A 230,686-nucleotide genomic window follows, 5' to 3' on the forward strand; every position below is an offset into this window, starting at 1 on the left:
GTGATGCCATTCATTTAGGCAGAATTAACACACCAGTAGAATTTGCATAATTAATTTTCTGTAGAGAGATTATTTTTCATGAAGGTAAATATCGATACCAGCGATATGCTGTATGCCGACGCGTGGCTTGGCTTTAAAGGTACGGACTGGAAAGAAGAAATTAATGTCCGTGATTTTATTCAGCATAACTACACGCCTTATGAAGGGGATGAATCTTTCCTCGCCGAAGCGACGCCGGCAACCACCGCATTGTGGGAAAAAGTCATGGCGGGCATCCGTATTGAAAACTCGACGCATGCGCCGGTAGATTTCGATACCAATATTGCCACTACGATTACCGCGCACGATGCCGGTTATATTGAACAAGAACTGGAAAAGATCGTCGGTCTGCAAACGGATAAGCCGCTGAAGCGTGCGCTGCATCCGTTCGGCGGCATCAACATGATCAAAAGCTCTTTTGATGCTTACGGTCGTGAAATGGATGCTGATTTTGAGTACCAGTATACCGAACTGCGTAAAACCCATAACCAGGGCGTGTTCGACGCGTATTCCCCGGATATGCTGCGCTGCCGTAAGTCCGGCGTATTAACCGGTCTGCCGGATGGCTATGGCCGTGGTCGTATCATTGGCGATTACCGCCGTGTTGCGTTGTACGGTATTCGCTACCTGGTGCGTGAACGCGAGCAGCAGTTTGCCGATCTCCAGTCGAATCTGGAGTGGGGGCAGAATCTGGAGGCGACGATTCGCCTGCGTGAAGAGCTGTCTGAGCACCGTCGTGCGCTGCTGCAAATGCAGGAAATGGCGGCGAAGTACGGTTGCGATATTTCCCGTCCGGCGCGTAACGCACAGGAAGCCGTACAGTGGGTGTATTTTGCTTATCTGGCCGCGGTGAAATCGCAGAACGGCGGCGCGATGTCGCTGGGCCGTACTGCATCGTTCCTCGACATTTACATTGAGCGCGACTTCAAAGCCGGTATCTTAAACGAGCAGCAGGCGCAGGAGTTGATCGACCACTTCATCATGAAGATCCGCATGGTGCGCTTCCTGCGTACCCCGGAATTCGACACCCTGTTCTCCGGCGATCCTATCTGGGCGACCGAAGTTATTGGTGGGATGGGGCTGGACGGCCGCACGCTGGTCACCAAAAACTCGTTCCGCTACCTGCATACGCTGCACACCATGGGACCGGCACCTGAGCCGAACCTGACGGTGCTGTGGTCTGAAGGCTTACCGATTGCCTTCAAAAAATATGCCGCACAGGTGTCTATCGTCACGTCGTCTTTACAGTATGAAAATGACGATCTGATGCGCGCTGACTTTGAAAGCGATGACTATGCCATTGCCTGCTGCGTCAGCCCGATGGTCATCGGCAAACAAATGCAGTTCTTTGGTGCGCGTGCCAACCTCGCCAAAACATTGCTGTACGCAATCAACGGCGGTGTGGATGAGAAGCTGAAAATCCAGGTCGGGCCGAAAACTGCGCCGCTGATGGATGACGTGCTGGATTACGACACGGTGATGGAGAGCCTGGACCACTTTATGGACTGGCTGGCCGTGCAGTACATCAGTGCGCTGAACATCATTCACTATATGCACGACAAGTACAGCTACGAAGCCTCGCTGATGGCGCTGCACGATCGTGATGTTTATCGCACCATGGCATGCGGTATGGCGGGTCTGTCCGTTGCTGCGGACTCCCTGTCGGCTATCAAGTACGCTCGCGTCAAACCGATCCGTGATGAAAACGGCCTGGCGGTCGACTTCGAAATTGAAGGTGACTATCCGCAGTACGGTAACAACGATGAGCGCGTAGACAGCATTGCCTGCGACCTGGTTGAACGCTTTATGAAGAAAATTAAAGTGTTGCCAACCTATCGCAACGCGGTGCCAACGCAGTCCATTCTGACCATCACCTCTAACGTGGTGTACGGCCAGAAAACCGGGAATACCCCGGACGGGCGTCGCGCAGGTACGCCGTTTGCGCCAGGTGCGAACCCGATGCACGGCCGCGATCGCAAAGGTGCCGTCGCCTCGTTGACCTCGGTGGCTAAACTGCCGTTTACCTATGCCAAAGATGGTATCTCGTACACCTTCTCGATTGTGCCGGCTGCACTGGGCAAAGAAGATAGCGTGCGTAAAACCAACCTGGTCGGTCTGCTGGACGGTTATTTCCATCATGAAGCGCATGTCGAAGGCGGTCAGCACCTGAACGTCAACGTCATGAACCGCGAAATGCTGATGGATGCTATTGAGCACCCGGAAAACTATCCGAACCTGACGATCCGCGTGTCTGGCTATGCGGTGCGCTTTAACGCGCTGACCCGCGAACAGCAGCAGGACGTTATTTCACGTACTTTCACCCAGGCGCTTTAACGCCGGAGGGGTTATGAGAAAAGTTATTGCAACCGACTGTGCGCCAGGGGCGATTGGGCCTTACGTACAGGGCGTGGATCTGGGCAGCATGGTGTTGACCTCAGGTCAAATCCCGGTATGTCCGCAGACCGGTGAAGTTGCCGAACACGTGACCGATCAGGCGCGTCAGAGTCTGGAAAACGTGAAAGCGATCGTTGAGTCCGCCGGTTTGAAAGTGAACGATATCGTGAAGACCACCGTTTTCGTGGCCGATCTGAACGACTTCGCCACCATTAATCAGGTGTATCAGCAGTTCTTTGATGAGCACGAGGCTATCTATCCGGCACGCAGCTGTGTGCAGGTTGCTCGCTTGCCGAAGGATGTGAAGCTGGAGATTGAAGCCATCGCCGTACGCGGCGACACGGTGTAACTCCCCGCGGGGCGATCGTCAGGATCGCCCCGATCCCGTTAATGAGTGTGAAACCTGGTCTTCACTGAACGGCAATCCGAGGGTGTGGATATGATTAGCGCATTCGATATTTTTAAGATTGGCATTGGACCTTCCAGCTCCCATACCGTGGGGCCAATGAACGCAGGTAAAAGCTTTATCGACCAACTGGTCAGTTGCGGAGAATTGCACCAGACCACGCGCATTGTGGTCGATCTTTATGGTTCACTCTCCCTGACCGGAAAAGGTCATGCGACCGATGTCGCCATCATGATGGGCCTCGCAGGTAACAGTCCGCAAAACGTGCAGATTGATACCATTGCGGGTTTTACCCAGGACGTGGCCCGTACCGGACGTCTCCCGGTGGCAGAGGGCACGCATATCGTTGATTTCCCTCCTGCTGAGAACATTCTCTTCCATAGTGAAACGCTCCCGCGCCATGAAAATGGTATGCGCATCACCGCGTGGAACAGCAACGAGACGCTATTAAGCAAAACCTATTACTCCGTTGGCGGTGGTTTTATCGTTGAGGAGGATCACTTTGGTCAGGCGCACGACGTTGAAGCGCATGTGCCGTACAATTTCCATTCTGCCAGCGAGCTGCTGAAACTGTGTGAGCGAAACGGGCTTTCCGTTTCCGGCCTGATGATGCAAAACGAACTGGCGATGCGCAGTAAAGATGAGATTGACGCGGGTTTTGCGGCAATCTGGGATGTCATGCACGCCGGTATCGAGCGCGGCATGAACACCGAAGGCGTCCTGCCCGGTCCGCTTAACGTTCCGCGTCGCGCCGTGGCATTACGTCGGTTGCTGGTTTCCAGCGACAATCTGTCCAGTGACCCAATGAACGTCATCGACTGGATTAACATGTTCGCACTGGCCGTGAGCGAAGAGAACGCCGCCGGGTGCCGGGTTGTTACCGCCCCGACAAACGGTGCGTGTGGCATTATCCCCGCCGTGCTGGCCTATTACGACAAGTTCCGCCGCCCGGTGAATGCGAACTCCATCGCCCGTTATTTACTGGCTGCGGGGGCGATAGGCGCGCTGTATAAGATGAATGCGTCTATCTCTGGGGCCGAAGTGGGCTGCCAGGGTGAGATTGGTGTGGCCTGTTCCATGGCTGCCGCCGGACTGACAGAACTGCTTGGCGGGAGCCCGGCGCAGGTCTGTATTGCCGCTGAAATCGCCATGGAGCATAACCTGGGGTTAACCTGCGATCCGGTCGCCGGACAGGTGCAAATTCCGTGCATTGAACGTAATGCGATCAACGCAGTAAAAGCGGTTAACGCCGCGCGTATGGCGCTGCGCCGCACGTCAGAACCTCGGGTGTCGCTCGATAAAGTTATCGAGACGATGTATGAAACTGGCAAAGACATGAACGATAAATACCGCGAAACCTCGCGCGGCGGTCTGGCGATCAAAGTAGTGTGTATGTGAGTTAATCAAAATAGCATGACCAAAAAGGTGCACAGAAGTGCACCTTTTTTTGTTGTGATCTGCTTCAAAAACAGAAATAGATCCCACCTTTGATGCTTTCAAGAGAAAATCTTTCTTTACCTGTAGGGATTATAGGGTTTTGTTTGTGAAGTTTTTCTCTGACCCTGAGCGTATGATTTTCTTCATTCTAAGAGCTCGCCTGCATCTTATGAATTGCGTATCGCCTTGACGCAATACGAAAAAAATAAAAAAAACCTCTACCTACACATTAAGCGGGAAATTATGGAAACGGCTACGAATAACAGCGTAATACTCGACGCATCCGCTCCGGCGCGCCGGGCGGGAATGACCGAAAGTGAATGGCAGGAAGCCATTAAATTCGACAGCATGGACACCGGTTGGGTCATTATGAGTATCGGTATGGCGATTGGCGCGGGGATTGTTTTTCTTCCCGTCCAGGTGGGTCTGATGGGGTTGTGGGTATTTCTGCTGTCCTCGATTATCGGCTATCCCGCGATGTATTTGTTCCAGCGTCTGTTCATCAACACGCTGGCTGAGTCTCCTGAGTGCAAAGATTACCCAAGCGTCATTAGCGGTTATTTAGGCAAAAACTGGGGCATCCTGTTAGGGGCGTTGTATTTTGTGATGTTGGTTATCTGGATGTTTGTTTATTCCACCGCCATTACTAACGACAGCGCTTCGTATCTGCATACATTTGGCGTGACCGAAGGGTTACTGTCCGACAGCCCGTTCTATGGCCTGGTGCTGATTTGCATCCTGGTGGCTATCTCGTCACGCGGTGAAAAATTACTGTTTAAAATCTCCACCGGCATGGTGTTGACCAAGCTGCTGGTCGTTGCCGCCCTTGGCGTGTCGATGGTCGGGATGTGGCATTTGCATAACGCTGGCTCGCTGCCGCCGATGGGGCTGCTGATTAAGAATGCGATTATTACGCTGCCCTTTACGCTGACCTCGATTCTGTTTATTCAAACCTTAAGCCCGATGGTTATCTCGTACCGTTCTCGCGCAAAATCCATTGAGGTCGCGCGTCATAAAGCGCTGCGCGCCATGAACATCGCGTTTGGCATACTGTTTGTCACCGTCTTCTTCTACGCCGTCTCTTTCACCCTGGCAATGGGCCATGATGAAGCGGTGAAAGCCTACGAGCAGAACATTTCCGCCCTGGCGATTGCCGCACAGTTTATTAGCGGCGACGGCGCGGGTTGGGTGAAAATCGTCAGCGTTATTCTGAACATCTTTGCCGTGATGACCGCGTTCTTCGGTGTGTACTTAGGCTTCCGTGAAGCGACTCAAGGCATTGTGATGAATGTGCTGCGTCGCTACATGCCTGCTGAGAAGATCAACGAAATCTTCGTTCAGCGCGGCATCATGGTCTTCGCTATTTTACTGGCCTGGAGTGCAATTGTGCTCAATGCGCCGGTACTGAGCTTCACCTCTATTTGTAGCCCAATCTTCGGCATGGTGGGCTGTTTGATCCCGGCCTGGCTGGTCTACAAAGTTCCTGCACTGCACAAATATAAAGGCGCTTCCCTGTACCTGATCATCATCACAGGCCTGCTGTTGTGCGTTTCTCCGTTCCTGGCATTTTCTTGAGTTATCTGAGTGAAGGTCGTTGCTATGTTTGAGACTACATTGAATCCATTATGGGACTGTTTTATCCGCGCGGTGCAGGAAGAAGTCAAACCTGCCCTGGGCTGCACCGAACCTATCTCTCTGGCTTTGGCGGCGGCAGTCGCATCCGCTGAGCTGAACGGCGCGGTTGAACGCATTGATGCGTGGGTCTCACCCAACCTGATGAAAAACGGCATGGGCGTGACCGTACCGGGCACCGGAATGGTCGGGTTGCCCGTCGCCGCTGCGCTGGGTGCGCTGGGTGGCAATGCCCACGCGGGTTTAGAAGTGCTGAAGGATGCGTCCGCAGAGGCCATAGCCGACGCCAAAGCCATGCTGGCTGCCGGAAACGTGGCGGTGATGCTGCAGCAACCTTGCGAAGATATTCTCTTCTCACGCGCTAAGGTGTACAGCCGTGACGGGTGGGCGTGCGTCACGATTGTTGGCGGTCATACCAACATTGTGCACATCGAAACCCATAATGGTGTGGTGTTCAGTAAAGAAGAACAGACGCAGGATGAAGAGCTGGATTCGCCGCTGGCGGTGTTATCCCACACCTCTCTGGAAGAGATTCTGGCGTTTGTGAATGCGGTGCCGTTTGAGTCCATCCGCTTTATTCTGCAGGCGGCAAAACTAAACGGGGCGCTGTCTCAGGAAGGGTTACGCGGGACATGGGGATTACATATCGGTGCTACGCTGGAGAAGCAGTGTGCCCGTGGCCTGCTGGCAAACGATCTTTCAACCGCTATTCTGATCCGTACCAGTGCGGCGTCGGATGCGAGAATGGGCGGCGCGACGCTGCCGGCGATGAGTAACTCCGGTTCCGGGAACCAGGGGATCACCGCCACGGTTCCGGTGATGGTGGTGGCCGAGCACTTTGGTGCGGATGATGAAAAACTGGCGCGTGCGCTGATGTTGTCACACTTGAGTGCAATCTATATCCATCATCAGCTTCCTCGCTTGTCGGCTCTGTGTGCGGCAACGACGGCGGCGATGGGCGCGGCGGCGGGGATGGCATGGCTGGTGGATGGGCGCTATAACACCATCGCTATGGCGATCAGCAGCATGATTGGCGATGTGAGTGGGATGATTTGCGATGGCGCGTCAAACAGCTGTGCGATGAAAGTGTCTACCAGCGCGTCGGCGGCATGGAAGGCGGTACTCATGGCGCTGGACGATACGGCAGTGACCGGTAACGAAGGGATTGTGGCGCATAATGTCGAGCAATCTATTGCGAATCTGTGTGCGCTGGCATGTCGTTCGATGCAGGAAACCGACAAGCAGATCATTGAGATCATGGCCAGCAAAGCGCATTAATCTGTAGGCCGGGTAAGGCGTAACCGCCACCCGGCGTCAGTCTGAGCCGCCTTATCAGGCGGCGTCTTCTTCTTCCTGCCTTTGCTCGGCATCGGCAACAATCGCTTCCAGTTCCGTCAGCATATCTTCATAGCCAAAGGTTTTGGTCTGGACGACCGTGTCCTGAATTTTGGCTTTGACCGCCGGCTTACGCTTTTTTGACGCTTTCTTGCTCATAGTCGTACTCCCTTGTTTTTCCTGACTATACGGGCAAATCTATCAGCAAAGCGCGCAAAGGCGTATCGGCAACTAATGTTATGTTAGCTTCGTCACGAATAAATGCGCCGTCACCACAGGTCAGCGCTTCTTTTTCTGCTCCAGCCGTTAGCGCATGGAACGTGCCGTGGATCGACTGCAAATAGGCGCGTGGGCCATGTAACTGAAAACTCAGTGATTCACCTTGCTTCAATTCGACATGGTGTATCCACACCTGCTGGCGAAGATGCAGGCTGCCTTGTTCTCCGTCCGGGGAGGCGATCAGTTGATGCTTGCCGGTCGCCAGCGTGGCTTTCTGTACACAGGCATTTTCCCGCTGCGGGCAGGCGTCCAGCCATAATTGCATGCGGGTTAATGGCTTATCCTTGTTAAGGTTGTGCTCGCTGTAGCTAATCCCAGGCTGCGTGGCGAGCAGTAAAACCTCACCGGCTTTTGCCCGGACATGGTTGCCTTCGCTGTCGCGATATTCCGCTTCCCCTTCAAGGATCAGGTTGACGATATCCACCTTCGGATAGGTACGCGGCTGGAAAGAGGCCCCCGGTGCCAAAACTTCCTGGTTCAGAACACGCAGCGAGGCATAACCCAGCAGCTTAGGATCAAAATAGTGTCCAAAGGAGAAGGTATAACGAGCTTGCAGCCAGCCGTAGTCTGCCTGTCCGCACTGTTTTGCTGTTCGGGTAGTAATCATCTTTCTTGACCTCTCTTTACTTCCTTTTATGTTAAATGGCTGGACGCTGTATTGTTAGCCAGATATTCTGCCCGGTATGTTCAAATTTCCTGAATGAGAACGACATGGCCAAAGAAAGGGCATTAACGCTTGAAGCGTTACGCGTAATGGATGCAATCGACAGACGTGGCAGCTTTGCCGCTGCGGCGGACGAACTGGGGCGCGTTCCTTCCGCTCTCAGCTATACCATGCAAAAGCTGGAAGAAGAGCTGGATGTGGTGTTGTTTGACCGCTCAGGCCATCGCACAAAATTTACTAACGTTGGACGCATGCTACTGGAACGTGGGCGCGTGCTGCTCGAGGCGGCTGATAAGCTGACCACCGATGCCGAAGCGCTGGCCCGCGGCTGGGAAACGCATCTGACGATCGTCACCGAAGCGCTGGTACCCACGGCAGCGTTCTTTCCGCTCATCGACCGGCTTGCCGTGAAGGCCAATACCCAGCTTTCAGTGATCACTGAGGTGCTGGCTGGGGCATGGGAACGCCTGGAGCAGGGAAGGGCGGATATCGTGATCGCCCCGGATATGCATTTTCGTTCATCGTCAGAAATTAATTCCCGCAAGCTGTACACGCTGATGAACGTCTACGTGGCCGCGCCGGATCATCCTATCCATCAGGAGCCGGAGCCGTTGTCGGAAGTGACCCGAGTGAAATACCGGGGAATTGCGGTGGCGGATACCGCCCGTGAGCGCCCGGTGCTGACCGTCCAGTTACTGGATAAACAGCCGCGCCTGACGGTGAGTTCAATCGAAGATAAGCGCCAGGCGCTGTTGGCCGGGCTGGGTGTGGCGACCATGCCGTATCCGCTGGTGGAAGAGGATATTGCCGCAGGTCGTTTGCGCGTGGTGAGCCCGGAGTCCACCAACGAAATTGATATCATCATGGCCTGGCGACGGGACAGTATGGGTGAGGCCAAATCCTGGTGTCTGCGGGAAATTCCGAAGCTGTTTGTGGGGAAATAAGGTGGGGTTAAGCCGGATGCGGTGCAAGCACCTTATCCGGCCTACAAGACGGAGTAGGTTGTAGGCCTGATAAGCGCAGCGCCATCAGGCATCTCTACGTGCTACGTCAGGACAGTTGTTTAGGGTCTGCACCGAACCGGTTGCTACCCGGCGTGCCGTTCTGACAGTTGAAAATAATGATAACCAACCAGCCAATAATGGGGATCAACAGGATCAGCAGCCACCATGCAGAACGGTCGGTGTCATGCAAACGACGGAACTGCACTGCCCACCACGGTATAAATACCAGCACACCATAAATCGTCGTTAATACGCCTTCTCCCCCGGCGCGTTGCCAGCCAAGCATGTTGTCCAGGATGCTGAGTACGAAAGAAAAGATGATGTTGACCAGAACAAACATCCAGTACTCTTTGCGCCGAGCCCGGCCGCCAAAACCAAAATAGTTCTTAAGAACGTTTAGATACCAATCCATTTGCGCCTCATTTTGCGTTCAATCACTTGTTTTTAAAGTAATCAAATTAAGAATAGCTGCGAATGAAATGGTGGTAAATATTTGTCGTATTAATTATTTGGTCCCCTGATGGGTAATACTTATCAGTGAACGCCTCAGTTTCAGAAAGTATCAACCTGTGTTGGCGGAAGTAATGAATATACGCTCTCAGAGAAAGGGTTCCGTTCACCTTATGTTCATCGCTTCTCTTAAGTATTGGTTCATGTGAACGTGTAAAGGGCGTTCTCCGCCACGCCCTTTACAATCCCGGCTCCCGGCGGGAAAATTGCCACTTCGTGGTTCCCTCCGCTTTTTCCTTCAGGCTTTCGGGCCGGGCGCGATGTAACGTCCCTGTAAAGCGCGCCCTGAACCCGCATCCCTGCGGGTTCTCCCGGCCTTACGGAAACACGTCGGCAATTTTCAGCCGGACCAGCCACGCCTGACTACCGGTATTTTTATTTGAATATATCTGAACAGCATAAGAGATTTAACTGAAAGTCAGAGAGTTGAAGCGATGACCCATGTCCGGCTGAAAATCGATGAGTCGTTGACGGCTGACCGGGTCTGCCCGCAGGGATGCGGGCAGAGGGGACGGCCTGCAAGGATGCAGGCTCGGCCCCGACCCGACAGGCAGACGGCATAAGACGAATGAATCGCGTAGCGACGATTTTCCCGCTGGGAGCCTGGGTTGCAAGGGAGGCGGCGGTGAGCCTCCCTTGCACGTTCACGGGTAACGGCGTTTCAGAGAAATGACACAGCTGAGGTGAACGGAACCCTGAGCAAAAATCACATGTTCGCCATACATGCTTAACGAATCGGCATTACCCCAAAGGGACCTGTGTAAATCATGCGAAACGACTGTCTCGTCCATGTGGCTCGTTGAGATCCTGCCATGGCCCGATTGAAATAATACCGGTCGGATTGATGGTTTTGTGGCTACGGAAGTAGTGATGACGGATATGGTCAAAATTGACGGTCTCCGCAATGCCCGGCATCTGGTAAATATCGCGCAGGAAACCGTACAGATTCAGGTAGTCGCTGATGCGGTGCTTATCGCACTTGAAGTGGGTAACATACACCGGATCAAAGCGTACCAGCGTGGTCCACAGGCGAATATCTGCCTCGGTCAACTGGTCGCCGGTCAGATAGCGATGCTGACCCAGAATCTGCTCCAGTCGCGCCAGTGAGTGAAACACTTTATCAACCGCCTCATCATATGCCTCCTGACTGGTGGCAAAACCGGCTTTATAGACGCCATTATTGACGTTGTCATAAATCCAGCTGTTCAGCTCGTCAATTTTACTTTGCAGGGCAGGCGGGTAGTAATCACCGGCTTTGGCGCCCAGTGCATCAAACGCCGTGTTAAACATGCGGATGATCTCCGCCGATTCATTACTGACGATGGTGTGATTCTTTTTATCCCACAGCACCGGTACAGTGACGCGGCCGCTGTACTGCGGGTCGGCGTGCAAATAGAGCTGATAGAGAAACTCGTGCTGGTAGAGCGTATCTCCCGTGGCGGCCGGGAAATTATCATCAAACGTCCAGCCGTTCTCTAGCATCAGCGGATGCACAACGGAAACGGAGATAAATGGCTCCAGACCTTTGAGCGTGCGTAGAATCAGCGTGCGATGCGCCCACGGACAGGCGAGGGAAACGTACAGGTGGTAGCGGTCTTTTTCGGCGGCAAAACCGCCTGTGCCGGTCGGGCCAGGTTCGCCATCCGCGGTGAGCCAGTTACGGAAAGCCGATGCAGAACGTTGAAATTTTCCCCCGGTAGATTTTGTGTCATACCAGGTGTCATGCCAGACGCCGTCAATAAGTTGTCCCATGGTTTTGCCTCCTCAGATAGCAAAAGCGAGGAGATGTCTCCTCGCTTTTTGATGCGTTTAGTATAGCTTGCTTACCACTTTTTATTCAGTACGCGGTCAATGCTGAATGCGCCTGGACCGGTGATAGCCAGCAGCAGGAAACCGCCTGCGATGGTTAAGTTTTTCATGAACATCAGCGAGTTCATCCCTTCCGCAAAGTTGCTGTGGAAGATGAACGCGGTCAGCACCGTGAAGCCTGCGGTAAACAGCGCGGTAGTACGGGTCAGGAAGCCGAACAGAATGGCCAGGCCGCCGCCGAACTCAAGCAGAATAACCAGCGGTAACATGAACCCCGGAACGCCCATGGCTTCCATATATTGTTGGGTACCCGCATATCCGCTGATTTTTCCCCAGCCTGCAGAAATAAACAGGATTGGCATCAGAATGCGTGCTACCAGTACACCAACATCTTCTAATTTTTTCATCGTACTCTCCAGGAAACCACTCAGGCGGCTGATTTTGTTTTTTGTTGCATTAACGCTGTATAGGGCGTTGTTGCTGTCGATGGAGAGAATCATAAACGTGACGAATGACAATTGTTAGCAAGGAAAACTGTCAGTATTTTTCAAAAATTTTGAGTGAAGGGGGGGATAGAATGAAGTAGGCCTTGCTATCAGGCCTACGTGGGGAGAACAGAAGAGATTAACCGCGCAGTTGCTGCTGTCTGATGGTCGCTTTGACCAGTCGCCAGGCGCTCCAGACGCTAAAGCCGCGTTTGGCCCAGCGTACGAGCATATTTGGGTGGCGAATAGTACGAACGGCTATGATGCTGCTGCCAACCAGTATCCACGAGCGCAGGTTCAACAGCGTGTTCCAGCCGCGATCGTATGCAGCAGTGACCTCCAGCCAGTCGCGGCGGGTGGCGGTCAGATCCAGCCGTTGCTGCTGGATCTGACTAAGCAGCAGCGCCTTACGTTTTTCGCGTTCGACTTTACTGCTCATTATGCATCATCCTCCAGGGCCTGCCTGTCGTTAGCAAGTTCATGGCGGGTATGACGTAACAGCGTTGACTTACGGGCTTTACGTAGCGTCCATATCCCGCCAATGAGCGCCAGAAGCAACAGCACAACGGTGGTGGCTATCATCGCGTTGAGACGGTACTGAGGGTCAATGGCCCAGATGATAAGCACCATCAGGCTCATCAGGCCAAATGCTGCGAACAGCATAGTTAGCCCCAGCATCAGCAGTAGCTGAAAGAGGTTGGCTTTTTCCTCTTCCAGTTCAACAACGGCCAGACGTAACCGGGTCTCAACTATCTCGACGAGGATCGTGATGATCCGTTGTCCGATACCCAGTACGTTTTTGCCTGGACCTTGTGCGTGATCGGAGTCCGCCATTGTTAGCGGCGCGACAGCAGTACGCCAAGCACCACGCCGACCGCAGCGCCAATACCGACGCCTGTCCATGGATTTTCGCGTACGTAGTTGTCGGCTTTTGCCGCGGCTTCGCGAGTTTGCTTAGCAATCACATCGCTGGTTTCACCCAGGCGATTGCGGCTCTCTTTCAGCGCGCGTTCTGCTTTACTGCGAATTTTACTCAACTCTTCTTTCGACTTATCGCCAGAGGAGCTCAGTACCTCTTCAAGCGTATCCGCAAGGGATTTCAGCTCAGCGCGCAGGTGTTCCGTAGCATTATCTTTTGACATAGTTTTCTCCAGGTGAGTGGGTCGTTACCGTACTTAGTAATCGCGTGACTCGAGTTCTTTCAGTTCAGTCTGAGCTTCGGCAAGCTTGCGCTCGCGTTTGGTGATTTTATCTGTATCGCCTTTTTGTTTCGCCTCGGCGAGATCACGTTTACGCTCGGCGATCTCATCTTTCTGTTCTGCAATTTTTTTCTGATGCTCGGCACGTAGCTTGCTGTCAGAACAATTGGCCCGGACTTCGCTCAGGGCCTTGTTCAGGCCGTTGATACGACTCTGATTGTTGTGCTTTTCGGCATAGCTAATCTCCCGCTGAATATCGTGTTCTTTTTCCTGACAGAGGGTGTTGGCGTAGCTGCTGGCACTGAGAGCGAAAAGGGTAACAGCCAAAGCGATGCGGTATTTCATACTTGAACCTTCCATTGTGATTCGACCCGGTAACACGAGGGTCGTTGCTCCAGATAAAAAAGCGTGGGCCATAAACCCAGCTTATTAATCATAGGCACTAAACGGCGAAATCACCAAAGTGGGTGAAATAATTCAGATTCCTGGAAGTTAACCAAAACGGTGTGGGTTATCACGCAAACGTGATAACCACTGCACCGCCTGATTATCATCATCCTGTTGGGCGATGACGAAGCCGTGCGGTAACGTTCTGTCGAGAACGACCTTCGCGGCTGCGCTTTGCGCGCTGGAATCAAAGGTGATCAGCAGCGCATCATTTTGCGGGGTAATGCTTTTAAAGCGAATGCCGTTGGCATCCAGATGATGCCAGATAGAAAAACCGTCTGGCATGCTGGCGCCCTGATTAACGGCGCGAATGGCTAGCGTCGACTCCTGCTGACGAATGGCAGACCAGGTCAGGATAAGCGCGCCTAAAAACAGGATAAAGGTGGTTGTCCAGGCCAATCGTCGGAGCGTTATGCGTGGTAGCAGCATAATTTATCCCCGGTTCCCGTATTTCTTTTTCCATAAAACAACCAGTGAACCGGCGAGGCCAAACACCAGTAAAACAACGGGAAGCAGCATCAGGCACGACATTAACTGATCTTCGTACTTGAGGAACACCGGCGTTTTGCCCAGCAGATAACCGAGTGACGTCAGGATCAAGACCCACAGCAGTCCGCTCATCCAGTTGAAGAACTGAAAGCGCGCATTGTTCAGGCCGGAGAGTCCTGCAATGGTCGGCAGCAGCGTTCTGACGAAGGCAATGAATCGCCCGACCAGCAACGCAGACAAGCCATGTTTATGGAACAGATGGTGCGCGCGCTGATGATAATGCGCGGGAAGATGAGAAAGCCAGTTTTGCACGATGCGGGTATTCCCCAGCCATCGTCCCTGGATGTAGCTGACCCAACAGCCGAGGCTGGCTGCGGTGGTGAGGAGCAGCACCGTTTGTGGAAAGCCCATTGCGCCTTTAGCAATAAGCACGCCGACCAGCACCAGTAAGCTGTCACCAGGTAAAAAGGCCGCAGGAAGCAGCCCGTTTTCCAGAAACAAAATGGTAAACAGGACAAAATACAGCATGCCAATCATCGACGGATTGGCCAGAGTTTCAAAATCCTGAGCCCACAAGGCATTCAGTAATTGAGTCAGTAGTTCCATTCAGTATTCCTGGAGAAATCGGTTGTCGTCATGCCGGTTTTCTGGAGTTTGTAACGCCGCAATATTATTGATCTTTTTTTGCATGTATCGCGGTCTGACACAAATTCACGGCCTGAACTGTTCCCTGTTAAGTTGCAAAGTAAGCAAGCACTGATACACAAAAATTCAAAACGCATGTAATTGTAACAAAGGTCAACGTAGTCCGTTATAGAAATTACGGTCGCTGAACCGTGATTTTGCTTATCGCAAAGGAGGGTGGCGAGAGGATTTACACAGGCTGACACTTTATACCTAATGCTTACCGAGCGTCAGAAACAGGCGCCCTGGCGCGCCTGTGAATATGAGAACGCTTATTTTGCCCCGTTAGCGGCCGTATCCAGATGAACCACCGGATTATCGGTAAAAAGATAACGGTCGGCGTTGAACTCAAAATCATCGCTGGTTTCGTTAAACAGCATCTGTTTGGTGTTCTCAAGGTGCTGCCACATCGCCAGTTTGGCAGCATGGGGATCTTTACGGATTAATGCCCGTAGGATCTGGTCATGGTCATCGCACCAGTTATCTACCGTGCGCAGGTCGATGTGATCGTGCAATTTCTTCCAGTACGGGTTGTGAACACGCTGAGTCCACATTTTTTCAACAATCGCCGCCAGTGCGGTATTTTGCGTTGCCAGCGCCACTTGCACATGGAACTGGAGATCCCACTCGGAGTCACGGAAGCTTTTTTCGTTGCGCGACTTCTCCTGGATTTCCATCAGTTTCATGATGTCCTGTTTAGTCACCTGGGTGGCGGCAAACTCGGCAATATTGCTCTCTATAAGCTGGCGTGCCTGCAGCAGTTCAAATGGACCGTAGCTGGCAAACTCAAGATTGGCATCTGGCGCGACGTAGTGTTTTGGCTGGTTAGAGATGACGTGGATCCCAGATCCTTTACGCACCTCAACGTAGCCCTCAACCTCGAGCATGATAATGGCTTCACGGACCACGGTACGGCTGACGTTCTTTTCATCGGCGATAAAGCGCTCGGCGGGAAGTTTTTCACCCACCAGGTAAACACCCTGCTCAATGCGCGCCTTCAGATCGGCAGCAAGTTGTTGATACAAACGTCGTGGTTCGGTGATTTCCATATGCGCTCCAGGCATGATACGGCAGACTCTATTTGTTATACCACTTTTGCGAATTTGGCTCCACTTGTGACGATAAAAAAGCCGCCAGAACGCTGGCGGCTTTGAACGTATTTCGTTGGTGATTGAGTCAGGTCAACTTTGTGGTGCGGGATCGCCGGTTTGCGGTCCCGAGTCGACCTCGCTGGCCGGTTTGTTTTGCAGCACCGTCCAGATGACTAACGCACCGAGCAGGTCGAATACTGCCAGTACCGCAAACAGTGGGCTAAAGCCGATGGTGTCAGCCAGGGCGCCCACGACCAGCGCAAACAGGGTGCTTGCCAGCCAGGCAGACATCCCGGTCAGACCGTTCGCTGTAGCCACTTCATTACGACCAAAGACGTCAGAAGAGAGGGTGATCAGCGCACCGGACAGGGCCTGGTGAGCAAAGCCCCCGACGCACAGCAGCGCGATGGCAATATACGGGCTGGTAAACAGACCAATCATGCCCGGGCCAATCATCAGGAATGCGCCCATGGTGACGACCATTTTACGTGACACAATCAGGTTGACGCCGAACCAGCGCTGGAACAGCGGCGGCAGATACCCACCAACGATACAGCCGAGGTCAGCAAACAGCATGGGCATCCAGGCGAACATGGCAATTTCTTTCAGGTTAAAGCCGTAAACTTTAAACATGAACAGCGGGATCCAGGCGTTAAAGGTACCCCAGGCCGGCTCAGCCAGGAAACGCGGCAGTGCAATGCCCCAGAACTGGCGGTTACGCAGGATCTGCGCGACGGACATTTTCTTCGCCGTGCCGTTTTTATGCTGTGATTCCTGGCCGTTGAGAATGTAATCACGTTCTTCGTCGGACAGTTTTTTCTGATCGCGTGGGTGTTTGTAAAACACAAGCCAGCACATGGCCCAGATGAAGCTCAGGACACCAGAGATAATGAACGCCATCTGCCAGCTGTGCATCACGATGGCCCAGACTACCAGCGGCGGCGCAATCATCGCGCCAATAGAGGAACCGACGTTAAAGTAACCGACGGCAATGGAGCGCTCTTTGGCCGGGAACCACTCCGAGCTGGCTTTCAGACCCGCTGGGATCATCGCCGCTTCAGCCGCACCGACCGCGCCTCGCGCCAGCGCCAGTCCACCCCAGCTTCCAGCCAGTGCAGTCGCGCCACAGAAGACGGCCCACAGAACGGCGAACATCGCGTAACCTATTTTTGTTCCCAGCACGTCCAGAACGTAGCCAGCAACGGGTTGCATAACGGTGTAAGCAGCAGAGTACGCTGCGATGATATAGGAATACTGTTGAGTGGAGATGTGTAACTCTTCCATCAGCGTTGGCGCAGCTGCCGCCACAGTGTTACGCGTCAGGTAACCCAGCACGGTGCCAAGCGTCACCAGTGCGATCATATACCAACGTAACCCTTTAATTTTACGCATGTAAAACCTCATCGTTTTGTTATTTCCGCGAACGAGCGGTCATCTTCCTGTGTAGGGCGGAGGATGTTCTTTTTACGAAAGGGGTGACCGAAAAAAACCGGTACTCCCCGAACTTTGCCATTTCAAGAATCGTGCTAATTCGGTTTCCGTACCGGTCAATCCGATGGTGGACCATCGGTAATTTGCATTCCGTCGGCTTATGTATTGCGACGGCAAAAAGATAACTTGTCATACAGCTTTAAAAGGTGAGTGCCATCACAAAAGTGTGAATCTTCGTGTGGTCATTATTTCGATTCAGCAAAGCCAGAACTGGCGCGGGTTGGCGTAAGATTTACCTCTTTGAGCGTAATTTTTTTGTCGCCATTTATTGATCTAACTCACGAAAATATCTTCAGTCTGTGGAAATTGGTGTGATAACTTTGTCAGCATCAAAACATAAGCAATCTGACGCACTCGCTGAGAGGAAGACGATAATGACCCCGTTTATGACTGAAGATTTTCTGCTGGATACCGAATTTGCCCGCCGTCTGTATCATGATTACGCCAAAGATCAGCCAATCTTCGATTACCACTGCCATCTGCCGCCGCAGCAAATCGCGGATAACTACCGTTTTAACAACCTGTATGACATCTGGCTGAAAGGCGATCACTACAAATGGCGCGCTATGCGTACTAACGGTGTTGCTGAGCGCCTGTGTACCGGCGATGCGTCCGATCGTGAGAAGTTTGACGCCTGGGCCGCGACGGTTCCGCACACTATTGGCAACCCGCTTTACCACTGGACGCATCTTGAATTGCGTCGCCCGTTTGGTATTACAGGTAAGCTGCTGTCGCCTGCGACGGCGGATGAAATCTGGAATCAGTGCAATGAACTGCTGGCGCAGGAACAATTTTCCGCGCGCGGCATCATGCAGCAGATGAACGTGAAAATGGTCGGTACCACTGACGATCCGATTGATTCACTGGAACATCACGCCTCGGTCGCCAAGGACAGCACCTTTGCCGTCAAAGTGCTGCCGAGCTGGCGTCCGGACAAAGCCTTTAATATTGAGCAGGCGACCTTTAACGACTACATGACGAAGCTGGGTGAGGTGTCCGACACCGATATCCGTCGCTTCACCGATCTGCAAACCGCGCTGACCAAACGCCTGGATCACTTCGCTGCACACGGCTGTAAAGTGTCTGACCATGCGCTGGATGTAGTGCTGTTTGCTGAATCTAATGAATCTGAACTCGACAACATCCTGACGCGTCGTCTGGCCGGTGAAACGCTGAGCGAGCATGAAGTGGCGCAGTTTAAAACGGCCGTGCTGGTGTTCCTTGGTGCGGAATATGCCCGTCGTGGTTGGGTCCAGCAGTACCATATTGGCGCACTGCGTAATAACAACCTGCGTCAGTTCAAACTGTTGGGGCCGGACGTGGGCTTTGACTCGATCAACGATCGTCCGGTTGCGGAAGAACTCTCCAAACTGCTGAGCAAGCAGAACGAAGAAAACCTGCTGCCAAAAACCATCCTGTACTGCCTGAACCCGCGCGACAACGAAGTGCTGGGCACCATGATCGGCAACTTCCAGGGCGAAGGTATGCCGGGAAAAATGCAGTTCGGGTCCGGCTGGTGGTTCAACGATCAGAAAGACGGAATGGAACGCCAAATGACGCAGTTGGCGCAGCTCGGTCTGCTGAGCCGTTTTGTCGGCATGCTAACCGACAGCCGTAGCTTCCTGTCATATACGCGCCATGAATATTTCCGCCGCATTCTGTGCCAGATGATTGGCCGCTGGGTTGCCGCGGGTGAAGCCCCGGCAGATATCCAGCTGCTGGGTGAAATGGTGAGAAATATCTGCTTCAACAATGCGCGCGATTATTTTGCCATTGAACTGAACTAAGGTCCGGGTTGATATGCAATACATCAAGATCCATACGCTGGATAACGTTGCGGTTGCGCTGGCCGATCTGGCGCAAGGCACGCAGGTTAGTGTAGATAGCCATACCGTAACGCTACGACAGGACGTTGTACGTGGACACAAATTTGCCTTGAGCGATATTGCTCAGGGTGAGAACGTCATTAAATATGGCCTGCCGATTGGCCATGCTCTGGCGGATATTGCGGCGGGTGAACATATCCATGCTCACAATACGCGCACCAATCTGAGCGATCTGGATGAATATAGCTATCAACCCGACTTTCAGGAACCTGAGGTACAACCGGCAGATCGCGATGTGCAGATCTACCGTCGTGCCAACGGTGATGTCGGGGTGCGTAACGAACTGTGGATCCTGCCGACGGTCGGCTGCGTCAATGCCATGGCGCGACAGATGCAGACCCGCTTCCTGAAAGAGACCAACGATGCTGAAGGCATCGATGGCGTTCATCTTTTCAGCCACACCTACGGCTGCTCGCAGCTGGGTGACGATCACATCAACACCCGCACCATGCTGCAAAACATGGTGCGTCACCCGAACGCGGGGGCGGTGCTGGTGGTGGGGCTTGGTTGTGAAAACAACCAGGTGGATGCCTTCCGCGAAACGTTGGGCGAGTTCGATCCTGAACGCGTGCACTTCATGGTCTGCCAACATCAGGAAGACGAAGTGGAGGCGGGAATCGAACATCTCCATCAGTTGTACAACGTGATGCGCCACGATAAGCGTGAGCCAGGTAAACTGGGCGAGCTGAAGTTTGGTCTGGAATGCGGCGGGTCTGACGGCCTGTCCGGCATCACGGCTAACCCGATGCTGGGACGTTTCTCCGACTATGTGATTGCCAACGGTGGCACCACCGTGCTGACCGAAGTTCCGGAAATGTTTGGCGCTGAGCAACTGCTGATGAGCCATTGCCGTGACGAAGAGACGTTTGGCAAGCTGGTGACGATGGTCAATGACTTCAAGCAGTACTTCATTGCCCACGACCAGCCGATTTATGAGAACCCGTCACCGGGTAACAAGGCGGGGGGCATCACCACGCTGGAAGATAAATCACTGGGCTGCACGCAGAAAGCGGGTTCCAGCCAGGTTGTCGATGTATTGCGTTACGGCGAACGGCTAAAAACGCACGGTCTGAATCTGTTAAGCGCGCCGGGGAACGACGCCGTTGCCACCAGCGCGCTGGCGGGTGCTGGCTGCCATATGGTGCTATTCAGTACCGGTCGCGGCACGCCTTACGGCGGCTTTGTACCGACGGTGAAAATTGCCACGAACAGCGAGCTGGCGGCGAAGAAAAAGCACTGGATCGATTTTGATGCGGGACAGCTGATCCACGGTAAAGCCATGCCTCAACTGCTGAATGAGTTTGTCGATACCATCGTCGAGTTTGCTAATGGTAAGCCGACCTGTAACGAACGTAATGACTTCCGTGAGCTGGCTATTTTCAAAAGTGGCGTAACGTTGTAATAATTGTACAGGCCTACGCGATCAGTAGGCCTGATAAGCGTAGCGCCATCAGGCATAAACCGTTGCCGGATGGCGGCGTAAACGCCTTATCCGGCCTACATGCTTGCCGCCTTGCTGTCGCACGAAATCTATTGGGTAATCGAAATAGAGTAGATTTTAAAAACGGCGTTTCATAATATGAGGCGCCGTTTGTTTTTGCATTTCCTCACAAGGATTTTTCATGACCGCGTATTGGCTGGCCCAGGGCGTAGGTGTCATCGCCTTTCTGATCGGGATTACCACCTTTTTCAACCGCGATGAGCGCCGCTTCCGGCTGCAGCTTGCCGTCTATAGCGCCACTATCGGGGTACACTTCTTTTTGATGGGGGCCTGGCCCGCGGGGATGAGTGCGGAGCTAAACACCATCCGAACCCTGGTCTCGATGCGCACCCGCAAACTGTGGGTGATGACCGTTTTTATCGTTCTCACGCTGGTTCTTGGGTTGGCGAAACTACAGCATGCGATGGAGTTACTCCCCATTATTGGCACGCTGGCCAGCACTTGGGCGCTGTTTCGCTGTAAAGGATTAACCGTCCGCTGTGTGATGTGGTGCGCGACTGCCTGCTGGGTGGTGCATAATTTCTGGTTGGGATCGATTGGCGGCACGATGATTGAAGGCAGTTTTCTGGTGATGAACGGCCTGAATATTATTCGTTTCAGACGCATGCAAAAACGGGGGATAGATCCCTTCAAAATTGAAAAAAGCGTACAGAAAGAAAACCCCTCCGCACCATGACGGAGGGGAAAAGTGATTAGCCGCGCAGGGCGTTGTTTGCCAGACGTTCGTCTTCAGCCTGGCAGGCTGCAGCGGTAAACAATACGTCGGTTGAGGAGTTCAGTGCGGTTTCACAGGAGTCCTGCAACACGCCGATAATAAAGCCGACGGCAACTACCTGCATGGCGATATCATTCGGGATACCGAACATATTACACGCCAGTGGGATCAGCAGCAGAGAGCCACCCGCCACGCCAGATGCGCCACAGGCACAAAGCGATGCCACGACGCTCAACAGCAGCGCAGTCGGTAAATCAACCGTGATCCCCAGTGTATTCACCGCTGCCAGCGTCAGCACGGTAATGGTGATCGCCGCGCCAGCCATGTTGATGGTTGCACCCAGTGGGATAGAAACCGAGTAGGTATCGCGGTCCAGATTCAGCTTCTCACACAGCGCCATATTCACCGGAATGTTGGCGGCAGAGCTGCGGGTAAAGAAGGCATACACGCCGCTTTCACGCAGGCAAGCCAGCACCAGCGGATACGGGTTGCGACGAATTTTCCAGAACACCAGCAGCGGGTTGACCACGAACGCCACCAGCAGCATACAACCTACCAGCACTGCCAACAGCTGCGCATAGCCCCACAATGTAGCAAAACCCGTGGTAGCAAGCGTGGAGGAAACCAGGCCGAAAATACCGATAGGGGCGAAACGAATCACCAGTTTCACCATAAAGGTGACGGCGTTGGACATATCGTTGACCAGATTCTTGGTCGTTTCATTCCCGTGGCGCAGGGCAAAACCCAGGCCGACGGCCCATACCAGAATGCCGATATAGTTCGCGTTAAGCAGGGCATCAATCGGGTTCGACACCATACTCATCAACAGCCCACGCATCACTTCGACAATGCCCGATGGTGGCACAATATCGTTAGCGCTGCTGGCAAGATGCAGCGTCGAGGGGAAGGCAAAGCTGAACACCACTGCCGCTAATGCCGCGGAGAAGGTACCGAGCAGGTAGAGGAACAGAATCGGACGGATATTGGTTTTTTGCCCATGCTGATGGTTCGCAATAGAGGCCATTACCAGCATCAGAACCAGGATGGGAGCGACGGCTTTTAATGCGCCGACGAACAGGGTGCCCAGCAAACCAGCGGCTTCTGCAGCCGGTTTTGAGATCAGTGCCAGCGCAATCCCCAGTACTAAACCTATCAAAATTTGCTTAACAAGGCTCCCTTGCGCCAAACGCGAGATCAGCCCCGACGAACGTTGCGTAGTCATTTCGTAATCCTTTTATTGTGTTGTCGCCTGACCCTTGTGCGTTCTATAGACGCATCTTTCAGAGTGAGGCAAATGTTTGCATGGCTGAGTATAAGGAAAGAACACGCTTCGGGAAGCGAAATATCCTGGATTTTACGCTGAGATCATATTTTATAACTTTAAATTAACATTGTGATGACATGTTAAACGAAAAGCCCGACGCACACACAGTGGGCGTCGGGCTTTGTAGGCTAGTGGATGAGTGTTACTGCGTTTGCTGCTTTTTATCGTGCTGGTGGTTGACCCACGCATTCACAATCAGCGTCACAAACAGGATCCCGAACACCACGCCTAACGAGATAGCGATTGGGATATGGTAGAAGTCGACGATCAGCATCTTGATGCCGATAAACACCAGAATGATCGACAGGCCGTACTTCAGCATCGAGAAACGCTCCGCCACGCCGGCCAGCAGGAAGTACATCGCACGCAGACCAAGGATGGCAAACAGGTTAGAGGTCAGTACGATGAACGGGTCGGTGGTCACGGCAAAGATTGCCGGAATGCTGTCGACGGCAAAGATAACATCGCTCAACTCAACCAGAATCAGCACCAGCATCAGCGGCGTAACGAACAGCAGACCGTTTTTACGCACGAAGAAATGCTCGTTCTCGATGGTGTCGGTCATACGCAGATGACCGCGCAGCCAGCGCACTAACGGCCTGTCGCCAATGCCGGAAGCATCTTCTTTTGCCAGCGCCATCTTCACGCCGGTAAACAGCAGGAACGCGCCGAACACGTACAGCAGCCATTCGAACTGGGTGATAAGCCAGCTGCCCGCGAAGATCATGATAGTACGCAGAACAATCGCCCCCAGCACGCCATACACCAGCACTCGACGCTGCAACGCTGGCGGCACCGAGAAGTAGCTAAACAGCATCAGCCAGACAAAGACGTTATCCACCGCCAATGATTTCTCGATCAAATAGCCGGTGAGGAACGCCAACGCCTGCGGGTCTGCGACCGCACGCCCCTGGGTTTCTGCCAGATACCACCAGAATACGGCGTTAAACAGTAACGACAACGTGACCCAGACGATTGACCAGGCAGCCGCCTGCTTCATTGACATCGTATGCGCGCCGCGACGACCCTGCAACAGCAGGTCGATGGCCAGCATAATCACCACTACAACAGCGAAGCCACCCCATAACAACGGTGTGCCGACAGTATTCATTATATTTCCCCATGCATAAAAAAACGGCCAACGCCGAATGACGTTAGCCGCTGCTTTTCATGCATAGACCTTGCCATTCGGCAAGGTCTCACTTACAACAACAAAGGAATACGTTGACGTATTCCTTTGTTATCGCCCGGCGACCGGATGTGGTTTTTCACACATCGTAATGACGATCAACCGACAACGAAGTTACTCCCCTTTGCGGGTAACAAAGTATTACAGGCCACGCTTTCAGTCAATGGCCTGCAACATTTGTTTTACACAGTTTTACGCAATCAGCGACGTATTCGCGCTATCTGCTGGGAAAACGACGCCGGTCTGGCGGCGAATTTCCGTTTGCAGCTTAGCGGTAATGCGACTGACAGCCAGTGCCGGGTGATCCACTTCGCCGGATTCAACCAGATGAGCAAAGCGCTCTGCCTCATACAGCATAGTATTGATGTGCTGAGGCACCGTCAGATCCTGCGTTTTTCCACCACGCGGAACAAAACAGACTTTCTGGCATTCGGAGATTTTCTCAATAACCAGTGACCCTGATTCGCCCTGAATCTCGCTGGCCAGCACCGAGTCGCTCACTTTGGAATGCTGTAACGTGACGCTGAAATCACCGTAGTTCAGCACCACAACGCCGTGGGCATCAACACCGCTTGCCAGCAGGCTGGCGCTGGCCTGTACGCTCTGCGGTTCGCCCCACAGCGCAACCGCCGAAGCCAGGCAGTAAAAGCCGATATCCATAATCGAGCCATTTGAGAACGCTGGATTAAAGGTATTCGGGTTTTCACCGTTCAGATAACGCTGGTAGCGTGAAGAGTACTGGCAGTAATTGATAAACGCCTTTCTGACATTTCCTACCTTGGGCAGAGATTGCTGCAGCAGCAGGAAATTGGGCAGGCAGGCGGTTTTAAACGCCTCAAACAGCACCACCTGATTTTCCCGAGCGCAGGCGATAGCGGCATCGACTTCTGCCAGGTTTGATGCCAGCGGTTTCTCACAAATGACGTGCTTTTTATGGCGTAAGAACAGCTCGGTCTGCGGGAAGTGCAGAGAGTTTGGGCTGGCGATATACACTGCATCAATAGCGTCACTCTGCGCCATTGCATCCAGCGAAGTAAACAAATGCTCGACGAGATAATCGTTAGCGAAGCTTTGCGCCTGTTCAAGGCTGCGGGAATAGACTGCGGTTAACTTATATTTGCCGGTTTCATGGGCGGCATCCACAAACTGGCGGGTGATCCAGTTTGTGCCAATCACTGCGAAACGTATCATAAAGGCCTTCAGGCTGCGAAAAGGGATCCTTGCGCCAATTTAGCATGCCTTGCTGACAAAGCCAGTGCGCTACTGCGCAGTTTGCTTTAGCGATTGTTGCGTTAACCACAGGCGGGTGTCGAACTCCAGTTGGTGATACTGAGGTTCCATATGGCAGCACAGCTGGTAAAACGCTTTGTCATGTTCTTTTTCTTTCAGATGCGCCAGTTCATGAACCACGATCATGCGTAAAAAAGGTTCCGGGGCGTTGCGAAATACGGTGGCGACGCGAATTTCCGCTTTTGCTTTCAGCTTGCCGCCCTGCACGCGAGAGACGGCAGTATGCAGTCCAAGCGCATTCTTCAACACGTGGATCTTACTGTCATACATCACTTTATTGAGCGGTGGGGCATTGCGCAGAAACTGACTTTTCAGATCCTGGGTATATTGCCAGAGCGCCTTATCGGTCGCGAAGTCATGCGTACCCGGATAACGCTTTTCCAGGACCGCGCCCAGACGTTGCTCGCTGATCAAGGTTCGAACCTGATCAAGTAAATGCTCCGGGTAGCCCTGCAGATAGGTCAACTGACTCATTTGTGCCCCATATAAAGTATAAAAAGTGTATACTCACGCACCCTTTTCAGGGATACGCCGAAATTTTACCATTCAGGAGGGCCGATGAGCCACATAGACAACGGTTTCCGTTCGCTGTCACTTAAACGTTTCCCGGAAACGGATGACGTTAACCCGCTGCTGGCGTGGGAAGCTGCAGATGAATATCTGCTGCAACAGCTGGACGATACCGAGATTTGCGGCCCGGTGCTGCTCCTGAATGATACCTTCGGTGCGCTGGGCTGTGCGCTGGCGGAACATTCGCCGTACAGCATTGGCGACTCTTATTTAAGCGAACTGGCAACGCGTGAAAACCTGCGTCATAACGACATTGCCGAATCCAGCGTCCAGTTCCTCGACAGCACGGTCGATTACCCACAGGCGCCGGGCGTGGTACTGATTAAGCTGCCAAAAACCATGGCGCTGCTGGAACAGCAATTGCGTGCGTTACGCCTGGTCGTCACGCCGCAAACGCGTATTATCGCCGGGGCGAAGGCGCGCGATGTGCATACCTCGACGCTTGAGCTGTTTGAAAAGGTGCTGGGCCCAACCACCACCACGCTGGCATGGAAAAAAGCCCGTCTGATCAACTGTACGTTCAGCAATCCTGAACTGGCTGACGCCTCACAAACGCTGAGCTGGAAGCTGGAAGGCACCGACTGGACGATCCACAATCACGCTAACGTCTTCTCCCGTACCGGGCTGGATATTGGCGCACGTTTCTTTATCGAACATCTGCCGGACAATCTGGAAGGTGAGATTGTCGATCTCGGTTGCGGTAATGGCGTAGTGGGTCTGACGTTGCTGGAGAAGAACCCGCAAGCGAGCGTGGTGTTTGTGGATGAATCGCCGATGGCGGTGGCGTCCAGCCGCCTGAACGTGGAAACCAACATGCCAGACGAGCTGGACCGCTGCGAGTTTATGATCAACAACGCGCTGTCTGGCGTGGAACCGTTCCGCTATGACGCTGTGCTGTGTAACCCGCCGTTCCATCAGAAGCACGCACTGACTGATAACATCGCGTGGGAGATGTTCCACCACGCCCGCCGTTGCCTGAAGATTAACGGCGAGCTGTATATTGTGGCGAACCGTCATCTCGACTACTTCCACAAGCTGAAGAAGATTTTCGGCAACTGCGAAACCATCGCCACCAACAACAAATTTGTGGTGCTGAAAGCGGTGAAATTAGGGCGTCGCCGCTAATCGCTGATGCCGGATGGTGGTTAACACCTTATCAGGCCTACAACGAACTGCCTCGTAGGCCTGATAAGCGTAGCGCCATCAGGCAATGATGTGTGTAATTACCTTATCCGGCCAACGAAAGACATAACGTTAAATTTCCAGCGCCAGTCGAGTGCCTTGCGCGATGGCGCGTCGGGCATCCAGTTCTAACGCCACATCACACCCGCCGATCAGATGTACTGTTTTACCGGCCGCATGCAGCGGATCGACCAGTCCACGACGAGGTTCCTGACCTGCACAAATTACCACATGATCCACGTTCAGGAGCTGAGGCTCGCCGTTGATCAACACGTGCACTCCATCATCATCGATCTTCTGATAGCTCACCGCCGGGATCATTTTCACTCCACGAGACAGCAGGGTGGCGCGATGGATCCAGCCCGTGGTTTTACCTAACCCTTGTCCCGGTTTACTGGCTTTACGCTGCAACATGACTATCTGGCGCGGGCTACGGGATAACTGTGGCCCTTCCGGGCGTAAACCACCTGCTTGCTGGAGGCTGGTATCGATTCCCCATTCCACGCAGAATTCTGCAATGTTTTGGCTGGTGGGCTCGCCGGGCTGGCTCAGATACATGGCGGTATCAAAGCCGATCCCGCCGCTGCCGATAATCGCCACGCGTTGACCTACCGGCGTTTTATCTCGTAAGACATCAAGATAGGTCAGTACCTTAGGATGATCGATGCCGTCGATCGGCGGCGTGCGTGGTTCGATCCCGCTGGCGAGGATCACTTCATCAAACGAGAGCAGATCGTCTGCGGTGACAAAATGATTCAGCTTCAGCGTCACGCCGGTGACGTCGATCATCCGGCGGTAATAGCGCAATGTTTCGTAAAATTCTTCTTTGCCGGGGATCTGTTTGGCGATATTGAACTGTCCGCCGATCTCCGCGTTGGCATCAAACAACGTGACCTGATGACCGCGTGAAGCGGCGTTGATGGCAAAGGCGAGCCCCGCAGGACCGGCACCGACTACCGCCAGATTCTTCAGATGTGTCGCCGCTACGATCGGCATTTTGGTTTCATGACAGGCGCGGGGGTTCACCAGGCAGGACGTCACTTTGCCGACGAAGATCTGATCCAGACAGGCCTGATTACAGCCTATGCAGGTGTTGATCTCATCCGCTCGCCCGCTTTGCGCTTTTGACAGCAGCTCGGCATCGGCGAGGAACGGGCGTGCCATCGACACCATATCAGCATCACCACGGGCCAGAATAGCGTCGGCAACGCCCGGATCATTAATGCGGTTAGTGGTGACCAGTGGTACCGTTACGTGACCTTTCAGCTTGCGCGTCACCCAGCTAAACGCCCCGCGCGGCACCGGCGTGGCGATGGTCGGGATCCGTGCTTCGTGCCAGCCGATCCCGGTGTTGATGATCGTAGCACCTGCCGCCTCAATGGATTTCGCCAGCTGGACGGTTTCGTCAAACGTGCCGCCATTTTCCACCAGGTCGAGCATCGACAGACGAAAGATAATAATAAAGTCGTTACCGGCACGTTGACGAACGGCCCGTACCACCTCGACGGCAAATCGCATGCGGTTGGCGTAATCGCCGCCCCATTGGTCAGTCCGCTGGTTGGTGCGCAGGGTGAGAAATTCGTTGATCAGATAGCCTTCCGAGCCCATGACCTCTACGCCGTCGTAGCCTGCTTCCCGCGCCAGCTGTGCGCAATGGGCAAAATCCTCAATCAGTTGCAGGACTTCATCGTGGGTCAGCTCATGCGGGGTAAAGCGGTTGATCGGCGCCTGAATAGCGGAGGGCGCGACGAGGTGCGGCTGATAGCTATAACGTCCGGTATGCAGAATTTGCAGCGCGATTTTGCCGCCTTCGTCATGCACCGCGTCGGTAATTACGCGGTGATGTGGTAACTGGCTGGCATCGTTTAACATCGCGCCGCCTTCCATACCCACGCCGGAAAGCGCAGGGGCAATACCGCCGCTCACAATCAGAGCGACGCCGTGACGGGCGCGCTCGGCGTAGAACGCGGCCAGCCGTTCTGCGCCATCGGGATACTCTTCCAGACCGGTATGCATTGAACCCATCAACACGCGGTTTTTAAGCGTGGTGAATCCCAGATCGAGCGGGGCGAACAGCGACGGATAGCTCATAATGGTGTCCAGTATGTAAAATTATTGTTATGTGGTCGGATGAGTTACTAATTTAGCCGTCGCGGCGCAAAAGGGAAAAGGGGAATGCCGTGATTGTGATGGGATTCAAAAAAGGAGTGGGGCCAGAGAAAGAATTTGCCGGATGTCGGTGCAAGCACTTTATCCGGCAATAGGTCACAGCTTACTGTTTTTTAAGAAAATCATTATACAACATGTACAGATGCGCCGCGCTCCAGGAGAAGTTGGGGGCACCCTGTTGCGCGCCGGTCAGCGGGTTATAGTTTTCCTGAATTGGGCCGTCCGCAGTGAGTCCTTTGGCATGGTTGAAGAACGTATCCGCCATTTTCAGCGCTTCATCGCGGTAGCCGTAGCGCGCCATGCCTTTTAAGCCAAACCAGAACTGATCCACCCACACGCGCCCACGCCAGTAAATATCCGGGCCGAAAGCCGGGTTGGTGAGCGCCGCGGTGCCCAGCGGCACAAAGGTGTTGAACTCTTTCGGGTCGAGCATCACCTTCACCACCGCGTCAGCATGAGACTGCGTGGCCGCGCCGTTAAACAGCGGTGACCAGCCTTCCGGCCCTTTCCCACGTTCGACAATCGGTTTTCCGGCACAGCCGTTTGCCAGCGGCTTATCTTCAATGCGAACGTCATAGAAATACTGCGTATTCGCATCGAACATACAGGTATTGATGTAATCCGTCAGTTTCGTCGCCAGCGCCTGATAGCGTTTCGCCTCCTGCGTTTTCCCGAGCAGGGTCGCCATTTCCGCCAGGTAATGGTTATCGCTGACCATGTAGCTGGCCTGATCGACCGACTCCTGGAGTAGCGAATAGCCCAGTAATTTTCCGTCGTGGCTGCGATTTTCAGCGAATTTCACCACCCAGTCGCTGCGTTTGCCACCGTTAGCGACGTACTTATCCAGTTGTTCTTTGTCGATAAAACCAAACACCGCGGCGTCGTCACGTCCGGATTCCCACGAGGCGGCGACCTGCGCCGGGATCTCCAGGCTGTCATACTGGCCGTTGCGGGTAACAGCGGCATAGTTTTGCAGCCCTGACAGGGTTTCTTCTTTGTCACCCTTTTTCACCGTGAACAGCATCTCGCCGCTGGCGGTGTTGTGCGCTTTATCGCGAGTGGCGCCGTACTCTGGAACGCCGTTGCCGTTATGATCGCGGTTACGCAGCCACCAGTCGTGGTATGCCACCAGTTTCGGGTACATTTCTTCGAGCCAGGATTTGTCTTTGGTGACGTTGTAGACTTCCATCACCGACCATGCCGCCAGGCTGGGCTTGGTATTGCGCTCGTTCCAGTTACCGCCATCACCACCGCGTTCCGGGCTGAGGTTCCAGGCAATCAGATCGGGAATAAATCCCGCGTCCTGTGGGCGCACCGGATCGCCGGGTTTAACCTGCCACGAGAAAACAGCGCGAATATTTTCTTTCGCGATATCCGGGTTAAAGTGCGCCATTGCAAACGCCTGCTTCCAGGTGTCCCACGGCCAGGTCTGGTTGCCAGAGAACCAGCGGCCCGTTACCGACGGCGTCACGGTATTGTAGTTAACCGCACCACCCGGTGAGCGCCAGTTACCGTTCAGCGTTTCGATAGCCTTCACCGCCACGCGGGTTTGTTCTGGGGTGGCATCCGGGTTGTTTAAACCTTTTTTGAGATAGGATTCCCAGCGCTGCTGTGAGGCGAGCATGTAAGAAGACGGGCGCGCCAGAATATCGCGGATCTGCGCCTGTTCTTTGCTGACCTCCTGCGCGGTCAACAGATGTGAATAGGTGGTGTAAAGCGTGGTAGAGCCATTGATATGCGCTTTACTGGTAAATCGGTGGCCATCAACAGTGGTGTTCATGGCAAGTGATTTGTGTACCTGATACTCCGACTCGCCGGAGGTCAGCAGATCCCAGGTTGATCGCACTTTACCGAAGGTGACCTTCAGGCCGTCGCGCGTAGCGATTATTTTTCGCTGGTAGTCCGGATACTCGTCATCAATGGTTTTATCGGAGAGGGGTTTTCCCTCTTTCGCTTCCAGCTTTTCCAGTAACTCTCCGTCCCACACCAGATCCAGCGGCGTATTGCTAGTGATTTTGGTTTCCAGTAGTGAGGTATGTGAACTGGCAAAGCGCAGCGTCATCTCGATCTGCACCGCAGTGGATGACAGTTTCTGTACCAGTGCGCCGGGCAGGCTGTAAGCCTCGAGAGTGAAATCGACCTTTTTACCGTTCTGGTACACCGTCAGCCGGTCAAAATTTGTGGCCATAAAGTTGATGTACTCTTCCGTCAGTAGCGCCACGCCAGGGAAGCCGCCCATTGTTGCAGGGCCATCCGGCAACAGGTGTCCGTGCCATGCGCCGAGGTCGAAAAAGGGATTAAAACGCTGATGGTCGTCATAATCGTAGTCGTGCATATAACCTGGCGCGCCGGTGCGATTGATGACGTTTTTAACGCTGTCTACGTTAGCTGCCAGTGAGGAAAAACTCATCAGCAGCCCACACGCCAGCGGCGTAAGAATAGGTGTCATGTTCATGGTATTCCGGTCCTTGTTACCAATAGAAATATTGCATCAGGAAGATCTGGTCGCTCGGGTCGCCAGATGCATTTTGCATATAGAACCGGCTGTCGAAGGCGGTGGCGAAACGACCGCTGCCGTATTCATACCAGATACCGAACTGCATAAAAGAGGTGGTTTCATCCTCGGCGTTGTCTGGCCGATGTTTGGCATAGCTGTAGGCGGTGGAGAGGTAGACGCCTTTGAGCGCTTCATACATGGCACTGACCATATAGCCGGTCTCTGTACCCCATTCATCCAGGCCGTCGGCGCGTCCGGTGTGATGCCAGGCGCGCGCAGCAAAGTTAGGCGAGAGAAGGCCGGTCAGGAACAGTTGTCCGGTGCCGTCGGTGATCTCCAGACCGTTCATCCAGGTTACGCCTTCGGTCAGGTCGTACTGGATGTAGCCATTCATCATGGCCGGATAGGTATACTTATCGTCGTAGCGATCGTATTTGCCGAAGTGCAGCCAGGCCTTGCTTTCATCATGATGTCCGGCAGGCGTGGCGGTCACGCTATAACGCAGCGGGCCGGTCAGGTTTTGCACCTTAATGGCGGTCATGATGTCGCGCGTGTTGGGGATGACGTAGCCCAGATCCGGCGTGAAGTCTCCCCACCATTGCAGGTCATCGAGCGATGAGTCCTGGCGCAGGCTGAGCATTAGCTCCGTGCCGTCATCGGTGCGGTAACCGCCGTAAAATCGGTTAATTCCGCCTTCAAACCCGCCCCAGCTATGATCGGGCACCCAGGCGTTTCCCTGGTGATCCGCCTGTACGGTCCAGCCTTCGCCATAGATCAGACCAAACCACGAGCCGTGTTTAATTTCCAGGCCCCCTTCGATATAGGTTCCGTCACTGTATTTATGTTTATCCTGTCCCTCTAAATCCATATATCCCCCCATTCCCAGTTCGCCATAAAAACGAAATGAGGGAGAGGATATTGCGGGCGTTTTTGTGTCGTCGTGTTCTGCCGGTCGCACTTCTTCTGCACCCAGAGAGGAGACACAGAAAAAGGGCAGGGCAATAAATACCCTGCAACAATGGCTATTGATTTTCATGCTTCTATCCTAAGCAAAATAAAATAATGTTTTTATTGTTATAGCCTTGGCGAATATTGTTTATTGTTATTATGTTTTATGAATTAATGACTGTCTGAAGCTGGTGCGGCTTCAATGGCTTTTTCTTCTTTGGTTAGTCCTTTGATGTATTTACTGTATTTCCACCAGGCAAAACCGAGGAAAATAACAATACCACCGACGTTATAGAAAATAATGGTGATAATGTTGCCGCCGGTTGGGAACGTTGAAGCGATAAATCCAATGGTGAACAGGGCAATCAGCATCGATACCACGATAATCCCGGTTTTTTGCGATCCCATGCGGAAGTCGCGCGGTAAGTGGTCCAGCTTGGCGCGCAGATTCAAATAGGCCAGCATAATAAACAGCGGAGGCAGCATGGATGCCGCAGCGGTCATGTTAATGATGGTATTCATTAAATCCTGCACGGTATTCGAACCGAGCGTGGGGATAATCATCAGCGGTATCACGATCAAAAACTGGATCCAGGCTGCGCGAGCGGGAACGCCGTTTTCATTCAGTTCGACGGTTTTCTTGCCAAAAATACCTTCCGGGATTTCGGAGAAGAAAATTTTAACCGGCGTTGCGGTCCACATCAGCAGTGACCCAAACATTGCGGTAAAGGACACCAGACCGACAAAGCGGTTAACCACCAGCTCAGGTAAGCCGAAGTATGCGGCCAGACCGTGGAATACCTGCACCGAGCCACCGGTAAACTTCAGCTCTTTGCTGCTGACAAAAACGTTGATCAGTACTGAGGAGATTGAGTAAAGCACACCGATAAAAATCCCGGCGATAATAATCACTTTCACAAATGATTTTGAGCCACCCTTCACGTCGTTGACGTACACCGCCACGGACTCCGCGCCGCCTGCCGCCATAAAAATCCAGGTCGTAATACCGAGGAAGGCCCAGTTAAAATTCGGGATCATGGCATCCACGGTGATGGGATCGGCAGGCTGTACGCCGCCAACCAACGCAGTCCCCGCCAGTAAAATATAAGACAGCGTCAACAGCAGCATCAGCGTGGAAGTGACGGAGGTAATCGGCCCGAGCATTTTTGCGCCGTTGGTCGAAACCCAGGTTGAGAAGGCAAACAGCACCATACTTAACACGGTGGTAGCGAACGGCGTCAAAATGTATTCGTAGCCTAAAAATGCATAGGAGGCATAGGCGATTACGCGCGGAAGTAACGAGGTAAAAAAGAACAGGTTAACGAACCAGTAGGTGTAGGCGGTAATAAATGCCCAGCGCCCGCCCAGTGAGCTTTTTACCCATGCGTAAACACCGGCTTCGGAGTTTTTGTTCAGCGAAACAAATTCGGCAATGATTAAGCAGAACGGAATAAAGTAGAAAATCGTGGCGAGGAAAAACATCGGTGCAGATGCCAGACCAAGCTCAATATTATTATTGATTACGTTGTTAAAACTATAAACGGCGGCAAAGGTCAGCGACAGTAAGCCGAACTTGCCGATGGTATTACGCTTGGTATCAGACATAGCACATCTCCGATTCCTGATTATTGTAGGGTACTGGCGGCACAACTTCTGTGCCGCCTGTCTTTTTATTTATTATGAAAATAACCATCTTCGATGGTGACTTTGAGTACGACTTTCTTCACCGCGCTATTACAGATAAAGCGGTAGGCTTCGTGGTTGTCGCAAATAACCAGCTGCCCTTCGTGTACTTCTACCGTTTTTCCGCATCCCTTCAGGTATTCGCGATCGGTTTCATCGCGATAGTATTCAACCACCTGTAAATCCTCTTTGGCGGCATACTCAATTTTTTGCTGCCCTTGCAGGTAGTAATGCACCTCAAAGTAACGGCGATGACCGGTAAATAGCGCATCGGTAGCGGAGTCGGTCTCCACGCGGTAAGTGAGCGAATCACCGATGGAATGGGCGACGCCGGGCTGAATGTTGTCGATATTTTCAATCGCCTCAACGCAGCGCTGCCACTTCCGACCTGAAGCGTAGAGTTGTCGGAACTGCTCTAAGTTATCGATGATCCTCATTTTGTATTCTCGCTGTGCAAATTCGTGGAAAAGAACTCCGTGCCAAAGGCGCGATTAGCAGTGGTCTGAACGGTGGCCTCGGTGCCGGAAATGGGCAGCAACGTAAAGCCGTAGTTGAACTCGCGGAACCAGACGCGCCAGGAGTCGAGCACCTCGCTTCCCCAGGAGTTGGAACCCAGGCCCAGTAGCTGATGGTCCAGATTCAGAGTGATGTCATCGCTGCGCTGGAGTTCATTGCAGTGCTGTGCGGCAAAGAGATTTTCGGGCGTATAGCGCCAGGCACTTAAATTGACAGGACGTTGTGGGACGACCAGCAGACCGTTGCCATGGCGGTTGGTCAGCGCTGCCCAGCGCACATCCTGGCGATTGCCGTTGTTTTGGGGGAATGGGTAGTTCTCGAACATCGCATCCACGGTCGAACGCCAGATATCGATAATGTTGGCCTGCTGGCTGTCGGCGTAATTCTCGCCCGGACCACGTCCGTAATACGCGACTTGCCCCAAATCACCGTTGATGCCCATGGTGAAGCCAATGCACGGAATAATGTGCGGATACTCGCCGTAAGGCTGACCGGAAAGCTCAACATTCAGCTGACCGTCGACCGTTACCCGCCAGCGGTAGGTGCAACGCATACCGAAATCAAATACCGGCGGGGCGATGATCGTCTGGCTGGTAATCACCACCGCATTGTCAGTGTGTTCGAGGGCAAAATCCCGCAGATGCTCCTGCATAATCTGTAAATGATTTGGCTGCCAGAGACCTTCGAACTCCTGTTTGTGGTTATCAATCGTCGGCTTGAAGAAATTAATCTTCGGCTCGCGGGTAATGAGCTCTTCGCCATTCACGTTCCAGCTGATCGGCTTCCCGTTCAGCTTTGAGAAGGTTATCGCGAAGTTATAGCCGCGAACGGTGCAGCGCAGGCGATCGTCTTCCAGCGTCAGGGCGCTGGCGTTTTGCTGACTAAACGGCACTGGCGTAGCGGTTCTGGCCTTTAGCGGGAACTGGTAAGTGGCAATATGGTGCCCGGCGTCGCTGTAGGACGTGCGGGAGTCTTTGCTGACGATGACATTGAGAAAGGCTTCCCTCTCATCCAGCGTCGGCAGCATGCAGTGCAGCAGTGCGTCGCTGTTGGGGGCCACGTCGTGAAGTTTAATCCGCTGCGTGGAGAGCGTTTCACCTTCGGCCCGCACTTCAATTTGCAGGGTATAGTCGTCAAGCGTGGTGAACCACAGCTTATTTGCGACACGCAGTTCACCGCGCGTCAGGTCCTTCGCGTAGACCTTCACTGGGGCGATCACCTGCTTATACTCTTTCAGACCCGGTCCCGGTGTTTGATCGGGGTAAATCAGGCCGTCGAGGCAGAAGTTGTAGTTATTCGGGTAGTCGCCGTAGTCACCGCCAAATTTATACCAGACGTTGCCGTTATCATCTTTTGCCTGAATGCCATGGTCGCACCATTCCCAGACATAGTGTCCTTGAATGCAATCGTGCTGGTAAAAGACGTTTTGATATTCCGTCAGCCCGCCGGGGCCGTTACCCATGGCGTGGGCGTATTCGCAGATGATGCGTGGTTTCGGATGCGGATATTCACCAAACTCATTCATCAGCGGCACGCGGGTATACATGGTGGAAATAATGTCCACCACTTCGGCGTCGCGATCTTCTTCGTAATGCACCAGACGCGTGTTATCCAGCGCTTTCGCAGCGTGGTACATGGCACGAATATTACAGCCGTACCCGGATTCGTTGCCCAGTGACCAGATGACGATCGACGGATGGTTTTTCTGTGCGTGGATGTGGCGCACGATGCGCTCAACGTATACCGGTTCCCAGGTCGGATCGTCGGTGATGCGACTGATATCGCCGACGTTGGCGAAGCCGTGGGATTCGACGTCGGTCTCGGCCATCACAAACAGGCCGTAGATATCGCATAGCTCATAGAAGCGCGGATCGTTCGGGTAATGCGCGGTACGCACCGAGTTAATGTTGTGCTGCTTCATCAGCAGCAGATCTTTTTCGACCCGATCCATTCCGACCGCGCGGCCTTTCAGATGATCGTTATCGTGGCGGTTAACACCGTGCAGCATTACGTAGTGGTTGTTGATGTAAAACAGCCCGTCGCGGATCGTAATGTCGCGGAATCCGACGCGCTGCGGAACCACCTCAATAATATTGCCGCTGGCATCTTTTAACGTCATCACTAAATGATAAAGATACGGCGACTCAGCCGACCACTGCTGTGGCGCACTAACCTCGAAATCAAAGGCAGTACGGGTGAGCTTATCGAGAGTCAGATGACTGATAACACCGCTGTGCAGCACCCGCTCACCGTCAAATAAGGTGTATTCCAGCGAGGTCTGTGCCGGTGAGTCGGCAAGGTTTTCCAGCACAATGTCGCAGGAGAGAGTGGCATCGCGGTAGTTATCATCGAACTCGGTACGAAGGGTAAAATCCTGAATGTGGGTCGCCTGCTTGCCCACCAGATAGACGTCGCGGAAGATCCCCGCAGACCACCACATATCCTGGTCTTCAACGTAGGTAGAGTCTGCCCACTGCATCACGCGCACACACAGCAGGTTGTCACCGGTGTGCACCATTGCGCTGATATCAAATTCGGCCGTCAGACGGCTGCCCTTGCTGAAGCCCACGTACTGGCCGTTGACGTACACTTCGAAGTAGGTTTCAACGCCGTCGAACTTAATCAGCGTTTGTTTTCCCTGCCAGCCTTCGCTGAGGGTAAACATCCGCTGATATGCACCGGTCGGGTTATCGGTGGGGACGTAGGGCACATCAATCGGGAACGGGAAACCTTCGTCGGTATATTGCAGCTTGCCGTGTCCTTCCATCTGCCACATGCCGGGGACGGTGATGCTGCCCCAGTCGTGCATATACTGCGACGTAAAGGCTTCTGGCACCTGCAGCGGATGCTCAAAGAACTGAAAATTCCACTGACCGCTCAGCAGTTGAAAAAGGCTGCTGGTTTCACGGGCAAACGAGCGAGCCTGCGCTACCGAGTCATAAGAGAAAAAGTATGCGCGTGGCGCCAGTCGATTTTCGTGGGTGAGCTGAATGTTTTCCCAGCGATTCATAAGGCCTCCCGGTGGAGAGAAATCGGAACCATTCAAAGTGATGGTGAGTAAGTGTCATTGCAGGTGATTTTAGTAAAAGTTTTACTAAAATATAGCGGGTAAGATGATTTACTTTAACTTGATCACGAAAATAACCCGTGCAGAGAAAAACAAGGCATGACAACGCATGCCCGGTATCAGAAGAAACCGGGCGCGAAAAAAGGGAGGTTAGCGGGTGGTGCCGCGCAGTTTCAGCTTGCTGGGCACGAAAACCAGCAGCGGCAGCGCGCGTCCGTCACGGGCTTTTTCAAACAGCAGGTTAACGCCCTGACTGCCCATCATTTCTGAATGGATGCGCACGGTGGACAGCGGAGGGAAGGTGAATCGTGCCGTCGGAATGTCATTGACGCTAATCAGCGAAATATCCTGTGGAATCGCCAGGCCACGTTCGTGAATTGCGCGCAGAACGCCAATGGCGATTGAGTCTGAGGCGACAAACAGGGCGCTGGGATAATCTTCTTTGGCCAGCATTTTTTTCGCCAACTCATAACCTGACGAGCTGGAGAATCCGCCACGATAGATATCGTGTTCCGAGACCACCTGCTGCAGGCGACCGTATTCGACAAACGCGGCCTCGCGGATATCCGCTTTGCCCGGCTCGTCTTCACCGCCGATGAAGCCAATGCGGGTCACGCCCTGGGCGATGAAAAAATCGATACTCTCTTTGCTGATGCGGGTCAGATCGATATCGACGGCATCATAGTCGCTACCGGGTTCATGAAAGTCGATAAAGCAGATGTTGTCGGTCAGCGCGGTTGCTGCAGCGCGCTGGGCAGGAGATGGCTTACCAACGATGAGAATGCCGGTAATATTTTTATGGTCGGGCAACCCGCTGTGTTCATAGCAGTTGGTTAGTTCGATCCCCAGCTTTTCACATTGCGTTTCAATCCCGTGTCGTATAGCGAGATAGTAAGGATCGTTGATTTCCAAATCCTGCTGGTAGCTGTAGAGCGCCAGAATATGCTGGGGGCCGACCGTACTGGTCTGGTGTTTACGCGCGCTGCTGGTTTTGTACTCCAGCTTTTCCGCGATCTCCAGAATGCGACGCTTGGTTTCTTCTTTTACGTTTAGCGTCGGGTCATCATTTAACACCCGGGACACTGTCGCCAGGGATACACGAGCTTCGATTGCGATGTCTTTAAGTGTTGCCATGTTTACCTTTTCCCTGAGTTACCCCCGCATTGTAAATGAAGTGCTTATCTATTCACCTGTTTTCAGTAAAAAAAGTACCTCTAATTGACATATTCACGGTAAAACCCCGCTTTCAGAGTGTGATGGGCGCATCATTTTACGGCTTTTGAGAACAATGCCAGGACGGTTTTTTGCTAACATTTAGTAAAATTTTACCAAAGGAGAAAAGAATGGACACGATCGCATTTACGGATTTCGCCCGAATGGAAATTCGCGTGGGAACAATTACCCAGGTAAAGCGTCATGACAATGCCGATAAACTCTACATCGTTCAGGTCGATGTCGGCGAACGAACGCTGCAAACCGTGACCAGCCTGGTGCCTTACTACCGCGAAGATGAGCTGATGGGGAAAACGGTGGTGGTGCTGTGTAATCTGCAAAAAGCGAAAATGCGCGGCGAAACGTCAGAATGCATGCTGTTGTGTGCGGAAACGGACGATGGCAGTGAAAGCGTGCTGTTGACGCCAGAGCGCGTGATGCCCGCAGGCGTGCGGATTGTGTAAGCGTGTGATGCTGCCGGATGGCGGTTACGCCCTATCCGGCCTACATGTGATCCCGTAGGCCGGAAAAGTGCAGCGCCATCCGGCGTCTGTCACACTTGCTCTACGCTGACGCGTAATGCGGCCAGCGCTTTACGCGTTGAGCGTAATACCAACTCACATTGTTCGATGGTTAACGTGAGCGGCGGTTCGATGCGGATCGTCTTCGCGTTGTTCAGCGTTCCGGCAACCAACACCCGCTGGCGGAACATCTCGCTGGCAAAGTTGTAGCCGATCTCATTATCAACAAATTCGATCGCCATCAGCATGCCTTTACCGCGTACGTCCTGCACCAGATCCGGGTATTCCCGCGCCAGATGTCGGAAGCCATCCAGCAACATATCGCCTTTTTGTTCTGCCTGAGCCGGTAAATTCTGCTCCAGTAGGACATTGATGGTTGCGAGTGCCGCCGCACAGGAAAGCGGGTTGCCGCCAAAGGTGGTGGTGTGCAGGAATGGGTTATCGAACAGCACGGAGAACACCTCTTCGGTAGCGATGGTCGCACCGATAGGCATTACGCCGCCGCCTAGCGCTTTCGCCAGACACATAATGTCGGGCTGCACGTTTTCGTGCTCGCAGGCGAACATCTTGCCAGTACGACCCATGCCGGTTTGCACTTCATCAAGGATCATCAGCGCGCCAAACTCGTCGCACAGTTTGCGCACGGCGGTCAGGTATCCCTGCGGTGGCAGGATCACGCCACCTTCACCCTGAATCGGCTCGAGGATCACGGCAGCTACATCGTCACCGGTCTTTTTACACTCGCTGAGCACGGTACGCATCGCGTCAATGTCACCAAACGGAACATGACGGAAGCCCGGCAGCAATGGCATAAACGGTTTACGGAACGTGGATTTGGCCGTCGCGGACAGTGCGCCCAGCGATTTACCGTGGAACGCGCCGCTGGTGGCAATAAACGTAAATTTGCCGCGTGGCGATTGATAGGCTTTCGCCAGCTTCAGCGCCGCTTCAACCGACTCGGTTCCGCTGTTGCAAAAGAAGCTGTATTTCAGCTTGCCGGGCGCCAGTGCGGCGAGCGTTTTCGCCAACATGGCCCGCAAGGGGTCAAGTAATTCCTGGCTGTGCAGAGGTTGTTTAGCGAGTTGATTCTGTACGGCGGAGACCACTACTGGATTACGGTGCCCCACGTTGAAAATTCCAAAACCGCCCAGGCAGTCAACAAATTCCTGTCCCTGGGTGTCGACAAGCGTATTCAGGCTTCCCGCTTGCCACTCTACGGCTCCGTAATCCCCGCCGGCAGTTACAGATTTTCGATACTCTAAGAACCCCGGATTGACATGCTCTTTGAAGTATTCAATGACCTCTCGGTTAAGTGCTTTCATTTCCTCATGATCAAGCGTTCGCTTTTCGATGAGGTTCAGTGCGTGTGCGCTGCAGGCCAGGGCCGATGCGCTGGAAGGTAACCTGTTCAAAATATGCTCCCGGAGTTCGCGTATCACATGATACTGAATTAAGTATTGCAGGGATTACGCCATCCCGGCGCGCTTAACGAAAATCGGGATAAACACCATGATACATTTCATTTGTGAAACATTTAATGCCAAAAGTTAACATTTGGCGGTATTTTGCCCAGGTTGACTCTCTGAAAACAGGTGAGATACGCGATCTTCTGCGCCAAAAACAGGCAGAAGTTGCACTGTGACGGTGCGCAGAGTGAAGCTTGATTGAATAGTTACAGGATGAAAGTATTTTAAATCAATGAATTAGAAAACATACAAATTCTGAGGTTTAATCGCAAATTGCGATCTAAATCAAATTTAACAACTAAAGATAAAAAAATTATCGCCGAAATAACATATGCCGAAAAAGTTAACAACCAGATAACCTGCATAGGACGCAACCATGTCTTCTGATCCCTACGTTAGTCAGCAGCATACTCCGCTGGATGATGATATTACCCTCATGTCGACTACCGATTTACAAAGCTACATCACTCATGCGAATGACACGTTTGTCCAGGTTAGCGGCTATCAGCTGAGCGAGCTGCTCGGCAAGCCGCATAATCAGGTTCGTCACCCGGACATGCCCAAGGCGGCATTTGCTGATATGTGGTACACGCTGCAACAGGGGGAGCCATGGAGCGGCATTGTAAAAAATCGCTGTAAAAACGGCGATCACTACTGGGTGCGAGCCAATGCGGTGCCGATGGTACGTGAAGGGCGAATGACCGGGTATATGTCGATTCGAACCCGGGCGACGCAGGAGGAGATTGCAGCGGTCGAGCCGTTGTATCAGGCGCTAAATGAAGGACGTTGCAACAAACGCATCCATAAGGGACTCGTGGTGCGTAAAAGTTGGCTGGGAAAGCTGCCGGCGCTGCCGGTTCGCTGGCGGGTGCGCAGCGTGATGACACTGATGTTTGCCGTGCTGGCGGCAGCGTTGCAGCAAATGGGCGCGGCGTGGCCGCTGCTGCTGGTGAGTGCGCTGGTGATGCTGGCGGGTGCGGCGATTTTCGAATGGCAAATTGTACGCCCGATAGAAAATGTCGCCCGCCAGGCGCTGAAAGTGGCGACCGGCGAGCGCAACAGCGTGACGCACCTGAACCGCAGCGATGAGTTGGGCCTGATGCTGCGGGCGGTGGGGCAACTGGGATTAATGTGCCGCTGGCTTATTCACGACGTTTCAAGCCAGGTTTCCTGCGTGCGTAACGACAGCGATACGCTGGCAAAAGGTAGCGATGATTTAAACAAGCACACCCAGCAAACGGTTGAAAACGTGCAGGAAACGGTGACGACGATGAACCAGATGGCGGCGTCGGTGAAGCAAAACTCGGCGACAGCATCTGCGGCTGACAAACTCTCGATTGCCGCCAGCAGTGCGGCAACGCAGGGAGGCGAGGCGATGGAGACGGTGATCAAAACGATGGACGATATCGCCAGCAGCACCCAGCGTATCGGCACCATCACCACGCTGATTAACGATATTGCTTTCCAGACCAATATCCTGGCATTGAATGCGGCGGTTGAAGCGGCGCGAGCGGGCGAGCAGGGGAAAGGGTTTGCCGTCGTGGCAGGGGAAGTACGCCATCTTGCCAGCCGGAGCGCCAGTGCGGCGAATGACATCCGCAAGCTGATTGATGCCAGTGCCGACAAGGTGCGGTCCGGATCCAGCCAGGTTCACGCCGCTGGCCGCACGATGGACGACATTGTGGCGCAGGTACAGAACGTCACCCAGCTGATTGCACAAATCAGCCATTCGACGCTGGAACAAGCGGACGGGCTGAGCAGCCTGACCCGTGCGGTGAATGAGTTGAGCAATATTACGCAGAAAAATGCCGAGCTGGTTGAAGAGAGCGCGCAAATTTCTGTGCGGGTGAAACATCGCGCCGGGCGCCTGGAAGATGCGGTGACGGTGCTGCATTAAGCGCAGCTATTCAGGCGGAACACCGGGTTCCGCCCGATGACCCGATTAATCCAGTTGAGCGATATCCAGCGCTGCGCGATCGATAATACCGATGATTTTTTTGATCTGCGCATCGCTGGTGTCACCGTGATTGACCCGCAGATCCAGTACGGCTTTGAAGTTTTCCAGCGCGCGTTTCATCTGCGGGTTTTTACGTAATTCAAAGCCAACGCAGCGTGCTTTAACGCGTTCATGAATAAGCGCCAGATGCTCGCGATTTTCCTCCAGCCACTGCTGGCCTTGCGCCGTGATCGTGATCTGTTTACGCCCACCTTCCTCTTCGCTGATGACAATCAGCTCTTGATCCTGCAAGAAATCCAGCGTCGGATAAATCACCCCTGGACTCGGCGTGTAGTGGCCCTGGGTCAGCGTTTCGATGGCTTTGATCAGCTCATAGCCGTGGCTGGCATCGCGGGTCAAAATATCCAGAATCACCAGGCGTAATTCGCCGTGACCGAAGAAACGCTGACGACGCCCGCCGCCACCGCGACCATGGCGATGCCCGCAGCCGTGCTCGTGGTGATGTCCTTCACTGTTGCAGCCTTCGTGGCGATGTTCTTCGCCTTTGCAGCAACCTTCGTGTGGGTGATCTGCATGTTTGCAGCAACCGTCATGGTGGTTTTGCATGGTAGTCTCCAGATGTTGTTTCGATATATCTAATTTATATCTAAAAGTTATGACTTTGCAAGTGTGTGATAGAATGGTGTTTTAATTGATTGATTTCTATGTAAATTATCATCAGTGATGAGAAGGGGGTTTTACGCTGTGAGTGTATCAAAAAAATGCTTGCAATCTTTGTTATTAGCAATCATTATCATTTGAATATTAATTTAGATATATCGTATTATCCTCACGAAGGCGAAAAATGACAAAAAACACCTCACGCTACCCCCAGCGCGTTCGTAATGAACTGCGCTTCCGTGAACTTACCGTCCTGCGCGTTGAGCGTATCAGCGCAGGTTTTCAGCGCATCGTGCTGGGCGGGGAGGCGCTGGACGGCTTCAGCTCACGCGGCTTTGATGACCACGCCAAAGTTTTCTTTCCTGAGCCAGGCAGCCATTTTGTGCCGCCGGTGGTTACCGATGAGGGCATCGTCTGGGCTGACGGTGTGCGCCCTGCGTCCCGGGATTACACGCCGCTATACGATGATGCGCGTCATGAACTGGCGCTGGATTTTTATATTCATGACGGTGGCGTGGCGAGTACGTGGGCGATGCATGCCCGTGCAGGGGATACACTGACGATTGGCGGACCGCGCGGCTCGCTGGTGGTACCGGAAGAGTATGCGTATCAGGTTTATGTGTGCGATGAATCGGGAATGCCCGCATTGCGCCGTCGCCTGGAAGCGCTCAGTCGTTTAGCGCGACGCCCGAACGTCACGGCGCTGGTAAGCGTGCAGGATGCGGCGTATCAGGACTACCTTGCCCATCTGGATGGGTTTGCTATCCAGTGGTTTGTCGGGCATGACGAACAGGCGGTGGATGACGCGCTGGCTCGGCTGACGGTGCCTGCAGACGATTATTTCATCTGGGTAACCGGCGAAGGGAAAGTGGTAAAAAATTTGAGCGCCCGCTTTGAAACCGAGGCGTTTGACCCGCAGCGGGTGCGTGCGGCAGCCTACTGGCATCAGCGGAAAGCGGCTGATTAATAATTTGACGGCGGAACGCCAAATGCCTGGCGGAACGCGTAGCTAAACGCCGCGGTGCTTGAATACCCCACGTCGAGCGCCACGGCGGTAACGCTTTTATTTTTCTTCAGCATTAACACCGATTCCAGAATACGCATCTTTTGCTTCCAGACGCTGAACGGTAACCCGGTTTCTTTTTTGAAATGACGCGAGAAAGTCCGGGCGGACATGCCAAGATGATTAGCCCAGTACTCCACCGAGTGTTCCCGTGCGGGAGATTCCTGTATTGTCCGGCACACTTTTGTTAATTCTGCATCCTGCGGCCAGGGTAATACAAAGGCGACTTCCGGTAATTGCAAAATAATATCGACCAGCACGCTCACCAGTTTTCCTTCTTTTGACTGGCTATCATAATGGCCTGAAATGACGTTGGTGGCGTAATGAATAAACTCTCTGGCGAAATCACTGATCGCCACCACTTTACACTCGTCGATGCGCTTCTCAAGAAAGCCTGGCTTAATATCCAGATTCTCTAAATACACGTCATCCAGCGCCCATACCGCATGCTCAATATTATTCGGGATCCAGATACCGTAATGTGCGGGAATTATCCAGCATTTACCGGCGACATCAATGCGCATGCTGCCCTTACGGGCGAAATGAAACTGGGTAAATGCGTGTGAATGCGGTGGAACATGGTTATTCGCTTCAAGGACATAAGAACGAAAGTACACGTCCTGCGGCAGTTCCGCCATTGAATCATCCGGGAAAGAACTCCACTGTTTTTGCCTGAGGGTGTCCATAAAAAATACCTGATACTTCCGGTGATGTGGCTTCTGTTCGATAGATCTTGTCCGCAAATCATAATACATACACCCTGTTTTCCATAATAATCTTGCGTAAGAATTATTCGTCCACCTTTGGTAAATACCATGAATTCGCTGTGTTCTGATGCTGTCATCGTCAATGAAACAAATGATAACTGGACCCGAATGGGGAAAGACCTGCTCCAGCAGGCTGATATCCAGATTAATGGTTCGCGCGCCTGGGACATTCAACTTCACCATGCCGGTTTCTTTAAACGGGTGCTGCAACAAGGCTCGTTAGGGCTGGGTGAAAGCTATATGGAAGGCTGGTGGGATTGCGAGCGGCTCGATATTCTGTTCTGCAAAATCCTTAAAGCAAAACTCGACCAAAAAATGCCGGGCAATCTGAAAGATATTTTACGCATTGCCAGCGCGCGTTTGTTTAATCTGCAATCACGCAGCCGTGCCTGGATTGTCGGCAAAGAACACTACGATATAGGTAACGATCTTTTCGCCCTGATGCTTGATCCCCACATGCAATATTCCTGCGGCTACTGGAAAGACGCGACAACATTAGACGACGCGCAGAATGCCAAATTAAAAATGATTTGTGAGAAGCTGCAATTGCAACCGGGCATGCGTTTGCTGGATATCGGTTGTGGCTGGGGCGGGCTGGCTGAATATGCCGCACGCCATTATGGCGTAGCGGTAGACGGGGTTACCATCTCGAAAGAACAGCAGAAAATGGCGCAGCAGCGCTGTGACGGGCTGGATGTCACTATTCTGCTGCAGGATTATCGCGACCTCGATAAACACTATGATCGTATTGTCTCCGTGGGGATGTTTGAACACGTGGGCCCGAAAAACTACGACACCTATTTCAGTATTGCCGACCGCTGCTTAAAACCCGATGGATTGTTCCTGCTGCATACCATTGGCAGCAATAAAAAAGGGATGAGTGTGGATCCGTGGATCAATAAATATATCTTCCCAAACGGCTGTTTACCGGCGATTTCCCACATTGCCGAGGCCAGCGAATCGCGGTTTGTGATGGAGGACTGGCATAACTTCGGCAGCGACTACGATAAAACGCTGATGGCCTGGCATGAACGGTTTAACCAGGCATGGCCGACGCTGTCGTCGCGTTATTCCGCGACCTTCAAAAGGATGTTTAATTACTATTTATGCGCGTGTGCTGGGGCATTCCGTGCCAGAGATATCGAGCTTTGGCAGGTGCTGTTTAGCCGGGGCGTAGAGGGCGGACTTCGCGTTTATCGTTAATGTTTTGCCGGATATCAGCGCAAGCGCCTTATCCGGCCTACAAAAGCGAGCAAACCGTAGGCCTGATAAGCGAAGCGCCATCAGGCATTTCTTCGCCGGATATCAGCGCAAGCGCCTTATCCGGCCTACAAAAGTGAGCAAACCGTAGGCCTGATAAGCGAAGCGCCATCAGGCATTGATAACCCGTAGAACGAAGAACTTAGCCCAACTCACTCTCTGCCAGCGCTTTAAACACCATTGCCACCGCGTGTGCGCCGGGGTCCATATTACCAAGCAGGCTATCACTGCTGAGATACGACGCGCGCCCGGCGTTGGCTTTGCTCGACAGGCAGGTCCGTTCTGCGCCTGCCAGCGCAGCGTCATAGGCGGCTTGCAGGTTATGTGGTTGTGCCAGTAGCGATGTTAGCGCGGGCTGCAGCGCATCAATCATCGTACGATCGCCTTCATCTGCACCACCGTAGAACTTCATCTGGGCGAGCCCCGTATTTAGCGCATCGGCGACCCCGGCACCCTGCTCCAGCTTTTGTCCGGCAGCGGTGAAGAAAATTGACATCAATACGCCGCTGGAGCCCCCCATGACCACGGTCAGGCGCTCGCCAATCAGTGCAAACAACGTGGCAAGGTTAGCCAGCGGAAGCTGCTGGTGATGTAGCAGGTCGGCAATTTCACGCGCACCTGCGGCAAAGGTTGACCCGGTATCGCCGTCGCCGACTTTCGCATCCAGCGCATTGAGGTGCGCTTCAAGATTGGCGAGCGTTGCGGTGACTTGCTCAATAATCCCGGCAACCTGTTCGTTAGCCGAAGGCTGAAATTCCACGCGTGCACTGCGCTGAGATGACGGCACGGTCGTGATGTCACGTGGGGGCACGGGCGTTGACCAGTTACTGGTTTCCACTTCGGTCAACAGCGCTTTTTCGATGCTTTCTTCCAGCACCATGGCGGTCAGCGAGAAGCCTTTCATATCCAGCGCGGTGACCAGCGAGGCCGGGCCAATCAGCCAGTCGATACGTTCGTGCAGCGGGCTGTTGGCCAGTTCGCGGGTAATGATGGCCATTTCGGCAACGGAAACGCCGCCGAGGTTATTGATCATCACTGCCAGACGGCCGGTTTCCGGCAGGGCGGCCATCAGCGTCTCTACCATCAGATTAACCACCTGCGCGCTGTTTTGCGTGTCAATCACCGACGCACCCGGCTCGCCGTGAATGCCCATGCCCAGCTCTGCATGGCCCGGATGGTGACGCGGAGCCTCGTCGGTCTCCTGTGGCAAATGACAGCTGGAGAGTGCGACGCCCAGGCTGAAGGTGTTGTTCGCCGCATACTGTGCTTCACGCAGCACGGTAGCGAGGTTGTAGCCACGTTCGGCGAAATAGCCGGCAACTTTGTGCACCAGGATGGTGCCAGCGATCCCGCGTGGGTGCTTGTTATCCGGTAGCGAAATGTCGTCGCCGACGATCAGCATTTCGACGTTATAACCGAGCCGACGCGCTTTCTCGGCGGCCAGGCCAAAATTTAGGCGATCGCCGGTGTAGTTCTTCACGATCAGCAGGCAGCCTGCCTCACCGGTCACCGCCTGAATGGCGGTCAGTACCGCATCGACGCTCGGCGAAGCAAACACGTCACCGCAAACCGCGGCAGTTAACATGCCTTTACCGATAAATCCAACGTGGGCGGGTTCGTGACCTGAGCCACCGCCGGAGATCACTGCGACGTTCTCTTTGTTGAGATCGCGACGCACTACGATGCGGATGGCCGGATCGCTCTCCAGGCGTGCCAGGTTATTCCACGGACTGGCGATAATCGTACCGTCGATGACATCGTTAACGAGATGGGTACGCTGGTTAAAAAAGAATTGAGACATAACGGCTCCGGCAGGTTGAGTATTAAACAAACCCCCGAATGCATGGTCATGGTAGCGGAGGCGATGGAGAGATTCTGGCCGAGTCAGCGCGGAAAAAAACTCAAGTAAAATGAGTTTCATTTCGGAACGTAAAAATTGTTTTTTGTTCCTAAATGGAACGTAATGACGAGTGGAAATGGCTAAATGCGAACCCACGCGGCTTTTTTCACCGGCCGTCAGGGCGGGCTGTTCGGGACAGAGCGCTTTTTTTTGCCGGTTATTCTGGCGTTAGATAACAAAAAGGCGAAACCGGGCCTCTGTGCGTGACAGAAATATGGGCTAAAGGAACGGATCGGGATCGCAAACCTTATCTTTTTTAGGGTTAATTGTTTCAATGTGGAACGTATGTTCTTTTTATCCGTTTCATATCAGAACAAAAAGACGAATGATTTTTTTGTGCTCGCCTCGCCATACAGTGATTGCATCGCTCCGGTAGCGCTTTGTTTTCGCCGTTAGCATCAGGCTAAACAGGTCAATGCCAGGGCTCATCATGTCAAAACATGTACTTATTTGAGGATGAAAGGAATGCTAAACGTTATTCAATCTCCAGCCAAATATCTCCAGGGCCCTGATGCATCTATCTTATTTGGTCAATATGCTAAAAATCTGGCGGACAGCTTTTTTGTGATTGCGGATGATTTCGTGATGAATCTGGCGGGAGAGAAAGTGCTCAATGGCCTGCATAATCACGATATTAGCTGCCATGCGGAACGCTTTAACGGCGAATGCAGCCATGTGGAAATTAATCGTTTGATTGCCATTCTGAAGCAACACGGTTGCCGTGGCGTGGTCGGGATCGGCGGCGGCAAAACGCTGGATACCGCCAAAGCGATTGGCTATTACCAGAAGCTGCCGGTGGTGGTGATCCCGACCATCGCCTCGACCGATGCGCCAACCAGCGCGCTGTCGGTCATTTATACCGAAGCCGGTGAGTTTGAAGAGTATCTGATCTACCCGAAAAACCCGGATATGGTGGTGATGGATACCGCGATTATCGCTAAAGCGCCGGTGCGTTTGTTGGTTGCCGGGATGGGCGATGCGCTCTCTACCTGGTTTGAAGCGAAGGCCTGTTATGACGCCCGCGCGACCAGCATGGCGGGTGGACAGTCCACCGTGGCAGCATTGAGCCTGGCGCGCCTGTGTTATGATACGTTGTTGGCAGAAGGCGAAAAAGCCCGCTGCGCGGCGCAGGCAGGCGTCGTAACTGATGCGCTGGAGCGCATTGTGGAAGCGAACACCTATCTTAGCGGTATTGGTTTTGAAAGCAGCGGCCTCGCGGGGGCGCATGCGATTCATAACGGCTTTACGATTCTGGAAGAGTGCCACCATTTGTACCATGGCGAAAAAGTCGCGTTTGGCACGCTGGCACAGCTGGTGTTGCAGAACAGCCCGATGGAAGAGATCGAAACCGTGCTGGCGTTCTGTCAGAAAGTCGGCCTGCCGGTCACCCTGGCGCAAATGGGCGTGAAAGACGGCATTGACGATAAAATTCATGCTGTTGCCAAAGCCACCTGCGCAGAAGGTGAAACCATTCACAACATGCCGTTCCCGGTGACGCCTGAAAGCGTGCATGCCGCTATTCTGACGGCAGACCTGTTGGGACAGCAGTGGCTGGCGCGTTAATCAGACATCAGTAACGCTCTGCGCCGGCATTTTCTCCCCTCTGACCGTCTCTGTCGGAGGGGGTGTCCAGGGTAAAACAGCGGAAAGGAATATGACGGCGCACACTCAGAACATTGGAAAGGACGTCTCTTCGGTTATTGCCCAGTCATGGCACCGTTGCAGTAAGTTTATGCAGCGGGAAACCTGGCAGGCGCCGCATCAGGCGCAAGGGCTGACGTTTGCCTCGATTTGCCGCCGCAAGACTGCGCTGGTGACGATTGCTCAGGCCGCACTGGAAGACGCCTGGGAGTTTATGGATGGTCGTCCCTGTGCACTGTTTATCCTCGATGAGTCCGCCTGTATTCTCAGCCGCTGCGGCGATCCACAGACGGTGGAACAGCTGGCGGAGCTGGGTTTTCTCGACGGCAGCTACTGTGCGGAGAGTATTATTGGTAGCTGTGCGCTGTCGCTGGCGACTATGCCGGGGCAGCCAACAAAAACTTCAGGCGATCAGCACTTTAAAAAAGCGCTACATCCGTGGTCGTTCTGCTCAACGCCGGTATTTGATAACCACGGGCGACTGTTTGGCTCCATCTCGCTGTGCTGCCTGGTGGAACATGAGTCCGTTTCCGATCTCTCCCTGACGCTGGCGATTGCCAGAGAGGTAGGCAATTCGTTGCTGACCGACAGCCTGTTGGCTGAATCTAATCGCCATCTGAATCAGATGTACGGGCTGCTGGAGAGCATGGATGATGGCGTGATGGCATGGAACGAACAGGGTGTGCTGCAGTTCCTCAATGCGCGTGCCGCCATGCTGTTGCATCTGGATGTGCAGGCCAGTCAGGGGAAAAATCTTCATGACCTGGTGAATATGCCGATGCTGTTGCGCCGGGCAATCAAACATGCTCGTGGCCTCAATCACGTCGAAGTCACCTTTGAGAGCCAGCACCAGTTTGTTGATGCGGTGATCACTTTAAAGCCGATTGTGGAAGAGCAGGGCAACAGCTTTATTCTGCTGCTGCATCCGGTCGAGCAAATGCGCCAGCTGATGACCAGTCAGTTGGGCAAAGTAAGCCATACTTTTGAGCAGATGTCGGCGGACGATCCGGAAACCCGACGGCTGATCCATTTTGGTCGCCAGGCGGCGAGGGGAAGTTTTCCGATCCTGCTGTGCGGCGAAGAGGGCGTCGGTAAAGAGCTGCTCAGTCAGGCGATCCACAATGAAAGTGAACGGGCCAGCGGCCCGTATATCGCCGTTAACTGTCAGCTGTATGCCAACAGCGTGCTGGGACAGGATTTTATGGGCAGCGCGCCAACCGATGATGAAAACGGCCGACTGAGCCGCCTTGAACTGGCGAACGGCGGTACGCTGTTTCTGGAAAAAATCGAATATTTGGCACCGGAGTTACAGTCTGCATTATTGCAGGTGATCAAGCAGGGGGTGCTGACCCGTCTCGACGCTCGACGCCTGATCCCGGTGGATGTGAAAGTGATCGCCACCACCACGGTCGATCTTGCCAATCTGGTGGAACAAAACCGCTTTAGTCGTCAGCTGTATTACGCGCTGCACTCGTTTGAAATCGTTATTCCGCCGCTGCGCGCGCGGCGCAACAGCATTCCGGCGCTGATTTATACTCGCCTGAACAGCCTGAAAAAACGCTTTTCATCCAGCCTGAAGGTGGATGATGACGCGCTGGCGCAACTGGTGGCCTATTCGTGGCCGGGTAATGATTTCGAGCTGAACAGCATTATCGAGAACATCGCCATCAGCAGCGAGAATGGCCATATTCGCCTGAGCAACCTGCCAGATTATCTGTTTGCCGAACGACCGGGTATGGATACGACATCTTCGCTGCTGCCTGCCAGCCTGACGTTTACCGCCATCGAAAAAGAGGCGATTATCCACGCCGCCCGCGTCACCAGCGGGCGCGTGCAGGAGATGTCGCAGCTGCTGAACATTGGGCGCACCACGCTGTGGCGCAAGATGAAGCAGTACGACATCGACGCCAGCCAGTTTAAGCGCAAACATCTGGAGTAGTTTCTTCGATTCTGGCCATCGAAAAGAGCGCGTCGGACAAGCGATTGATGTACCGCTTTAGTTCGTCGCGCACGGCGAGCGTTCTGTCCATCGCCGTGAGAATACGCTCCAGTCGACGTGCCAGCGTGCGCGCTACGTGTAGTTGTGCAGAAGCGAGGTTTTTCCCCGGAATGACAAACTCTTTCAGCGGGCCGCTGTGCGCCATATTGCGGTCGATCAGCCGCTCCAGTCTCTGAATATCTTCATCGCTAATCGTCTGCTTCAGACGAGTGATCCCTTTATCGTCGCTGGCGAGTTCCGCACCCAGCACAAACAGCGTCTTCTGGACGGTATGCAGATCCTCGCGTAGCTCGGTCTGGTGGGTTGTGGCATAGCATACGCCCAGCTGGGAAATCAGTTCATCTACCGTGCCATAGGCGTTAACGCGGATGTCGTCTTTGTCGATGCGGCTGCCGCCAAACAGCGCGGTGGTGCCTTTATCGCCGGTTCGGGTATAGATGCGATACATTTATGTTATCTCACTGAAGGGAAGCACGTTGACCAGTTGGCCTGCGTTGGCGCCGAGCGTGCGGATCTGCTCGATCCCGGCGGCGATATGCCCGCAGATCAGCGCCCGATCCTCGGGCAACTGGGCATGCGTTAAGGCAATCTCGCCGCTTACGCTGAGGCCGAGACCTACGCGCAGCGCCGAGCTTTTTGCTGCCCGTCTGCTGAGCGCCAGCGCGCTGGTGCTGTCGTTGCAGCTGATGGCCCGGCACGGGACGCCTTGCTCTTCCAGCCCCCAGCATAGTTCATCAAGCACGCCGGAATCCTGCCAGCATGGGTGATAAAACAGGTTTACGCTCGGTGATGAAAGTGGCATCGCGTCCCCTTTGTTGTCAGAAAGCCTGATGGAAGAGCGCGGCAATTTCTTTCTCGTTACCTTTACGTGGGTTCGAGAACGCGTTGCCGTCCTTCAGGGCCATCTCTGCCATATACGGGAAATCGGCCTCTTTTACGCCCAGTTCGCGCAGATGCTGTGGAATGCCGATATCAGCAGACAGGCGGGCAATAGCGTGAATCGCCAACTCGGCGGCGTCCATGGTAGACAGGCCGTCGGTGTTCTCGCCCATAAACTCGGCGATGTCGGCAAATTTTTCCGGATTAGCGATCAGGTTATAACGTGCCACGTGCGGTAGCAGTACGGCATTCGCCACGCCGTGCGGCATGTCATACAGGCCGCCAAGCTGGTGCGCCATGGCGTGTACGTAGCCGAGGTTGGCGTTGTTAAAGGCCATCCCCGCCAGCAGTGAAGCGTAGGCCATGTTCTCGCGAGCTTTCAGGTTGCTGCCCAGCGCTACGGCCTGGCGTAAGTTACGGGCGATCAGGCGGATTGCCTGAATAGCGGCGGCATCGGTGACCGGATTTGCATCTTTGGAAATGTAGGCTTCCACGGCGTGGGTCAAGGCATCCATCCCGGTGGCCGCGGTCAGAGGCGCAGGTTTGCCAAGCATCAGCAGCGGATCGTTAATCGATACTGACGGCAGGTTGCGCCAGCTGACAATGACAAATTTCACTTTTGTTTTGGTGTTGGTCAGTACGCAGTGACGGGTCACTTCACTGGCGGTACCGGCGGTGGTGTTGACCGCAATGATAGGCGGTAGCGGGTGGGTCAGGGTTTCAATTCCGGCATAGCTGTAGAGATCGCCTTCGTGAGTGGCCGCGATACCAATACCTTTACCGCAGTCATGTGGGCTACCGCCGCCGACGGTGACAATAATATCGCATTGCTCCTGACGAAACACCGCCAGGCCATCGCGTACGTTGGTGTCTTTGGGGTTTGGCTCGACGCCGTCAAAGATTGCTACTTCAATACCGGCTTCACGCAAATGCGCGAGCGTTTTATCTACCGCACCGTCTTTAATTGCCCGCAGGCCTTTATCGGTCACCAGCAGGGCTTTTTTCCCACCCAGTAGTTTGCAGCGTTCACCCACTACGGAAACAGCATTGGGGCCAAAAAAGTTCACATTTGGCACCAGATAATCAAACATACGATAGCTCATAATATACCTTCTTACGTTTATTTTATAATTCAGAGAAGCAATATAGTGCGGTTTCAGCTAATAGCTGGTCCTGTTCGACGGTGCCACCACTCACGCCGACGGCGCCAATTATTTTTCCATTTAATATAACTGGAAGCCCTCCGCCGAAAATAATAATACGCTGTTGGTTGGTGAGCTGCAGGCCATAAAGCGATGCACCGGGTTGCACCGCATCGGTAATTTCGTGAGTACCCTGTCGCAGGCAGCAGGCGGTCCAGGCCTTATTGAGTGAAATATCGCAGCTGGTGACAAACGCCTCATCCATGCGCTGTATCAGCAGCGTGTTTCCGCCGTGGTCAACAACGGAAAAGACGACCGGGACGTTGATTTCAAGCGCTTTAGCCTCAACGGCGACCGCCATTTTCTGTGCGGCCGCCAGCGTGATGGTGGCGATGGGTTGGCTCTTATTCACGGTATCTCCTGTTAATTGTGTAGGGCTGAGGTCACGAAAAATATCGCGCGGCAGCTATTTTTTATCATTGAGTTTTCTTTATTTTCGCGCAGCACGTTATTAAGTCAATACAGTAAAAAATTCTAAAATAGCAAGTGAGTGATCTTCCTTTGGCGTTTATTGATAATGATCATTTAACCTCGTCACAATTCTCTATGGATATTCCAAATACGCGTTTCAATATGAAACGATGCGTTTTAATTGCGTGCCAAATTGGAACGTAATTAATTTTATTTTTTTATTATTCTGCTCATTTAAAGTTCGGCTATTGCTGATAAAGGCGATTGCTGGGACGGTAAACCACCAGCGATACGGCCCGGCGTCCTTATTATTTACTTTTTGAGTCAACGCGCTATGAGAAGATCAAAACGATTCGAAGTTCTTGCCCAGCGGCCTGTCAATCAGGATGGGCTAATTGGCGAATGGCCGGAAGAGGGGCTGATCGCCATGGAAAGCCCCTACGATCCCGCGTCGTCGGTGAAGGTGGAAAATGGCCGTATTGTGGAACTGGACGGTAAAGATCGTGCACAGTTCGACATGATTGACCGTTTTATTGCTGACTACGCGATTAACGTCGCGGAAACCGAACGGGCAATGCAACTCGACGCGCTGGACATCGCCAGAATGCTGGTGGATATCCACGTCAGTCGGGAAGAGATTATTGCCATTACCACCGCCATCACCCCGGCGAAAGCGGTGGAGGTGATGGCAAAAATGAACGTGGTGGAAATGATGATGGCGCTGCAAAAAATGCGCGCCAGACGCACACCCTCTAACCAGTGTCACGTCACCAACTTGAAAGATAACCCGGTGCAAATTGCCGCCGATGCCGCCGAGGCGGGGATCCGTGGTTTTTCCGAGCAAGAAACGACCGTAGGCATCGCCCGCTATGCGCCGTTTAACGCGCTGGCGCTGCTGGTTGGTTCGCAGTGCGGCCGTCCTGGCGTGCTTACCCAATGTTCCGTTGAAGAAGCCACCGAACTGGAACTGGGTATGCGCGGCTTAACCAGCTACGCCGAAACGGTGTCGGTATACGGTACAGAGTCAGTGTTTACCGACGGCGATGACACGCCGTGGTCAAAATCCTTTCTCGCCTCGGCCTACGCTTCCCGCGGGCTGAAGATGCGCTACACCTCCGGCACCGGCTCGGAGGCGCTGATGGGGTACTCAGAAAGCAAATCAATGCTGTATCTGGAGTCGCGCTGCATTTTTATCACTAAGGGCGCGGGCGTTCAGGGGCTGCAAAACGGCGCGGTCAGCTGTATTGGTATGACCGGGGCTGTACCGTCGGGGATCCGTGCTGTGCTGGCGGAAAACCTGATTGCCTCGATGCTCGACCTCGAAGTGGCGTCGGCGAATGACCAGACCTTCTCGCACTCCGATATTCGCCGTACCGCCCGCACATTGATGCAGATGCTGCCCGGTACCGACTTTATCTTTTCCGGCTACAGCGCGGTACCGAACTACGACAACATGTTTGCTGGGTCGAACTTCGATGCCGAGGACTTTGATGATTACAACATTCTGCAACGTGATCTGATGGTTGATGGCGGTCTGCGTCCGGTAACGGAAGAGGAAACTATCGCTATTCGCAATCAGGCGGCTCGCGCTATTCAGGCGGTGTTTCGCGAGCTGGGCCTGCCGCTGATTAGCGATGAAGAGGTCGACGCCGCCACCTATGCTCACGGCAGCAAAGATATGCCCGCGCGTAATGTGGTAGAGGATTTGGCCGCGGTGGAAGAAATGATGAAGCGCAATATCACCGGGCTGGATGTTGTTGGCGCGCTGAGTGCCAGCGGTTTTGACGATATCGCCAGCAACATTCTCAACATGTTGAGGCAGCGTGTGACCGGCGATTATCTGCAAACATCCGCCATTCTGGATCGCCAGTTCGAGGTGGTCAGCGCCGTTAATGACATCAATGATTATCAGGGACCCGGCACCGGCTATCGCATCTCTGCCGAACGCTGGGCGGAAATTAAAAATATTGCGGGTGTGGTTCAGCCTGGCAGCATTGAATAAGGCGGTATGCGGTGGAATGTACAACTGAACGTAAGCCGGTTTTCACCTTGCAGGTTAGCGAAGGCGAGGCGGCAAAAGCGGACGATCGCGCGGATGAAGTGGTGATTGGCGTTGGGCCGGCCTTTGATAAATACCAGCATAAGACCCTGATTGATATGCCGCACAAGGCGATCCTGAAAGAGCTGGTGGCCGGAATTGAAGAAGAGGGATTACATGCGCGGGTGGTCAGAGTTTTGCGCACCTCGGATGTCTCCTTTATGGCCTGGGATGCAGCAAATCTGAGCGGCTCCGGCATCGGCATTGGTATTCAGTCGAAAGGAACCACGGTGATTCATCAGCGTGATTTGCTGCCGCTGAGCAACCTGGAGCTTTTTTCTCAGGCCCCGCTGCTGACGCTGGAAACCTATCGCCAGATTGGTAAGAACGCCGCGCGTTACGCACGCAAAGAGTCGCCCTCGCCGGTACCGGTCGTTAATGACCAGATGGTGCGACCAAAATTTATGGCCAAGGCTGCGCTGTTCCACATTAAAGAAACCAAACACGTGGTGCAGGATGCCGCGCCTGTCACGCTGCATATTGCCTTAGTAAGGGAATGACGATGAACGAAAACATCATGACCGCGCAGGATTATCCGTTAGCGACTCGCTGCCCGGAGAAAATCCTCACGCCCACCGGAAAGCCGTTAACTGATATTACTCTTGAGAATGTACTGGCAGGGCGTGTGGGGCCACAGGATGTGCGTATTTCTCAGCAAACGCTGGAGTATCAGGCGCAGATCGCCGAGCAGATGCAGCGTCACGCCGTGGCGCGTAATTTCCGCCGTGCGGCGGAACTGATTGCCATTCCAGATGCTCGCATTCTGGAAATCTACAATGCGCTGCGCCCATTTCGTTCTTCATTTACGGAGTTACAGGCCATTGCCGATGAACTGGAGCACACCTGGCATGCCACGGTGAACGCCGGGTTTGTCCGCGAGTCGGCAGACGTGTACCAGCAGAGAAACAAGCTGCGTAAAGGCAGTCAGTGACGGAGGCGGTATGCCGTTAATTGCAGGGATTGATATCGGCAACGCCACCACGGAAGTGGCGCTGGCGCAGGATGGCCGGTTTGTTGCCAGCGGGATCGTCGCGACCACGGGCATGAAAGGCACGCGGGATAACATTGCCGGGGTAGTGGCCTCCCTGCAGCAGGCGCTGGAAAAAACATCGTCGTCGCTTCAGGACGTGACGAAAATCTGCATCAACGAGGCCGCGCCGGTCATTGGTGATGTGGCGATGGAGACGATCACCGAAACCATCATCACTGAATCGACAATGATTGGTCATAACCCGCAAACGCCAGGCGGTGTTGGCGTAGGGATGGGTACCACGATCGCCGTGGAGAAACTGGCATCGTTGAGCCTCGATCGGTTTGTGCAGGGCTGGATCCCGCTGGTGGGCGCAGAGATGGATTTTCTCGAGGCGGTGTGGCTTATCAATGCGGCGCTGGATCGCGGCGTCGACGTGGTGGCGGCGATCCTGAAAAAGGACGATGGCGTACTGGTCAATAATCGTCTGCGACGAACGCTGCCGGTGATTGATGAAGTCACGCTGCTGGAGAAGGTCCCGGAAGGGGTGCTGGCGGCGGTAGAAGTGGCGGCAGCAGGACAGGTGGTTCGGGTACTGTCGAATCCTTATGGCATCGCCACTTTCTTTGCCCTGACGCCGGAGGAAACAAAAACGATCGTCCCGATCGCCAGGGCACTGATCGGCAACCGATCCGCTGTGGTGCTGAAAACCCCGCAGGGCGATGTGCAATCACGGGTGATCCCGGCGGGCAAGATCTTTATCAGTGGTGAAAAGCGCGGCGGAGAAGCCGATGTGGCCCAAGGCGCTCAGACAATTATGCAGGCAATGAACGCCTGTGCGCCGGTCTGCGACATTCGCGGTGAGGCCGGTACTCACGCGGGTGGCATGCTGGAGCGCGTGCGTAAGGTGATGGCCTCGCTGAGCGGGCACGATATGAATTCAGTACATATTCAGGATCTGCTGGCGGTCGATACGTTTATTCCCCGTAAAGTCCAGGGCGGTGTTGCCGGGGAATATTCAATGGAAAACGCGGTTGGCATTGCGGCGATGGTGAAATCCGATCGGCTACAGATGCAGACGATCGCCCGTGAGCTGAGTGTGCGGCTGAATATGCCGGTTGAAGTGGGGGGCGTGGAGGCCAATATGGCGGTGGCCGGGGCATTGACGACGCCAGGATGCGCCGCGCCGTTGGCGATCCTCGACTTAGGTGCCGGATCCACCGATGCCGCGATTATCCATAACGATGGCACCGTTAAGGCGATACATCTGGCGGGAGCAGGGAACATGGTCAGCTTGCTTATCAAAACGGAACTCGGCTTGAGCGATCCTTTTCTGGCAGAGGAGATAAAAAAATATCTGCTGGCGAAAGTGGAGAGTCTGTTCAGTATTCGCCACGAGAACGGCGCGGTGGAGTTCTTTCGTGAACCGCTCAGCCCGTCGGTGTTTGCCAAAGTGGTGTATCTGAAAGCGGGCAAAGCCATCCCCATTGAGAACCAGACGTCGCTGGAGAAAATTCGGCTGGTACGTCGTCAGGCCAAGGAGAAGGTCTTTGTGACGAACTGCCTGCGCGCATTGCGGCAGGTCTCACCCGGCGGCTCAATTCGCAACATCTCTTTTGTGGTGCTGGTGGGCGGTTCATCGCTGGATTTTGAAATCCCGCAGATGATCACCGACGCGCTGGCGCATTACGGCGTTGTTGCCGGTCAGGGCAATATTCGGGGAACCGAAGGGCCACGAAATGCGGTGGCAACCGGGCTGGTTTTGGCTGGTGATGCGAAAAAATAGTGCAGAAAACCACCACCGCAAGCGTTTGGCTGCGGCATAAATCAAATAAAGGCAACGTTCTCTTTGATATCCCGGCTGACTTGGGTACATAGTATAAAGGTGTTTAATACGCGGTTAATTTTAAGGATAAGAGCATGCCAACAGCAATTGAGAAAGCATTGGATTTTATTGGTGGTATGAACACATCGGCGCCAGTACCCCATTCCATGGATGAAAGTACGGCCAAGGGAATTTTAAAATATTTGCATGATTTAGGTGTGCCAGTGAGCGCAGCAGATGTGATGGCACGCGGTGAGCAAGAGGGATGGAATCCTGAGTTCACAAAAAAAGTCGCTGGATGGGCTGAAAAAGTCGCCTCCGGTAACCGTATCCTTATCAAGAACCCTGAGTACTTTTCGACCTATATGCAGGAGCAGCTCAAAGAACTCGTGTGAGCTGACTATCGAATAACACGCTAACGGACGTTTCCACTTTCAAGGTGGTGGCGTCCAAAAGAGTTGCCCTCAACCAGCCAGACAGTGCCGATTTTTTTGCGTTGGTGCAGATGGACACATTGTGTACCGCTCCGCTTAATTGAACGTGTTGAATCCTCTAATTTAACTTCAGCATTAACATTATCAGATTAACACTGGACGGTGGGGTGCTTTTACGCTGCCCGGAATGTACGTGGTTACCCTATTGAAACTAATTTTTAATACTTTGCTAAACGACGGTTAAGACTTTTCTCGAATTTATTTATTTATGAAACCTAACTGATAAATCGACATTTCTTTTGTGTTGCCAACCATTTTTCGACGACTAATGTAAGTTTTAAGAATGGAAAACTCTTAAATAACATGGGCTTTAATAGAGTTTGGTTTCTTATTTTATTATTGATAGTATCTCAAATAATAAAACTTATTAAATCATTGAGTAATATTTAACTATTTCATTTTTTAATGTTTTCGGAATTTAACTCTATCTGCTTTGATTTATCTGATTTTTTTCACTTCCTTATTAAAAAGGTATGAAATAATCATCTTTGTTTTTGCTTTTATTAATTGTTTTTACCTAATGTTTCTATTTTTGCATGGTTATTGCACCTTTGAAAAGAAAAGTATATTTTGGTAAAAAGTTATTGAGGCGTTTAATATGGATTTAATTAATTATGACTCTAGGCTTCGTCATCTTATGGATGTGGATTTTAGGTCCATACTAACGTTTATCGTTTTTGTTGACACGGGCAGTTTGTATGGTGCCTCACTGGTACTTGGTTGTTCTGCATCATCTATTAGCCTGCACTTGAAAAGAGTCAGAAGTTACTTTAATGACACCCTTTTCATACGTGAAGGTCGCAATCTCAATCCTACTGAATATGCTGTGGAATTAAGTCATCAACTTAAACTTGCATTTTATAATCTTGATACTGTCTGTCATGGGAAAAGTGCTGTTGCCGATTGTGAATTAGCTATCGGTGAAAATAAAAATTAATGAAACATAACCATTGGTTATGCTAAATAGTGCTTTTAAAATGTATTCGACAAAAAATAGAGCATAATATGGAAAATTTAAATTTTTCCTACGAGCGGGTATTGGTTATGGACACTATCTATTATAGTGCCGTTGGGCTATGTGCCTTTATTGATAGCCTGGCAGGTCGCTCAATTAGTCTAAGAGTAATGACGCTTTCCGCATTGCAGAAACAAGTGTCAGCCCGTCATGGGGAACCAGGACGGGTACTCGTTATTACCGAGTTAACGAGCGAAAGTGAGACGCTGGCGGAAGGATTAGCATTCTTAAAGTTTGCAAAGGACGAGTGGCCTGCAGACCAATATAGTATTATTGTTTTTACCCGTTTACGTGACCCTCTGTTGCTGGCAGCAGTCGCAAATCTTCAACCTATGGGCATTGTTCATCGCGCGGAGGCGATTAATATCTTATCTAAACTCATGTTTTTCTCCGCTGACGCATCATCAGGCACGATCATGAGTCCGTTAATCACCAGGAAAGTCGGCCAGGTCAGCGGAGTTCGATTACCACAAAGGGAATTGCAGTGGTTTGTCCTGCAGACAGAAAAAATAGGACTGAACGAAACAGCGAGGCGAATGGGGATTAGCTATAAAACTGCTGCTACCTATCGGAAAAGAATATCAGTCCGTCTTCAATTAAGTTTACGTGAAATTAATGAAAGAGTGTCACGATTATAAGTGAGAGAGATAATATTGCCATATCCCGCTGTACGGATTGCCGACAGCAATGTAGTCGTGAATTTATTATTAAAGCGATTGTCAGTTTACCTCAGCATGCACAATTTAGGGTTCTCGTTGTGAATAACTATGTGCTTGCCACGACGTTTATGAAATCTGCGCTACGGCAGTTGAGGAAATGTCAGTGCTGGACGTCATTGCATATAAGAGATTCCTTATTGCAGGGCTAATGTCGTTATACAGCAATTGTGCCTCTTCTGTTGGTATTAAACAACGGCCCTCTCTGCTGAATAGTTTTTCGGGAAAACAAGTACAAAATTTTTTCAACGAAAGGCTCACTGCAGACGGTGAACAGTTCATATAGTATGAAGCAGAAACTATCCCTCCTGTATTCATGACTGCGGCAAAAACAAGAATGTTGTTAATCGAAATATTCAGGTTTTTGAATTTTGAAAAATCAGATTGTGTAAGCAATGAATTATCCTTTTGAATTAATTTTCTTAAAAGAATATAAACATATAAGGAAATCAAAACAAACAATATAATAGATATATCTAAATATACGTTTTGATATAATGTAATGAAAATAGAGGGTTAGCCACCCCTGCTGATTTTCCTTCTAATTCAACATTGGTGTAAGTGGGCTTTTCCTGACATCGGCATCACCAAGGATGTAGTGTTCAAGAAGACATACCTGGGAATGGATGGACTGACCCCACGCCCGTAGATATATCCTGTCCTCACTACGAGGTCTGTTAGATATCTTTCGACCTGCTCAGCAGGTATTCCATTTTCAGTATCCCATTGACACGTTCCGCCAGCGCATTCTGGTAACAGTCATACCCCCCGTCATCGAATACCTGACTCCATATCGTTGATGTAACGCCTGATACTCGTGCGAGCAGTACTGGATACTCCGGTCTGAATGATGCACCAGTGGCTCTGTTGTGCGCCTGCCCGCCAGTGCCATTTTGAACGCGCTCGCGACATGACGGGTATGGAGGCTGCCATGGACATGATAGCCCACGATTTTCCTCGACCATGCATCCGCTACCAAACTCACATAAGCCGTCCCTGTTTGTAGCGGAAGATAAGTGATATCTGCCACCCATACCTGTTCCGGGCGGCTGGCTATCACCTGGTGGTCTTCCGCTTTCAGCAAGTCAGGATGTCGGTAAAAACGATGCATGGCTATGCATTGTCTTGTGATACGCCCGTTCAGGCATCACCAGCAGCCGGGCACAGCGCAGTATCTGGAACAGGCGGTCTCGCCCCACAGGCAAGGAGGCTTCCGGCCGTTGGTGCAGCAAGTGGTGCAGCTTACGCGTTCCCAGTCGGGGCTGGTATAAACGAATAGCGGTCACTTGTTCCAGGATGTGCCGGGCCTGTTCTTCTCTCCCGCGTTCGCGTTGCAAGGACTGATACCACGCCTGTCGGCTGATACCCATCCACTGGCAGGCGCGGGTTTCTGTGAGTCCCGGAACTTGTATTTGCGCGATAAGGTGGCCAACTGCTTTTTTGTCAGCGTGGCACCGAAGTCAGTGTTCATCACTTTAACGGCGGCTAATTTAAAGAATAGAGAGTAATCACGTTGTGTGCGTTTAACATATTGGTTCATCACGTTCTCCTGATATTGAGGGGAAACGTGTCAACGTTATTTAGGACGGGTCAGTGACAATAAAAAGGGTTCATACAGAATATGAACCCTTTTGGTCACTAGCTAATCCGGCAATATCTCCTAACCCAGCCTGTTGTTATCCGTCGGCAATATTAAGCTTTAGTATCAAAGCGATAGGTTGGCGATACCCCAGTAATTTGCTGACTTATTGACGGTTTCACAATCAATGCCGTTGCCTGAGCTTCTAGCACCGGTTTCCCCGACTCGGCTTCAGCTCCCATCACATCGGCCGCAGGAACGGTAAAGGTCAATGACTGACCCACTTCTTGTGCAGTCATCACATGTACAGGGAGTGTGACATCAGGTAAAGGTATTGTAGAGTCTGGATCTAAAGTACCCGTTACCCCAAAGTGCACCGTAATTTGATCGCCTTCAGCCATCCCCGGATAAGGGTTTACGGTAATATCCACGCCATTATAAGCGTTAGTAGTATTGATGTATTGTCCGCTAATAGTATGCTCAAGTCCTACGGTAACAGGGCCGAAATTAACAGAAGTGAATGTCGCCGTATCCTGTCCGCGCTTGCCGCCCGCCGTCGCCGTCACTGTGACGCTTTCAACCACGGTATCAGTCAGGCTCTGCGTGGCGATACCGTTACTGTTGGTCGTCACACTCAGCGGTGTCGTGGCTGACGCTGTCGTACTTCCCGTAATCGTCCACACTAACGCCACATTTGCCAGCGGTTGATTATTAGCATCGGTGACCAGTGCCTGCGCCTGGTTAGTTGCACTGCCATCCGCTACCTGATTGTTAGTCGGCATAGTGACGGTGACAGTACTCACTTCAACGGATGCCGGACTGAACGTTGCCGTCGCCTGCCCCTGAATATTCCCTGCTTTCGCCGTTGCGGTCACCGTTTCTGCTACCGTATCGGTCACGCTCAATACCGTATTCTCGGAGGCATCCGTCGTGGCGTTCAACGAGGTGGTTCCACTCGCGGTACCGCTGCTTAAACTCCAGGTCAGGCTGGTATTAGTCACCGGCTGACCGCTGGAACCGGTCACCGTTGCGCGGAAGGTATTAACGGACGAGCCATCCGCCAGCGCGTTATTTGCGGTGACGGCGACAAGCACAGAAGAGACCGCCGGCACCAACGTTACCGTCGCCTGCCCCTGAGCGCCGTTAGCTGAAGCACTCACCGTCACACTTTCCGCCACGCTGTCGCTGACACTTAGCGTCGCTTCCCCGGACGCGTTAGTATTTACTGTGACTGACGATGTCGCTTTTGCACTTCCCCCCACGTTCCAGGCTACCGCTGTATTCGCCACCGCCTGGCCGCCGCTGTCTGTCACTTTCGCGACCACGGTATTGGTCGAAGTGCCATCTGCCGTCGCGTTATTTTGCTGAACGCTAACCAGGATATTGGTTGCCGCAGTCTGCGTGAAGATGGCGCCTGACGATCCGCTCTGACCACCGGCATTCGCGACAATGGTCACCGTTTCTGCCACGGAGTCTTTAAAGGTGACGTTAGCAATCCCCTGTGCGTTGGTCGTTACCGTCGCCGCACTACTCAGCGTTGCGGTAGAACTGCCGCTTATTGACCATGTCACGCTGGTATTGGCCATCAGCCGGGCTGTTATTCTGCGTCAGCGCCAGGTCAAGGCTACCGACCGATTGCACGAAGGTTGTGGTCGCTGTACGTGAAATATCGCCCGACGTCGCCTGAACGGCAACCTGACCTGCACTCTTACTGGTGATATTCACGCTGGCGTTACCATTACCGTCAGTCACGCTGCTACCCGCACTCAGTGTGGCATCGCTCGCTGCGCTGCCTGCTGCCAATTTAGCTTGCTGTTGCGCACCGCCGAGGATACTCCAGCTAATGACGGTATTGCGCACTGGCGTACCATCGGACGTCGTTGCTCTGACCGTAACGGTATTCGCCGCCACGCCATCTGCCGGACTATTGTCTTTCACCGTTGTCAGCAGCATATTCGCAACGGCATTGTTCAGTTTTTTCTCTTTATACTGCAATACGACTTCATTATTACGTTCTACAAGATAGTAACGGCTTCCCGCCAGTCTACGTAAATTCTGCACTTCCGACGAAGACAGTTGCGAAGAGAGGGACTGGCCAAAGTTGTAACGGAAGTTCACGCCAAAATGGGTCTCATCCATGGAGTCCTGACCCCGACGATAATCCACCGCTGCTGTAATAAGCGGTACCGGCGTATAATTTACGCCAACCGTTACCGCAGAAGGATTACTTTGCAAATCATCTTTGTCGAAGAGAGCGAATTTATCGCCATAATATTGCTCATACATGAGCTTCGCGCCCAGTTGCGGATAGGCAGGCAAATAGCCTTCCGCACGAACATCAGAACCGTCAGCCGGTTTTTCATAGTAGTCATCAAAGTCGCGCGATGAATGCCAGTCGGTGGTACCCAGATAGGTGTTTGCTGAAAGCTTCAGGTTATTTGTTCACGCTTCAGCGCCCAGTCCCACCCGACGGTTATCCCCGGTAAAGTCATCATCAAAAAAGACGTTGGCGCCGAACATCCAGTCTGCGGTATAAAAGGTACGCACACCCATACCAAAGTTTCCGGTCACACGATCGTTCGGTGCCCGCAGGCCAAGCTGGGTAAATAACATCGCTTTTTTGCTGTCATAGATCGGCGCGAGAAAATCAATCGCGCTATCATCCCAGTTACCTTTATCATCAACATTCAGTTGCACGCGCGCGGTACCAAACGGGCTCAGCCATTTTTCGACAGAATCCCCCGCATAGCCCGATGCCATATTGGCACCTGCACCGGCGGTATTACCTGACGCTAACGCCGTTGCTGCCTGCGTCATCTGCGCAGAGTAAGGTGAGGTATTATTATCTTTATCAACTGCGCGGGTATTTTGTGACACCTCAGCCGCTCTGACCGATGCGGATACACTCAGGGCAACAGGAAGTGTTGCCTGAAGGAGTATCTGCATAATTGCCATACTTTTCATTAATCCCTTGCGGGGATGATGCCTGTCTATTTTCATAATAAAATTACTCTTTAAGTGGATTAAATAAAAATAATACGTCTTTGTAGGTATATGCAAATGTTGATACATGAAGCACAGAATGGCCTGGAACGCATAGTTAGCGTTTCAGGCATATTATATTTAAATTGTTTTTATTTATGTGGTAAATAAATTTGTTAGGTTCATGCTCGTTAAATATTATATCTGGCAAAAACGTACTAAGCACCATCGGTCTCAGTCCAAAAAAGGATAAAACAAGCTAACATGTGCAAAGTCATAAAAATACGAATAATTGCAGGTGTATTGCGGGTGGAATATTGCTGAAAATAGCCAAATGGATAGCATGTGGAAATGGCATTATATACCATGATGAATAATGCAATTAGTTATCATCCATTTTATCAGAAAACCTTACCATCAGTAAATATTGATTTATTATACATTCTATACTAAATAGCTGCGCAGAATAGTAGATCACTTAAAGGGAACTCAGCCCGGATTGTGCGATCTGATCAATCGCCAAAAAGAAACAAACCACCTACCGGACTGAGCGATGCCGATCATAGCACCAATACCCCGTACCGAACGACGCCTGATGCAGAAAACTATCCATAAAACGCGTGACAAGAACCATGCCGCAGGCTGACCGCCATGCTGATGCTGCATCGGGGTGACTGTGTCAGCGATGTTGCCAGAACGCTCTGTTGCGCCCGCTCATCTGTCGGGCGCTGGATTAACTGGTTCACACTGTCGGGTGTTGAAGGGCTCAAGTCATTACCCGCAGGACGTGCCCGTCGCTGGCTATTTGAGCATATCTGCACGTTGTTACGTGAGCTGGTAAAGCACGCTCCCGGCGATTTTGGCTACCAGCGTTCACGCTGGAGCACAGAACTGCTGACAATAAAAATCAATGAGATAACCGGATGTCAGTTACATGCCGGAACCGTGCGCCGCTGGTTGCCGTCTGCTGGGCTTGTATGGCGCAGGGCTGCGCCAACTCTGCATATCCGTGACCCGCATAAAGATGAAAAGATGGCAGCAATCCATAAAGCACTGGATGAATGCAGCGCAGAGCATCCGGTCTTTTATGAAGATGAAGTGGATATCCATCTTAATCCCAAAATTGGTGCGGACTGGCAACTGCGCGGACAACAAAACGCGTGGTAACGCCGGGGCAGAATGAAGAATATTATCTGGCTGGCGCGCTGCACAGCGGAAAAGGTAAAGTCAGATATGTGGGTGGAAACAGTAAAAGTTCAGTGTTATTTATTTATAATTCAGTGGGTTGGTATTGAGGTGTTTTATATCAGAAGGTTATCTCACAAAAGCAAAAATAATAATTTATAATGCTGTATTAATTGCTATTGTTAATTGAATAAACTAGCAAATTGATTAATGAAATCTGGGTGGTTGGTTGGATGATTTTTCCTGGCGCCGGCCATCGGGGATGGATCATCTAAAATATGTGCGGCATAGAGCAACATAGCGGTGGGGTACCAAAGGTGCGCGAGGTTCCAGTGTGTTCAGAGCTGCGCTAGATGCTGAATTCAATATCCGGCGCGAGGGTGATGGTGGGGCGATAATCCTGACTTGTACGAAGATGAAAGATGCGGAGGAACCGAAACATGCCGCATTCGATCTGCGTCCGGTGGAATTGTTCACGGATCGCGATGGCGAACTGATTTCGTCGCTGGTGGAGCAGGACCTACCACGCGAGGCGCGGGAATCGGATCCGGACCTTGCTGATATCAAACACCTGACCGAGAACCACGCTGCACTCTGGCAGTCAATCCGCAGCCGGAAAGCCAAAGGTGAACAGTGTAATGTCTCTCTTATACGTGACGATATTACTGCCATCTTTGGAGAGAACGGCCGCAAAGGTTTTAAACGCTGGCTGGATAAACTGGTTAGGGAAAATATTATCTCTATCGATGATTCAGTATGCCCAAGTTTTCAATCACGTAACGCTCTATAATTTCTTTTAGCCGATTTTTTAAATAGATCATGATGTTACCTGAGAAAAAATCAGAAGGAACTGAACCGTGATGTTTTTTCTGGCTAAGAGTCCATTGCATTTTTGACATTGTTTGATCTCCATAGGAATGGGAGTTGTACGAATGTCGGTAATGCTAATGGACTGAAAGTTTCTATGAAGATGAGTTCCCCGTAATCTTACTCATTAGGGTTTACTTTTCAGCAGGGCAGTGTAGAGATTGACGTAAGCGTCAATCATATGGCTGGCTGTGAACAATTCCTCATAGCGGCGACGCGAATTTTCACCATACCGGGCGGCGATTTCGTCGTTATGCCAGAGCTCATTCATCGCATCCCCCAGCGCCTGACTGTCATTTGGCGGGATCACGCAACCATTTACTTTGTCTAGGTTAATGAACGAGGTACCGGTACCGATCTCGCAGGAGATCAGCGGCTTGGCAAACTGTGCACCTTCCAGTAAAGTAATGCCAAATGCCTCAGAGCGCAGATGTGAGGGGAACACCACGCTACGACAGAGGTGGAAGAGAATGTACTTATCTTCATTGTTGAGCATGCCGGTGAACACCACATTGCTCAGCCCGCGGCGCTGTGCCTCACGGCGTATTTCCCCCTCGAGTTGCCCGCCACCGACGATCACTACCGGCAGCCGGCTACGCTCGGCGGCATCCAGTAGAATATGCAGCCCTTTGTAGTAGCGGAAAGCGCCGACGAAGAGAAAGAAGTTATCGCCGACGGTTTCCCGCCAGTGCGCAAGACGTAGCAGATCATGCTGCACGTCATGCTGCTCCAGGCCAAACGGGATCACCACCGTTTTATCCTGATATTTTTGCAGCGTCTGGCTGGAAGCCACGTAGTTTGGTGACGAGGCGACGATACAGTTTACCTTGGCGAGAAATTGTTCCTGCAGCGGCTGATACAACTTCATTAACCATTTTTGTTTCACAATATCAGAATGATAGGTCACCACCGATTTGGCATCAGGCCGTGCCGATATATGCATCATATCCATAAATGGAAACGGAAAATGGTAGTTGATGATGTCATAATCATCTTTAATCCTGTTAAAACGCTTTAACGCTTGCAATGAAAAAGGTGTGGAGGCAATTTCAATAAGCTGCTTATTATAAATGACCCGATGCTCTTCGTAGGCGACAGGATCTGTCTCTTTGTCCGGGCTAAAAGTAAAAACATCGGTTGTGATTCCCCGGCGCGCGCAGCCCTGACTTAGCTGATATATGACCTGTTCAATACCGCCGTAGGTATCCGGATAGTAGGTTTTATAGACGTGTAGAACTCTCAACTGACACCCTTAAAGTAATTTATAGGCGTTAATGGTCTGGGTCGTACAGTTCTCCCACGAAAACTGTTTCGCCTGAGCAAGACCGCGGGCGCTGGCGATTTCCCGCCAACTATTATCCTGCAGGCTTTGCAAAATATTCGCGCTAATCGCGTCTACATCATTAGGATCGGCAACGAGGCCGGCATCGCCAACCACCTCAGGCAAAGAAGTGACATTGGAACATACAACCGGCACACCGCAAGACATCGCTTCAAGAATAGGTAAACCAAATCCCTCATAAAAGGAGGGATAAACAAAGGTTCTAGCCGCTGCATACAGGTAAGGTAGGTCTTCATCCGGGACGTAGCCCAGGTAACTGAGCCATCCTTCACGCGTACCGCGTTCGACTAACTGCCATAGCTCATCCTTTTCCCAGCCACGATAGCCGCTGAGGATCAGCGGGTAACGCATGCGCATCTCCATTGGCAGCAGTTGATAGCTCTGCAGCAGGCCGCGGATATTTTTACGCGGCTCCATAGTGCCGATATATAACGTATATCCCTGCCACGTCAGCTGATATTTTTGCAGTACCTCCAGACACTCCGCTAGGCTGCGCGGAATATAGTCGCTGCTGCAGGCCAGTTTAGTGGTGATGATCCGTTCTGCTGGATAGTTGAACAGACGGATAATTTCACTACGCGAGAAGTCTGACACGGTCAAGATCAGCTTTGCCGAATCAAGGCTATCTTGCAGCGACTTCTCCATATAGCGAACCCGATCTTTTGGATGATATTCCGGGCAGGTAAAAATGGAGATGTCGTGAAACGTGGTTACAGCGCGTTCTAGGCGATGTGGTAGATAGAAATTGGGACCATGGTAAATGTAGTCTTTATAATCACGCAGCGCCCATGCCTGACGCCGCGGATGCAACAGACGATACGCCTCGATCAACAGCACCTGCTGGCGCAGAAATGCCGATAGGCGGCCATTATTGCTGGCCTTGATATTGCTTTTATTCTCCACCTGGGGGATGTGATCGATGAACGACGCGCCACTAAACAACTTCAGCTCTTCGATTTCGTGGGCGACCGCCAGCCGTTTTACCAGTTCCAGGGAATACCGACCAATGCCCGTTAATGGGTATTTAATTGGCTCAGTTGCAAAAATAATTTTCATAATAAATTACACATCATCAGCTGGCCCCCCATGTTTTTAAAGGCAAAAAATAGAAGGGGGGGAATATTTTTATTTAAATAATTTAGCTTTAGCTAAGCCTTGGCACATGTTAACCAAGCGGCGAGAAACGGCATGATAATCATGTTGTTCCCGCCAAGCATCAGCGCGTTTCTGAGTACTGAGCGCCCAGGTATCCTGCTGATGAATAGACTGCAGAATGCGGTCAATTCCCTGACTGATATCATCCAGGCCGCAACCATCAAATTTAAAGACGGCATCGTCCAGGTCATCAAATATCGCCAGCTGTGTGACGGCAACAGGCTTTTGCGTCGCCATACCGTAGCGTACCGCGCCGCTCGCTGACTCACCGGTATTCTGATAGGCAAAAATCAGCAGGTCAGCTTCTGAGAGCAAGCGCAGACTTTCATCATCAGGTAGAAAATCATTATGCATCTCAACCAGATCCGTTACGCCAAGACGCTGAGCCACTGCTTTCAATTCAGCCACCAGGTCACGCGATTCTCCTACCGGATATTCGGCATTCACCAACCGTAAACGAACCGGCTTTCCAGCCTGCTTCAACCGATGAACGGATTCAACCAGCTCCATCAGCCCCTTGTGTGGTAAACAAAAACCGTAGCTGGCGATTAACGGCAATGTCTGCGGTTTGTTCTGAATAACCGAAGCCGAATAATTAATGACCCCATGAGGGAACAAGGCGACGTTATCGGTCAAACCCAGCCCTTTTAGACGGTTCATATCGGCAATAGAATGCACCAACAACCGATCGCACAGCGCCAGCGCATCTGCCATTTCAGCAAGGCGGAAGTTCCACGCTGGCTCTTTTTGCGGGTCCACCGTCGAATGCATCACCATAACCACTACGCGACCGGCATCATGCTGGTGATGAATAAACGCAGCCAGTTCACGATGATTAAAGAAACCGTAGTTGAACTGAATCACAATCACGTCAAGGCGCAGCGCATCAATTTGCTGCTGGAGATTTTCCAGATAGTTGTTTTCTTTACCGACTATCCAGTTGCGCAGCACAAAGTCTTCATCAGGATTAACCAACTCTTCGGCGCTGACCTGGGGAGCAAAAATTACATCTGCACTCTGCGGCGCGCTTTCCACTAAATGCTGAGAATAGGTCGCGATGCCGCACTTCGTATTCCAGGTAGTCAACCAGCCGATCCGCGCCCGGTGCTGAGCAATATCAATGTGCGCTCGCAAGGTTTTAACCGCCTGCTGGGAACGCTGCGCAACTGCTGCCCACGTAAACTGCGATAAAATGAGCTGACGCCCGGCATCGGCCATTTTTCGCAGCGCGGGTTTGTCCGTTGCAGCGGCTTGCTTCAGGGCAGCGGTTAAATTATCGATGTCCACACTGGCCCAGGTGGAAGCAAACAGTCCAAAATGCGTTTTTACCCGCGTAAACTGATAGTCCACCAGCCAGGAATTTTGTGAATTTACAAAATCAAGCTGACCACTCCAGTTGGTGACAATCGCCGGTAGCCCGCTAAGCATCGCTTCAGCAATAGGCAGACCAAAACCTTCAGCGCAACCCGGCGCAACCAGCACATCGCAGCTTTCGTAAAGGCCTTTCAGCTCGCTGGCCGACATATCCGCTTTGATCACTTCAACAGCAGGATAGTCAGCAAACTCGCTTTGCGCCTGCGCAAGCCAGGCGTCGATTTCGTTATGTGGATTGTCGAAGGTTTTAATGATAAGGGAGACTTTATCGCGGCGGGTAAACGCCTTGCCCCAGGCCTGCAGCATTGCCTGCACGCCCTTACGCGGGAAGCAGGAAGAGACATGCAGGAAACGGAACGTGCCATCTTCGGCCTTATGTGCAGATTTTGCCGGTGTATTCAGCCAGTGATCGCAGCCGTTGCCGACCACAAAGGCTGGTACGCTAAGCCCATTGTCGATCAATACTTTTCGCACGTGCTCTGAAGTACACAGGACGCCATCCAGTTCACGGTTGAATTCACCGATCCATGGCTGGGGAAAACCGGTTTCTTCCCAAGCATAGCAGTGAAGAAGTTTAACCCGGGCATTCATATCAGCAACGCGCGGTGGGTAGATATTACGGCTGAGGATATCAACCTTTTCCCCAACCTCGACAGCGCGGCATTTATTATAAAAATTAAGCAGATCGCTATTTTCCACCTGCGCCATAAACGCCGCATCGGGGGCGAAATCTCCCGGCCCTTCCGTCGAATGCAGTAGCACATCCACGCTATCCCCTGCCAGCGCACGGGCAAACTCTCGGTTCACCAACGCCAGGCTGTATGAACTGTCGAATGGCCCCTCTACGCGCCAGTTTAGCGCGTCATCATCAAGCTGATAGAGTTCAGTCGTCTTCAGGTTGTAATCGATAGCCGTCGCGCATAAACGCAAATCACGATCTTCTGGTTGCCCCTGAGTGATAGCAAGTATTTGCTGCACCAGCGCCGCTGGTGATGACGGGACGTCGCTTTTTCCCTCTGCTGCGATTTTCTCAAAAGCTTCCAGAGCGGTTACGGCAGCCTTATCCCATGAGAAATTCCCCGCCTGCTGCTGCGCCAGTTCTTTCACTCGCGCTAGGAAATGAGCATCCGTCAGGCATTGAACTATCTTTTCACGAATGGACGTAACGGAATAAGGGTCAAACAGCGCATCGGGATTGCCGATAACTTCAGGAATGCTGGTAACGTTTGAGCCAATCGCCGGAGCGCCGCAGGACATCGCTTCCAGCACGGGCAGGCCAAAACCTTCATGCAACGAGGCAAAGATAAACAGCTTACACAACCTGTAGAGCTGAATCAGTTCATTTTCTGGGACATAGCCGGTCAGCACCAGTTCACCCTGCTGCAGGCCATTGCCGGAAGCCAGGGACTCAAGATACTGACGATCGCCGATAGAGAGTTTACTGACGATCACCAATTGGTGCGCGCGACGTAAATCATCGCTGAGCCCGGCATAAGCCTCAATCAGGCGCTTAAAGTTTTTACGCGAGTCGAACCCGCCTGGCGCATACAGGACAAACTCGCGCTGAATGCCGTAGTGGCTCAACACCGTCTCTTTTTCACTCGCGCTAACGTCAGCCACACAGAACTGCGGATCCGCTGCGGCGGCGATACTTTGCACATGTTCACCCTGCAGATGCAGGTGCTCGATTGCTTCCTGCGCGGTGTAACCTGAGTTAGTCAGCAGAAGGTCAGCGTTTTTTAACCACTCAACTTTCTGCAGATAATAGGGCTTGTAAACATCGTCCAGCAGGTAGGTTTCTGCCTGTACCAGGGGAATCAGATCGTGGTGCAGTACCGCTACTTTATAGCGACGGCTAAACTTATGCACCGAGGTGACAGCGTCGTCGACGTGTCCTTCAAACAGGCTGGTAATGAAAACCACATCCGGACACAGCCCTTCAAGGAAAGCTTCCCGCATCAGCTCAGCGCTTTCCCGACGCCATTCGTTACCTCTGTCCATCGCCCGGACCGGCCCCGCGGCATGCCAGATGACAATATTTTCTGCCGGCAGAAGATCGGCGAACTGCGCCTTCACATCGGCGATCGATTCCCCGAGCATGGCGGACAAAGCAATGAAAACTTCGTGTTGGTTATTATTTCTGATGATCGCTCGGGCGATGGAAACACTATAACGACCAATGCCACGAAAGCGGCTTTCTGTCTGTGCGCCTTGTAAGTCAATGACGATACGCATCGTTATCTCTCCGTATTTTTATTCTTTAATTCGTTATAAATACTCAACGCACGACTTGTCATTTCTTCAGTATCTACATCATATCTTCTGGACTGCGCCATCATCATCGGGTCCGATGAAACCAGCATCACGCGCTGGAACAGGCGCTGGAGCAATTGATAGCTACCGGTTTTTCTGAGGATCTTAAACAGATACACCTTCGACCTGGGATAGCGATGGAAAAAGACTAACGAGAACGCCATCCCTTTGCGCAATATTTTTCTTGCCGCGCGCCGGGAACGAACCTTAATACCTTCCTGACGCAACAACTGACGCTGAAATGAGAGCCAGCGCAGCGGCTGGGTGATTCTCCACGAGCGGCTGTTATGTAAATTAGTAACCTGCTGATTAAGCTGGTGGTTATGCGCCACAAGTCGGTTGAGTTCGCCCAGCTGGCTCTGCAGGAGCTGAATGCCCTGCGCCATTTCACCTATTTTTCGGGCGTACGATTGCTCAAGCGCTTCCAGTTGCGTAGCAGAAGCCTCAAGCTGTTCACCCAAAATAGCATCGTATCGGTCACTTAAAGCATCCAGCGTCAGGCCATATTGTTGGGTAAACAATGGCTCGAAGCCGGCGAGAAGCTCAGGCTGCGCATCTTTCTGCGCAATGATGCTGTAATCCGGACTAACGCCTTTGAGGACATCAATCAGCCTAACCGAGGCATTAGCGGGTTTCAGGGCGTCTTTTTCCTGCAGACGCACGGTTATCGCACGATTAAAGCCGTAGTGAATAGGCAGAAACTCCAGCAACGGCGGCGGCAGCGGATGGTGATGAGTCGGGTCCATATAGAATGAACAGGATCCGACGCTCAGGTTTTCCGGATTCGGTGTTTCAAGAATCAGCAAGCCGCCGGGCTTCAACACACGTAAGGTGTGCTTGACGAGCTGCTGCAAAACCTCAAAAGGCAGATGTTCAGCAATATGGAAACCGGTCAGTGCGATCAGACTTTCGTCTTCCTGCAGCTCAAGGAACTGCAGGCAGTCCATTTTCTGCACGTTTAGCCCGGCTTCCTGAGCGCGCGCCAGCATACCGTCATCAAGGTCAATGCCAACGTTAGCGATAGCGTTTTCATTGAGGATCTCCAGCCATTCTCCGCGGCCGCAGCCAATATCGGCAATCATCCCATCGGGATAGCACGCTTTCAGACGCGTCAAAAAGGGTAAATAAAAACTCAGGCGGCCCTTAATATCTTCGACCGAACCTCTGTGTCGTTCTTCAAATGAACGATAAAACGACGAACCCATTAAGAAATCTCCAGTTCAGGCGGCAGCCAGGACACACCGACAAACTCTTTTTGATCCGTATTCACGACGTTGAATACCACAGCCAGATCGCGCCACTCGTAGTTTTTGCCCAGATGGGTACTTGAAGTATGCAACGCAACGGCAACAGAATAGGAGCCAATGCCTAGGTTAGCGTCGAAAGAGAACAAGAATGAGCGTTTTTCCCCTTTTTTCAAGGAGGTAAGAGCCTGATTCAGATGATGCGTATTGGTCCCAAAGATAGGTTGCCCCAGGCGATCCTTAATCATGTAACCAACAACCAGTTCAGGAATATCTTTCTCAACCTGGACACTCACCTGCAGGTGAACGCGTTGCCCTACCGCAGCGAATTCAGTCACATTCCGTTGTTCATCCAGTAGGTTCACTTCCGAAATGGTCACTTCGCCAGTGCCGGAAACAGTTTGCGTTTTACCGTTATGCTCGACTTGTTTGATGGACTGATTTTGCTTGTCCGCCAGCAGCGCATTGTAATAATCCATGACGGTTTCCGGCTCGCCTTCCATCTCGATACGGCCTTTATTCAATAAAATGGCGCGATCGCAGATGCTTTGGATAGCCTGCTTATCATGGGATACCAGCAAAAGCGTGGTCCCTTCCTTGCGGAATTTACGAATACGCTCGAAACTTTTATGCTGGAAATAGGCATCGCCTACGGATAAAGCTTCATCAATAATCAGCACATCCGGGCGAATAGCCGTCGCTACGCTAAAGGCAAGACGCACTTGCATGCCGCTTGAATAAACGCGTACCGGCTGGTCGATATAGTCGCCAATTTCGGCAAACTCTTCGATCTCGGGCATCAGCTCAGTAATTTTTTCTGACGACAGCCCCAGCAGTTGCCCGGACATATAGACGTTTTGCCGACCGGTAAAATCGGAGTGAAACCCCATCCCTAACTCCAGTAGCGCCGCAACGCGCCCGGAGATTTCAATATTTCCGGTCGTCGGTCTGGACGTTCCGGTAATCAGCTTCAGGAGAGTGCTTTTACCCGCGCCGTTTATCCCGATGATCCCAACCGCCTCGCCGGGAGCGACTTCAAAGTTGATGTCGCTAAGGATCCATTTCAGGTTATGGCGTTTAGTGTTAAAAGGAGATAACCATTCAATCAGTCGGCCGGTTTTTGAGTGATACTGGCGATAGGCCTTACCAACATTATTTACTCTGATATCGCTCATTATAATTCATCCACCATATCTGCCGCATGCTTGCGGAACATCCTGAAGCCGATGATGCAGAAAATAATGGCAAGAGCCAGTACCGGCCATAACGAATACCAGTTGGGCGCCTGATGGTAGGCAAATATTGACTGATATGACTGCATGACACGCGTCATCGGATTATACAACAGCAGATTTTTCGCCCATTCGGGTAATGAATTAAGCACGTAGACGATAGGTGTAAACCAGAACCAGAACTGGAGCGCGACGCCCACAAGTTGACCGACATCACGGAAAAAGACGTTCATGACGCCTAAAACCATGCCTAAACCACCAGCAAATAGTACCTGCAATAGTAAAATCGGGATCACTGAAAAGAATAACCAGCCGGGAAAGTTGCCGGTGACAATGATAAAAATCAGGAACAAGCTGAAGATAATCGCAAAATTAAGAACCGCTGATAAAGTGACAATAATCGGCAAGCAAATTTTCGGAAAACTTAGTTTTTTTATCAGGTTGGCGTTGTTAATAAACACGCTCTGCCCTTTATCCAGCATCTCCGTAAATAGTCCCCAGGTCAGCACGCCAGAACAGAGATAAATACTGTAGGCAAACGGACCGGTGTTATCCGGCATCCTGGCTTTCATCACTTCGGAAAAGACCAGGGTGTAAACCAGAATCATTGAGAGCGGCTGTAAAACCAGCCATAGCGCGCCCAACATGCTGGTTTGATAGCGTGCCTGAAAATCGCGCTTAACGCTACTCCAGATAAATCCCCGATAGCGATAAATCGTCGTGAACAATTCTCTCACCTTATTCCCCGCTTAACAGGTGTAACAGCTCTGCTGTTTTTTCTTTCATCAGCGCAGGCGCTGCTTTTGACTCCACATTGAGGCGTACCACTGGCTCCGTATTCGAGCTGCGCAGGTTAAAGCGCCACTCCGGGTATTCAATACTGATGCCGTCGGTAGTGTCCACGTTTGCCGCATCCGCCTCATACCGTTCGCGGATGCGCGCAATCGCCGCTGCTGCATTCTCCAGCTTGCGGTTAATTTCCCCGGAGGCCGGGAACGCCGCCTGCCTGTCCGCCACCAGCGCTTTTAGCGGGCTGTTTTTCAGACACAGCAGCTCCGCTACCAGCAACCACGGGATCATCCCGCTGTCACAGTAGGCGAAATCACGGAAATAGTGATGCGCACTCATCTCACCGCCGTAAATCGCATCTTCCTGACGCATACGCTCTTTAATGAACGCATGTCCGGTCTTCGACATCACCGGCCTGCCGCCGCTGCGGGTCACGATATCCACCGTGTTCCACGTCAGGCGCGGGTCATGAATAATTTTGGCCCCCGGCTGCTTTTGCAGGAAGGCTTCCGCCAGCAGGCCAACTATATAATACCCTTCGATAAATTCAGCATCATTATCAAACATAAAGCAGCGGTCAAAGTCACCGTCAAAGGCAATCCCCATATCCGCTCCGTGCTTGCGTACCGCATCAGCGGTATCCTGGCGGCATTCCGGCAGCAGCGGATTAGGGATACCGTTGGGGAAATTACCGTCCGGCTGGTGATGCACCTTAATAAAGGTCACCGGCACGCCTGCGGTGGCAAAACGCTTTTCCACTTCATCAATCACATGACCGGCGGCACCGTTGCCGGAGTTCACCACCAGCTTCAGCGGGCGGGTGAAGTTTGCCAGATTCACGTAGCCCATCAGATGGTCCACGTATTCCTGCAGGACAGATATCTGACGCAGGGTACCGCGACGGGATGCGTCCACCGGAAGAAACTGATTCTCTTCCGCCAGACGCTGGATATCGCGCAGGCCGGTATCGCCGCTGATGGGCTTCGCGTTGTCACGAACCAGTTTCATACCGTTATAGTTCATCGGATTATGGCTGGCCGTCACTTCAATGCCGCCGTCCACGCCCAGATGGAACGTGGCGAAGTAAATCTCTTCGGTGCCGCTCAGACCGATATCCAGCACATCGGTACCCGCATCCATCAGGCCGTTGGCCAGCGCCAGCTTCAGGGACTCGCTGGTCAGACGGACATCGCCGCCCACCACGATTTGTTTTGGCTTCAGGAACTCACCATAGGCGCGCCCGATGCGATAGGCGATATCTTCGTTTAATTCTTCACCCAGTTTGCCGCGAATATCATAGGCTTTAAAACAGTTAAGCTGTGTCATTCTGAGTCAATGTCCTGCAAAAGTTAGCAACGACCATACTGGTCTTTAATACGGATAATGTCGTCTTCGCCCAGATACGACCCGGACTGAATTTCTAGCACTTCCAGCGGGATACGTCCCGGGTTTTCCAGGCAGTGTTCGGCACCGATGGGAATAAAGGTCGACTGATTCTCAGTGAGCAGGAACTGCTTGCCATTGACCGTTATCTGCCCCGTGCCCGCAAGGATCACCCAGTGCTCGGCGCGGTGATGATGCATCTGCATGGAGAATGCGCCACCCGGTTTGACGGTAATACGGTTAACGTTAAAGCGCGGCGTCTGCACCACCACGTCGCAGCGCCCCCACGGACGGTAGATTTCGCGGTGACGTTTATATTCGCTGCGTTGGTTGCTCTTCAGGTACTCAACGACCTTTTTCACGTCCTGGGCGCGATTTTTGTTCATCACCAGCACCGCGTCCTTGGTGCTGACAATCACCAGGTCCTCAACGCCAATCGCTGCCACCAGCTTTTCGTCACTGTTGATGTAGCAGTTCTGGCTGTTGTGTACCCAGGCATCTCCCTTTAACACATTACCCGTTTCATCTTTCGGGCTGACCTCCCACAGTGCAGACCAGGAGCCGACGTCGCTCCAGTCTGCATCCAGGCCCACCACCACCGCATCGGAGGTTTTTTCCATAACCGCGTAATCGACAGATTCATCCGGACAGGTACTGAACACATCATGCGGGATGCTGATAAAATCGCTGCCGCTGTCGGCCGTCCGGACGGCAGCAGTGCAGGCCTTAAGGATATCCGGGCGGAATTTCGCCAGCTCGGAGAGGTACTTTTTCGCCCGGAACATAAACATGCCGCTGTTCCAGTAGTATTCGCCGGAGGCCAGATAGGCCTGCGCACGCTCAAGGTCAGGTTTCTCCACAAAACGGGCGACCTGATAAGGTGTGTGCTCTCCCTCACTCAGCGCATCGCCACGCTGGATATAACCGTAGCCGGTTTCCGGGGTGTTCGGCACGATGCCGAACGTCACCAGGTGGTCGCCCTGCGCGTACTGTTCCGCCACGCGGATAGCGTCGTGGAAGACCTGCTGATTATTAATGATATGGTCAGCCGCCAGCACCAGCATCAGCGGGTCATCGCCATTCTGCGTGGCCTGTAATGCCGCGAGCGCGATAGCCGGGGCGGTATTGCGGCCCACCGGCTCAAGGATGATATTTTTCGACAGCTTATTGAGTTGTCTCAGCTGTTCGGCTACCAGAAAACGGTGCTCTTCGTTGCAGATCACCATGGGTTCATGGATATCCAGCCCGGAGAGGCGCGAGATGGTTTCCTGCAACATGGAGTTCTGCCCGTACAGTCGCAGGAACTGTTTTGGATAGAGTTCACGGGACATCGGCCACAGGCGGCTACCGGTGCCACCTGCCATAATCACAGGAAGTAACATAATGGAATCCTTAAATAATTTTTTTGCTATCAATCAAACGGCGTCTAGTGGTATAAGCCCGGCACTGAACTTCTCTGTTGTTATAATACAATGCTATATCTTATTTGATCTCATTCAGAGAAATAGGATAACTTTTTATAACTAATCTTTAAAAATCTTAACCAGTCCGTAAACTACAGCAGCGCCCGCAATGGTTGATGCTGTCGAAGTCGCAGCCCCTGCGGTTGCTAAAGCGCCAGTGGCTCCGACGATGGTTGATGGTTTGGTCATCTTAAGTTCACATTTGTTAATCAGTTAGATATCGTTAAATTATTCACTAAAGTAATTTTACAGCAGTTTTATCTTCCTGGTAAATATTCATCATCGGTTTTACTGGTACTTTGCAGCGGCTAGTTCAATAAAATCGACGGATCATGTAACGCCGGAATGGTTTTTGTTATGTTTTCTTCCCAACTAAAAGCGATGACGGTTTTACATGTCTGGTGATATTCCCTGAGCCAGATTCTCTTCTAGTCGTGGTGTAGTGGCGGCAGACCGCACCGTGCTTGACTATAGGGCAGGATCGTTTACCGGGATGGGGTCAGTCCATCGTACTCACTCAAGTTTGGAGTTTCTTCGCTGACGAGTCGTCGCAGCAGAACATGGACGTCCGAAGCAAAAGTGTTCATGTAAACCTTTAGTCTGGAAGTTGGCATTTCAGGTTCGAATCCAAAACGTTACCTGACCCAAATTTGACGCAAAGAAAAAAGACCTAGATAATTTCTTATCTAAGTCCTTGTTTTATCTGGTGGCCCCTGCTGGACTTGAACCAGCGACCAAGCGATTATGAGTCGCCTGCTCTAACCACTGAGCTAAGGGGCCGTGGCGGTGGATTATAAAGTAACTCTGCGTTGCAATCCAGCCATAAGCGTACGGATGCTGTTTTTATAAACAATGTGTTTTCAGTCCGTTATACTGGTTGCCTGATGTATTGTGCGGAGTGATTATGGTTAAGGACATACTGGCGCCGGGGCTGCGGGTGGTTTTTTGCGGCATCAATCCGGGGCTCTCTTCGGCAGGTACAGGTTTTCCCTTTGCGCATCCTGCTAACCGCTTTTGGAAGGTCATCCATCAGGCGGGATTTACCGATCGCCTGCTAAAGCCAGAAGAGGCACAACACCTGCTGGATTTTCGCTGTGGCGTCACCAAATTTGTCGACAGGCCGACGGTGCAGGCCAATGAAGTGAAGCTCGAGGAGATGCGTAGCGGTGGTCGTCAGCTCGTTGAGAAGATTGAAGACTATCAGCCAGCGGCGCTCGCTATTTTGGGAAAACAGGCATTTGAGCAAGGGTTTAGCCAGCGTGGTGCACAGTGGGGGAAACAGACGCTGACGATTGGCGCGACGCAGATCTGGGTGTTGCCGAACCCGAGTGGGTTAAGCCGGATTACGCTGGATAAGTTAGTGGCGGCGTATCGGGAATTAGATGACGCGCTGGTTATGCGTGGGATGTAAAAAAAACGCCACCTTGCGGTGGCGTTGATGTTTATACGGCGAGATTAATCGTCGAGGAAGCTACGAAGCACTTCAGAACGGCTCGGGTGACGCAGTTTACGCAGCGCCTTCGCTTCGATCTGACGGATACGTTCGCGGGTAACGTCGAACTGTTTCCCTACTTCTTCCAGCGTGTGGTCGGTGTTCATATCGATACCGAAACGCATACGCAGAACTTTTGCTTCACGCGCTGTCAGGCCAGCCAGAACGTCGTGCGTTGCGGCACGCAGGCTCTCGGTGGTGGCAGAGTCCAGCGGCAGCTCGAGGGTGGTATCCTCGATGAAATCACCCAGATGCGAATCTTCATCGTCGCCGATCGGCGTTTCCATGGAGATAGGCTCTTTGGCAATCTTCAGCACTTTACGGATCTTGTCTTCCGGCATTAGCATGCGTTCAGCCAGCTCTTCCGGCGTTGGCTCGCGGCCCATCTCTTGCAGCATCTGGCGGGAGATACGGTTGAGCTTGTTAATGGTCTCAATCATATGCACCGGAATACGAATGGTACGCGCCTGATCTGCGATAGAGCGGGTGATCGCCTGACGGATCCACCAGGTTGCATAGGTGGAGAACTTATAACCACGACGGTATTCAAACTTATCTACCGCTTTCATCAGACCGATGTTGCCTTCCTGAATCAGATCGAGGAATTGCAGACCGCGGTTGGTGTATTTCTTAGCGATAGAGATAACCAGACGCAAGTTCGCTTCAACCATCTCTTTTTTCGCACGGCGGGCTTTCGCTTCACCGATGGACATACGACGGTTGATGTCTTTAACCTGCTCGATGGTCAGGCCGGTTTCTTCTTCAATTTGACGCAGTTTCTGCAGGCCGCGGTGGACATCATCTGCCACGTCGTGCAGTTTTTCAGACCACGGTTTGTTCATCGCGATAGCCGCGTTGAACCAGGTTTCGCTGGTTTCGTTGCCGGTGAACAGGGTGATGAAGTTTTTCTTCGGCATTTTGCACTGCTCAACGCAGAGCTTCATGATCAGACGTTCCTGAGTACGCACGCGGTCCATCATGACGCGCATGCTGTTTACCAGGTAGTCGAACTGCTTCGGCACCAGGCGGAACTGTTTGAACACTTCAGACAGCTTCTGAATTTCTTCCTGCGCGGCAGCATGGCTGCGGCCTTTCGCTTTGATAGTGTCGCGGGTGATTTCGTACTGAGTACGCAGTTCACCGAATTTCTCGCGCGCTAATTCAGGGTCGATGCTGTTGTCGTCATCGCTGCTGTCGTCGTCTTCTTCTTCATCTTCGTCTTCGTCGTCATCCATCTCTTCCTGAGAGAGTTCAGACCCGACGTGCGTCGCCGTTGGTGCCATGTCTTCTTCCGCGTTCGGATCGACAAAGCCGGTGATCAGGTCGGAAAGACGCGCTTCTTCAGCTTCTACGCGATCGTACTGCTCGAGCAGATAGGTGATGGCTTCCGGGTATTCTGCAACGGAGCATTGAACCTGGTTAATCCCGTCTTCGATACGTTTAGCGATGTCAATTTCGCCTTCACGGGTTAACAGTTCAACGGTACCCATTTCACGCATGTACATGCGCACCGGGTCAGTTGTACGACCGATTTCGGACTCAACGCTGGACAGAACCTGGGCAGCCGCTTCTTCCGCGTCTTCATCGGTGCTGTTGGAGGTTTCAGCAAGCAGCAGATCATCGGCATCCGGTGCTTCTTCCATCACCTGAATACCCATGTCATTGATCATTTGGATGATGTCTTCGATTTGATCTGAATCGACGATATCTTCCGGCAGATGGTCATTGACCTCGGCATAGGTCAGATAGCCTTGCTCCTTACCACGTTGGACAAGTAGCTTCAGCTGTGACTGCGGGTTTTGCTCCATAAGACGGTATCCACACTTAATTCGTTTGATTGGTGTTGGGCGGTAAAACCGCCAACGGCAAAACGAGGGCATACTTATATTTTGCCGCTGCCTCTCCGTGCGGCTGTCGGGGGCTTCCCGATCGATATTCGGCAGTTAAGCCGTTAAATACTTCATCTTTCACGTTGTCTCTGCGTTAGCTGCGTTCTCTCTTCCTGGTCATGTACTTATGTACACTCCCAGGCGTTCGTTCACTTGCTGCCTTGATACAACGCGAATGATTTTGTCTTTGTTTTGTCTTTCTCTTATTTCTTGGCCAGTTCCTGGTTCAGCGTCCAGAGTTCCCGGCGTTCTTCGTTGCTTAAACCATGTGTGCGCTCACGAGCTATCAACTCTTCCTGGCGCAGTTCAAGCATCGAATCAAACATATGGTTGAGTGAGTCGGTGAAGGTTTTTTCCGCGATATCTTTATCTGCTATATCGTCCCACATCGACAGTTTTTCAAGGGTGGCCGCATCATTTGTGCCACGATAGTGTTCTAACAGTTGTCCGGTGGTCAGACCTGGCTGGGCCAGACAAGTGTTGACCAGTTCTCTGAATAAGCCAAGGCCGGGCAACTTATTTTGATCCAGAGCGCCTAACGGCGGCACCAGCGGGGCTAAACCTGGGTTCTGTACCAGTAACCCTATAAGTATACGCATGGTCGTACGTTTTAGCTGTGGAACAGGGCGGGAAGCTCCATTTTCTGCCAGTTTTGGCATTAAACGTTCAAGCTGGCTGTCATCCAGAATGCCTAGCTTGTTTCCCAACTCCTGCCGCAGATAAATGCGCAACGTTTCGCCCGGGACCTGCGTGATCAGCGGCAAGGCCAGCGTACTGAGCTGTGCTCGTCCGTCCGGGGTACTCAAATCTACCTGTGGTAACAGGCTGTTAAACAGAAACGCGGAGAGCGGTAAGGCTTGCTCCATCCGGGCTTCAAAGGCTTCTTTCCCTTCTTTACGCACCAGCGTATCGGGATCTTCACCGTCAGGTAGAAACATAAAGCGCAGCTGGCGTCCGTCCGTCATATACGGCAGTGCAGTTTCCAGCGCGCGCCATGCGGCATCGCGTCCGGCCCGGTCACCGTCGTAACAACAAATCACTTGGTTCGTCGCACGGAACAACAGCTGGATGTGATCGGCAGTGGTTGACGTCCCGAGGGAGGCCACGGCGTAGTTAATGCCGTATTGGGCCAACGCCACCACATCCATATAGCCTTCAACCACTAACAGGCGCTGCGGATCGGCGTTATCCTGCTGGGCTTCATAAAGGCCATACAGCTGGCGACCTTTATGGAAAATATCGGTTTCCGGGGAGTTCAGGTACTTCGGCAGGGCATCGCCCAGCACGCGTCCACCAAAACCAATGACCCGACCGCGTTTGTCGCGGATAGGGAACATCACTCGCTCACGGAAGCGATCGTAACTGCGTCCCTGATCGTTGGTCACCAACATACCCGCGTCAATCAATGCCTGGCGATTCTCAGGATTGCCGCCAAACCGTTTCAGGACGTTGTCCCAACCGGGGGGGGCAAAACCAATAGCAAAACGATCGATCACGTCGCTACTGAGTCCTCGCTTTTCCAGGTACTGGCGCGCAGGGGTAGCGGCGGGTTGTATCAGAGACTGTTGATAAAAAGTGTTCAGGCCGTCCATCAATTGATAGAGGCTTTGCCGTTGATGGCGCTCTATCTGACTGGGGCCGTTGCCTGCTTCATAAGGCACTTCAAGGTTGTGCATTGCGGCCAGTTCTTCGACGGTTTCCACAAACTCGAGCTTGTCGTAGTTCATGAGAAAGTCGACGGCGTTGCCGTGCGCGCCACACCCAAAGCAGTGATAAAACTGTTTTTCACCGTTTACGGTGAAAGAGGGGGTTTTCTCGTTATGGAACGGACAACACGCATGATAATTTTTGCCCTGCTTTTTCAGCTTAACTCGTGCATCGATGAGATCGACGATGTCGGTTCTTGCCAGCAGGTCATTAATGAATACACGTGGGATTCGTCCAGCCATATGCCCCGTTATTACACTTCATCCTTCAAACTGTCTCTGCGTTGGCTGCGCTCGCTCACCCCTGTCACTTACTTAAGTAAGCTCCGGGGATTCACTCACTTGCCGTCTTGATACAGTGTGAATGATTTTGTGTAGTTACTGATGTATAAACGAAAATAAGCCGCGCATTCCTTCCGGAAGCACGGCCTTACAACTACAACTCAGTCTGAATTGAGAGCCTTAGCTCCCAATAGATTAGTACAGACGAGTGCGGCGTGCGTTTTCGCGAGCCAGTTTCTTCGCGTGACGTTTCACAGCAGAAGCTTTAGCGCGCTTACGTTCGGTAGTCGGTTTTTCATAGAACTCACGACGACGAACTTCCGCCAGAACACCTGCTTTCTCGCAGGAACGCTTGAAGCGACGCAGTGCTACGTCGAACGGCTCGTTTTCACGTACTTTAATTACCGGCATGTAACTCTCACCTTTATAAATTCGGTTTGCCGCTGGCATCTACGCCAGCTTATTTCAAAATGGTGCGGAATTTTACTGCAATTGCTGCTGCTTTGTAAAGCACCGACGCGATTTTGAAAGGGACTTTTATAAGGGTGAGGAGTATACACGAGGGTTCTTCCTTGGGCGAACAAAGTTTTACATCAACCCGCATTCGACCTACACTGCGCGGTATTAGAGCGAGGTAAAACAAGTCATGCGTGTACTGGGAATTGAAACATCCTGCGATGAAACCGGCATCGCCATTTACGACGATGAAAAAGGTCTTTTAGCCAACCAATTGTATAGTCAGGTGAAATTGCACGCTGACTACGGTGGGGTTGTGCCTGAATTGGCTTCGCGCGATCACGTGCGTAAAACCGTACCGTTGATTCAGGCGGCGCTGATTGAAGCAGGGTTAACGGCAAAAGATATTGATGCGGTGGCCTATACCGCAGGACCGGGTCTGGTCGGTGCGCTGCTGGTGGGGGCGACCGTAGGGCGTTCTCTGGCGTTCGCCTGGAATGTTCCGGCCATTCCTGTACACCATATGGAAGGCCATTTGCTGGCACCGATGCTGGAAGATAATCCGCCGGAATATCCTTTTGTAGCGCTGCTGGTTTCTGGCGGACACACGCAGCTGATTAGCGTCACCGGTATTGGACAGTATGAGTTGCTGGGCGAATCGATCGACGATGCGGCCGGTGAAGCGTTCGATAAAACGGCCAAACTGCTGGGGCTGGATTATCCAGGTGGCCCGATGCTGTCTAAGCTGGCGTCTCAGGGCGTGGAAAAGCGTTTTGTCTTCCCGCGCCCGATGACCGATCGTCCGGGGCTGGATTTCAGCTTCTCAGGCCTGAAAACGTTCGCCGCGAATACCATTCGTAATAACGAAAACGACGATCAGACCCGTGCGGATATCGCCCGTGCATTTGAAGATGCGGTGGTCGATACGCTGATGATCAAGTGCAAACGCGCGCTGGATCAAACCGGTTTTAAGCGTCTGGTGATGGCGGGGGGCGTGAGCGCTAACCGTACCCTGCGGGCCGCACTTGCGGAAATGATGCAAAAACGCCGTGGCGAAGTGTTCTATGCGCGCCCGGAATTTTGTACCGATAACGGGGCGATGATCGCCTATGCGGGCATGGTGCGTTTTAAAGCCGGAGCAACGGCAGACCTTGGTGTCACCGTGCGTCCACGCTGGCCGCTGGCGGAGTTACCGGCGGCGTAAGCGTACCGGGAAAGCGGACTGGAGAGATGCGTAGGGAAAAGGGGCGACGCTACGCCGCCCCGGCGGGATTTACAGTAAAACCAGAGGCATCCACAGCAGGCCGGTTATCACCAGCAGGACGAGGAATATCAGGCCGAAGATGGCGCCCAGTCGCCAGTAATCGGCCGTCGGCAAGTAGCCGCTGCCGTAGTAGATCGGGCTTGGTCCGGTAGCGTACGGGGTCAAAATGCTGCCCAGACCAATGGCGGCACCGACCATCAGGCAGAATACCGGCAGCGGGATGTCCGGCATCGCCAACGCGGCTGCAATCATCATTGGCGCGAGGGCAGAGGTATAGGCCGTGGCGCTGGCAAAGAAATAACGCAACAGGTAGAACACCACGATCAACGCCACCATTACCATTATCGGCGAGTAGCCGCTGAGTCCGTTTGCCAGCAGTTTGCCGAACCAGGAGATAAAGCCAGTATTGTTCAGCCCGGTGGCAAGGGTAATCAGCGAAGCCAGCCAGAAAAAGACGTTCCATGCCGCTTTATTACTGACAATGTCATCCCAGCAAATGATGCGCAGTACCAGCATCAACGCCACCACGCTGTAGCCGACCATTGCGGCATCAATATAGTCACCGCCAAAGATCCACAGCACCAGCGCTCCCACCATCAATACCAGCATCTTTTTCTCACGCGCGCACAGTGGCCCCATCGCCTTCAGCTCGGTTTCCGCCCAGCGCGGGACCTGATCGCCAGATTTCTGCACCGGTGGGTACAGCACGTAGGCCAGCCAGGGCACGATCAACACCAGTAAAATGCTCAGCGGCAGCATGCCTAAGAACCAGTCACCCCAGCTTAACGCTGTATGGGAAGCGCCTTTCATCAGGCCAATTAGCAGCAGATTTGGTGCCATCGCCGTTAAAAAAATAGCGCTGGTGACGCAGTCGGCGACGATCCCCATCCACATAATGTAAGAGCCAATGGAGCGGGCGCTGGGATCGTTGGGTTGAGAGTGGTACAGCGGCGGCAGGTTACGAATGATTGGGTAGATAATGCCTGCGCCGCGTGCGGAATTAGACGGTGTCACGGGGGCAAGGATCAGTTCGGAGAACATCACCGCATAGCCGAGAAACAGCGTGCGATGCCCCATCTTCTTTACCAGCATCAGCGCGATACGCCGACCCAGACCCGTTTTCTCGTAACCGGTACCGAACATAAAGGCGGCGAAAATCAGCCAGATAACCGAGTTAGAAAACCCCGACACAGCCCATGATAACGATTTGGCGGTAAATTTAAATCCGTCCTGGGCGAGTTGCTCAGGGCTGAACAACAGCCACGGCGACAGCACGGCAATGATAGAAATACCAATCATCGCCACTACCGCACCGGGAACAGGTTCCAGGATAAGTCCGACGATGACCCCGGTAAAGACGGCAAAATAGAGCCAGGTGTGGCTTTCAAGACCGCCAGGAACGGGCAAAACAGCAATAATGGCGATGACCACCAGCGGAGCCAGGTATCGCCACCAACCAGCTAAAGGTGCCATTGTTGTATCCCTGCGAAAGGGGGAGAGGTATGCGCCTCTCCGGGAGGGTTATTTGATGTAGTGCACGTGCTCGCAGATTTCTTCGACGATCGGGTCGCGACGTTCAGCGAACAGCTTTTTGTTTTCGGCGATCAGGTTGTTGCCATGGGTATCGATGGAAACAATCAGCGGGCCGAACTCTTTAACCCGGCACACCCACAGGGATTCCGGCATGCCCAATTCCGTCCAGTGCACTTCTTCAATTTCTTCAACCTGCGTGGCGGCAACAACCGCGCAGCCAGCCGGGAAGATCACGTGCAGTGCTTTGAATTGCTTACACCCTTCTTCGGTCAACGGTCCCATGCCGCCTTTGCCGACCACCAGTTTGACGCCGGTTTGCTCGATGAACTCTTTCTCAAAGGCTTCCATACGCATGCTGGTGGTTGGGCCGACGGAGACCATCTCCCATTTTTCCCCGTTCTTACGCACGATCGGGCCCGCGTGAAAAATGGCTTTACCGTTTAGATCGTACGGGATCGGGCGCTTGAGTTCGATCAAACGGCGGTGACACACGTCGCGACAGGTCACCAGCGTACCGGTCAGGTAAATGACATCGCCGACGCGAATGTCTGCCAGATCTTCGGCTTTGATCGGGGTTGTCAGGATCTTTTTCATAACGCGCTCCGGGTGTGAGACAAATTTTCGAAGGAGAGATCGGCATGAACCCGCAGCGTGCCGCGACGGTGCGCCCAGCAGCCGGTAGAAACGGCCACGCCGATAGTCGACGGGTGGCGTGCGGCCGATTCGATATGTACGCCCATCACGGAGCTGTTACCCGTTAGCCCCTGTGGGCCAATACCCAGACGGTTAAGTCCTTCCTCGAGACGCAGTTCCAGCTCGGCAGCTTTGGGATTGGGATGGCGTGAGCCAATCGGGCGCAGTACGGCTTTGCGTGACAGCACGGCGGCGGTTTCAACGGAGGTCGCAATACCTACGCCGACCAGCACCGGTGGGCAGGCGTTTACTGCTAGCGTGGAGATATTCTCAAAAACAAACTTCACGACACCTTCGTAGCCTTCGGAAGGCATTAACACTTTGGAACGCCCCGGCAGCGTACAGCCGCCGCCCGCCATATAGACTTCAATTTCTGCGTCGTCAGCGTCGGGGATGATGTCCCAGGTGACCCATGGCACGCCGGTACCGGTATTTTTGCCGGTGTTTACCTCGTCAAAAATCTCTACCGCATTGTGGCGTAGCGGCGCTTTCACGGTGGCGTCTTCAACGGCCTGCTTAAGGATGCTTTGCAGTTCGCCCAGCAGTGGAAAACGGGAACCGACCTTCACAAAGAACATGATTTCACCGGTGTCCTGACACGCCGGGCGATTCAGGTCGATCGCCTTCTGCATGTTGTCAAACATGGTGTGGTAGATAATTTTACCCATCGGCGAGGTTTCGCCTTCGCGTAGCTGTTTTAATTTATCTACGACATCGTCGGGCATACGGGTAGAAATCATGGCGGTAAAATCAGCGACAATGTTAGTCAGCGTATTTATCGCATGTTGGTTATTTTGATGGCTCATCATGTCAACTCCAGTTCTTTTATTTATCTGGAAATAAATTCTCCCGGACAAACTACCACTAAAAATGTGGTTTTATATTTTTTAGCGCTGTGAATAACCAATTAACAGTTCGTGAATGATGCCCGCTTAAGATAATAAAAATTGCGCAAAGGCAGGGTTTATTATGTCCAGGGGAATTACACTGCGATTCACACCCTCACGGATATCCTGAACATGCTGAACACCTATCCCCTGGCGAAAGACCTGCAGGTGCTGGTTGAAATTGTGCATAGCGGCAGCTTTAGCGCGGCGGCAGCGACCCTTGGGCAGACGCCAGCGTTTGTGACAAAACGCATTCAGATTCTGGAGGCTACGCTAGGGGCCACGCTGCTTAACCGCTCCGCACGCGGCGTGGCGTTAACGGAAAGCGGTCAGCGGTGCTATGAACATGCGCAGGAGATCCTCGCCCGCTATCAGCATCTGGTGGATGACGTCACGCAAATCAAAACGCGTCCGGAAGGGATGATCCGTATTGGTTGTAGCTTTGGGTTTGGGCGCAGTTATATCGCTCCAGCGATTACCGAATTGATGCATAGCTATCCTGAATTACAGGTGCATTTTGAACTGTACGATCGGCAAATTGATTTAGCGCAGGATAATATCGATCTGGATATTCGTATTAATGATGAAATTCCCGATTATTATATTGCGCATTTGTTAACGAAAAATAAAAGAATATTGTGTGCTGCACCGACATATTTACGAGAATACGGGGATCCAAAGACGTTACAGGAATTAAGTCGCCATGATTGCCTGGTTACCAAAGAGCGCGATATGACGCACGGGGTTTGGGAACTTGATAATGGGCATGAGAAAAAATCGGTTAAGGTGGCGGGGCATCTTTCTTCTAACAGCGGCGAGATTGTGTTGCAGTGGGCGTTACAAGGAAAAGGGATCATGCTGCGTTCTGAGTGGGACGTACAGCCGTTTCTGCTCAGCGGTGAACTGGTTCGCGTGTTGCCAGAATATGCGCAGAGCGCCAATATCTGGGCGGTGTATCAGGAGCCATTGTATCGCAGCGTAAAGCTACGGGTGTGCGTAGAGTTTCTGGCAACGTGGTGCCAGCAGCGGTTGGGTAAGCCGGTTGACGGGTATCAGATCCTGTAAGCCGGATAAGACACCGTCGCATCATCATCCGGCAGCACCGTCACTCGGGATCTTTTTCGCGCTTTTTCTTCAGCTTGGTCCAGATCTTCGGCTCCTGTCGACGCCACAGACGTTGGATGTTGTCATGATGGCGCAGCAGAATTAAGCACGACAGCATGGATACCGGGAAGGTGAACTGGGGTTTGAACCACCAGACATAGAATGGGGCTATCAGGGCGCTGACGATGGCCCCTAATGAGGAATAACCGCTCAGCAAGATGGTCAGCAACCAGGTGCCCGCCATGACGCCAGTTAAATCCCAGCCAATCGGCGCAATGGCGCCAAAGGCGGTGGCGACGCCTTTCCCACCTTTAAAACCGAAGAACACCGGCCAGATGTGTCCCAGGCAGGCGGCGATAGCAATCAAGCCCAACCAGAAAGGACTAACGCCTAGCGCGTATGCACCCCACACGGGTAACATACCCTTCAGGACGTCAAAAATCAGCACGGCGACGGCGGCTCCTTTGCCACCAATTCGCAATACGTTTGTCGCGCCCGGATTTCCAGAACCGCTATCACGTGGGTCCGGCAATCCAGCGAGGCGGCATACCAGAATAGCACTGGAAATTGAGCCGCAGAGGTACGCGAAGATAATCATTCCAGGCGCGATTGCACTCATAAGCTGTTCCGTTTTGAAAATGTCGTGTAAAACACTACTTCCGTGGATAATACGCATATTTCACCGGAAGTGGTATCCGGGTTAGCCAAAAAGCAGGCAGGTCGTGATGGATATTGTATTTATAGAGCAACTTTCGGTAATCACCACTATTGGTGTTTATGACTGGGAACAGACTATCGAACAAAAACTGGTGTTCGATATCGAAATGGCATGGGATAACCGCAAATCAGCGAAAAGCGACGATGTTGCCGATTGCCTGAGCTATGCTGATATCGCTCAAACGGTGGTCAGCCATGTGGAAGGCGGACGTTTTGCGCTGGTTGAACGCGTGGCTGAAGAGGTGGCAGACCTCCTGCTTAGCCGTTTTAATTCCCCATGGGTACGCATCAAGCTCAGCAAGCCGGGGGCGGTGGCGAGAGCGGCAAACGTCGGCGTTATCATTGAGCGTGGCAATAATCTGAAAGAAAGTAATTAAATTAATAATATCTAAACCTAACAGGTATAAAAGAGTCCTAACGTTGGCTCTTTTTTGCCGTGGTTTTCTATCTAGGGGTTAATTGATGAGTGATATGCACTCGCTGCTGGTGGCGGCAATTTTGGGTGTGGTCGAGGGATTGACGGAGTTTTTGCCTGTATCCAGCACCGGCCATATGATTATTGTTGGCCATCTGCTGGGGTTTGAAGGCGCTACCGCAAAGACATTTGAAGTGGTTATTCAACTGGGTTCCATTTTGGCTGTTGTGGTGATGTTCTGGCGCCGCTTGTTTGGCCTGATTGGCATTCACTTTGGTAAAGCCCCGCACGAAGGAACCGGCAAGGGACGACTAACGCTGGGGCATATCCTGTTAGGGATGATCCCGGCCGTGGTACTGGGACTGATTTTCCACGATACCATCAAATCATTGTTTAACCCGATCAACGTGATGTATGCGCTGGTGGTAGGGGGCGTGCTGCTGATAGCCGCAGAATGCCTGAAGCCGAAAGAGCCGCGCGCGCCGGGTCTGGATGATATGACTTATCGCCAGGCGTTTATGATTGGCTGCTTCCAGTGCCTGGCGCTGTGGCCGGGATTTTCCCGCTCCGGAGCGACCATTTCAGGCGGTATGCTGATGGGCGTGAGCCGCTATGCCGCATCGGAATTCTCATTCCTGCTGGCGGTACCAATGATGATGGGTGCCACGGCGTTAGATCTCTACAAAAGCTGGTCGTTCCTGAGCGCGTCAGACATTCCAATGTTTGCTGTGGGCTTCGTGACGGCATTTGTCGTGGCGCTGGTGGCGATCAAAACCTTCCTGCAGCTGATTAAACGTATCTCGTTTATTCCATTTGCGATTTATCGTTTTGTAGTCGCCGCCGCTGTTTACGTGGTGTTCTTCTAACTTTTGTGTGCCCGGTGGCGCTTATGCTTACCGGGCCTACGGAACGAGATGTTGACCCCGTAGGCCGGATAAGCGCAGCGCATCCGGCAACATACTGCCTACGTTTTTGGGCAACGCTGTTCCTTCCAACTGGCCACCGCCGCAACGCGACGTCGTGTCAGCTCCTCGCGAATGTCCGGCCCTTTGAATCCTGCCTCAACGACCTCTTTCGTCGGCACAGTCTGTGCGACTTGCCAGGCCTCCCGCAGCAGCCTACCTTGCGGGTAATCTGCTGCTTCAAAACCGGTGCGACCCCGGACGTCGGCCTCACTGGTCAGGGCAATTTGTTCCACACGCTGCGGTTTACGCCAGGCATCGATGGAATCAAACAACTTCACGATAGTTTTCGGCTGCAGGATCGGGAACGTATGAATGAGATCGTGGAATTCCGCCACCAGTTTGGCTAAATCGCGGATGTCATTGGGCACCCGCAGACGCTGACATAACTGCTCTACCAGTTTGACACCCGCCGGGCCGTGACCATGATGACGTGGCCATAGCGCTTTTGGCGTCAGAGCCTTGCCAAGATCGTGGCACAGCGTGGCAAAACGTATATCTACGTTTGGGCTTAACATGGCCGCCATCGACAGCGTCATCAGCGTGTGAATACCGGTGTCGATTTCCGGATGCCATTGAGCCGGCGCCGGGACGCCATACAGAGCGTCTATTTCCGGGAACAGAACGCGCAGTGCGCCGCAGTCGCGCAGGACCTGGAAAAAGACCTGTGGATTACGGGTAGTTAACGCATTTTCCGTTTCTTTCCAGACTCGTTCCGGCGTCAAATGTGCCAGTTCTCCGGCAGCGGTCATCTCGCGCATTAAGGCCAGGGTTTCATCGGCGATACGGAAGCTGAGGTGTGCATAACGCGCGGCAAAGCGCGCCACGCGCAGTACGCGCAGCGGATCTTCGCTAAAAGCAGGGGAAACATGGCGCAGTAGACGATTTTCCAGATCGCGACGTCCGTGATACGGGTCGATAATCTCGCCGTCATCATCGCGGGCCAGCGCGTTGATCGTCAGGTCGCGGCGCTGGAGATCGGCTTCCAGCGTTACGTCTGCTGCGGCATAGCAGGTAAATCCGGTGTAGCCTGAACCTGATTTTCGTTCGGTTCGCGCCAGCGCATATTCTTCGCGTGTTTGCGGATGGAGAAAAACAGGAAAATCGCGGCCTACCTGCTGGTAGCCCGCGTCGAGCATCTCTTGCGGCGTGGCGCCGACGACAACCCAATCTTTATCTTTAACCGGTAGCCCTAATAACGCATCCCGAACAGCTCCACCGACCAGATAAATCTTCACGCCACTTTCCTTTTGAAAAAAATTATCCCTTAATCATATGTCAGTGTGGCGGAGAAGGCGATTCAGTTCATCCAGCGATCTTTGCGTTTACGGGTTGGGATCATGTGTGGCAGAACCAGACCGAGCAACAGACCCAGTCCCAGTACGCCGCCGCCATACATAAACCACTGCATGATGATGGTGCGCTGCTTGTCATCAAGCTGCAAATTCGCGGCACTGACCTTTTTCTGTGCCACAATCAGCTCGTTTTTTAGCTTCTGGTTTTCTTCTTTCAACCCATTGATCACACTGTCGCTTTGCGCCACTTTTTGCTGCATATCGGCGGTACGCTGGTTCCAGGTGGTATCAATATTATTGAGCTTATCGGTCAGTGTTTTTACCTGGTTTTCCAGGTCCGGAACGCGGGTACGCAGGCTTGGCGTGCTGTTCAGCTCTTTCAGCGGGATCCAGGCCGTACGTCCGGTACTGTCTTTTACCTGGGCGTAGTTGGTGCTGGCATCGGTCTGTAACAGAATGACTTCCTCGCCGGCGTTAACCGTACCCACGAGGCGATAATTATCTCCCGGACCGCTGCGGACCCAGGTGTTCAGTTCATCAGAGACATAGCGCTTTTCTTCTGCATGGGTGACGGCAGTGGCGCTAAGTGCGAGTAAAGTTAATCCAATCAGGCGTAATTTTGGCATCAGGCTGTCGTTATTGTCATAGAAAGTGGAACGATAGTAGTGGCATCAGTGTCTCTACGCAAAGCATTCAACATCAATCGGAATCATCTGTGTCCTTTTTGCCACCACTCGAAACTTTTACGCCCGTCAAATTGCTCGTTGCATGGCAATTTGGCGCAAAATACTATCTACTGACAATCAAGAACGCACTTAGTTCGCAGTCTGTTTTCTCAACTGTGACATAACCCATAAGTACAAGATCATGACCCAGGAAATCGAATTAAAATTTATCGTCAATAATGATGCTGTTGATGCATTGCGCGAACGTCTGAATACGCTGGGGGGAGAGCATCATGCGCCCAGCCAGTTGCTGAATATCTACTATGAAACGCCGGATGGGTGGTTACGTAGCCATGATATGGGGCTGCGTATTCGCGGTGAGAACGGTCGTTATGAAATGACCCTGAAAATTGCCGGACGGGTGACGGGGGGGTTGCATCAGCGACCAGAGTATAATGCTGCGTTGAGCGAGCCAGAACTGGATCTTGCGCTGCTTCCAGCCGAAGTCTGGCCAAATGGCGAACTGCCAGCCGATCTCGCCTCTCAGCTACAACCGCTGTTCAGCACTGATTTTAACCGTGAGAAATGGCTGCTTGAGGTTGACGGTAGCCAGATTGAACTCGCCCTCGATCTGGGTGAAGTGAAGGCCGGAGAGTTCGCTGAACCGCTCTGTGAGCTTGAACTGGAACTGGTCAGCGGCGATACCCGCGCAGTGTTGAAGTTGGCAAATCAGCTGGTTGCCGAGGAGGGTTTACGCCTGGGTAGCCTGAGTAAGGCGGCACGGGGTTATCATCTGGCGCAGGGGAATGCCCCACGCGAGCTGAAGCCGACGCGTATTCTGAAAGTCCCGGCCAAGGCCAGCATTGAGCAGGGGCTTGAAGCCGCGCTGGAACTAGCATTGTCGCAATGGCAGTACCATGAGGAGTTATGGGTTCGCGGCGTAAAAGGCGCCAAATCGGAAGTGTTGGCGGCGATGGGGCTGGTACGCCACATCCTGATGCTGTTTGGCGGGAATGTTCCACGTAAAGCGAGCGCTCACTTACGTGATTTGCTGACCCAGTCGGAAGCGATTATTGCCGCTGAAACTTCTGCGGTATCTGCGGTTTACAACCCGCAAACGGCAATGGCAAAACTGGCACTCACCGAGTGGTTGGTGACTAAAGGGTGGCAACCGTTCCTCGATGCGAAAGCGCAGGCCAAAATCGCCGACTCCTTCAAGCGTTTCTCTGATACCCATCTTTCACGTCATGCGGCTGAACTGAAAACGGTGTTTGGTCAGCCATTGGGCGATCAATATGCCGACCAAATCCCGCGCCTGACGCGAAACATTGACAGTATTCTGATGCTGGCAGGCTATTACGATGAGAAGGTGGCATCGGAATGGATTGCGACCTGGCAGGGTTTACGTCATGCCATCATGACGCGCCAACATATTGAAATTGAACATTATCGTAATGAAGCGATCTCTGAGGAGCCGTTCTGGCTGCACAGCGGTAAACGATAATCAGGACCGAGATCAGGATGCCTTTATCAGGCCTACGCGATGGGCTTAAATGTCTTGTAGGCCGGATAAGGCGAAACGCCACTATCCGGCATCATTTAAAGGATAACCCGTAAATGCAGCAGCTCTCTTCACCGTTACAACAGTACTGGCCGACCGTTGTTGATCGGCTGCCAGCAGCAATACCTGAAGCGTCGCTTAGCCTGCAGGCGAAGTCAGTGCTCACATTCAGTGATTTTGTTCGCGACAGCGTGATCGCCCATCCCGAGTGGCTGGCAGAGCTGGAAAGCGAACCGCCGCTGGCGGATGAATGGCAGCACTATGGCGTCTGGTTGCAGCAAGCATTAGCTGACGTCGGTGATGAAGCGGCGCTGATGCGTGAGCTGCGCCTGTTTCGCCGTCGCATCATGGTGCGAATTGCCTGGGCGCAGACGCTGTCGCTGGTGACGGAAGAGAGCATTTTGCAGCAGCTAAGCCATCTGGCTGAAACGCTGATTATCGCTGCACGAGACTGGCTATATGACGCCTGCTGTCGTGAGTGGGGAACGCCGTGCAATCCTGACGGTGTCCCGCAGCCGCTGCTGATTTTAGGGATGGGAAAACTGGGCGGCGGCGAGCTTAACTTTTCCTCCGACATCGACCTGATTTTTGCCTGGCCAGAACACGGATCGACGCAGGGCGGACGGCGTGAGCTGGATAACGCGCAGTTCTTTACGCGTATGGGCCAACGGCTGATTAAAGTGTTGGATCAGCCGACTATGGATGGATTTGTCTATCGGGTGGATATGCGTTTACGCCCGTTTGGTGACAGCGGTCCGCTGGTGCTGAGCTTCTCGGCGCTGGAGGATTATTACCAGGAGCAAGGGCGTGACTGGGAACGCTACGCGATGGTTAAGGCGCGTATTATGGGGGATGCTGACGGTACTTACGTCGCTGAACTGCGCGCCATGCTGCGGCCTTTTGTTTTTCGTCGTTATATCGATTTCAGCGTGATCCAGTCGCTGCGTAACATGAAAGGGATGATTGCCCGTGAAGTCCGCCGCCGTGGTCTGAAAGACAATATCAAGCTGGGGGCGGGCGGTATTCGTGAAATCGAATTTATCGTTCAGGTCTTCCAACTGATTCGCGGCGGGCGTGAGCCATCGCTACAATCCCGCGCACTGTTACCTACGCTCAGCGCCATCAACGCGCTGCATCTACTGTCTGATACCGATGCGGAGCATTTACGAAGTGCCTATCTCTTTTTACGTCGTCTGGAAAACCTGCTGCAGAGTATCAACGATGAACAGACCCAGACGCTGCCGGGCGATGAGCTAAATCGCGCACGTCTGGCATGGGCCATGGGGGCGGATGACTGGTCGCAGTTGACGGCTGTCCTGAACGTTCACATGGGCAACGTGCGTCGGGTGTTCAATGAGTTAATCGGTGATGATGAAACCGAAACCCAGGAAGAGTCTTTGTCGGAACAGTGGCGCGAACTGTGGCAGGATGCTTTGCAGGAAGATGACACCACGCCAGTGCTGGCGCATCTTGCGGAAGACGATCAGCGCCGCGTGCTGACTCTGATCGCCGATTTTCGTAAAGAGCTGGATAAGCGCACCATCGGCCCACGTGGACGCCAGGTGCTGGATCATTTGATGCCGCACTTGCTGAGCGATGTTTGCTCCCGCGCTGATGCCTCGGTGCCGCTGTCGCGTATTACTCCGCTGCTGGTGGGCATTGTCACCCGTACGACCTATCTGGAGCTGTTGAGTGAATTCCCAGGCGCGCTGAAGCACCTGATTTCGCTGTGCGCCGCCTCGCCGATGGTCGCCAGCCAGTTGGCGCGCTATCCGCTGCTGCTGGACGAGTTGCTGGATCCGAACACCCTGTATCAGCCCACCGCAACCGATGCCTACCGTGATGAGCTACGTCAGTATCTGCTGCGTGTGCCGGAGGATGACGAAGAACAGCAACTGGAAGCGTTGCGTCAGTTCAAGCAAACTCAATTGCTGCGTATTGCGGCGGCCGATATCGCCGGGACGCTGCCAGTGATGAAGGTGAGCGACCACTTAACATGGCTGGCCGAAGCGATTATCGATGCCGTGGTTCAGCAGGCGTGGACGCAAATGGTCGCCCGCTACGGGCAACCAACGCACCTTGGCGATCGCGAGGGCCGCGGTTTCGCCGTTGTCGGTTACGGCAAGCTGGGCGGTTGGGAGCTGGGCTACAGCTCCGATCTTGATTTGATCTTCCTGCACGATTGTCCGATGGACGTGATGACTGACGGCGAGCGTGAAATTGACGGGCGGCAGTTCTATCTGCGTCTGTCACAGCGCATCATGCACCTTTTCAGTACCCGCACGTCTTCCGGCATTTTATATGAGGTGGATGCGCGGCTGCGCCCATCCGGTGCCGCAGGCATGCTGGTGACATCAACCGAGGCTTTCGCCGATTACCAGCGCAACGAAGCCTGGACATGGGAGCATCAGGCGCTGGTGCGTGCTCGGGTGGTGTATGGCGACCCGCAGCTGACCTCTCAGTTTGACGCGGTGCGTCGCGATATCATAACGCTCGCTCGTGACGGAAAAACGTTGCAGACCGACGTGCGTGAAATGCGCGAGAAAATGCGTGCTCATTTGGGTAATAAGCATCGCGATCGCTTTGATATCAAAGCAGATGAAGGCGGGATCACCGACATTGAGTTTATTACTCAATATCTGGTGCTGCGTTATGCCCATGAAAAACCGAAACTGACGCGCTGGTCAGATAACGTGCGCATTCTGGAATTACTGGCACAAAACGACATTATGGAAGAGCAAGAAGCCCTGGCGCTGACCCGCGCCTATACTACGCTGCGTGATGAACTTCATCATCTTGCTTTGCAGGAACTTCCGGGCCATGTGGCGCCGGAGTGCTTCAGCGCTGAGCGCGCGCTGGTGCGTGACAGCTGGCAGAAGTGGCTGGTTGCCGAGTGAAGTGTGCTATGATCGCGCGCAAATTTTAAGACCCTCAGAGAATCTCTCAGGAGACAGGAATGAAAGTAACGCTGCCAGAGTTTGAACGTGCAGGAGTCATGGTTGTCGGTGATGTGATGCTGGATCGCTACTGGTACGGGCCTACTAGCCGTATTTCACCAGAAGCCCCAGTTCCGGTAGTCAAAGTGGATACCATTGAAGAACGTCCCGGCGGCGCGGCAAACGTGGCGATGAACATTGCCTCTCTGGGCGCAAATTCCCGTCTGGTAGGGTTGACTGGTATTGATGATGCGGCACGTGCGCTGAGTAAAACGCTGGCGGACGTGAATGTGAAATGTGACTTCGTTTCGGTGCCGACGCACCCGACGATCACCAAACTGCGCGTACTCTCCCGCAACCAGCAGCTGATCCGTCTGGACTTCGAGGAAGGTTTCGAAGGCGTAGATCCACAGCCGCTGCACGATCGTATTAACCAGGCGCTGGGTTCTATCGGTGCTCTGGTACTGTCTGACTACGCCAAAGGCGCGCTGGCCAGCGTGCAGCAGATGATTGCGCTGGCACGAAAGGCTGGCGTACCGGTGCTTATCGATCCGAAAGGCACTGATTTTGAACGCTATCGCGGTGCGACGCTGCTGACACCAAATCTTTCCGAGTTTGAAGCGGTTGCCGGTAAGTGCAAAAGCGAAGAAGAACTGGTTGAACGCGGCATGAAGGTGATTGCGGATTTCGATCTTTCCGCGCTGTTGATCACCCGTTCCGAGCAGGGCATGACGCTGCTGCAGCCGGGCAAAGCACCGCTGCATATGCCGACCCAGGCGCAGGAAGTGTATGACGTGACCGGTGCCGGCGATACGGTTATTGGCGTGCTGGCGGCAACGCTGGCGGCGGGTAACTCACTGGAAGAAGCGTGTTATTTTGCTAACGCTGCGGCGGGCGTGGTAGTGGGTAAGCTGGGGACGTCCACCGTTTCGCCTATCGAACTGGAAAACGCCGTGCGCGGTCGTGCGGATACCGGTTTTGGTGTGATGACAGAAGCCGAGCTGAAACAAGCCGTGGCCAGTGCGCGCAAGCGCGGTGAGAAGGTGGTCATGACCAATGGTGTTTTCGACATCCTGCACGCGGGCCACGTCTCTTATCTGGCGAATGCGCGCAAGCTGGGCGATCGTCTGATCGTGGCGGTAAACAGCGACGCATCCACCAAACGTCTGAAAGGTGAAACGCGCCCGGTCAACCCTCTCGAGCAGCGTATGATCGTACTGGGTGCGCTGGAATCCGTCGACTGGGTGGTCTCTTTTGAAGAAGATACCCCACAGCGACTGATCGCAGGTGTTCTGCCGGATCTGCTGGTAAAAGGTGGTGACTACAAGCCGGAACAAATTGCGGGTAGCGAAGAGGTATGGGCGAACGGCGGTGAAGTGCTGGTGCTGAACTTCGAAGACGGCTGCTCAACGACCAATATCATCAAAAAGATCCAGAAAGACAGCGATAAGTCATAGTCTGGTCGATTGCCGGATAGCGGTATAAACACCTTACCCGGCATTTCTGTCTCTTATGCTTCAGTTTTCTCCACAGGCTGTGGACTGTTTTTCAGCGGCTCAGCCAGGGCGTGAAGCGAACCGCCGGACAAACCAATCTCATTTAACAGCGAATCAATCAGCGGAGCCTGAAGTTCTGCAGGTTCCTTACATCCGAAAAAAGACATCTCCCCCTCTCAGATTTCGTAGGAAAGTGTGAAGCATAGCTCTCAATTTGCGCACATTATGTACAGAACAACTTTCTGTATAGGGAAATACTGAAATCAGAAAAAGCATATGGCCTTAACAGATATTCAATAACTGGAGGGTATGCTCATGAACAGCAATATGTATTCACTGAACAATTTCGATTTCCTGGCCCGGAGTTTTGCCAGGATGCAGGCTGAGGGGCACCCTGTTGATATCCAGGCCGTAACCGGCAACATGGATGAGGAGCACCGCAGTTGGTTTTGCAAACGCTACGCGCTGTATTGCCAGCAGGCAACTGAGGCGAAAAAATTAGAACTGGAACACTAACAGATAAACGGGCCTTGCGGCCCGTTGTCGTTTTTACGCTTGCGGATCGACGGGCGGGATAGCAGGCGCAGGCTTCACTTCAGCCGGTTTCTCGCGCGCTTCCAGCTCGGTCAGGCGTTGCTCAAGCAGCGCGAGCTTTTCGCGGGTGCGCAGCAAAACCTGGGTTTGTACATCAAACTCTTCGCGGCTTACCAGATCCAGGCGCGTCAGCTGTGACTGCAGCGTTTGGCGAATCTTTTTCTCGACGTCTTCCCCAAACTCGCGGATCCCTTTCGGCATCGACTCGTGGACCTGACGAGCAATCTGCTCAATTTTTTTCGGGTCAATCATGGTGGTTTCCCTGAACTGGTACGTGTTGCTGCCTATTGTAGTGCGAACTGGCAGCGGCATAAACCAGAATTGTGTGAAGTGAAGTCAAGCAAAGGCGTTGATGAAGGTAATCAATAGCGTTATAGTTAACTCGCTTATTCTCAGGGCGGGGCGAAATTCCCCACCGGCGGTAAATCAACTGATGTTGAAAGCCCGCGAGCGCTTTTCGTTAATGCGAAAAGGTCAGCAGATCCGGTGTAATTCCGGGGCCGACGGTTAGAGTCCGGATGGGAGAGAGTAACGATCCAGTCGGGCATGGACCCGCTCACGTTATTTTTTTGCCGCTTAGACGGTACTCCTAAGACTGCCCTGATTCTGGTAACCATAATTTTAGTGAGGTTTTTTTACCATGAATCAGACGCTACTTTCCTCTTTTGGTACGCCTTTCGAACGTGTTGAACTTGCGCTGTCTGCGCTGCGTGAAGGACGCGGTGTGATGGTGCTTGACGACGAAGATCGTGAAAACGAAGGCGATATGGTTTTCCCGGCAGAAACCATGACCGTTGAACAGATGGCACTTACCATCCGTCACGGTAGCGGTATTGTTTGCCTGTGCATCACTGAAGATCGACGCAAGCAGCTCGATCTGCCAATGATGGTGGAAAATAACACCAGCGCTTACGGCACGGGCTTTACCGTGACCATTGAGGCCGCTGAAGGCGTAACTACCGGTGTTTCTGCTGCTGACCGTGTTACCACGGTTCGCGCGGCAGTTAAAGACGGCGCTAAACCTTCCGATCTGAACCGTCCGGGACACGTTTTCCCGCTGCGTGCTCAGGCTGGCGGCGTGTTGACCCGCGGTGGTCATACTGAAGCTACCATCGATCTGATGACGCTGGCAGGTTTTAAACCGGCTGGTGTACTGTGTGAGCTGACCAATGATGATGGCACCATGGCGCGCGCGCCAGCGTGCATCGAATTTGCAGGCAAGCATAATATGGCTGTGGTCACGATCGAAGATTTAGTCGCTTACCGTCAGGCGCACGAACGTAAAGCCAGCTGATAGCACACGCTTTACCACGCCAGTTGCGGTGGCAATAAAAAACCGAAGTCAGTTTTCTGGCTTCGGTTTTTTGTTATTACGGCCCGCCTATTTAGCTTTGCCCAGACGAACGGTATCCTTTAACGAGGATATACTGCTTTATATTTTATCGACATATAATATATTCCGCATGCGCTATTTTTGTATTTTTACCATATAAGAATATGGCTAAATCTTTGTGATAAGTAAATGTGTTTATTGTTTTAGGTGTGTTTGTTATCAACCACTAGTGTGTTGATTTAATTAAATAAAGTCAGTTTGGAATGTACTTATTATAATTAATGTTATTTATAGATGCTTGCAGGTTCTGTATTGTTTTATTTTGAATGCACGTTTTTCAATTGGCTCTATCCGCTGGTTTATATGATCGAAATCATCTATTTGTTTCTGTAATGTGCCACTATAGTGGTAGGTTGAAATAAGGATATGTGAAATTTTAACGTTAAATGTTTAATGATGTTAAATTTTAAGGGTAAAAGAATGTTTATTGCCTGGTATTGGATGGTATTAATTGCACTCGTTGCTATTGGTTATTATTGTCATATGAAGCGTTATTGCCGCGCGTTTCGACAAGACCGAGATGCGTTGCTTGAGGCGCGTAACAAACTCTTTCGCCGTACGAGCGAAGAGGCTGGCACGGTCAGGGAGCATGAATAATCCCTGTCGCTTTGCTGTTGTAGAGGCGGATGGCCTGCAGGGCAGGACAGCATCCGCCGTCTGTATTATCCGATGCCCATTGATTGCAGGATGACAAGGCTGAGTCCCATCACCGACATTCCGCAGAGTACACCATAGCTGGGGTTATTATTTGGGTCGATTTCTTTTGCCAGCGGCATCAGTTCATCGACGGACAGTGCGACCATAATTCCGGCAACAGCCGCCATAATTGCCGCCATGACCACCGGTGAAATTAAACTCCCCAGAATTAACCACGCCAGTACGCCGCCGAGTATTTCCGCCATACCGGAGATCCCAGCCCAAAATATCGCGGTACGTTTCGAACCGGTTGCTGCGTACACGGGTCCGGCAACGGCCAAACCTTCAGGAATATTATGCAATGCCACGGCGAGGGCGATACCAAAACCCAGCTCGAGGTTGCTGCTGGCAGTAACAAACGTCGCGACCCCTTCCGGGAAATTGTGCAGACTAATGCCAAGCGTGAGCAAAATGGCGGTGCGTTTAATAGAACCGGGTAAAGGTTGTGTTGTTTTTTGCACGAGATCCTGAGGATGGGCGTGCGGCAGCAAACGATCCAGACCAAAATAGCCCAGTAAGCCTACGATAAACATCCCGTAGCCAAGTACGGGTGACATTCCTTTTGCAGCCAGTGCGGCGGGTAGCATCTCCATCAGGGAGATAAGCAGCATAATGCCCGCGGCAAAACCCAGAGAAAAGGCGAGCACGCGGTTTGAGGGCTTTTGTCCCAGCACGCCAAGAAAGGCGCCAATAAAGGTGGCGGCACCCGCCAGTAAAGTCAGAAGTAAAGGTACTGACATCGACAAATCCAACTCCTTATCCATCAGCTGTCCGGGCCAGACCGTCAAAATAACTGATGATCTTCATCATGGTTATCTGAGTTCTTCATCAACCGAAAAAGCGTATTGTGATGATATCAAAATGACTCCCTCAGTAAGGATATCATCATGTCTTCAACTCGTATGCCAGCATTGTTTTTGGGGCACGGCAGCCCGATGAATGTTCTGGAAGATAACGTTTATACCCGTGCCTGGCAGCAACTGGGGGAAACGTTGCCGCGCCCGAAAGCCATAGTCGTGGTTTCGGCGCACTGGTTTACCCGTGGCACTGGCGTAACTGCCATGGAAGCACCGAAAACGATTCATGATTTTGGTGGTTTTCCGCAGGCTCTGTATGACACACATTATCCGGCGCCGGGATCGCCAGAACTGGCGCAGCATCTGGTGGATTTGCTGTCTCCCGTCCCTGTCGCCTTAGACAAAGAAGCCTGGGGTTTTGACCACGGGTCGTGGGGCGTGTTGATCAAGATGTACCCGAATGCCGACATCCCGATGGTGCAATTAAGCATTGATAGCACGAAGCCGGCCGCCTGGCATTTTGAAATGGGTCGTAAGCTGGCGGCGCTGCGCGACGAAGGTATTATGCTGGTCGCCAGTGGTAACGTGGTGCATAACCTGCGCACGGCACGCTGGCACGGTGAAAATACGCCATACCCGTGGGCGTCCTCATTCAACGATTATGTGAAGGCCAACCTGACATGGCAGGGACCGGTTGAACAACATCCGCTGGTCAACTATCTGGATCATGAAGGCGGATCGTTGTCGAATCCAACGGCGGATCACTATCTGCCGCTGCTTTACGTATTAGGCGCGTGGGATGGAAAAGAACCCGTGACAATTCCTGTGGACGGTATTGAGATGGGCAGTCTGAGTATGCTGTCGGTGCTGGTTGGATGATTAATGCCCGATGGCGCTGCGCTTATCGGGCCTACAGTTCGTGTCGTAGGCCGGGTAAGGCAGAGCCGCCACCCGGCACTTTCATTCATTCGACAAAAATATGCGGATAGAAGCGGGAAAGATCTTGAGTGATCAGCGCTCTGTCTTCGCGAATGCCAATCCCGGCAGGCTGATCGTTAATCAGCCAACTGCCGATCAGCACGTAGCTATCGCCAAACTTCGGTAGCTGATGGAACTGCTGTACGATCATACCTTCTTCACCGTACGGGCCTTCCACCGATTCGATCGTTTTACCGTTCTCAACGATCGAGACGTTAGCGCCTTCACGCGAGAAGATCGGTTTCACGACGAATTTTTCCATCTGTGGATAGTCGTCTTCGGCGAAATACGCAGGCAGCAGGTTCGGATGGTTCGGGAACATGTCCCACAGCAGTGGTAACAGCGCTTTGTTGGAGATGATGCTCTTCCAGGCCGGTTCCAGCCAGCGAACGCCGGCATCTTCCAGCTTGGTAGAGAACATCTCGCGCAGCATAAATTCCCACGGATAGAGCTTAAACAGGTTGGCAATCACCTGATCTTCTAAGTCCGTGAACTGACCTTTCTCACCGAGGCCGATATCTTCGACATAGAGGAATTCGGTGGCGATTTCCGCTTCGGCCGCGCAATCCTGCAAATACTGGATGGTCCCGCGATCTTCGACGGTGTCACGACAGCAGGTCAGGTGCAGTAGCTGAAAACCATACTGTTCGCGCAGCGCGGTGAAGCGTTCAATCAGCTTTTCCTGCAGGCTGTTGAACTGATCGCTGCCTTCCGGCAGGTTCCCGGCATTGAGCTGATCTTCTAACCAGATCCACTGGAAGAATGCAGCTTCGTACAGTGAGGTTGGCGTATCGGCGTTGTTTTCCAGCAGCTTAGGTTCACCGATGCCATCCCATGCCAGATCGAGGCGGGAATAGAGCGACGGCTGCTGAGTCAGCCATGACTGGCGGACAAACCCCCAGGTGTGTTTGGGAATACGAAACTTGGTCATCAGCTCGTCGCTGGCGATGACCTTTTCAACCACCTTGAGGCACATTTGATGCAGTTCAGCGGTGACGTCTTCCAGCTTTTCGACCTGTGCAAGCGTGAGCTTGTAGTAGGCGTCTTCACACCAGTACGGTTCGCCGTACATGGTGTGAAAGTTAAAACCGTATTCGGTGGCTTTTTCGCGCCAGTCCGGGCGCTCAACAATACTGACTCTTTCCATGTGGATCAGCCGCCCATTGAACGCGTGGTGGTACCGCTGGCGCTACGTTGCATGGTGCTTTGCTTGGCGACAGATTCACCAAATCCACCGCGCGTGACGGTTGATGTGGTTGCCGGTTTCGGCGCCATGGCGGTTTTCGGTACGGTCATGCTACGGCCCGGCGTTGCTGCGCCGTAGTTTTTGCCGCCTGCATCGGTATATTTGCCGTAGGCCGGGCTGGCCGGATTTTTCGAGCTGAACAGCGGCTGCTGAGCGCCCATACCGCCGCCCATCATGCGGCCCATCATGTAGCCTGCCATCAGCGGCATCCAGAAGCTGCCGCTGCTCTGATTCTGTGCCTGAGCCTGGCCTTCACCCGTTGGTGCCATACCGGCCTGTGCAGGTGCCTGCTGGCACTGACCTTCGCCGAATTCAGCGATACAGTCTTCGCGGGTGGCGTACTTCGGTGCCGTGCGCTCAGCTTCTTTCAGCGCGTTGTTGAATGCGGTTGTACATTCAGCGCTTTTACCCGGATTCGCCGTCGAGCAGTCGTCCGCATTTTGGTAAAGCGATACTGTTTCGTCGCTCTGCTCACAGCCCGCCAGCATAATAACGGCGGTAACAGCCAGGGCAACAGGAGTCAGGTGGCGTGCGCTCCAGCTTTTGCGGAACGACGCGTGATGTATAGATTTTGTCCGTTTCATTTATGTCTTCCAGGACCCAGTGGTAAATACTGCTCAGAATAGAGGATGACTGGTCGAAATTGAAGCGGGAAGAGGCGAGAATGCGGAAGAAGGGGCGGATCTTTACGTTGTCTTACGTTCAGACGGGGCCGAAGCCCCGTCATCACCATCAGTTACGGAACGGATTGTTGCCGGTGCTGCTGGTTGAACGTGCTGCTGTCGGCTGAGCGACTGCCGCGTTGTTGCTCGCGGTATAGCCGTCTGCTGCAGCGTCTTGCTGTGTGTTTTCCGGCGCGACGGTGTCAGGCGCGGTCGGAATCGGTTTGCCCAGCGTATTGTTCAGCGCCACCAGATCCTGTTCGTTCAGCGTACCGAGCGCAGATTTGATGTTTAACTGGTTAATCAGATAGGTATAACGTGCGTTAGCCAACTGCTGTTTGGCGTTGTACAGCGTGGTGGTGGCATCCAACACATCCACGATGGTACGTGTACCAACGGAATAACCGGCTTCCATCGCGTCCAAAGAGCTTTGTGCAGAGACAACCGCTTGTTTGTACGCGTTAATGCTACTGATGGACGCATTAATGTTATTGAAGGATGAACGTACGGTCTGTACCACGCTGCGGTGCGCACTTTCCAGCTGTTCGCTCGCGCCCACAAAGTTGTACTGTGCTTGTTTCACCTGCGAGTTAACCATGCCACCCTGGTACAGCGGCAGCGAGAAATTCAGGCCAATTTTGTTCTGACCTTCATTGCTATCGTCAAAGCGTGTGCCTGCATCGCTTGCACGAGTTTTAGATCCGCTGTAAGAGGTATCAGAGACCCCGGTGGAGGCGGTTAAATTCAGCGTTGGCAGGTGACCGTCCTGCGCCAGACGAATTTGTTCACGCGCCAGGTCCTGGCTTAAACGCGCCTGCAGTAAGGTCAGGTTGCGGTTTTCGGCTTCTTTCAGCAGCGCATTTACTGCCTGCGGTTTGTTGGTTTTAAAACCGTCAACGTTCAGCGAGGCCAGTTCCGGATAGTAGTTGCCGGTAACCTGGCGCAGCTCTTCCACCGCGTTGTCCAGATCGTTACGCGCGGTAACTTCATTTGCCAGCACGGTATCGTATTGTGAACGGGCGTTCTGTACGTCAGTAATGGCGACCAGGCCGACGTTAAAACGCTGGGTAGTCTGATCCAACTGACGGTAAACTGCGTCTTTCTGTGCCTGGGTGTATGACAGCACATCAATCGCGTTCAATACTTTAAAATAGGCCGTGGCGGTATTCAGGATCAGCGTTTGCTGATCGGTCTGATAGGTCACATCCTGGATGCCCGCTGATTTTTCTTGCAGCGTCAGGGCACGCCATTTCGACATATCGAACAGAGACTGAGTCAGGGTTAACGAAGCAGAGGTGGCGTTGGAATTCACGCCGTTTGAATCACGGTAGCCATTGCTGTAGGTGTAATCGGCACCTAAGCCCAGCTGAGGCAGTAACGGACTACGCGCTTCGTTAATTTTTTCGAATGCAGCATCGCGATCGGCGGCGGATTTACGCAATTCCGGGTTGCTCAGGCGTGCTTGCTGATAAACCTGCATCAGGTTCTCTGCCTGGCTCAAAGTACTGAACCCCGACAGGCTCAGGCCGATAAGGATGGGGAGCAATTTCTTCATTTGCATTCCTTGTTGTGAAGCAGTATTTAGCGCTGATCAAATGGTAAAAATAATTGTTGATTCTAGCAGAATCCACCACTTCAAAAAGTTGGCGTTACGTGCCATACGGCGTTAATTTGCATCAATTTAACACAAGGGCGCCCAAACAGCAGTCAAACGACCTTGAAATTCACATTTTAATCACTATTGGTATCAGGACAGCACAATGCGTAAACCAGACAGCTTGCCAATGACTTTCACGAAAAATGATGTAGAAATTATTGCACGAGAAACGCTATACCGCGGTTTTTTTTCACTGGATCTTTATCGGTTCCGCCATCGCCTGTTTAACGGTGGAATGAGTGAGGAAGTCACGCGCGAAATTTTTGAGCGCGGACACGCGGCGGTCTTGCTACCCTTTGACCCTGAGCGGGACGAAGTTGTGCTGGTTGAGCAGATTCGTATTGCGGCATTTGATACCAGCGAAAGCCCGTGGCTGCTGGAAATGGTCGCCGGGATGATCGAAGAAGGTGAAACCGTTGAGGACGTTGCCCGCCGTGAAGCGATGGAAGAAGCCGGACTGGACGTAAAACGAACCAAACCTGTGCTGAGCTATCTGGCAAGCCCCGGCGGCACGAGCGAGCGCCTGTCCATTTTGGTCGGCGAAGTGGACGCCACGACCGCAAGCGGGATCCACGGTCTGGCGGATGAAAACGAAGATATTCGCGTTCATGTGGTAAGCCGGGAACAGGCTTATCAGTGGGTGGAAGAGGGAAAAATCGACAACGCGGCTTCTGTCATCGCCTTGCAATGGTTGCAGCTGCACTATCAAGAGTTAAAAACTGAGTGGAAAAAATGAAGCGTTATACACCTGATTTCCCTGAAATGATGCGCCTGTGCGAAACCAACTTTTCGCAACTGCGCCGTCTGTTGCCGCGAAATGATGTGGTCGGCGAAACAGTGAGCTATCAGGTGGCAAACGCACAATATCGGTTAACGATTGTTGAATCGACCCGATACACTACGCTGGTTGCGATCGAACAGACGGCGCCTGCTGTCACTTACTGGAGCCTGCCATCGCTTACCGTCCGCCTGTATCATGATGCGAGGGTGGCTGAAGTGTGTTCAAGTCAGCAGATCTTTCGCTTCAAAGCGCGGTATGATTACCCAAATAAAAAGTTGCATCAACGCGACGAAAAGCATCAAATTAATCAGTTCCTGGCCGACTGGTTACGGTACTGTTTAGCACATGGAGCGATGGCGATTCCGGTTTATTAGCGTCGTGAAACCTAAGGACACCATTTGGAAAGCCTGTTAACCCTTCCTTTGGCTGGTGAGGCCAGAGTCAGGATCTTGCAAATTACAGACACTCACCTGTTTGCCGAAAAGCATGAAACGCTGCTGGGAGTGAACACCTGGGACAGCTATCAGTGCATATTGGACGCTATACATGCTGAGTCGACCGACTTCGATCTGATCGTGGCGACAGGCGATTTAGCGCAGGATCAATCCGCTGCGGCGTATCAGCATTTTGCTGAGGGTATCGCAAGCTTTCGTGCGCCTTGCGTCTGGTTACCTGGCAATCATGATTTTCAGCCAGCCATGTACAGCGCCCTGCAGGACGCCGGAATTTCGCCTGCGAAACGCGTCTTCATTGGTGAACAGTGGCAAATTTTGCTGCTCGATAGCCAGGTTTTTGGCGTTCCCCACGGAGAATTAAGTGAGTTCCAGCTTGAATGGCTGGAGCGAAAACTTGCCGATGCGCCTGAACGGAATACCTTGCTGCTTTTGCATCACCACCCACTGCCTTCGGGCTGTAGCTGGCTCGATCAGCACAGCCTGCGCAATGCTGCTGAGCTGGACAACGTGCTGGTGAACTATCCGCGCGTGAAGTATCTGCTGTGTGGGCATATTCATCAGGAGTTGGATCTCGACTGGAACGGTCGCCGCCTGCTGGCTACGCCGTCGACATGCGTGCAGTTCAAGCCGCATTGTGCCAACTTTACGTTAGATACCATTAGTCCCGGCTGGCGTACGCTGGAACTTTTTGCTGATGGTTCGTTGCACACTCAGGTGTGCCGTCTGCCGGGAATTCGGTTCCACCCTGATACCGCTTCAGAAGGCTACTGATGTCTACGCTTCTCTATCTACACGGATTTAATAGCTCTCCTCGCTCGGCGAAGGCGTGTCTGCTGAAAAGCTGGCTGGCAGAGCACCACCCGCACGTTGAGATGATCGTACCGCAGCTGCCACCGTATCCTGCCCAAGCGGCAGAGATGCTGGAATCAATAGTCCTTGAGCATGGCGGAGAGTCGCTGGGGATTGTTGGCTCCTCTTTAGGGGGTTATTACGCCACCTGGCTGTCGCAATGTTTTATGTTGCCTGCGGTGGTGGTGAACCCTGCGGTGCGGCCTTACGAACTGCTGGTCGACTACCTTGGCCAAAACGAGAACCCCTACACGGGCCAGCAATATGTGCTAGAGTCTCGCCATATTTACGATCTTAAAGTCATGCAGATTGACCCGCTGGAGGCGCCGGATTTGCTCTGGCTGCTACAACAAACGGGCGATGAAGTGTTGGACTACCGCCAGGCGGTGGCGTATTACGCCTCCTGCCGTCAAACTGTTATTGAGGGCGGAAACCACGCATTCACAGGCTTCGAAGATTATTTCAACCAGATTGTCGATTTCCTTGGACTGCACAGTTTTTGACGATCAATTCGAATTGCTAATTTAAACCATGACGCAAACTTATAACGCTGATGCCATTGAGGTACTCACTGGGCTTGAGCCGGTTCGCCGCCGCCCGGGGATGTACACAGATACGACTCGTCCTAACCATATGGGGCAGGAAGTTATTGATAACAGTGTGGATGAAGCGCTGGCCGGGCACGCGAAACGTGTCGAGGTTATCCTTCATGCCGATCAATCACTGGAAGTCATTGATGACGGACGTGGCATGCCCGTCGATATCCACCCGGAAGAGGGCGTCCCGGCCATTGAATTGATCCTTTGCCGTTTGCACGCAGGGGGTAAGTTTTCTAACAAAAACTACCAGTTCTCCGGTGGCCTGCACGGCGTGGGGATTTCGGTGGTTAACGCCTTGTCAAAACGTGTTGAAGTGGCCGTTCGTCGTGATGGTCAGATTCACAGTATCGCCTTTGAACACGGTGAAAAGGTCGAAGACCTGCACGTTTCCGGCACCTGTGGAAAGCGCAATACCGGGACCAGCGTGCACTTCTGGCCGGATGAAAGCTTCTTTGACAGCCCACGTTTCTCCGCTTCTCGCCTGAGCCATCTGCTGAAAGCCAAAGCGGTACTCTGCCCGGGCGTGGAGATCATCTTCAAGGATAAGGTCAACGATACCGAACAGACCTGGCGCTACGCCGATGGCCTGACCGACTACCTGAGCGAAGCGGTGAACGGCCTGCCGTTGCTGCCGGAAAAACCCTTTGTCGGGACGTTCTCCGGTGATACGGAAGCGGTGGACTGGGCGCTGCTGTGGCTGCCGGAAGGCGGTGAACTGCTGACCGAAAGCTATGTTAACCTGATCCCAACCATGCAGGGCGGGACGCACGTCAATGGCCTGCGTCAGGGTCTGTTGGATGCGATGCGTGAATTCTGTGAATACCGCAATATCCTGCCGCGCGGCGTGAAGCTGTCGGCGGAGGATATCTGGGATCGCTGCGCCTACGTGCTGTCCGTGAAGATGCAGGATCCACAGTTTGCCGGTCAGACCAAAGAGCGTCTCTCTTCGCGCCAGTGCGCGGCGTTCGTTTCTGGGGTGGTAAAAGATGCCTTTAGCCTGTGGCTGAACCAGAACGTGCAGTCAGCAGAGCTGCTGGCGGAAATGGCGATTTCCAGCGCTCAGCGTCGTCTGCGTGCAGCGAAAAAAGTGGTGCGTAAAAAACTCACCAGCGGTCCGGCACTGCCGGGTAAGCTGGCGGACTGCACCGCACAGGATCTTAACCGCACCGAGCTGTTCCTGGTGGAAGGTGACTCGGCGGGCGGATCGGCCAAGCAGGCGCGCGATCGTGAGTATCAGGCGATCATGCCGCTGAAGGGTAAGATCCTGAACACCTGGGAAGTCTCTTCTGATGAAGTGCTGGCCTCCCAGGAAGTTCACGATATCTCGGTGGCGATCGGCATCGATCCGGACAGCGACGATCTCAGCCAGTTGCGCTACGGCAAGGTGTGTATCCTCGCGGATGCGGACTCCGATGGTCTGCACATTGCTACGCTGCTGTGCGCATTGTTTGTGAAGCACTTCCGCACGTTGGTCAAACACGGACACGTCTACGTAGCGCTGCCGCCGCTGTACCGTATCGACCTCGGGAAAGAAGTGTATTACGCGCTCACGGAAGAAGAGAAAGCGGGCGTACTGGAGCAGCTGAAGCGTAAGAAAGGCAAGCCGAATGTCCAGCGCTTTAAAGGTCTGGGTGAAATGAACCCGATGCAGCTGCGCGAAACCACGCTGGATCCAAATACCCGTCGCCTGGTGCAGCTCATCATTGATGATGAAGACGATCAGCGCACCAACGCCATGATGGATATGCTGCTGGCGAAGAAGCGCTCTGAAGATCGCCGTAACTGGCTGCAGGAGAAAGGCGACCTGGCGGATCTCGAAGGGTAAGCATGATGTTGTGAATGCCGGATAGCGCTTCGCTTATCCGGCCTACATTCGCATTGTGCCCGTAGGCCTGATAAGACGCGTTAGCGTCGCCATCAGGCGTTACGGCTTATGCCGCTTCCTGTACTGTAACGGCGTCTCGCCAATGCCTTTTCCGAAGGCGCTGATAAAATAAGTCACATCAGAAAACCCCACTTTTTGCGCAATCTCTCTGACGCTTGCCTCACTGTGTAACAGCGCCTCGCAGGCTTTTCTCAACCTCAGCGTGTTGAGATACCCGAGGATGCTCTCGCCTGTTTCTACCTGAAAACGCCGAGAAACATAACTTTTTGATTTTCCTAACGCTTGTGCCAGCGTCACCAGGCTAAATTTATGCATGTAGTGCTCATCAAGCCAGAACATCACCTGGCTGGCCATCCCCGTATCACTATCATGCATATTGACGTTATCTTCGGGTAACAGGCTGAATAAATTCAATAACAGGCAGGCAACGTGCTCAGTGTTAAGCGGTTTCTGCGCGGCCAGTTTTGCATAGCGGCTGAACAGAAAATCAATGTGCGTATGGACGTCTGCGGCGTCGATGACCCACGCCTCGCTCCCGCGTACACTCAGGTGTTGCAGATGCTGTTGATGAAGTGGAAAGTCGCGTAACACCTTCAGCACTGCGTGCTGATCGAGATGAATAATGGTCCGCCGATAACGGTCCCGCACCTGCTCGTCGACAAAAATTTTATGCAGCGTAAACGGCGGGAAAAAGAACATCCGCCCTGGACGCATGGTGTATTGCTTATGATCGACCGTCACCACGCCAAACCCTTCTTCCACGTACAACACTTCCAGACACTGATGCCAATGGTGATAACGAACCGTATTGGCAAATAAACGACTGAACGACACCACCGCGTCGTTGAGGGCAATCAGCTCCAGGTACTCTTGAGGGGAAGATAAGTTCATAGTGCAATAAATTTAAACTTTTGCCGGCGAATTCCTGTTTATAAACCCTATTTTTAAATTTCTTCAATCACTGTTTTATTTTAATGTTTGTGGTGTGATTGAAGTAACATTTCTGCTTGTCTGCCATTCACTATTCTTTAGCCACTTAATTCAGAGGGGCAGAGTATGTGGTCGGCAACTGAAGAAAAATCAAATCCATTGTCATCCCGCGAAGACGTTACGCGTGCCGTTAATACCCTTTTACGGGCACTCGACAAGCAATTCCCAGCGGGACAGGCTCAGTTTTCTCTCGGTGATACCTGCGCGCATTACAGCGTGGATATTGCCTGCATGGAAGGGCTTTCCCGAGCGCTGTGGGGGCTATTTCCGCTGATGGCCGGCGGGGCGGATGTGCCGTTTGCCGACAAATATATTCAGGCGATAAAACTCGGCACCGATCCCCACAGCTCGCACTATTGGGGGGATACCGGTCCTTACGATCAGCGTCTGGTCGAGATGGCGGCGTATGGTCTGGGCCTGGCGTTATTGCAGACGCGTTTAACCGGGATGTTCAGCGCAATGGAGCAGGACAATCTGCACCGCTGGTTGAATCAAATTACCGATGCTCAGATGCCGGACAGCAACTGGAACTATTTCGCCATTATCGTGCAGCTTGGCTTTAAACGTGCAGGATTACCGTTTGACCAACAGGCTATCGATCGGCGATTTGAGATGATGGACGCCTACTACCTCGGCGATGGCTGGTATTCCGACGGTCCCGGGCGACCTAAAGATTATTACATCTCCATGGCCTTTCATTTTTATGGCCTGCTGTATGCCACCCTCAGCCCGGAGGACACCCGTCGCGCCGCTACGTTGCGTGAACGTTCCCGGCTGTTTGCCGAGGATTTTATCTTTATGTCTGCCGCCGACGGGGCATCGGTGCCGTTTGGTCGCAGCCTGACCTACCGCTTTGCCATGGTCGCCTTCTGGAGTGCGGTGGCCTTTGCTGAACTGGATGTGTTCTCACCCGGGGTTATCAAAGGGGTGATCCTGCGCCATCTGCGCTGGTGGCAACAGCAGCCGATTTTTGATCGAGACGGCATCCTGACGTTGGGCTTTGCCTATCCAAACCTGGCGATGTGTGAAGACTACAATTCGCCGGGATCGCCGTACTGGGCACTGAAAGTCTTTTTGATCCTCGCGTTACCAGACGATCACGCGTTCTGGCAGGCTGAAGAGTTGCCGCTCCCGGTGCTTGCCGAAAAACGGGTGATTACCCATGCCGGGCAGATCCTGCAACACAGCGAAGATTCTGCGCATGTCACGATGCTGGCGTCAGGCCAGCTTGAGCTGAACAACTATGTGAATACCGAGGCCAAGTACACCAAATTTGCCTACTCCAGCCGTTTTGGCTTCACCATTGAGCGCGGGCGCTACGGCATCAAACATGCGGCGTGCGATTCCATGCTGCTGCTGGCAGATGGCGATAATTACTTCCGTGGACGTCGTCAGTGCGATGACGTTCGCGTTGATGAAAATTATCTCTGGTCCCGTTGGTCGCCGTGGCATGACGTCAGTATTGAGACCTGGCTGGTGCCGTTTGGCGAGTGGCATATTCGTTTGCACCGCATTCACAGTGCGAGAACGCTGCAAACGGTGGAAGGGGGCTTTGCAGTGATGAAGACAGAGCCGCAGCTCAGCGCACGGGGATGTCTGCTGGCAGCGCGTAACGGGACCAGTGCGATTGTGGATCTGTCGCCTGTCATCATCCGCCAGCCGGACAGTGTGGTCACGCCGCCTAACAGCAGCATTATGTTTGCCGAGTGCGCGGCTATTCCGACGCTGACCACCGAGATCCTGCCGGGCGAGAGCTGGCTGTGCTGCGCCGTGAATGCCAGCGGCAAGCAAAAAAACGTGCTCACGGTCCCACTGCTGCAAATTAACCGTAACCAGGTCGTTATTCGCGAACCTGACGGTGCACGTCAGTTGTCGTTCTTTTTATAGCGAGGATGGTATGAAAAAGAGTTCAGCGAGTAACAGAACAGAATATTATAAAATTAGTAGCTTTATTTTTCTTTATTTCTTTACCTGGTCGGCCAGTATTGGTTTGCTGGCCATTTGGTTGGGGCAGAAAGCGCAGTTAAGTGGGACGGTTATCGGTACCGTATTTGCTGTGAACGGTATTTTCTCGGTGATACTGAAGCCGATTTATGGCTATATCCTCGACAGAATCGGTATGAGTAAATACCTGCTCTATTTTGTCGTGATTATGTCGGCATTAATGGCACCGTTTTTTATTTATGTATATCAGCCGCTATTAATCTCCAATACCCTACTGGGTATTATTGTCGGCGCAATTTACTTAAGCTTTGCGTGGTACGCCGGTGTGGCCGCCTGCGAATCCTATTCTGACCGCTACAGTCGTTTAAACGGCATGGAGTTTGGGCAAATCCGCATGTGGGGATCGCTCGGTTGGGCAGTCGCGTCGTCGTTCTCGGGGCTGCTGTTTAACCTCTCTCCGGCGTATAACTTTATGTTAGGTAGCGTGGCGTCGGTGGTAATGCTGATTGTCCTGCTAAGCCTGAAAGTGAACGTAAATTCAGCCAATGCCTCAGAGGTACTGACCAAAGATAAAATCTCTCCTGCGGATGTTTACGCGCTGCTGCGTAACCGCAAATTTTGGGCGTTTTGCCTGTATGTCGCAGGCGTGGCGTGGATGATGTTTATCGCCGAACAGCAATTCTCGCGTTATTTTGTCACCTTCTTTGCTGATGTGCATAAAGGCAATGCGGTATTCGGATATCTGGGCACCGTGCAGTCAGGTATGGAATTTATCATGTATATGGTGATCCCGCTGTTCGTTAACTATATCGGCGCGAAGCGGGGATTGCTGATTGTCGGGGCACTGGTTGGCGCGCGTTTGGTTATCTCCGGACTGTGCGACTCGCATCTGTTAATTTCAGTGCTAAAACCGTTGTATGGCCTGGAAATCTGTTTATTGCTGGTTTCTGTCTTTAAATACATTGCCGAACATTTTGATAAACGCGTCAACGCAACCATGTATTTACTGGGTTATCAGGCGATGCTGTATGTTGGCAACGTGGTGGTGTCTTCACCTGCCGGATTAATGTATGACCGAATTGGTTTTGAAAAGACCTATATCATTATGGGTATTATTGCGCTGACCTTTACGCTGATTTCGGCATTTACGTTATCCGCCTGCCAAAGTAAACGTCGCAATAATACCGCGCTCGATATCGCCGAAAATAACGCGACAAGATAATCTACGTAATAAGGAACCAAAATATGTTAAAGCATATCGTTGAGGAAACGTTGCGCGCTTTTCCTGGTAGCCCGCTTAATACCGCAGCCTTTCAGGAACAAATGAATGGCGCCAGGGAACATGTCCTCGAGCTGCTTAGCCGTCATTTAACGGAATTCGGTGAAGACTTTCCTGCCGAAACCTGCGTCAACGGTTATTACCCGCTGACGGATAATGTGGAGTGGACCACCAGTTTCTGGACTGGGCAACTGTGGCTGGCGTGGGAAATGAGCGGTGAAGCGACATTTCGTGAAATGGCCGAAAAGCACGTGCGCTCATTTGGTTTGCGTATTGCCGGGCGTCATGACACCAACACCCACGACCTGGGCTTCCTGTACACGCTCTCCTGTGTGGCGGCCTGGCGGTTGACGGGCAATCGCGATGCGCGCGGTTTTTCGCTGATGGCGGCAGAAGCGCTGCTCGAACGTTTTCACGAGAAGGCGCAGATCATTCAGGCATGGGGCGATCTCCGCGATCCCGATCAGGCCGGTCGGATGATCATTGACTGCAATATGAACCTGCCGCTGCTGTACTGGGCCAGTGAACAGACGGGCGATCCGCGCTTTGCCAATGCGGCAAAAGCGCACGTGGCGCAGGCGGCGAAATATCTGATCCGTGAAGATGCCTCGACGTTCCATACCTACTACATGGACGTGCAAACCGGCGCGCCGCGCTACGGTAATACCCAGCAGGGTTACGCTGATGATTCATGCTGGTCGCGTGGGCAGGCGTGGGGGATTTATGGTTTTCTGTTGAGCTATATCTATACCGGCGATCGCGAGATGGTGCAGCTGTCGAAAAAACTGGCCAACTACTTTCTCAATCGCCTGCCGGATGATGCCGTTTGTCACTGGGATCTGGCGCTGGTGGGCACCGATGCGCTGCGTGATTCTTCTTCGGCGGCCATTGCGGTATGTGGCCTGCTGGAGTTGATTAAACACCTGCCGGTGACCGATCCAGATCGTGAACGTTATCAACAGTGGGCGATGGGGATCATGTCATCGCTGACGCAGCATTATCTGATGGGCAAAGATGAGAAGGGCAACGGGCTACTGAAACACTCGGTTTACCATCTTGCGAGCAATAAAGGGGTCGATGAGTGCGCAAGCTGGGGAGATTACTTTTACGTTGAGGCGTTAACCCGTTTTACGCAGTGCTGGAAGTTGTACTGGTAAGTTTATTGGCCCGGTTGCACTGTGCTTACCGGGCTTACAGATCGTGTGTAGACCGGATACGTCGCGGGCGACGTCATCCGGTACATCAACAACCTTAAATACCTGACTCCAGAATACGAATGCTCATGTCCAGCACATCACCTTTCACGGCTTCGCTGTAAGCTTTCATATGCGGGGTTTGCAAATGCGCTTCAAGGTGCGCAATGCTTTCCCACTGTTCAATCATCACGATTGAATCCGGCGCTGTGGTTTGAAAACTCACACCTGCGGCGTGATCGACCATCGGCGCGTAGCCATGACAGCCTTCTTCCTTCAGGACGGTTGGAACGATTTTAGCAAACTGATCCAGCACCGCCTGGCGGTGGTGTTGACCTGGACGTGTACGGATTTCTGCAATAACGGTAAGCATGGTTAACTCCTTCTAATTCCAGGTAACTAGTTAACCAAAAATCTCGGTCAGATGCTTGCGATATTCTGCGATATAACGCGGGACATCCGGCATTTTAATCACATCATTGGTGATAAAAGTCGGCAGCGCTTCCATACCTAAAAACTGGTTTGCTTTATGGAACGGCAGATAAACGCCATCAACGCCGACGCCGTGGAAGAACTGATCTTTGTCAGTAAAGGCTTCCATCGGTGCATTCCAGGTCAGGGACAACATGTATTTTTTGCCCTGAATCAGGCCGCCAGAACCGTATTTTTTAGTGGCATCAGAACGTGTGCGACCATCGCTGGCGTACAGCGTACCGTGCCCTGCAGTGAACACATCATCGATGTATTTTTTCACTGTCCACGGTGCACCCATCCACCAGCCCGGCATTTGCCAAATAACGGCGTCAGCCCAGACAAAGTTCTGCACTTCTGTTTGTACGTCGTAATCGCTGTCTGCGCGCACGACTCTAACATCATGTCCGAGGTCGCGCAGGATACCGTCCGCGACCTCGGTCAGGGTGTCATTCAACTGACCATTGGAATGGCCGAATTTTTTAGCGCCATTGATAATCAGAATGTTGCTCATGTTGTGTCCTCAAAGAATTATGTTTGAGGGCGATTTTACGCCGATGATCGGTGCGGTGAAATTAGCAAAATGTGCAAAGTCTTTTGCTGGTAGCGCAATAATTCAACGCTACCAACTGATTTTGGCTTCAAATCCACCTTCCGCGGCGTTGGCGAATGACACGGACATACCGTGCAACGTCGCAATACGCCGGACGATTGACAGGCCCAGCCCACTGCCGGTCGCGTTTTGTCCCGGTGGACGATAGAAACGCTCACCAATGTGCAGTAATACCTCTGGCGCAACGCCCGGACCGTTATCTTTGACGCTGAAACAGTGGTTGTTGAGCGTCACGTCCACGACGCTACCCTGCGGGCTGTAGCGGATTGCATTATCCAGCAGATTGCGGACCATCAGGCTAAGCAACAGCGGTTGGCCGGTGCGTTTAACGTCGTGAGCGTTAATCTGCAAGCGCACGTCGATGTGGGCCTGCTGTGCCGGGTGGTAGATATCCATGACGGCGGATTGCAGCAACTCTTCGAGTGAGATATCGGCGACATCCTGAAGATTGTTGAGCGAATCGAGACGCGAAAGCGTCAGCAGCTGATCGACCAGGCGAGTGGCGCGGTCAATTCCCGTCTGCATCTGCATTAGCGCTTTTTGTCGTGACTGCGGGTCATCGTCAGACAGTTGCGCCACTTCGGTTTGAACCTTGAGCGCCGTCAGCGGGCTACGCAGTTCGTGCGCGGCATCTGAGGTAAAGCGCCGCTCGCGTACCATGGTGGTGTGAATACGGGTAAACAGCTGATTGAGCGACTCAACCAGTGGGCGAACCTCGCCGGGAATGCCTTTCAGGCTCAGCGGTTCTTCAGATTCCGGATCGCGCAAACGTAAAGCCTGCGCCAGCTTTTTCAGCGGCTTAAGTTCAAGACTTAACAGTACAATCAGGATCAGCAGCATCAACGGCAGGGCGACCAGCCACGGCACCAGCTGGGCCGTCACAATCGCCAGCGCCATATCTTCGCGGTATTCCCACTCCTGACCGACCACGACCCGGTACTTTTTATCTGCTGAAGTCAGCCAGATAAAGCGCCATTTATCGTTGTCACCGTTCAGATATCCGTCGTCAAACCCTTCCCGGCGATAGCTATAGGGAATGTACTGACCATTGTCGCCGTCGTGCAGAACCATTTTTCCGTCCGGGGTGTAGACCGCAAAGGTCAGCACATCGTCGTCAATATGGCCGTGTTTGAATTTCTTTGGCGTTTGGGCAAAGCGCTCAGAGGCTTTTAGTTCGTCAAGATCCAGCGTGACCAGCCGTTTGGCAAACAGCATCAGCTGTGTGTCAAACATCTCGTCGACGTTATCGGTGGTTTGCTTCCAGGCGACAAAACTGGAAATCAGCCAGGTCACCAGCACCAAAATGGTGAAGATAAGCGTTAGCCTGACGCGCAGGCTGAGGCGTTGTGTGAATTTCATGCATCACCCAGGGTGTAACCAATACCGTGCACGGTGCGGATAAAATCACTGCCGAGCTTACGGCGTAAGTGATGGACGTGCACTTCAACCGCATTGCTGGAGACGTTTTCGTCCCAGTTATACAGTTTTTCTTCAATGTGTTTACGGGGCAGGACGCGCCCTTTATTACGCATCAGCAGTTCCAACAGTGCGAACTCCTTCGGCTTGAGCGACAATGGCTCGCCTGCGAACGTGGCGACCAGTGCGCCGGGATTAAGCGTCACCTGACCGTGGCGTAGTTCGCTGGTAGCCTGACCGCTGGCGCGACGTACCAGCGCTTCCAGTCGGGCGGCCACTTCAATCAGTGCAAAGGGTTTACACAGGTAGTCATCCGCACCGAGGCGCAGACCTTCCACACGTTCTGCCAGCGCGTCGCGGGCCGTTAAAATCAGCACCGGCTCCTGTTTTCCTTTTGTGCGCCATTCGCGCAGGATATCGCGGCCGTCAATACCCGGCAGCGTCAGGTCGAGGATCACCGCGTCATAAGGCGCACTGTAAAGCGCCTCTTTACCCTGACGACCTTCGGTAAACCAGTCGATGGTGAACCCCATTTTACTCAGACCCGTTTTCAGACCGTCGCCAATCAACGCGTCATCTTCTACCAGTAAAATACGCATATGTTCTTCCCTGCGCTCACTCAGTTGGCAGCCAGTAAACCTTGTGGCAACCGGGGATGTACAGCAAAAAAATAATCTTTTTTTGCCTTAAGAAGTTGTTAAGGATTAACTTATTAAATAGTCGTGAAACAACATGATAAGGGAGACATGAAGATGAAAAAATTAGCTGCAATGGTTGCCGTGATGGCACTGTGTTCCACCCCTGTTCTGGCAGCGCAGCAGGGCGGCTTCTCTGGCCCAACGGCGACGCAAAGCCAGGCGGGCGGATTTGTGGGTCCGAATGGCAGCAGTACGACGGTAGAAAGTGCAAAATCGCTGCGTGATGATGCCTGGGTTACCCTGCGCGGTAATATCGTCGAGCGTATCTCCGACGATCTGTACCTGTTTAAAGATGCTTCTGGCACGGTGAACGTGGATATCGACCACAAGCGCTGGAACGGTTTAACCGTCACGCCGCAGGATGTCGTAGAAATCCAGGGCGAAGTGGATAAAGACTGGAACTCCGTTGAAATCGACGTAAAACAGATTACCAAAGTCACCAAATAATCCCCATCAGGGCCGCGTTCGCGGCCCTTTTCTTTGTGACTCAACTCGCCAGATAGGGTAGTATCTGCGGCAATATTGCCTGACGAATACCGGGTATTGTTCGGGCTAACAGTTGAGGAACCACGATTAATGAGCGATATGGCAGAGCGCCTTGCGCTGCATGAATTCACGGAAAACGCCTATCTGAACTATTCCATGTACGTCATCATGGACAGGGCGTTGCCGTTTATTGGTGATGGTCTGAAACCCGTTCAGCGACGCATCGTTTACGCGATGTCCGAACTGGGGCTGAATGCCAGCGCCAAATTTAAAAAATCCGCCCGTACCGTCGGCGACGTACTGGGTAAATACCACCCACACGGCGACAGCGCCTGCTATGAAGCGATGGTGCTGATGGCGCAGCCGTTCTCTTACCGTTATCCGCTGGTTGACGGGCAGGGGAACTGGGGGGCACCGGACGATCCGAAATCGTTCGCGGCGATGCGTTATACCGAATCTCGACTGTCTAAATATGCGGAACTGCTGCTGGGGGAACTCGGCCAGGGGACGTCGGACTGGGTGCCAAACTTCGACGGCACCATGCAGGAGCCGAAGATGCTGCCTGCGCGTTTGCCGAATATTCTGCTGAACGGCACCACCGGTATTGCGGTCGGCATGGCAACGGACATTCCGCCACATAACCTGCGTGAAGTGGCAAAAGCGGCGATTACGCTGATTGAGCAGCCGAAAACGACGCTGGATCAGCTGCTGGATATCGTCCAGGGACCGGATTACCCGACTGAAGCCGAAATCATTACCCCGCGTGCAGAAATTCGTAAGATTTACGAAAACGGACGTGGCTCCGTGCGTATGCGTGCGGTCTGGACCAAAGAAGATGGCGCGGTGGTGATTTCCGCGCTGCCACATCAGGTTTCCGGTGCCAAAGTGCTGGAACAGATTGCCGCCCAGATGCGCAATAAAAAGCTGCCGATGGTGGACGATCTGCGCGATGAGTCAGATCACGAAAACCCGACCCGTCTGGTGATCGTGCCGCGCTCCAACCGTGTGGATATGGAGCAGGTGATGAACCACCTGTTTGCCACCACCGATCTGGAAAAAAGCTACCGCATCAACCTGAACATGATTGGCCTCGACGGTCGCCCGGCGGTGAAAAACCTGCTGGAGATCCTCACCGAATGGCTGGCGTTCCGCCGCGATACTGTGCGTCGTCGTCTGAACTATCGTCTGGAAAAAGTCCTCAAGCGCCTGCACATCCTCGAAGGTTTGCTGGTGGCGTTCCTCAACATTGACGAAGTGATTGAAATTATTCGTCATGAAGATGAACCGAAGCCTGAGCTGATGTCGCGGTTTGGCATTTCTGAAACCCAGGCTGAAGCCATCCTCGAACTGAAGTTGCGTCATCTTGCCAAACTTGAAGAGATCAAAATTCGTGGCGAGCAGGACGAGCTGGCGAAAGAACGCGATCAGCTGCAGGGCATTCTGGCCTCTGAGCGCAAGATGAGTAACCTGCTGAAGAAAGAGCTGCAGGCAGACTCAGATGCCTATGGCGACGATCGCCGTTCTCCGCTGAAAGAGCGCGAAGAAGCGAAGGCGATGAGCGAGCACGACATGCTGCCGTCTGAGCCGGTCACCATTGTACTGTCGCAAAGCGGCTGGGTGCGTAGCGCCAAAGGCCATGATATTGATGCGCCGGGCTTAAGCTATAAGGCGGGTGACAGCTACAAGGCCGCGGTGAAGGGCAAGAGCAACCAGCCGGTGGTGTTCGTGGATTCAACCGGGCGCAGCTATGCCATCGACCCGATTACGCTGCCGTCGGCACGTGGTCAGGGTGAACCGCTGACCGGTAAGCTGACGCTACCGCCGGGAGCGACGGTTGAGCATATGCTGATGGAAAGTGATGACCAGAAACTGCTGATGGCCTCCGATGCTGGCTACGGTTTCGTCTGCACCTTCAATGACTTAGTGGCGCGAAACCGTGCGGGTAAGGCATTGATTACGTTACCGGAGAACGCGCATGTGATGCCGCCGGTGGTGCTTGAAGATGAAAGCGACATGCTGCTGGCGATCACCCATGCCGGGCGTATGCTGATGTTCCCGGTCAGTGACCTGCCGCAATTGTCGAAAGGGAAAGGGAACAAGATCATCAACATTCCGTCTGCAGAAGCGGCGAAAGGGGATGATGGGCTGGCGCACCTCTACGTGTTGCCGCCGCAAAGTACGCTGACCATTCACGTTGGTAAACGCAAAATTAAACTGCGTCCTGAAGAACTGCAGAAGGTGACCGGCGAGCGTGGGCGTCGCGGTACGCTGATGCGCGGTTTACAGCGCATCGACCGTATCGAAATTGACTCGCCACGACGTGCCGGTCAGGGCGACAGCGAAGAATAACGCTGTCGTCTGACTCTCCCTGCTTTTACGCAGGGAGAGTCAACATTAAAAATTCCCGTGAAACCGTTGTTTATTCGTGCATTGCGATTAACAATACGCTTTTCCAGAGAGCCGCTCTTAACAAAGCCCTAACCTGACGCAGGGTTCTGCATCCGGTGACGTAAAATGCCAGGCTCTTAGGCCTTAGAGGTTGTTATGCTATATATTTTTCGTTTATTCATTACCGTAATTTACTGCATTCTGGTCTGTTTTTTTGGTTGTATATATTGTCTGTTCAGCCCACGAAATCCAAAACACGTCTCGACGTTTGGCCATATGTTTGGTCGACTGGCCCCCCTGTACGGCCTGAAGGTGGAATGCCGCATGCCGCCGGACGCAAAGGACTACGGCAACGCTATCTATATTTGTAACCACCAGAATAACTATGACATGGTTACCGCCGCGAAGATCGTGCAACCACCGACGGTTACGGTCGGTAAAAAAAGCCTGCTGTGGATCCCGTTCTTCGGCCTGCTGTACTGGCTCACCGGTAACCTGTTGATCGACAGAAACAATCGCGCCAAAGCGCACAGCACCATTGCGACGGTCGTTAATCATTTTAAAAAACGTCGTATCTCTATCTGGATGTTCCCGGAAGGTACGCGTAGCCGTGGCCGTGGTCTGCTGCCGTTTAAAACTGGCGCGTTTCATGCGGCAATTGCCGCGGGTGTTCCGGTGATCCCGGTGTGCGTCTCAACGACCTCAAATAAGATTAAACTTAACCGATTAAATAATGGTCTGGCGATCGTCGAGATGTTACCGCCAGTAGATATCAGCCACTATGGTAAGGATCAGGTTCGTGAACTGGCCGCGCATTGCCGCACGTTAATGGAACAAAAAATCGCCGAACTCGACAAAGAAGTTGCCGAGCGTGAAGCTACCGGTAAGGTGTGATTCGCGCCATCCGAGTTTGTTACAGGAAATACTTTCCTGCGTGTTAATCGCCAGTTTTACATGGAGCTTATATGTCACTCAGTCGGCGTCAGTTCATTCAGACATCGGGGATCGCACTGTGTGCAGGTGCTATTCCGCTGAAGGCTAATGCTGCCGGTCAGCAACAACCGTTACCTGTTCCACCGCTGCTGGAGTCTCGCCGTGGACAGCCGCTATTTATGACCCTGCAACGCGCTCACTGGTCCTTTACGCAAGGCACCCGCGCGCCGGTCTGGGGGATTAACGGGCGTTACCTGGGGCCGACCATCCGCGTCTGGAAAGGGGATGACGTCAAGCTTATTTACAGCAACCGTCTTACCGAGAATGTTTCAATGACCGTCGCCGGGCTGCAGGTTCCTGGCCCACTGATGGGCGGGCCGGCACGCATGATGTCACCGAATGCGGACTGGGCGCCGGTATTGCCCATTCGCCAGGACGCCGCCACGTTGTGGTATCACGCCAATACGCCGAACCGTACCGCGCAGCAGGTCTATAACGGTCTGGCTGGTATGTGGCTGATTGAAGATGAAGTCAGTAAGTCGCTGCCAATTCCCAACCATTATGGCGTGGATGATTTTCCGGTTATTATTCAGGACAAGCGCCTGGATAACTTCGGCACGCCTGAATACAGCGAGCCGGGTAGCGGCGGGTTTGTTGGTGATACGCTATTGGTTAACGGGGCACAAAGCCCGTATGTGGAAGTGTCTCGCGGCTGGGTGCGTTTGCGTTTACTCAATGCGTCGAACTCGCGTCGTTACCAGCTGCAAATGAGTGACGGTCGTGCGCTGCATGTGATTTCCGGCGATCAGGGCTTTTTACCCGCGCCGGTTTCGGTGAAGCAACTCTCGCTGGCCCCGGGTGAACGTCGTGAGATTTTGGTGGACATGACCAACGGCGATGAAGTGTCGATCACCTGTGGTGAGGCGGCCAGCATTGTCGACCGGATCCGCGGCTTCTTCGAGCCCTCCAGTATTCTGATTTCCACGCTGGTACTGACCCTGCGCCCGACCGGGCTGCTGCCGCTGGTGACCGACAATCTGCCGATGCGTTTGTTGCCTACGGAAATTTTAAGCGGCTCACCGATTCGCAGTCGTGAGATCAGCCTTGATGACGATCCCGGCATTAATGGGCAGTTGTGGGATGTAAACCGCATGGACATTACCGCTCAGCAGGGATCCTGGGAGCGCTGGACGGTGCGGGCGGATATGCCGCAGTCTTTCCATATCGAAGGCGTCTCTTTCCTGATCCGCAATGTGAACGGCGCGATGCCGTTCCCGGAAGACCGGGGCTGGAAAGATACCGTTTGGGTGGATGGTCAGGTTGAGCTGCTGGTGTATTACGGACAGCCTTCCTGGGCGCATTTCCCGTTCTACTTTAACAGCCAGACGCTGGAAATGGCCGATCGTGGCTCGATCGGACAGATGCTGGTGAACCCGGCGCCATAATGTGCCGGGCAGGCTATTACGCCCGCCAGAACATGCGCGAGAAAAGGATCAAAATGGGGTAGATTTCCAGACGCCCCATGATCATGGCCGCGCACATCAACAGCTTTGCCTCTTCGTTTAAAGTACCAAACGTGACCGCCGTGACGCCAAATCCCAGCCCCATATTATTGATACAGGCCGCGGCGGTGGCGAACGAGGAAAAGAGATCGTAGCCCATCAGATTAAGCGCCCAGACGAAAAAACTGGTAAACAAAGCATAGAGAAAAAAGAAGCTCCACACTGAGCGGATCACGCGCTCGTTAACCACGCTATTACCCACTTTGATATTCAGTAATGCACGAGGATGGGCCAGTTGGTGTAATTCCTGTCGGCACTGCTTGAACATAATTAAAAAACGCAGCGCCTTAATACCCCCGCAGGTCGAACCGATACACCCCCCGAAGAAACTGGCGATGAGAAGCATGAAGATAGTATGTGAAGGCCACTGGGCGTAATCCGCCGTCGACAGGCCGTTGTCTGTGAGCATTGAGCTTGCCAGAAAAAAAGCATGCACCAGACTGTCCGTTAAATTGTACATACCTGCCCGCCAGACCTGCCAGGTGGCTATCAGGGTGATCACCAGCGCAATGATCAGAAACAGCTGCAGTTCGGCATTACGGCGAAAAGGCTTGAAGGTCCGTTTGACAATGGCGACGTACCAGAGGGTGAAGTTAAAGGCAGATAGCAGCGAAAACAGCCCGGCGACAAGCTCAATGGCGTGGCTGTTATAAAAACCGATACTTTCGCTTCGGGTGGAGAACCCACCGAGGGAGACTGTCGAAAGCCCATGGCATAACGCATCGAAAAACGACATGCCGGCAATCCAGTAGGCCAGCGTACAAACAAACCCCAGGGTGACATAGGTTAGCCACAGCGTACGTGCGGTATCGGCAAGTCGTGGGGTCAGGCGTTCTTCTTTAAACGGCCCTGGCATTTCAGACTGATACAGCTTCATGCCGCCGATCCCCAGCAGCGGCAGGACGGCAACGGCGAGGACGATAACGCCAAGACCGCCGATGAAATTGAGCTGTGCCCGATAATACAGATAAGATCTGGGCATCGCGCCGACATCGTCAATGACCGTCGCCCCGGTGGTGGTAATACCGGAGACGCCTTCAAACAGGGCGTCGGCAAAGGAGAGATTTAACCCGTCTTCCATCCACATCGGCATGGCGCTGATGAATGAAAAAAGTAGCCAAAAAAGAACGATGATGACGAACCCATCGCGGGTTCGTAGCTGAATGCCCGCACGTTTTGTCGCCAGCCAGGCACCGCCGCCGAGGGAAAAAAAAACGGCAAAGGTGCTCAAAAAAGCAAAATAACTCCGTTCTTTGTTCAGCAAGGCGATGGCCATCGGCGGCAGCATAGAGAAGCTGTACAGGAGAACCAGAAATCCGCACAGGTGAAGAACAACCCGCAGCTGGGAAATATTAAGTGATTCGTTGCGATGCAATGGAAAATCCCCCGCCAAAAAGACCTGGTACGGCTGGCAAGACATGATGTCAATTATGATATACCCGTCATACTTCAAGTAGCATGTGCGTTAGCTATGTTCGTTCACCCCAGTCACATAGTTATCTATGCTCCTGGAGATTAATGAGGGACATCCATGTCCCTCACCGGAGGCCAGCCTTTGGCTGTTCAAATTCTTTCCTGACGAATTTGTCACTCACTTGCCGCCTTCATGCAACTCGAATTATTTTGGGTATAGATAAAAGTAGGCGTAGTAAAATTTAACAATTTATTTAACTTTCTACTCGTCTGGCTCAGACTCCGCTTCATTTCTGGCGGACATACAGCGTATAATCCCCGGCCTTTGATTATTTTTTTACCATTTTTGGAAGCATTATGAGCGCAATATCCCTGATCCAACCGGACAGAGACCTTTTCTCCTGGCCGCAGTACTGGGCCGCCTGTTTTGGCCCCGCGCCGTTTCTGCCAATGTCGCGAGAAGAGATGGACCAACTTGGCTGGGATAGCTGCGACATTATTCTGGTTACCGGTGATGCCTATGTTGATCACCCGAGTTTCGGTATGGCCATTTGTGGCCGTATGCTGGAAGCCCAGGGTTTTCGCGTCGGGATTATCGCCCAGCCGGACTGGAACAGTAAAGACGACTTTATGCGTCTGGGTAAACCGAATCTGTTCTTCGGCGTAACCGCCGGTAACATGGACTCGATGATCAACCGCTATACTGCCGATCGTCGCCTGCGCCATGATGATGCCTATACGCCGGACAACGTCGCCGGTAAGCGCCCGGACCGCGCCACACTGGTTTATACCCAACGTTGTCGTGAAGCATGGAAAGACGTGCCGGTGATCCTTGGTGGTATTGAAGCCAGCCTGCGTCGTACCGCGCATTACGATTACTGGTCTGATACCGTGCGCCGCTCGGTGCTGGTGGATTCCAAAGCGGATATGCTGATGTTCGGCAACGGTGAACGTCCGCTGGTTGAGGTTGCGCACCGCCTGGCGATGGGTGAAACCATCGACCAAATCCGCGACGTGCGTAACACCGCGATTATGGTTAAAGAAGCGCTGCCCGGCTGGAGCGGTGTGGATTCCACGCGTCTGGATATGCCGGGGAAAATTGACCCTATCCCGCATCCGTACGGTGAAGATTTACCGTGTGCAGATAACAAGCCAGTAGCGCCTAAAAAGCAGGAAGCCAAAGCGGTGACCGTTCAGCCTGCGCGTCCGAAGCCGTGGGAAAAAACCTACGTGCTGCTGCCGTCTTATGAGAAGGTGAAAGGCGACAAAGTGTTGTACGCTCACGCCTCACGTATTCTGCACCACGAAACCAACCCTGGCTGCGCGCGCGCCCTGATGCAAAAACACGGCGACCGCTACATTTGGGTTAACCCTCCGGCGATCCCGCTGTCGACCGAAGAGATGGATAGCGTCTTCGCGCTGCCGTATAAACGTGTCCCGCACCCGGCATATGGCAACAGCCGTATTCCGGCCTACGAGATGATCCGTTTTTCCATCAACATTATGCGCGGCTGCTTTGGCGGCTGTTCTTTCTGTTCGATCACCGAGCATGAAGGGCGCATCATCCAGAGCCGTTCTGAAGATTCGATCATCAACGAGATCGAGGCGATTCGCGATACCGTACCGGGCTTCACCGGCGTGATTTCCGATCTGGGTGGCCCAACGGCCAACATGTACATGCTGCGCTGTAAGTCGCCACGTGCGGAACAGACCTGCCGTCGTCTGTCGTGCGTTTATCCGGACATCTGCCCGCATATGGACACCAACCACGAACCGACGATTAACCTCTATCGTCGCGCGCGTGATTTGAAAGGCATCAAAAAGATTTTGATTGCGTCCGGCGTGCGCTACGACATCGCCGTGGAAGATCCGCGCTACATCAAAGAGCTGGCGACCCACCACGTTGGTGGCTATCTGAAGATTGCACCGGAACATACCGAAGAAGGTCCGCTGTCGAAGATGATGAAGCCGGGCATGGGTAGCTACGACCGCTTTAAAGAGCTGTTCGACACCTACTCGAAGCAGGCCGGTAAAGAGCAGTATCTGATCCCTTACTTTATCTCTGCGCACCCGGGTACGCGTGACGAAGATATGGTGAATCTGGCGTTGTGGTTGAAGCAGCGTCGTTTCCGCCTTGATCAGGTACAGAACTTCTACCCATCACCGCTGGCGAACTCGACAACCATGTATTACACCGGGAAAAACCCGCTGGGTAAAATTGGCTATAAGAGTGAAGATGTGGTGGTGCCGAAAGGCGATAAGCAGCGTCGTTTACATAAAGCGCTGCTGCGTTACCACGATCCGGCTAACTGGCCGTTAATCCGTCAGGCGCTGGAAGATATGGGTAAAAAGCACCTGATTGGCGGTCGTCGTGAATGTCTGGTTCCGTCGCCTACGCTGGAAGAAATGCGTGAAGCGCGTCGCCAGAATCGTCATACTCGCCCGGCACTGACCAAGCACACACCTGTTGCACACCAGCGCCAGACGCCCGCCGCGAATAAAAAACGTGGCAAAGTAGCAGGGCGTTAATCCTGAAGCCCGGTAGCGCTCTGCTTATTGGGCCACTGCTTTGAAAGCCGGATGAGGTGCTTGCACCGCCATCCGGCAAATCTGTTTTAGTACAGCCCCAACACCTTCCACCACATCAGACCTACGGTAATAAAGACTGCCTGGTTAAACAGGCTGACGATAAACCCTGTTCGCCACCAGACGCCCGTCGGCACATACCCCGCACCAAACAGGATCGGACCACGCGCATGTGTGTACTGGGTGAGAGAGCAGTACAGGCTGCTGGTGAAAGCCAGCATCAACGCGGTCGGGGCTGCCGGGATATTCAGATGCAGGCCGACGCCAAGGAATACCGCGTACAATGCGGCGATCTGCGCATTTCCGCTCGCAAAAAAGTAGTGGGTGTAGAAGTAGGCGGCGTTAAGCAGCAGCAGGACGACCACCCAACTGGTGCCATGCATGGTACTGCTGAGGCTATCGCCAATCAGATTACCAAACCAGGTGGTGAAACCGAGCTTCTTCAATTGGTTTGCCATCATCAGCAGTGCGGCAAACCAAATCAGCGTGTCCCATGCACCTTTTTCGCTTTTGACGTCTTCCCAGCTCAGCACACCGCTGAGCAGTAAAATTGAGAGTCCAACGAACGACGCGGTGGTGGCATCGACGCCTAGCGTATCGCCAAAAATCCACAGCACCAGCAGGACGCCAACGGTACCCAGCATCAACCACTCACCGCGTGACATGCTGCCCATTTCCGCCAGTTCCTGACGGGCCAGGTTCGGGGCATCCGGCGTGTGTTTAATTTCCGGACGCACCAGCCAGTACACCAGCAGCGGAACCAACAGCAAAGACACCATGCAAGGCAGCAGCGCCGCCATAAACCAGCTTCCCCAGGTTAGCGTGACCCCGGCGTTGGCCGCCAGTTTTACTGCCAGTAGGTTGCCGGTATAGCCGGTCATAAACAGTGCGGCGGTGACGTCGTTGACGTTGCCAATGCAGGTAATGAGGAAGGTGCCGATTTTGCTGCGCGATTCATCTTCCGGATTGGAATGAAAACTGCGCGCCAGTGAGTCGGCAATCGGATAGATGACGCCGCCGCAGCGTGCCGTATTGCTGGGCATCGCCGGAGAGAGGATCAGATCGGCAAACGCCAGGCCGTAGGCAAGTCCGAGCGTGCGCTTGCCGAGCAGGCGGATCATCTGCAGGGCGATACGTCGACCAAGGCCGGTTTTGATAAACCCGCGGGCAATCATAAAGGCAACGACGATCAGCCAGATGAGTGAACTGTTCAGTTCGCTCAGAGCGGTGGTAATCGCACCGCTGGCGGTTTTATCCCCGGCGGCATAGGCGAGGGCAAAGACGGTTATGCCAATAATACCGACTGCGCCAATGGGCAGAACTTTTGCCACGATAGAGGCGATAGTGGCCACGAAAATAATTGCCGAATGCCAGGCGGAAGCGCTTAATCCCGTTGGTGGGGTAAGTTGCCAGAGCCTGGCTGAAATCAAAATTATTAGAATTAATGGGAGCCATTTAACTCCCTGCGATTTTTTTTCAGCCACGGTCATGCACCTATATACATTGTGAATATATTCACCGTATGAATATATTTAGTGAATAATTAGTAGGTTATGTAGCGCAATGCTGCTCCAGCGACTGAAATAAATACATCAATAAATGTAAGTGAATTGTTTCTTGATATTTCCATGCAGGAAGAGCCCGACTGGGATGCCGGGCTGGAGGGAAGGGATTAGCCGCCGAACTGATCCGGGTCCGGTCCCAGACGTTTCCCCTGGTCGAGTTTGGCCATTTCGCCTAGTTCATCTTTGTCCAGGCGGAAGTCCCAGACATCAAAGTTCTCCGCGATACGCGCAGGAGTGACTGATTTAGGGATCACCACCAGGCCGCTATCCAGATGCCAGCGAATGACAATTTGTGCCGGTGATTTACCGTATTTTTCGGCGAGATCGCGAACTATCTTTTGATCGAACACATCTTTGCCGCCTTGTGCCAGCGGGCTCCAGGATTCAGTCTGGATTTTATGCGTGGCGTTCCAGGCATGAAGCTGCCGCTGCTGTAAAAGCGGGTGCAGCTCGATTTGGTTAATCACTGGCGCAACGCCCGTTTCATCCATCAGGCGCTGGAGATGGTTGATCTGGAAGTTGCACACGCCAATGCTTTTAATGAGTCCCTGTTTTTGCAGGTCGATCATGTTTTCCCATGCTTCAACGTAATGGTCGATTGCCGGGACGGGCCAGTGCATGAGGTAAAGATCGAGGTAATCGAGCTGGAGTTTCTCCATGCTTTCGAGCAACGCTTCTCGGGGACGTTTCTGGTCGTCATTCCACAGTTTAGTGGTGATGAATAACTCCTCCCGGGGCACGCCGCAGTCGCGTAATGCTTTACCGACACCGTCTTCATTTTTATACGCGGCAGCGGTATCAATAGAGCGATAACCGACTTCCAGCGCTTTATGGATCGCGGAGATGACTTCCTCATTACTTGCCTTCCAGACCCCCAGGCCCAGTTGAGGCATGACGTTACCATCCTGTAGCTTGATAATGGTCGGACTGGTCATAATTCCCCCCTACACTGAATCCTTCAGGCTGCCTCTTTGTTGGCTGCTTGCGTTTACCCCGGTCACGTACTTATGTACGCTCCCGGGGATTCACTCAATTGCCGCCTCGATGCATCATGAATGATTGGGTGTAAATTGAGTTCACCGGAGCAGCCCCGGTGAGGTTTGTGTGACTTAAGCCTGGTATAAATACCCAAAAACGAAAGTCAGAGGTCAAAAAACCTAGCGTGCCGCTTCGTAAATGCGGCGGCTGACGTCCAGCGTAATGTCCTGATGTTCGCCCAGTTTCGTCCCACCGTGCGCTGCCAGTTTTTCCAGCAACGCCGGGATGGAACTGCCATCCAGACCGTAGTCGGACATGCGGGTTGGGACGCCCATCTGCTCGAAGAATTGACGCGTCGCGGCAATGGCGGCATCGATACGCTGGTCATCACTCCCTTCGGTGATATTCCAGACGCGCTCCGCGTATTGCAGCAGTTTGGCGCGCTTAGTGTCGCGTTTTTCATTCCACAGTGCCGGCAGAACGATGGCCAGTGTTTGTGCGTGATCGAGACCGTGCATCGCGGTCAGTTCGTGACCGAGCATATGGGTAGCCCAATCCTGCGGTACGCCTGCGCCAATCAGGCCGTTCAGCGCCTGGGTCGCTGCCCACATGACGTTGGCGCGGACATCGTAGTTTTCTGGCTCCTGCAATGCTTTCGGGCCCTCTTCTATCAATGTGAGCAAAATACCTTCGGCAAAGCGGTCCTGTATTTTGCCGTTGACCGGGTATGTTACGTATTGCTCTACGGTGTGAACAAACGCGTCCACTACGCCGTTTGCGACCTGACGCGGCGGCAGAGTGTAGGTGTAAACCGGATCCAGCACGGCAAAGACCGGCTGCACAAACGGTGTCATAAAGGCCAGCTTATCGCCGGTGGTTTTGCGGGAAATTACCGCGCCGGAGTTTGATTCAGAGCCGGTTGCCGGCAGGGTCAAAACGGAGCCCATCGGGATGGCGCTTTTTACGTCGTTGCCGTGAGTTTCCAGGATGCGCCACGGATCTACACCTTCAGCGTAATGGGCCGCTGCGGCGATGAATTTAGTGCCATCGAGAACAGAGCCGCCGCCGACGGCCAGCAGGAATGTCACCTTCTCATCACGCACGATGTTGACCGCATTCATCAGCGTTTCATAAGACGGGTTCGGCTCAATTCCGCCAAACTCCAGTACATCCAGACCTTTCAGGGCATCCTGAACCTGTGCCAGTACGCCGGTTTTTTTCACGCTGCCGCCGCCGTAGGTAATCAGCACGCGAGCATCCTGAGGGATTTGATCGCGCAGTTCAGCGATAGCGCCTTTACCGAACAAAATGCGGGTTGGGGTATGGAGGTTAAAGTTATTCATTGCTCGTTACCTTGAGTGGGTAAAAAAAGAGGGCAGGTGAGTGTCTGCCTGATGGTGAACATTGTGGTCGTCAGACGCATTCCTCTCAATGCTCATTTCTGCCAATGTCTTGCCTATTTCTACAGACTACTGGAGAAAACGGATAAAAATACGCACACTGTGGACGTTACAATTCGATGACGAAAGGGCGCTCTATGAACCGTGATGATGTCTGCCTTCTGCTGACGGAAAAAATTAAGCAGCTGAAAAATAATGAAAATAAACTCAATAAATTGCTGCCTGATGTGCGTTTACTGTATGGCATGGAGCCTGGACTTCGCACCCCTGTGATGTATGAACCTGGCATTATATTTCTCTTCTCTGGCCATAAAATTGGTTACATCAATGAGCGTGTATTTCGTTATGACGCCAACGAATACCTGCTGCTCACCGTACCTTTACCCTTTGAATGTGAAACGTATGCGACACCGGAGATTCCACTGGCCGGTCTGCGGCTGAATGTCGATATCCTGCAATTGCAGGAACTCCTGATGGACATTGGCGAAGATGAACTGTTCCAGCCTGCAATGGCGGCGAGCGGAATAAACTCGGCCACGCTTTCTGATGAGATTCTTTGCGCGGCCGAGCGTTTGCTGGATGTGATGGAGCGACCGCTGGACGCGCGAATTCTGGGAAAACAGATCATCCGTGAGATTTTGTACCATGTGCTGACCGGTCCACGCGGTGGCGCGCTGCTTGCGTTGGTCAGTCGTCAGACGCATTTCAGTTTGATCAGTCGCGTGCTGAAGCGCATCGAAAACAAGTACACCGAGAACCTCAACGTTGAGCAACTGGCGGCAGAAGCCAACATGAGCGTGTCGGCGTTTCATCATAATTTTAAATCGGTGACCAGCACTTCACCGCTGCAGTATCTGAAGAGTTATCGCCTGCATAAGGCTCGGATGATGATCATTCACGACGGCATGAAGGCCAGCGCGGCAGCAATGCGGGTTGGCTATGAGAGCGCGTCGCAGTTTAGCCGCGAGTTTAAACGGTACTTTGGCGTAACGCCGGGGGAGGATGCGGCAAGAATTCGGACGATGCAGGGAAGTTAATGATGTTCACCGTTGGCCTGATTAGCAAAGCGCCATCAGGCGAAAATGCCGGGTGATTTTACCCGGCCAACGATGACGACTCAGGCGCTACAGCATTTTTTTTTAATCACCACGAACAAGGTACCTAGCAGACCAGCAGTTAACAGTGCGATGGGCAGGATCATCAGGAAGGTCATCACCTGATCTTCATGGCGTTTAACGAATGGGATCATGCTGAGCGCATAGCCAAAGCTGGTGACCACGGTGACCCACAGCAGGCCGCTCAGCCAGTTAAAGAACTGGAACCGGCGGTTAGGCAGACCTGAAATCCCCGCCATTGTTGGCAGCAGGGTGCGAACAAATGCCAGGAAACGTCCCGCGAGCAGCGCCATCAGACCGTGTTGGTCAAACATACAGGTGGCACGCTGATGATATTTTTCAGGTAATTGCGCCAGCCAGCTTTTCACCGTTCGCGTATTGCCCAACCAGCGCCCTTGAATATAGCTCAGCCAACAGCCCAGACTGGCTGCGGCAGTCAGAATAGCAATTGTCGGGAGAAAGCTCATCACGTCCTGCGCGATCAGCGCTCCGGCCAGTAACAGCAGGCTGTCTCCGGGTAAAAAGGAAGCAGGCAGCAGACCATTTTCTAAAAACAACGTGGCAAACATGACGAAGTACACCACACTCACAACGTGCGGATCTGCCAGCGCGGCAAAATCGTGTTGCCAGAGCGCGGAGATAATATCTTGAATGACTACCATGGACTTTCCTGTGGAACAGCATTTATGAGTGGATTGTACTCCTGAATTGTCCGGGATGCCTTGATCCCGGACGCAACAATTGCAGACTTTTCCACCAGAAGTGTCTGCATATATGTCCAACTGCGGCAATGTTACTCGATTCGGGCGAATCCGGCGGCTAAATCCGCAATCAGATCGTCAACATTTTCTAAACCGATGTGTAAACGGATGAGCGTTCCGCTGAAGTCCACGTTGCCTTCAGGACGGATGGCGGCAATGTGTTCGGGTTGATTGGCCAGAATCAGTGATTCAAACCCGCCCCAGGAGTAGGCCATGCTGAACAGCGTAAAGTGATCCAAATACGCTGATAGCTCGTCATTGTTCAGCTTCTTATTCAACACAAACGAGAACAGACCGCTGCTGCCGGTAAAATCACGTTTCCAGAATTCGTGCCCTTTGCTGCCGGGAAGCGCGGGGTGGTTGACGCGGGCGACCTGCGGATGATCGGCCAGCCATTCGGCAACCTTCAGGCTGCTTTCGTGATGCTGGCGCAGACGAACGCCCAGAGTCCGCAGTCCGCGGCTGGTCATATAGGCGGTATCGGCATCCAGCATTTGCCCCATTAAATAGGCGTTTTCGCGCAGTTGGTCCCAGCAGCGGGCATTTGATACCGCCGTACCGACCATTGCATCGGAATGGCCAATCAGGTATTTGGTGCCCGCCTGAATTGAGATGTCGATTCCAAAATCCAGCGCGTTGAACAGCACCCCGGCAGCCCAGGTGTTATCGATCATAATGATGGCGTCCGGCGCTACGCTTCTGACGGCAGCGACAATCGCCGGAACATCATGCACTTCCATAGTGACGGAGCCGGGAGATTCCAGAAATACCACTTTGGTGTTCGGCTGAATGTGCTTCACAATATCGGCACCGACTAACGGATCGAACCAGCCGGTGGTTACGCCGAGCTTGCCGAGGATTTTCGTGCAAAAATCCTGGCTCGGCTCATAGGCCGTGTTGGTCATTAGCACGTGGTCGCCGTGTTCAACAAAGGCCAAAATCGTGTTGGCAACGGCTGCGGCGCCGCAGGGAAACAGGGCGCAACCCGCGCCGCCTTCCAGCTCACACATGGCTTCCTGCAGGGAGAAATGTGTCAGCGTGCCGCGGCGTCCGTAAAAAAGTGCGCCGTTAGCGCGGTTGTGGGTGGCCTGTTTTTTAGCCTCAACGGATTCGAATACCAGTGAAGAGGCGCGTTGGATCACGCTGTTGACGGAACCCTGCGTGTACTTTTTACTGCGTCCTGCCTGAACGAGTTTGGTCTCAAGATGCTTGTCTGCCATGTTGGGTTACCTGTTTTTATACGTCTGGATGTCTAAACTAGCATGGATCTTCGGCGACGCATCCTGCAGAAGGGCCATAAAGTAGAAAATAGTCCCAAAATGTGTCTGCTGACTTTTTTACTGCGTAAGCGCAAGGAAAAGAAACCAAAGGTGCGGCACTATGTAAATAGTAATGAGAACGACTATCAATTCGACGTCTTTTTGATATCATTACGCTCAGATTTTGTGATTTGCGTCCTGGAGATACAGAGTGGGTAATAATTTGATGCAGACGGACCTTTCCGTCTGGGGTATGTATCAGCACGCCGATATCGTGGTTAAGTGCGTGATGATTGGGCTAATTTTGGCGTCCGTGGTCACCTGGGCTATCTTCTTCAGTAAGAGCCTTGAGTTCTTTACGCAGAAGCGCCGTCTTAAGCGCGAACAGCAACTGCTGGCAGATGCCCGCTCTTTAGACCAGGCAAGTGAGATTGCCGCTGGATTCGATGCCAAAAGCCTGGGCGCAATGTTAATTAACGAAGCGCAGAACGAGCTGGAACTGTCAGAAGGCAGCGATGACAACGAAGGGATTAAAGAGCGTACCGGGTTCCGCCTGGAACGTCGCGTTGCAGCTGTAGGGCGTCATATGGGGCGGGGTAATGGATACCTGGCGACCATTGGGGCTATCTCTCCCTTTGTGGGTCTGTTCGGTACAGTATGGGGCATCATGAATAGCTTCATCGGTATTGCACAAACGCAAACGACGAACCTGGCCGTGGTTGCGCCGGGGATTGCAGAAGCGCTGTTAGCCACCGCGATTGGTTTGGTTGCCGCTATTCCTGCTGTTGTTATTTACAACATCTTCGCCCGTCAGATTGGCAGCTACAAAGCCATGCTGGGTGATGTTGCGGCACAGGTGCTGTTATTGCAAAGTCGCGATCTGGACCTGAGTGCAAGCGCTGCGGCGCATCCGGTACGCGCTGCGCAGAAATTACGTGTAGGATAATGTTCCATGGCAATGAGTTTTAATGAAAACCTGGACGATAACGGTGAAATGCACGACATCAACGTCACGCCGTTTATCGATGTTATGTTGGTGTTGTTGATCATTTTTATGGTGGCCGCGCCGCTGGCAACGGTGGATGTGAAGGTGAATCTACCGGCTTCGACCAGCACGCCGCAACCGCGTCCTGAAAAACCGGTTTACCTGTCAGTGAAAGCGGATAACACGATGTTTATCGGCAACGATCAGGTGACCGATGAAACCATGATTAACGCGCTAAACACGCTGACAGAAGGCAAGAAAGATACCACTATCTTCTTCCGGGCTGATAAAACCGTCGACTATGAAACCATGATGAAAGTGATGGATACGCTGCATCAGGCAGGTTTCCTGAAGATTGGTTTGGTTGGTGAAGAGACCGTGAAAGCGAAGTAATCTCTGTTGCCGGGTGAAGGGTTTCGCCTTACCCGGCCTCCTCTTTCGGCTTCCTCCATCCCCTCATTTCTTTTCGTCCAGCGCGACGGTAGTGACTCTGGTCGCGGCATAACTCCCTTCAGATAGCTTACGCGTCAGGCGCAATGTCGCCGTTTCTCGCGCGAGTAAATGCTGGTACGCGCTTTCCAGACGGGCCATGATTTTGTCCCGCAGCGCCGGCTGTTGGGCAATAATGGCTTCAATGGTGGCACCGTAGATCTCTTCTTTGGCTTGCAGAGCATAGATTTCCCGGCGGTTTTGCCACTTCATGCGTACCAGGGCTGCGGGTATTGATACTATTTCCTGAGCCACGCTCTCCAGCGTGGCATTTTTATTGGCAATTAAGATATCCAGATTCTGCTTTAAGACAAATTCGTCACTTTTATGGTTGTCTAAAGCCAAATAAACGTTGTTATCATCAACATCTTTCATTTTATTTCTCTTCCAGAGAATAAAAAATCGGATCGCTGGTTTCGCGAGTCAGTAAATTAAGCCAAATTTTATTGCCCTGCTCATTTATTAACGCAGTGTTTTTTGCCAAAATTTTACTTAATTCTTGTGCGTTAATGTCACCTTCTGCTTGCAGTGAATTAAGCAGACGGGTGAATGATTCGATTTTTGCTGCGCGAAACAGTCGCTCTTTTAAATGGCGGTCACATTCTTCAAATAACATGTTACGGGTCTGACCGGTAGCGGTGGTGCTAATTAAAATATCCGCCTCAAACTCGCTTAAGGTTGTCTTTCCCTGAGTCAAATTTTCACTATTTTCTACGGTATCAGTATTGGTTGGGGATGTAGATAAATGAAAACGAGAGGGAACAAGATGCTCGGGAAGCATGTTGAAATATCCTTTACTGCCAGTGAGGTAAGTTTTTTTAATAAGACAGGCTGCGTTGACAATAGCATGGGGTAATTTTAAAATCAAAAAAAATGGAGCCTGTATATGAACAGTATATTTTATTCTGTTATTACCCTGCTATTGCTTACCTGCGGGGTTCTTGTGCTGATGCGCGGTGCAAATAAAAATCGATCGAATGAGGAACTTACCTCTTATCCCAAACTGGAAACGCTTAGCAAAGAAGAGGGGGAAGATCATTTCTCAGCATTGATGAATTCGATTACGCCGGTATGGTATTGGCGGGTCAATCATGAATATATTGATTTTATCCACTCGACAATAAAGCGTATGACCATGGTGGAGTTAAATGAAACGCCAGGGCTATTTGATGCACAGCGGCGCTGCAGCGATCTCAATTCAGCGGTCTACAAATATTACGACAACATCAAAAAACGCTGCCTGAGCGGAGAGAAAGTCCCGCACGCCGATTTAGATGTGCTCAATTTGCGTCAATGTTTCAGGGAGTTCAGCCTGGAAGCCTATCCTGCACTCGTCGCACTGGTGTGGCCAGAGCTCCAGCGCTCGCCCATCAATGCCGAAGAGGTTTGAGGCGTATGTTGTTTCGATGTTGCACAATTGCGATATACTACTGCCCGGTTTAGTTACAAGACAGGATCATATGGAACGTTTTCTGGAAAACGCAATGTACGCGTCCCGCTGGCTGCTTGCTCCCGTGTATTTTGGCCTTTCTCTTGCTTTGGTTGCCCTGGCGCTGAAATTCTTTCAGGAGATCTTTCACGTTCTGCCCAATATCTTTTCGATGGCAGAAGCCGATCTCATTCTGGTACTACTGTCGCTGGTCGATATGACCCTGGTCGGTGGGTTGCTGGTCATGGTGATGTTCTCCGGCTACGAGAATTTTGTCTCACAACTGGATATTACTGAAGGCAAAGAGAAGCTGAGCTGGCTGGGTAAGATGGATGCCACGTCACTGAAGAATAAGGTTGCGGCGTCTATCGTGGCCATTTCTTCCATCCATTTATTGCGTATTTTTATGGATGCTAAAAATGTCCCTGATAACAAGCTGATGTGGTACGTCATTATCCACCTGACCTTTGTGCTCTCAGCCTTTGTGATGGGGTATCTGGATCGACTGACGCGCCACAATCACTAAATCAGTACGGCCGGGTCGGCAATTTTACCGCCCCCGGCATACTGTTTAGACGATTATTTATCTGATGAGGCCTGCCACAGATTGAGCTTGCCGTCGGTGACGTGCTTATCTATCTGCGCCAGTTCTTCAGCGCTGAATGCCAGGTTATTCAACGCCTGAACGTTTTCTTCTAACTGCTCGGGACGGCTGGCGCCAATTAACACTGACGTCACGCGGTTATCTTTGAGTAACCAGCTCAATGCCATTTGCGCCATCGACTGTCCACGCCGTTGCGCCATCTCGTTCAGCAACCGCAGGCTGTTAAGATTTTCTTCCGTCAGCATATTTTCCGTCAGGCCACGGGCTTTTTTCCCTTCACGCTGCATACGCGAACCTTCTGGAATACCGTTCAGGTATTTCCCCGTCAGCAACCCCTGAGCCAGCGGGGTAAAGGCGATGCAACCAATACCGTTTGTGTCCAGCGTATCCAGCAGGCCACTGCTGTCGACCCAGCGATTAAGCAGGTTGTAGGACGGTTGGTGGATCAGCAGCGGAATTTTCCATTCCCGCAGCAGGTCGGCCATTATTTGCGTGCGCTCCGGGGAATAAGATGAAATACCAACATACAACGCTTTGCCACTTTGCACGGCGTGAGCCAGCGCCGCGGCGGTCTCTTCCATTGGCGTGCTTTCGTCAACGCGGTGAGAATAGAAAATGTCGACGTAATCGAGGCCCATGCGTTTCAGACTCTGGTCGAGGCTGGCAAGCAGATACTTACGCGAGCCGCCAGAACCGTACGGTCCCGGCCACATGTCGTAGCCAGCCTTGGTAGAGATGATTAATTCGTCACGGTACTGCGCGAAATCCTCACGCAATAATCGGCCGAAGTTTTCTTCAGCGCTGCCCGGCGGCGGCCCGTAGTTATTGGCTAAATCGAAATGCGTGATGCCTAAATCAAATGCTTTACGCAGCAGGGCACGCTGTGAATCCAGTGCTTGGACGTGTCCAAAACTGTGCCATAAACCCAGCGACAGTGCAGGCAAGCGCAAACCGCTGCGACCACAGTAGCGATAGAGCATTTGCTCATAACGTTCAGGGTTGGCAAACCAGGCCATGAGATCTCCTTAGTGCAGGTTAATCGTGCAGGTGAATTTCGAAACGACGTTTCTATTCTAGCTGTTTCACGATGATTATCCCGTTCACCAGGTCACATTGAGATGAAAAACTGAGAGTTGTGTTTCGTGTTGAAAGTAACCCTCAGGCGTCGGGCCAGATAGGTACGCACTTAATTAACGTATGGATTTGATTCCCCAGGTAATAATAATTGCTGGTTTTATTAGCCTTCATATCGATATAACGGGGAGGAACAGGAAGAGTCGATGTGCTTAAAAAAGTAAAAAAATAAACAACGCATTATATCTTCTTCGTGACCTGCCGATAACAAGGATAAGTCTCGCCTGATGGCGAAAATCCTCATCTACGGCAAGGAAACTATTATGCGTTTGCTGCAAAACTTCACTATTCGTATTGTCATGCTGGCAATACTGGGACTATTTTGCCTGCTCTGGTCGGGCGTGGGGTTATTTAGCCTCCATTCGTTATCTAAAATATCAGAAGGCAATGAGATTGATCGTCATCTCGTACAGCAGATGACGGTTCTTAGTCAGGGGAACGATCAGTACTTTCGCTTTGTCACGCGGCTAAGCCGAGCTGTGGATGTCAAAATCGGCGGCGGAACGCCTGACTTTGGTCCGGCTCAGCAATCTCTGGATGGCATGCGTAAAAAACTTGAGCAGATGAAAACGCTGTCGCCGGGGCCGATGGATGCGGAAATTGCCACCGCGGTGCTGACGACGTGGCAAGCGCTGCTGGAGAAAGGTGTGATCCCGCAGATGCAACTGGCGCAGCAGGGATCGCTTACCGCATGGTCAGAGCATGCCAGCACCGTTACACCGGCGCTAAGCCGCGATTTTGGTGCCAGCGCCGAGCGGTTTAATACCGCCGCCGGTAAGCGACTGGATGCGACGCGCATTATGGTCGACGGTAAAACATCGATTATCCGCACCTTGATTATCACCGCCGTTATCCTCGGTATTGCCATTCTTATCTTTACCGACCGCTATCTTGTGGCAATGATGGTGAAGCCGCTGGCACGCATTCGCCAGCAGTTCCGCCAGATTGCCCACGGCGACCTTAGCCATCCGATTGAAGAATTTGGTCGTAATTGCGTAGGGCAACTGGTGCCTTTACTCAGTGCGATGCAGGACAGCCTGCGTGAAGCCGTCAGTACGATTCGGTCAGGCAGTGACAACATCTGGCGCGGCGCGACGGAGATTTCCAGCGGCAATAACGATCTTTCTTCGCGTACGGAAGAGCAGGCCGCAGCGCTGGAAGAGACCGCCGCCAGCATGGAGCAACTCACCGCCACGGTGAAACTGAATGCTGAGAATGCGCGCGAGGCCAGCCAGCTTGCCGATACGGCATCAGAAACGGCGGGCAAAGGCAGCACGCTGGTTTCGCAGGTAGTGGATACCATGGACGGGATTGCTGCCAGTTCTAAGCAGATCGCCGAAATTACCTCAGTTATTAACAGCATCGCATTCCAGACCAACATCCTGGCGCTCAACGCCGCCGTCGAAGCGGCCCGAGCGGGCGAACAGGGCCGTGGTTTTGCGGTGGTTGCCGGTGAGGTGCGAAATCTTGCCAGCCGCAGCGCAGGCGCGGCGAAAGAGATTGAGACGTTGATTGGCGAGTCGGCGCGCCGTGTCGATCAGGGCGCGCGTCTGGTCAAGGAGACCGGCTTGACGATGGACGCTATTCTGCGCGGAGCAACCGAAGTGACGGCAATTATGAAACAAATTGCCTCCGCCTCTGAAGAGCAGAATAAAGGCATCTCACAGGTGAGCGTCGCGATCACACAAATGGACAGCGTGACCCAACAAAACGCCGCGCTGGTGGAGCAGGTATCGGCGGCGGCAGTGGCGTTGGAGCGACAAACCGAAGACCTGCAGCGTGCCGTTCAACAGTTCCGGCTTTCCGCAAGTGACGTGCAGCATGCACCAACCAACACCGTTTTACCCACCGAAGAAAGCGCTGCGCCTAAAGCATCTAAACCGGATGAATGGGTGGCCTTTTAATCTGGCACAAAAAAGTGCGTGATACCTCTGGCCTTTGCTTAAAAAATCGCTATATAATTTATTATATAGCGATTGGAGGTAATGCATGGATAACCATTTTGGAAAAGGCCTGATGGCAGGATTAAACGCCTCAAGTGCAGATAGCGCGCGAACGGTGGCGAATTTTTGTGCTGACTATAAGCGTGGCTTTGTGCTGGGCTTTTCACATCGGATGTTTGAACGAACGGGCGATCGGCAACTGAGTGCGTGGGAGGCGGGGATCCTCACGCGCCGCTACGGGCTGGATAAAGAAATGGTGATGGATTTCTTCAAGGAGAACCAGTCCAGTACAACAATTCGCTTTTTCATGGCCGGTTATCGGCTCGAAGCTTGATCCGAAAGGGGTATTATCTTGCTTTAATTAATTACACTATTGACCTACACCTTCGTTTTGTTGCCCTGCCGAAGTATTATAACGCACATAACCATATAAAAAGTGTGGTAATGGCGCGCCGATCGCAATAAGCAACATGCGAATGGTGCAAAATAAAAGCCAGGTCTTCGCAACGGAATAACAATAAAATGACTGGAGATAACTCTCTCATCAATTCGAACGGCATCAATCGCCGTGATTTCATGAAGCTTTGTGCAGCATTGGCCGCTACCATGGGGCTCAGTAGCAAAGCCGCCGCAGAAATGGCGGAATCAGTATCCCGCCCTCAGCGCCCGCCGGTTATCTGGATAGGTGCTCAGGAGTGTACGGGCTGTACTGAATCGCTACTTCGTGCGACACACCCTACCGTGGAAAACCTCGTCCTGGAGACGATCTCTCTGGAATACCATGAGGTGCTTTCCGCCGCCTTCGGCCACCAGGTCGAAGAGAACAAACATAACGCTCTGGAGAAGTACAAAGGGCAGTATGTTCTGGTCGTAGATGGTTCTATCCCACTGAAAGATAACGGTGTTTACTGCATGGTTGCCGGTGAGCCTATTGTGGATCATATCCGCAAGGCGGCCGAAGGCGCTGCGGCGATCATTGCTATCGGCTCATGTGCCGCATGGGGTGGTGTTGCTGCCGCTGGCGTTAACCCAACGGGGGCAGTTGGCTTGCAGGAAGTCCTGCCAGGCAAAACCATCATCAATATTCCAGGCTGTCCGCCGAACCCACATAACTTCCTCGCAACGGTCGCACACATCATCACCTACGGTAAGCCACCGAAGCTGGATGCGAAAAACCGTCCAACGTTTGCCTACGGTCGCCTGATCCACGAACACTGCGAGCGTCGTCCGCACTTTGATGCGGGTCGTTTTGCTAAAGAGTTCGGCGATGAAGGCCATCGTGAAGGCTGGTGCCTCTACCATCTGGGCTGTAAAGGGCCAGAAACCTACGGCAACTGCTCAACGTTACAGTTCTGTGATGTTGGCGGCGTGTGGCCAGTGGCGATCGGTCACCCTTGCTACGGCTGTAACGAAGAAGGCGTCGGTTTCCATAAAGGCATTCACCAACTCGCTTCTGTGGAAAACCAAACTCCGCGTTCAGAGAAGCCGGATGTCAACCTGAAAGAAGGTGGCAACATTTCTGCTGGGGCTATTGGGCTGCTGGGTGGCGTAGTAGGACTGGTGGCCGGCGTCAGCGTGATGGCGGTACGTGAACTGGGACGTCAGCAAAAGAAAGATAACGCTGACTCACGGGGAGAATAACCGTGAACAGACGTAACTTTATTAAAGCAGCTTCTGGCGGAGCATTGCTGTTGGGCGCTGCGCCGTCCGTCAGCCATGCGGCTGCAGAAAACCGTCCGCCGATCCCGGGTTCCCTTGGGATGCTGTATGACTCGACGCTGTGTGTCGGCTGTCAGGCCTGTGTCACCAAGTGTCAGGACATCAACTTCCCAGCGCGCAACCCTGAGGGGGAGCAAACCTGGTCGAACAACGACAAACTGTCACCGTACACCAATAACATCATTCAGGTGTGGCGTAGTGGAACAGGCGTTAACAAAGACCAGGAGCAGAACGGCTACGCGTACATCAAGAAACAATGTATGCACTGTGTCGATCCGAACTGCGTTTCTGTTTGTCCGGTCTCCGCGCTGAAAAAAGATCCGAAAACCGGCATCGTCCACTATGACAAAGATGTCTGTACCGGTTGCCGTTACTGCATGGTCGCTTGCCCGTACAACGTGCCTAAATACGACTACAACAACCCGTTTGGTGCACTCCATAAGTGCGAGCTGTGTAACCAGAAAGGTGTAGAGCGCCTGGATAAAGGTGGTTTACCGGGCTGTGTTGAAGTGTGTCCTGCCGGTGCGGTGATTTTTGGTACGCGCGAAGAGCTGATGGCTGAGGCGAAAAAACGCCTGGCGCTGAAGCCTGGCAGCGAATACCACTATCCGCGTCAGACGGTGAAAGACAGCGATACCTATCTGCACACGGTGCCGAAATATTACCCGCACCTGTACGGCGAGAAAGAAGGCGGCGGTACGCAGGTATTGGTACTGACGGGCGTTCCTTATGAAAATCTGGATCTCCCACAGCTGGCTGATCTGTCAACCGGTGCGCGTTCTGAGCATGTTCAACATTCCCTGTATAAGGGCATGATTTTACCCCTGGCAGCGCTGGCGGGCATAACCGTGCTGGTTCGTCGTAATATGAAAAACGACCATCACGATGGAGGAGACGATCATGAGTCATGATCCTAAACCGCTGGGCGGAAGAATAATCAGCAAGCCGGTCATTATTTTTGGGCCGTTAATCGTCCTGTGTATGCTCCTGATCGTAAAACGTCTGGTCTTCGGGTTGGGCTCAGTCTCCGATCTGAACGGTGGATTCCCGTGGGGTGTATGGATCGCGTTTGACCTGTTGATCGGCACCGGTTTTGCCTGTGGCGGTTGGGCACTGGCATGGGCGGTCTATGTTTTCAACAAAGGGGAATATCACCCGCTGGTGCGCCCAGCCTTGTTGGCGAGCCTGTTTGGTTATTCTCTGGGTGGCCTGTCGATCACCATCGACGTCGGTCGTTACTGGAACCTGCCGTACTTCTACATTCCGGGCCACTTTAACGTGAACTCGGTGCTGTTCGAAACGGCAGTCTGTATGACCATTTATATCGGCATCATGGCGCTGGAATTTGCGCCGGCCTTGTTTGAACGCCTGGGGTGGAAAGTTTCGCTCAAGCGTCTGAACAAAGTGATGTTCTTTATTATCGCCCTCGGCGCACTGCTGCCGACAATGCACCAGTCTTCAATGGGTTCATTGATGATTTCTGCTGGTAATAAGGTGCATCCACTGTGGCAAGCCTATGAAATGCTGCCGCTATTCTCGGTGCTTACCGCCTTTATAATGGGCTTCTCGATAGTCATCTTTGAAGGTTCGCTGGTACAAAGCGGCCTGAAAGGTAATGGGCCGGACGAGAAGAGTTTGTTCATCAAACTGACGAATACGATTAGCGTCTTGTTGGCGATCTTCGTGGTTCTACGCTTTGGTGAACTGATCTATCGGGACAAGTTGTCGTATGCGTTTGCAGGCGATTTCTACTCAGCCATGTTCTGGCTTGAGGTTGTGCTGATGGTCTTCCCGCTGGTGGTACTGCGTATCGCGAAACTGCGAAATGACTCGCGCATGCTGTACCTGTCTGCGCTGAGCGCATTGCTGGGTTGTGCAACATGGCGTCTGTCCTATTCGCTGGTGGCGTTCAATCCTGGTGGTGGCTACCACTACTTCCCGACCTGGGAAGAACTGTTGATTTCTATTGGTTTTGTGGCTATTGAGATTTGTGCATACATCGTACTCATTCGTCTACTGCCGATACTTCCTCCTTTAAAACAAAACGATCAAAATCGTCATGAGGCGAGCAAAGCATGAGCCAGAGAATTACTATTGATCCGGTAACCCGTATTGAAGGCCATTTACGCATCGACTGCGAAATCGAAAATGGCGTGGTATCAAAAGCATGGGCGTCCGGTACCATGTGGCGCGGCATGGAAGAGATCGTGAAGAATCGCGATCCGCGTGATGCGTGGATGATTGTGCAGCGTATTTGTGGTGTGTGTACCACCACGCACGCTATCTCTTCCGTGCGCGCTGCTGAAAGCGCACTGAACATTGATGTTCCCGTGAACGCGCAGTACATCCGTAACATCATTCTGGCAGCGCACACCACGCATGACCATATCGTGCACTTCTATCAGTTGTCTGCGCTGGACTGGGTGGATATCACCTCCGCACTGAAAGCCGATCCAGCAAAAGCCTCGGCGATGCTGAACGGCGTGTCGACCTGGCACCTGAACAGCGCGGAAGAGTTCACTAAGGTTCAGAACAAGATCAAGGACCTGGTTGCCAGCGGTCAGTTAGGTATTTTTGCCAACGGCTGCTGGGGTCACCCGGCAATGAAACTGCCACCGGAAGTGAACCTGATTGCAGTTGCACACTACCTGCAGGCGCTGGAATGCCAGCGTGATGCCAACCGCGTCGTGGCGCTGCTGGGCGGTAAAACACCGCACATCCAGAACCTGGCGGTCGGTGGGGTGGCGAACCCAATCAACCTCGACGGTCTTGGCGTGCTGAACCTTGAACGCCTGATGTACATCAAGTCCTTCATTGATAAGCTGAGCGACTTTGTTGAGCAGGTGTACAAAGTGGATACCGCGGTTATTGCCGCATTCTATCCGGAGTGGCTGGAACGCGGCCAGGGTGCGGTAAACTACCTGAGCGCGCCGGAATTCCCGACTGACGGCAAAAACGGCAGCTTCCTGTTCCCTGGTGGTTACATTACCGATGCAGACCTGTCGACCTATCGTCCGATCACCTCTCATTCTGATGAATACCTGATCAAAGGGATTCAGGAGAGTGCGAAACATGCGTGGTACAAAGACGAAGCGCCGCAGGCGCCGTGGGAAGGAACAACGGTTCCGGATTACACCGGCTGGTCTGACGATGGCAAATACTCCTGGGTTAAAGCGCCAACCTTCTACGGCAAAACGGTGGAAGTGGGCCCGCTGGCTAACATGCTGTGTAAACTGGCGGCAAAACGCGAGTCTACCCATGCCAAGCTGAATGAGATCATTGCGATTTACACCAAGCTGACCGGTAAAACCATCGAAGTGGCACAGCTGCATTCGACGCTGGGTCGTATCATTGGTCGTACCGTTCACTGCTGTGAACTGCAGAACGTTCTGCAAAATCAGTATAACGCGCTGATTGTAAACATCGGCAAAGGCGACCACACCACCTTCGTGAAACCGAATATCCCGGCCACTGGCGAGTTCAAAGGTGTCGGCTTCCTCGAAGCACCACGCGGTATGCTTTCTCACTGGATGGTGATTAAAGACGGCATTATCAGCAACTATCAGGCGGTTGTACCTTCAACCTGGAACTCTGGCCCGCGTAACTTTAATGACGAAGTGGGACCGTATGAGCGTTCACTGGTAGGCACGCCGATCGCCGATCCGAACAAACCGCTGGAAGTGGTGCGTACTATTCACTCCTTCGACCCTTGTATGTCATGTGCGGTGCATGTGGTGGACGTTGACGGGAACGAAGTCGTCTCAGTTAAGGTTCTGTAATGCGGATATTAGTCTTAGGGGTCGGCAATATTTTGCTGACTGACGAAGCCATCGGGGTACGTATCGTTGAGGCATTAGAGCAACGGTACATCCTGCCTGATTTCGTTGACGTTCTGGATGGCGGTACAGCGGGGATGGAGCTGCTCGGCGATATGGCGGACAGAGATCATCTGATCATTGCTGACGCCATTGTGTCGAGAAAAAGCACGCCGGGAACCATGATGGTCCTGCGGGATGAAGAGATCCCGGCGCTGTTTACCAATAAAATCTCGCCGCACCAGCTTGGCCTGGCCGACGTGTTGTCGGCCCTGCGTTTTACCGGCGAGTTTCCGAAGAAGCTGACTCTGGTCGGCGTTATTCCGGAATCGCTGGAGCCGCATATCGGGCTAACGCCGACGGTTGAAGCCATGATTGAACCTGTGCTTGAGCAGGTTCTCGCCGCGCTGCGCGAATCGGGTGTGGAAGCCATCCCTCGGGAGGCGGCCCATGTCTGAAGAGTTTTTAGGCTTTCAGACAGCCCCAAAAGCGCAGATTCAGGCCGCGTTTGAAGAGGTAGCCCGCCGTTCGATGCACGATCTCTCGTTCCTGCATCCGAATATGCCGGTGTATGTCTCTGATTTTACGCTGTTTGAAGGCCAGTGGACGGGGTGTGTGATCACGCCCTGGATGCTGAGCGCGCTGATTTTTCCTGGGCCAGATCAGATCTGGCCCCTGCGAAAAGTCAGCGAGAAAATGGGGCTGCGTTTACCGTATGGTGAGATGACATTTACCGTAGGCGAGCTAGATGGAGTATCGCAATACCTGTCCTGTTCGTTAATGTCGCCGCTTTCGCACAGCATGTCGGCACAAGAGGGTGTCCGCCTGACTGACGATTGCGCAAAAATGTTGTTATCGCTGCCGGTGACCGATCCGAACGCACCGCAACTTGGTCGTCGCGCGTTGCTGTTGGGCCGTCGGAGCTGTGAAAATGCATGAGTTGTCGCTTTGCCAGAGCGCCGTTGAGATTATTCAGCAGCAGGCAGAGCAGCACGATGTTAAACGTGTTACCGGCGTTTGGCTGGAAATTGGCGCGCTCTCCTGCGTTGAGGAGAGCGCCGTTCGTTTCAGTTTTGACATCGTCTGTCAGGGCACGGTCGCGCAGGGATGTGCATTGCACATTGAATACAAACCCGCTCAGGCCTGGTGCTGGGATTGCAGTCAGGTTGTGGAAATTACCCAGCATGATGCGCAATGTCCACGTTGTCAGGGCGATCGTTTGCGGGTTGAAAGCGGCGATTCACTGAAAGTGAAAAGTATTGAAGTCGAATAGCCCATAGGTTGCTATGGGACGGAGTCAGATATGTGTATTGGAGTCCCGGGTCAGGTTCTGACCGTCGGTGAAGATATTCACCAGCTTGCGCAGGTTGAAGTTTGCGGTATCAAGCGCGATGTCAACATTGCCCTGATTTGTGAAGGCGATCCGGCTGAGCTGGTCGGGCAATGGGTACTGGTGCACGTAGGATTCGCTATGAGCATCATCGATGAAGATGAAGCCAAAGCCACGTTAGATGCGTTACGCCGCATGGATTACGACGTCACCAGCGCGTGACGACTTCGCTTATCAGGCCTACGCCTTATATGTAGGCCGGATAAGGCATCTTGCGTTAGCCTTGGCGTTTGTCTTCGGTATTGGTATCGAAGTCACTGGCGTCATGGCGTTCATGAAGCTGTTCATTCAGCGGCCCGTTAGTGCGGTTCACAATCCGTCCACGCTTAACCGCCGGACGCGCTGCAACCTCTTTGGCCCAACGTTGAACGTGTTTGTAGCTCCCCGCATCAAGGAATTCTGCCGCGTCATAGACGTTGCCCAGCACCACATTGCCAAACCACGGCCAAATGGCCATATCGGCAATGGTATATTCATCCCCCGCCACAAACTGATGCTGTGCCAGTTGCTTATCCAGAACGTCGAGTAAACGCTTGGCTTCCATAGTGAAGCGATTGATCGCGTACTCAATTTTTACCGGCGCATAGTTGTAGAAGTGGCCGAAACCGCCGCCGAGGAAGGGCGCTGCGCCCTGTAACCAGAATAGCCAGTTCAGTGTTTCAGTGCGTTTTGGCAAATCCTGAGGCAGGAAATAACCATATTTCTCCGCCAGATAAAGCAGGATAGCGCCAGACTCAAACACGCGTACCGGTGGGTTTTGCGAATGGTCGCGCAGTGCCGGGATCTTCGAGTTTGGGTTCACCTCAACAAAGCCGCTGGAAAACTGGTCACCATCGCCAATACGGATGATCCAGGCATCATATTCCGCGCCGGTCACGCCCTGCGCCAGTAGCTCTTCCAGCATAATCGTCACTTTCTGACCGTTTGGCGTACCCAGCGAATAGAGCTGCAGCGGATGCTTGCCGACCGGTAGCGTTTTCTCGTGGGTGGCACCGGAAACCGGACGGTTGATGTTGGCGAATGCACCGCCATTGGATTTATCCCACGTCCAGACTTTCGCGGGCTGATAAGTATTGTCTGACATAGTGACCTGCCTTCTGAGTGGTTGTGTTGAAGCAGTGTAGCAGTTAGGGAAAACTCAATTTAACAGATTGGGACTTTATGTCGTGTTGTGCTGAAAGGGGAAGATAAATCTAACCCGTTCATTGTACGCAGACCGTACTCCATGAAGAGGAAATCAATGTTGGACGGAAATTGCTACCGTACTACCCTCAATAATTGGCGGTGAAAAAGCAGTAACAATGAAAAATGGTGTTCCAGGAGTAAGCGGTTATCAGGGCCCGGCGGGTGGGTGGGGCGCGGTAAAAGCCGTCACTGCTTCGGTGTTTTCGCAAAAGGCCGTCGCGCGCGACATTATCGCGATGTTCAAAATGAACCAAGTGAAAGGGTTCGATTGCCCGGGGTGTGCGTGGCCCGATCCGAGCCATCGTGCGCCGATGGAACTGTGCGAAAACGGCGTAAAAGCAGTGTCCTGGGAAACCACCAGTAAGAAAGCCTCACCTGCATTTTTCAGCCGCCACCCGGTATCGGCACTCTGGCAGTACAGTGATTATGCGCTGGAAAATATAGGCCGTTTGACGCACCCGATGAAATACGATGCCGTGACGGATACCTGGCAGGCCGTGGCGTGGGACATTGCGTTTCAGGAAATCGGCGAGCGACTGCGCAGCTATGACTCTGCACAGCAGGTTGAGTTTTACACCTCCGGTAGAACCTCAAATGAGGCGGCGTTCCTGTATCAACTGTTTGCCCGCGAATACGGCAGCAGCAACTTCCCGGACTGTTCAAACATGTGTCATGGCCCAACCAGTGCCGGGCTGACGCGGGCCATTGGTCTTGGGAAAGGGACCGTGGAGCTTGATGATTTTGAACAGTGTGAGCTGGTGATTTGCATCGGACATAATCCTGGCACCAACCATCCGCGCATGCTGACCACGTTACGCGACGTTGCCAAACGCGGGGCTAAAATTATCTCAATTAACCCGCTTACCGAGCGCGGACTTGAGCGCTTTAGCTTCCCACAAAGCCCGAAAGAGATGTTCACCGGCCAGACGACAGCACTTAGCAGCGATTACTACCAGGTCAAAATGGGCGGTGATGCCTCGCTGCTCAAAGGCATCATGAAGGCGTTGATCGAAATGGATGAAGCGCGGATCTTGCTGGGTCAGCAACCGACGCTCGATCATGCGTTTATCGACGAACATACCGCGGGTTATTCGGCGTTGTATGACGATTTACGCCAATGTTGCTGGGCTGAACTGGAGCAGGACTCTGGCCTGACGCGCAGCCAGATGGAAGATCTGGCACACAGCTATAACAAATCTCGCGCGACGATCATTTGTTATGGACTGGGTATCACCCAGCATAAAAACGGTACCGAGAACGTCCAGCAACTGGTGAATCTGCTGTTGTTGAAAGGCAATATGGGCAAACCGGGGGCGGGGATCTGCCCACTGCGCGGGCATTCCAACGTGCAGGGCGACCGTTCCGTAGGGATTAACGAGGCGGCATCAGAAGACTTCCTGCAGCGCCTGGAAGCGCATTTTTCTATCAACGTTTCGCGTCAGCATGGTCGCTCCAGCGTGGAAAGTATTCGGGCGATAGAGCGTGGTGAGGCGAAGGCATTGATTTGCATGGGCGGGAATCTGGCGGTGGCGATGCCTCAGCCGCAGCGTACCTTCGAGGCGATGAAAAAGCTGGATATGCAGGTTCACATTGCGACCAAGCTCAATCGTTCGCATTTGCTGCTGGCAAAACACAACTATCTGCTACCCGCGCTGGGCAGAACCGAACGCGATATGCAGGCAACGGGTATTCAGTCAGTAACCGTCGAGGATTCTATGTCGATGGTCCACGCTTCCTGCGGTGCGCTAAAACCGGCCTCTCAATGGCTAAAATCGGAACCGGCGATTGTGGCGGGGCTGGCTCGCGCCACGCTTCCCCACTCGCCGGTAAACTGGGAAGCGCTGACCGGGAACTATGCGTTGATTCGCGACGCCATCGAGGCCGTTATTCCGGCGTTTCGCGATTATAACGCGCGTATTGCCGAGCCCGGTGGATTTCGTATGGATACGCCGGCTTCGCGGCGTGAATGGCACACCGCAAACGGTAAAGCTAATTTTGTCGTCAGTCGTCAGCGTGCAGTCGAGCGGGAAAACCAGCCTGCTGAGGCGCTGGTGCTGGCCACACTGCGTAGCCACGATCAGTACAACACTACTATTTATGGCATGAACGATCGCTATCGTGGCATTAGCGGGCGACGTGATGTGGTGTTTTTAAGCGCCGTGGAAGCAACGGCCCGCGGGCTGAATCAGGGCGATGTCGTTAACGTCCAAGCGTTGGATGACCACGGTAAGCCTTGCGTGGATCGTATGATGCACGGGCTAACGGTCGTCATTTACGATATGGCGGCGGGTTCGATCGGCGCGTATCTGCCGGAAGCGAATGTGCTGCTGTCGCTCGATGCGGTCGATACTGAAAGTCTGACCCCGGCGTATAAAAGCGTGCCGGTTATCCTCAGTAAAGCGTAGCTCCTGCTACGAATTTTTCGCCTCTGAGCGCCAGCCGCTGCGTTGAGGTGTATGATAAGTCAACCTCTGTCCGGTTAGTGTCGCAGAGCAGGCAATCAGAGCGAAAAATTCACGCCACCCTGCTCAGGCTGTATTGTTTTGAGGTAAGGTGCATGAGCAAAGGAACGACCAGTCAGGATGCCCCATTCGGGACATTATTGGGCTACGCCCCCGGCGGCGTAGCAATCTACTCTTCAGATTACAGCTCCCTTGACCCACGGGACTACGACGATGATGCTGCGTTTCGCAGCTATATCGACGACGAATACATGGGCCACAAATGGCAGTGCGTCGAGTTCGCGCGCCGTTTTCTCTTTCTCAACTATGGCGTAGTCTTCACCGATGTGGGTATGGCCTGGGAGATCTTCTCCTTGCGTTTCCTGCGCGAAGTGGTGAATGACAATATTCTGCCGTTACAAGCATTCCCTAATGGCTCACCCCGCGCGCCGGTAGCAGGCGCTCTACTTATCTGGCAAAAAGGCGGTGAGTTCAACGAAACGGGCCATGTGGCGGTCGTCACCCAGTTGCTGGAAAATAAAATCCGCATTGCTGAACAGAACGTGATCCACACGCCGCTGCCTCCCGGACAGCAGTGGACCCGCGAGCTGGAGATGGTGGTTGAAAATGGTCACTACACCCTGCGTGATACCTTTGATGACACCACGATCCTCGGCTGGATGATCCAAACTGACGATACCCGCTACAGTCTGCCGCAGCCAGAGATCGACAATGACGCCCTGAAGATTGGCGGCGCGAGACTGGAAGATAGCGGACAGTTTGATGGTAAGTGGCTGAACGAGCAGGATCCGTTGCAAAAAGCCTACGTATTGGCAAATGGTCATGTGATCAATCGGGATCCGCATCAGTACTTCACCATTACTGAAAGCGCGGAGCAGGAGCTAATTAAAGCGACCAACGAACTGCATCTGATGTATCTGCACGCAACCGACAAAGTGCTGAAAGACGATAACCTGCTGGCGCTGTTCGATATTCCAAAAATTCTCTGGCCGCGTCTGCGCCTCTCATGGCAGCGTCGTCGGCACCATATGATCACCGGTCGTATGGATTTTTGTATGGATGAGCGCGGGCTGAAGGTGTACGAGTACAACGCCGATTCCGCATCGTGCCATACCGAAGCAGGCCTGATCCTTGAACGCTGGGCTGAGCAAGGCTACCGTGGGCGCGGGCACAATCCTGCAGAAGGGCTGATCAACGAACTGGCCGGCGCCTGGAAGCACAGTCGCGCGCGTCCTTTCGTTCACATCATGCAGGACAAGGATATTGAAGAGAACTACCACGCGCAGTTTATGCAGCAGGCGCTGCATCAGGCCGGGTTTGACAGCAAAATCCTCCGCGGACTGGACGAATTACGCTGGGATGATGCCGGCCAGTTGATTGACGGCGACGGTCGTTTGGTGAATTGCGTCTGGAAAACCTGGGCATGGGAAACCGCGATCGAGCAAGTGCGTGAGGTGAGCGAAACCGAATACGCTGCCGTGCCAATTCGTACCGGACATACTCACCAGGAAGTACGACTGATTGATGTTCTGCTGCGCCCGGAAGTGCTGGTCTTCGAGCCGTTGTGGACGGTTATTCCCGGCAACAAGGCAATCTTACCGATCCTGTGGCAACTGTTCCCTCATCATCGCTATCTGCTTGATACTGACTTCACTGTTAACGACGAGCTGGCGAGAACCGGTTATGCCGTGAAACCTATTGCAGGACGTTGTGGCAGCAACATCGATCTGGTCAGTCACGAGGAAGAACTGCTCGATAAGACCAGCGGTAAGTTTGCTGAACAGAAGAACATTTATCAGCAGCTTTGGTGTCTGCCCAACGTTGCCGGTAAATATATTCAGGTTTGCACGTTCACCGTGGGCGGTAACTACGGCGGCACCTGCCTGCGCGGTGACGATTCGCTGGTGATTAAAAAAGAGAGTGATATCGAACCGCTTATTGTAGTGAAAGGGGCGTAACCTTTCAGGTCTGTTTCTGATTGCGCTAAAGAAGCCGGGGTATGTCTCCGGCTTTTTTATTTGTTTTTACAATGGCTGTGATTGTCATTTATCTAGTTGTGGTGGCTATATAAACTTATTCAGATATTCATCAAGTGAAGTTGTTTTTTTATTTTGTCATTAATTCAATGAATGCATTTTGATTTAATTATTTTTGTTTGTTTGTATTAGATGTAATTTTTCTTATTCCCTTTATTTAAATAAATAATATCAATGTGTTATTTGACGAAATAGTGATTTCGATCAGTTTTTAATGTCTATAAAATATCGGATTACCTTAGCATACTAATTATAATCATTAATTCTTATTGACAGTCACTGGTCGTCATACGCAGGAAACGCCCTCAACGGTGTCAGGCTGTGAGTGATTGGAAAGGGAAAATGCGCCATTGGGAAAAGTGATATACCGGTAGGATTCACCGGTTTGAGAGGGACGTATGGGTGACAGTTTTCAGAATGAAGTGCCGACGGCACGCGTTAACATTAAATTGGATTTACACACAGGAGGCGTTCAGAAGAAGGTTGAACTACCGTTAAAACTTTTGACTGTGGGTGATTTCAGTAATGGTAGAGAACAGCGACCATTATCTGAGCGTGAAAAGGTTGATATTAATAAAAATAATTTCAATGACGTGTTAGCAAAGTTCTCTCCAACCGTGAACCTGAGTGTGGAAAATACGTTAGCGGGTGACGGTTTAAATGAAGAGATTAATCTTACTTTTAAGAATATCCGTGATTTTGAACCGGAGCAGGTAGCGCGAAATATCCCACAACTCCGCGTGCTATTGGCAATGCGTAATTTACTGCGCGATTTGAAATCTAATTTACTTGATAACGCCGCTTTTCGCCGTGAGCTGGAAATCGTCCTTAAAGATCCTGCCCTGAGTCAGGAGTTGCGTGATGAGTTGGCAACAATGATGCCAGAAGAGATTTAACGCTATACAGGGTTTCCTCCGCTTAAGCGGCTGGAATAGTAAAGGATCATTAAAGGAATATGTTGATGTCTGTTCAGGAACATACCTCTTCAGCTGCGGCTACCACCACGACGGGTGAGCGCAGTGTTTATCAGTCCCTCTTTGACAAAATTAATCTTGCTCCGGTTTCTTCATTGAAAAATGTCGATGCGTGGCAGAGTGATGAAGCGCTTTCCGATGCGGCTCCGGCTGAACGTGTGACCGCTGCCATTCAGGTTTTAGTCTCATGTCTGGCAGATGCGACACAACCACTGGAGCGTCTGGATAAAACGCTACTTGATGACCAAATTGCGCGTCTGGACAAACAGATTAGCGATCAGGTCAATGAAGTTATGCACCATGCTGAATTCCAAAAGCAGGAATCGCTCTGGCGCGGTTTGCATTCGATGATTATGGGTATCGATTTTCGCCGTAACGTTCGCGTCGAAATGATGGATATCAGTAAAGACGCATTACGCGATGACTTTGACGATGCGCCGGAGCTCATCCAGAGTGGGTTGTATCGTCATGTTTATATTGAAGAATACGATCAGCCTGGCGGTGAGCCTATTGCTGCAATGATCTCCGCGTATGAATTCGACAACAGCCCGCAAGATATTGCGCTTCTGCGCAATATTTCTGGTGTCTCAGCGGCTTGTCATATGCCATTCATTGGCGCAGTCGGTCCGAAATTCTTCCTGAAAGATAATATGGAAGACGTCGCCGCGATTAAAGATATCAACGATTATTTTGAACGTGCTGAATACATCAAGTGGAAAGCATTTCGTGATAGTGATGATTCCCGCTATATCGGGCTGACAATGCCGCGGGTACTTGGCCGCCTGCCGTATGGCCCTGATACCGTGCCGGTACGTAGCTTTAACTATGTCGAAGAGGTTAAAGGTCCCGATCACGATAAATACCTGTGGACCAGTGCATCTTTCTCTTTTGCTGTGAACATGGTGAAAAGTTTTATCAAGAATGGCTGGTGCGTTCAGATCCGTGGCCCACAGGCAGGTGGCGCGGTTAAAGACTTACCGATCCATTTGTACGATTTGGGTACCGGTAATCAGGTGAAGATTCCGTCTGAAGTGATGATCCCTGAAACCCGCGAATTTGAGTTTGCTAATCTTGGCTTTATTCCTCTTTCTTATTATAAGAATCGAGATTACGCCTGTTTCTTTTCTGCTAACTCGGCGCAAAAACCGGCTCAGTTTGATACCCCAGAAGCGACAGCGAACAGCCGAATTAACTCACGCCTACCGTATATTTTCCTGCTTTCCCGCATTGCGCATTACCTGAAAATTTTGCAGCGCGAGAATATTGGTACGACAAAAGATCGTCGCTTGCTCGAACTTGAACTCAACAACTGGCTACGCAGTCTGGTAACCGAAATGACGGATCCAGGTGATGATTTGCAGGCCTCACATCCGCTTCGTGATGGGCGAGTTGTGGTGGAGGACATTGAGGATAACCCAGGGTTCTTCCGTGTGCGCCTGTATGCCATTCCTCACTTCCAGGTTGAGGGGATGGACGTCAGCTTGTCGTTGGTTTCACAGATGCCGAAGTCGAAATCTTAACGATACCGAGCACAGGAGGTGCGATGAAGATTTATCGTCCATTATGGAGCGAAGGGGCCTTTCTGGCCCCCCAACAGTTTCAGCAACAAACACGCTGGGATGCTTATGTGGCTGACGTTGTTGCCCGTATGTCACTGTCATCTCCGTGGGGAGTCATCAGCGCAGAGTTTGACGAAAGTGCACTGGCTGTTTTTCGCTTAAATCCGGTCAATCTGGTCGTGCGTTTCCCTGACGGTACGTTAGTGGACACGAGTGTTTCAGACAACCTGCCTCCGGCGTGTGATTTATCTCATCTCACTGGCTACAACAACGTTGATGTCGTGCTGGCATTGCCGCTGCTTTCTGCAAACGGCGGCAATTTGTCATTAGGGGGCGGTGTCAGTCGCCCTTGTCGCTGGCAACAGGAGTGGTTACCCGTCCAGGACTTATCCGGCCAGGAACGGACTGATATGGCGGTATTACGGAATGCTATTACGCTGCGGTATGCCCATGATGATAACAGTGCTTATCTGACCTGTCCGGTCGCTTGTCTTATTCGAAATGCCCAAGGGCAATGGGAGTTAGGGGGGGATTTTTTACCGCCTTCACTTTCACTCACGGCAAGCCCCTTATTGATGAATTTACTGAGCGATTTGGTGCACCGCATCCGGGCCAGATGCCGCCGTTTGATGGCGTTGCGACGCGAAAGTAACGAACGAATGGCAGATTTTGCCGTAGCAGATGTATCGCTTTTTTGGTTGCTAAATGCGCTCAATAGCGCGGAGCCCGTGCTGAGTGAAATGCTAGAAAATCCCGGACGACATCCTGAACTACTGTGGCGAGAACTGGCGCGACTGGCAGGCAGTCTCCTGACGTTTTCATTGGATCATGATGTCAATGCTGTACCGCCTTATCAGCATACCCATCCAGATCGCGTATTCCCGCCATTGTTTGCCCTGCTGGTAGAACTGCTGGAAGCCAGCCTGCCTTCTCGTGTTGTCTCTATTGAACTAATACAGGAGCGACAGTTCTGGTATGGCGTTCTGGCGGATGCCCGATTGCGTGAAGGGGCTGATTTTTACCTTTCTGTCCGTTCGGATCTTCCTGCGCATTTACTCCTGACGCAGTTTCCACAGCTTTGCAAAGCAGGTAGCCGAGCCGATGTGTCTGATGTCGTCAATGTGGCGCTCAGTGGTGTGCCTTTAAAACCGTTGACTCATGTACCTGCGGCTATCCCGTTACGACTGGAAAACCAATATTTTGCGCTTGAGATTAATCATCCTGCTGCCCAGGCAATGCTGGAGGCGGGTAATTGCGCCTTCTATGTCCCAGGAACGCTAGGAGAAATTCAACTTGAGCTGTTCGCAGTATTAAGGGATTAAACGACATGAAGAAGGACATCGATCAGGTTTTCTGGCCGGCCTGGCTTGCCGTAAGCCAGCTACGTAGTGGCGCCGACGTAGACGATGGGGCCGCGCTCTATCGGCGCGCCTGTCAGTGGGTTGATTCTGCGCGTGAAGCCTTACGTGAAATGGGATACAGCGATCATAGCGTTGAACACATGCTGTATACGCAATGTGCATTACTGGATGAAAGCGTATTGAACCGTAATCGGCAGGACAGCGGTTATATCACTTGGCTGGCCACACCATTGCAAGCCCGCTATTTTAATACCACCAACGCCGGAGAAGAGCTTTGGGAACGTATCCGTACGGTACTTCGGGAGCCCGTTCCCGATATCGCGGTATTAACCTGTTTTTATCGTGCGGTCACGCTCGGTTTTGTTGGCCGTTATCGTGAGCAGGGAGATGAACGTCGTGAGGATGTGCTTGAAGCGCTGGCGGCTCAGGCTATGCCTTTTAAATTAAAGCACGATGCTCCTGTGGTCATTCGAGCCTCAGGTTTTTCTGGTGGGCAGCGTCGCTGGTGGTCGGCCTGGGTTGTGGGGGCGGTGACGTTAGGCGCCATGTGGCTGGTATTTTCTCACGTCCTGCAGGAGCAGGTTACTCTGCTTATTGGACAAGGTTAAGACATGATCCAGTTGCGAGGGATCGTGAACTACGTGCTGGCAACCGTGTTGGCATTGTTGTTGATCTGGGGATTCAGCCCGGTAAGTACCGGTGTGCGAGGCGGTCTTAGCGTTCTGATTTTGGTGTTGGCCATTCCAGGGATCGTTTATGGCTGGCGTCACTATAGCCAACTTGCATCTGATCATTCGGGTATTGACGTGCCTCTACCCCCTGAAAGTTTTCAAGGGCCGGTGGTATTGGTGTGTGGTGATAGTGAGCGATTGTTTGTCGCACGAGGGGCTTCTTGTGAAAGCTCACAGGGCTGGTATCTATGCGTCCAGACACCGGAACATTTTGCGGTTCTGGTTCGCCAAATAGCGGTACAACGTCCGGGTCTTCTGATGCGGGTTTCCGTTATGTTGGCGTTGACCCCGGAACAGCATAACGATGAAGACGCGCTTAAGCACATGCTGCTCAGTTGGCGGCGTGTGGTAATGCAGAGTCGGCGTTGGCTATCAGGAATACCACCGTTATGGTTGTGCTGTTGGTTGAATTATCCTGAGTGTAAAGAAACTGCGCGCTGGTTTATTCGTACGCCTCAGGATGCGGAGGTGCAGTCTGCCACGGGCTTAGACGATTTTGCCCCATTCTCTTCGGAAGAGCGTCCGGCTCGCCATTTTCATCTTACCCATGCCATATGGCTGGATAACTTATTGAATTGGCTAAAAATCGTGCAAGGTGATGCCGGGCGTAATGTTCCGTCTCTTTTTTCAGCTTTGCGCGTGGTGTGCTTCACTTCTTTAAGCGGCAGAGAAAATAATCTGTGGCAGCAGCATATTGCCAGTCAGACAACGCTTTCTCCTGCAGTGTCTTCTGAATCCGTTTTACTGCCATTTCCGGATCTGGCTTTGTCTTTTTTATCTCGTCGCCGGGCATTAACGGCATTTCAACGCACAGTAGGCGTGAGTGGCTTGCTGTGTGGTGTTTTTGTTGGTCTGGCGATGCTGTTCAGTTTTATCAATAACCAGCATCTGATCAGAGTCACAAACGATCATCTGACTTTATATAGCCGTCTGACTGGCAATCCCGTCGAACCTAAAATTCAGGCTCAGGACCAACTGCGGCGTGATGTCGAGTGACTTGATCGTTGGTACCAGCGTGGTGAACCGCTTTCTCTTTCAATGGGCCTATATCAGGGTATGAGACTGATTCCTCCGCTTCGGGCGGCTATCAGTGACTGGGTGCCTCCTGCAAAACCGAAGATCGCAGCACCGCAAACCGTCCGTCTCGACAGTATGTCGCTGTTTGATACCGGCAAATGGGCCTTAAAAGCGGATTCAACAAAAATTCTCATCGCCGCACTGGTCAATATCAAAGCCAAACCGGGTTGGCTGATTGTTGTCGCTGGGCATACCGATGATGTTGGCGATGAGAAATCAAATCAGCAACTTTCTCTCAAACGCGCGGAGTCCGTTCGTGACTGGATGCGTGACACCGGCGATGTACCTGAGAGTTGCTTTGCCGTTCAGGGCTACGGTGAATCGCGCCCTGATAAAACAAACGATACGCCGGAAGGCCGGGCTGCCAACCGTCGTGTAGAAATCAGTCTGGTGCCGCAGGCTGATGCCTGTCGGACGCCGGGTGTGAAGGAACCGTCACCGGAAGGCGGTGACGCATTAGCGAAGTAAAAAATGGAGAAAGAATTATGGCTATTCCAGTCTACTTATGGCTGAAGGACGACGGCGGCGCGGACATCAAAGGTTCTGTTGATGTGAAAGATCGTGAGGGCAGTATCGAAGTGGTGGCTCAGGAACATAACCTGTACATCCCTACCGATAATAACACCGGTAAGCTGACCGGGACGCGTATTCATACGCCGTTCATGTTCACCAAGGAAATCGATGCATCCAGCCCGTATCTGTACAAGGCTGTCACCACGGGTCAGACTTTGCGCCAGGCGGAATTTAAATGGTATCGCATCAATGATGCGGGTCAGGAAGTGGAGTACTTCAATACGACTTTGCATAACGTCAAAGTCGTGAAAGTAAACCCAGTGATGCACGACATCAAAGACCCTGCCAAAGAGAAGCACAACCACCTGGAGCAGCTTGAGCTGCGCTACGAGAAGATCGTCTGGACATACAAGGATGGCAATATCATCCATTCAGACGCCTGGAACGAGCGTACCACCGCGTAATGCTCAAACGGATGAGGATTTCCTCATCCGTTTTTTTTTGCCCTCTGCTGAGCGCTTGGAAAGCACGTTCAGCAGAGAGTGACATCGTCAATATTACCTTATGGGCATTGGATTACGGCCAGGGGCGGTAGCGTGTCTGGATACAGGGAGTCAGGAAGCAAATGGAACATCAGTCGGCAGTGTTATTACGGCGCCTCAACCCTTACTGCGCGCAGGCTCTTGAAGCTGCGGCATCGTTATGTCAAACGCGAGCGCATGCAGAAATTACACCTGAGCATTGGTTACTGAAGTTACTGGAGCAAGGGGAGGGCGATATTACGGTAATCGCTCGGCGCTATGAATGGGATATTGATAATCTCTGGCAGTCGTTGCTGGCACATCTTGATGTCCAGTCTCGTTCCGTTAAAAGCCGTCCGCAGCTGTCAGAACCGCTTATTTCTTTAATGCAACAGGCCTGGCTATGTGCCGCGACGGATGAAAATTCGCAAATACGCGGCGTACATCTGCTGATGGCGCTGGTGGGAAAGCCTTCGCTACTGAAGTGTGATGGTTTGTGGCCGCTTCTGAGCGCCGGGCATACCCAACTGGAACGGCTCCTGCCGTTACTAAATGCCCAGTCGGATGAGCGTCCGGAAAGACAGCAAGAAGCCGCTCTGGCGCAGGTTTTTCCAGATGACGAAGTGCGTCCTGGCCTGGCTCAGTCGACGTTGTCGCCAGCATTACAAGGTGTACTGGATAAATTTACCCTGGACGTGACCGCGAAAGCGCGTGCCGGCGATATCGACCCGGTATTTGGTCGCGATAATGAAATTCGCCAGATGGTGGATGTATTGTCACGTCGGCGGAAAAATAATCCGATTCTGGTCGGTGAGCCAGGAGTGGGTAAGACCGCGCTGGTAGAAGGCCTGGCGCTTCGCATTACTGAAGGTAACGTACCGGATAGCCTGAAATCGGTGACGCTGCGCACCCTGGATCTTGGCCTACTTCAGGCGGGAGCGGGAGTGAAAGGTGAGTTTGAACAGCGTTTGAAAAACATTATTGATGCCGTGCAGCAGTCCCCAACGCCAGTTTTGCTGTTTATCGATGAGGCTCACACCATCATTGGTGCAGGTAATCAGGCGGGGGGCGCGGATGCGGCTAATCTGCTCAAACCTGCTCTAGCCAGAGGGGAGCTGCGGACCATCGCGGCGACCACCTGGAGCGAATATAAACAATATTTTGAGCGTGATGCCGCGCTGGAACGGCGCTTTCAAATGGTAAAAGTGGATGAGCCGGATGATGAAACGGCTTGTCTGATGCTGCGTGGTTTGAAATCGCGCTATGCCAAACACCACGGCGTGCATATCACCGATGAAGCGGTCAAAACTGCTGTTACGCTCTCCCGCCGTTATCTTACGGGAAGACAATTGCCGGACAAAGCTGTTGACCTGTTGGATACTGCAGGTGCCAGGGTGCGGATGAGTCTTGATACTGTTCCTGAACCCCTCACGCGTTTAAAGTCAGAGATCACCGCGCTTGAAATGGAAAAGCAGGCACTACTTGAAGATATCGCCGTAGGCAATGGTCAACATGCTGAACGACTGACGGCAATTGAACAGCAGGAAAACTGTCTGCTGGTCGAACTTGATGAACGCGAAACCCAGTATGGTCAGGAAATGACCCTCACTGAGCAGCTTATTGACTGCCGTCGTGATATTTCGCGTCAGGCAGAAACGACTGAATTGCAGCACAAGCTTAATGCACTTCAGCAGGGTAATCCTTTGCTGTTTCCGGATGTGGATGCACGTACTGTTGCCACGGTAATTGCTGACTGGACCGGTGTTCCTCTTTCCTCATTACTGAAGGATTCCCAGGCCGATTTGCTGACGCTCGAAACCCAAATGGGTAAACGCGTTGTTGGCCAGGAGTATGCGCTGAACGCTATTGCGCAGCGTCTGCGTGCATCAAAAACGGGCCTTACACCGGAAAACGGCCCGCAGGGCGTGTTTCTGCTCACAGGACCCAGCGGGACCGGGAAAACGGAGACGGCACTGGCGCTGGCCGACATCCTCTTTGGCGGTGAAAAGTCGCTGATTACCATTAATCTGTCTGAATATCAGGAACCGCATACCGTGAGCCAGCTCAAAGGCTCACCTCCGGGATACGTAGGGTATGGTCAGGGCGGAGTTCTGACGGAAGCCGTGCGAAAACGCCCCTATAGCGTGGTATTACTGGATGAAGTAGAAAAGGCGCACAGGGATGTCATGAACCTGTTCTATCAAGTGTTCGATCGCGGCTTTATGCGCGATGGTGAAGGGCGTGAAATTGATTTTCGTAACACCGTTATTTTGATGACCTCCAATTTGGGCGGCGATTCTATTATGCAGATGCTGGATGAACAGCCGGAAACGACAGAGTCCGGTTTGCATGAACTACTGCGTCCACTTTTACGCGATCACTTCCAGCCAGCCTTGTTGGCGCGCTTCCAGACCATTATCTACCATCCGCTCAGTGAACCGGCGTTACGTACGATTGTACAGATGAAACTGGATCAGGTTAGCCAGCGATTACTGCGTCACTACGGTATCACCACAACGATATCCGAGAACCTTTTTGATGCCCTGACCGCCGCTTGCCTGCTGCCGGATACGGGGGCGAGGAATATTGACAGTCTACTGAATCAACAAATCTTGCCAGTACTCAGCCAGCAGTTGTTAACGTATCTTGCCGCACAGCAAAAACCTCAGCAGCTTACCTTGGGCTGGAGTGATGAAGGGGGCATTGAGCTCATATTAGATCCCGAATGAGAAAATAAAGTCCAGTGATAAGCATATCGCTGGGCTTTATTTTGTGCTGTGTCGTACCTTTTTCTAAAGGACTAAATATGGATAGTGCAAAAGATATAGCAAAAGATATGCTCGATGCGATTAATGTTGATCATTCTGGTTTTTTAGGTGCTCTGGCAAAAGGATTTATATCATTCCCAGTGAGCATGGGGTATCTGGCCTATGATTTTCTGGATACAGAACATCGTTGGAATAATCAGAATGATACATACAGATTTGCGTTACTTATTAAGAGAGTAACATTCAATAAGGAGTTGATAGGTAAAGTTATTGGAGTTTTTATTGATGATTTTGCTTCCAGAGTAAATCTTGTTTTAATGGCGGAGAGGGTTTCCGGGAATATTGCAGGGAAAGTGTTATTTTCTAAATTAACTGGCATTAATCTTGGTATTATGATCTCAGAACGATTGGTCGCTGCGTTTTTTTCAGGTGCTGCTATAGGTACAATTCTTGCAGTGGGGGCGGAGGTATCCAGAGCAATCTATACATCCCGCTATCTTGCCGAAAGAAATCCGTCTCACTATCAAAAGCTAAGAGATCGGGGGGATTTGGATCTTCTTTATTTCCTTGTTGAGGATATTGTGAAACCCTTTGAGAAAGCGATTGATATTAGTAATACAAATATAGATTGTTTTAATGAGGTTTGCCAATGTTTTCTGGATGGTCTGGGAAGTTTAGAAATATAACTATATATTTAATGTATTTTTGTATATTCGCAGTAGGTGATATTTTATGCACTCTGGGTATCGGTTTTTCTATTTGGTTCTTTTTTATTTCTGAAGATAATTATCGATATTTCTGGGGTGCGGTAAGCATTTTATTGATTTTTTTAGGGTATGTTTTGATGCGGCTTTTCTGGCCTCACGTGCGTAGTCATTGGGATGATTATCTATAACGATCTAATTTAACACGAAGGGCGTTGCTTGTCAGTTATCGATATGCGTTTGATAAATGATGTTCTGATTATTTATCGGGGTATGGCGAGCAGTAATTTTCTGATGAATTATAAAGCGCATTTTTTCAACTGATTTTGACGTCGGGCTATTAAACGGAGTTAACCCTATGAATTTGGAACCAGCAACACCAGAAGCCTCGCTTAATCGCTATAGTCTGACTATTTCCTCATGTCCGTATAAATTAGACGTGGAGCGTTTTGAGGGGCTGGAGCAGTTAAGCGTCCGCTACCATTATTCGATTTATTTCACCTGCACCAGCCCTAAACTGACCGCCGATATGTTCCTGAACCAGCCGGCGTTACTGACGATGAAAGGCGGGGAATTACTCAGTGCCCGGCCGGTGAAGTTTGTGCACGGCGTGGTCACCCACTTCCGGCGTCTGGCGGGGTCGCGGGACCAGGTCAGCCACGAAATCATCGTGGAGCCTTATCTCTCCCTGCTGGATAAACAGTTCCGCACGCACCGTTTCTTCGTGAATAAATCGGTCCCGGAGGTGGTGGGCGAAATCCTGCAGGAGCACGCGCTGTGCGGCTGGGAGTATGAGTTCACGCTGACGCAGAGTTACCCGAAGCGTGAGCAGATAAACCAGTACCAGGAGAGTGACCTGGCGTTTATCGAGCGTCTGCTGGCGGAAGTGGGGATATTTTACTTCTTTACACTGCAGCCGGATACGCGCACGGAAGTGGTGCATTTTGCGGACAGGCAGAGTGCGTATGAGTTTGACAAACGGCTGGCGCTGAACAGTCCGTCAGGGATGAGCGACAGCGGGGCAGACTCCGTCTGGAGTCTGAACATCCGGTATCAGGTGGCACCTGCGGGGGTGACAGCGAAAGATTACAACCACCGTGAAGCGCAGAAAGTGCTGCAGTCGGCAAGGGCGGATATCACCAGTGGCGAGGGTGAAGAGATGCGCTATGGCGAGGTGTATCACTACAAACCGCGTCATCTGGAGGCGGGGGATGCATCCGACCCGGCTCCGGAGACGGCGAACTTCTGGGCGCGGCTGGACCATGAGCGTTTTCTGGCGGAGCAGACGCTGATAACGGGTGTGAGTACGGATGCAGGGTTGCGTCCGGGGCAGGTGGTGACGGTAACGGACAGCAGCGTACCGTCGACGCTGCCGGGCGTGCTGCAGCAGCCTGTGGTGGTCATCCGCACCGGGTTCAGCGGCAGCAGGAAGGAGGCGCTGAAAGTGTCGCTGGCAGCGGTACCATACAGTGAGACGCAGTGCTGGCGCCCGTCGCTGAAGCCGAGGCCGAAGGTGAGCGGCACGCTGACGGCGCGGGTCAGCAGCCCGAAGAGCGGGGATATGTATGCTCACCAGACGGCGGAAGGGTTGTACCGGGTGAAGTTCGACGCGGACCGGGACAGCAAACAGCAGGGTTACGAGAGCATGCTGCTGCGCCTAGCCAAACCCTACGGCGGTGACACCTACGGTATTCACTTCCCGCTGATACAGGGTACGGAGGTGGCGGTGGCGTTCCACGAGGGAGACCCGGACCGACCGTATATCGCCCATGCGCTGCATGACTCGCGGCACCCGGACCACGTGACGGACGTAAACAACACGCGTAACGTCATCCGCACGCCGGCGAACAACAAGCTGCGTATGGAGGATAAACGGGGCGAGGAGCACATCAAGCTCAGCACCGAGTACGGCGGGAAGACGCAACTGAACCTTGGGCATAACGTGGATGCACAGCGTGCGTTGCGGGGAGAAGGCTTTGAACTGCGTACAGACCAGTGGGGAGCTATACGGGCTGGGAAGGGGATTTTTATCAGTGCCGATCGCCAGGAATTAGCTGGAGGTTTGCAGCTAGATATGCATGAAGCAGTAGCTAACTTACAAGCTGCGCTTCAGGATGCGAAAGGTATTCGCTCTGCGGCAGAAAAAGCGAAAGCAGAACTGGCTGATATAGAGAGGCAAAAAGCATTGTTGATGGAGTCTATGACAGAGCTCAAGAAACAGGCTTTACTTTTTTCTGCCCCTGCTGGTATAGCACAGGTAACTCCCGCCAGTATCCAACTTTCATCAGGTGAGAATGTCATTGTGACCTCTGGAGCGGATACAGATGTCAGTGTCGCTAAAAAATTCCGCCTTGGTGTGAAAGAAACAATAAGTCTTTTCGCTCAGTGGATGGGGATTAAGATTTTCGCCAGCAAAGGAAAAGTGGAAATTCAGGCGCAGGGAGATGCAATGGATCTGCTGGCAAAGAAAACGTTGAGTATAGCCAGCAAGGATGAGCAGGTGATCATTACCGCAGCGACAGAGTTAGTGCTCAGTTGTGGTGGAGCATATATCAGGCTTAAAGATGGCGAAATAGAAGTCGGGGCGCCTGGCAATGTTCGCGTCAAGAGTATTGGAATTCAGAAAATGGCGCCTGCAATATTGAACGCCAGAATAGAGTTACCGGATCCTTGCGCCACTGCCATTGATGCTGCGGGTGGTACACAAAGTCCTACAGTGACGCTGGGCTGATGGAGGGTCAATAATGAAGGAATCTTTAATTACTTATGATTACTCCTTACAGGCAATGCAAAATCAGGGGGGGGATATTGGCGAGGAAATATTTGATCGTTTTAGAACGCTAAATAGAAATTGTATATTAATGATTGACGCTGCAATTATAAGATTAAGGAATCAAAGTTCATCATTCTACAACCAAATAATAGATAGAGGGGTTGTGAGGGTACCAGTTGCTAATCGTTACCTAACCTCAGAATTTGAGCCGTGTTTGGTTTCACTGGATTTATCTTTACCTGAGGATTGTAAAATACTACATGAAAGTATTATGCAAGCCCTGAAAGAGATCGAACCTAATGAAATACTGCTGGGTAAGGGCAGGATGATTTGTGGTTGGCTCACTTGTGAAGAAGATATTATCAATCTCGCTGCTTACCTGGGAGAAGTTGCTATCCAACAGCGTGATGGAAAAGATGTTTTGCTTCGATATTATGACCCTGCAATTATGATCTCTCTTTTATCCATTCTGGATGATTGGCAACAACGACGTTTGTTAGGACCAGTTGAAGTGTGGAGTTTTATTGATGGCGATGGGCAGTTTATCAATAAAATAAATCAATCTGATAATCAACTGCGACTTTCATATACGTTATCACTGAGCGCTGGCAATTGGCGTGATATACATTTCGTCGGGATAAAAAATAGGATTATCTGTAATTATCGCTTAGCGCATTTGAGTAGTGAACGTTTCTCGGAGTCAGCGGTGTTTAAACTATTGCAGCAGTCACTTAAAAGAGCCGAGATGTGTGCTTTTACTAATGAAGAAGAACTTATTAAGTGGGGGGAGTGTTCAATTAATATTGCTCCGGAGTTTTATAACCATGGAATGATTAAAAGGTTGCTTGAAATAAATAGCCTAAGTGGGAAGAAAAAATTTACTCAAATCATATCCCATGTCACAGAACAGCAATGGAATGACATTCGCGAAGATCATTAATTAAGCGATTTACAGTTCGAATATGCAGGAGAACAGGGATGAAAAATTATAAATGTGACTGTATGTTACAGGGACCGGCATTACTGCCTGTACGCTATGCGGTGGTTCCTGAATATATTCAGGAAGCACTGCCGGCGTGGGCAAAACCAGGTGCGTCGTCTTATCCGGCAGAAAGTGAAAATTACCACTATGCGCTGCGTGCGATGCGCAGGGGTTATATCTATATCTACTATCCGTACCTGACGGACTGGGAAGCGTGGTCAGTGTGTGATGACGGCAGTTTGTGGAAACAGCTATCGGCGAAAAATGTTCTGGAGAAGTCAGAGCCTGACTGTCGGCAGGGAACCTACAGTAACGGCGGAAAGGATTTTCTGACGCTGCCATATGAAGTCCTGGAGAATGATATCTGGATAGCATTCACACAGTGTCCCTGGACGAAAAAAACGATGGAGCGTTACGCGGGCGATGACGGGCAACGGCAGAGCAGAATGCAGCGCCTGAGTGCATCAAACTGGACGTCACCGCAGACTTCAGAACAAACGGCAGAAGCAACGACAGGCAATCTTACAGGGGTTCTGGATTACATCGCGCCGCAGGGAAGCCAGCTGAGTCCGGCAATGCTGTTACCGTATGGCACCCATACTAAAATCCGCGTCAGCCAGTGTGTGAGTGAACGCTATGCAATAGTCAAAGAGCCGGGGCCGCAGGAGACATTGTACCCGTGGAAGAGCGGAGTGGCCGGAAACACAATCCGGCAGATGAAGGAACGGGGAGTGAAGCCAGACGGTTCCCCCGTCACACCGTTGCTGATGGCGCTGCATGATGCAACAGGGATAACGCATGAGCTGACGGGATGGACGAATGATGTCCTGGCGATGGCGAAGATATATGGTGAAGAACGCGCCCTGGAGTTCTGTACCCAGAGTCTGATTAACGGAGTTAAGGAGATTGTTAACAAAAGCTCGGAACAGAATGTTGAAGCCCAACTTTCTGTATTACCCCAGGAAACATATATCTCTCCTCCTGCAATGGATTATTCTTATGATATGTATGCCCAGAATGAGAAATCTAAAGGTACAGACCCGAAGGATATACTAACCCGCGAAGAATTCGAAAAGCAGGTAAAGGGAAAACAAAACGAAGTTTATAAAAAACACCAGGTAGCTAATGATTGGTCTAAATATGCACGAATGATCAGGCAGACTAAATGGGAGTCTTTTAATAAATGTTGTGCTGATCTAACACAAAAAATTGATGAACAACTCGCTAAGCTGATTAGCTATCGTTGTGAATGGTTACAGGCTTCTTTATTTATAACAATGTTACAGGATTTTTTCTCTAACGATCCTGTTGATAATACGAGCTATCGTGAAATAGCTGCCTTCGCGATGACTAGTCTTGGTGAGTCGCCATCAGGTGTAAAATTGCTGGATGACTGGATAGACGCATATACGACGACAAGTGAAACTAATCTGGTTTGGAGAACACATTTTTATAATAATCCAGAGATCATGGCAGATGCGGAGTCATTATTGGCTAGCTTGCACCAGTGTAGCATCGCTCCGGTTTCTGAAAATGATGTACTCTACTTTTTTGAGAAGAATGGCGCTAAACTCAATAAAATATTTAAAGGTTTTGAAAAAGCAACGAGTGAAATTTCAAAACCACTGGCTGGAAATGCCGTATTCTCGAAAAAAGTGCTGTATAAAATGGACCAGCATATGGCAACCGTAGGGGCCAGGTTTTTCTCCGTATCACGGATTGGACCTGTTCTCAATACCATGAATGACCTCATTGTTCGAACCCTTTTATCGCTGTCTGCTGGAAAGTCAGAGTTAGAAACAAAAATATTGTTCAGTAAATATTTTGGCTGGGCCACGGAACGCAGGGCTTACATTACCGGCACTGTTTTTTACAGCCCGCAAAGAGCCATTCGGGCCGATCTTCTCCGGAGGGCGAGAAAGAAATATGCCGCACTTGAAAAATCTTATGCAGATTATCTTAGCCAGCCAGCGGGACATTCTGGTTATGCGGTGACCAGTATTAGGATTTTTGTTTTATTTTTCAATGTCGTTGAGTTGTATAACCAACTCGATAATTTTAAAAATGAACCAGCTAACTACGCGAAGGTAGTCAGCGCAATATCGGCAACGGCGAGCGGGATGATTGATATTGCAACCCCTGCAATGGAGGCCATTCTTAAAGATAAAAATAGTCTCCACTACATGAAAATGTTTGGCGCAGGATGCTCGTTGATAAGTGCAGGTCTTTCGCTGGGATTAGATTTCTCTACATTATTGAACAAAGTTGGTTTACCGAACTCCAGTAAGAAATGGGCATTTACGGGATTATATTTAGTCAAGACTCTTAGTGATGTCGCCATTATTGCCAAAGCGGAAGGGAAATTGATGTCGGTGCTGATTGAACGCTTTGGCTGGGATACTGCTGAAGGGGAATTAGCCGTATGGCTGGGGAGGGCAGCTGCGCCGCAATTCACAAAATTAGGCGTCGAATGGGTGGGGTTGTTGGCTTCCTGGGAGGTGGCCCTGTTATTGATGGTCGCTGAATATATTCTGACGGAATATTATTCACGCGATGCCTTACAGTCGTGGATTGAGAATGGATTGTTTGGTGATAATTGTTCGATTGATATCGACAGTTATTCGCCGGAAAAAATCAATATATTTATTGATGAAACCAGGAATTCACTGCAAGAAAGCTTACGTCAATTATCTTCAGCTAAAAAACAACAACGTGGAAAACCAATAATTTACTGGCCATTTATTATCTATGATGAGCCGGAAGTCCCTGCTGTGGTTTAATTTTGGAGCAACAAAATACTATGACAGAAGATGATGAGCTGTTCGCCGATATGCCCAGAGCCTATATCCGGGGACTGGAGAAGGGGAAAGGGTATGTGAAAGAGAATTATCTCCGGGAGCGCAGGGAATGGATAAAATTAAGACAAACCATTGCGCACTATGAATCGGAAGGCAAGAAGGAGCATAAAAAACGGCTGGCGGAACTGTATCGTGAAGAAAAACAGCTGGCAAAAGCGCTGGCCGATATGCCACCGGACCCGGTACTGCCCCCGCCAGCCCCGCTGATAAAGGTCAGTGGCGTGGTGACAAACTACCACCAGCGCTGCCTGTCGCACTATTTTGACACCAAAGCCTATCCGCAGACGTGGGAATATTTCAGCAGGCAGGATGAGAACATGGCGTCTGCCGCGATGGTGCTGGCCTCGACGGGGTCTGCGGCAACGGCACAGGGCATGGTGGCGAGCAATGAAGACAGGGTTCCAGCGGCGGCGTGGTACGTTACGGGCGAAATCAATGGCCGGCAGTTTTCAGGGTGGCTGGGCGCCCCCTATTGCCGGGAAGGTGAGGAAGTGGAGCTGATTGCCGCGCCGGTGGGAGAGGAGTATCTGGTATATGCCCTTATCCGGCCACATGCACGCTCGCTGACCATGCCGCCGTGGTGTTACCAGGGAATACGACGGGCACGAATAGACGCGATGAAAGTCCCCATTTCGGTCGTTATTATTCTGGCTATTCTGCTGCTGATAGTGGGTTTGTATAAAGAAGATTGGGTCGTTAGTGAAGGATTGATGCAAGTGATAACGATATTTTTGGTTACGGGGACCTTTCTGTATATCCTGCCCGCAATATGGACGATCTGGCGACGACATCCTTTTCCGAAAGAACAGCTGACGGAAGAGATATTGACTGTTGCTGGCTGGGATAATGTGACCAATATTGACCTTCTGAAACACGACAAGAAAAAGATAAAAGAATTTAAGAAACAAGGACGATCTATTCGATTACTTAAATCAGGATGGTGGTTTTATTACTATTAGCTGGAATTAAAAGATTAAATATTATGACAGAAGATGACGAACTGTTCGCCGATATGCCCCGGGCCTATATCCGGGGGCTGGAGAAGGGTAAAGGGTATGTGAAAGAGAACTATCTCCGGCAGCGCAGGGAATGGATGAAATTAAGACAAATCATTGCGTACTATGAATCGGAAGGTAAGAAGAAGCATAAAAAACGGCTGGCAGAACTGTACCGTGAAGAAAAGCAGCTGGCAAAAGCGCTGGCTGATATGCCATCGGACCCGGTACTGCCCCCGCCAGCCCCGCTGATAAAGGTCAGCGGAGTGGTGACAAATTACCACCAGCGCTGCCTGACGCACTATTTTGACACCAAAGCCTATCCGCAGACGTGGGAATATTTCAGCAGGCAGGATGAGAACATGGCGTCAGCCGCAATGGTGCTGGCCTCGACGGGGTCAGCGGCAACGGCACAGGGCATGGTGGAGAGCAATGAAGACAGGGTTCCTGCTGCGGCGTGGTACGTTACGGGCGAAATCAATGGCCGGCAGTTTTCAGGGTGGCTGGGCGCACCCTATTGCCGGGAAGGTGAGGAAGTGGAACTGATTGCCGCGCCGGTGGGAGAGGAGTACCTGGTATATGCCCTTATCCGGCCGCATGCACGCTCGCTGACCATGCCACCGTGGTGTTACCAGGGAATACGACGGGCACGAATAGACGCGATGAAAGTCCCCATTTCGATCGTTATTTTGTTAATTATTACGATGTTGGTAGTGTTTATTTGCCAAGACGGCTGGGTTGTTACTGAAAAAATAGTGAGTGGAGTCACGATGTTTCTGACCATGGGGACCTTTCTGTATATCCTGCCCGCAATATGGACGATCTGGCGACGACATCCTTTTCCGAAAGAACAGCTGACGGAAGAGATATTGACTGTTGCTGGCTGGGAGAATGTGAACAATATTGATTTGCGCAGATTAAAACGCAGAAGAATAAAAGAATTCAAAAAAAATGGAAAATCTGTGCGGGTAATGACATCAGGATGGTGGTTCTATTACTATTAGACGAGTTTTATTTGTGGATTTAATTTTAAAGCTAATATTTATTACCAGGTGAGATGTTATTATCTGATCTTTATCTTATTATATAAATATGCTGGATAATTTTTTGTTTTTTCAAAAAATAAATCTGGATAGTTATGTTACTTTATAGTGAGGATTTATGTTTTTAGGTTTAGTCAGACTCAATGATCCATTAAGTAGTGGTGGTAAAGTAATTTCAGTTTCGTCAACGATAATTATCGATGGTTTAGGCGTCGCATTGCTTGATGACACTGTTATATGCCCTATTCCATTTCATGGAGTAAATAAAATAATTCAGGGTTCTACAGAGTGGATCTCAGATGGAAAACCAGTGGCTGTGCATAAATGCATGTGTCAATGCGGTTGTTATGTTATTTCAACTCTTCCCTGTAGCGGAATTTGGTAAGTTAAAATGAGTTGGAATATCCCGGTTAAAAAGAAAATACAACCTATACCTTCTATTCGGTGGGGGCGTGATAGTGGTGTTTTTTTTTCATTGTTAATAATGATTTACCTGCTATTTACTCTTTTTTATTATATTACTCATAATAGTGATTATTTTTATTATGCTTTCGCAATATCATTAAGTGTTTTTATGGTGTTTATTATATATATAGGACTTCGATTATTTCAACTTGGTGTGTCTCTTGAACGAAATGAGTTGATATCAACGGAAAGTTCTAATATTGATTATGAGTGGTCTGAATGGGCGTCTGATTATATAAGCATTGTAGATTACAGCTATCTCTTTCCCGAAGAATCGCAGATACCCCATTTACTTGAAGTCAATGAGTTCAACGCCATTGGAACCAGGGCGTTACATTTTTCAGAATCAATCGATTATACTGTTTTATTCCATGAGTTATTGGCTCCCATGAGAGCCAGATTAATTGAGATTACTTCTGAAAAAGGTTTTGTTATTAACTTTATTATTGGTCAGATGTCAGGGGTTTCAGCGTGGCAGCCTTTTTTATTGGCCTGGAAACGACTTGGGCTCTCTGAAGACATAATTAAAAACAGTGAATTTACCTTGCACGATTATGTATTAAATATTAATGAATGGCTAAGCGTTACGGAGGATAAATTCAGGTTAATTATTGTAGGGGAAAAATCAACGGATATCAAAGATAATCACCATAGAACGGGGGATGGGATGTGTGCTTTTCTTTTCGCTCCGCCGGTGTTAGTTAATCAGAATAATAGTGTTGAGAAAGCAAGGTTATATAGGTCTATCTCTACGAATGAAGGTGAACTGTTCAACGACCTTAACGATCTTATTTTTTATCAGGCCAAGGTTGGGATAATTGACAATTTGTTGATAGGAAAATATAGCGATAAAAAAGATGTGGCCAAGGTGGCAGTTCTTCTTAATGAACACAACAACAACCTTGAGCAATATTATGCAGAGTTATATATTGGCATTCACGGAGAGTTTGATATCTGGATGATGTTGATGTTTTCTTTATTGAATGGAAAAAAGGTGAGTGCTGTGGATCTAATATTCTCGGAATCGAATGGAAAGATTATATTGTCGAGGGTTAAAAAAATCAGAAATCAGGAATAGATATATGAATAAGTCTACCTTGTTGCGGCTATTTGGTTGGCTATGTATTTTGGTTGTCGTTGGTTTGATATGTTACGTAGTGCTTTTTTATTACGGAGAGTATTTGGGGGTGGAGTCCCAAACAACAAGGATAATCGTCGTTACAACTGTTTTATTAGCGCTGTGTTATATTTTTAAATTATGGCAGATGAATGCGCTGAAATCAGTGCTGATATCGTACGTTCCATTGTTAAAATATAAATCAATTGTTTATTTTTTTATGCCATGGAAATCATCTGATAAGGCAAATGTGGGAAATAATACGACCACCGCATTAGATAGTAATATATTCATTAACATCCATTCTACACTTAAAGAGAATTACGGCCGCCGCTGGCGCGCCAAAACCCGCATTCTGCTGGTGATGGGGGATGCCTCTCAGGTGGATCAACTGGTGCCTAAACTCACCTCTCAGCGCTGGGCTGAAGGTGATGGTGTGGTGTTAATTTGGGGGGGAGATCTGGCTGACACGCCGGATGTCACCTTGTTCAATGCGATACGCAAGCTGCATCGACGCCCACTGGACGGGGCGGTATGGGTAGGTAACCACTTCCAGCAACAGGATGTGCTGGTTCACACCGATCCCATCACTCCCTTAACAGCACAACAGATGGACGACGTTGCTCGCCATCTTCAGGCTATTTTTACCACGCTTCGCTGGCGTATTCCGTTATATCTCTGGTCGCTGCATGGTACTCACTCTGCACATGATGGGGTAGATGCTCAGTCCGCAACCTGTTTGTTGTCACCGGGATGTACCCCTGCATTATGTCGCTTGCAGCTTACCTCGTTGGCTTCACAACTGGCGCAGCAGGGAACGCAGCAGCTCACGCTAAATATTCGCGATAACTTCTTACTGAAAATGGCTAATTTGCTGACGCATAGCGCCGCAGCCATTAGCGATTCGCTAACGACTTTTTTCAGCGCTCATCGCGGCCTCCCGCTGGCAGGTGTGATTTTTAGCCTGTCTGTAGAAGGTACTACGTCGCGAGTGGTACATGTCTGGACGGGTGATGAGCGCTGGCGTGCGCTGCTTGATTCACTCCCCGCATTACCTGCTGAACTAAAGGCACAGCGCACAGGCCGTTCAGGGATGCGTGTGCTTGCAGTCGGTACTGCCGGTCTAATGTTGCTGTGGGGCGCGGGAATGGTGGTCTCATTTCTGGTTAACCGCAGCCTGGTGGTGGAAAGCCGGGATCAAGCTAAGCTGGCTGCCGGTCAGGATAAACCGCTCGCTGAGCGCCTTTCGGCGCTGTCCGCGCTGCAGCAAACGCCTGGTAAACTGCGCTGGCGCCAGCAGAATGGGGTTCCGTGGTATTACCGCTTTGGCTTAAGCCAGAACGATGCGTTGTTGGATGCGCTGTGGCCGAGTTATGCACGTATCGCTATCCCGCTCTTGCGTGATGAAGCCGCAAAGCATCTTACTCAGGAACTCACGGCATTAACCCGGCTCGCGCCAGACAGCCCTCAGTTCGCTGGGCGGGCGAAGAATGCCTACAACCAGCTGAAAATGTACTTGATGCTTTCCCGGCCAGAGCAGATGGAGGCGTCATTTTTTAGCCAGACGTTGATGAAAGACTGGCCTGAGCGGTCAGGGATGTCACAGGCATCATGGCAGGGCGTAGGGCCAGGGCTGTGGCGATTCTGGGGGCAAAATCTGCCTGCGCATCCTGAATGGACGCTGGCGGCGGATAAAAATCTTATTAGCCAGGTGCGTACGCTGTTAATTCGTCAGATGGGGATCCGCAACGGTGAGGCTGCGCTGTATCAAAAAATTATTGAGCAGGTGACCCCGCATTACACCGATCTTCGTCTGGAGGATATGACCGGTGACACCCGTGCGGAGAGCGTATTTTATACCCGAAGTACGATTGCTGGCGTATATACCCGTAAAGCCTGGGAAGAGGAAGTGTTACCGGCGATAGAAAAAGTAGTGAATAACCGCCGGGAAGAGGTGGATCAGGTGCTGGGTGATGATACGCATTCCGCAAGCGATCCGCTCTCCCCGGAGGCGCTAAAAGCGCGCCTTAGCGAGCGTTATTTCACTGACTTTGCCGGGAACTGGCAGGATTTTCTCAACAGTTTGCGCTGGAAGCGCAGCCAGACTTTGAGTGACGCTATCGATCAACTGACGTTGATTGCCGATGTTCGTCAATCACCTCTGGTTGCGCTAATGAACACACTTTCAGTACAAGGGCGTACCGGATTCACCGGAGAAGCGTTGTCGGACTCACTGGTGAAGTCAGCAAAAGATCTGTTTAAAACCAAAGAGAACCAGACGATTGATCAGCATGCGCGCGAAGACGGCCCCATGGCGGACACGTTCTCGCCGGTTCTCGCCTTGATGGACGATAAATCAGGTGGGCAGGATCTCAGCCATCTGAGTCTGCAAACCTACCTGACGCGAGTTACCCAGGTACGGCTGAAACTCCAGCAGGTGACCAATGCCGCCGATCCGCAGGGCATGAGCCAGGCGCTGGCACAAACGGTATTTCAGGGGAAAACCGTCGATCTCACCACCACGCGTGACTATGGCAACCTGGTGGCTGCGAGTTTAGGGCAGGCATGGAGTGGGTTTGGTCAAACCCTGTTTGTCCAGCCGCTGGAGCAGTCATGGCAGCAGGTTTTGCAGCCGACGGCAGCCGGGCTGAACGCGCAGTGGAAGGCGCTGATTGTTAATGACTGGAACAATGCATTTGGCGGACGTTACCCATTTAGTGACGTAGGAAGTGAGGTCTCGTTGCCGCTACTGGCCCAATATTTGCGCAATGATAACGGTCGGATCCCGCAGTTTCTCGAAAGTCACTTAAGCGGTGTACTGCATAAACAGGGTAGCCACTGGGTTCCTGATACGGTGAATGCGCAGGGGCTGGTATTTGATCCGGTATTTCTTGAGGCGATGGATACGCTAAGCCAGCTTGCGGATGTGGCATTTACCCGTGGTGAAGCCGGTTTACGTTTTGAGCTACGCCCCGGAACCGCGCGTGATGTCATGCAAACCGATCTGGTTATTGACGGTCAGAAACTCACCTACGTCAATCAGATGCCGGTATGGAAAAACATTGTCTGGCCGGCGGATACAGAAGCATCGGGCGCAACCTTAAGCTGGGTGAGCACGAAAACGGGGACCCGAATCTACTCCGATAATCCAGGAACCTGGGGCTGGATAAGGCTGCTTGAGAAAGCGGAGATTACCGATAATGCCGGGGTTAACAGCGGCTTTAACCTGCGCTGGACTGCCCAGGATGGCCTTCCGCTGAACTATACGCTGAGAACGGAAGCCGGTGATGGTCCGCTCGCATTACTCCAGCTACGCGATTTTGAATTACCCGAGAATATTTTTGTTATAAGCAGTCAGACTTCATCAGAGGAACAAGAATGAGCGCCCTGAATCGTCTCCTGGCAGCCAGTATGACTTCGCCAGATGAACAACAGCGGTTGATGGAACAGGCGCAAGCGCAGACTGTGCTTTGGCAGAACTGGCTACTGCCGATTTCCGAGGTGAGTCCTGGCGGCGAAGATCCTGGTTATGATGATGATTTTCAGCGTATGAGAGAAGAGGTCAATAAACTCTCCGGCGCACAAACCGATCTCATCATTGCGCTGGCAGAAAAGCTTCTGACCACCACCAGTAAGGATGTTCGCGTCGTAACCTATTACACATGGGCTCGTTTGCATCGGGATGGTGAGCCTGGCCTCGCCGATGGCCTGACCTTACTGGCAGGTCTGATGCAACGTTATGGCGATAACCTGCATCCTTTAAGAGCTAACAGCCATAAGGCGGCTCTTGAATGGCTGGCTGGCGGACGGATGCTGGATAGTCTGGCACGTTACCCTGAAGTCTCACGACCCGATGCGCAACGAATTACCGGTGCGCTGATATTACTGCAGCAGATGTTTAGCCAGCGGGAGGAGAACCTTCGTCCTGGACTCGGAGCGCTGTATAGCGCCCTGGAGAATCGTCTGGTGCAATCAGGCGGTGCTCAGGCACTGGTCCCGCAAAACATCGGGGTCCAGTCGGGTCGACAAAGCGCAGAAGCGCCAGCGCTCAAAAGTATTGCTTCCGGACGAGAACTGCTTGAGCAGACGCGAGTGCTGGCGAAATATCTCCGCGATCAACCCGACGGTTGGCTGGCGGCGCATCATTTGATGAAAAGCGTGCGGCTGGATACTGTCTGTCAACTTCCACCGCCCGATGGCGCAGGGCGTACGCGTCTGATCCCCCCCAAGAGTGATTACCGAGCCCAGCTCAAGCGTCTGTACTTGCAACAAAGTTGGACAGAGCTGATTGAGTTAACGGACAGTTTATTTGCAGAGGGGGTCAACCACTTCTGGCTGGATGTGCAGTGGTATCTTCATCAGGCGGTCAGTCGGGCAGGTACGCCGTGGGATAAATATCCTGAAATTATTATCAGCGATCTGAAGATGCTGCTGCATCGAATGCCGGGTCTGGAAACGCTGGCATTTAACGACGGTACTCCCTTTGCCGATGATGTCACCCGCGAATGGATAACCCGTGATGTTATGCAGGAGAGTGACTGGCAGACAGAGAACATCACGGCGGCTTCTGCCGGGGCTGACGACGATATTTTGCTACTGGAAAGCGAGGCTCTGGCGCTAGCCGATAGCGAAGGGATTGAGGCGGCGCTTGCCTGGCTTCAGGCTCGGCCCGGTATTATTTCGGTTCGCCAGCGCTGGCTGCGCCAACTGTTGATGGCTCGCCTGACTGAACAATGCGGCCGCAACGATCTCGCGCTGCATTTGCTTGGGGAGCTAAATACGGCAGCGCAGTCTCTTATCCTCGAACAGTGGGAACCTGAACTGTTATTTGAAGTAAAAGCGAGACGCCTGAAATTACTGCGTTTAAAAGCCAACCGTAGTGAAAGTGATAAAACCCGTCTGGCGCAAGAAATGGACGCACTGTTGTCCGGATTGATCGCCATCGATCCCGCCAGGGCAGCCGTCTTATGCGGCTGAAGCAAAAACAGAAACAGAATAAGCGAACGGTGAAATGGAAGATCTAACTCTGCGTTATTATGATGCGGAAATGCGTTATTTAAGGGAAGCAGCAAAAGAGTTTGCTCAGGCGCATCCGGATCGGGCCGCTATGTTGGATCTGGACAAAGCGGGAATACCCGATCCCTATGTTGAACGATTATTTGAAGGTTTTGCATTTTCCATGGGGCGGCTCCGCGCCAAAATTGACGATCATCTTCCTGAGTTTACCGAAGGTTTGATGAGTCTGCTGTGGCCACATTATTTACGTACTGTTCCTTCTTTAAGCATTGTTGAGCTTTTGCCCGACATTAATGTACTGAAAATGAATGAACGGGTGAGTGCGGGATTTGGCGTACTCTCTCAACCAGTTGGCCCTAAGAAAACGGTTTGCCAGTACCGCACCACACAACCGGTCGCGCTTAATCCGTTGCGTATCACGGCGGTGAATCTGGATGCTGAACCTGACGGCCGTTCTGTTATTCGTATCCGATTTACCTGTAATCCCCAGATGGATTGGTCACAAACTGATGTTAAAAATCTGAGTCTCTACTTGTGCGGTGACGCACCGGTAACACATGCCCTGCATCTGGCATTAACAAAACGCCAGGCCTCTCTCCATCTAAGATTACCTGGCAACTCTGAACGTATTCGCCTGGATGGCTATTTTTCACCAGGAGGATTTACCGAGGAAGATTGTCTTTGGCCGAAGGGGGATACTGTTTTTGGCGGCTGGCAGCTATTGCTTGAATATTTTACTTTTCGTGAAAAATTTATGTTTGTCCATCTTAATGGTCTGGATGAGATAACTTTTCCAGCAGGGATAAATGAATTTGAAATAGAAGTAGTGCTTAATCAACAATGGGATTCTGAACTTCCGGTAAGCAGCGAAAATATACGTTTGCATTGTGTGCCGGTTATTAATTTATTCACCATGGAGGCTGACCCGTTAGTCGTTAATGGGTTAGAAAGTGAATATTTATTGCGTCCGCGAAGATTGCAGGATGGGCATACCGAAATCTACTCTGTGGATGCAGTTTCGGGGTCGCAACGAACGCGTAGCGCTGTCTATGTTCCGTTCACTAGCTTCCGCCATAAAGGGGGACTAATGCACCGTAACGCACCGGAGCGTTATTACCATACCCGCGTCAGACGTGGCGTGGCGGGCCTCTATGACACATGGTTGATTTTGGGAGGCGATGCCTGGGAGCAAGAGCGTATCGCGGAACGCGAAACGTTGTCATTGAAAGTGACCGGAACCAACGGTCAATTACCTCGGCGGGCTTTGCAGAGCGCTTTGCTTAATCGGTGTGAACAAATTCTCCAGACGCCGCTTGCGGTACGCAATCTGTGTAAGCCGACCTTGCCTGCTTATCCGCCTGCCGAGGACCGCTTTCACTGGCGAGTATTGAGCCATTTAGGATCCAGTTTTCTGAATATGATGGCCAGCGCAGACGTGCTCAAGGGAACGTTGTCTCTCTATAACTGGCAGGATGATGAACTTAATTACCGTCGTCTGGATGCCATTATGGATGTCCAACAGCATGAGATGCAGCGCTTTGAAAAAGGTTTTTTGCTTCGAGGTGTAGATATTGAAGTCACGCTTGATGAGAACGGATTTACAGGCGAGGGTGATATTCATCTGTTTGGCGAAATGCTTAACCGTTTTTTTGCATTGTACGCGGATATTCATTTGTTTAATCAGCTTACTTTAATCATTCAGCCGGCAGGGAAAAGCTTGCGATGGAAAGAGAATCACAATCAGCGACTACCCGGTTGCTAAATACGCTTGGCGAAAACCTACCGCGAACAAACTTTTATCGCTTCTGCCAGTTACTGGAGCAGTGGAATCCGCACATGCCCTGCCCGGGAAGCCAGCAGAGTCCACGGTATGATGTCATTCGCTTTCGCCCTCATCCTGGGATGGGATTCCCGGCGGGAGAGCTAAAAAGTGCCGAATATCATCCTGAGCCAACAACGTTTCCGCCCACGGTTCGCATCACCTTTATGGGGCTTTATGGTGTGGAATCACCTCTGCCGACAACCTATCTGGATGATATTGCCCAAAGGCAGGAGGGGGCGGATGTTGCCGCTGAGTTCCTGGATATTTTCAATCATCGTTTAATTGCGCAGTTTTACCGTATCTGGCGTAAATACAGCTATCCAGCGACTTTTCGTCCCGGAGGTACGGATGAGACGTCACAGTATTTGCTCGGGTTGACGGGGCTGGGGATCCGAGGTTGTGCAACGCAAACAGGTACGCCGGTCTCTCGTTTTCTGGCTTTGTTGGGAATAATGAGAATGCCGACGCGCACGCAGGAAGGCATCGCCGCGCTGGTGTATTTACTCTCGCCAACAACGAAGGTGACCGTGACGCCTCATGATAAGCGAGTCATCTTGCTGGATAAGGCGTTAACAATGCGCTCACGACAACCTGTTAGCCTCTATTCCCGCCCAGTGATGGGACAAAGCGCCGTGGATGTTAACAGTCAGGTGCTGATTACGCTGACCACGGATAACCGCGAGGAGATACGTGACTGGCTACCTGGTGGTCAGCTAAACGGTGATTTTTTAGCGCTAATGCATGTTTATTTAGGTGCCAGAGTAAACGCGAGGCTGCAATTACGCATTCCTCGCTCGGCACTTGCGGATGCTCAACTGACCAGTAGCAAAAGTGAACGAGCCGTACAGCTCGGTCGTACAGCGGTGATGCGGCTGGATAATACGAATAACGCAGAAGCAATGAATCAACTTATAACCATTAAACTTGGACTCTGGCAGAGTCTTAAACAAAATATTCAGCGGAGGGAAGCCGATGAGACTGGCGATTATCGCTATTAACGTTGCCGTAATAACCGGAATAGCCAGTTTACTAACCGGATGTGGTTTGACGCAAACGGTATCTGAAAGCACGGTATCATTAACTAAGTCAATTTTTTATAAGGAAATAAAAACTCTGCATTTAGATTTTCTGGCAAGAGAAGCGGTAAATAAAAATGCGCAGGGTATCGCACTTTCAACGGTTGTACGTATTTATCAACTAAAGGATCGTAAGGCATTTGATTCTGCAAATTATCAGTCATTATTTGCAGAGGATAGCACTGTGGTGAAAGCAGATTTAGTGGCACAAAAAGATATCAGAGTCCGTCCGGGGGAAAGCGTTACGCTCGATATTCCATTAGAAACAGAAGCACAATATATCGCTGTAGCAGGCATGTTTATTTCCCCCGAACAATCTGAAGATTCATGGCGAGTAGTATTAAGCCGTGAGGACCTTGATCCTGATAAGGCGCGGATTATTGAATTGAAAACTCAGGGACTGGCGCTCATGCCACTGGAGGACGAATAATGGTCAGACAACCTTCTCTGTATGACATTTTACTCGGGAATTTCGAGGGGGGGCTGCCTTTGCAGGCGGTCAGCGAAAACACACAGGTCATTCTGTCTGTTCTGGACAATATGCAACGCATTCTGAACACTCGCGCTGGCAGCCTCAAGCATCTCCCCGACTACGGCCTGCCAGATATGACGAAGATCCTCCAGGGTATGCCGGGGACAGCCCACCAACTTATCGGCACGCTTTCTCAGGTATTGCTGAAGTATGAGCCACGACTCAAAGGTATTCAGGTCACGATGCTGGAACAGGAAGCGCCGGGGCATTTACGTTATTCCATCGATGCTGAACTTCATGATCTTGGCGTTGTTCGCTATGGCACAGATTTTACCCCTGAGGGGCGGGTACTGATTCGTCACTTAAAAAGGCAGGGTTGGCTTGATTCTGGAGTTTATTAACATGGATAAAAACCGAATCAGTACGGGCAGCGATCCGCGTACTTTCGCAGAGTATGGGTTGCTGCGGGATGAAATCAACAAGCTGACGCACCCTGCGCGTCCGGATGTTGACTGGCAAAAGGTTGAGCAGTTAAGCCTGGCGTTGTTCCGTAACAATGGGATCGAACTACAAACCCTTGCCTGGTATACCGTCGCCAGAATACGTAATGCGGATCTTATAGGGCTTGCTGAAGGTTGCGAACTCCTTGAAGCTTTACTCACGTATCACTGGACTACAATATGGCCGCAACAAACTCATGCGCGCATTGACATACTGGCCTGGCTGTCGACCCGACTACAGCAAGAATTGCGTACATTGACGCTGTCATATGCTGATCTCGCGACGGTGTATCGGGTTGAAAAAAGTTTGAAACAGGCCTGTGAAGTATTGCAACGCCTTGAATTGAAGACGCTAAGCAAACTGGAAACCGTTGTTGCCTGGATGCACAATGCGGCTTTGCGACTGGAGACGTCTGAAGCAGAGTCGGGAGCCGCAGTCGTGATGGCATCCGCACCTGCCTCTGGCGAGCATAAAGAAATGCGCGCTGTTACGGTAAATAATATCTCGACTTCCTTACCTCAACTGGTATTTGTGGTCAATGAAACTGCACCATCCGAGCAAGTGAATACCGCAGGTTTTACCACTCATGTTTCTTCCGGGCGCCGACAGATGTTGCAGGGTTTTGCGACTGGCGTGCTGTTCGCCGCTGTGGTGAGTGTTGGTATTGTTTGGGGGATCAACGCTATGCAGGCTTCGCAGTATGACGTGGTGCAACCGTTACCGATGTCACTGACGCCTGCACAGTTGTCGGTCTTGAAGCAATCTTCAGACCTGGATGAGAAAAAACAGAATGTTTTGGCTTCTACGCAGAAGCAGCTCGATGTTTTACATCACCAGCAACCTTTGTGGTCAAGGGAATATGCCTCAGCGATCGCGCAGCAGACAGCTACTCTGTGGCCAGAAGAAGCACAGGCTGCTGAGCTCGTCAGCGGATTATATAAACAGTGGGCTACCGAAGCGTTGCCGGATGGCGCATTACTGAACTGGCATCATGCACAGCTGGGGCTGGAGACGTTAACTGCCCAGCTAAATGCGCTTGATGAGCGTAAGGGGAAATATTTAACCGGTTCGGAATTGAAGTCCGCGATTTTTGCTATTCGCCGTCAACTGGATGAAACGCCACCGCCAGAAGAATTACTGCGTAAAATGGACGTAGAATTGAAAACACAAGGGAGTATATCGCCAGCTTTATATCAGCAGCTTGATATGCGCCTGAATCAGCTTCTCAATCGTTATGCGTTGTTGAAACAAAGCGTTAAACGGAGCGAATAATCGCACGACGTTTAATGAATAGCCTGTAGTCCCAGAAAGCAAAAAACCAGCCCGTAGGCTGGTTTTTCTAAATAGTGGTGCCCGGACTCGGAATCGAACCAAGGACACGGGGATTTTCAATCCCCTGCTCTACCGACTGAGCTATCCGGGCAACGAGGCGCATTAAAACCGATTCGCTTCTTTTCGTCAACGAAATTTCTTCAAATCAATGCAGACTGCACAATCTATCACCACATTGCTGGTATTGCACGCATTCTCAGGCAAAAAATGCCGTCCACGCGGCGGAAAGCGGCATGGCCAATAGTAGGGCAGGTAGCATGTTCACGACGGCAAACATTTTAATTCCGCAGATACGCAAGCCGGTTGCCAGCAACAGCAAGCCACCTACGGCGCTAAAGTCAGCCATCATGGCAGGCGTCGTCAAAGGCAAGATCAGCGCGGCGCAGGCGGCGAGCGTCAGCTGGATTGCCAGCATCGGCACACAAATGGCGGATACCGCAATCCCCAGCGAACAGGCGAAGATGATAGCGGTGAAGAAATCGAGAAACGACTTCGCGATTAAAATATTCGGATCGCCGGTCATTCCTTCATGTATCGCCCCAAAGATCCCGGTGCCGCTGGCACAAAACAATACAATGATGGCGACAAAGCTTTGAATAAACGATTCGTGCGTTGCATTGGCATCTGACTTTGAGAAAAGCTGCTGCGCTTTGGCGACCGCCGCATTAATCCCTTTTTCCAGATGGCACAACTCGCCAATCAGTGCGCCGACCAGCGTTGCCAGCACCATAACCGGCAGGTTGGCGCATTTGATTACCAGCAAGATACCAATGCCCAGAGAAGCCAGTCCGAAAATAGAGGTCATTGAGACCCGAATGCGTTCGGGTAAATGCTGGCTGAGCAGCGTGCCGAGAACGCCACCAAGTAAAATAGCGCTGGCATTAATAAAAGGTCCGATTACCACATGAGCTCCTGCATACCCGTTATCGTCTTGATGACGAAGGCAATTTTCGGGGTATATTTATGTTTTCAGATTGCATTATTATGACGCTATTGTCCGGCAAAATGCTTGTTTATCTGTGGGGATATGCATAGGATTTTGTCTTGCGCCTGGTAGTGAAAGGTGCCATGATTGCGCGAATTTTCTCCTGTCTGAATGGGGTTGCCTGGGATGAATCAATTCCCCCTACATCACCTTCAACATCGCCTTTTTGCGCGACGTTCTCCCCTTTCTACGACACATCCTCATTCTCCCTCCATGCGGTGACGGCGGCGTACGCTCACTGCAGGATAACAGTAAGATCAGAGGCTATCTGCTTTTACTGATGTCTGGCGGTCGGGGCTGGTAACCAGTTTGACCAAACATTTCGTGGGATAACGCCGTGTGGCATTGTCCGGGACTTTGACTTTCCCGAAACGGGTTTTTGCGCTTATGAAATCAATGAAAATTGCCGCCAGTGGTGAACTGGTCTCTTGTCTGTCTACCCATCGTCAGGTGGTGTCACTGGACGGTACCGATTTTACTGATGTTGCGGCAGTCGTCATTACCGTTGCGGACAGCCGCAGCGGGATCCTCGCGTTGCTTAAACGCACAGGTTTTCATTTACCGGTGTTTATTTTCTCAGAGGTTACTGTCGAATTGCCTGCGGGTGCAGAGGCGGTTATTGGCGGTAACGCACAGGACTGGTTGGAGCTGGAGTCTGCCGCATGTCGTTATGAGGACGATCTGTTGCCACCATTTTATGACACGCTGACGCAGTATGTCGAAATGGGCAACAGTACTTTTGCCTGCCCAGGCCATCAGCACGGTGAATTTTTTAAGAAACATCCTGCCGGACGGCATTTTTATGAGTTCTTTGGCGAGAATTTGTTTCGCGCGGATATGTGCAATGCTGACGTCAAGTTGGGCGATTTGCTCATTCATGAGGGGTCGGCAAAGCATGCGCAGAAGTTTGCGGCAAAAGTGTTTAATGCAGATAAAACATACTTTGTGCTGAACGGCACCTCTGCTGCCAATAAAGTCGTGACCAACGCGTTACTGACGCGTGGCGATCTGGTGCTGTTTGACCGTAACAATCATAAATCAAACCACCATGGTGCGCTGATCCAGGCCGGCGCTACACCAGTCTATCTGGAGGCGGCGCGTAACCCGTTTGGCTTTATTGGCGGCATTGATGAGCACTGCTTTAATGAAGCGTATCTGCGCGGGCAGATACGCGACGTCGCACCACATAAAGCCGACCAGCCGCGCCCGTTCCGTCTGGCGATTATCCAGTTGGGAACCTATGATGGGACCATTTATAACGCGCGACAGGTGATCGACAAGATCGGCAGTTTGTGCGATTACATTTTGTTTGACTCTGCCTGGGTTGGTTACGAACAATTTATCCCGATGATGGCGGATGGCTCGCCATTGCTACTGGATCTCAAACCCAACGATCCCGGGATTTTTGTCACCCAGTCGGTGCACAAACAGCAGGCCGGGTTCTCACAAACCTCGCAGATCCACAAAAAAGATAACCATATTCGCGGCCAGGCGCGTTTTTGCCCGCATAAACGGTTGAACAATGCTTTTATGCTGCACGCCTCCACCAGCCCGTTTTACCCGCTATTTGCCGCGCTGGACGTTAACGCAAAAATCCATGAAGGTGAGAGCGGACGCCGGTTATGGGCGGAATGCGTGGCGTTAGGAATTGAGGCACGTAAAGCCATTATCGATCGCTGTAAGCTGATTCAGCCCTTTATTCCCCCGATGGTGGGGGGGAAGCCCTGGCAGACATACCCGACGCAGGTTATTGCCAGCGAGCGTCGCTTCTTTAGCTTTGAGCCGGGAGCAAAATGGCATGGTTTTGACGGCTATGCGAGCGATCAGTATTTTGTCGATCCGTGCAAACTGCTGCTGACCACGCCGGGAATTGATGCGCAAACTGGGCAGTATACTGACTTTGGTATACCAGCGACGATCCTCGCACACTACCTGCGAGAGAATGGTATTGTGCCGGAAAAATGCGACCTCAATTCAATCCTGTTCCTGCTGACGCCAGCAGAAAGCGCAGAGAAAATGGCGCAGCTGGTGGCGATGCTGGCTCAGTTTGAACAGCACATTGAGAACGATACGCCGCTGGCAGATGTGCTGCCCACAATCTTCAACAAATACCCGATGCGCTATCGGGATTACACGCTGCGTGAACTGTGTCAGGAAATGCATGACCTGTACGTGAGCTTTGATGTGAAGGATCTGCAAAAAGCGATGTTCCGTCAGGAGAGCTTACCCGCTGTTGCCATGAACCCGCAGGATGCCAACAGTGCTTATATCCGGGGAGATGTTGAGCTGGTGCGCATTAGTGATGCTGCCGGTCGTATCGCGGCAGAAGGTGCGTTGCCTTATCCTCCCGGCGTGTTGTGCGTAGTACCCGGTGAAGTGTGGGGCGGAGCGGTACAGCGTTACTTCCTGGCGCTGGAAGAGGGCGTTAATCTGCTGCCGGGCTTCTCACCTGAACTGCAAGGGGTTTACAGTGAAACGGACGCCGACGGCATTAAGCGTCTGTATGGATATGTTCTGAAATAAAAAACGGATCGCGCGGCCGATACATTTCCGGCAAAAAAAGGGTCACCGTCAGGTGACCCTTTTTAATCAATGAAGATTAGTGTGCGATAGTCTGTGTGCCAGCCGGAGTGCGAACGTGTTTGTACTTAAACAGTGCGACGAAGGCAAAGGCCAGGAACAGTGAGTAGCCCGCGAAGATCAGCCATACGCTCTGCCAGTCAGTAATGCCGTTCAGTGTGAAGTGTTCCACCACTTTACCGCTCACCAGACCACCCAGAATACAGCCAAAGCCGTTGGTCATCATCAGGAACATACCCTGTGCACTGGCGCGAATTTCCGGACGAACTTCTTTTTCCACGAACACCGAACCCGAGATGTTGAAGAAATCGAAGGCGCAGCCGTAAACAATCATCGACAGAACCAGCAGCACGGTACCGAACGGAGTCGGGTCGCCGTACGCAAACAGACCAAAACGCAGCATCCACGCCACAATACTGATCAGCATAACGTTCTTAATACCGTAACGGCTTAAGAAGAACGGGATGGTCAGGATAAACAGGGTTTCTGAAATCTGCGAGATGGACATCATGACTGACGCATGCTCGACGATGAAGCTACCAGAGAACAGCGGGTTATTATCGAAGCTGTGCAGGAAGGTATTACCGAACATGTTGGTAATTTGCAGTTCTGCGCCCAGCATCATCGAGAAGATGAAGAAAATTGCCATACGCTTGTTTTTAAACAGGGCGAAGGCATCCAAACCCATCATTGACGTCCAGCTCTGATTTTTCTGCTGATTAGCAACCGGAATATGCGGCAGCGTCAGGGTGAACAGTGCCAGTACCACGGACAGAATTGCGCCGATATACAGCTGCATATGGCTCAGTTCAAAGCCTGAGAAGCTTACCGCCCACATGGCCAGAATAAACCCGATGGTGCCCCAGATACGGATTGGCGGGAAGTCGGTGACAATATCCATCCCGGCAGACTGCAGGCGATAGTAAGAAATAGTGTTGATTAACCCCAGCGTTGGCATATAGGCCAGGGAGTTAAGCAGGATCACAAAGAACATGGCTCCAGGCGTGGTGACCTCGGCGGCAGCGAACAGCGTACCCGCACCCACCAAGTGGCAAAGAGCATAAACCCACTTCGCACTGATCCATTTGTCGGCGACGATACCTAACAGCGTAGGCATAAATACGGCGGCAATCCCCAGCGAGCTATAGACTGCGCCAATAGAGGCACCGTCGAATTTAAGGGTGACAAACATATAAGAGCCGAGGGTCGTGAGCCAACTACCCCACAGGCAGAACTGCAGAAAGGAAAGGACTTTCAGCTGCAGCTTAAGATTCATGTTAATTTCCTCACATCGTAATGCGGATGGATGTTTTAAAAAGCACATTTGCCGTTTCAATATGATGTGATTCTATCAATGAGAAGGGGTGTTTTTTTGTTAGCTGTGACAAATATTTGCAAACAATTTCCAATTGCAAAGCAAAATAGTGACGTAGTTAACACTTTTACCCTCTTCTGCCGCCAGCTTCACGCGGCCGAAGAGGGTAAACATTACCGACGTCGATAGGATTTTTGTGCAGAATTGACCTTATAAAGGTAGCGGCGTGATTCCGCCGACGGATGTCGGGTGGTTAATGTTTGATAAACGTCTCCCGGCGACATGCTGTTGATGATATTTGCTGCCTGAATTTTATCGCTGGAGAACACACGCAGCACGCTGCCTGCCCCACCGTTATACGCGGTAATGACGGCGTAACGACGTGAGGTTGGGTTATCGATTCCGCCCAGGTAGACATTGTTGAGCATCGCCAGATAGGCGGTACCGGTATCAATGTTGTTGGCCGGGTCAAACAAGAAGCTACGGCTTGGCGTACCGGAACGGCCCTGTGAGCGGAATACATCCTTCCCGGCGCTGTGCTGCACGACCTGCATCAGGCCCAGTGCATCAGCATGGCTGACCGCATACGGGTTAAAGGAGGACTCGGTTTGCATGATGGCGAGGATCAGCGCCTCGTCGACGCCATACTTACGCGATGCCTGACGAACCATGCCGATATACTTATGCGCACGCTTATCAAGGTGGTTTGGCACCAGGTTAATTGTCACGCTGTAGATAATGCGCAGGCCGTTACTCCGGCTCTTCAGTCGCGTTTGCAGCAGGTAGTTGGCGAAGTTTGTCGCGCGTCCCTCCCAGCGAATAGGCTGACCGGTATTATCAACGACCTGCCCGTAGAGGAACGGCTCTTTGGAAATCTTGATATCATCGACATCGGAATAGAGATCGATGGAACCCGGATCGTCTCCCATCAACAAGGTCTTGATTATTGCCCGTCGTAAATGCCCGGCAGGATCTGTCCCGGCGATGGTCTCCACGGTTATGGTACCGTCATCAAAGTTGATGTGGCTGCGGGTTTGATACTGATCGGTATACTTGACGTAGTCCTTCGGACCCGCGATCAGCACTTCTTTAAATCCCCACAAATTCTCAATGTTATGGGCAAACTGCCCCATCAGAATATCAAAACCGTTGGTATCCTTGACCCAGGCTTCGTTATAGGAATCGCCTTTTTTGGTCGAACTGGAACAGGAGATGAGCAACGGCGCAATAACGGCAAGCGCGAGAAATTTTTTCATCATTCCGGGGGTGCGTGTTGTGTTGGTTATTTGCAAGGACCAGATTAAATCGTCGGCCGGATAAGCGCAGCGCCATCCGGCAACGGTTCTTATGACTCTGGCGTATAGCCTTCAATGTGCACGTCCTTGCCTTCAAACAGGAAGTTGATCATCTCCTGTTCCAACAGCTTGCGGTGCTCGACGTTCATCATGTTGAGTTTCTTCTCGTTAATCAGCATGGTTTGCTTGTGCTGCCACTGTGCCCATGCTTCTTTCGAAATCTCGTTATAAATGCGTTTTCCCAGATCGCCTGGGTACAGCTGAAAATCCTGACCTTCTGCTTCACGTTGCAGGAAAGTACAAAAAATCGTTCTGCTCATAAAAAATCCTCTTTATCGACCGGCACGTTAAACCTGCGCACCGACGCGTAATTGCTGTAACAAACGCTCCACGGGAGCCGCCAGTCCGACCGACGGCGGTTGCGCTAAGTTATACCAGAGCGCGTTGCCTTCATCCATGCAGGTGGTGAATGAGGACACGGGAAGCCACATAGGCACAATATCTAAGTGGAAATGACTAAAGGTATGGCGAAACGCAGTAAGCTGGGTCAGATTATCTGCGTTAATTTGCCGTTGCGCCAGCCACTGATGCAGTCCATCTTCATCTTCAAACTGCGGAAAACAGTATAATCCGCCCCATAAGCCGCTGGGTGGACGCTGCGCGAGTAACACCTCATCGTTATGCTGCATCAGTAAAAAATAGCCTGTGCGCTCCGGTAACGTCTGCTTGGGCTTTTTACCCGGGTATTGTGCCCAACTTGCATTGGCGGTAGCCACACAGCCATTTTGTAATGGGCACAGGGCGCACTTAGGTTTTGAACGCGTACAGACTAGCGCGCCTAAATCCATCATCGCCTGATTAAATCGTTCAACGCCGTGGGCGGGTGTAACCTGCTCACTCAACGCCCACAGTTTTTTCTCGACCTCTTTTTTCCCCGGCCAGCCGCTGACAGCATAACAGCGTGCCAGCACGCGTTTGACGTTGCCGTCGAGAATCGGAAAATGCTGACCCAAAGAGAGCGAAAGGATCGCGCCTGCGGTAGAGCGTCCAACGCCGGGCAGGGCGGCAACTTCATCAAAGGTTTGCGGGAAGGTGCCGCCATGCAGCGTCGCCACCTGCTGAGCGGCTTTATGCAGATTGCGCGCACGCGCGTAATACCCCAGCCCGGTCCACAAATGCAGGACTTCATCAAGCGGGGCATGGGCTAAATCGGTTATCGTTGGAAAGCGCGCCATAAAGCGTTCAAAATAAGGAATAACGGTCGCAACCTGAGTTTGTTGCAGCATGACTTCAGAAAGCCATACTTTGTAAGGCGTCTTGTCAATTTGCCAGGGCAGCGTTTTCCGCCCGTATTTGTCGTACCAGCTCAACACCTGAGCTGAAAATTGAGACGCTTGCATGATTACCGTTTCATTATTGCTGGGGGCAAGATTGCAGCACAGAGGTCGAAGGGTGTAAACCGGAACTTTCCGCAGCTGACTCTCTTCCTTTACTTGCATCCGGCAACTAACTTTGGATAATGCCCGTTTTCAGAACTCAAACACAGCAGACTAAACTTTTATGAAGAACGACGTCATTTCACCGGAATTTGATGAAAACGGTCGCCCGCTGCGCCGGATTCGTAGTTTTGTTCGTCGCCAGGGGCGACTGACTAAAGGGCAGGAACACGCACTGGAAAACTACTGGCCGGTGATGGGCGTTGAGTTCAGCGAAGCGCCGGTCGATTTTGCTGCGCTGTTTGGCCGTGACGCACCGGTGACGCTTGAAATAGGTTTCGGTATGGGCGCTTCGCTGGTGGCGATGGCCAAAGCACGTCCGGAACAAAACTTCCTCGGTATTGAGGTTCACTCTCCGGGCGTTGGCGCCTGCCTGGCTTCGGCGCATGAAGAGGGCGTCGAAAACCTGCGCGTGATGTGTCATGACGCCGTTGAAGTGCTGCACAAAATGATTCCTGACAATTCTTTATCGATGGTTCAGCTCTTTTTCCCTGACCCGTGGCATAAAGCACGTCATAATAAACGCCGTATCGTTCAGGTACCGTTTGCTGAGCTGGTGAAGAGTAAGCTGAAGTTGGGCGGTGTTTTCCACATGGCTACCGACTGGGAAGCCTATGCGGAGCACATGCTTGAAGTGATGTCCTCCATTGACGGGTATAAAAACCAGTCTGAGAGTAACGATTATGTACCGCGCCCACCATCGCGCCCGGTAACCAAATTTGAACAACGTGGCCATCGTCTTGGCCACGGCGTATGGGACTTAATGTTCGAGAGGGTGAAATAATGGCAAAGAACCGTAGCCGTCGTCTGCGTAAAAAAATGCATATCGACGAATTCCAGGAAGTCGGATTTTCGGTTGCATGGCGTTTTCCGGAAGGCACATCTGAAGAGCAGGTCGATAAAATCGTTGATGACTTTATCAATGAGGTTATTGAGCCGAACAAGCTGGCCTATGACGGCAGTGGCTATCTGGCCTGGGAAGGCCTGATCTGCCTGCAGGAAATCGGCAAATGCACTGAAGAACATCAGGCAATCGTGCGTAAGTGGCTGGAAGAGCACAAACTTGAAGATGTGCGCACCAGCGAACTTTTCGATATTTGGTGGGACTAAGTAGCACAGGGTCGGCAAATGCCGGCCCGATTTGTATTGAGGGATAGATATGATGCGTAAAACGCTGCTGGCGGCAGTTCTGACGTTCACGGCGATGGCCGCACATGCTGATTATAAGTGCAGCGTCACCCCGCGTGACGATGTGATTGTGACTCCGCAAACGGTGCAGGTGAAGGGTGAAAACGGCGATCTGGTGATCACGCCAGCCGGGAATGTTACCTTCAACGGTAAGCAGTACACCTTAAGCGCCGCACAGCGTGAGCAGGCGAAAGATTATCAGGCGGCGTTGCGTAGCAGCCTGCCGTGGATTGACGACGGCGCCAGAGCGCGCGTCGAGAAAGGTCGCATCGCGCTGGACAAAATTATCGCCAAAGAAGTCGGTGAAAGCAGCAACATGCGCGGTCGTTTAACCAAGCTTGACGCCCAATTGAAAGAGCAGATGAACCGGATCATCGAGCATCGTACTGACGGTCTGACCTTCCATTATAAGGCAATTGATCAGGTCCGTGCTGACGGGCAGCAGCTGGTGAATCAGGCGATGGGCGGCATTCTGCAGGACAGCATCAACGAAATGGGTGCCAAAGCGGTGCTCAAAGGTGGCGGTAACCCACTGCAGGGTGTGCTCGGTAGCCTCGGCGGTTTGCAAACCTCCATCCAGAATGAATGGAAGAACCAAGAGAAAGACTTCCAGCAGTTTGGCAAAGATGTTTGCGCGCGCGTCGTGACGCTGGAAGATGACCGTAAGGCATTGGTGAACGGTCTAAAATAGCATTTACCTCTCTTTAACGGCACAGAAACATTCTGTGCCGTTTTGCTTTGCATTTTCCTTGTTTTTTGATATCCATCTCTAAAAATAACAAATTTATAAATATATAAGTCTGGTTAATTGGAAGAGGTCACATTATTCATCTGTCAGGTTGACATAATGCGGCAAATTCAAATAACCGGAGTAATAACATGGATTTTTTCAGAAAAACGGCACTGGCAGCACTGGTTATGGGGTTCAGCGGCGCAGCGCTCGCATTACCCAATATCACCATTCTGGCTACCGGCGGGACGATTGCTGGTGGCGGTGATTCCGCAACAAAATCCAACTACACGGCGGGTAAAGTTGGCGTAGAAAATCTGGTCGATGCGGTGCCGCAACTGAAAGATATTGCCGTCGTTAAAGGCGAGCAGGTGGTGAATATTGGCTCGCAGGACATGAATGACGACGTCTGGTTAACGCTGGCGAAGAAGATCAACACCGAATGTGATAAAACCGACGGCTTCGTGGTGACCCATGGTACGGATACTATGGAAGAAACCGCGTATTTCCTCGATCTGACCGTCAAGTGCAACAAGCCAGTGGTGTTGGTCGGCGCAATGCGTCCGTCTACGGGTATGAGCGCCGATGGCCCGTTCAACCTGTATAACGCCGTGGTGACCGCGGCGGATAAAGCGTCTGCTAACCGCGGTGTGCTGGTGGTGATGAACGACACTGTCCTGGATGGCCGTGATGTGACCAAGACCAACACCACGGATGTCGCGACCTTCAAAGCCGTCAACTATGGCCCGCTGGGCTATATCCATAACGGTAAAATTGATTACCAGCGTACGCCTGCGCGCAAACATACTTCCGCAACGCCATTCGATGTCTCTAAGCTGACCGAGCTGCCGAAGGTGGGCATTATCTATAACTACGCCAACGCCTCCGATCTGCCGGCAAAAGCGCTGGTCGATGCCGGATACGCCGGGATTGTGAGTGCTGGTGTGGGTAATGGTAACCTGTATAAAACCATTTTCGATACGCTGGCAACCGCTGCGCACAAAGGCACTGTGGTCGTGCGTTCTTCCCGCGTACCTACTGGCTCCACCACGCAGGATGCTGAAATCGATGATGCGAAGTACGGATTTGTGGCGTCTGGCTCGCTGAACCCACAAAAAGCTCGCGTGCTGCTGCAATTGGCGCTGACACAGACCAAAGATCCTAAACAGATCCAGGAAATGTTTAATCAGTACTAATCGATGAAGGTGGCTGCGCTTATCGACCTAACCCTGTAGGCCTGATAAGCGCAGCGCCATCAGGCAATTTGTCGGATGGTGGCTCAAAGCCTTATCAGGCCAACATTCATTACGGTTTTCCGCGTTACTCCGCCAGAAACAGCTCCAGCAGTGAGTTTAAAAACAGCTTACCGTGCTGGGTAATCTGCCAGTACTCATCGCTCTGCGTCAGATATCCCTGGGCGATAGCCTCATCAATCTGTGCCCGAATCACCTCTTCGGCAAGCCCAGTATAGTGGGTGAATTCCACACGCGGTGCGGCCTCCAGCAAGCGGAAGCGGTTCATAAAGAACTCAAATGGCTTATCAGCCTCGGCGACATCACGCTCGCTTTCGAGATAACGTCCCTGCATGTAACCGCGCGGATGTCGGGTTTTGGTGGTGCGCAGGATACGTCCGTCCGGGAAGGTGATCTTGCCGTGAGCCCCGCAGCCAATGCCAAGATAGTCGCCAAAACGCCAGTAGTTCAGGTTGTGCTGGCACTGATATCCCGGTTTTGCATAGGCCGAGGTTTCATATTGCTGATACCCGGCGGCGGTCAGCAACCGGTGGCCTTGCTCAAAAATATCCCACAGGGCGTCATCATCCGGTAGCACCGGCGGGCGCGAACCAAACAACGTGTTGGGCTCAATAGTGAGCTGATACCAGGAGAGATGCGGGGGGTTAAGCTCAATGGCCTGCTGTAAATCGTCCAGCGCTTCTTCCAGTGTTTGATCCGGCAGGCCGTGCATCAAATCGAGGTTAAAGCTGCGCAATCCCAGACCGTCAGCCAGATTCGCCGCGCGTTTGGCTTCTTCTGGCCCGTGAATACGCCCCAGTCGCTCAAGCTTGGCGGCGCTAAAACTTTGCACGCCAATCGAGATGCGGTTAACTCCAGCGCGTTGATAATCGACAAACCGATCGGCTTCCACCGTACCGGGATTGGCTTCCATCGTGATTTCGGCATCCGCCGCCAGATTTAGACGCGCACGCACGCCATCCAGCAGCGTTTGCATTGCCGGGCCAGAGAGCAGGCTCGGCGTACCGCCACCAATAAAAATGGTCTTTACTTCGCGTCCCTGCGCGTAGGCGACGTTGGCATCCAGATCGCTCAGCAGATGCCCAACGTAATCGTCATGGGGAACTTCGCCCTTTAACGCATGCGAGTTGAAGTCGCAGTAGGGGCATTTCTGCACGCACCACGGGATGTGGATATAAAGACTCAGCGGTGGCAACTTAACCATTACGCAGCGCATCCAGCAGCAGTTTTAGTGCCTGTCCACGGTGGGAAATAGCACTCTTTTCTTCCCGGGTCAGTTCGGCTGCGGTTTTACCCTCAGACGGTACAAAGAAGATAGGGTCGTAGCCAAAACCACCGTCTCCGGCAGGCTCACGAGCGATCACGCCCGGCCAGCGTCCGTGACATACAACAGGGGTTGGGTCATCTGCGTGGCGCATATACACCAGTACACAATGGAACTGTGCCTGACGTTTTTCGTCCGGGATATCCTGCAGGGTGTGCAGCAGTTTTTCCAGGTTTTGTCTGTCAGTCGCATCTTCACCAGAATAGCGAGCAGAATAAATCCCCGGAGCCCCGCCGAGGGCGTCAACGGCCAGGCCGGAATCATCGGCAATGGCAGGCAGACCGGTGATTTGCGCGGCATGACGCGCCTTCAGAATGGCGTTTTCAATAAACGTCAGGCCGGTTTCTTCTGCGGAATCAACGCCCAGATCCGTTTGGGCAACGACATCAAGCCCGAAGTCGCTCAGGAGAGAGGCGAGTTCACGCACTTTACCGGCATTGCCGGTCGCGAGGACAACTTTTTGCATGGGATACCTAATCAGTTAGCGCCGCAATTTCTGGCGGGATCTGTTGCGGATGAATGATTTTAACCTGTTTGTGGCGGCCAAGCTCGCCCTTCTCAATAACGACCTGGCTTTTCGCCACACGGAACTGTTTACCGAGAAACTTCACCAGATGGCTGTTGGCTTGCCCATCGACCGGTGGGGCGGTAATGGCGACTTTTACTTCGTCGCCATGTAAACCCACAATACTGTCACGGCTGGCTTTAGGCTGAATGTAGAGCCGTAAAACCAGACCGTCATCGCAGAGTGTTACGGCACTCATAGCGCCATCCACAGCCCCGGCAGCAGCATGTTGCCTGTCGCTTGTAACACTTCTGCGATCCCCATGTTGATGACATAGAGCAGCAGCACCAGGATCATCGGGGAGAAGTCGATCCCGCCCATTCCTGGTAGGATACGACGAATAGGACGCAGCAGCGGATCCGCCAGTTGAATCAGTACGTATTCTACAGGGCTGCGGCCCTGGCTGACCCAGCTCATGATGGCCATCACCAGCAGTACCCAGAAAATCAGCAGCCCGATAGTCTTCAGGACGATCAGTACGGCGGCGATCCAGATAATGGGTTGGAACGTGACCACTTTGAACAGCACAATAGCTTTGATAAAGCTGAGCACTAACGCGACCAGTAACGATGCGCTATCAATCGGCCCCATCGGGGGAATAATTCGGCGTAACGGCCCAATAATAGGCTGAGTGATTTTTACAATGAACTGCGAAAACGGATTGTAAAAATCGCAGCGAGACCACTGCATCCACACGCGCAATAACAGCGCCATGGTATACAGCTCAATTACCGTTGAGAGCAGGAAGGTCAACGTATTCATGGTGTTCCTCAGTTTTCCTTAATTTTTTGTGTAATCACGAGCACCAAAAATGGCAGTGCCAATGCGCACCATCGTGCTACCCGCCGCGATGGCGGCATCCATATCATCAGACATTCCCAACGAGAGCGTATCGACTGTCGGGTAGCGTGTTTTCAACCCGGCAAATGCTACAGCCATTTGCTGTGCAACTTCAAACTGCCTTACATAATCTGACTCAGGCGCCGGGATTGCCATCAGTCCACGCAGGGTAATGCGCGGCAGAGCGGCGACGTCTGCGGCCAGGGCATCAAGCTCTGCCAGCGGAATACCTGACTTGCTGTTCTCATCGCTGATGTTTATTTGAATCAGCACATTTAGCGGCGGTAGGTCTGCCGGGCGCTGTTCGCTGAGTCGGGTGGCGATGCGCAAACGGTCTATCGTGTGGCACCAGTCAAAATGTTCAGCCACCAGACGGCTTTTGTTGGACTGCAACGGGCCGATAAAGTGCCACTGCAGTCCAGTCACGCCGTTTTCGCTGAAGTAGCGGATCTTATCTACGCCTTCCTGAACATAGTTTTCCCCAAAGGCATGCTGCCCGGCAGCAATGGCTTCTTCGATGGCGCTCGCAGGTTTGGTTTTGCTCACTGCAAGCAACGTAACGTCTTCTGAAGACCGCCCGCAACGCGTCGCGGCGGCTGAGATTTTCTCCCTGACATGTGCCAGGTTATGCGCGATATCGTTCATTTTCCGAGGATGTTCATATGAATATGGAAGAAATAGTGGCCCTTAGTGTAAAGCATAACGTGTCGGATCTACACCTGTGCAATGCATGGCCTGCGCGCTGGCGCATATGTGGAAGGGTAGAAATTGCCCCGTTTACCGCGCCTGACGTGGAGAAGCTGCTGATGTTATGGCTCAGTGAGCAACAACAGGTACAGTGGCGGGAAAAGGGTCAGGTTGATTTTGCTATCGCACTGGCGGATTCCCGGCGTTTACGGGCCAGCGCATTTACGCATCAGCAGGGAACGTCACTGGCGCTGAGACTGCTGCCGCTTGATTGCCCGTGCCTGGATGATCTCCAGACGCCCGCTGCGTTGCCAGAACTGCTGCACAGCGAAAACGGGTTGATTCTGGTAACCGGGGCGACGGGCAGCGGTAAGTCGACGACGCTGGCGGCGATGGTGGACTCTCTCAATCAGCACGTTGACGGGCATATTCTGACCCTGGAAGACCCGATTGAATACCGCTATACCAGCCAGCGTTGTCTGATCCAACAGCGTGAGATTGGCGTGCACTGCCTTTCTTTTGCTGCCGGCCTGCGGGCGGCATTGCGTGAAGATCCTGACGTGATTTTACTGGGGGAACTGCGCGACAGCGAGACGATTCGTCTGGCACTGACGGCGGCGGAAACGGGGCATCTGGTGCTGGCAACGCTGCATACGCGCGGTGCGGCGCAGGCGGTGGAGCGGCTGGTGGATACGTTCCCTGCACAGGAAAAAGACCCGGTGCGTAATCAACTGGCGGGTAGTTTGCGGGCGGTGCTCGCACAAAAACTGGAAGCCGACAGGCAGGGTGGGCGGGTGGCGTTATTTGAACTGCTGGTCAATACGTCGGCTGTGAGTAATCTGATCCGTGAAGGGAAAACCCACCAGCTACCCGGCGTGATACAAACCGGGCAACAGGCGGGTATGCAAACATTTGCCCAGAGCCTGCAGCAGCGTCAGGCGCAAGGCAGGCTGTAAATATGAGCCTTAGTAACCTTGTTCGAAATAGCTTTCGAGAATAACGACGGCAGACGCGGAGTCTACTTTGCCTTTATTCAGCGCCCGGTACCCGCCTTGCTCAAACAGGCCGGAACGTGCTTCGACGGTGCTCAGGCGTTCGTCATGCAGCGTGACCGTGACGCCAAAGCGGCCATGAATACGGTTGGCAAACTTGCGCGCGCGCGCAGTAAGCGGCTGCTCGGTGCCGTCCATATTGAGCGGCAGACCGACAATGATTTCATCCGGTTGCCACTCTTTTAGCAGGCGTTCAATCACGTTCCAGTCTGGCGTGCCGTCCTGCGCTTTGATGGCAGGCAGCGGTCTGGCAGTACCTGTAATGCGCTGACCAATCGCCACGCCAATACTTTTGGTCCCAAAATCAAAGGAGAGTAATGTTTCGCTCATTATGCGTGTCCCGCCACGCCAGGCATGGTCAGGATATCGATCCCGATAAGTCTGGCCGCGTCGCGCCAGCGGTCGGCAATCGGCGTTTTAAACAGAATATTGAGATCCGCGGGGGCGGTGAGCCAGGCGTTATCCAGCAACTCTTGCTCCAGTTGGCCTTTTTCCCATGATGAATACCCCAGGGCGACCAGTACCTCGGAAGGTTGTTCCTGAGTGCCTAAGGTTTCCAGTACATCGCGGGAAGTGGTGATAATGGTGTTGTCCGAAATACGAATGCTGGAGGCAAAGCGTGAAGGAGGGGTATGCAAAATAAACCCACGCTCTTCTGCTAACGGGCCTCCGAGCATCACGGCTTTATCCAGGCGAATCGCCGGATCGCGTGTCTCAGGGGTAATCTTCAGCTTTTCCAGAATCCCTGCAATCTGTAAGTTTTCCAGGGGTTTATTGACGATAATCCCCATTGCGCCATTTTCATTATGTTCGCAAATGTAGACCACGGAACGGCGGAAAATCGGATCCTGGAGAGCAGGCATGGCAATAAGAAAGTGATGCTGTAAATTCATTGTCAGAGGTTCTGTTTCCTGGTTCAAAAAAGCAACAACGGTCAGTATGCGAGGAAAGCGTTAAGTTGTCACCCTCTGAAAATAACATTGCCGGATATCGGCTTCGCCTTATCCGGCCAACGGGGTGCAATTGTAGGCCGGATAAGACACCGTGGCGTCGTCATCCGGCGCAGGTTTACTTGGCTAAGCGAGCTTCAATGGCATCCATCAGCATACCGGTAATGGACACCGGGAACTCCGCCTCAATTTCGCGAATACAGGTTGGGCTGGTGACGTTAATTTCCGTCAGGCGATCGCCGATGATATCCAGACCGACAAAAATCAGTCCTTTGGCTTTCAGCGTTGGCCCGATACGACGTGCAATTTCCCAGTCGCTGTCGGTCAGCGGACGAGGTTCGCCACGGCCACCGGCCGCCAGATTACCACGGGTTTCACCGCCCTGTGGAATGCGTGCCAGGCAGTAGGGAACGGGTTCGCCATCGACCACCAGTACGCGTTTGTCGCCGTCTTTAATTGCCGGCAGGTAGTTCTGCGCCATGCAGTAGCGGGTACCGTGTTCGGTCAGCGTTTCGGCAATTACACCGAGGTTCGGATCGCCTTCCTTCACGCGGAAGATCGATGCACCGCCCATGCCGTCCAGCGGCTTGAGAATGATATCGCTGTGTTTTTGCCAGAAGGCTTTCAGCTGCGCTTTGTTACGCGTGACCAGCGTTTCTGGCGTCAGGTCCGCGAACCAGGCGGTGAACAGCTTTTCGTTACAATCGCGCAGGCTCTGCGGTTTGTTCACGATCAGCGTCCCTTGCTCTTCTGCACGCTCCAGAATATAGGTGGCGTAGATGAACTCGGTATCAAACGGCGGATCCTTACGCATCAGAATGACGTCCAGGTCAGCCAGTGGTAGATCTTGTTCGCTGTTGAACTCATACCATTTGTCGTAGTTCTGCTCTACGCTCAGGGTACGCGTGCGGGCGCGGGCTTCACCGTTAATCAGATAAAGATCGGCCATCTCCATATAGTGAAGTTCGTAACCACGACGTTGTGCTTCCAGCAGCATAGCAAAGCTGGAATCTTTCTTGATGTTGATGCTTGCGATGGGATCCATCACGATGCCGAGCTTGATCATTGTTCTTCTCCGTTAGCCCAGATCGCCAAATCGCACCTGTAGCGCGGTAATGGCGGTGAGCGCAGTTGTCTCAGTACGCAGAACGCGAGGTCCTAACAGAATATCAGTAAACTGATAGCGTGCAGTCATGGCAATTTCATCTGCCGACAGCCCGCCTTCCGGGCCAATCAGCAGCCGGATGCGCTCTACCGGCAGCGGAAGCGTGTTAATACTGGCGCTGGCACGCGGGTGCAGGTTCAGTTTTAGCCCCACGTCCTGCTCGGCACACCAGGCTTCCAGATCCATTGCCGGGCGAATTTCAGGCACCCGGTTACGACCGCATTGCTCGCAGGCGGCAATCGCAATTTTCTGCCACTGCTGGAGCTTCTTGTTCAAGCGTTCACTGTCCAGTTTAACGCCGCAGCGCTCAGAAAAAAGTGGCGTAATGAGGCTTACACCCAGTTCAATCGATTTCTGGATAGTAAATTCCATTTTTTCACCGCGCGACATCACCTGCCCAAGATGAATGTGCAAGGGAGATTCGCGATCGTCGAGTTCGGCGCTCAGTATCTTCACATCCACGCTTTTCTTGCTGGCGTGGGTGATCTCGGCGTCAAACACCTGGTTGCTGCCGTCAAATAGTTGAAGAGCCTGGCCCGGTCCCATGCGCAGCACGCGACCGATATGGTTGGCGGCATCCTCACACAGTGAAATTTGGCTGCCTGCCGTGAGTGGTTCAGGGTGATAAATGCGAGGAATGCGCATAGTTAACCATCCGCGTCATGGCCCTGACCGACAAAACGGCAGGGCATGGGTTAAAATATTGACGCTAGTGTAGGTTAGCTCTTTTGCGCCTGGCAAGCGCGTTGCACGTATGGGTTATGGTTGCCCTGTACCTTCGCAATACGTTCGTCGCGTTCGCACTCCCAGTCGGTCACTGGATACTGTTTATTCCAGGCGTTAAAAAGCTGGGTTTGCTGACGGGAAAGCGTCAGGTTGTACTGGTCGCGCATGTAAAAATAGGTGCGCGCGATGGCGCCGCGAGCGCGCGCAGGCGGCTCAGCCACTTTTTCTTTGAAATCGACCTTCATGTCACACTGCCCATACTGGCCTTCGCCGCCGTTCCACTGGCTGTACATAAAGTTCGCGCGATCGCCATTTACTTCACCCACTGCCGGTTGCAGGTTGTGCATATCGCTTTCCATCTTGCGATAGACCGGATCTTTGGCGCAATTTTTACGTCCACCGTCCTGCCAGCACTGGCGTTGATGACCAAATTGCCAGGCCGGAACCACGTGTTCCCATTCAATACGGCTGGCGCGGTTTTCGTTTTTCCGCACTTTATAGCCGCAGGATTCGAGGTCAACGACCCCTTTTTTGCCCTGCCAGTTAATTTTACAGCCGCAGTAGAAATCGCCGGGCGCATCGGCATTAATTTTTACACCAGCGGCTTTCGCTTGGGAGAAGCTGTTGATACCTTCGGCGAATGCCGGGCCAGAGAGTGCAGTAGCCAATAACGCCACTGCCATAGAAAGATTACGGTACATCACACACTCCGTGTCAAAACGAGCCCGCAACGTAACGAAAGCGTCGGGCAGATGCAATCAGCTAAATCATATAAGTTCCAGAAATTACTTTTGAGTAACAAGGCGCTATCGGCGGATTATTGTTTGCTTGTTTAGCGCGCCTGCTCATACAGTAGCGTGTCACGAGCGCGAACCAGGGCGTTGCGCAGATTGCCCAGATAACAGCCGTTTTTATCGAATTAATGACCGGGAAAAAAGATGAAGAAAGGGTTGAGCGCGTTTCCGCTTACGCCGCTGAGGGCGGGTGAGATTGATGAAAATACATGGCTTTCTCTGATTGAGAATATTGCCGGTGCCGGCGTTGATTCCATCGGTGTGCTGGGTTCTACCGGGAGCTATGCCTACCTGACGCGTGAACAGCGCCTACGCGTTACCCGGCTTGCACTTGAGGCGGCATCTGATATCCCCGTTATTACCAGCATTGGCAGCGTACGAGTCGAAGAAATTCTGCATCTTATGGATGATGCGCAGCAGGCGGGTGTCAGTGGCGTTTTGATGGCCCCGGTCTCTTACCAGCGGCTGAACGTGGATGAAGTTTTTGATCTGTACGATCGAGTCACTCGCGAGCTGTCGGTGCCGCTATGTATTTATGATAATCCCGCCACCACCGGGTTTGAATTTAGCGATGACCTGCTTATCGCGCTGTCAAATTTACCGGCTATTGGTTCGATTAAACTGGCTTCATTCACCTCTGAACGGATCGCCAGGCTAAAAAACAGTCTTCCGGCAGGCGTCTCTATTGGTGTCAGTGGCGACGGTCAGGCTGCCTCAGGGCTGTTAGCCGGAGGCGATGTCTGGTATTCCGTCCTGGCAGGCTTGTTCCCGCATTATTCACGTGCTTTAGCCAATGCCGCGTTGACGGGAGATCACGTCAAAACCCGGCAACTGGATAGCGCGCTCCAGCCTCTGTGGGCCTTTTATCAACGGCACGGTAGCCTGAGGGTGATCGCGACGGTGGCAGAAATGATGGGGAAAGTGTCTGCGCCTTGTCTCCCCTTTCCGCTGCAAACGCTGAAGGGGGAGGAAAGGCTCTTATTGCAGGAAACGTTGAGTTCATTATCTTTTTTGGATTGATGAACGAGGATGTCAGGCCTTCGCCGGGTTTTCCTGCGGCCCGGGAATCAACGGTTCGCCACAGTGGACGCAGCGGTAGGTGGCCTCACCACGCACAATGCGGTTATGTCGGCGGACGGTCAACTGATGCTCCTGGCACTTGCAGCGGTAAGTAAAGGTATTGCGCTGCACGGATTGCAGTTCGAACTGATGCGTACGCCGGGCCGGAACGCCCAGCACGCTCTCCATCATCCATTTCCACTCTTTCCCGTGAGGCGGTACGCGGCCAAAGTGCTTCCACACCAGCAAATGTGCCAGTTCATGCGGTACGACCTCGTTGATAAACGCCTCGACGTTTTCCATCAGCAGCACCGGGTTGAGGCGAATTTCATTGCTTTGCAGCCACGCTGTACCCGCAGCAGTGCCGCGCTGTTGGTACACAAGCTTAGGTTCCGGATAATTGCGTTCGAGCTTGAGATTGGCGAGGGCAAGTTTTTCCCGCAGGCTGCGCATAACGGCTTGCTGGATGGCGATGGGGAGACGAGAGGTTTTCATAACGCCAGAGGATAGTGCGACAGGAAAAGGACTGCAAGAGGCAGGCTTCCCCCCGCGAGGGGAGGAAGCCGCAGGTGATTAGTCGTGTGCGCCAATTTCGCGCAGTTTACGGCCTTTCATCAGGTTACGTTCAATGTGTTCCAGGGAGACGTTTTTGGTTTCCGGAATCAGCCACAAGGTCAGGAAGATGAACAGGACGTTCAGGCCGCCGTAGACCCAGAAGGTGTTGGCGCTGCCCAGCGAGTTCAGCATCGTCAGGAAGGTTGCGCCGACGATCATGTTGGCAATCCAGTTGGTTGCGGTAGAGCAGGTGATACCGAAATCGCGGCCTTTCAGCGGCTGGATTTCAGAGCACAGTACCCAAATCAGCGGACCGGCACTCATCGCGAAGCCAACGATAAACATCAGCAGCATCAGTACGGCAAAGTACTGGGCGGCAGCGGAGTGGATACCAATGTGCATCATTGTGCCCAGCACGCCCATACCGATAGCCATCACGATAAAGCCGAGGATCAGCGTCGGTTTACGGCCCCAGCGGTCAACCAGGCCAATGGCGATAAAGGTCGCCAGCACGTTGGTCAAACCCACGATAACGGTGCCCCACATCTGCTCAGTGGTGTTGGTATAACCCGCCAGTTCAAAGATTTTTGGTGCGTAGTACATGATGACGTTCATCCCGGTGAACTGCTGCATCACCTGTAACAGTACGCCAAGGAATACCGCGCGGCGGAAGTTGCTGTTTTCTTTAAACAGCGCCCAACCGCTTTGTTTTACCTGCAGGCTTTCACGAATTTCATCCAGCTCGCGTTTCGCTTCTGCACTGGTATCACGCAGACGTAACAGCACGCGTTCAGCATCGACGAAGCGACGTTTAGCGGCGAACCAGCGCGGGCTGTCCGGCAGGAAGAACACGCCAACCAGCAGCAGCAGGGCAGGAATGATGATCACGCCCAGCATCCAGCGCCATGCACCGCTATAGCTAAAGGCGGTATCGGATAGATAGGCCCCGAGGATCCCGATGGTAATCATCAGCTGATACATGGAAATCATACTGCCACGAATTTTTTCCGGTGCAATTTCAGATAGATACAGTGGCGCAGTGTAAGACGCAACGCCCACGGCCAGACCCAGCAGGATACGGGAGAGAAGCAGTACTTCTACGTTAGGCGCCGCGGCGGAGAACAGCGAGCCGGCGACAAACAGGATCGCGCCGATCATCAGGCTTTTTTTACGTCCAAGCTTGAAGGAGAGCCAGCCGCTGCCGACAGCACCTACAGCTGCGCCAAACATCATGGAGCTGACCACCCATTCCTGAGTGTGCGGGGTAATTTGAAACTCGTCGGTGATGAACGGTAATGCACCGGCAATCACGCCGATATCCAGGCCAAAAAGTAATCCTGCCAGGGCGGCAAGAAAGCAGACAAAAAATGTCATGGCTTTGTTGGAACGCCCCTGTTTTTTATTCCCAGGCATGATGCCCTCCAGGTTGGGTAACTTATTTTTGTTGATGTTAAGGGTAGGTGAGTACGGGGTGAAAAAATGAGATTAATATCACATTAGTGTAATCGTTTACACTAGCATTCACGGCTGTTATAAGTTAATTATTTGAAAAATATGCAATTTCATAAAAATGAAAAATGAGTGATTGCCTGGAATTAAGACGATACTGAAAAGTAATGTAACAATAATGAAAATGCAGAAATTAAGGGATGTAAAATCAATTCATTATGATAATGACTGGATGTAATCGCTTTCATTTGCATTGAAGGTCAGGGAGGAGAGGGACGTTAAGGTACAGGCAAAAAAAAGACCAGCCTTAAGGCTGGTCCTGGTAAGCGGGGGTATTCAGTAAATTACTTCAGTCCGGCAGCTTCGCGCAGCTGTTGCGCTTTGTCGGTTTTTTCCCATGGGAAATGTTCGCGACCAAAGTGGCCGTAGGCTGCGGTTTCTTTATAGATCGGGTGCAGCAGATCCAGCATCTGGATCAGGCCGTATGGACGCAGGTCGAAGAACTCACGCACCAGCAGGGTCAGCTGTTCAGTTGGCACTTTCTCGGTACCGAAGGTTTCGACCATGATAGAGGTAGGTTCTGCCACGCCAATAGCGTAGGAAACCTGAATCTCACAGCGGTCAGCCAAACCGGCAGCCACGATATTTTTCGCGACATAGCGGGCTGCGTAGGCTGCAGAACGGTCAACTTTAGACGGATCTTTACCTGAGAATGCGCCGCCACCGTGACGCGCCATGCCGCCGTAGGTATCAACGATAATCTTACGGCCGGTCAGACCGCAGTCACCCATTGGGCCACCGATAACGAAACGGCCGGTTGGGTTGATGAAGAATTTGGTCGATGCGCTCAACCACTCGGTCGGCAGTACCGGCTTGATGATCTCTTCCATCACTGCTTCTTGCAGTGTTTTCTGGTCAACATCTTGAGAGTGCTGAGTAGACAGAACCACCGCATCAATACCGACAATTTTGCCATCGTCATACTGGAAGGTGACCTGGCTTTTCGCATCCGGGCGCAGCCACGACAGGGTGCCGTTTTTACGCACTTCAGCCTGACGTTGTACCAGACGGTGAGCGTAAGTGATTGGTGCCGGCATCAACACGTCGGTTTCGTTGGTGGCATAACCAAACATCAGACCCTGATCGCCCGCGCCCTGTTCCAGCGGATCGGCACGGTCAACGCCCTGGTTGATATCCGGGGACTGTTTACCGATAGCGCTCAGTACTGCGCAAGAGTTAGCGTCAAAGCCCATGTCGGAATGCACATAGCCAATTTCGCGAACCGTATTACGCGTGATCTCTTCGATGTCGACCCATGCGCTGGTGGTGATTTCACCGCCAACTAAAACCATACCGGTTTTGACATAGGTTTCGCAGGCGACGCGTGCTTTCGGATCCTGTTCGAGGATTGCATCCAGCACGGCATCAGAGATTTGGTCAGCGATTTTGTCAGGATGCCCTTCTGATACGGACTCGGACGTAAAAAGGTGTTTTGCCATATTTAATTTCACCTAAGGAGAATTTGGTTAGCTCAAACTGTCGAGTGGAATAGCCATGTGTAGAAGATTCTACCATGAGTCTGCAGATTTCGGACACTGGCAGTCTGAGTGTTAATCGGTATAGATGGATTAACATCTGGACGGCTATTTTAGGACAGTTCTTCGCCCGATTTCCAGCTTTTTTTGACTACGGTCGCATTGTACCGAAAATGTAACTGGAAATTTTTCCTGACGGTGCTGGCAATGCGCGCATTTATCTTTTGCTTTTTCGTACTCTTATCGGTATAAAACGCGGCGCGCGGCTTATACAAAAAGCACACGACGTTTTCATCGTGTCGCCACTTCCAGCCGGGTTAACACTTTAGCTTTGGCTTGTGGGTTCGTTCCGTCTGGAGCGACCGTGGAGGTGATACGAGATAATGAACCGTTGTATTCTGCTGAATCTGCCACACCGTTCAGGTGTGCATATGTCCCCCGCAATCTGCATCTCTGCTTTGCATACCTGTCGATGTTATATACATAAAATCATTCATGCTGCGTCGAGGCTGCATGAAGGACGAAGTGTATACCCATCCCGGCGTATCTCAGGACTCAAGAGCCGGTAACGGTCACTAAGGACTGAACAAGGGCGCTCTTGGTAAACAAGAGTTTTCTCGTGGTTTCGCCGAACTGTCAGTATTACGTTCGGTAACGTGTTTACAATGAAATGATAAAGAAACCGGTCGCACAGTCGGAGCGTCAGCACTATCTGCTGGAAAATCTGCCTGTTTATGGGTTGTTATCGCTTCTTCGGATTGCGATAGTAGTCAACTGTTTTACACTTGTTAATAAAATTTGAGGTTCGCTATGTCTGACGACATTTCTATGGGTTCGCCTTCGTCAGCAGGCGGACAGGGTGTACTACGCTCCATGCAGGAGGTTGCAATGAGTTCCCAGGAAGCCAGCAAGATGCTGCGTACCTACAATATTGCCTGGTGGGGTAATAACTACTACGACGTCAACGAACTCGGTCACATTAGCGTGTGTCCGGACCCTGACGTCCCGGAAGCACGTGTTGATCTTGCCGAGCTGGTAAAAGCTCGCGAAGCGCAGGGGCAACGTCTGCCTGCGCTGTTCTGTTTCCCACAGATCCTGCAACACCGTCTGCGTTCGATTAACGCCGCATTCAAACGCGCCCGCGAATCTTACGGCTACAAGGGTGATTATTTCCTCGTTTATCCGATCAAGGTTAATCAGCACCGTCGTGTGATTGAATCGCTGATTCACTCCGGTGAGCCGCTGGGACTGGAAGCCGGTTCTAAGGCCGAACTGATGGCGGTTCTGGCGCATGCGGGCATGACCCGCAGCGTGATTGTCTGTAATGGTTACAAAGACCGCGAATACATTCGTCTGGCGCTGATTGGCGAGAAGATGGGCCACAAGGTCTATCTGGTCATTGAGAAGATGTCTGAAATCGCGATCGTGCTGGATGAAGCCGAACGGCTGAATGTGGTCCCGCGTCTGGGCGTGCGTGCGCGTCTGGCCTCGCAAGGTTCTGGTAAATGGCAGTCCTCCGGTGGTGAAAAATCCAAGTTCGGCCTGGCGGCGAACCAGGTACTGCAACTGGTGGAAATTCTGCGCGAACGCGGTCGTCTGGACAGCATTCAATTGCTGCACTTCCATCTCGGTTCACAGATGGCGAACATTCGCGATATCGCCACCGGCGTACGTGAATCTGCGCGTTTCTACGTTGAGCTGCACAAACTGGGCGTAAACATCCAGTGCTTCGATGTGGGTGGTGGCCTCGGCGTGGACTATGAAGGGACACGCTCGCAGTCTGACTGTTCGGTCAACTACGGTCTGAACGAATACGCCAACAATATTATCTGGGCGATTGGCGATGCCTGTGAAGAACACGGCCTGCCGCATCCGACGGTAATTACCGAGTCCGGCCGTGCGGTAACCGCGCACCATACCGTGCTGGTGTCTAACATCATCGGCGTTGAGCGTAGCGAACACACCGAAGCTACGCCTCCGGCTGACGATGCGCCGCGTGCCCTGCAAAGCATGTGGGAAACCTGGCAGGAGATGCACGAACCGGGCACCCGCCGTTCGCTGCGTGAATGGCTGCACGACAGTCAGATGGATTTGCACGATGTTCACATTGGCTACTCATCCGGAACCTTCAGCCTGCAGGAGCGCGCGTGGGCAGAGCAGCTGTATCTCAACATGTGCCATGACGTGCAGAAACAGCTCGACCCGAGCAACCGCGCGCATCGTCCGATCATCGACGAGCTGCAGGAGCGTATGGCGGATAAGATTTACGTCAACTTCTCACTGTTCCAGTCGATGCCGGATGCGTGGGGGATCGATCAGCTGTTCCCGGTCATGCCGCTGGAAGGACTGAACCAGGTCCCTGAGCGCCGTGCGGTGCTGCTGGATATTACCTGCGACTCTGACGGTGCTATTGACCATTATGTTGACGGCGATGGTATTGCTACCACCATGCCGATGCCGGAGTACGATCCTGAGAACCCGCCGATGCTGGGCTTCTTTATGGTTGGCGCATACCAGGAAATCCTTGGCAACATGCACAACCTGTTCGGCGATACCGAAGCGGTCGACGTATTTGTCTTCCCGGATGGTAGCGTTGAAGTTGAGCTGTCTGATGAAGGGGATACCGTCGCGGACATGTTGCAGTACGTGCAGCTGGATCCAAAAACGTTGCTGACCCACTTCCGCGATCAGGTTAAACAGACCGATCTGGACGATGCGCTGCAACAGCAGTTCCTCGAAGAGTTCGAGGCTGGATTGTACGGCTATACCTATCTCGAAGACGAGTAAGGTTGTTCTGGGTCGCTTGAACCTGGACAAATTAGCGGCGATAATTCGCCCATACACGTAGTCACGTAAATCAATCCCTTCCTCGTCGGGCTTAACGACGCGGAGGGGATTTTTTTTAACCGATTTTATAAGAGGTCAGTACATGAGCACCTTAGGTCATCAATACGACAACTCCTTGGTTTCTAACGCCTTTGGTTTTTTACGTCTGCCGATGAATTTCCAGCCCTACGACAGCGATGCCGACTGGGTTATTACCGGCGTACCGTTTGATATGGCGACGTCTGGTCGTGCGGGTGGGCGTCATGGTCCGGCAGCGATCCGTCAGGTGTCGACCAATCTGGCCTGGGAGCACAACCGCTTCCCGTGGAATTTTGACATGCGTGAACGCCTGAACGTCGTGGACTGCGGCGATCTGGTGTATGCGTTTGGCGATGCGCGTGAAATGAGTGAAAAATTGCAGGCGCATGCTGAAAAGCTGCTTTCTGCCGGCAAGCGCATGCTCTCCTTCGGCGGTGACCACTTCGTCACGCTGCCGCTGCTGCGCGCGCACGCTAAGCACTTTGGTAAAATGGCGCTGGTGCACTTTGATGCCCACACCGACACCTATGCTAACGGCTGTGAATTTGACCACGGCACCATGTTCTATACCGCGCCGAACGAAGGCCTGATCGATCCGAACCATTCCGTGCAGATCGGTATTCGGACCGAGTTTGACAAAGACAACGGCTTTACCGTACTGGATGCCTGCCAGGTGAACGATCGCAGCGTGGATGACATCATTGCGCAGGTGAAGCAGATTGTCGGTGACATGCCGGTTTACCTGACCTTTGATATCGACTGCCTGGATCCGGCGTTTGCTCCGGGTACGGGTACGCCAGTGATCGGCGGTCTGACGTCGGATCGTGCGATCAAACTGGTGCGTGGCCTGAAGGATCTGAATATTGTCGGGATGGATGTAGTCGAAGTGGCTCCGGCCTACGATCAGTCTGAGATCACCGCGCTGGCAGCAGCAACGCTGGCACTGGAGATGTTGTATATCCAGGCGGCGAAGAAAGGCGAATAACGGATTTCGGACAATTTTGCCGGATGTCGCTGACGCTAATCCGGCCTACATTGTTGTTGAATCTGTAGGCCGGATAGGCGTTTACGCAGCCATCCGGCACTGTTTGAAGATTACTTAATTCCGTCTGCGCTCATGCGGTCGCGAATATGTTGCGCACGTTCGGCGGAGGCTGGATGGTCGTCAAACATTGAGCTTTGACGACCGGCTTCCAGTTTTGCCAGTTTCTCAAAGCTGGTGGCTAAGCCTGCCGGATTAATACCGCGTTTGCGCAACAAATCATACGAGTAATCATCCGCTTCGGATTCCTGACGTTGGGAGAACTGCGAGTTCACCAGTTTTTCTCCCAGATCGCCAAGCTGAGACTGCGACAAGCTGCCGACGATGCCGCCCGCAGAGGCCGCTGCGGCACGCACGGCGTTGGTTCCCAGCGCAACTTGCATTCCTTTCTTCACGTGACCCAGCGCAACGTGGCCCATTTCGTGACCAATAACCGCCTCAACTTCGTTATCGGTCATCATATCCATCAGGCCGCTGTACACGCGGATGCAGCCATTTGCCATCGCAAACGCGTTGACGTCTTTCGCCACATAGACTTTGTAATTCACCGGCTGTCCGTTGATGTTATCGCCTAGCGCAGCGGCGATTTTGCTCAGTCGTTTGGTATATTCACTGCTGGCAGGAGCAATGGTCGCTTTGCTGTCCATATCCTGGCAGGCTTGGTTGCTCAGCGCGATGACCTGAGCATCGCTCAGACTGTAGGCCTGGAAAGCACCTGCGCCAGATGAAAGTAGTCCGTTGGAGTCCATATTCTGGCAGCCGGTCAATGCCGTTGCCATGCTCATAGCAAGCAGTAAAGCGCGAATTTTCATTTTTTCTCTTCCGCACGAAGTCAGGATTATTCTAAAAAATGCGTCGTTTGCAGGTAATGCGACGCTCAACCTAAGTATAAAGAAAAGAACAACAAGCGGGCGAGAAGATTGCGCAACATGCGTGCAGGATCCAGAGATTTCTGAAGCGGTAAAAGGATGCTCCATGTACATGGCACGCGGCTTGGGTTACATTGTTGGCACTTTTTTCCGGCGTAGCCCAAAACGCTCTGTCGTCAAGTCGTTCCGGGCACAGCCTTCATTATCCGATCTGGAGTCAAAATGTCCTCACGTAAAGAGCTTGCCAATGCTATTCGTGCGCTGAGCATGGACGCAGTACAGAAAGCCAAATCCGGTCATCCGGGTGCCCCGATGGGTATGGCTGACATTGCCGAAGTCCTGTGGCGTGATTTCCTGAACCACAACCCAAATAACCCGTCCTGGGCTGACCGTGACCGCTTCGTGCTGTCAAACGGTCACGGCTCAATGCTGATTTATAGTTTGCTGCACCTCTCCGGCTACGACCTGCCGATGTCTGAGCTGCAGAACTTCCGTCAGCTGCACTCCAAAACGCCGGGTCACCCGGAAGTGGGTTATACCGCGGGTGTGGAAACGACTACCGGTCCGCTGGGTCAGGGCATCGCTAACGCGGTGGGTATGGCTATCGCTGAAAAAACGCTGGCGGCGCAGTTTAACCGTCCAGGTCACGACATTGTTGACCACTTCACCTACGCCTTCATGGGCGACGGCTGCATGATGGAAGGTATCTCTCACGAGGTATGTTCTCTGGCTGGTACGCTGAAGCTGGGCAAACTGATTGCGTTCTACGATGACAACGGTATTTCTATCGATGGTCACGTTGAAGGCTGGTTCACTGATGACACCGCGAAGCGTTTCGAAGCTTACGGCTGGCACGTGGTGCGTGGCGTTGATGGCCATGATGCTGATGCGATTAAGCGCGCAGTAGAAGAAGCCCGCGCAGTGACTGACAAACCGTCCCTGCTGATGTGCAAAACCATCATCGGTTTCGGTTCCCCGAACAAAGCTGGCACCCACGACTCTCACGGTGCACCGCTGGGCGACGCAGAAATTGCACTGACACGCGAGCAGCTGGGCTGGAAATACGCGCCGTTTGAAATCCCGTCTGAAATCTACGCACAGTGGGATGCGAAAGAAGCAGGTCAGGTTAAAGAAGCGGCGTGGAACGAGAAATTCGCTGCTTATGCGAAAGCCTTCCCGCAGGAAGCCGCTGAATTCACCCGTCGTATGAAAGGTGAAATGCCATCTGACTTCGATGCGAAAGCGAATGAGTTCATTGCTAAACTGCAGGCTAATCCGTCCAAAATCGCCAGCCGTAAAGCATCCCAGAACGCTATTGAAGCGTTTGGTCCTATACTGCCAGAATTCCTCGGTGGTTCCGCTGACCTCGCCCCATCTAACCTGACTATCTGGTCTGGTTCTAAAGCCATTAACGAAGACGCTGCTGGTAACTACATCCATTACGGTGTTCGTGAATTTGGTATGACCGCTATCGCTAACGGTATCGCGCTGCACGGTGGTTTCCTGCCGTACACCTCTACCTTCCTGATGTTCGTTGAATATGCCCGTAATGCGGTGCGTATGGCGGCACTCATGAAACAGCGTCAAGTGATGGTCTATACCCACGATTCCATCGGTTTGGGCGAAGATGGCCCGACTCACCAGCCGGTAGAGCAGGTTGCTTCTCTGCGCGTGACCCCGAACATGAGCACATGGCGTCCATGTGACCAGGTTGAATCTGCGGTAGCGTGGAAATACGGCGTTGAGCGTCAGGACGGTCCGACCGCGCTGATCCTCTCCCGTCAGAACCTGGCACAGCAGGAACGTACTGAAGAGCAGCTGGCAAACATCGCACGCGGTGGTTACGTGCTGAAAGATTGCGCTGGCCAGCCTGAGCTGATCTTCATTGCTACCGGTTCTGAAGTTGAACTGGCGGTGGCTGCATGGGACAAACTGACGGCGGAAGGCGTTAAAGCGCGCGTGGTCTCCATGCCGTCTACCGATGCATTCGACAAGCAGGATGCCGCTTATCGCGAATCCGTGCTGCCGAAAGCTGTCTCTGCTCGCGTGGCAATTGAAGCGGGTATCGCGGACTACTGGTTCAAATACGTGGGCCTGAACGGCGCTATCATCGGTATGACCACCTTTGGTGAGTCTGCTCCGGCTGAGCTGCTGTTTGAAGAGTTTGGCTTCACCGTAGACAACGTGGTTGCGAAAGCCAAAGAACTGCTGTAATTACGATTACAACGGTATAACGGGTCGCTCAGGCGGCCCGTTTTTTTTGTGCGTCAGATTTTTTCTTGGCGTAGCTGACCCGTTTCAAGGCGCACTACGCGAGAAAAATGACGCTGCGTAAATGCAACGTCATGGCTGATCGCGACCACGCTAGTACCCCGTGCGCGGCACACCGCGAGCCAGTTCTCAAATATCGCCAGCCAGTGTGCGTCAAAATCCCGGCTCGGTTCATCAAGCAGAAGAAGGGCCGGTGCCATGGCTTCAAGGCTGGCGACGGCGACCATACGTCGTTGCGCGGTGTGCAGATCCAGCGGATGAGCGTCGGCGACGTCCGCTAACTGACATAACTGCAGGGCTGCTGCAGTACGTTGCGCAATCTCTGCTAGCGGGCGCTTTTGTAACCGTAAACCAAAGGCCACTTCCTCTACGACCTTGCTGTGAAAAATTTGGTTTTCGGCTTCCTGAAACAATACGCCGAGCACCTTAGCTCTTTCGCGGTTTTTCAGTTGCGCAATCGACCTGTCACTCAAGATTATCGTGCCAGAGGAGGGGGGCAGAAGGCCCGCCATGATGCGCAGCAGCGTGGATTTTCCCGCGCCATTATCGCCCGTCAGCGCCAGCCATTCACCGGCGTTAAGATTAAGCGAGATGTTGTGCAGGCAGTTATAAGAGGCATTCGGCCAGCGATACGTCACCTGGTTAAGCGTTAGCATTGTGGGGATAGCGCTCCGTCACGCAGTTGCCATACCTGCTGACAATGGCTGATAAAAGGGGGGTGGTCGCGTTCGAAAAGCACAATCAACGCCTGTTGTTCCTGCGCCCATTGATGCAACCGATCCAGCAACATACTGGTGGCCTGCGCCGTCAGACGACTGAATGCTTCATCCAGAATCAATATTCTGGGTTGCATGGCTAGTGCGCTGGCAATGACCACCCGCTGTGTTTCTCCGCCGGAAAGCGTTCCTGGATGGCGATGGCGCAACGACTGGCATTCCGTCAGTGTGAGTGCCGCGTCAATTCGACGCATAATTTCAGCCTCCTGCAGGCAGAGGTTCTCCGGGCCGAATGCCACTTCTTCCTCCACGCTGAATGTGCAGCCAGAAAGCTGCAGATAAGGCGATTGCTGCACCAGTTGGATGGTACACGACTGCTCGACGAGTGACAGTTGTCCGACAGGATTTCCCAGCAACTTTCCTTTCCCTTCAATCTCTCCGGGAAGAAAATCAGGGTACCAGCCTGCCATCAGCTGTGCCAGCGTACTTTTTCCGCTGCCGTTATCACCGAAAATCGCCACCATTCCGGGTTCTGCATAGTGGAAGTCAAAGCAGGCTGGTGGGCGCGTGGCGTGCGTCGGGAGATAGCGAAACTGCTCTAGCGTAACCATATCCACACTCCTGCTTCGACCAGCATGGCGAGTACCATCGTGTAGCGGGCAATGCGTTGTAAGGTGCTGTCCTCCGGTGCCCATAACGTTGTGCGTCTGCGATGCAAACGAAAGGCCCGCATGTCCAGTGCCGCCCCGCGAACCACCAGATCGTTAAGCGCATTATGCGTGAGTGGCACGATCAGCGCTGGCATGGCGCGCAGCCGTTGATACCAGTGCTCGTCCAACGGCACGCCGCGCGCGCGCTGGGCTTCGCGAATAATCGCCAACTGGCGTTTGAGTTGCTCAACAACCAGCAGCGGGCCTGCAAACAGGTAGGCAACGCCGGGCGGCAGGCGGGAGGCAAACAGGGCGCGAATAAACCGCGATACCGGCACGTACTGCATCCACAGCTGTGACGTTGACACAATTGCCAGGATCCGCAGCCACAGCGTGATGGCATCGGCCCACCGTTGTGGCGTGCGCGGTTGTCCGCTTATCCATTCGGTCAACCAGCCACCGTGGACCAGCCACAATCCAACGCCCAGGGGCACCATCAACCAGACGACATATTTCGCCCGGGGACGCGTGGCTGGCATACAGAGTAAGAACAGGAACACGACCGTGCTGTAAACGGTAAGCGGTATTCCCGCGGGTAGCAGCAATGTGGAACATGCGGCCAGCGCCCACAGGGTTAACGAGGTAAACGGGTGCATTTAGCGCACAGCAGACATCGTTGGAAAATGACGTGTGGTGCGCAATGGAAGCTGGCGCAACAGTACCCAAACAATCACGGCGGTGAGAATTTTATCTACCAGATTGGCGCCAATCACCGTGACAGCCACCGACTCAACCAGACCCTCGCCAACCGAGTGCATCCAGGCAACAAATAAATCAGCGCCGCTGCCGGTCACGCCGCCAAACAAGGTGGTGCGGATAGGCACGGCAACGACAGTGACGGCCAGGGTAATGATCACGCCGCTGAACACCACTTTCGGTAAGGTACGAAACCATCCTGCTCGTGCCAGCCATCCTGCGACCAGCCCGATAACCATGGCTACCGGCGCGAAGGCGGCAGCGATCGGATCGGTGAGTAACCCCCACAGCAGGTTGGTGAGTAATCCCGTTAACATTCCCACAATCGGGCCTAATAGCACCGCGCTGATAATGGTGCCGATGGAGTCGAGAAAAATAGGCAGTTTCACCATGCTGATGAGCTGTCCACCGACCATATTGATGGCAATGGCAATAACAATCAGTACCAGTGACTGGCTGGAAAATTGGTGACGCGCCATAGAAAACCTCTTTAAAGTGAAGCGTTAACGGGATGTGATAACCAGTTCGTCATAGCCGGAAACGACACAAGGTTGGCGGCTAAACGCCAGCTCTGTGAGTTCGCCAATCACCAGTTCCAGCGTGGTACGCACGGTACAGCCCGGCATCATGTGGCCTCCCAACATCGCGCCCTGTGGGTCAGAAACCGCAAGATGCAGGTGTTCGCCGGTCAGTTCCAGCGTGCCGTTCAGGGAGATAATTTCCCAGGTGCCGGTGAGCAATGTGGTTTCTTCCTGACCCGCGAAGCGTAAGGCAACGTGGGTTAAACTTCCGGTACAACCGGCAATCCAGGCGGCATGTAATTGATGCTGTTGGATAAAATCGTGCAGTCGGGAAAAGACTTCCTGGCCAGGGAGTAAACGCAGCGCATGAAAGCGAGCTGCAGAGGCGTGAGGAGAGTATGTGACCATAGGTTGAGGGACTCCGAGACTCGGACGTAGCGCTGATAATATAGACGCTGGCTAGGGTGCTTTCTGATATAAATCAGGATTTGTGACACGGCAACGAAATAATCTTGCTACGCTTATTCGCAATTCTGGAATATGGAATAAATTTAGCGGGGCAGAGCGTTAAAATGTGATGTAAGTCAGATAACGGTGTTCTGTTGCTGGACAATCATTCCTTTTATTCCTTGTTTCGCTTATTCTAGCTGAAGCGTTTCAGTCGATTAAATGTTCGACAATTAATCAAACAGTCGCAGTTTGCGACAGGTAAGGTTTCCCTGAGCGATTTGCTGCATTACTCTGTCAGCCACATCGTTTCTGAGAAATCCTTGCAGGAGACCTATGACCGTACGCGTAGCGATTAATGGTTTCGGTCGCATCGGGCGCAACGTGGTTCGTGCTTTGTATGAATCCGGGCGTCGGGCGGAAATCACCGTGGTGGCCATCAACGAATTGGCGAGTGCTGAAGGCATGGCGCATTTGTTGAAATATGACACCAGCCATGGACGTTTTGCCTGGGATGTTCGCCAGGAACGCGACCAGCTCATTGTTGGCGACGACGCGATTCGCATTCTGCATGAGCGAACACTCGATGCGCTTCCGTGGCGCGAACTGGGTGTTGACGTCGTGCTGGACTGTACGGGGGTCTTCGGTAGCCGCGAACACGGCGAAGCGCATATTGCCGCAGGTGCAAAAAAAGTGCTCTTTTCACATCCTGGTAGTCACGACATCGACGCAACCGTTGTGTTTGGCGTTAATCAGGATCAGCTGCGCGCTGAAGACCGGATCGTTTCCAACGCCTCCTGCACCACGAATTGCATTATTCCCGTTATTAAATTGTTGGATGATGCTTACGGCATCGAGTCCGGCACCGTTACGACGATCCACTCCGCGATGCACGATCAACAGGTTATTGATGCCTATCATCCCGACCTGCGTCGTACGCGAGCAGCCAGTCAGTCGATTATTCCCGTTGATACCAAACTGGCGGCGGGGATCACACGAATTTTTCCACAATTTAACGATCGTTTTGAAGCGATTGCGGTGCGTGTACCGACCATAAATGTGACGGCGATCGACTTAAGCGTGACGGTGAAAAAACCAGTAAAAGCGAGTGAAGTCAACCAGTTGCTGCAAAAAGCAGCACAAGGTGCATTTCATGGTATAGTTGACTATACGGAATTACCGTTGGTCTCTGTAGATTTTAACCACGACCCGCACAGCGCCATCGTTGATGGTACGCAAACGCGCGTAAGTGGTGCTCACCTGATCAAAACATTGGTCTGGTGCGATAATGAATGGGGCTTTGCTAACCGCATGCTCGACACAACGTTAGCGATGGCTGCTATTGGTTTCAGGTAAGGCGCGTGAGCGCTTGCAAAACTTTAAGAATCAACGAGAGGATTCACCATGTCTGTAATTAAGATGACCGATCTGGATCTTGCTGGTAAACGTGTTTTTATCCGTGCGGATCTGAACGTACCAGTTAAAGAAGGGAAAGTAACCAGCGATGCGCGTATCCGTGCGTCTCTGCCGACCATCGAACTGGCCCTGAAACAGGGTGCAAAAGTGATGGTAACTTCCCACCTGGGTCGTCCTACCGAAGGCGAGTACAACGAAGAATTCTCTCTGCTGCCGGTTGTTAACTACCTGAAAGACAAACTGTCTAACCCGGTTCGTCTGGTAAAAGATTACCTCGACGGCGTTGACGTTGCAGCCGGTGAACTGGTGGTTCTGGAAAACGTTCGCTTTAACAAAGGCGAGAAGAAAGACGACGAAGCACTGTCTAAAAAATACGCTGCACTGTGCGACGTATTCGTCATGGATGCTTTCGGTACGGCTCACCGTGCGCAGGCTTCTACTCACGGTATCGCGAAATTCGCTGACGTTGCTTGCGCGGGTCCGCTGCTGGCCGCTGAGCTGGACGCACTGGGTAAAGCTCTGAAAGAACCGGCTCGTCCGATGGTTGCTATCGTTGGTGGTTCTAAAGTTTCTACCAAACTGACCGTTCTGGACTCTCTGTCTAAAATTGCTGACCAGCTGATCGTCGGCGGTGGTATCGCCAACACCTTCGTTGCTGCGCAAGGCCACAACGTGGGTAAATCCCTGTACGAAGCAGACCTGGTTGATGAAGCCAAGCGCCTGCTGACTCTCTGCGACATCCCGGTACCGGCTGACGTTCGCGTAGCAACTGAGTTCTCTGAAACTGCGCCTGCAACGCTGAAATCTGTTAACGACGTGAAAGAAGACGAGCAGATCCTGGATATCGGTGACGCATCTGCACAGCAGCTGGCTGAGATCCTGAAGAATGCAAAAACCATTCTGTGGAACGGCCCGGTTGGCGTGTTTGAATTCCCGAACTTCCGCAAAGGGACTGAAATCGTGGCTAACGCCATTGCCGACAGCGAAGCATTCTCTATCGCTGGCGGCGGCGACACCCTGGCGGCTATCGACCTGTTCGGCATCGCTGACAAAATCTCCTACATCTCCACTGGTGGCGGCGCATTCCTCGAGTTCGTGGAAGGCAAAGTTCTGCCAGCAGTAGCCATGCTCGAAGAGCGTGCTAAGAAGTAATTCAGTTCAGGCGGGGTGACCCGCCTGTTTTTCAGCGCGCTTAAACGCTCGCGAACCTTCTTCAACGGTCGAAGATACAGATACAGGACTACGTAACATGTCTAAAATTTTTGATTTCGTAAAACCGGGCGTCATCACTGGCGACGACGTACAGAAAGTTTTCCAGGTAGCAAAAGAAAACAACTTTGCACTGCCAGCTGTTAACTGCGTCGGTACCGACTCCATTAACGCCGTTCTGGAAACCGCTGCAAAAGTTAAAGCACCGGTAATCGTTCAGTTCTCCAACGGTGGCGCTGCATTCATCGCGGGTAAAGGCGTGAAGTCTGACGTTCCTCAGGGCGCGGCAATCCTCGGTGCTATCTCTGGTGCGCATCACGTTCACCAGATGGCTGAACATTACGGCGTTCCGGTTATCCTGCACACTGACCACTGCGCGAAGAAACTGCTGCCGTGGATCGACGGTCTGCTGGACGCGGGTGAAAAACACTTCGCAGCAACCGGCAAACCGCTGTTCTCTTCTCACATGATCGATCTGTCTGAAGAGTCTCTGGAAGAGAACATCGAAATCTGCTCCAAATACCTGGCGCGCATGTCCAAAATGGACATGACTCTGGAAATCGAACTGGGTTGCACCGGTGGCGAAGAAGACGGCGTGGACAACAGCCACATGGACGCTTCTGCACTGTACACCCAGCCAGAAGACGTTGATTACGCGTTCACCGAGCTGAGCAAAATCAGCCCGCGTTTCACTATCGCGGCATCCTTCGGTAACGTACACGGCGTGTACAAACCAGGTAACGTGGTTCTGACCCCGACTATCCTGCGTGACTCTCAGGACTATGTTTCTAAGAAACATAACCTGCCGCACAACAGCCTGAACTTCGTCTTCCACGGCGGTTCCGGTTCTACTGCTCAGGAAATCAAAGACTCCGTAAGCTACGGCGTAGTGAAAATGAACATCGATACCGATACCCAATGGGCGACCTGGGAAGGTGTTCTGAACTACTACAAAGCAAACGAAGCTTACCTGCAGGGTCAGTTGGGTAACCCGAAAGGCGAAGATCAGCCGAACAAGAAATACTACGATCCGCGCGTATGGCTGCGTGCTGGTCAGGCAACCATGATCACCCGTCTGGAACAGGCTTTCAAAGAACTGAACGCGGTTGACGTTCTGTAATTTACGCCGTTCAACATGACATCAGGCCCGCAAATGCGGGCTTTTTTATTGTCATTTCTCGCGGTAGTCGACAGAGAATTATGTGATCTATTTGGCAAAAATGGCGTTTATTGTTTACCCTTGTCAAATTGCCCGTCCCGGTGGGGCGGCTTTCTTTCTCCCGTTTGGGTAAGCAAAAAAGGAATAGTGAATGGAAGATTTGAATGTTGTCGACAGCATAAACGGTGCGGGTACCTGGCTGGTGCGTAACCAGGAGCTGCTGTTGAGCTATGCCGTCAACATCGTTGCGGCTATCGCTATTGTCATCATCGGGATGATTGTGGCTCGGGTTGTGTCCAACACCATTAACCGTGTGATGGTGGCGCGTCAAATTGATGCGACCGTGGCTGATTTTCTCTCTGCGCTGGTGCGTTACGGTATTATTGCCTTTACGTTGATTGCTGCGCTGGGCCGCGTGGGCGTGCAGACAGCCTCTGTTATCGCCGTGCTCGGTGCCGCCGGTTTAGCCGTCGGTCTGGCGTTGCAAGGCTCGCTGTCTAACCTCGCCGCAGGCGTTCTGCTGGTGATGTTCCGTCCGTTCCGCGCAGGCGAATATGTCGATCTTGGCGGCGTAGCGGGTACCGTGCTCAATGTGCAGATTTTCTCTACCACCATGCGTACCGTAGACGGCAAAATTGTGGTGATCCCCAACGGGAAAATTATTGCCGGTAATATCATTAACTTCTCTCGCGAACCGGTTCGTCGCAACGAATTTATTATCGGGGTGGCGTATGACTCTGATATCGACCAGGTTAAACAAATCCTCACCGATATCATTCAGTCTGACGAGCGTATCCTGAAAGACCGTGAAATGACGGTGCGCCTGAATGAGCTCGGGGCGTCCTCGATTAATTTCGTGGTGCGCGTCTGGAGCAACAGTAGCGATTTGCAAAGCGTCTACTGGGACGTACTGGAACGCATTAAGCGTGAGTTTGATGCTCACGGCATCAGCTTCCCGTATCCGCAAATGGATGTGAATTTCAAGCGCGTGAAAGCAAACGCGGCAGAATAATCACGAGCCCGGTGGCGCTACCGCTTACCGGGCCTACAAAACCTGTAGGCCGGATAAGGCGTCAGCCGCCATCCGGCGTTTTCCCTCCGGGTATTAATTCCTCTTATACCTGATTAATATTATCAATTTCCGCTAATGATTATCCCGCGCTATAGTCTGCGCTTAAGAGAAGCAATTCGGGATAATTAACGTGTTATCATATTATTTTCAAGGGCTTGCGCTTGGCGCAGCGATGATACTTCCGCTCGGTCCGCAAAATGCTTTCGTGATGAATCAGGGTATTCGTCGCCAGTATCACATTATGATCGCCTTACTTTGTGCCATCAGCGATTTACTGCTGATCTGCGCGGGGATCTTTGGCGGCAGCGCCTTGCTGATGCAATCGCCATGGCTGATGGCGCTGGTAACCTGGGGCGGCGTGGCGTTCTTACTCTGGTACGGCTTCGGCGCGTTAAAAACGGCGATGAGCAGTAATCTGGAGCTGGCCAGTGCCGAGGTGATGAAGCAGGGGCGCTGGAAAATTATCGCTACGATGCTGGCGGTGACGTGGCTTAACCCGCATGTCTATCTCGATACCTTCGTGGTGCTGGGCAGTCTTGGCGGTCAACTGGACGTCGAGCCGAAGCGCTGGTTTGCTCTGGGTACTGTTAGCGCATCGTTCCTGTGGTTCTTTGGCCTGGCGCTGCTGGCGGCCTGGCTGGCGCCGCGTCTACGCACCGCCAAAGCACAACGAATCATCAATACGCTGGTGGGACTCGTGATGTGGTTTATTGCTTTTCAACTGGCAAAAGAAGGCGTTGCGCACGTAGATGCGCTGTTCAACTAAGTGTTGTCTGATGGACAACAGGCTGAGATCCGCTAAGCTTGCCTGCATGCGCCCTGAGTTTCGGGGTAAATAATGAAACATGGAGGAACGACAGTGAAGTTCAAAATAATGGCCCTGGCGGCATTAGTCGGATTCAGTGCACTCTCAGTACAGGCAAATGAATTGCCGAATGGACCGCACATCGTGACTTCCGGAACGGCAAGCGTGGACGCGACACCTGATATTGCGACGCTGGCAATTGAAGTCAACGTGGCGGCAAAGGATGCGGCCTCAGCAAAGAAACAGGCTGACGAACGCGTCGCGCAATACCTTTCCTTCCTGGAACAAAACCAGATAGCGAAAAAAGACATCAGCTCTGCAAACCTGCGTACCCAGCCGGATTACGATTACCAGAATGGTAAAAGCGTACTCAAAGGCTATCGTGCGGTGCGCACCGTTGAGGTGACTCTGCGTCAACTGGACAAACTCAACGCGCTGCTGGATGGCGCGCTGAAAGCGGGTCTGAACGAGATTCGTTCAGTGTCGCTGGGTGTTGCCCAGCCGGATGCCTACAAAGATAAAGCGCGTAAAGCGGCCATTGATGATGCGATTCATCAGGCTGAACAACTGGCGGCGGGCTTTAACAGCAAACTCGGCCCGGTTTACAGCGTGCGCTACCACGTGTCGAATTATCAGCCAAGCCCAATGGTACGGATGATGAAAGCCGACGCAGCGCCTGCAGCATCGGCGCAGGAAACCTACGAGCAGCCGGTCATTCAGTTTGACGATCAGGTCGATGTGGTCTTCCAGATAGAGCCTGCGGCAAGTCAGCCAGCGGCAACACCTGCCAAAACGCAGTAATCTTTTCAGCCGGGTTTTTATGTGATCAACTGTAAAAATGCGACCGCGTCGTGCGTCTTTTTTGGGGCTGCATGAGGATATGCCATAGTGATTTTATGAGGTGACTATGGATATTTTTATCTCGAAAAAGATGCGTAATTTTATTCTGCTGGCGCAAACCAATAATATCGCCAGAGCAGCAGAAAAAATCCACATGACCGCATCGCCCTTTGGCAAAAGCATTGCTGCACTGGAAGATCAAATCGGCTATACGCTGTTTACCCGTAAAGACAACAACATCAGTCTCAACAAAGCCGGGCAGGAGCTGTATCAAAAACTGTTTCCCGTCTATCAGCGTTTGTCCGCCATTGATAACGAAATCCATACTTCCTCGCGTCGTTCGCGTGAAATCGTTATTGGCATCGACAATACCTATCCGACCATCATTTTCGACCAGTTGATTAGCCTTGGTGATAAATATGAAGGCGTGACGGCTCAGGCCGTTGAATTCAGTGAGAATGGGGTGATTGATAATCTGTTCGACCGACAGCTGGATTTTATTATTTCACCGCAGCATGTTTCTTCGCGCGTTCAGGAGCTGGAAAATCTGGCGGTGAGCGAATTGCCTCCCCTGCGCCTGGGGTTTCTGGTGTCTCGCCGTTACGAAGAAAAGCAGCCTCAGGATCTGCTGCGGGAATTACCCTGGCTGCAAATGCGCTTCCAGAACCGCGCCAATTTTGAAGCCATGCTGGATGCCTACATGCGGCCCAGTGGGATCAATCCAACCATTATCTATCGTCCATATAGCTTTATGGCTAAGGTG

General features: G+C 52.3%; 198 protein-coding genes, 2 tRNA genes, 8 pseudogenes and 1 riboswitch (2 of these 209 cut by a window edge). Of the genes and pseudogenes, 109 read left to right on the forward strand and 99 right to left on the reverse strand.

Annotated features, from left to right (window positions below; translation table 11 throughout):
• The 6 genes from tdcD to IB214_RS02860 all read left to right on the forward strand — a co-directional run.
• Positions 1–50 carry the final stretch of a propionate kinase gene (gene tdcD / locus IB214_RS02835; protein ID WP_096755565.1) on the forward strand. 1,159 nt of this gene lie to the left of the window's left edge, so the window shows 50 of its 1,209 coding nt (coding positions 1,160–1,209); its start codon lies beyond the left edge, outside the window; the stop codon is at positions 48–50.
• 28 nt (positions 51–78) lie between these two features.
• Positions 79–2,373 (forward strand): 2-ketobutyrate formate-lyase/pyruvate formate-lyase, encoded by a 2,295-nt coding sequence (gene tdcE / locus IB214_RS02840; protein WP_096755566.1) that lies wholly within the window; start codon positions 79–81, stop codon positions 2,371–2,373.
• Between the two features lie 13 nt (positions 2,374–2,386).
• Positions 2,387–2,782 carry an enamine/imine deaminase gene (locus IB214_RS02845; protein ID WP_096755567.1) on the forward strand — a complete coding sequence of 132 codons (396 nt, stop codon included), beginning with the start codon at positions 2,387–2,389 and terminating at the stop codon, positions 2,780–2,782.
• 90 nt (positions 2,783–2,872) lie between these two features.
• A complete protein-coding gene (gene tdcG, locus IB214_RS02850) occupies positions 2,873–4,237 on the forward strand; it encodes an L-serine ammonia-lyase (RefSeq protein ID WP_117342715.1) in 1,365 nt (454 codons plus the stop codon).
• 282 nt (positions 4,238–4,519) lie between these two features.
• Positions 4,520–5,851 carry an amino acid permease gene (locus tag IB214_RS02855; protein ID WP_096755569.1) on the forward strand — a complete coding sequence of 444 codons (1,332 nt, stop codon included), beginning with the start codon at positions 4,520–4,522 and terminating at the stop codon, positions 5,849–5,851.
• Between the two features lie 24 nt (positions 5,852–5,875).
• On the forward strand, positions 5,876–7,186 hold the full coding sequence (locus IB214_RS02860) for a serine dehydratase subunit alpha family protein (protein ID WP_117342714.1): 1,311 nt from the start codon (positions 5,876–5,878) through the stop codon (positions 7,184–7,186).
• A gap of 54 nt (positions 7,187–7,240) precedes the next feature.
• Here the strand turns inward: IB214_RS02860 and IB214_RS02865 are convergent, their stop codons facing one another.
• Both IB214_RS02865 and IB214_RS02870 read right to left on the reverse strand, forming a co-directional pair.
• Positions 7,241–7,402 (reverse strand): hypothetical protein, encoded by a 162-nt coding sequence (locus IB214_RS02865; protein ID WP_096755571.1) that lies wholly within the window; start codon positions 7,400–7,402, stop codon positions 7,241–7,243.
• Between the two features lie 25 nt (positions 7,403–7,427).
• The gene (locus IB214_RS02870; RefSeq protein ID WP_115257425.1) at positions 7,428–8,129 is read right to left on the reverse strand and encodes a pirin family protein; all 702 of its coding nucleotides are present in this window, start codon (positions 8,127–8,129) and stop codon (positions 7,428–7,430) included.
• 104 nt (positions 8,130–8,233) lie between these two features.
• Here IB214_RS02870 and yhaJ point away from each other — a divergent pair, with 104 nt between their 5' ends.
• Positions 8,234–9,130: a DNA-binding transcriptional regulator YhaJ gene (yhaJ, locus tag IB214_RS02875; protein ID WP_096755573.1), complete on the forward strand. Its 897-nt coding sequence runs from the start codon at positions 8,234–8,236 to the stop codon at positions 9,128–9,130.
• Positions 9,131–9,236: 106 nt separating this feature from the next.
• Here yhaJ and IB214_RS02880 read toward each other — a convergent pair whose 3' ends face one another.
• The 11 genes from IB214_RS02880 to IB214_RS02930 form a co-directional block, all read right to left on the reverse strand.
• A complete protein-coding gene (locus tag IB214_RS02880) occupies positions 9,237–9,602 on the reverse strand; it encodes a DUF805 domain-containing protein (protein WP_115257427.1) in 366 nt (121 codons plus the stop codon).
• Between the two features lie 863 nt (positions 9,603–10,465).
• Positions 10,466–11,452: a glutathionyl-hydroquinone reductase YqjG gene (gene yqjG / locus IB214_RS02885; protein ID WP_117342713.1), complete on the reverse strand. Its 987-nt coding sequence runs from the start codon at positions 11,450–11,452 to the stop codon at positions 10,466–10,468.
• Between the two features lie 71 nt (positions 11,453–11,523).
• Entirely contained in the window at positions 11,524–11,916 is a 393-nt protein-coding gene (locus tag IB214_RS02890) for a DoxX family protein (RefSeq protein ID WP_135324236.1), read from the reverse strand.
• A gap of 217 nt (positions 11,917–12,133) precedes the next feature.
• Positions 12,134–12,433, reverse strand: a complete 300-nt coding sequence (locus IB214_RS02895) for a YqjK-like family protein (RefSeq protein ID WP_096755577.1) — start codon at positions 12,431–12,433, stop codon at positions 12,134–12,136.
• On the reverse strand, positions 12,433–12,828 hold the full coding sequence (locus IB214_RS02900; protein WP_096755578.1) for a phage holin family protein: 396 nt from the start codon (positions 12,826–12,828) through the stop codon (positions 12,433–12,435). The genes IB214_RS02895 and IB214_RS02900 overlap by 1 nt, the downstream gene beginning before the upstream one ends.
• Positions 12,829–12,830: 2 nt before the next feature.
• A complete protein-coding gene (locus IB214_RS02905) occupies positions 12,831–13,136 on the reverse strand; it encodes a YqjD family protein (RefSeq protein WP_096755579.1) in 306 nt (101 codons plus the stop codon).
• A gap of 33 nt (positions 13,137–13,169) precedes the next feature.
• Entirely contained in the window at positions 13,170–13,538 is a 369-nt protein-coding gene (locus IB214_RS02910; protein ID WP_096759327.1) for a DUF1090 domain-containing protein, read from the reverse strand.
• A gap of 147 nt (positions 13,539–13,685) precedes the next feature.
• Positions 13,686–14,069 (reverse strand): EnvZ/OmpR regulon moderator MzrA, encoded by a 384-nt coding sequence (gene mzrA, locus IB214_RS02915; RefSeq protein WP_096755580.1) that lies wholly within the window; start codon positions 14,067–14,069, stop codon positions 13,686–13,688.
• A 3-nt stretch (positions 14,070–14,072) separates the two neighbouring features.
• Entirely contained in the window at positions 14,073–14,735 is a 663-nt protein-coding gene (yqjA, locus tag IB214_RS02920) for a DedA family general envelope maintenance protein YqjA (RefSeq protein WP_045447871.1), read from the reverse strand.
• A gap of 350 nt (positions 14,736–15,085) precedes the next feature.
• On the reverse strand, positions 15,086–15,862 hold the full coding sequence (gene exuR, locus IB214_RS02925; protein ID WP_096755581.1) for a transcriptional regulator ExuR: 777 nt from the start codon (positions 15,860–15,862) through the stop codon (positions 15,086–15,088).
• A 132-nt stretch (positions 15,863–15,994) separates the two neighbouring features.
• Complete coding sequence (locus IB214_RS02930; RefSeq protein WP_096759328.1) at positions 15,995–17,296, reverse strand: MFS transporter; 1,302 nt, start codon at positions 17,294–17,296, stop codon at positions 15,995–15,997.
• A 473-nt stretch (positions 17,297–17,769) separates the two neighbouring features.
• On the opposite strand from IB214_RS02930, the gene uxaC reads away from it, so the two are divergent.
• The 3 genes from uxaC to IB214_RS02945 all read left to right on the forward strand — a co-directional run bounded on the left by uxaC (position 17,770) and on the right by IB214_RS02945 (position 21,458).
• Positions 17,770–19,182, forward strand: a complete 1,413-nt coding sequence (gene uxaC / locus IB214_RS02935) for a glucuronate isomerase (protein WP_096755582.1) — start codon at positions 17,770–17,772, stop codon at positions 19,180–19,182.
• Positions 19,183–19,195: 13 nt separating this feature from the next.
• Positions 19,196–20,683: an altronate dehydratase family protein gene (locus IB214_RS02940; protein ID WP_096755583.1), complete on the forward strand. Its 1,488-nt coding sequence runs from the start codon at positions 19,196–19,198 to the stop codon at positions 20,681–20,683.
• A gap of 220 nt (positions 20,684–20,903) precedes the next feature.
• Positions 20,904–21,458, forward strand: a complete 555-nt coding sequence (locus IB214_RS02945; protein ID WP_115257430.1) for a YgjV family protein — start codon at positions 20,904–20,906, stop codon at positions 21,456–21,458.
• Between the two features lie 16 nt (positions 21,459–21,474).
• Here IB214_RS02945 and sstT read toward each other — a convergent pair whose 3' ends face one another.
• From sstT to IB214_RS02965, 4 genes are all read right to left on the reverse strand, one after another.
• The gene (gene sstT, locus IB214_RS02950) at positions 21,475–22,719 is read right to left on the reverse strand and encodes a serine/threonine transporter SstT (RefSeq protein ID WP_117342712.1); all 1,245 of its coding nucleotides are present in this window, start codon (positions 22,717–22,719) and stop codon (positions 21,475–21,477) included.
• Positions 22,720–22,963: 244 nt separating this feature from the next.
• Positions 22,964–23,932 (reverse strand): TerC family protein, encoded by a 969-nt coding sequence (locus IB214_RS02955; RefSeq protein WP_115257431.1) that lies wholly within the window; start codon positions 23,930–23,932, stop codon positions 22,964–22,966.
• Between the two features lie 270 nt (positions 23,933–24,202).
• Positions 24,203–25,201, reverse strand: a complete 999-nt coding sequence (locus tag IB214_RS02960; protein ID WP_096755587.1) for a Gfo/Idh/MocA family oxidoreductase — start codon at positions 25,199–25,201, stop codon at positions 24,203–24,205.
• 69 nt (positions 25,202–25,270) lie between these two features.
• Complete coding sequence (locus IB214_RS02965) at positions 25,271–25,774, reverse strand: M48 family metallopeptidase (RefSeq protein ID WP_117342711.1); 504 nt, start codon at positions 25,772–25,774, stop codon at positions 25,271–25,273.
• A gap of 84 nt (positions 25,775–25,858) precedes the next feature.
• Here IB214_RS02965 and rlmG point away from each other — a divergent pair, with 84 nt between their 5' ends.
• Positions 25,859–26,995: a 23S rRNA (guanine(1835)-N(2))-methyltransferase RlmG gene (rlmG, locus tag IB214_RS02970; RefSeq protein ID WP_117342710.1), complete on the forward strand. Its 1,137-nt coding sequence runs from the start codon at positions 25,859–25,861 to the stop codon at positions 26,993–26,995.
• A gap of 129 nt (positions 26,996–27,124) precedes the next feature.
• On the opposite strand, the gene IB214_RS02975 is transcribed toward rlmG, so the two are convergent.
• From IB214_RS02975 to ebgR, 7 genes are all read right to left on the reverse strand, one after another.
• Positions 27,125–29,143, reverse strand: a complete 2,019-nt coding sequence (locus tag IB214_RS02975) for an NADPH-dependent 2,4-dienoyl-CoA reductase (RefSeq protein ID WP_117342709.1) — start codon at positions 29,141–29,143, stop codon at positions 27,125–27,127.
• A 181-nt stretch (positions 29,144–29,324) separates the two neighbouring features.
• Positions 29,325–31,676 carry an alpha-glucosidase gene (gene ygjK, locus IB214_RS02980; RefSeq protein ID WP_117342708.1) on the reverse strand — a complete coding sequence of 784 codons (2,352 nt, stop codon included), beginning with the start codon at positions 31,674–31,676 and terminating at the stop codon, positions 29,325–29,327.
• A 16-nt stretch (positions 31,677–31,692) separates the two neighbouring features.
• Complete coding sequence (ygjJ, locus tag IB214_RS02985) at positions 31,693–32,754, reverse strand: protein YgjJ (protein ID WP_115257434.1); 1,062 nt, start codon at positions 32,752–32,754, stop codon at positions 31,693–31,695.
• An 83-nt stretch (positions 32,755–32,837) separates the two neighbouring features.
• Positions 32,838–34,271 (reverse strand): amino acid permease, encoded by a 1,434-nt coding sequence (locus IB214_RS02990; RefSeq protein WP_096755593.1) that lies wholly within the window; start codon positions 34,269–34,271, stop codon positions 32,838–32,840.
• A gap of 65 nt (positions 34,272–34,336) precedes the next feature.
• Positions 34,337–34,786: a beta-galactosidase subunit beta gene (locus IB214_RS02995; protein WP_115257437.1), complete on the reverse strand. Its 450-nt coding sequence runs from the start codon at positions 34,784–34,786 to the stop codon at positions 34,337–34,339.
• Positions 34,783–37,875, reverse strand: a complete 3,093-nt coding sequence (gene ebgA, locus IB214_RS03000) for a beta-galactosidase subunit alpha (protein ID WP_117342707.1) — start codon at positions 37,873–37,875, stop codon at positions 34,783–34,785. The genes IB214_RS02995 and ebgA overlap by 4 nt, the downstream gene beginning before the upstream one ends.
• 207 nt (positions 37,876–38,082) lie before the next feature.
• Positions 38,083–39,066, reverse strand: coding sequence for a transcriptional regulator EbgR (ebgR, locus tag IB214_RS03005; RefSeq protein WP_096755596.1), 984 nt, complete (start codon positions 39,064–39,066; stop codon positions 38,083–38,085).
• A gap of 209 nt (positions 39,067–39,275) precedes the next feature.
• Here ebgR and IB214_RS03010 point away from each other — a divergent pair, with 209 nt between their 5' ends.
• Positions 39,276–39,608, forward strand: a complete 333-nt coding sequence (locus tag IB214_RS03010; protein WP_115257439.1) for a tRNA-binding protein — start codon at positions 39,276–39,278, stop codon at positions 39,606–39,608.
• Between the two features lie 89 nt (positions 39,609–39,697).
• On the opposite strand, the gene ygjG is transcribed toward IB214_RS03010, so the two are convergent.
• The gene (ygjG, locus tag IB214_RS03015) at positions 39,698–41,077 is read right to left on the reverse strand and encodes a putrescine aminotransferase (protein ID WP_167456048.1); all 1,380 of its coding nucleotides are present in this window, start codon (positions 41,075–41,077) and stop codon (positions 39,698–39,700) included.
• 430 nt (positions 41,078–41,507) lie between these two features.
• On the opposite strand from ygjG, the gene IB214_RS03020 reads away from it, so the two are divergent.
• The gene (locus IB214_RS03020) at positions 41,508–43,028 is read left to right on the forward strand and encodes a PAS domain-containing methyl-accepting chemotaxis protein (protein ID WP_117342706.1); all 1,521 of its coding nucleotides are present in this window, start codon (positions 41,508–41,510) and stop codon (positions 43,026–43,028) included.
• A 45-nt stretch (positions 43,029–43,073) separates the two neighbouring features.
• Here the strand turns inward: IB214_RS03020 and IB214_RS03025 are convergent, their stop codons facing one another.
• Positions 43,074–43,694: a PadR family transcriptional regulator gene (locus tag IB214_RS03025; RefSeq protein WP_115257441.1), complete on the reverse strand. Its 621-nt coding sequence runs from the start codon at positions 43,692–43,694 to the stop codon at positions 43,074–43,076.
• Between the two features lie 238 nt (positions 43,695–43,932).
• On the opposite strand from IB214_RS03025, the gene IB214_RS03030 reads away from it, so the two are divergent.
• Entirely contained in the window at positions 43,933–44,715 is a 783-nt protein-coding gene (locus IB214_RS03030; protein ID WP_117342705.1) for a siderophore-interacting protein, read from the forward strand.
• Here IB214_RS03030 and IB214_RS03035 read toward each other — a convergent pair.
• Positions 44,712–45,559, reverse strand: a pseudogene (locus tag IB214_RS03035) (helix-turn-helix transcriptional regulator). The gene IB214_RS03030 and the pseudogene IB214_RS03035 sit on opposite strands and share 4 nt — an antisense overlap.
• A gap of 67 nt (positions 45,560–45,626) precedes the next feature.
• Between IB214_RS03035 and cfa the strand changes: the two are divergent.
• Entirely contained in the window at positions 45,627–46,781 is a 1,155-nt protein-coding gene (cfa, locus tag IB214_RS03040; RefSeq protein WP_096755602.1) for a cyclopropane fatty acyl phospholipid synthase, read from the forward strand.
• A gap of 199 nt (positions 46,782–46,980) precedes the next feature.
• Here cfa and IB214_RS03045 read toward each other — a convergent pair whose 3' ends face one another.
• Entirely contained in the window at positions 46,981–48,639 is a 1,659-nt protein-coding gene (locus IB214_RS03045; protein WP_117342704.1) for a glycerone kinase, read from the reverse strand.
• A gap of 564 nt (positions 48,640–49,203) precedes the next feature.
• Here IB214_RS03045 and IB214_RS03050 point away from each other — a divergent pair.
• Complete coding sequence (locus IB214_RS03050) at positions 49,204–50,301, forward strand: glycerol dehydrogenase (protein WP_115257445.1); 1,098 nt, start codon at positions 49,204–49,206, stop codon at positions 50,299–50,301.
• A gap of 91 nt (positions 50,302–50,392) precedes the next feature.
• Positions 50,393–52,318, forward strand: coding sequence for a dihydroxyacetone kinase operon transcriptional regulator DhaR (gene dhaR, locus IB214_RS03055; RefSeq protein ID WP_117342703.1), 1,926 nt, complete (start codon positions 50,393–50,395; stop codon positions 52,316–52,318).
• Here the strand turns inward: dhaR and IB214_RS03060 are convergent.
• Genes IB214_RS03060 through IB214_RS03075 form a run of 4 tightly spaced genes read right to left on the reverse strand, consistent with a single transcriptional unit; the run spans position 52,296 to position 54,811 of the window.
• Complete coding sequence (locus IB214_RS03060; RefSeq protein WP_117342702.1) at positions 52,296–52,826, reverse strand: cob(I)yrinic acid a,c-diamide adenosyltransferase; 531 nt, start codon at positions 52,824–52,826, stop codon at positions 52,296–52,298. The genes dhaR and IB214_RS03060 overlap by 23 nt on opposite strands.
• Positions 52,827–53,180, reverse strand: coding sequence for a glycerol dehydratase reactivase beta/small subunit family protein (locus IB214_RS03065; protein ID WP_117342701.1), 354 nt, complete (start codon positions 53,178–53,180; stop codon positions 52,827–52,829).
• Between the two features lie 16 nt (positions 53,181–53,196).
• Entirely contained in the window at positions 53,197–54,360 is a 1,164-nt protein-coding gene (dhaT, locus tag IB214_RS03070) for a 1,3-propanediol dehydrogenase (protein WP_096755608.1), read from the reverse strand.
• Between the two features lie 22 nt (positions 54,361–54,382).
• Positions 54,383–54,811 (reverse strand): heme-binding protein, encoded by a 429-nt coding sequence (locus IB214_RS03075; protein WP_117342700.1) that lies wholly within the window; start codon positions 54,809–54,811, stop codon positions 54,383–54,385.
• 393 nt (positions 54,812–55,204) lie between these two features.
• Here IB214_RS03075 and IB214_RS03080 point away from each other — a divergent pair, with 393 nt between their 5' ends.
• From IB214_RS03080 to IB214_RS03110, 7 genes are all read left to right on the forward strand, one after another.
• Positions 55,205–56,872, forward strand: a complete 1,668-nt coding sequence (locus tag IB214_RS03080; protein ID WP_096755610.1) for a propanediol/glycerol family dehydratase large subunit — start codon at positions 55,205–55,207, stop codon at positions 56,870–56,872.
• An 11-nt stretch (positions 56,873–56,883) separates the two neighbouring features.
• Positions 56,884–57,468 carry a propanediol/glycerol family dehydratase medium subunit gene (locus tag IB214_RS03085; RefSeq protein WP_096755611.1) on the forward strand — a complete coding sequence of 195 codons (585 nt, stop codon included), beginning with the start codon at positions 56,884–56,886 and terminating at the stop codon, positions 57,466–57,468.
• Between the two features lie 2 nt (positions 57,469–57,470).
• Entirely contained in the window at positions 57,471–57,899 is a 429-nt protein-coding gene (locus tag IB214_RS03090; RefSeq protein ID WP_071697585.1) for a diol dehydratase small subunit, read from the forward strand.
• 10 nt (positions 57,900–57,909) lie between these two features.
• Positions 57,910–59,724, forward strand: a complete 1,815-nt coding sequence (locus tag IB214_RS03095; RefSeq protein ID WP_117342699.1) for a diol dehydratase reactivase subunit alpha — start codon at positions 57,910–57,912, stop codon at positions 59,722–59,724.
• 134 nt (positions 59,725–59,858) lie between these two features.
• A complete protein-coding gene (locus tag IB214_RS03100; RefSeq protein WP_115257453.1) occupies positions 59,859–60,158 on the forward strand; it encodes a DUF1889 family protein in 300 nt (99 codons plus the stop codon).
• Between the two features lie 697 nt (positions 60,159–60,855).
• Positions 60,856–61,194 (forward strand): LysR family transcriptional regulator, encoded by a 339-nt coding sequence (locus tag IB214_RS03105; RefSeq protein WP_117342698.1) that lies wholly within the window; start codon positions 60,856–60,858, stop codon positions 61,192–61,194.
• A gap of 68 nt (positions 61,195–61,262) precedes the next feature.
• Positions 61,263–61,910, forward strand: a complete 648-nt coding sequence (locus IB214_RS03110; protein ID WP_135953047.1) for a hypothetical protein — start codon at positions 61,263–61,265, stop codon at positions 61,908–61,910.
• 758 nt (positions 61,911–62,668) lie between these two features.
• Here IB214_RS03110 and IB214_RS03115 read toward each other — a convergent pair.
• The 3 genes and pseudogenes from IB214_RS03115 to IB214_RS03125 all read right to left on the reverse strand — a co-directional run.
• Positions 62,669–63,355: pseudogene (locus IB214_RS03115) on the reverse strand (IS3 family transposase); the annotation flags it as partial.
• 325 nt (positions 63,356–63,680) lie between these two features.
• Entirely contained in the window at positions 63,681–65,153 is a 1,473-nt protein-coding gene (locus tag IB214_RS03120; protein WP_223240296.1) for an Ig-like domain-containing protein, read from the reverse strand.
• Positions 65,095–66,639, reverse strand: a pseudogene (locus IB214_RS03125) (inverse autotransporter beta domain-containing protein). Before IB214_RS03125 ends, IB214_RS03120 begins: the two are co-directional and overlap by 59 nt.
• Before the next feature lie 463 nt (positions 66,640–67,102).
• Between IB214_RS03125 and IB214_RS03130 the strand changes: the two are divergent.
• Positions 67,103–67,820 (forward strand): annotated as a pseudogene (locus IB214_RS03130) (IS630 family transposase); the annotation flags it as partial.
• 224 nt (positions 67,821–68,044) lie between these two features.
• Positions 68,045–68,524 (forward strand): annotated as a pseudogene (locus IB214_RS03135) (DNA primase); the annotation flags it as partial.
• Positions 68,525–68,728: 204 nt separating this feature from the next.
• Here the strand turns inward: IB214_RS03135 and IB214_RS03140 are convergent.
• The 9 genes from IB214_RS03140 to IB214_RS03180 form a co-directional block, all read right to left on the reverse strand.
• Positions 68,729–69,844, reverse strand: a complete 1,116-nt coding sequence (locus IB214_RS03140; protein ID WP_117342695.1) for a glycosyltransferase — start codon at positions 69,842–69,844, stop codon at positions 68,729–68,731.
• Between the two features lie 9 nt (positions 69,845–69,853).
• Complete coding sequence (locus IB214_RS03145) at positions 69,854–70,999, reverse strand: glycosyltransferase family 1 protein (RefSeq protein ID WP_117342694.1); 1,146 nt, start codon at positions 70,997–70,999, stop codon at positions 69,854–69,856.
• A gap of 69 nt (positions 71,000–71,068) precedes the next feature.
• Entirely contained in the window at positions 71,069–74,707 is a 3,639-nt protein-coding gene (locus IB214_RS03150; protein WP_117342693.1) for a glycosyltransferase, read from the reverse strand.
• Positions 74,708–74,709: 2 nt separating this feature from the next.
• On the reverse strand, positions 74,710–75,990 hold the full coding sequence (locus tag IB214_RS03155) for a methyltransferase domain-containing protein (RefSeq protein WP_117342692.1): 1,281 nt from the start codon (positions 75,988–75,990) through the stop codon (positions 74,710–74,712).
• The gene (gene wzt, locus IB214_RS03160) at positions 75,990–77,204 is read right to left on the reverse strand and encodes an O8 family O-antigen export ABC transporter ATP-binding subunit (RefSeq protein WP_117342691.1); all 1,215 of its coding nucleotides are present in this window, start codon (positions 77,202–77,204) and stop codon (positions 75,990–75,992) included. Before wzt ends, IB214_RS03155 begins: the two co-directional genes overlap by 1 nt.
• Positions 77,204–77,998: an O8 family O-antigen export ABC transporter permease subunit gene (wzm, locus tag IB214_RS03165; RefSeq protein WP_117342690.1), complete on the reverse strand. Its 795-nt coding sequence runs from the start codon at positions 77,996–77,998 to the stop codon at positions 77,204–77,206. Before wzm ends, wzt begins: the two co-directional genes overlap by 1 nt.
• 1 nt (position 77,999) lies before the next feature.
• Entirely contained in the window at positions 78,000–79,376 is a 1,377-nt protein-coding gene (rfbK, locus tag IB214_RS03170) for an O9 family phosphomannomutase RfbK (RefSeq protein ID WP_117342689.1), read from the reverse strand.
• Between the two features lie 23 nt (positions 79,377–79,399).
• A complete protein-coding gene (locus IB214_RS03175) occupies positions 79,400–80,815 on the reverse strand; it encodes a mannose-1-phosphate guanylyltransferase/mannose-6-phosphate isomerase (protein WP_117342688.1) in 1,416 nt (471 codons plus the stop codon).
• Positions 80,816–81,600: 785 nt separating this feature from the next.
• Positions 81,601–81,676 (reverse strand) — tRNA-Ile (locus IB214_RS03180).
• 124 nt (positions 81,677–81,800) lie between these two features.
• Between IB214_RS03180 and mug the strand changes: the two genes are divergently transcribed.
• Positions 81,801–82,307 carry a G/U mismatch-specific DNA glycosylase gene (gene mug / locus IB214_RS03185; RefSeq protein WP_115257458.1) on the forward strand — a complete coding sequence of 169 codons (507 nt, stop codon included), beginning with the start codon at positions 81,801–81,803 and terminating at the stop codon, positions 82,305–82,307.
• A 44-nt stretch (positions 82,308–82,351) separates the two neighbouring features.
• Here the strand turns inward: mug and rpoD are convergent, their stop codons facing one another.
• The 3 genes from rpoD to rpsU form a co-directional block, all read right to left on the reverse strand.
• Positions 82,352–84,196 carry an RNA polymerase sigma factor RpoD gene (gene rpoD / locus IB214_RS03190; protein ID WP_096755616.1) on the reverse strand — a complete coding sequence of 615 codons (1,845 nt, stop codon included), beginning with the start codon at positions 84,194–84,196 and terminating at the stop codon, positions 82,352–82,354.
• Between the two features lie 284 nt (positions 84,197–84,480).
• The gene (dnaG, locus tag IB214_RS03195; protein ID WP_117342687.1) at positions 84,481–86,226 is read right to left on the reverse strand and encodes a DNA primase; all 1,746 of its coding nucleotides are present in this window, start codon (positions 86,224–86,226) and stop codon (positions 84,481–84,483) included.
• Between the two features lie 234 nt (positions 86,227–86,460).
• A complete protein-coding gene (gene rpsU, locus IB214_RS03200; RefSeq protein WP_001144069.1) occupies positions 86,461–86,676 on the reverse strand; it encodes a 30S ribosomal protein S21 in 216 nt (71 codons plus the stop codon).
• 235 nt (positions 86,677–86,911) lie between these two features.
• Between rpsU and tsaD the strand changes: the two genes are divergently transcribed.
• A complete protein-coding gene (tsaD, locus tag IB214_RS03205; RefSeq protein WP_117342686.1) occupies positions 86,912–87,925 on the forward strand; it encodes a tRNA (adenosine(37)-N6)-threonylcarbamoyltransferase complex transferase subunit TsaD in 1,014 nt (337 codons plus the stop codon).
• A 69-nt stretch (positions 87,926–87,994) separates the two neighbouring features.
• Here tsaD and IB214_RS03210 read toward each other — a convergent pair whose 3' ends face one another.
• The 3 genes from IB214_RS03210 to ttdA are packed head-to-tail and all read right to left on the reverse strand — an operon-like array spanning position 87,995 to position 91,020.
• Entirely contained in the window at positions 87,995–89,458 is a 1,464-nt protein-coding gene (locus IB214_RS03210; protein WP_115257460.1) for an anion permease, read from the reverse strand.
• 48 nt (positions 89,459–89,506) lie between these two features.
• The gene (gene ttdB, locus IB214_RS03215) at positions 89,507–90,112 is read right to left on the reverse strand and encodes a L(+)-tartrate dehydratase subunit beta (protein ID WP_115454410.1); all 606 of its coding nucleotides are present in this window, start codon (positions 90,110–90,112) and stop codon (positions 89,507–89,509) included.
• Complete coding sequence (gene ttdA, locus IB214_RS03220; RefSeq protein ID WP_096755621.1) at positions 90,109–91,020, reverse strand: L(+)-tartrate dehydratase subunit alpha; 912 nt, start codon at positions 91,018–91,020, stop codon at positions 90,109–90,111. The genes ttdB and ttdA overlap by 4 nt, the downstream gene beginning before the upstream one ends.
• 210 nt (positions 91,021–91,230) lie before the next feature.
• On the opposite strand from ttdA, the gene IB214_RS03225 reads away from it, so the two are divergent.
• Complete coding sequence (locus IB214_RS03225; protein WP_115257462.1) at positions 91,231–92,163, forward strand: LysR family transcriptional regulator; 933 nt, start codon at positions 91,231–91,233, stop codon at positions 92,161–92,163.
• A 40-nt stretch (positions 92,164–92,203) separates the two neighbouring features.
• Here IB214_RS03225 and plsY read toward each other — a convergent pair whose 3' ends face one another.
• Positions 92,204–92,821 carry a glycerol-3-phosphate 1-O-acyltransferase PlsY gene (plsY, locus tag IB214_RS03230; RefSeq protein ID WP_096759329.1) on the reverse strand — a complete coding sequence of 206 codons (618 nt, stop codon included), beginning with the start codon at positions 92,819–92,821 and terminating at the stop codon, positions 92,204–92,206.
• 106 nt (positions 92,822–92,927) lie between these two features.
• On the opposite strand from plsY, the gene folB reads away from it, so the two are divergent.
• Together folB and bacA are read left to right on the forward strand one after the other, a co-directional pair.
• On the forward strand, positions 92,928–93,296 hold the full coding sequence (folB, locus tag IB214_RS03235) for a bifunctional dihydroneopterin aldolase/7,8-dihydroneopterin epimerase (RefSeq protein WP_096755623.1): 369 nt from the start codon (positions 92,928–92,930) through the stop codon (positions 93,294–93,296).
• 85 nt (positions 93,297–93,381) lie between these two features.
• Positions 93,382–94,200, forward strand: a complete 819-nt coding sequence (gene bacA / locus IB214_RS03240) for an undecaprenyl-diphosphate phosphatase (protein ID WP_096755624.1) — start codon at positions 93,382–93,384, stop codon at positions 94,198–94,200.
• Between the two features lie 98 nt (positions 94,201–94,298).
• On the opposite strand, the gene IB214_RS03245 is transcribed toward bacA, so the two are convergent.
• Complete coding sequence (locus IB214_RS03245; protein ID WP_117342685.1) at positions 94,299–95,534, reverse strand: multifunctional CCA addition/repair protein; 1,236 nt, start codon at positions 95,532–95,534, stop codon at positions 94,299–94,301.
• A gap of 62 nt (positions 95,535–95,596) precedes the next feature.
• The gene (locus IB214_RS03250) at positions 95,597–96,217 is read right to left on the reverse strand and encodes a TIGR04211 family SH3 domain-containing protein (protein WP_096755626.1); all 621 of its coding nucleotides are present in this window, start codon (positions 96,215–96,217) and stop codon (positions 95,597–95,599) included.
• A gap of 241 nt (positions 96,218–96,458) precedes the next feature.
• On the opposite strand from IB214_RS03250, the gene IB214_RS03255 reads away from it, so the two are divergent.
• The 3 genes from IB214_RS03255 (at position 96,459) to hldE (ending at position 102,210) form a co-directional block, all read left to right on the forward strand.
• Entirely contained in the window at positions 96,459–97,760 is a 1,302-nt protein-coding gene (locus IB214_RS03255; RefSeq protein ID WP_117342684.1) for an inorganic triphosphatase, read from the forward strand.
• 113 nt (positions 97,761–97,873) lie between these two features.
• Positions 97,874–100,714 carry a bifunctional [glutamate--ammonia ligase]-adenylyl-L-tyrosine phosphorylase/[glutamate--ammonia-ligase] adenylyltransferase gene (gene glnE / locus IB214_RS03260; protein WP_117342683.1) on the forward strand — a complete coding sequence of 947 codons (2,841 nt, stop codon included), beginning with the start codon at positions 97,874–97,876 and terminating at the stop codon, positions 100,712–100,714.
• Positions 100,715–100,773: 59 nt separating this feature from the next.
• Complete coding sequence (hldE, locus tag IB214_RS03265; protein WP_115257466.1) at positions 100,774–102,210, forward strand: bifunctional D-glycero-beta-D-manno-heptose-7-phosphate kinase/D-glycero-beta-D-manno-heptose 1-phosphate adenylyltransferase HldE; 1,437 nt, start codon at positions 100,774–100,776, stop codon at positions 102,208–102,210.
• Between the two features lie 53 nt (positions 102,211–102,263).
• Here hldE and IB214_RS03270 read toward each other — a convergent pair.
• A pseudogene (locus tag IB214_RS03270) lies at positions 102,264–102,380 on the reverse strand (hypothetical protein); the annotation flags it as partial.
• A gap of 178 nt (positions 102,381–102,558) precedes the next feature.
• On the opposite strand from IB214_RS03270, the gene glgS reads away from it, so the two are divergent.
• Positions 102,559–102,765 carry a cell surface composition regulator GlgS gene (glgS, locus tag IB214_RS03275; RefSeq protein ID WP_096755633.1) on the forward strand — a complete coding sequence of 69 codons (207 nt, stop codon included), beginning with the start codon at positions 102,559–102,561 and terminating at the stop codon, positions 102,763–102,765.
• Between the two features lie 33 nt (positions 102,766–102,798).
• Here the strand turns inward: glgS and ubiK are convergent, their stop codons facing one another.
• Positions 102,799–103,095, reverse strand: coding sequence for a ubiquinone biosynthesis accessory factor UbiK (ubiK, locus tag IB214_RS03280; RefSeq protein ID WP_135953046.1), 297 nt, complete (start codon positions 103,093–103,095; stop codon positions 102,799–102,801).
• Between the two features lie 132 nt (positions 103,096–103,227).
• Positions 103,228–103,377, forward strand: a riboswitch (FMN riboswitch).
• 106 nt (positions 103,378–103,483) lie between these two features.
• Between ubiK and ribB the strand changes: the two genes are divergently transcribed.
• Together ribB and IB214_RS03290 are read left to right on the forward strand one after the other, a co-directional pair.
• Positions 103,484–104,137 (forward strand): 3,4-dihydroxy-2-butanone-4-phosphate synthase, encoded by a 654-nt coding sequence (ribB, locus tag IB214_RS03285; RefSeq protein WP_115257467.1) that lies wholly within the window; start codon positions 103,484–103,486, stop codon positions 104,135–104,137.
• 519 nt (positions 104,138–104,656) lie between these two features.
• Complete coding sequence (locus IB214_RS03290; RefSeq protein ID WP_096759330.1) at positions 104,657–104,833, forward strand: hypothetical protein; 177 nt, start codon at positions 104,657–104,659, stop codon at positions 104,831–104,833.
• Positions 104,834–104,898: 65 nt separating this feature from the next.
• On the opposite strand, the gene zupT is transcribed toward IB214_RS03290, so the two are convergent.
• Entirely contained in the window at positions 104,899–105,672 is a 774-nt protein-coding gene (gene zupT / locus IB214_RS03295; protein WP_096755639.1) for a zinc transporter ZupT, read from the reverse strand.
• A 147-nt stretch (positions 105,673–105,819) separates the two neighbouring features.
• Here zupT and ygiD point away from each other — a divergent pair, with 147 nt between their 5' ends.
• On the forward strand, positions 105,820–106,608 hold the full coding sequence (gene ygiD, locus IB214_RS03300; protein WP_117342682.1) for a 4,5-DOPA dioxygenase extradiol: 789 nt from the start codon (positions 105,820–105,822) through the stop codon (positions 106,606–106,608).
• An 85-nt stretch (positions 106,609–106,693) separates the two neighbouring features.
• Here the strand turns inward: ygiD and IB214_RS03305 are convergent, their stop codons facing one another.
• From IB214_RS03305 to tolC, 3 genes are all read right to left on the reverse strand, one after another.
• Positions 106,694–107,854 carry a glutathionylspermidine synthase family protein gene (locus IB214_RS03305; RefSeq protein ID WP_096755641.1) on the reverse strand — a complete coding sequence of 387 codons (1,161 nt, stop codon included), beginning with the start codon at positions 107,852–107,854 and terminating at the stop codon, positions 106,694–106,696.
• Between the two features lie 5 nt (positions 107,855–107,859).
• Positions 107,860–108,537 carry a DUF1190 family protein gene (locus tag IB214_RS03310; protein ID WP_096755642.1) on the reverse strand — a complete coding sequence of 226 codons (678 nt, stop codon included), beginning with the start codon at positions 108,535–108,537 and terminating at the stop codon, positions 107,860–107,862.
• Positions 108,538–108,685: 148 nt separating this feature from the next.
• Positions 108,686–110,176, reverse strand: a complete 1,491-nt coding sequence (gene tolC, locus IB214_RS03315; protein WP_117342681.1) for an outer membrane channel protein TolC — start codon at positions 110,174–110,176, stop codon at positions 108,686–108,688.
• Between the two features lie 199 nt (positions 110,177–110,375).
• Here tolC and nudF point away from each other — a divergent pair, with 199 nt between their 5' ends.
• From nudF to parE, 5 genes are read left to right on the forward strand one after another with little or no spacing between them, the layout of a single operon-like run.
• Complete coding sequence (nudF, locus tag IB214_RS03320; protein WP_096755644.1) at positions 110,376–111,008, forward strand: ADP-ribose diphosphatase; 633 nt, start codon at positions 110,376–110,378, stop codon at positions 111,006–111,008.
• Entirely contained in the window at positions 111,005–111,427 is a 423-nt protein-coding gene (locus IB214_RS03325) for a DUF1249 family protein (RefSeq protein ID WP_096755645.1), read from the forward strand. The genes nudF and IB214_RS03325 overlap by 4 nt, the downstream gene beginning before the upstream one ends.
• A gap of 24 nt (positions 111,428–111,451) precedes the next feature.
• Positions 111,452–112,279, forward strand: coding sequence for a 3',5'-cyclic-AMP phosphodiesterase (gene cpdA / locus IB214_RS03330; protein WP_115257471.1), 828 nt, complete (start codon positions 111,452–111,454; stop codon positions 112,277–112,279).
• Complete coding sequence (yqiA, locus tag IB214_RS03335) at positions 112,279–112,860, forward strand: esterase YqiA (RefSeq protein WP_115257472.1); 582 nt, start codon at positions 112,279–112,281, stop codon at positions 112,858–112,860. Before cpdA ends, yqiA begins: the two co-directional genes overlap by 1 nt.
• A 28-nt stretch (positions 112,861–112,888) precedes the next feature.
• Positions 112,889–114,781: a DNA topoisomerase IV subunit B gene (parE, locus tag IB214_RS03340; RefSeq protein WP_096755648.1), complete on the forward strand. Its 1,893-nt coding sequence runs from the start codon at positions 112,889–112,891 to the stop codon at positions 114,779–114,781.
• Between the two features lie 99 nt (positions 114,782–114,880).
• On the opposite strand, the gene IB214_RS03345 is transcribed toward parE, so the two are convergent.
• The gene (locus IB214_RS03345; protein WP_117342680.1) at positions 114,881–115,732 is read right to left on the reverse strand and encodes an AraC family transcriptional regulator; all 852 of its coding nucleotides are present in this window, start codon (positions 115,730–115,732) and stop codon (positions 114,881–114,883) included.
• Positions 115,733–115,897: 165 nt separating this feature from the next.
• Between IB214_RS03345 and IB214_RS03350 the strand changes: the two genes are divergently transcribed.
• Genes IB214_RS03350 through IB214_RS03360 form a run of 3 tightly spaced genes read left to right on the forward strand, consistent with a single transcriptional unit; the run spans position 115,898 to position 120,211 of the window.
• Positions 115,898–117,718, forward strand: a complete 1,821-nt coding sequence (locus tag IB214_RS03350; RefSeq protein ID WP_117342679.1) for a DUF2264 domain-containing protein — start codon at positions 115,898–115,900, stop codon at positions 117,716–117,718.
• Positions 117,719–117,728: 10 nt separating this feature from the next.
• A complete protein-coding gene (locus IB214_RS03355; RefSeq protein WP_096755651.1) occupies positions 117,729–118,997 on the forward strand; it encodes an oligosaccharide MFS transporter in 1,269 nt (422 codons plus the stop codon).
• A gap of 23 nt (positions 118,998–119,020) precedes the next feature.
• The gene (locus tag IB214_RS03360) at positions 119,021–120,211 is read left to right on the forward strand and encodes a glycoside hydrolase family 88 protein (protein ID WP_117342678.1); all 1,191 of its coding nucleotides are present in this window, start codon (positions 119,021–119,023) and stop codon (positions 120,209–120,211) included.
• Between the two features lie 94 nt (positions 120,212–120,305).
• Here the strand turns inward: IB214_RS03360 and IB214_RS03365 are convergent, their stop codons facing one another.
• The 4 genes from IB214_RS03365 to qseB form a co-directional block, all read right to left on the reverse strand.
• The gene (locus tag IB214_RS03365; protein ID WP_096755653.1) at positions 120,306–120,620 is read right to left on the reverse strand and encodes a putative quinol monooxygenase; all 315 of its coding nucleotides are present in this window, start codon (positions 120,618–120,620) and stop codon (positions 120,306–120,308) included.
• Between the two features lie 30 nt (positions 120,621–120,650).
• On the reverse strand, positions 120,651–121,232 hold the full coding sequence (locus tag IB214_RS03370) for an NAD(P)H-dependent oxidoreductase (RefSeq protein ID WP_117342677.1): 582 nt from the start codon (positions 121,230–121,232) through the stop codon (positions 120,651–120,653).
• 108 nt (positions 121,233–121,340) lie between these two features.
• Complete coding sequence (gene qseC / locus IB214_RS03375) at positions 121,341–122,690, reverse strand: quorum sensing histidine kinase QseC (RefSeq protein WP_115257478.1); 1,350 nt, start codon at positions 122,688–122,690, stop codon at positions 121,341–121,343.
• The gene (qseB, locus tag IB214_RS03380; RefSeq protein WP_096755656.1) at positions 122,687–123,346 is read right to left on the reverse strand and encodes a quorum sensing response regulator transcription factor QseB; all 660 of its coding nucleotides are present in this window, start codon (positions 123,344–123,346) and stop codon (positions 122,687–122,689) included. Before qseB ends, qseC begins: the two co-directional genes overlap by 4 nt.
• A 153-nt stretch (positions 123,347–123,499) precedes the next feature.
• Here qseB and IB214_RS03385 point away from each other — a divergent pair, with 153 nt between their 5' ends.
• The 4 genes from IB214_RS03385 to ftsP all read left to right on the forward strand — a co-directional run bounded on the left by IB214_RS03385 (position 123,500) and on the right by ftsP (position 128,697).
• Complete coding sequence (locus IB214_RS03385) at positions 123,500–123,892, forward strand: YgiW/YdeI family stress tolerance OB fold protein (protein WP_117342676.1); 393 nt, start codon at positions 123,500–123,502, stop codon at positions 123,890–123,892.
• 129 nt (positions 123,893–124,021) lie between these two features.
• Positions 124,022–126,280, forward strand: a complete 2,259-nt coding sequence (parC, locus tag IB214_RS03390) for a DNA topoisomerase IV subunit A (RefSeq protein WP_096755658.1) — start codon at positions 124,022–124,024, stop codon at positions 126,278–126,280.
• A gap of 195 nt (positions 126,281–126,475) precedes the next feature.
• Complete coding sequence (gene plsC, locus IB214_RS03395; RefSeq protein WP_117342675.1) at positions 126,476–127,213, forward strand: 1-acylglycerol-3-phosphate O-acyltransferase; 738 nt, start codon at positions 126,476–126,478, stop codon at positions 127,211–127,213.
• Positions 127,214–127,284: 71 nt separating this feature from the next.
• A complete protein-coding gene (ftsP, locus tag IB214_RS03400; protein WP_115257481.1) occupies positions 127,285–128,697 on the forward strand; it encodes a cell division protein FtsP in 1,413 nt (470 codons plus the stop codon).
• A gap of 16 nt (positions 128,698–128,713) precedes the next feature.
• Here ftsP and IB214_RS03405 read toward each other — a convergent pair whose 3' ends face one another.
• A complete protein-coding gene (locus tag IB214_RS03405) occupies positions 128,714–130,189 on the reverse strand; it encodes a TrkH family potassium uptake protein (protein ID WP_115257482.1) in 1,476 nt (491 codons plus the stop codon).
• A 395-nt stretch (positions 130,190–130,584) separates the two neighbouring features.
• Between IB214_RS03405 and IB214_RS03410 the strand changes: the two genes are divergently transcribed.
• Complete coding sequence (locus tag IB214_RS03410) at positions 130,585–132,756, forward strand: YgiQ family radical SAM protein (protein ID WP_096755663.1); 2,172 nt, start codon at positions 130,585–130,587, stop codon at positions 132,754–132,756.
• An 86-nt stretch (positions 132,757–132,842) separates the two neighbouring features.
• Here the strand turns inward: IB214_RS03410 and IB214_RS03415 are convergent, their stop codons facing one another.
• From IB214_RS03415 to yqhD, 3 genes are all read right to left on the reverse strand, one after another.
• Entirely contained in the window at positions 132,843–134,303 is a 1,461-nt protein-coding gene (locus tag IB214_RS03415) for a DASS family sodium-coupled anion symporter (protein ID WP_161959019.1), read from the reverse strand.
• A gap of 182 nt (positions 134,304–134,485) precedes the next feature.
• Positions 134,486–135,313, reverse strand: a complete 828-nt coding sequence (gene dkgA, locus IB214_RS03420; protein ID WP_096755664.1) for a 2,5-didehydrogluconate reductase DkgA — start codon at positions 135,311–135,313, stop codon at positions 134,486–134,488.
• Between the two features lie 222 nt (positions 135,314–135,535).
• Positions 135,536–136,699: an alcohol dehydrogenase gene (gene yqhD, locus IB214_RS03425; protein ID WP_115257484.1), complete on the reverse strand. Its 1,164-nt coding sequence runs from the start codon at positions 136,697–136,699 to the stop codon at positions 135,536–135,538.
• A 194-nt stretch (positions 136,700–136,893) separates the two neighbouring features.
• Between yqhD and IB214_RS03430 the strand changes: the two genes are divergently transcribed.
• Positions 136,894–137,793 carry an AraC family transcriptional regulator gene (locus IB214_RS03430; RefSeq protein WP_135953045.1) on the forward strand — a complete coding sequence of 300 codons (900 nt, stop codon included), beginning with the start codon at positions 136,894–136,896 and terminating at the stop codon, positions 137,791–137,793.
• Between the two features lie 80 nt (positions 137,794–137,873).
• On the opposite strand, the gene yghB is transcribed toward IB214_RS03430, so the two are convergent.
• Positions 137,874–138,533, reverse strand: coding sequence for a DedA family general envelope maintenance protein YghB (gene yghB, locus IB214_RS03435; protein WP_115257486.1), 660 nt, complete (start codon positions 138,531–138,533; stop codon positions 137,874–137,876).
• A gap of 131 nt (positions 138,534–138,664) precedes the next feature.
• A complete protein-coding gene (gene metC / locus IB214_RS03440; protein WP_096755668.1) occupies positions 138,665–139,852 on the reverse strand; it encodes a cystathionine beta-lyase in 1,188 nt (395 codons plus the stop codon).
• A 250-nt stretch (positions 139,853–140,102) separates the two neighbouring features.
• On the opposite strand from metC, the gene exbB reads away from it, so the two are divergent.
• A complete protein-coding gene (exbB, locus tag IB214_RS03445) occupies positions 140,103–140,837 on the forward strand; it encodes a tol-pal system-associated acyl-CoA thioesterase (protein ID WP_096755669.1) in 735 nt (244 codons plus the stop codon).
• A 6-nt stretch (positions 140,838–140,843) separates the two neighbouring features.
• Positions 140,844–141,269 (forward strand): TonB system transport protein ExbD, encoded by a 426-nt coding sequence (exbD, locus tag IB214_RS03450; protein WP_096755670.1) that lies wholly within the window; start codon positions 140,844–140,846, stop codon positions 141,267–141,269.
• 63 nt (positions 141,270–141,332) lie between these two features.
• Here the strand turns inward: exbD and IB214_RS03455 are convergent, their stop codons facing one another.
• A complete protein-coding gene (locus tag IB214_RS03455) occupies positions 141,333–141,740 on the reverse strand; it encodes a cytoplasmic protein (protein ID WP_117342673.1) in 408 nt (135 codons plus the stop codon).
• Position 141,741: 1 nt separating this feature from the next.
• Complete coding sequence (locus tag IB214_RS03460; protein WP_117342672.1) at positions 141,742–142,146, reverse strand: hypothetical protein; 405 nt, start codon at positions 142,144–142,146, stop codon at positions 141,742–141,744.
• Positions 142,147–142,251: 105 nt separating this feature from the next.
• On the opposite strand from IB214_RS03460, the gene IB214_RS03465 reads away from it, so the two are divergent.
• Complete coding sequence (locus IB214_RS03465) at positions 142,252–142,755, forward strand: RNA helicase (RefSeq protein WP_117342671.1); 504 nt, start codon at positions 142,252–142,254, stop codon at positions 142,753–142,755.
• 70 nt (positions 142,756–142,825) lie between these two features.
• Entirely contained in the window at positions 142,826–143,320 is a 495-nt protein-coding gene (locus IB214_RS03470; RefSeq protein ID WP_115257490.1) for a TIGR00645 family protein, read from the forward strand.
• A 53-nt stretch (positions 143,321–143,373) separates the two neighbouring features.
• Here IB214_RS03470 and IB214_RS03475 read toward each other — a convergent pair whose 3' ends face one another.
• A complete protein-coding gene (locus IB214_RS03475) occupies positions 143,374–144,414 on the reverse strand; it encodes an aldo/keto reductase (protein WP_117342670.1) in 1,041 nt (346 codons plus the stop codon).
• Positions 144,415–144,795: 381 nt separating this feature from the next.
• Between IB214_RS03475 and IB214_RS03480 the strand changes: the two genes are divergently transcribed.
• The 10 genes from IB214_RS03480 to hybG all read left to right on the forward strand — a co-directional run bounded on the left by IB214_RS03480 (position 144,796) and on the right by hybG (position 153,561).
• Positions 144,796–146,436 carry a methyl-accepting chemotaxis protein gene (locus tag IB214_RS03480; protein ID WP_117342764.1) on the forward strand — a complete coding sequence of 547 codons (1,641 nt, stop codon included), beginning with the start codon at positions 144,796–144,798 and terminating at the stop codon, positions 146,434–146,436.
• An 85-nt stretch (positions 146,437–146,521) separates the two neighbouring features.
• Positions 146,522–146,809: a DUF2623 family protein gene (locus IB214_RS03485; protein WP_096755675.1), complete on the forward strand. Its 288-nt coding sequence runs from the start codon at positions 146,522–146,524 to the stop codon at positions 146,807–146,809.
• A 188-nt stretch (positions 146,810–146,997) separates the two neighbouring features.
• Positions 146,998–148,116: a hydrogenase 2 small subunit gene (hybO, locus tag IB214_RS03490; RefSeq protein WP_096755676.1), complete on the forward strand. Its 1,119-nt coding sequence runs from the start codon at positions 146,998–147,000 to the stop codon at positions 148,114–148,116.
• 2 nt (positions 148,117–148,118) lie between these two features.
• On the forward strand, positions 148,119–149,105 hold the full coding sequence (hybA, locus tag IB214_RS03495) for a hydrogenase 2 operon protein HybA (RefSeq protein ID WP_096755677.1): 987 nt from the start codon (positions 148,119–148,121) through the stop codon (positions 149,103–149,105).
• A complete protein-coding gene (gene hybB, locus IB214_RS03500; protein ID WP_096755678.1) occupies positions 149,095–150,273 on the forward strand; it encodes a Ni/Fe-hydrogenase cytochrome b subunit in 1,179 nt (392 codons plus the stop codon). Before hybA ends, hybB begins: the two co-directional genes overlap by 11 nt.
• Positions 150,270–151,973 (forward strand): hydrogenase 2 large subunit, encoded by a 1,704-nt coding sequence (gene hybC, locus IB214_RS03505; RefSeq protein WP_115257492.1) that lies wholly within the window; start codon positions 150,270–150,272, stop codon positions 151,971–151,973. Before hybB ends, hybC begins: the two co-directional genes overlap by 4 nt.
• Positions 151,973–152,467 carry a HyaD/HybD family hydrogenase maturation endopeptidase gene (locus tag IB214_RS03510; protein WP_117342669.1) on the forward strand — a complete coding sequence of 165 codons (495 nt, stop codon included), beginning with the start codon at positions 151,973–151,975 and terminating at the stop codon, positions 152,465–152,467. The genes hybC and IB214_RS03510 overlap by 1 nt, the downstream gene beginning before the upstream one ends.
• On the forward strand, positions 152,460–152,948 hold the full coding sequence (hybE, locus tag IB214_RS03515) for a hydrogenase-2 assembly chaperone (RefSeq protein ID WP_115257494.1): 489 nt from the start codon (positions 152,460–152,462) through the stop codon (positions 152,946–152,948). The genes IB214_RS03510 and hybE overlap by 8 nt, the downstream gene beginning before the upstream one ends.
• Complete coding sequence (gene hypA, locus IB214_RS03520; RefSeq protein ID WP_096755682.1) at positions 152,941–153,282, forward strand: hydrogenase maturation nickel metallochaperone HypA; 342 nt, start codon at positions 152,941–152,943, stop codon at positions 153,280–153,282. The genes hybE and hypA overlap by 8 nt, the downstream gene beginning before the upstream one ends.
• 30 nt (positions 153,283–153,312) lie before the next feature.
• Positions 153,313–153,561 carry a hydrogenase maturation factor HybG gene (gene hybG / locus IB214_RS03525; RefSeq protein WP_096755683.1) on the forward strand — a complete coding sequence of 83 codons (249 nt, stop codon included), beginning with the start codon at positions 153,313–153,315 and terminating at the stop codon, positions 153,559–153,561.
• A gap of 55 nt (positions 153,562–153,616) precedes the next feature.
• On the opposite strand, the gene yghU is transcribed toward hybG, so the two are convergent.
• On the reverse strand, positions 153,617–154,483 hold the full coding sequence (yghU, locus tag IB214_RS03530; protein ID WP_117342668.1) for a glutathione-dependent disulfide-bond oxidoreductase: 867 nt from the start codon (positions 154,481–154,483) through the stop codon (positions 153,617–153,619).
• Between the two features lie 217 nt (positions 154,484–154,700).
• Here yghU and IB214_RS03535 point away from each other — a divergent pair, with 217 nt between their 5' ends.
• From IB214_RS03535 to IB214_RS03650, 24 genes and pseudogenes are all read left to right on the forward strand, one after another.
• Entirely contained in the window at positions 154,701–156,989 is a 2,289-nt protein-coding gene (locus IB214_RS03535) for an FdhF/YdeP family oxidoreductase (RefSeq protein WP_117342667.1), read from the forward strand.
• 152 nt (positions 156,990–157,141) lie between these two features.
• Positions 157,142–159,004: a bifunctional glutathionylspermidine amidase/synthase gene (gene gss, locus IB214_RS03540; protein ID WP_115257498.1), complete on the forward strand. Its 1,863-nt coding sequence runs from the start codon at positions 157,142–157,144 to the stop codon at positions 159,002–159,004.
• Positions 159,005–159,480: 476 nt separating this feature from the next.
• Positions 159,481–159,978 (forward strand): type VI secretion system contractile sheath small subunit, encoded by a 498-nt coding sequence (tssB, locus tag IB214_RS03545; protein ID WP_117342666.1) that lies wholly within the window; start codon positions 159,481–159,483, stop codon positions 159,976–159,978.
• Positions 159,979–160,043: 65 nt separating this feature from the next.
• Positions 160,044–161,576: a type VI secretion system contractile sheath large subunit gene (tssC, locus tag IB214_RS03550; protein ID WP_117342665.1), complete on the forward strand. Its 1,533-nt coding sequence runs from the start codon at positions 160,044–160,046 to the stop codon at positions 161,574–161,576.
• 23 nt (positions 161,577–161,599) lie between these two features.
• On the forward strand, positions 161,600–162,937 hold the full coding sequence (gene tssK / locus IB214_RS03555) for a type VI secretion system baseplate subunit TssK (RefSeq protein ID WP_117342664.1): 1,338 nt from the start codon (positions 161,600–161,602) through the stop codon (positions 162,935–162,937).
• 5 nt (positions 162,938–162,942) lie between these two features.
• On the forward strand, positions 162,943–163,584 hold the full coding sequence (gene tssL / locus IB214_RS03560; protein WP_117342663.1) for a type VI secretion system protein TssL, short form: 642 nt from the start codon (positions 162,943–162,945) through the stop codon (positions 163,582–163,584).
• 3 nt (positions 163,585–163,587) lie between these two features.
• Positions 163,588–165,252, forward strand: a pseudogene (locus IB214_RS03565) (OmpA family protein).
• A 17-nt stretch (positions 165,253–165,269) separates the two neighbouring features.
• Positions 165,270–165,761: a type VI secretion system tube protein TssD gene (gene tssD / locus IB214_RS03570; RefSeq protein WP_117342662.1), complete on the forward strand. Its 492-nt coding sequence runs from the start codon at positions 165,270–165,272 to the stop codon at positions 165,759–165,761.
• Between the two features lie 161 nt (positions 165,762–165,922).
• Positions 165,923–168,547, forward strand: coding sequence for a type VI secretion system ATPase TssH (gene tssH, locus IB214_RS03575; protein WP_117342661.1), 2,625 nt, complete (start codon positions 165,923–165,925; stop codon positions 168,545–168,547).
• A gap of 77 nt (positions 168,548–168,624) precedes the next feature.
• Complete coding sequence (locus IB214_RS03580) at positions 168,625–169,272, forward strand: hypothetical protein (protein WP_117342660.1); 648 nt, start codon at positions 168,625–168,627, stop codon at positions 169,270–169,272.
• A 376-nt stretch (positions 169,273–169,648) separates the two neighbouring features.
• Entirely contained in the window at positions 169,649–172,021 is a 2,373-nt protein-coding gene (gene vgrG / locus IB214_RS03585) for a type VI secretion system Vgr family protein (RefSeq protein ID WP_117342658.1), read from the forward strand.
• A gap of 13 nt (positions 172,022–172,034) precedes the next feature.
• A complete protein-coding gene (locus tag IB214_RS03590; protein WP_117342657.1) occupies positions 172,035–173,003 on the forward strand; it encodes a DUF4123 domain-containing protein in 969 nt (322 codons plus the stop codon).
• Positions 173,004–173,041: 38 nt separating this feature from the next.
• Positions 173,042–175,825: a T6SS effector BTH_I2691 family protein gene (locus IB214_RS03595; RefSeq protein WP_117342656.1), complete on the forward strand. Its 2,784-nt coding sequence runs from the start codon at positions 173,042–173,044 to the stop codon at positions 175,823–175,825.
• Positions 175,826–175,845: 20 nt separating this feature from the next.
• Positions 175,846–176,862: a putative type VI secretion system effector gene (locus tag IB214_RS03600; RefSeq protein WP_117342655.1), complete on the forward strand. Its 1,017-nt coding sequence runs from the start codon at positions 175,846–175,848 to the stop codon at positions 176,860–176,862.
• Positions 176,863–176,885: 23 nt separating this feature from the next.
• Positions 176,886–177,902: a putative type VI secretion system effector gene (locus tag IB214_RS03605; RefSeq protein ID WP_188249379.1), complete on the forward strand. Its 1,017-nt coding sequence runs from the start codon at positions 176,886–176,888 to the stop codon at positions 177,900–177,902.
• A 157-nt stretch (positions 177,903–178,059) separates the two neighbouring features.
• Complete coding sequence (locus tag IB214_RS03610) at positions 178,060–178,326, forward strand: PAAR domain-containing protein (protein ID WP_096755705.1); 267 nt, start codon at positions 178,060–178,062, stop codon at positions 178,324–178,326.
• Between the two features lie 6 nt (positions 178,327–178,332).
• Positions 178,333–179,484 (forward strand): hypothetical protein, encoded by a 1,152-nt coding sequence (locus IB214_RS03615; protein WP_117342653.1) that lies wholly within the window; start codon positions 178,333–178,335, stop codon positions 179,482–179,484.
• A gap of 289 nt (positions 179,485–179,773) precedes the next feature.
• Positions 179,774–182,905: an ImcF-related family protein gene (locus IB214_RS03620; RefSeq protein ID WP_244207860.1), complete on the forward strand. Its 3,132-nt coding sequence runs from the start codon at positions 179,774–179,776 to the stop codon at positions 182,903–182,905.
• Positions 182,902–184,500, forward strand: coding sequence for a type VI secretion system protein TssA (tssA, locus tag IB214_RS03625; protein WP_117342651.1), 1,599 nt, complete (start codon positions 182,902–182,904; stop codon positions 184,498–184,500). The genes IB214_RS03620 and tssA overlap by 4 nt, the downstream gene beginning before the upstream one ends.
• A gap of 34 nt (positions 184,501–184,534) precedes the next feature.
• Positions 184,535–186,301, forward strand: a complete 1,767-nt coding sequence (tssF, locus tag IB214_RS03630) for a type VI secretion system baseplate subunit TssF (RefSeq protein WP_117342650.1) — start codon at positions 184,535–184,537, stop codon at positions 186,299–186,301.
• A complete protein-coding gene (tssG, locus tag IB214_RS03635) occupies positions 186,262–187,359 on the forward strand; it encodes a type VI secretion system baseplate subunit TssG (RefSeq protein WP_117342649.1) in 1,098 nt (365 codons plus the stop codon). The genes tssF and tssG overlap by 40 nt, the downstream gene beginning before the upstream one ends.
• A complete protein-coding gene (gene tssJ, locus IB214_RS03640; RefSeq protein WP_096755711.1) occupies positions 187,334–187,867 on the forward strand; it encodes a type VI secretion system lipoprotein TssJ in 534 nt (177 codons plus the stop codon). The genes tssG and tssJ overlap by 26 nt, the downstream gene beginning before the upstream one ends.
• Positions 187,867–188,310: a type VI secretion system baseplate subunit TssE gene (gene tssE / locus IB214_RS03645; RefSeq protein ID WP_117342648.1), complete on the forward strand. Its 444-nt coding sequence runs from the start codon at positions 187,867–187,869 to the stop codon at positions 188,308–188,310. The genes tssJ and tssE overlap by 1 nt, the downstream gene beginning before the upstream one ends.
• Position 188,311: 1 nt before the next feature.
• On the forward strand, positions 188,312–189,682 hold the full coding sequence (locus IB214_RS03650; RefSeq protein WP_117342647.1) for a VasL domain-containing protein: 1,371 nt from the start codon (positions 188,312–188,314) through the stop codon (positions 189,680–189,682).
• 75 nt (positions 189,683–189,757) lie between these two features.
• On the opposite strand, the gene IB214_RS03655 is transcribed toward IB214_RS03650, so the two are convergent.
• Together IB214_RS03655 and IB214_RS03660 are read right to left on the reverse strand one after the other, a co-directional pair.
• Positions 189,758–189,833: transfer RNA gene (locus IB214_RS03655), tRNA-Phe, on the reverse strand.
• Between the two features lie 105 nt (positions 189,834–189,938).
• Entirely contained in the window at positions 189,939–190,646 is a 708-nt protein-coding gene (locus tag IB214_RS03660) for a DUF554 domain-containing protein (protein WP_096755730.1), read from the reverse strand.
• Between the two features lie 468 nt (positions 190,647–191,114).
• On the opposite strand from IB214_RS03660, the gene IB214_RS03665 reads away from it, so the two are divergent.
• Positions 191,115–193,250, forward strand: a complete 2,136-nt coding sequence (locus IB214_RS03665; protein ID WP_117342646.1) for an ornithine decarboxylase — start codon at positions 191,115–191,117, stop codon at positions 193,248–193,250.
• Between the two features lie 76 nt (positions 193,251–193,326).
• On the opposite strand, the gene IB214_RS03670 is transcribed toward IB214_RS03665, so the two are convergent.
• The 4 genes from IB214_RS03670 to mutY form a co-directional block, all read right to left on the reverse strand.
• A complete protein-coding gene (locus tag IB214_RS03670; protein ID WP_096755733.1) occupies positions 193,327–194,583 on the reverse strand; it encodes a nucleoside permease in 1,257 nt (418 codons plus the stop codon).
• 212 nt (positions 194,584–194,795) lie between these two features.
• Complete coding sequence (mltC, locus tag IB214_RS03675; protein WP_135911431.1) at positions 194,796–195,881, reverse strand: membrane-bound lytic murein transglycosylase MltC; 1,086 nt, start codon at positions 195,879–195,881, stop codon at positions 194,796–194,798.
• A gap of 86 nt (positions 195,882–195,967) precedes the next feature.
• Entirely contained in the window at positions 195,968–196,237 is a 270-nt protein-coding gene (locus IB214_RS03680) for an oxidative damage protection protein (RefSeq protein ID WP_003027126.1), read from the reverse strand.
• Positions 196,238–196,264: 27 nt separating this feature from the next.
• Positions 196,265–197,317 (reverse strand): A/G-specific adenine glycosylase, encoded by a 1,053-nt coding sequence (gene mutY / locus IB214_RS03685; RefSeq protein WP_096755735.1) that lies wholly within the window; start codon positions 197,315–197,317, stop codon positions 196,265–196,267.
• Between the two features lie 160 nt (positions 197,318–197,477).
• Between mutY and trmB the strand changes: the two genes are divergently transcribed.
• The 4 genes from trmB to ansB all read left to right on the forward strand — a co-directional run bounded on the left by trmB (position 197,478) and on the right by ansB (position 200,527).
• Entirely contained in the window at positions 197,478–198,197 is a 720-nt protein-coding gene (trmB, locus tag IB214_RS03690; protein WP_096755736.1) for a tRNA (guanosine(46)-N7)-methyltransferase TrmB, read from the forward strand.
• Positions 198,197–198,523, forward strand: coding sequence for a YggL family protein (locus IB214_RS03695; RefSeq protein ID WP_096755737.1), 327 nt, complete (start codon positions 198,197–198,199; stop codon positions 198,521–198,523). Before trmB ends, IB214_RS03695 begins: the two co-directional genes overlap by 1 nt.
• Before the next feature lie 49 nt (positions 198,524–198,572).
• Entirely contained in the window at positions 198,573–199,292 is a 720-nt protein-coding gene (locus tag IB214_RS03700) for a DUF2884 domain-containing protein (RefSeq protein WP_096755738.1), read from the forward strand.
• Between the two features lie 188 nt (positions 199,293–199,480).
• Positions 199,481–200,527, forward strand: coding sequence for an L-asparaginase 2 (gene ansB, locus IB214_RS03705; RefSeq protein WP_096755739.1), 1,047 nt, complete (start codon positions 199,481–199,483; stop codon positions 200,525–200,527).
• A 124-nt stretch (positions 200,528–200,651) separates the two neighbouring features.
• Here the strand turns inward: ansB and hemW are convergent, their stop codons facing one another.
• From hemW to IB214_RS03730, 5 genes are read right to left on the reverse strand one after another with little or no spacing between them, the layout of a single operon-like run.
• The gene (gene hemW, locus IB214_RS03710; RefSeq protein ID WP_117342645.1) at positions 200,652–201,788 is read right to left on the reverse strand and encodes a radical SAM family heme chaperone HemW; all 1,137 of its coding nucleotides are present in this window, start codon (positions 201,786–201,788) and stop codon (positions 200,652–200,654) included.
• Positions 201,781–202,374: an XTP/dITP diphosphatase gene (locus tag IB214_RS03715; protein ID WP_115257510.1), complete on the reverse strand. Its 594-nt coding sequence runs from the start codon at positions 202,372–202,374 to the stop codon at positions 201,781–201,783. The genes hemW and IB214_RS03715 overlap by 8 nt, the downstream gene beginning before the upstream one ends.
• A 7-nt stretch (positions 202,375–202,381) precedes the next feature.
• Positions 202,382–202,672 (reverse strand): DUF167 family protein YggU, encoded by a 291-nt coding sequence (gene yggU, locus IB214_RS03720; RefSeq protein ID WP_115257511.1) that lies wholly within the window; start codon positions 202,670–202,672, stop codon positions 202,382–202,384.
• Positions 202,669–203,235, reverse strand: a complete 567-nt coding sequence (locus IB214_RS03725) for a YggT family protein (RefSeq protein WP_096755742.1) — start codon at positions 203,233–203,235, stop codon at positions 202,669–202,671. The genes yggU and IB214_RS03725 overlap by 4 nt, the downstream gene beginning before the upstream one ends.
• 18 nt (positions 203,236–203,253) lie before the next feature.
• Complete coding sequence (locus IB214_RS03730; protein WP_096755743.1) at positions 203,254–203,958, reverse strand: YggS family pyridoxal phosphate-dependent enzyme; 705 nt, start codon at positions 203,956–203,958, stop codon at positions 203,254–203,256.
• Between the two features lie 17 nt (positions 203,959–203,975).
• Between IB214_RS03730 and IB214_RS03735 the strand changes: the two genes are divergently transcribed.
• Complete coding sequence (locus IB214_RS03735; RefSeq protein ID WP_117342644.1) at positions 203,976–204,956, forward strand: type IV pilus twitching motility protein PilT; 981 nt, start codon at positions 203,976–203,978, stop codon at positions 204,954–204,956.
• 9 nt (positions 204,957–204,965) lie between these two features.
• Here IB214_RS03735 and ruvX read toward each other — a convergent pair whose 3' ends face one another.
• The 5 genes from ruvX to endA all read right to left on the reverse strand — a co-directional run bounded on the left by ruvX (position 204,966) and on the right by endA (position 208,594).
• Positions 204,966–205,382 carry a Holliday junction resolvase RuvX gene (gene ruvX, locus IB214_RS03740; RefSeq protein WP_096755745.1) on the reverse strand — a complete coding sequence of 139 codons (417 nt, stop codon included), beginning with the start codon at positions 205,380–205,382 and terminating at the stop codon, positions 204,966–204,968.
• Positions 205,382–205,945, reverse strand: coding sequence for a YqgE/AlgH family protein (locus IB214_RS03745; RefSeq protein ID WP_117342643.1), 564 nt, complete (start codon positions 205,943–205,945; stop codon positions 205,382–205,384). The genes ruvX and IB214_RS03745 overlap by 1 nt, the downstream gene beginning before the upstream one ends.
• A 175-nt stretch (positions 205,946–206,120) precedes the next feature.
• On the reverse strand, positions 206,121–207,068 hold the full coding sequence (gene gshB, locus IB214_RS03750) for a glutathione synthase (protein WP_117342642.1): 948 nt from the start codon (positions 207,066–207,068) through the stop codon (positions 206,121–206,123).
• Between the two features lie 12 nt (positions 207,069–207,080).
• A complete protein-coding gene (gene rsmE, locus IB214_RS03755) occupies positions 207,081–207,812 on the reverse strand; it encodes a 16S rRNA (uracil(1498)-N(3))-methyltransferase (RefSeq protein WP_117342641.1) in 732 nt (243 codons plus the stop codon).
• 74 nt (positions 207,813–207,886) lie between these two features.
• Positions 207,887–208,594, reverse strand: coding sequence for a deoxyribonuclease I (endA, locus tag IB214_RS03760; RefSeq protein WP_117342640.1), 708 nt, complete (start codon positions 208,592–208,594; stop codon positions 207,887–207,889).
• Positions 208,595–208,831: 237 nt separating this feature from the next.
• Between endA and IB214_RS03765 the strand changes: the two genes are divergently transcribed.
• Positions 208,832–209,707, forward strand: coding sequence for a dihydrodipicolinate synthase family protein (locus IB214_RS03765; RefSeq protein ID WP_117342639.1), 876 nt, complete (start codon positions 208,832–208,834; stop codon positions 209,705–209,707).
• 12 nt (positions 209,708–209,719) lie between these two features.
• Here the strand turns inward: IB214_RS03765 and IB214_RS03770 are convergent, their stop codons facing one another.
• The 3 genes from IB214_RS03770 to metK all read right to left on the reverse strand — a co-directional run bounded on the left by IB214_RS03770 (position 209,720) and on the right by metK (position 213,249).
• Positions 209,720–210,241, reverse strand: coding sequence for a SprT family zinc-dependent metalloprotease (locus IB214_RS03770; protein ID WP_115257518.1), 522 nt, complete (start codon positions 210,239–210,241; stop codon positions 209,720–209,722).
• Between the two features lie 78 nt (positions 210,242–210,319).
• Positions 210,320–211,714 carry a galactose/proton symporter gene (gene galP, locus IB214_RS03775; protein ID WP_096755752.1) on the reverse strand — a complete coding sequence of 465 codons (1,395 nt, stop codon included), beginning with the start codon at positions 211,712–211,714 and terminating at the stop codon, positions 210,320–210,322.
• Positions 211,715–212,094: 380 nt separating this feature from the next.
• Positions 212,095–213,249 (reverse strand): methionine adenosyltransferase, encoded by a 1,155-nt coding sequence (metK, locus tag IB214_RS03780; protein ID WP_115257519.1) that lies wholly within the window; start codon positions 213,247–213,249, stop codon positions 212,095–212,097.
• 419 nt (positions 213,250–213,668) lie between these two features.
• Here metK and IB214_RS03785 point away from each other — a divergent pair.
• The 4 genes and pseudogenes from IB214_RS03785 to speB all read left to right on the forward strand — a co-directional run.
• Positions 213,669–213,761: pseudogene (locus tag IB214_RS03785) on the forward strand (hypothetical protein); the annotation flags it as partial.
• Between the two features lie 194 nt (positions 213,762–213,955).
• On the forward strand, positions 213,956–214,087 hold the full coding sequence (gene yqgB / locus IB214_RS03790; protein ID WP_115257520.1) for an acid stress response protein YqgB: 132 nt from the start codon (positions 213,956–213,958) through the stop codon (positions 214,085–214,087).
• 8 nt (positions 214,088–214,095) lie between these two features.
• On the forward strand, positions 214,096–216,072 hold the full coding sequence (gene speA / locus IB214_RS03795) for a biosynthetic arginine decarboxylase (RefSeq protein ID WP_096755755.1): 1,977 nt from the start codon (positions 214,096–214,098) through the stop codon (positions 216,070–216,072).
• Positions 216,073–216,214: 142 nt separating this feature from the next.
• Positions 216,215–217,135: an agmatinase gene (gene speB / locus IB214_RS03800; RefSeq protein ID WP_096755756.1), complete on the forward strand. Its 921-nt coding sequence runs from the start codon at positions 216,215–216,217 to the stop codon at positions 217,133–217,135.
• A 110-nt stretch (positions 217,136–217,245) separates the two neighbouring features.
• On the opposite strand, the gene IB214_RS03805 is transcribed toward speB, so the two are convergent.
• Positions 217,246–218,004, reverse strand: coding sequence for a M48 family metallopeptidase (locus IB214_RS03805; RefSeq protein ID WP_096755757.1), 759 nt, complete (start codon positions 218,002–218,004; stop codon positions 217,246–217,248).
• Between the two features lie 279 nt (positions 218,005–218,283).
• Between IB214_RS03805 and tkt the strand changes: the two genes are divergently transcribed.
• Entirely contained in the window at positions 218,284–220,275 is a 1,992-nt protein-coding gene (tkt, locus tag IB214_RS03810; RefSeq protein ID WP_117342638.1) for a transketolase, read from the forward strand.
• A gap of 53 nt (positions 220,276–220,328) precedes the next feature.
• On the opposite strand, the gene IB214_RS03815 is transcribed toward tkt, so the two are convergent.
• The 5 genes from IB214_RS03815 to IB214_RS03835 are packed head-to-tail and all read right to left on the reverse strand — an operon-like array spanning position 220,329 to position 223,383.
• Entirely contained in the window at positions 220,329–220,988 is a 660-nt protein-coding gene (locus IB214_RS03815; RefSeq protein WP_117342637.1) for an ATP-binding cassette domain-containing protein, read from the reverse strand.
• Positions 220,982–221,659 (reverse strand): energy-coupling factor ABC transporter ATP-binding protein, encoded by a 678-nt coding sequence (locus IB214_RS03820; RefSeq protein WP_117342636.1) that lies wholly within the window; start codon positions 221,657–221,659, stop codon positions 220,982–220,984. Before IB214_RS03820 ends, IB214_RS03815 begins: the two co-directional genes overlap by 7 nt.
• Positions 221,647–222,354 (reverse strand): energy-coupling factor transporter transmembrane component T, encoded by a 708-nt coding sequence (locus IB214_RS03825; protein ID WP_117342635.1) that lies wholly within the window; start codon positions 222,352–222,354, stop codon positions 221,647–221,649. Before IB214_RS03825 ends, IB214_RS03820 begins: the two co-directional genes overlap by 13 nt.
• Positions 222,355–222,933 carry an ECF transporter S component gene (locus IB214_RS03830; protein WP_117342634.1) on the reverse strand — a complete coding sequence of 193 codons (579 nt, stop codon included), beginning with the start codon at positions 222,931–222,933 and terminating at the stop codon, positions 222,355–222,357.
• A gap of 24 nt (positions 222,934–222,957) precedes the next feature.
• Positions 222,958–223,383, reverse strand: coding sequence for a PPC domain-containing DNA-binding protein (locus tag IB214_RS03835; RefSeq protein ID WP_115257526.1), 426 nt, complete (start codon positions 223,381–223,383; stop codon positions 222,958–222,960).
• A gap of 375 nt (positions 223,384–223,758) precedes the next feature.
• Between IB214_RS03835 and epd the strand changes: the two genes are divergently transcribed.
• The 7 genes from epd to IB214_RS03870 all read left to right on the forward strand — a co-directional run.
• The gene (epd, locus tag IB214_RS03840) at positions 223,759–224,778 is read left to right on the forward strand and encodes an erythrose-4-phosphate dehydrogenase (protein WP_096755770.1); all 1,020 of its coding nucleotides are present in this window, start codon (positions 223,759–223,761) and stop codon (positions 224,776–224,778) included.
• A gap of 48 nt (positions 224,779–224,826) precedes the next feature.
• Complete coding sequence (gene pgk, locus IB214_RS03845) at positions 224,827–225,990, forward strand: phosphoglycerate kinase (protein WP_096755771.1); 1,164 nt, start codon at positions 224,827–224,829, stop codon at positions 225,988–225,990.
• A 97-nt stretch (positions 225,991–226,087) separates the two neighbouring features.
• On the forward strand, positions 226,088–227,167 hold the full coding sequence (fbaA, locus tag IB214_RS03850) for a class II fructose-bisphosphate aldolase (RefSeq protein WP_096755772.1): 1,080 nt from the start codon (positions 226,088–226,090) through the stop codon (positions 227,165–227,167).
• Between the two features lie 190 nt (positions 227,168–227,357).
• Positions 227,358–228,218 (forward strand): small-conductance mechanosensitive channel MscS, encoded by an 861-nt coding sequence (locus tag IB214_RS03855; RefSeq protein WP_096755773.1) that lies wholly within the window; start codon positions 227,358–227,360, stop codon positions 228,216–228,218.
• Between the two features lie 190 nt (positions 228,219–228,408).
• The gene (argO, locus tag IB214_RS03860) at positions 228,409–229,044 is read left to right on the forward strand and encodes an arginine exporter ArgO (protein ID WP_096755774.1); all 636 of its coding nucleotides are present in this window, start codon (positions 228,409–228,411) and stop codon (positions 229,042–229,044) included.
• A gap of 93 nt (positions 229,045–229,137) precedes the next feature.
• Entirely contained in the window at positions 229,138–229,884 is a 747-nt protein-coding gene (locus tag IB214_RS03865; protein WP_115257527.1) for an oxidative stress defense protein, read from the forward strand.
• A 106-nt stretch (positions 229,885–229,990) separates the two neighbouring features.
• On the forward strand, positions 229,991–230,686 hold the 5' portion of the coding sequence (locus IB214_RS03870) for a LysR family transcriptional regulator (protein WP_117342633.1). It continues 201 nt past the right edge of the window; the window shows 696 of its 897 coding nt (coding positions 1–696); the start codon lies at positions 229,991–229,993; its stop codon lies beyond the right edge, outside the window.

The organism is Citrobacter sp. C1, from assembly GCF_014596895.2.
GTDB classification, from domain to species: Bacteria; Pseudomonadota; Gammaproteobacteria; order Enterobacterales; family Enterobacteriaceae; genus Citrobacter; species Citrobacter gillenii.

Coding starts and splice junctions, on each gene's coding strand:
- IB214_RS03590 (WP_117342657.1), top strand. CDS start 172,035: ATGAAGGAATCTTTAATTACTTATGATTACTCCTTACAGGCAATGCAA.
- vgrG (WP_117342658.1), top strand. CDS start 169,649: ATGAATTTGGAACCAGCAACACCAGAAGCCTCGCTTAATCGCTATAGT.
- cfa (WP_096755602.1), top strand. CDS start 45,627: ATGAATTCGCTGTGTTCTGATGCTGTCATCGTCAATGAAACAAATGAT.
- ttdB (WP_115454410.1), bottom strand. CDS start 90,112: ATGAAAAAGATCCTGACAACCCCGATCAAAGCCGAAGATCTGGCAGAC.
- dhaR (WP_117342703.1), top strand. CDS start 50,393: ATGACGGCGCACACTCAGAACATTGGAAAGGACGTCTCTTCGGTTATT.
- yghB (WP_115257486.1), bottom strand. CDS start 138,533: ATGGTAGTCATTCAAGATATTATCTCCGCGCTCTGGCAACACGATTTT.
- IB214_RS02890 (WP_135324236.1), bottom strand. CDS start 11,916: ATGAAAAAATTAGAAGATGTTGGTGTACTGGTAGCACGCATTCTGATG.
- hldE (WP_115257466.1), top strand. CDS start 100,774: ATGAAAGTAACGCTGCCAGAGTTTGAACGTGCAGGAGTCATGGTTGTC.
- IB214_RS03455 (WP_117342673.1), bottom strand. CDS start 141,740: ATGAAAGATGTTGATGATAACAACGTTTATTTGGCTTTAGACAACCAT.
- gshB (WP_117342642.1), bottom strand. CDS start 207,068: ATGATCAAGCTCGGCATCGTGATGGATCCCATCGCAAGCATCAACATC.
- ttdA (WP_096755621.1), bottom strand. CDS start 91,020: ATGATGAGCCATCAAAATAACCAACATGCGATAAATACGCTGACTAAC.
- metC (WP_096755668.1), bottom strand. CDS start 139,852: ATGGCAGACAAGCATCTTGAGACCAAACTCGTTCAGGCAGGACGCAGT.
- trmB (WP_096755736.1), top strand. CDS start 197,478: ATGAAGAACGACGTCATTTCACCGGAATTTGATGAAAACGGTCGCCCG.
- glgS (WP_096755633.1), top strand. CDS start 102,559: ATGCTCATGAACAGCAATATGTATTCACTGAACAATTTCGATTTCCTG.
- tssC (WP_117342665.1), top strand. CDS start 160,044: ATGTCTGTTCAGGAACATACCTCTTCAGCTGCGGCTACCACCACGACG.
- yqhD (WP_115257484.1), bottom strand. CDS start 136,699: ATGAATAACTTTAACCTCCATACCCCAACCCGCATTTTGTTCGGTAAA.
- qseC (WP_115257478.1), bottom strand. CDS start 122,690: ATGAAATTCACACAACGCCTCAGCCTGCGCGTCAGGCTAACGCTTATC.
- IB214_RS03045 (WP_117342704.1), bottom strand. CDS start 48,639: ATGTCTCAATTCTTTTTTAACCAGCGTACCCATCTCGTTAACGATGTC.
- IB214_RS03255 (WP_117342684.1), top strand. CDS start 96,459: ATGACCCAGGAAATCGAATTAAAATTTATCGTCAATAATGATGCTGTT.
- tssJ (WP_096755711.1), top strand. CDS start 187,334: ATGAGACTGGCGATTATCGCTATTAACGTTGCCGTAATAACCGGAATA.
- hybE (WP_115257494.1), top strand. CDS start 152,460: ATGTCTGAAGAGTTTTTAGGCTTTCAGACAGCCCCAAAAGCGCAGATT.
- IB214_RS02900 (WP_096755578.1), bottom strand. CDS start 12,828: ATGGCGGACTCCGATCACGCACAAGGTCCAGGCAAAAACGTACTGGGT.
- IB214_RS03820 (WP_117342636.1), bottom strand. CDS start 221,659: ATGGTTACGCTAGAGCAGTTTCGCTATCTCCCGACGCACGCCACGCGC.
- ubiK (WP_135953046.1), bottom strand. CDS start 103,095: ATGATTGACCCGAAAAAAATTGAGCAGATTGCTCGTCAGGTCCACGAG.
- IB214_RS03480 (WP_117342764.1), top strand. CDS start 144,796: ATGCGTTTGCTGCAAAACTTCACTATTCGTATTGTCATGCTGGCAATA.
- IB214_RS03650 (WP_117342647.1), top strand. CDS start 188,312: ATGGATAAAAACCGAATCAGTACGGGCAGCGATCCGCGTACTTTCGCA.
- IB214_RS03830 (WP_117342634.1), bottom strand. CDS start 222,933: ATGGCGCGTCACCAATTTTCCAGCCAGTCACTGGTACTGATTGTTATT.
- hemW (WP_117342645.1), bottom strand. CDS start 201,788: ATGGTTAAGTTGCCACCGCTGAGTCTTTATATCCACATCCCGTGGTGC.
- tssB (WP_117342666.1), top strand. CDS start 159,481: ATGGGTGACAGTTTTCAGAATGAAGTGCCGACGGCACGCGTTAACATT.
- yqjA (WP_045447871.1), bottom strand. CDS start 14,735: ATGGAACTACTGACTCAATTACTGAATGCCTTGTGGGCTCAGGATTTT.
- IB214_RS02965 (WP_117342711.1), bottom strand. CDS start 25,774: ATGAGTCAGTTGACCTATCTGCAGGGCTACCCGGAGCATTTACTTGAT.
- IB214_RS03090 (WP_071697585.1), top strand. CDS start 57,471: ATGAACGAAAACATCATGACCGCGCAGGATTATCCGTTAGCGACTCGC.
- tsaD (WP_117342686.1), top strand. CDS start 86,912: ATGCGTGTACTGGGAATTGAAACATCCTGCGATGAAACCGGCATCGCC.
- yqgB (WP_115257520.1), top strand. CDS start 213,956: ATGATAAAGAAACCGGTCGCACAGTCGGAGCGTCAGCACTATCTGCTG.
- ygiD (WP_117342682.1), top strand. CDS start 105,820: ATGTCTTCAACTCGTATGCCAGCATTGTTTTTGGGGCACGGCAGCCCG.
- IB214_RS03735 (WP_117342644.1), top strand. CDS start 203,976: ATGAATATGGAAGAAATAGTGGCCCTTAGTGTAAAGCATAACGTGTCG.
- IB214_RS03605 (WP_188249379.1), top strand. CDS start 176,886: ATGACAGAAGATGACGAACTGTTCGCCGATATGCCCCGGGCCTATATC.
- IB214_RS03385 (WP_117342676.1), top strand. CDS start 123,500: ATGAAAAAATTAGCTGCAATGGTTGCCGTGATGGCACTGTGTTCCACC.
- sstT (WP_117342712.1), bottom strand. CDS start 22,719: ATGACTACGCAACGTTCGTCGGGGCTGATCTCGCGTTTGGCGCAAGGG.
- IB214_RS03210 (WP_115257460.1), bottom strand. CDS start 89,458: ATGGCACCTTTAGCTGGTTGGTGGCGATACCTGGCTCCGCTGGTGGTC.
- tssL (WP_117342663.1), top strand. CDS start 162,943: ATGAAGAAGGACATCGATCAGGTTTTCTGGCCGGCCTGGCTTGCCGTA.
- dkgA (WP_096755664.1), bottom strand. CDS start 135,313: ATGACCAGTCCGACCATTATCAAGCTACAGGATGGTAACGTCATGCCT.
- IB214_RS03765 (WP_117342639.1), top strand. CDS start 208,832: ATGAAGAAAGGGTTGAGCGCGTTTCCGCTTACGCCGCTGAGGGCGGGT.
- IB214_RS02990 (WP_096755593.1), bottom strand. CDS start 34,271: ATGTCTGATACCAAGCGTAATACCATCGGCAAGTTCGGCTTACTGTCG.
- speB (WP_096755756.1), top strand. CDS start 216,215: ATGAGCACCTTAGGTCATCAATACGACAACTCCTTGGTTTCTAACGCC.
- IB214_RS03080 (WP_096755610.1), top strand. CDS start 55,205: ATGAGAAGATCAAAACGATTCGAAGTTCTTGCCCAGCGGCCTGTCAAT.
- IB214_RS03700 (WP_096755738.1), top strand. CDS start 198,573: ATGATGCGTAAAACGCTGCTGGCGGCAGTTCTGACGTTCACGGCGATG.
- IB214_RS03110 (WP_135953047.1), top strand. CDS start 61,263: ATGGAAAATTTAAATTTTTCCTACGAGCGGGTATTGGTTATGGACACT.
- IB214_RS03715 (WP_115257510.1), bottom strand. CDS start 202,374: ATGCAAAAAGTTGTCCTCGCGACCGGCAATGCCGGTAAAGTGCGTGAA.
- IB214_RS02855 (WP_096755569.1), top strand. CDS start 4,520: ATGGAAACGGCTACGAATAACAGCGTAATACTCGACGCATCCGCTCCG.
- parE (WP_096755648.1), top strand. CDS start 112,889: ATGACGCAAACTTATAACGCTGATGCCATTGAGGTACTCACTGGGCTT.
- IB214_RS03745 (WP_117342643.1), bottom strand. CDS start 205,945: ATGAATTTACAGCATCACTTTCTTATTGCCATGCCTGCTCTCCAGGAT.
- IB214_RS03835 (WP_115257526.1), bottom strand. CDS start 223,383: ATGGTCACATACTCTCCTCACGCCTCTGCAGCTCGCTTTCATGCGCTG.
- IB214_RS03825 (WP_117342635.1), bottom strand. CDS start 222,354: ATGCACCCGTTTACCTCGTTAACCCTGTGGGCGCTGGCCGCATGTTCC.
- uxaC (WP_096755582.1), top strand. CDS start 17,770: ATGACCCCGTTTATGACTGAAGATTTTCTGCTGGATACCGAATTTGCC.
- tssE (WP_117342648.1), top strand. CDS start 187,867: ATGGTCAGACAACCTTCTCTGTATGACATTTTACTCGGGAATTTCGAG.
- IB214_RS03475 (WP_117342670.1), bottom strand. CDS start 144,414: ATGGCCTGGTTTGCCAACCCTGAACGTTATGAGCAAATGCTCTATCGC.
- rsmE (WP_117342641.1), bottom strand. CDS start 207,812: ATGCGCATTCCTCGCATTTATCACCCTGAACCACTCACGGCAGGCAGC.
- mug (WP_115257458.1), top strand. CDS start 81,801: ATGGTTAAGGACATACTGGCGCCGGGGCTGCGGGTGGTTTTTTGCGGC.
- rpoD (WP_096755616.1), bottom strand. CDS start 84,196: ATGGAGCAAAACCCGCAGTCACAGCTGAAGCTACTTGTCCAACGTGGT.
- tdcG (WP_117342715.1), top strand. CDS start 2,873: ATGATTAGCGCATTCGATATTTTTAAGATTGGCATTGGACCTTCCAGC.
- IB214_RS03100 (WP_115257453.1), top strand. CDS start 59,859: ATGCCAACAGCAATTGAGAAAGCATTGGATTTTATTGGTGGTATGAAC.
- IB214_RS03615 (WP_117342653.1), top strand. CDS start 178,333: ATGAGTTGGAATATCCCGGTTAAAAAGAAAATACAACCTATACCTTCT.
- IB214_RS03665 (WP_117342646.1), top strand. CDS start 191,115: ATGAAATCAATGAAAATTGCCGCCAGTGGTGAACTGGTCTCTTGTCTG.
- IB214_RS03670 (WP_096755733.1), bottom strand. CDS start 194,583: ATGAATCTTAAGCTGCAGCTGAAAGTCCTTTCCTTTCTGCAGTTCTGC.
- IB214_RS02870 (WP_115257425.1), bottom strand. CDS start 8,129: ATGATTACTACCCGAACAGCAAAACAGTGCGGACAGGCAGACTACGGC.
- IB214_RS02880 (WP_115257427.1), bottom strand. CDS start 9,602: ATGGATTGGTATCTAAACGTTCTTAAGAACTATTTTGGTTTTGGCGGC.
- epd (WP_096755770.1), top strand. CDS start 223,759: ATGACCGTACGCGTAGCGATTAATGGTTTCGGTCGCATCGGGCGCAAC.
- tssF (WP_117342650.1), top strand. CDS start 184,535: ATGGAAGATCTAACTCTGCGTTATTATGATGCGGAAATGCGTTATTTA.
- IB214_RS03065 (WP_117342701.1), bottom strand. CDS start 53,180: ATGCCACTTTCATCACCGAGCGTAAACCTGTTTTATCACCCATGCTGG.
- exuR (WP_096755581.1), bottom strand. CDS start 15,862: ATGGAAATCACCGAACCACGACGTTTGTATCAACAACTTGCTGCCGAT.
- hybO (WP_096755676.1), top strand. CDS start 146,998: ATGACTGGAGATAACTCTCTCATCAATTCGAACGGCATCAATCGCCGT.
- IB214_RS02905 (WP_096755579.1), bottom strand. CDS start 13,136: ATGTCAAAAGATAATGCTACGGAACACCTGCGCGCTGAGCTGAAATCC.
- IB214_RS03365 (WP_096755653.1), bottom strand. CDS start 120,620: ATGCTTACCGTTATTGCAGAAATCCGTACACGTCCAGGTCAACACCAC.
- exbD (WP_096755670.1), top strand. CDS start 140,844: ATGGCAATGAGTTTTAATGAAAACCTGGACGATAACGGTGAAATGCAC.
- IB214_RS02945 (WP_115257430.1), top strand. CDS start 20,904: ATGACCGCGTATTGGCTGGCCCAGGGCGTAGGTGTCATCGCCTTTCTG.
- tssD (WP_117342662.1), top strand. CDS start 165,270: ATGGCTATTCCAGTCTACTTATGGCTGAAGGACGACGGCGGCGCGGAC.
- IB214_RS03465 (WP_117342671.1), top strand. CDS start 142,252: ATGAACAGTATATTTTATTCTGTTATTACCCTGCTATTGCTTACCTGC.
- tolC (WP_117342681.1), bottom strand. CDS start 110,176: ATGCAAATGAAGAAATTGCTCCCCATCCTTATCGGCCTGAGCCTGTCG.
- IB214_RS03050 (WP_115257445.1), top strand. CDS start 49,204: ATGCTAAACGTTATTCAATCTCCAGCCAAATATCTCCAGGGCCCTGAT.
- IB214_RS03730 (WP_096755743.1), bottom strand. CDS start 203,958: ATGAACGATATCGCGCATAACCTGGCACATGTCAGGGAGAAAATCTCA.
- yghU (WP_117342668.1), bottom strand. CDS start 154,483: ATGTCAGACAATACTTATCAGCCCGCGAAAGTCTGGACGTGGGATAAA.
- bacA (WP_096755624.1), top strand. CDS start 93,382: ATGAGTGATATGCACTCGCTGCTGGTGGCGGCAATTTTGGGTGTGGTC.
- IB214_RS03485 (WP_096755675.1), top strand. CDS start 146,522: ATGGATAACCATTTTGGAAAAGGCCTGATGGCAGGATTAAACGCCTCA.
- zupT (WP_096755639.1), bottom strand. CDS start 105,672: ATGTCAGTACCTTTACTTCTGACTTTACTGGCGGGTGCCGCCACCTTT.
- IB214_RS03105 (WP_117342698.1), top strand. CDS start 60,856: ATGGATTTAATTAATTATGACTCTAGGCTTCGTCATCTTATGGATGTG.
- IB214_RS03600 (WP_117342655.1), top strand. CDS start 175,846: ATGACAGAAGATGATGAGCTGTTCGCCGATATGCCCAGAGCCTATATC.
- IB214_RS02895 (WP_096755577.1), bottom strand. CDS start 12,433: ATGAGCAGTAAAGTCGAACGCGAAAAACGTAAGGCGCTGCTGCTTAGT.
- IB214_RS03350 (WP_117342679.1), top strand. CDS start 115,898: ATGTGGTCGGCAACTGAAGAAAAATCAAATCCATTGTCATCCCGCGAA.
- IB214_RS03815 (WP_117342637.1), bottom strand. CDS start 220,988: ATGCTAACGCTTAACCAGGTGACGTATCGCTGGCCGAATGCCTCTTAT.
- IB214_RS03175 (WP_117342688.1), bottom strand. CDS start 80,815: ATGTTACTTCCTGTGATTATGGCAGGTGGCACCGGTAGCCGCCTGTGG.
- ansB (WP_096755739.1), top strand. CDS start 199,481: ATGGATTTTTTCAGAAAAACGGCACTGGCAGCACTGGTTATGGGGTTC.
- mltC (WP_135911431.1), bottom strand. CDS start 195,881: ATGATGAAAAAATTTCTCGCGCTTGCCGTTATTGCGCCGTTGCTCATC.
- IB214_RS03010 (WP_115257439.1), top strand. CDS start 39,276: ATGGACACGATCGCATTTACGGATTTCGCCCGAATGGAAATTCGCGTG.
- IB214_RS03410 (WP_096755663.1), top strand. CDS start 130,585: ATGAGCGCAATATCCCTGATCCAACCGGACAGAGACCTTTTCTCCTGG.
- plsY (WP_096759329.1), bottom strand. CDS start 92,821: ATGAGTGCAATCGCGCCTGGAATGATTATCTTCGCGTACCTCTGCGGC.
- IB214_RS03855 (WP_096755773.1), top strand. CDS start 227,358: ATGGAAGATTTGAATGTTGTCGACAGCATAAACGGTGCGGGTACCTGG.
- gss (WP_115257498.1), top strand. CDS start 157,142: ATGAGCAAAGGAACGACCAGTCAGGATGCCCCATTCGGGACATTATTG.
- IB214_RS03415 (WP_161959019.1), bottom strand. CDS start 134,303: ATGACCGTGGCTGAAAAAAAATCGCAGGGAGTTAAATGGCTCCCATTA.
- IB214_RS02860 (WP_117342714.1), top strand. CDS start 5,876: ATGTTTGAGACTACATTGAATCCATTATGGGACTGTTTTATCCGCGCG.
- IB214_RS03120 (WP_223240296.1), bottom strand. CDS start 65,153: ATGGCCAATACCAGCGTGACATGGTCAATAAGCGGCAGTTCTACCGCA.
- IB214_RS03510 (WP_117342669.1), top strand. CDS start 151,973: ATGCGGATATTAGTCTTAGGGGTCGGCAATATTTTGCTGACTGACGAA.
- IB214_RS03155 (WP_117342692.1), bottom strand. CDS start 75,990: ATGGGTTCGTCGTTTTATCGTTCATTTGAAGAACGACACAGAGGTTCG.
- dhaT (WP_096755608.1), bottom strand. CDS start 54,360: ATGAGCTATCGTATGTTTGATTATCTGGTGCCAAATGTGAACTTTTTT.
- IB214_RS03695 (WP_096755737.1), top strand. CDS start 198,197: ATGGCAAAGAACCGTAGCCGTCGTCTGCGTAAAAAAATGCATATCGAC.
- IB214_RS02975 (WP_117342709.1), bottom strand. CDS start 29,143: ATGAGCTATCCGTCGCTGTTCGCCCCGCTCGATCTGGGATTCACCACG.
- mutY (WP_096755735.1), bottom strand. CDS start 197,317: ATGCAAGCGTCTCAATTTTCAGCTCAGGTGTTGAGCTGGTACGACAAA.
- IB214_RS03225 (WP_115257462.1), top strand. CDS start 91,231: ATGCTGAACACCTATCCCCTGGCGAAAGACCTGCAGGTGCTGGTTGAA.
- IB214_RS03805 (WP_096755757.1), bottom strand. CDS start 218,004: ATGAAAATTCGCGCTTTACTGCTTGCTATGAGCATGGCAACGGCATTG.
- fbaA (WP_096755772.1), top strand. CDS start 226,088: ATGTCTAAAATTTTTGATTTCGTAAAACCGGGCGTCATCACTGGCGAC.
- tssG (WP_117342649.1), top strand. CDS start 186,262: ATGGAAAGAGAATCACAATCAGCGACTACCCGGTTGCTAAATACGCTT.
- ebgR (WP_096755596.1), bottom strand. CDS start 39,066: ATGGCAACACTTAAAGACATCGCAATCGAAGCTCGTGTATCCCTGGCG.
- IB214_RS02930 (WP_096759328.1), bottom strand. CDS start 17,296: ATGCGTAAAATTAAAGGGTTACGTTGGTATATGATCGCACTGGTGACG.
- parC (WP_096755658.1), top strand. CDS start 124,022: ATGAGCGATATGGCAGAGCGCCTTGCGCTGCATGAATTCACGGAAAAC.
- rfbK (WP_117342689.1), bottom strand. CDS start 79,376: ATGACACAGCTTAACTGTTTTAAAGCCTATGATATTCGCGGCAAACTG.
- tdcE (WP_096755566.1), top strand. CDS start 79: ATGAAGGTAAATATCGATACCAGCGATATGCTGTATGCCGACGCGTGG.
- ftsP (WP_115257481.1), top strand. CDS start 127,285: ATGTCACTCAGTCGGCGTCAGTTCATTCAGACATCGGGGATCGCACTG.
- IB214_RS03020 (WP_117342706.1), top strand. CDS start 41,508: ATGTCTTCTGATCCCTACGTTAGTCAGCAGCATACTCCGCTGGATGAT.
- hybC (WP_115257492.1), top strand. CDS start 150,270: ATGAGCCAGAGAATTACTATTGATCCGGTAACCCGTATTGAAGGCCAT.
- IB214_RS03770 (WP_115257518.1), bottom strand. CDS start 210,241: ATGAAAACCTCTCGTCTCCCCATCGCCATCCAGCAAGCCGTTATGCGC.
- IB214_RS03460 (WP_117342672.1), bottom strand. CDS start 142,146: ATGCTTCCCGAGCATCTTGTTCCCTCTCGTTTTCATTTATCTACATCC.
- IB214_RS02960 (WP_096755587.1), bottom strand. CDS start 25,201: ATGATACGTTTCGCAGTGATTGGCACAAACTGGATCACCCGCCAGTTT.
- dnaG (WP_117342687.1), bottom strand. CDS start 86,226: ATGGCTGGACGAATCCCACGTGTATTCATTAATGACCTGCTGGCAAGA.
- IB214_RS02845 (WP_096755567.1), top strand. CDS start 2,387: ATGAGAAAAGTTATTGCAACCGACTGTGCGCCAGGGGCGATTGGGCCT.
- tkt (WP_117342638.1), top strand. CDS start 218,284: ATGTCCTCACGTAAAGAGCTTGCCAATGCTATTCGTGCGCTGAGCATG.
- IB214_RS03430 (WP_135953045.1), top strand. CDS start 136,894: ATGAACCGTGATGATGTCTGCCTTCTGCTGACGGAAAAAATTAAGCAG.
- speA (WP_096755755.1), top strand. CDS start 214,096: ATGTCTGACGACATTTCTATGGGTTCGCCTTCGTCAGCAGGCGGACAG.
- IB214_RS02865 (WP_096755571.1), bottom strand. CDS start 7,402: ATGAGCAAGAAAGCGTCAAAAAAGCGTAAGCCGGCGGTCAAAGCCAAA.
- IB214_RS03610 (WP_096755705.1), top strand. CDS start 178,060: ATGTTTTTAGGTTTAGTCAGACTCAATGATCCATTAAGTAGTGGTGGT.
- ygjK (WP_117342708.1), bottom strand. CDS start 31,676: ATGAACATGACACCTATTCTTACGCCGCTGGCGTGTGGGCTGCTGATG.
- rpsU (WP_001144069.1), bottom strand. CDS start 86,676: ATGCCGGTAATTAAAGTACGTGAAAACGAGCCGTTCGACGTAGCACTG.
- metK (WP_115257519.1), bottom strand. CDS start 213,249: ATGGCAAAACACCTTTTTACGTCCGAGTCCGTATCAGAAGGGCATCCT.
- hybB (WP_096755678.1), top strand. CDS start 149,095: ATGAGTCATGATCCTAAACCGCTGGGCGGAAGAATAATCAGCAAGCCG.
- IB214_RS03025 (WP_115257441.1), bottom strand. CDS start 43,694: ATGCAAAACCACCATGACGGTTGCTGCAAACATGCAGATCACCCACAC.
- IB214_RS03290 (WP_096759330.1), top strand. CDS start 104,657: ATGTTTATTGCCTGGTATTGGATGGTATTAATTGCACTCGTTGCTATT.
- plsC (WP_117342675.1), top strand. CDS start 126,476: ATGCTATATATTTTTCGTTTATTCATTACCGTAATTTACTGCATTCTG.
- glnE (WP_117342683.1), top strand. CDS start 97,874: ATGCAGCAGCTCTCTTCACCGTTACAACAGTACTGGCCGACCGTTGTT.
- IB214_RS03535 (WP_117342667.1), top strand. CDS start 154,701: ATGAAAAATGGTGTTCCAGGAGTAAGCGGTTATCAGGGCCCGGCGGGT.
- IB214_RS03595 (WP_117342656.1), top strand. CDS start 173,042: ATGAAAAATTATAAATGTGACTGTATGTTACAGGGACCGGCATTACTG.
- IB214_RS03580 (WP_117342660.1), top strand. CDS start 168,625: ATGGATAGTGCAAAAGATATAGCAAAAGATATGCTCGATGCGATTAAT.
- hybG (WP_096755683.1), top strand. CDS start 153,313: ATGTGTATTGGAGTCCCGGGTCAGGTTCTGACCGTCGGTGAAGATATT.
- IB214_RS02910 (WP_096759327.1), bottom strand. CDS start 13,538: ATGAAATACCGCATCGCTTTGGCTGTTACCCTTTTCGCTCTCAGTGCC.
- tssH (WP_117342661.1), top strand. CDS start 165,923: ATGGAACATCAGTCGGCAGTGTTATTACGGCGCCTCAACCCTTACTGC.
- IB214_RS02940 (WP_096755583.1), top strand. CDS start 19,196: ATGCAATACATCAAGATCCATACGCTGGATAACGTTGCGGTTGCGCTG.
- IB214_RS03305 (WP_096755641.1), bottom strand. CDS start 107,854: ATGGAAAGAGTCAGTATTGTTGAGCGCCCGGACTGGCGCGAAAAAGCC.
- IB214_RS03250 (WP_096755626.1), bottom strand. CDS start 96,217: ATGCCAAAATTACGCCTGATTGGATTAACTTTACTCGCACTTAGCGCC.
- yqjG (WP_117342713.1), bottom strand. CDS start 11,452: ATGGGACAACTTATTGACGGCGTCTGGCATGACACCTGGTATGACACA.
- folB (WP_096755623.1), top strand. CDS start 92,928: ATGGATATTGTATTTATAGAGCAACTTTCGGTAATCACCACTATTGGT.
- nudF (WP_096755644.1), top strand. CDS start 110,376: ATGCGTAAACCAGACAGCTTGCCAATGACTTTCACGAAAAATGATGTA.
- IB214_RS03360 (WP_117342678.1), top strand. CDS start 119,021: ATGTTAAAGCATATCGTTGAGGAAACGTTGCGCGCTTTTCCTGGTAGC.
- ribB (WP_115257467.1), top strand. CDS start 103,484: ATGAATCAGACGCTACTTTCCTCTTTTGGTACGCCTTTCGAACGTGTT.
- IB214_RS03370 (WP_117342677.1), bottom strand. CDS start 121,232: ATGAGCAACATTCTGATTATCAATGGCGCTAAAAAATTCGGCCATTCC.
- wzt (WP_117342691.1), bottom strand. CDS start 77,204: ATGAGCGATATCAGAGTAAATAATGTTGGTAAGGCCTATCGCCAGTAT.
- yhaJ (WP_096755573.1), top strand. CDS start 8,234: ATGGCCAAAGAAAGGGCATTAACGCTTGAAGCGTTACGCGTAATGGAT.
- IB214_RS03470 (WP_115257490.1), top strand. CDS start 142,826: ATGGAACGTTTTCTGGAAAACGCAATGTACGCGTCCCGCTGGCTGCTT.
- yqiA (WP_115257472.1), top strand. CDS start 112,279: ATGTCTACGCTTCTCTATCTACACGGATTTAATAGCTCTCCTCGCTCG.
- tssA (WP_117342651.1), top strand. CDS start 182,902: ATGAGCGCCCTGAATCGTCTCCTGGCAGCCAGTATGACTTCGCCAGAT.
- pgk (WP_096755771.1), top strand. CDS start 224,827: ATGTCTGTAATTAAGATGACCGATCTGGATCTTGCTGGTAAACGTGTT.
- endA (WP_117342640.1), bottom strand. CDS start 208,594: ATGTACCGTAATCTTTCTATGGCAGTGGCGTTATTGGCTACTGCACTC.
- IB214_RS03325 (WP_096755645.1), top strand. CDS start 111,005: ATGAAGCGTTATACACCTGATTTCCCTGAAATGATGCGCCTGTGCGAA.
- ygjJ (WP_115257434.1), bottom strand. CDS start 32,754: ATGAAAATCAATAGCCATTGTTGCAGGGTATTTATTGCCCTGCCCTTT.
- ruvX (WP_096755745.1), bottom strand. CDS start 205,382: ATGAGCGAAACATTACTCTCCTTTGATTTTGGGACCAAAAGTATTGGC.
- IB214_RS03145 (WP_117342694.1), bottom strand. CDS start 70,999: ATGAAAATTATTTTTGCAACTGAGCCAATTAAATACCCATTAACGGGC.
- tssK (WP_117342664.1), top strand. CDS start 161,600: ATGAAGATTTATCGTCCATTATGGAGCGAAGGGGCCTTTCTGGCCCCC.
- IB214_RS03150 (WP_117342693.1), bottom strand. CDS start 74,707: ATGCGTATCGTCATTGACTTACAAGGCGCACAGACAGAAAGCCGCTTT.
- rlmG (WP_117342710.1), top strand. CDS start 25,859: ATGAGCCACATAGACAACGGTTTCCGTTCGCTGTCACTTAAACGTTTC.
- IB214_RS03725 (WP_096755742.1), bottom strand. CDS start 203,235: ATGAATACGTTGACCTTCCTGCTCTCAACGGTAATTGAGCTGTATACC.
- yggU (WP_115257511.1), bottom strand. CDS start 202,672: ATGAGTGCCGTAACACTCTGCGATGACGGTCTGGTTTTACGGCTCTAC.
- IB214_RS03355 (WP_096755651.1), top strand. CDS start 117,729: ATGAAAAAGAGTTCAGCGAGTAACAGAACAGAATATTATAAAATTAGT.
- IB214_RS03680 (WP_003027126.1), bottom strand. CDS start 196,237: ATGAGCAGAACGATTTTTTGTACTTTCCTGCAACGTGAAGCAGAAGGT.
- IB214_RS03345 (WP_117342680.1), bottom strand. CDS start 115,732: ATGAACTTATCTTCCCCTCAAGAGTACCTGGAGCTGATTGCCCTCAAC.
- galP (WP_096755752.1), bottom strand. CDS start 211,714: ATGCCTGGGAATAAAAAACAGGGGCGTTCCAACAAAGCCATGACATTT.
- IB214_RS02955 (WP_115257431.1), bottom strand. CDS start 23,932: ATGAATACTGTCGGCACACCGTTGTTATGGGGTGGCTTCGCTGTTGTA.
- ebgA (WP_117342707.1), bottom strand. CDS start 37,875: ATGAATCGCTGGGAAAACATTCAGCTCACCCACGAAAATCGACTGGCG.
- hypA (WP_096755682.1), top strand. CDS start 152,941: ATGCATGAGTTGTCGCTTTGCCAGAGCGCCGTTGAGATTATTCAGCAG.
- mzrA (WP_096755580.1), bottom strand. CDS start 14,069: ATGCTGCTACCACGCATAACGCTCCGACGATTGGCCTGGACAACCACC.
- qseB (WP_096755656.1), bottom strand. CDS start 123,346: ATGCGTATTTTACTGGTAGAAGATGACGCGTTGATTGGCGACGGTCTG.
- IB214_RS03030 (WP_117342705.1), top strand. CDS start 43,933: ATGACAAAAAACACCTCACGCTACCCCCAGCGCGTTCGTAATGAACTG.
- IB214_RS03310 (WP_096755642.1), bottom strand. CDS start 108,537: ATGAAACGGACAAAATCTATACATCACGCGTCGTTCCGCAAAAGCTGG.
- IB214_RS02995 (WP_115257437.1), bottom strand. CDS start 34,786: ATGAGGATCATCGATAACTTAGAGCAGTTCCGACAACTCTACGCTTCA.
- IB214_RS03095 (WP_117342699.1), top strand. CDS start 57,910: ATGCCGTTAATTGCAGGGATTGATATCGGCAACGCCACCACGGAAGTG.
- IB214_RS03060 (WP_117342702.1), bottom strand. CDS start 52,826: ATGTATCGCATCTATACCCGAACCGGCGATAAAGGCACCACCGCGCTG.